This is a genomic window from Metabacillus sp. SLBN-84, from assembly GCF_053629595.1.
On record NZ_JBRJIP010000001.1, the window covers coordinates 1,152,178 to 1,382,863 of the forward strand.

The 230,686-nt window shown below is 45.7% G+C and carries 220 protein-coding genes, 1 tRNA gene, 1 other RNA gene, 1 riboswitch and 8 other annotated features (2 of these 231 running past the window's edge); of the genes, 188 read left to right on the top strand and 34 right to left on the bottom strand.

The features are described 5' to 3' along the window. Both RKD52_RS05660 and megL read left to right on the top strand, forming a co-directional pair. On the top strand, positions 1-1,266 hold the 3' portion of the coding sequence (locus tag RKD52_RS05660) for a GGDEF domain-containing protein (protein WP_454098997.1). Its footprint begins 531 nt before the window's first position; only the last 1,266 of its 1,797 coding nucleotides appear in the window; its start codon lies beyond the left edge, outside the window; the stop codon is at positions 1,264-1,266. Positions 1,267-1,357: 91 nt separating this feature from the next. Beyond that, positions 1,358-2,542, top strand: coding sequence for a methionine gamma-lyase (gene megL / locus RKD52_RS05665; protein ID WP_454098998.1), 1,185 nt, complete (start codon positions 1,358-1,360; stop codon positions 2,540-2,542). Positions 2,543-2,605: 63 nt separating this feature from the next. Here megL and RKD52_RS05670 read toward each other — a convergent pair whose 3' ends face one another. Further along, positions 2,606-3,085 carry a GAF domain-containing protein gene (locus RKD52_RS05670; protein ID WP_454098999.1) on the bottom strand — a complete coding sequence of 160 codons (480 nt, stop codon included), beginning with the start codon at positions 3,083-3,085 and terminating at the stop codon, positions 2,606-2,608. Between the two features lie 129 nt (positions 3,086-3,214). Between RKD52_RS05670 and refZ the strand changes: the two genes are divergently transcribed. Further along, positions 3,215-3,859, top strand: coding sequence for a forespore capture DNA-binding protein RefZ (gene refZ / locus RKD52_RS05675; RefSeq protein ID WP_369734609.1), 645 nt, complete (start codon positions 3,215-3,217; stop codon positions 3,857-3,859). Between the two features lie 13 nt (positions 3,860-3,872). Here refZ and hisJ read toward each other — a convergent pair whose 3' ends face one another. Next, complete coding sequence (gene hisJ, locus RKD52_RS05680) at positions 3,873-4,676, bottom strand: histidinol-phosphatase HisJ (protein ID WP_454099000.1); 804 nt, start codon at positions 4,674-4,676, stop codon at positions 3,873-3,875. 230 nt (positions 4,677-4,906) lie between these two features. On the opposite strand from hisJ, the gene ezrA reads away from it, so the two are divergent. After that, a complete protein-coding gene (gene ezrA / locus RKD52_RS05685; RefSeq protein ID WP_454099001.1) occupies positions 4,907-6,604 on the top strand; it encodes a septation ring formation regulator EzrA in 1,698 nt (565 codons plus the stop codon). A 43-nt stretch (positions 6,605-6,647) separates the two neighbouring features. Here ezrA and brnQ read toward each other — a convergent pair whose 3' ends face one another. Beyond that, on the bottom strand, positions 6,648-7,997 hold the full coding sequence (gene brnQ / locus RKD52_RS05690; RefSeq protein ID WP_369734612.1) for a branched-chain amino acid transport system II carrier protein: 1,350 nt from the start codon (positions 7,995-7,997) through the stop codon (positions 6,648-6,650). Between the two features lie 242 nt (positions 7,998-8,239). Here brnQ and RKD52_RS05695 point away from each other — a divergent pair, with 242 nt between their 5' ends. The 6 genes from RKD52_RS05695 to RKD52_RS05720 all read left to right on the top strand — a co-directional run bounded on the left by RKD52_RS05695 (position 8,240) and on the right by RKD52_RS05720 (position 14,481). Further along, complete coding sequence (locus RKD52_RS05695; RefSeq protein WP_454099002.1) at positions 8,240-9,388, top strand: cysteine desulfurase family protein; 1,149 nt, start codon at positions 8,240-8,242, stop codon at positions 9,386-9,388. Further along, positions 9,385-10,584 carry a tRNA uracil 4-sulfurtransferase ThiI gene (gene thiI, locus RKD52_RS05700; RefSeq protein ID WP_454099003.1) on the top strand — a complete coding sequence of 400 codons (1,200 nt, stop codon included), beginning with the start codon at positions 9,385-9,387 and terminating at the stop codon, positions 10,582-10,584. The genes RKD52_RS05695 and thiI overlap by 4 nt, the downstream gene beginning before the upstream one ends. A gap of 89 nt (positions 10,585-10,673) precedes the next feature. Further along, positions 10,674-10,874 (top strand): alpha/beta-type small acid-soluble spore protein, encoded by a 201-nt coding sequence (locus tag RKD52_RS05705; RefSeq protein WP_029279082.1) that lies wholly within the window; start codon positions 10,674-10,676, stop codon positions 10,872-10,874. A gap of 104 nt (positions 10,875-10,978) precedes the next feature. Further along, positions 10,979-11,110 carry a hypothetical protein gene (locus tag RKD52_RS05710; RefSeq protein ID WP_267881643.1) on the top strand — a complete coding sequence of 44 codons (132 nt, stop codon included), beginning with the start codon at positions 10,979-10,981 and terminating at the stop codon, positions 11,108-11,110. A 124-nt stretch (positions 11,111-11,234) separates the two neighbouring features. Next, entirely contained in the window at positions 11,235-12,812 is a 1,578-nt protein-coding gene (mbcS, locus tag RKD52_RS05715; protein WP_454099004.1) for an acyl-CoA synthetase MbcS, read from the top strand. A gap of 94 nt (positions 12,813-12,906) precedes the next feature. After that, positions 12,907-14,481: an amidohydrolase gene (locus RKD52_RS05720; protein WP_454099005.1), complete on the top strand. Its 1,575-nt coding sequence runs from the start codon at positions 12,907-12,909 to the stop codon at positions 14,479-14,481. Between the two features lie 83 nt (positions 14,482-14,564). On the opposite strand, the gene RKD52_RS05725 is transcribed toward RKD52_RS05720, so the two are convergent. Further along, the gene (locus RKD52_RS05725; RefSeq protein WP_454099006.1) at positions 14,565-14,903 is read right to left on the bottom strand and encodes a hypothetical protein; all 339 of its coding nucleotides are present in this window, start codon (positions 14,901-14,903) and stop codon (positions 14,565-14,567) included. Positions 14,904-15,565: 662 nt separating this feature from the next. Beyond that, positions 15,566-16,369 carry an NAD kinase gene (locus RKD52_RS05730; RefSeq protein WP_454099007.1) on the bottom strand — a complete coding sequence of 268 codons (804 nt, stop codon included), beginning with the start codon at positions 16,367-16,369 and terminating at the stop codon, positions 15,566-15,568. A gap of 163 nt (positions 16,370-16,532) precedes the next feature. Between RKD52_RS05730 and sppA the strand changes: the two genes are divergently transcribed. The 10 genes from sppA to RKD52_RS05780 all read left to right on the top strand — a co-directional run bounded on the left by sppA (position 16,533) and on the right by RKD52_RS05780 (position 25,864). After that, on the top strand, positions 16,533-17,537 hold the full coding sequence (gene sppA / locus RKD52_RS05735) for a signal peptide peptidase SppA (RefSeq protein WP_369734620.1): 1,005 nt from the start codon (positions 16,533-16,535) through the stop codon (positions 17,535-17,537). Positions 17,538-17,552: 15 nt separating this feature from the next. Then, positions 17,553-18,074 (top strand): RDD family protein, encoded by a 522-nt coding sequence (locus tag RKD52_RS05740; RefSeq protein WP_454099008.1) that lies wholly within the window; start codon positions 17,553-17,555, stop codon positions 18,072-18,074. A gap of 86 nt (positions 18,075-18,160) precedes the next feature. Then, positions 18,161-18,853 carry a DUF2953 domain-containing protein gene (locus RKD52_RS05745; RefSeq protein WP_454099009.1) on the top strand — a complete coding sequence of 231 codons (693 nt, stop codon included), beginning with the start codon at positions 18,161-18,163 and terminating at the stop codon, positions 18,851-18,853. Between the two features lie 16 nt (positions 18,854-18,869). Continuing rightward, the gene (gene ytfJ / locus RKD52_RS05750; RefSeq protein WP_029279096.1) at positions 18,870-19,337 is read left to right on the top strand and encodes a GerW family sporulation protein; all 468 of its coding nucleotides are present in this window, start codon (positions 18,870-18,872) and stop codon (positions 19,335-19,337) included. A gap of 131 nt (positions 19,338-19,468) precedes the next feature. Next, positions 19,469-19,969, top strand: a complete 501-nt coding sequence (tpx, locus tag RKD52_RS05755) for a thiol peroxidase (protein ID WP_454099010.1) — start codon at positions 19,469-19,471, stop codon at positions 19,967-19,969. Between the two features lie 518 nt (positions 19,970-20,487). Then, complete coding sequence (locus tag RKD52_RS05760) at positions 20,488-21,477, top strand: class I SAM-dependent methyltransferase (RefSeq protein WP_454099011.1); 990 nt, start codon at positions 20,488-20,490, stop codon at positions 21,475-21,477. A 244-nt stretch (positions 21,478-21,721) separates the two neighbouring features. Next, positions 21,722-22,909, top strand: a complete 1,188-nt coding sequence (locus RKD52_RS05765; protein ID WP_454099012.1) for an acetate kinase — start codon at positions 21,722-21,724, stop codon at positions 22,907-22,909. A 107-nt stretch (positions 22,910-23,016) separates the two neighbouring features. After that, a complete protein-coding gene (locus tag RKD52_RS05770; protein WP_454099013.1) occupies positions 23,017-24,426 on the top strand; it encodes a Na+/H+ antiporter NhaC family protein in 1,410 nt (469 codons plus the stop codon). 81 nt (positions 24,427-24,507) lie between these two features. Then, a complete protein-coding gene (locus RKD52_RS05775; RefSeq protein ID WP_454099014.1) occupies positions 24,508-25,362 on the top strand; it encodes an EcsC family protein in 855 nt (284 codons plus the stop codon). Continuing rightward, entirely contained in the window at positions 25,349-25,864 is a 516-nt protein-coding gene (locus tag RKD52_RS05780) for a MogA/MoaB family molybdenum cofactor biosynthesis protein (RefSeq protein WP_454099015.1), read from the top strand. Before RKD52_RS05775 ends, RKD52_RS05780 begins: the two co-directional genes overlap by 14 nt. 74 nt (positions 25,865-25,938) lie before the next feature. Here the strand turns inward: RKD52_RS05780 and RKD52_RS05785 are convergent, their stop codons facing one another. Next, entirely contained in the window at positions 25,939-26,118 is a 180-nt protein-coding gene (locus RKD52_RS05785; RefSeq protein ID WP_454099016.1) for a hypothetical protein, read from the bottom strand. 236 nt (positions 26,119-26,354) lie between these two features. Continuing rightward, positions 26,355-26,666, bottom strand: a complete 312-nt coding sequence (locus RKD52_RS05790; protein WP_454099017.1) for a hypothetical protein — start codon at positions 26,664-26,666, stop codon at positions 26,355-26,357. A gap of 188 nt (positions 26,667-26,854) precedes the next feature. Here RKD52_RS05790 and RKD52_RS05795 point away from each other — a divergent pair, with 188 nt between their 5' ends. The 3 genes from RKD52_RS05795 (at position 26,855) to RKD52_RS05805 (ending at position 29,686) form a co-directional block, all read left to right on the top strand. Next, positions 26,855-28,066, top strand: coding sequence for an argininosuccinate synthase (locus RKD52_RS05795; RefSeq protein ID WP_369734631.1), 1,212 nt, complete (start codon positions 26,855-26,857; stop codon positions 28,064-28,066). Continuing rightward, on the top strand, positions 28,063-29,436 hold the full coding sequence (argH, locus tag RKD52_RS05800; protein WP_454099018.1) for an argininosuccinate lyase: 1,374 nt from the start codon (positions 28,063-28,065) through the stop codon (positions 29,434-29,436). The genes RKD52_RS05795 and argH overlap by 4 nt, the downstream gene beginning before the upstream one ends. An 82-nt stretch (positions 29,437-29,518) precedes the next feature. Beyond that, positions 29,519-29,686: a hypothetical protein gene (locus RKD52_RS05805; protein ID WP_158001618.1), complete on the top strand. Its 168-nt coding sequence runs from the start codon at positions 29,519-29,521 to the stop codon at positions 29,684-29,686. 15 nt (positions 29,687-29,701) lie between these two features. Here the strand turns inward: RKD52_RS05805 and RKD52_RS05810 are convergent, their stop codons facing one another. After that, positions 29,702-30,997: a cytosine permease gene (locus RKD52_RS05810; protein ID WP_454099019.1), complete on the bottom strand. Its 1,296-nt coding sequence runs from the start codon at positions 30,995-30,997 to the stop codon at positions 29,702-29,704. A 141-nt stretch (positions 30,998-31,138) separates the two neighbouring features. Here RKD52_RS05810 and RKD52_RS05815 point away from each other — a divergent pair, with 141 nt between their 5' ends. The 5 genes from RKD52_RS05815 to RKD52_RS05835 all read left to right on the top strand — a co-directional run bounded on the left by RKD52_RS05815 (position 31,139) and on the right by RKD52_RS05835 (position 36,416). Further along, complete coding sequence (locus RKD52_RS05815; protein ID WP_454099020.1) at positions 31,139-31,897, top strand: SDR family oxidoreductase; 759 nt, start codon at positions 31,139-31,141, stop codon at positions 31,895-31,897. Between the two features lie 239 nt (positions 31,898-32,136). Then, positions 32,137-33,255: an alanine dehydrogenase gene (gene ald, locus RKD52_RS05820; RefSeq protein WP_454099021.1), complete on the top strand. Its 1,119-nt coding sequence runs from the start codon at positions 32,137-32,139 to the stop codon at positions 33,253-33,255. Between the two features lie 764 nt (positions 33,256-34,019). Further along, on the top strand, positions 34,020-34,700 hold the full coding sequence (locus tag RKD52_RS05825) for a metal-dependent hydrolase (protein ID WP_454099022.1): 681 nt from the start codon (positions 34,020-34,022) through the stop codon (positions 34,698-34,700). A 97-nt stretch (positions 34,701-34,797) separates the two neighbouring features. After that, entirely contained in the window at positions 34,798-35,031 is a 234-nt protein-coding gene (locus tag RKD52_RS05830; protein ID WP_454099023.1) for a hypothetical protein, read from the top strand. A 65-nt stretch (positions 35,032-35,096) separates the two neighbouring features. Continuing rightward, positions 35,097-36,416 (top strand): DRTGG domain-containing protein, encoded by a 1,320-nt coding sequence (locus RKD52_RS05835; RefSeq protein ID WP_454099024.1) that lies wholly within the window; start codon positions 35,097-35,099, stop codon positions 36,414-36,416. A gap of 60 nt (positions 36,417-36,476) precedes the next feature. Here the strand turns inward: RKD52_RS05835 and RKD52_RS05840 are convergent, their stop codons facing one another. Further along, on the bottom strand, positions 36,477-36,773 hold the full coding sequence (locus RKD52_RS05840; protein WP_369734638.1) for a YtpI family protein: 297 nt from the start codon (positions 36,771-36,773) through the stop codon (positions 36,477-36,479). A 146-nt stretch (positions 36,774-36,919) separates the two neighbouring features. Here RKD52_RS05840 and RKD52_RS05845 point away from each other — a divergent pair, with 146 nt between their 5' ends. Further along, positions 36,920-37,861, top strand: coding sequence for a DHH family phosphoesterase (locus RKD52_RS05845; RefSeq protein WP_454099025.1), 942 nt, complete (start codon positions 36,920-36,922; stop codon positions 37,859-37,861). A 15-nt stretch (positions 37,862-37,876) separates the two neighbouring features. Here the strand turns inward: RKD52_RS05845 and RKD52_RS05850 are convergent, their stop codons facing one another. The 3 genes from RKD52_RS05850 to RKD52_RS05860 all read right to left on the bottom strand — a co-directional run bounded on the left by RKD52_RS05850 (position 37,877) and on the right by RKD52_RS05860 (position 39,033). Then, on the bottom strand, positions 37,877-38,059 hold the full coding sequence (locus tag RKD52_RS05850; protein WP_029279131.1) for a hypothetical protein: 183 nt from the start codon (positions 38,057-38,059) through the stop codon (positions 37,877-37,879). Positions 38,060-38,194: 135 nt separating this feature from the next. Further along, the gene (gene ytrI / locus RKD52_RS05855) at positions 38,195-38,698 is read right to left on the bottom strand and encodes a sporulation membrane protein YtrI (protein ID WP_029279132.1); all 504 of its coding nucleotides are present in this window, start codon (positions 38,696-38,698) and stop codon (positions 38,195-38,197) included. After that, positions 38,695-39,033: a YtrH family sporulation protein gene (locus RKD52_RS05860; RefSeq protein WP_029566849.1), complete on the bottom strand. Its 339-nt coding sequence runs from the start codon at positions 39,031-39,033 to the stop codon at positions 38,695-38,697. The genes ytrI and RKD52_RS05860 overlap by 4 nt, the downstream gene beginning before the upstream one ends. A gap of 132 nt (positions 39,034-39,165) precedes the next feature. Here RKD52_RS05860 and dnaE point away from each other — a divergent pair, with 132 nt between their 5' ends. From dnaE to RKD52_RS05900, 8 genes are all read left to right on the top strand, one after another. Then, a complete protein-coding gene (gene dnaE, locus RKD52_RS05865; protein WP_454101151.1) occupies positions 39,166-42,528 on the top strand; it encodes a DNA polymerase III subunit alpha in 3,363 nt (1,120 codons plus the stop codon). A gap of 120 nt (positions 42,529-42,648) precedes the next feature. Further along, entirely contained in the window at positions 42,649-43,884 is a 1,236-nt protein-coding gene (locus RKD52_RS05870) for an NAD(P)-dependent malic enzyme (protein ID WP_454099026.1), read from the top strand. 10 nt (positions 43,885-43,894) lie between these two features. Next, on the top strand, positions 43,895-44,521 hold the full coding sequence (locus RKD52_RS05875) for a FadR/GntR family transcriptional regulator (protein WP_454099027.1): 627 nt from the start codon (positions 43,895-43,897) through the stop codon (positions 44,519-44,521). Between the two features lie 126 nt (positions 44,522-44,647). Further along, the gene (gene accD / locus RKD52_RS05880; protein WP_369734642.1) at positions 44,648-45,511 is read left to right on the top strand and encodes an acetyl-CoA carboxylase, carboxyltransferase subunit beta; all 864 of its coding nucleotides are present in this window, start codon (positions 44,648-44,650) and stop codon (positions 45,509-45,511) included. Then, positions 45,505-46,482 carry an acetyl-CoA carboxylase carboxyl transferase subunit alpha gene (accA, locus tag RKD52_RS05885; RefSeq protein ID WP_454099028.1) on the top strand — a complete coding sequence of 326 codons (978 nt, stop codon included), beginning with the start codon at positions 45,505-45,507 and terminating at the stop codon, positions 46,480-46,482. The genes accD and accA overlap by 7 nt, the downstream gene beginning before the upstream one ends. 337 nt (positions 46,483-46,819) lie before the next feature. After that, positions 46,820-47,779, top strand: coding sequence for a 6-phosphofructokinase (pfkA, locus tag RKD52_RS05890; RefSeq protein WP_454099029.1), 960 nt, complete (start codon positions 46,820-46,822; stop codon positions 47,777-47,779). 54 nt (positions 47,780-47,833) lie between these two features. Continuing rightward, a complete protein-coding gene (gene pyk / locus RKD52_RS05895; RefSeq protein WP_454099030.1) occupies positions 47,834-49,594 on the top strand; it encodes a pyruvate kinase in 1,761 nt (586 codons plus the stop codon). A 112-nt stretch (positions 49,595-49,706) separates the two neighbouring features. Beyond that, positions 49,707-50,093 (top strand): FxsA family protein, encoded by a 387-nt coding sequence (locus RKD52_RS05900; RefSeq protein WP_454099031.1) that lies wholly within the window; start codon positions 49,707-49,709, stop codon positions 50,091-50,093. A 437-nt stretch (positions 50,094-50,530) separates the two neighbouring features. Here RKD52_RS05900 and ytvI read toward each other — a convergent pair whose 3' ends face one another. After that, complete coding sequence (gene ytvI / locus RKD52_RS05905) at positions 50,531-51,640, bottom strand: sporulation integral membrane protein YtvI (RefSeq protein WP_454099032.1); 1,110 nt, start codon at positions 51,638-51,640, stop codon at positions 50,531-50,533. Positions 51,641-51,690: 50 nt separating this feature from the next. On the opposite strand from ytvI, the gene RKD52_RS05910 reads away from it, so the two are divergent. The 26 genes from RKD52_RS05910 (at position 51,691) to RKD52_RS06035 (ending at position 78,065) form a co-directional block, all read left to right on the top strand. Next, positions 51,691-52,149 carry a DUF441 domain-containing protein gene (locus RKD52_RS05910; RefSeq protein ID WP_029279153.1) on the top strand — a complete coding sequence of 153 codons (459 nt, stop codon included), beginning with the start codon at positions 51,691-51,693 and terminating at the stop codon, positions 52,147-52,149. A gap of 391 nt (positions 52,150-52,540) precedes the next feature. Continuing rightward, positions 52,541-53,659 carry a citrate synthase gene (citZ, locus tag RKD52_RS05915; RefSeq protein ID WP_454099033.1) on the top strand — a complete coding sequence of 373 codons (1,119 nt, stop codon included), beginning with the start codon at positions 52,541-52,543 and terminating at the stop codon, positions 53,657-53,659. Positions 53,660-53,759: 100 nt separating this feature from the next. Continuing rightward, a complete protein-coding gene (gene icd / locus RKD52_RS05920) occupies positions 53,760-55,028 on the top strand; it encodes an NADP-dependent isocitrate dehydrogenase (RefSeq protein ID WP_454099034.1) in 1,269 nt (422 codons plus the stop codon). 79 nt (positions 55,029-55,107) lie between these two features. Beyond that, positions 55,108-56,046, top strand: coding sequence for a malate dehydrogenase (gene mdh / locus RKD52_RS05925; RefSeq protein ID WP_369734650.1), 939 nt, complete (start codon positions 55,108-55,110; stop codon positions 56,044-56,046). 87 nt (positions 56,047-56,133) lie between these two features. Beyond that, positions 56,134-56,607 (top strand): MaoC/PaaZ C-terminal domain-containing protein, encoded by a 474-nt coding sequence (locus RKD52_RS05930; RefSeq protein ID WP_282033187.1) that lies wholly within the window; start codon positions 56,134-56,136, stop codon positions 56,605-56,607. Between the two features lie 216 nt (positions 56,608-56,823). Continuing rightward, complete coding sequence (locus RKD52_RS05935) at positions 56,824-57,543, top strand: winged helix-turn-helix domain-containing protein (RefSeq protein WP_369734651.1); 720 nt, start codon at positions 56,824-56,826, stop codon at positions 57,541-57,543. Continuing rightward, positions 57,536-59,296 carry a two-component system histidine kinase PnpS gene (pnpS, locus tag RKD52_RS05940; RefSeq protein ID WP_454099035.1) on the top strand — a complete coding sequence of 587 codons (1,761 nt, stop codon included), beginning with the start codon at positions 57,536-57,538 and terminating at the stop codon, positions 59,294-59,296. Before RKD52_RS05935 ends, pnpS begins: the two co-directional genes overlap by 8 nt. Positions 59,297-59,496: 200 nt before the next feature. Continuing rightward, positions 59,497-60,474, top strand: a complete 978-nt coding sequence (gene hflK / locus RKD52_RS05945; protein ID WP_203288351.1) for an FtsH protease activity modulator HflK — start codon at positions 59,497-59,499, stop codon at positions 60,472-60,474. Further along, complete coding sequence (hflC, locus tag RKD52_RS05950) at positions 60,464-61,399, top strand: protease modulator HflC (RefSeq protein ID WP_454099036.1); 936 nt, start codon at positions 60,464-60,466, stop codon at positions 61,397-61,399. Before hflK ends, hflC begins: the two co-directional genes overlap by 11 nt. Positions 61,400-61,500: 101 nt before the next feature. Next, complete coding sequence (gene polA, locus RKD52_RS05955; RefSeq protein WP_454099037.1) at positions 61,501-64,131, top strand: DNA polymerase I; 2,631 nt, start codon at positions 61,501-61,503, stop codon at positions 64,129-64,131. Positions 64,132-64,143: 12 nt separating this feature from the next. Further along, positions 64,144-64,968, top strand: a complete 825-nt coding sequence (gene mutM, locus RKD52_RS05960; protein ID WP_454099038.1) for a DNA-formamidopyrimidine glycosylase — start codon at positions 64,144-64,146, stop codon at positions 64,966-64,968. 61 nt (positions 64,969-65,029) lie between these two features. Further along, entirely contained in the window at positions 65,030-65,665 is a 636-nt protein-coding gene (gene ytaF, locus RKD52_RS05965; RefSeq protein ID WP_454099039.1) for a sporulation membrane protein YtaF, read from the top strand. A gap of 18 nt (positions 65,666-65,683) precedes the next feature. Next, the gene (gene coaE, locus RKD52_RS05970; protein WP_454099040.1) at positions 65,684-66,289 is read left to right on the top strand and encodes a dephospho-CoA kinase; all 606 of its coding nucleotides are present in this window, start codon (positions 65,684-65,686) and stop codon (positions 66,287-66,289) included. Between the two features lie 124 nt (positions 66,290-66,413). Beyond that, positions 66,414-67,436 (top strand): glyceraldehyde-3-phosphate dehydrogenase, encoded by a 1,023-nt coding sequence (locus tag RKD52_RS05975; RefSeq protein ID WP_369734659.1) that lies wholly within the window; start codon positions 66,414-66,416, stop codon positions 67,434-67,436. An 847-nt stretch (positions 67,437-68,283) separates the two neighbouring features. Next, entirely contained in the window at positions 68,284-68,664 is a 381-nt protein-coding gene (gene speD, locus RKD52_RS05980) for an adenosylmethionine decarboxylase (RefSeq protein WP_029279179.1), read from the top strand. Between the two features lie 116 nt (positions 68,665-68,780). Next, entirely contained in the window at positions 68,781-69,179 is a 399-nt protein-coding gene (locus RKD52_RS05985; protein ID WP_454099041.1) for a cytosolic protein, read from the top strand. Positions 69,180-69,293: 114 nt separating this feature from the next. Next, complete coding sequence (gene nrdR / locus RKD52_RS05990; RefSeq protein WP_029279183.1) at positions 69,294-69,752, top strand: transcriptional regulator NrdR; 459 nt, start codon at positions 69,294-69,296, stop codon at positions 69,750-69,752. A gap of 84 nt (positions 69,753-69,836) precedes the next feature. Beyond that, complete coding sequence (locus RKD52_RS05995; protein WP_369734661.1) at positions 69,837-71,234, top strand: replication initiation and membrane attachment family protein; 1,398 nt, start codon at positions 69,837-69,839, stop codon at positions 71,232-71,234. A 235-nt stretch (positions 71,235-71,469) separates the two neighbouring features. Then, complete coding sequence (gene dnaI / locus RKD52_RS06000; protein ID WP_029279187.1) at positions 71,470-72,405, top strand: primosomal protein DnaI; 936 nt, start codon at positions 71,470-71,472, stop codon at positions 72,403-72,405. A gap of 116 nt (positions 72,406-72,521) precedes the next feature. Then, positions 72,522-73,346, top strand: a complete 825-nt coding sequence (gene ytxC, locus RKD52_RS06005; RefSeq protein WP_454099042.1) for a putative sporulation protein YtxC — start codon at positions 72,522-72,524, stop codon at positions 73,344-73,346. Positions 73,347-73,423: 77 nt separating this feature from the next. Then, positions 73,424-73,664, top strand: a binding site (T-box leader). Positions 73,665-73,717: 53 nt separating this feature from the next. Continuing rightward, positions 73,718-75,646 (top strand): threonine--tRNA ligase, encoded by a 1,929-nt coding sequence (thrS, locus tag RKD52_RS06010; protein WP_454099043.1) that lies wholly within the window; start codon positions 73,718-73,720, stop codon positions 75,644-75,646. Between the two features lie 131 nt (positions 75,647-75,777). Next, positions 75,778-75,907: a sequence feature (ribosomal protein L20 leader region), on the top strand. Between the two features lie 49 nt (positions 75,908-75,956). Next, on the top strand, positions 75,957-76,475 hold the full coding sequence (infC, locus tag RKD52_RS06015; RefSeq protein WP_161781213.1) for a translation initiation factor IF-3: 519 nt from the start codon (positions 75,957-75,959) through the stop codon (positions 76,473-76,475). Between the two features lie 21 nt (positions 76,476-76,496). Beyond that, entirely contained in the window at positions 76,497-76,697 is a 201-nt protein-coding gene (rpmI, locus tag RKD52_RS06020) for a 50S ribosomal protein L35 (RefSeq protein ID WP_029279195.1), read from the top strand. Positions 76,698-76,724: 27 nt separating this feature from the next. Further along, positions 76,725-77,084, top strand: coding sequence for a 50S ribosomal protein L20 (rplT, locus tag RKD52_RS06025; protein ID WP_369734664.1), 360 nt, complete (start codon positions 76,725-76,727; stop codon positions 77,082-77,084). 65 nt (positions 77,085-77,149) lie between these two features. Next, positions 77,150-77,419, top strand: coding sequence for a DUF1294 domain-containing protein (locus RKD52_RS06030; protein ID WP_454099044.1), 270 nt, complete (start codon positions 77,150-77,152; stop codon positions 77,417-77,419). Between the two features lie 61 nt (positions 77,420-77,480). Further along, entirely contained in the window at positions 77,481-78,065 is a 585-nt protein-coding gene (locus RKD52_RS06035; protein WP_369734666.1) for a TVP38/TMEM64 family protein, read from the top strand. 22 nt (positions 78,066-78,087) lie between these two features. Here RKD52_RS06035 and RKD52_RS06040 read toward each other — a convergent pair whose 3' ends face one another. Further along, positions 78,088-78,483: a sigma-w pathway protein ysdB gene (locus tag RKD52_RS06040; RefSeq protein ID WP_454099045.1), complete on the bottom strand. Its 396-nt coding sequence runs from the start codon at positions 78,481-78,483 to the stop codon at positions 78,088-78,090. A gap of 128 nt (positions 78,484-78,611) precedes the next feature. On the opposite strand from RKD52_RS06040, the gene RKD52_RS06045 reads away from it, so the two are divergent. Both RKD52_RS06045 and RKD52_RS06050 read left to right on the top strand, forming a co-directional pair. After that, on the top strand, positions 78,612-79,100 hold the full coding sequence (locus RKD52_RS06045; RefSeq protein WP_454099046.1) for a dUTP diphosphatase: 489 nt from the start codon (positions 78,612-78,614) through the stop codon (positions 79,098-79,100). A 62-nt stretch (positions 79,101-79,162) separates the two neighbouring features. Further along, entirely contained in the window at positions 79,163-80,248 is a 1,086-nt protein-coding gene (locus RKD52_RS06050; RefSeq protein ID WP_454099047.1) for a M42 family metallopeptidase, read from the top strand. 151 nt (positions 80,249-80,399) lie between these two features. Here RKD52_RS06050 and sspI read toward each other — a convergent pair whose 3' ends face one another. Next, positions 80,400-80,612 (bottom strand): small acid-soluble spore protein SspI, encoded by a 213-nt coding sequence (gene sspI, locus RKD52_RS06055; RefSeq protein ID WP_029279208.1) that lies wholly within the window; start codon positions 80,610-80,612, stop codon positions 80,400-80,402. Between the two features lie 356 nt (positions 80,613-80,968). On the opposite strand from sspI, the gene RKD52_RS06060 reads away from it, so the two are divergent. The 3 genes from RKD52_RS06060 (at position 80,969) to pheT (ending at position 85,555) form a co-directional block, all read left to right on the top strand. After that, complete coding sequence (locus RKD52_RS06060; protein ID WP_454099048.1) at positions 80,969-81,721, top strand: TrmH family RNA methyltransferase; 753 nt, start codon at positions 80,969-80,971, stop codon at positions 81,719-81,721. A 60-nt stretch (positions 81,722-81,781) separates the two neighbouring features. Beyond that, positions 81,782-82,025 (top strand) — a binding site (T-box leader). Positions 82,026-82,091: 66 nt separating this feature from the next. Next, positions 82,092-83,126, top strand: coding sequence for a phenylalanine--tRNA ligase subunit alpha (gene pheS, locus RKD52_RS06065; protein WP_369734670.1), 1,035 nt, complete (start codon positions 82,092-82,094; stop codon positions 83,124-83,126). A 14-nt stretch (positions 83,127-83,140) separates the two neighbouring features. Continuing rightward, entirely contained in the window at positions 83,141-85,555 is a 2,415-nt protein-coding gene (gene pheT / locus RKD52_RS06070) for a phenylalanine--tRNA ligase subunit beta (RefSeq protein WP_454099049.1), read from the top strand. Between the two features lie 54 nt (positions 85,556-85,609). Here the strand turns inward: pheT and rnhC are convergent, their stop codons facing one another. Continuing rightward, on the bottom strand, positions 85,610-86,548 hold the full coding sequence (gene rnhC / locus RKD52_RS06075) for a ribonuclease HIII (protein WP_454099050.1): 939 nt from the start codon (positions 86,546-86,548) through the stop codon (positions 85,610-85,612). 103 nt (positions 86,549-86,651) lie between these two features. Between rnhC and zapA the strand changes: the two genes are divergently transcribed. The 13 genes from zapA (at position 86,652) to RKD52_RS06140 (ending at position 101,905) form a co-directional block, all read left to right on the top strand. Beyond that, entirely contained in the window at positions 86,652-86,924 is a 273-nt protein-coding gene (zapA, locus tag RKD52_RS06080; RefSeq protein ID WP_454099051.1) for a cell division protein ZapA, read from the top strand. 8 nt (positions 86,925-86,932) lie between these two features. After that, entirely contained in the window at positions 86,933-87,475 is a 543-nt protein-coding gene (locus RKD52_RS06085) for a CvpA family protein (RefSeq protein ID WP_029566831.1), read from the top strand. Positions 87,476-87,590: 115 nt separating this feature from the next. Further along, positions 87,591-89,315, top strand: a complete 1,725-nt coding sequence (gene polX, locus RKD52_RS06090; protein WP_454099052.1) for a DNA polymerase/3'-5' exonuclease PolX — start codon at positions 87,591-87,593, stop codon at positions 89,313-89,315. Between the two features lie 44 nt (positions 89,316-89,359). Continuing rightward, a complete protein-coding gene (locus RKD52_RS06095; RefSeq protein ID WP_454099053.1) occupies positions 89,360-91,717 on the top strand; it encodes an endonuclease MutS2 in 2,358 nt (785 codons plus the stop codon). A gap of 17 nt (positions 91,718-91,734) precedes the next feature. Then, complete coding sequence (locus tag RKD52_RS06100; protein ID WP_029279225.1) at positions 91,735-92,139, top strand: DUF350 domain-containing protein; 405 nt, start codon at positions 91,735-91,737, stop codon at positions 92,137-92,139. 325 nt (positions 92,140-92,464) lie between these two features. Beyond that, on the top strand, positions 92,465-94,153 hold the full coding sequence (locus RKD52_RS06105) for an AMP-binding protein (RefSeq protein ID WP_454099054.1): 1,689 nt from the start codon (positions 92,465-92,467) through the stop codon (positions 94,151-94,153). 284 nt (positions 94,154-94,437) lie between these two features. Beyond that, complete coding sequence (locus RKD52_RS06110; protein WP_029279229.1) at positions 94,438-95,022, top strand: TetR/AcrR family transcriptional regulator; 585 nt, start codon at positions 94,438-94,440, stop codon at positions 95,020-95,022. Positions 95,023-95,064: 42 nt separating this feature from the next. After that, complete coding sequence (locus tag RKD52_RS06115; protein ID WP_454099055.1) at positions 95,065-95,838, top strand: enoyl-CoA hydratase; 774 nt, start codon at positions 95,065-95,067, stop codon at positions 95,836-95,838. A gap of 72 nt (positions 95,839-95,910) precedes the next feature. Next, a complete protein-coding gene (locus tag RKD52_RS06120; RefSeq protein ID WP_426866525.1) occupies positions 95,911-96,684 on the top strand; it encodes an electron transfer flavoprotein subunit beta/FixA family protein in 774 nt (257 codons plus the stop codon). Positions 96,685-96,740: 56 nt separating this feature from the next. Beyond that, on the top strand, positions 96,741-97,718 hold the full coding sequence (locus tag RKD52_RS06125; protein WP_454099056.1) for an electron transfer flavoprotein subunit alpha/FixB family protein: 978 nt from the start codon (positions 96,741-96,743) through the stop codon (positions 97,716-97,718). Positions 97,719-97,883: 165 nt separating this feature from the next. Next, entirely contained in the window at positions 97,884-98,198 is a 315-nt protein-coding gene (gene trxA, locus RKD52_RS06130) for a thioredoxin (RefSeq protein ID WP_029279237.1), read from the top strand. A gap of 280 nt (positions 98,199-98,478) precedes the next feature. Next, entirely contained in the window at positions 98,479-100,263 is a 1,785-nt protein-coding gene (uvrC, locus tag RKD52_RS06135; protein ID WP_454099057.1) for an excinuclease ABC subunit UvrC, read from the top strand. Between the two features lie 74 nt (positions 100,264-100,337). Beyond that, positions 100,338-100,522: riboswitch (Lysine riboswitch) on the top strand. A gap of 141 nt (positions 100,523-100,663) precedes the next feature. Next, positions 100,664-101,905 (top strand): aspartate kinase, encoded by a 1,242-nt coding sequence (locus RKD52_RS06140; protein WP_454099058.1) that lies wholly within the window; start codon positions 100,664-100,666, stop codon positions 101,903-101,905. A gap of 49 nt (positions 101,906-101,954) precedes the next feature. Here the strand turns inward: RKD52_RS06140 and RKD52_RS06145 are convergent, their stop codons facing one another. Continuing rightward, positions 101,955-102,371, bottom strand: a complete 417-nt coding sequence (locus RKD52_RS06145) for a YslB family protein (RefSeq protein WP_454101152.1) — start codon at positions 102,369-102,371, stop codon at positions 101,955-101,957. A 345-nt stretch (positions 102,372-102,716) separates the two neighbouring features. Here RKD52_RS06145 and RKD52_RS06150 point away from each other — a divergent pair, with 345 nt between their 5' ends. From RKD52_RS06150 to yihA, 26 genes are all read left to right on the top strand, one after another. Beyond that, positions 102,717-103,325, top strand: coding sequence for a succinate dehydrogenase cytochrome b558 subunit (locus RKD52_RS06150; protein ID WP_029279245.1), 609 nt, complete (start codon positions 102,717-102,719; stop codon positions 103,323-103,325). A gap of 30 nt (positions 103,326-103,355) precedes the next feature. Beyond that, entirely contained in the window at positions 103,356-105,116 is a 1,761-nt protein-coding gene (sdhA, locus tag RKD52_RS06155; RefSeq protein ID WP_454099059.1) for a succinate dehydrogenase flavoprotein subunit, read from the top strand. A gap of 3 nt (positions 105,117-105,119) precedes the next feature. Next, on the top strand, positions 105,120-105,884 hold the full coding sequence (sdhB, locus tag RKD52_RS06160) for a succinate dehydrogenase iron-sulfur subunit (protein WP_369734681.1): 765 nt from the start codon (positions 105,120-105,122) through the stop codon (positions 105,882-105,884). 72 nt (positions 105,885-105,956) lie between these two features. Continuing rightward, complete coding sequence (locus RKD52_RS06165; protein ID WP_369734682.1) at positions 105,957-106,424, top strand: acyl-CoA thioesterase; 468 nt, start codon at positions 105,957-105,959, stop codon at positions 106,422-106,424. A gap of 134 nt (positions 106,425-106,558) precedes the next feature. Then, positions 106,559-106,783, top strand: coding sequence for a spore germination transcription factor GerE (gerE, locus tag RKD52_RS06170; RefSeq protein ID WP_029279253.1), 225 nt, complete (start codon positions 106,559-106,561; stop codon positions 106,781-106,783). A gap of 188 nt (positions 106,784-106,971) precedes the next feature. After that, positions 106,972-107,424: a MarR family winged helix-turn-helix transcriptional regulator gene (locus RKD52_RS06175; RefSeq protein WP_454099060.1), complete on the top strand. Its 453-nt coding sequence runs from the start codon at positions 106,972-106,974 to the stop codon at positions 107,422-107,424. A 9-nt stretch (positions 107,425-107,433) separates the two neighbouring features. Continuing rightward, the gene (gene racE / locus RKD52_RS06180) at positions 107,434-108,231 is read left to right on the top strand and encodes a glutamate racemase (protein WP_369734684.1); all 798 of its coding nucleotides are present in this window, start codon (positions 107,434-107,436) and stop codon (positions 108,229-108,231) included. Between the two features lie 157 nt (positions 108,232-108,388). Then, positions 108,389-109,474, top strand: coding sequence for a GerMN domain-containing protein (locus tag RKD52_RS06185; RefSeq protein ID WP_454099061.1), 1,086 nt, complete (start codon positions 108,389-108,391; stop codon positions 109,472-109,474). Between the two features lie 167 nt (positions 109,475-109,641). Beyond that, on the top strand, positions 109,642-110,400 hold the full coding sequence (gene rph / locus RKD52_RS06190; protein ID WP_369734686.1) for a ribonuclease PH: 759 nt from the start codon (positions 109,642-109,644) through the stop codon (positions 110,398-110,400). Positions 110,401-110,405: 5 nt separating this feature from the next. Next, on the top strand, positions 110,406-110,993 hold the full coding sequence (locus tag RKD52_RS06195; RefSeq protein WP_454099062.1) for an XTP/dITP diphosphatase: 588 nt from the start codon (positions 110,406-110,408) through the stop codon (positions 110,991-110,993). A gap of 19 nt (positions 110,994-111,012) precedes the next feature. After that, a complete protein-coding gene (locus RKD52_RS06200) occupies positions 111,013-111,525 on the top strand; it encodes a metallophosphoesterase family protein (RefSeq protein WP_454099063.1) in 513 nt (170 codons plus the stop codon). A 125-nt stretch (positions 111,526-111,650) separates the two neighbouring features. Beyond that, positions 111,651-111,726: transfer RNA gene (locus tag RKD52_RS06205), tRNA-Arg, on the top strand. 833 nt (positions 111,727-112,559) lie between these two features. Continuing rightward, complete coding sequence (ilvE, locus tag RKD52_RS06210; RefSeq protein ID WP_369734689.1) at positions 112,560-113,465, top strand: branched-chain-amino-acid transaminase; 906 nt, start codon at positions 112,560-112,562, stop codon at positions 113,463-113,465. Between the two features lie 3 nt (positions 113,466-113,468). After that, positions 113,469-113,726, top strand: a binding site (T-box leader). A gap of 154 nt (positions 113,727-113,880) precedes the next feature. Further along, positions 113,881-115,599 (top strand): acetolactate synthase large subunit, encoded by a 1,719-nt coding sequence (ilvB, locus tag RKD52_RS06215; protein WP_454099064.1) that lies wholly within the window; start codon positions 113,881-113,883, stop codon positions 115,597-115,599. After that, complete coding sequence (gene ilvN, locus RKD52_RS06220; protein ID WP_369734691.1) at positions 115,596-116,111, top strand: acetolactate synthase small subunit; 516 nt, start codon at positions 115,596-115,598, stop codon at positions 116,109-116,111. The genes ilvB and ilvN overlap by 4 nt, the downstream gene beginning before the upstream one ends. A gap of 217 nt (positions 116,112-116,328) precedes the next feature. Next, positions 116,329-117,351, top strand: coding sequence for a ketol-acid reductoisomerase (gene ilvC, locus RKD52_RS06225; RefSeq protein ID WP_454099065.1), 1,023 nt, complete (start codon positions 116,329-116,331; stop codon positions 117,349-117,351). Continuing rightward, entirely contained in the window at positions 117,338-118,882 is a 1,545-nt protein-coding gene (locus RKD52_RS06230) for a 2-isopropylmalate synthase (RefSeq protein WP_454099066.1), read from the top strand. Before ilvC ends, RKD52_RS06230 begins: the two co-directional genes overlap by 14 nt. A gap of 43 nt (positions 118,883-118,925) precedes the next feature. Further along, entirely contained in the window at positions 118,926-120,038 is a 1,113-nt protein-coding gene (gene leuB, locus RKD52_RS06235) for a 3-isopropylmalate dehydrogenase (protein ID WP_454099067.1), read from the top strand. Between the two features lie 77 nt (positions 120,039-120,115). Then, complete coding sequence (gene leuC / locus RKD52_RS06240; protein WP_454099068.1) at positions 120,116-121,555, top strand: 3-isopropylmalate dehydratase large subunit; 1,440 nt, start codon at positions 120,116-120,118, stop codon at positions 121,553-121,555. Beyond that, positions 121,527-122,114: a 3-isopropylmalate dehydratase small subunit gene (gene leuD / locus RKD52_RS06245; protein WP_454099069.1), complete on the top strand. Its 588-nt coding sequence runs from the start codon at positions 121,527-121,529 to the stop codon at positions 122,112-122,114. The genes leuC and leuD overlap by 29 nt, the downstream gene beginning before the upstream one ends. A 71-nt stretch (positions 122,115-122,185) precedes the next feature. Further along, positions 122,186-123,193 carry a tetratricopeptide repeat protein gene (locus tag RKD52_RS06250; protein ID WP_454099070.1) on the top strand — a complete coding sequence of 336 codons (1,008 nt, stop codon included), beginning with the start codon at positions 122,186-122,188 and terminating at the stop codon, positions 123,191-123,193. A gap of 242 nt (positions 123,194-123,435) precedes the next feature. Next, positions 123,436-124,722, top strand: a complete 1,287-nt coding sequence (gene tig / locus RKD52_RS06255) for a trigger factor (RefSeq protein ID WP_369734698.1) — start codon at positions 123,436-123,438, stop codon at positions 124,720-124,722. Positions 124,723-125,171: 449 nt separating this feature from the next. Further along, positions 125,172-126,437 carry an ATP-dependent protease ATP-binding subunit ClpX gene (gene clpX / locus RKD52_RS06260; protein ID WP_454099071.1) on the top strand — a complete coding sequence of 422 codons (1,266 nt, stop codon included), beginning with the start codon at positions 125,172-125,174 and terminating at the stop codon, positions 126,435-126,437. A gap of 271 nt (positions 126,438-126,708) precedes the next feature. Further along, positions 126,709-128,367, top strand: coding sequence for an ATP-dependent protease LonB (lonB, locus tag RKD52_RS06265; RefSeq protein WP_369734699.1), 1,659 nt, complete (start codon positions 126,709-126,711; stop codon positions 128,365-128,367). A gap of 421 nt (positions 128,368-128,788) precedes the next feature. Next, complete coding sequence (lon, locus tag RKD52_RS06270) at positions 128,789-131,113, top strand: endopeptidase La (protein WP_369734700.1); 2,325 nt, start codon at positions 128,789-128,791, stop codon at positions 131,111-131,113. Beyond that, on the top strand, positions 131,110-131,697 hold the full coding sequence (yihA, locus tag RKD52_RS06275; protein WP_029279293.1) for a ribosome biogenesis GTP-binding protein YihA/YsxC: 588 nt from the start codon (positions 131,110-131,112) through the stop codon (positions 131,695-131,697). The genes lon and yihA overlap by 4 nt, the downstream gene beginning before the upstream one ends. Positions 131,698-131,735: 38 nt before the next feature. Here yihA and RKD52_RS06280 read toward each other — a convergent pair whose 3' ends face one another. Beyond that, a complete protein-coding gene (locus RKD52_RS06280) occupies positions 131,736-132,371 on the bottom strand; it encodes a hypothetical protein (RefSeq protein ID WP_454099072.1) in 636 nt (211 codons plus the stop codon). A gap of 82 nt (positions 132,372-132,453) precedes the next feature. Here RKD52_RS06280 and RKD52_RS06285 point away from each other — a divergent pair, with 82 nt between their 5' ends. After that, positions 132,454-132,702 (top strand): hypothetical protein, encoded by a 249-nt coding sequence (locus RKD52_RS06285; RefSeq protein WP_454099073.1) that lies wholly within the window; start codon positions 132,454-132,456, stop codon positions 132,700-132,702. Here the strand turns inward: RKD52_RS06285 and RKD52_RS06290 are convergent. The 4 genes from RKD52_RS06290 to RKD52_RS06305 all read right to left on the bottom strand — a co-directional run bounded on the left by RKD52_RS06290 (position 132,699) and on the right by RKD52_RS06305 (position 135,047). Beyond that, positions 132,699-132,908, bottom strand: coding sequence for a hypothetical protein (locus RKD52_RS06290; RefSeq protein ID WP_454099074.1), 210 nt, complete (start codon positions 132,906-132,908; stop codon positions 132,699-132,701). The two genes, RKD52_RS06285 and RKD52_RS06290, sit on opposite strands and share 4 nt — an antisense overlap. Positions 132,909-133,023: 115 nt before the next feature. Then, the gene (locus tag RKD52_RS06295; RefSeq protein ID WP_426866547.1) at positions 133,024-133,170 is read right to left on the bottom strand and encodes a hypothetical protein; all 147 of its coding nucleotides are present in this window, start codon (positions 133,168-133,170) and stop codon (positions 133,024-133,026) included. A gap of 105 nt (positions 133,171-133,275) precedes the next feature. After that, complete coding sequence (locus tag RKD52_RS06300) at positions 133,276-133,533, bottom strand: hypothetical protein (RefSeq protein ID WP_426866548.1); 258 nt, start codon at positions 133,531-133,533, stop codon at positions 133,276-133,278. A gap of 1,028 nt (positions 133,534-134,561) precedes the next feature. Next, the gene (locus RKD52_RS06305) at positions 134,562-135,047 is read right to left on the bottom strand and encodes a LiaF transmembrane domain-containing protein (protein ID WP_369734703.1); all 486 of its coding nucleotides are present in this window, start codon (positions 135,045-135,047) and stop codon (positions 134,562-134,564) included. 268 nt (positions 135,048-135,315) lie between these two features. Here RKD52_RS06305 and hemA point away from each other — a divergent pair, with 268 nt between their 5' ends. From hemA to hemL, 6 genes are read left to right on the top strand one after another with little or no spacing between them, the layout of a single operon-like run. Further along, positions 135,316-136,671 (top strand): glutamyl-tRNA reductase, encoded by a 1,356-nt coding sequence (gene hemA, locus RKD52_RS06310; RefSeq protein ID WP_454099075.1) that lies wholly within the window; start codon positions 135,316-135,318, stop codon positions 136,669-136,671. An 18-nt stretch (positions 136,672-136,689) separates the two neighbouring features. Further along, complete coding sequence (locus RKD52_RS06315; RefSeq protein WP_369734705.1) at positions 136,690-137,523, top strand: cytochrome C assembly family protein; 834 nt, start codon at positions 136,690-136,692, stop codon at positions 137,521-137,523. A 32-nt stretch (positions 137,524-137,555) separates the two neighbouring features. Further along, positions 137,556-138,488 carry a hydroxymethylbilane synthase gene (gene hemC / locus RKD52_RS06320; protein WP_454099076.1) on the top strand — a complete coding sequence of 311 codons (933 nt, stop codon included), beginning with the start codon at positions 137,556-137,558 and terminating at the stop codon, positions 138,486-138,488. Beyond that, entirely contained in the window at positions 138,488-139,270 is a 783-nt protein-coding gene (locus RKD52_RS06325; protein ID WP_454099077.1) for a uroporphyrinogen-III synthase, read from the top strand. The genes hemC and RKD52_RS06325 overlap by 1 nt, the downstream gene beginning before the upstream one ends. A gap of 3 nt (positions 139,271-139,273) precedes the next feature. After that, positions 139,274-140,254, top strand: coding sequence for a porphobilinogen synthase (gene hemB, locus RKD52_RS06330; protein ID WP_454099078.1), 981 nt, complete (start codon positions 139,274-139,276; stop codon positions 140,252-140,254). Positions 140,255-140,273: 19 nt separating this feature from the next. Continuing rightward, a complete protein-coding gene (gene hemL, locus RKD52_RS06335; protein ID WP_454099079.1) occupies positions 140,274-141,560 on the top strand; it encodes a glutamate-1-semialdehyde 2,1-aminomutase in 1,287 nt (428 codons plus the stop codon). Between the two features lie 39 nt (positions 141,561-141,599). On the opposite strand, the gene RKD52_RS06340 is transcribed toward hemL, so the two are convergent. Then, complete coding sequence (locus RKD52_RS06340; RefSeq protein WP_139015502.1) at positions 141,600-141,767, bottom strand: SoxR reducing system RseC family protein; 168 nt, start codon at positions 141,765-141,767, stop codon at positions 141,600-141,602. 83 nt (positions 141,768-141,850) lie between these two features. Then, positions 141,851-142,039: a CsbD family protein gene (locus RKD52_RS06345; RefSeq protein WP_029566802.1), complete on the bottom strand. Its 189-nt coding sequence runs from the start codon at positions 142,037-142,039 to the stop codon at positions 141,851-141,853. Between the two features lie 158 nt (positions 142,040-142,197). Here RKD52_RS06345 and spoVID point away from each other — a divergent pair, with 158 nt between their 5' ends. Next, entirely contained in the window at positions 142,198-143,214 is a 1,017-nt protein-coding gene (spoVID, locus tag RKD52_RS06350; protein ID WP_454099080.1) for a stage VI sporulation protein D, read from the top strand. Positions 143,215-143,307: 93 nt separating this feature from the next. Then, complete coding sequence (gene ysxE, locus RKD52_RS06355; protein WP_454099081.1) at positions 143,308-144,345, top strand: spore coat protein YsxE; 1,038 nt, start codon at positions 143,308-143,310, stop codon at positions 144,343-144,345. A 27-nt stretch (positions 144,346-144,372) separates the two neighbouring features. On the opposite strand, the gene RKD52_RS06360 is transcribed toward ysxE, so the two are convergent. Continuing rightward, on the bottom strand, positions 144,373-144,564 hold the full coding sequence (locus RKD52_RS06360; RefSeq protein ID WP_454099082.1) for a hypothetical protein: 192 nt from the start codon (positions 144,562-144,564) through the stop codon (positions 144,373-144,375). A 161-nt stretch (positions 144,565-144,725) separates the two neighbouring features. Next, positions 144,726-144,955 (top strand) — a binding site (T-box leader). Positions 144,956-145,030: 75 nt separating this feature from the next. Between RKD52_RS06360 and RKD52_RS06365 the strand changes: the two genes are divergently transcribed. The 3 genes from RKD52_RS06365 (at position 145,031) to RKD52_RS06375 (ending at position 150,846) form a co-directional block, all read left to right on the top strand. Continuing rightward, positions 145,031-147,673: a valine--tRNA ligase gene (locus RKD52_RS06365; RefSeq protein WP_454099083.1), complete on the top strand. Its 2,643-nt coding sequence runs from the start codon at positions 145,031-145,033 to the stop codon at positions 147,671-147,673. Positions 147,674-147,745: 72 nt separating this feature from the next. Next, positions 147,746-149,038, top strand: a complete 1,293-nt coding sequence (locus RKD52_RS06370) for a bifunctional folylpolyglutamate synthase/dihydrofolate synthase (protein ID WP_454099084.1) — start codon at positions 147,746-147,748, stop codon at positions 149,036-149,038. A gap of 95 nt (positions 149,039-149,133) precedes the next feature. Next, entirely contained in the window at positions 149,134-150,846 is a 1,713-nt protein-coding gene (locus RKD52_RS06375) for a sensor domain-containing diguanylate cyclase (RefSeq protein ID WP_454099085.1), read from the top strand. A gap of 36 nt (positions 150,847-150,882) precedes the next feature. On the opposite strand, the gene RKD52_RS06380 is transcribed toward RKD52_RS06375, so the two are convergent. The 3 genes from RKD52_RS06380 to RKD52_RS06390 are packed head-to-tail and all read right to left on the bottom strand — an operon-like array spanning position 150,883 to position 153,504. Beyond that, on the bottom strand, positions 150,883-152,556 hold the full coding sequence (locus RKD52_RS06380; protein WP_454099086.1) for a hypothetical protein: 1,674 nt from the start codon (positions 152,554-152,556) through the stop codon (positions 150,883-150,885). A 10-nt stretch (positions 152,557-152,566) separates the two neighbouring features. Then, the gene (locus tag RKD52_RS06385; protein WP_454099087.1) at positions 152,567-153,076 is read right to left on the bottom strand and encodes a prepilin-type N-terminal cleavage/methylation domain-containing protein; all 510 of its coding nucleotides are present in this window, start codon (positions 153,074-153,076) and stop codon (positions 152,567-152,569) included. Continuing rightward, positions 153,073-153,504, bottom strand: a complete 432-nt coding sequence (locus RKD52_RS06390) for a type IV pilus modification PilV family protein (protein WP_454099088.1) — start codon at positions 153,502-153,504, stop codon at positions 153,073-153,075. Before RKD52_RS06390 ends, RKD52_RS06385 begins: the two co-directional genes overlap by 4 nt. 181 nt (positions 153,505-153,685) lie before the next feature. Here RKD52_RS06390 and RKD52_RS06395 point away from each other — a divergent pair, with 181 nt between their 5' ends. From RKD52_RS06395 to pheA, 27 genes are all read left to right on the top strand, one after another. Then, positions 153,686-154,996, top strand: a complete 1,311-nt coding sequence (locus tag RKD52_RS06395; RefSeq protein WP_454099089.1) for a VanW family protein — start codon at positions 153,686-153,688, stop codon at positions 154,994-154,996. A gap of 4 nt (positions 154,997-155,000) precedes the next feature. After that, positions 155,001-156,656 carry a GspE/PulE family protein gene (locus tag RKD52_RS06400; RefSeq protein ID WP_454099090.1) on the top strand — a complete coding sequence of 552 codons (1,656 nt, stop codon included), beginning with the start codon at positions 155,001-155,003 and terminating at the stop codon, positions 156,654-156,656. A gap of 5 nt (positions 156,657-156,661) precedes the next feature. Further along, on the top strand, positions 156,662-157,702 hold the full coding sequence (locus RKD52_RS06405; protein WP_454099091.1) for a type IV pilus twitching motility protein PilT: 1,041 nt from the start codon (positions 156,662-156,664) through the stop codon (positions 157,700-157,702). After that, positions 157,702-158,907, top strand: coding sequence for a type II secretion system F family protein (locus RKD52_RS06410; RefSeq protein WP_454099092.1), 1,206 nt, complete (start codon positions 157,702-157,704; stop codon positions 158,905-158,907). The genes RKD52_RS06405 and RKD52_RS06410 overlap by 1 nt, the downstream gene beginning before the upstream one ends. A 104-nt stretch (positions 158,908-159,011) precedes the next feature. Then, positions 159,012-159,422, top strand: a complete 411-nt coding sequence (locus RKD52_RS06415; RefSeq protein WP_454099093.1) for a type IV pilin protein — start codon at positions 159,012-159,014, stop codon at positions 159,420-159,422. A gap of 16 nt (positions 159,423-159,438) precedes the next feature. Then, positions 159,439-160,185: a prepilin peptidase gene (locus RKD52_RS06420; RefSeq protein ID WP_454099094.1), complete on the top strand. Its 747-nt coding sequence runs from the start codon at positions 159,439-159,441 to the stop codon at positions 160,183-160,185. Positions 160,186-160,201: 16 nt separating this feature from the next. Continuing rightward, positions 160,202-161,173 carry a type IV pilus biogenesis protein PilM gene (gene pilM, locus RKD52_RS06425; RefSeq protein WP_454099095.1) on the top strand — a complete coding sequence of 324 codons (972 nt, stop codon included), beginning with the start codon at positions 160,202-160,204 and terminating at the stop codon, positions 161,171-161,173. Further along, the gene (locus RKD52_RS06430; RefSeq protein ID WP_454099096.1) at positions 161,174-161,791 is read left to right on the top strand and encodes a PilN domain-containing protein; all 618 of its coding nucleotides are present in this window, start codon (positions 161,174-161,176) and stop codon (positions 161,789-161,791) included. Continuing rightward, positions 161,772-162,599, top strand: coding sequence for a hypothetical protein (locus RKD52_RS06435; RefSeq protein WP_454099097.1), 828 nt, complete (start codon positions 161,772-161,774; stop codon positions 162,597-162,599). The genes RKD52_RS06430 and RKD52_RS06435 overlap by 20 nt, the downstream gene beginning before the upstream one ends. Before the next feature lie 117 nt (positions 162,600-162,716). Further along, on the top strand, positions 162,717-163,745 hold the full coding sequence (locus tag RKD52_RS06440) for an SPOR domain-containing protein (protein ID WP_454099098.1): 1,029 nt from the start codon (positions 162,717-162,719) through the stop codon (positions 163,743-163,745). A gap of 157 nt (positions 163,746-163,902) precedes the next feature. Beyond that, the gene (locus RKD52_RS06445; protein WP_454099099.1) at positions 163,903-164,472 is read left to right on the top strand and encodes a Maf family protein; all 570 of its coding nucleotides are present in this window, start codon (positions 163,903-163,905) and stop codon (positions 164,470-164,472) included. A 36-nt stretch (positions 164,473-164,508) separates the two neighbouring features. Then, positions 164,509-165,192, top strand: coding sequence for a RadC family protein (gene radC / locus RKD52_RS06450; protein ID WP_369734726.1), 684 nt, complete (start codon positions 164,509-164,511; stop codon positions 165,190-165,192). Between the two features lie 136 nt (positions 165,193-165,328). After that, positions 165,329-166,351: a rod shape-determining protein gene (locus RKD52_RS06455; RefSeq protein ID WP_369734727.1), complete on the top strand. Its 1,023-nt coding sequence runs from the start codon at positions 165,329-165,331 to the stop codon at positions 166,349-166,351. Positions 166,352-166,445: 94 nt separating this feature from the next. After that, complete coding sequence (gene mreC / locus RKD52_RS06460; RefSeq protein ID WP_029279369.1) at positions 166,446-167,342, top strand: rod shape-determining protein MreC; 897 nt, start codon at positions 166,446-166,448, stop codon at positions 167,340-167,342. Beyond that, positions 167,339-167,860, top strand: a complete 522-nt coding sequence (gene mreD / locus RKD52_RS06465; protein WP_454099100.1) for a rod shape-determining protein MreD — start codon at positions 167,339-167,341, stop codon at positions 167,858-167,860. The genes mreC and mreD overlap by 4 nt, the downstream gene beginning before the upstream one ends. 177 nt (positions 167,861-168,037) lie before the next feature. Continuing rightward, entirely contained in the window at positions 168,038-168,721 is a 684-nt protein-coding gene (gene minC, locus RKD52_RS06470) for a septum site-determining protein MinC (RefSeq protein WP_454099101.1), read from the top strand. Between the two features lie 2 nt (positions 168,722-168,723). Then, positions 168,724-169,530, top strand: a complete 807-nt coding sequence (minD, locus tag RKD52_RS06475; RefSeq protein ID WP_454099102.1) for a septum site-determining protein MinD — start codon at positions 168,724-168,726, stop codon at positions 169,528-169,530. Positions 169,531-169,814: 284 nt separating this feature from the next. Beyond that, complete coding sequence (locus RKD52_RS06480; RefSeq protein ID WP_454099103.1) at positions 169,815-170,591, top strand: peptidoglycan DD-metalloendopeptidase family protein; 777 nt, start codon at positions 169,815-169,817, stop codon at positions 170,589-170,591. Continuing rightward, positions 170,584-171,450 (top strand): M50 family metallopeptidase, encoded by an 867-nt coding sequence (locus RKD52_RS06485; protein ID WP_454099104.1) that lies wholly within the window; start codon positions 170,584-170,586, stop codon positions 171,448-171,450. The genes RKD52_RS06480 and RKD52_RS06485 overlap by 8 nt, the downstream gene beginning before the upstream one ends. A 59-nt stretch (positions 171,451-171,509) precedes the next feature. Further along, a complete protein-coding gene (locus RKD52_RS06490) occupies positions 171,510-172,940 on the top strand; it encodes an Rne/Rng family ribonuclease (RefSeq protein WP_454099105.1) in 1,431 nt (476 codons plus the stop codon). Between the two features lie 52 nt (positions 172,941-172,992). Then, positions 172,993-173,076: a sequence feature (ribosomal protein L21 leader region), on the top strand. Between the two features lie 15 nt (positions 173,077-173,091). After that, on the top strand, positions 173,092-173,400 hold the full coding sequence (gene rplU / locus RKD52_RS06495) for a 50S ribosomal protein L21 (protein ID WP_029279382.1): 309 nt from the start codon (positions 173,092-173,094) through the stop codon (positions 173,398-173,400). An 11-nt stretch (positions 173,401-173,411) separates the two neighbouring features. Then, complete coding sequence (locus RKD52_RS06500) at positions 173,412-173,765, top strand: ribosomal-processing cysteine protease Prp (protein WP_369734733.1); 354 nt, start codon at positions 173,412-173,414, stop codon at positions 173,763-173,765. A gap of 1 nt (position 173,766) precedes the next feature. Further along, a complete protein-coding gene (rpmA, locus tag RKD52_RS06505; RefSeq protein WP_029279387.1) occupies positions 173,767-174,060 on the top strand; it encodes a 50S ribosomal protein L27 in 294 nt (97 codons plus the stop codon). A 228-nt stretch (positions 174,061-174,288) separates the two neighbouring features. After that, positions 174,289-174,837 carry a Spo0B C-terminal domain-containing protein gene (locus tag RKD52_RS06510; protein WP_454099106.1) on the top strand — a complete coding sequence of 183 codons (549 nt, stop codon included), beginning with the start codon at positions 174,289-174,291 and terminating at the stop codon, positions 174,835-174,837. Positions 174,838-174,859: 22 nt separating this feature from the next. Next, complete coding sequence (gene obgE / locus RKD52_RS06515) at positions 174,860-176,146, top strand: GTPase ObgE (RefSeq protein ID WP_454099107.1); 1,287 nt, start codon at positions 174,860-174,862, stop codon at positions 176,144-176,146. A 75-nt stretch (positions 176,147-176,221) separates the two neighbouring features. After that, positions 176,222-176,665, top strand: coding sequence for an ACT domain-containing protein (locus RKD52_RS06520; protein ID WP_029566776.1), 444 nt, complete (start codon positions 176,222-176,224; stop codon positions 176,663-176,665). 19 nt (positions 176,666-176,684) lie between these two features. Next, positions 176,685-177,542, top strand: a complete 858-nt coding sequence (gene pheA, locus RKD52_RS06525) for a prephenate dehydratase (protein ID WP_454099108.1) — start codon at positions 176,685-176,687, stop codon at positions 177,540-177,542. Positions 177,543-178,008: 466 nt separating this feature from the next. Here the strand turns inward: pheA and RKD52_RS06530 are convergent, their stop codons facing one another. Further along, positions 178,009-178,545, bottom strand: a complete 537-nt coding sequence (locus tag RKD52_RS06530) for a 3H domain-containing protein (RefSeq protein ID WP_454099109.1) — start codon at positions 178,543-178,545, stop codon at positions 178,009-178,011. 6 nt (positions 178,546-178,551) lie between these two features. Then, on the bottom strand, positions 178,552-179,694 hold the full coding sequence (locus RKD52_RS06535; RefSeq protein WP_454099110.1) for an IscS subfamily cysteine desulfurase: 1,143 nt from the start codon (positions 179,692-179,694) through the stop codon (positions 178,552-178,554). A gap of 93 nt (positions 179,695-179,787) precedes the next feature. Between RKD52_RS06535 and nadB the strand changes: the two genes are divergently transcribed. The 11 genes from nadB (at position 179,788) to yajC (ending at position 191,368) form a co-directional block, all read left to right on the top strand. Further along, positions 179,788-181,362, top strand: a complete 1,575-nt coding sequence (gene nadB / locus RKD52_RS06540; RefSeq protein WP_454099111.1) for an L-aspartate oxidase — start codon at positions 179,788-179,790, stop codon at positions 181,360-181,362. Next, positions 181,349-182,179, top strand: a complete 831-nt coding sequence (gene nadC, locus RKD52_RS06545; RefSeq protein WP_454099112.1) for a carboxylating nicotinate-nucleotide diphosphorylase — start codon at positions 181,349-181,351, stop codon at positions 182,177-182,179. The genes nadB and nadC overlap by 14 nt, the downstream gene beginning before the upstream one ends. Positions 182,180-182,194: 15 nt before the next feature. After that, positions 182,195-183,304 carry a quinolinate synthase NadA gene (gene nadA / locus RKD52_RS06550; RefSeq protein WP_454099113.1) on the top strand — a complete coding sequence of 370 codons (1,110 nt, stop codon included), beginning with the start codon at positions 182,195-182,197 and terminating at the stop codon, positions 183,302-183,304. A 182-nt stretch (positions 183,305-183,486) separates the two neighbouring features. Next, positions 183,487-185,103, top strand: a complete 1,617-nt coding sequence (gene safA / locus RKD52_RS06555; protein ID WP_454099114.1) for a SafA/ExsA family spore coat assembly protein — start codon at positions 183,487-183,489, stop codon at positions 185,101-185,103. Positions 185,104-185,307: 204 nt separating this feature from the next. Next, on the top strand, positions 185,308-186,039 hold the full coding sequence (locus tag RKD52_RS06560; protein ID WP_454099115.1) for a YhcN/YlaJ family sporulation lipoprotein: 732 nt from the start codon (positions 185,308-185,310) through the stop codon (positions 186,037-186,039). Between the two features lie 425 nt (positions 186,040-186,464). After that, entirely contained in the window at positions 186,465-187,013 is a 549-nt protein-coding gene (locus RKD52_RS06565) for a BofC C-terminal domain-containing protein (protein ID WP_369734745.1), read from the top strand. 134 nt (positions 187,014-187,147) lie between these two features. Continuing rightward, positions 187,148-187,756: a Holliday junction branch migration protein RuvA gene (ruvA, locus tag RKD52_RS06570; protein WP_369734747.1), complete on the top strand. Its 609-nt coding sequence runs from the start codon at positions 187,148-187,150 to the stop codon at positions 187,754-187,756. An 11-nt stretch (positions 187,757-187,767) separates the two neighbouring features. Further along, the gene (gene ruvB, locus RKD52_RS06575) at positions 187,768-188,769 is read left to right on the top strand and encodes a Holliday junction branch migration DNA helicase RuvB (protein ID WP_369734749.1); all 1,002 of its coding nucleotides are present in this window, start codon (positions 187,768-187,770) and stop codon (positions 188,767-188,769) included. A 30-nt stretch (positions 188,770-188,799) separates the two neighbouring features. Further along, on the top strand, positions 188,800-189,828 hold the full coding sequence (gene queA / locus RKD52_RS06580; RefSeq protein ID WP_454101153.1) for a tRNA preQ1(34) S-adenosylmethionine ribosyltransferase-isomerase QueA: 1,029 nt from the start codon (positions 188,800-188,802) through the stop codon (positions 189,826-189,828). 27 nt (positions 189,829-189,855) lie between these two features. Continuing rightward, complete coding sequence (tgt, locus tag RKD52_RS06585; protein ID WP_029279418.1) at positions 189,856-191,001, top strand: tRNA guanosine(34) transglycosylase Tgt; 1,146 nt, start codon at positions 189,856-189,858, stop codon at positions 190,999-191,001. A gap of 82 nt (positions 191,002-191,083) precedes the next feature. After that, positions 191,084-191,368: a preprotein translocase subunit YajC gene (gene yajC, locus RKD52_RS06590; protein ID WP_282033011.1), complete on the top strand. Its 285-nt coding sequence runs from the start codon at positions 191,084-191,086 to the stop codon at positions 191,366-191,368. 51 nt (positions 191,369-191,419) lie between these two features. On the opposite strand, the gene RKD52_RS06595 is transcribed toward yajC, so the two are convergent. Continuing rightward, a complete protein-coding gene (locus RKD52_RS06595; protein ID WP_369734752.1) occupies positions 191,420-191,767 on the bottom strand; it encodes a TIGR04086 family membrane protein in 348 nt (115 codons plus the stop codon). Positions 191,768-191,948: 181 nt separating this feature from the next. Here RKD52_RS06595 and RKD52_RS06600 point away from each other — a divergent pair, with 181 nt between their 5' ends. Beyond that, complete coding sequence (locus RKD52_RS06600; RefSeq protein WP_454099116.1) at positions 191,949-192,599, top strand: DUF421 domain-containing protein; 651 nt, start codon at positions 191,949-191,951, stop codon at positions 192,597-192,599. A gap of 3 nt (positions 192,600-192,602) precedes the next feature. On the opposite strand, the gene spoVB is transcribed toward RKD52_RS06600, so the two are convergent. Then, a complete protein-coding gene (spoVB, locus tag RKD52_RS06605) occupies positions 192,603-194,165 on the bottom strand; it encodes a stage V sporulation protein B (protein ID WP_454099117.1) in 1,563 nt (520 codons plus the stop codon). A 142-nt stretch (positions 194,166-194,307) separates the two neighbouring features. Between spoVB and RKD52_RS06610 the strand changes: the two genes are divergently transcribed. The 8 genes from RKD52_RS06610 to dtd all read left to right on the top strand — a co-directional run bounded on the left by RKD52_RS06610 (position 194,308) and on the right by dtd (position 204,426). Next, positions 194,308-194,604, top strand: coding sequence for a post-transcriptional regulator (locus tag RKD52_RS06610; protein ID WP_454099118.1), 297 nt, complete (start codon positions 194,308-194,310; stop codon positions 194,602-194,604). Between the two features lie 35 nt (positions 194,605-194,639). After that, a complete protein-coding gene (gene secDF / locus RKD52_RS06615) occupies positions 194,640-196,895 on the top strand; it encodes a protein translocase subunit SecDF (RefSeq protein WP_454099119.1) in 2,256 nt (751 codons plus the stop codon). A 112-nt stretch (positions 196,896-197,007) separates the two neighbouring features. Beyond that, entirely contained in the window at positions 197,008-197,442 is a 435-nt protein-coding gene (locus tag RKD52_RS06620; RefSeq protein ID WP_454099120.1) for a cell wall hydrolase, read from the top strand. A 190-nt stretch (positions 197,443-197,632) separates the two neighbouring features. Further along, entirely contained in the window at positions 197,633-197,977 is a 345-nt protein-coding gene (locus RKD52_RS06625; RefSeq protein WP_454099121.1) for a LapA family protein, read from the top strand. Between the two features lie 760 nt (positions 197,978-198,737). Further along, entirely contained in the window at positions 198,738-201,080 is a 2,343-nt protein-coding gene (recJ, locus tag RKD52_RS06630; protein WP_454099122.1) for a single-stranded-DNA-specific exonuclease RecJ, read from the top strand. A 16-nt stretch (positions 201,081-201,096) separates the two neighbouring features. Beyond that, the gene (locus RKD52_RS06635) at positions 201,097-201,609 is read left to right on the top strand and encodes an adenine phosphoribosyltransferase (RefSeq protein WP_454099123.1); all 513 of its coding nucleotides are present in this window, start codon (positions 201,097-201,099) and stop codon (positions 201,607-201,609) included. A 164-nt stretch (positions 201,610-201,773) separates the two neighbouring features. Further along, positions 201,774-203,966 carry a RelA/SpoT family protein gene (locus RKD52_RS06640; RefSeq protein WP_369734764.1) on the top strand — a complete coding sequence of 731 codons (2,193 nt, stop codon included), beginning with the start codon at positions 201,774-201,776 and terminating at the stop codon, positions 203,964-203,966. Between the two features lie 16 nt (positions 203,967-203,982). Continuing rightward, positions 203,983-204,426, top strand: coding sequence for a D-aminoacyl-tRNA deacylase (gene dtd / locus RKD52_RS06645; protein WP_454099124.1), 444 nt, complete (start codon positions 203,983-203,985; stop codon positions 204,424-204,426). 79 nt (positions 204,427-204,505) lie between these two features. Here the strand turns inward: dtd and RKD52_RS06650 are convergent, their stop codons facing one another. Further along, the gene (locus tag RKD52_RS06650) at positions 204,506-206,236 is read right to left on the bottom strand and encodes an SH3 domain-containing protein (protein ID WP_454099125.1); all 1,731 of its coding nucleotides are present in this window, start codon (positions 206,234-206,236) and stop codon (positions 204,506-204,508) included. A gap of 313 nt (positions 206,237-206,549) precedes the next feature. Here RKD52_RS06650 and RKD52_RS06655 point away from each other — a divergent pair, with 313 nt between their 5' ends. The 5 genes from RKD52_RS06655 (at position 206,550) to RKD52_RS06675 (ending at position 212,073) form a co-directional block, all read left to right on the top strand. Then, positions 206,550-206,723, top strand: a complete 174-nt coding sequence (locus RKD52_RS06655) for a hypothetical protein (RefSeq protein WP_454099126.1) — start codon at positions 206,550-206,552, stop codon at positions 206,721-206,723. 56 nt (positions 206,724-206,779) lie between these two features. Then, positions 206,780-207,014: a binding site (T-box leader), on the top strand. Positions 207,015-207,070: 56 nt separating this feature from the next. Next, positions 207,071-208,333 carry a histidine--tRNA ligase gene (hisS, locus tag RKD52_RS06660; RefSeq protein ID WP_454099127.1) on the top strand — a complete coding sequence of 421 codons (1,263 nt, stop codon included), beginning with the start codon at positions 207,071-207,073 and terminating at the stop codon, positions 208,331-208,333. 19 nt (positions 208,334-208,352) lie between these two features. Beyond that, entirely contained in the window at positions 208,353-210,131 is a 1,779-nt protein-coding gene (gene aspS / locus RKD52_RS06665; RefSeq protein ID WP_454101154.1) for an aspartate--tRNA ligase, read from the top strand. A gap of 62 nt (positions 210,132-210,193) precedes the next feature. After that, positions 210,194-210,382, top strand: a non-coding RNA gene (gene ssrS, locus RKD52_RS06670) — 6S RNA. 929 nt (positions 210,383-211,311) lie between these two features. Further along, positions 211,312-212,073 (top strand): tRNA threonylcarbamoyladenosine dehydratase, encoded by a 762-nt coding sequence (locus RKD52_RS06675; protein WP_454099128.1) that lies wholly within the window; start codon positions 211,312-211,314, stop codon positions 212,071-212,073. A 62-nt stretch (positions 212,074-212,135) separates the two neighbouring features. Here RKD52_RS06675 and RKD52_RS06680 read toward each other — a convergent pair whose 3' ends face one another. Next, the gene (locus RKD52_RS06680; protein ID WP_454099129.1) at positions 212,136-213,398 is read right to left on the bottom strand and encodes a replication-associated recombination protein A; all 1,263 of its coding nucleotides are present in this window, start codon (positions 213,396-213,398) and stop codon (positions 212,136-212,138) included. A 166-nt stretch (positions 213,399-213,564) separates the two neighbouring features. Here RKD52_RS06680 and RKD52_RS06685 point away from each other — a divergent pair, with 166 nt between their 5' ends. The 17 genes from RKD52_RS06685 to RKD52_RS06765 form a co-directional block, all read left to right on the top strand. After that, a complete protein-coding gene (locus RKD52_RS06685) occupies positions 213,565-214,230 on the top strand; it encodes a YczE/YyaS/YitT family protein (protein ID WP_454099130.1) in 666 nt (221 codons plus the stop codon). An 18-nt stretch (positions 214,231-214,248) separates the two neighbouring features. After that, positions 214,249-214,665 carry a cysteine metabolism transcriptional regulator CymR gene (cymR, locus tag RKD52_RS06690; protein ID WP_029279454.1) on the top strand — a complete coding sequence of 139 codons (417 nt, stop codon included), beginning with the start codon at positions 214,249-214,251 and terminating at the stop codon, positions 214,663-214,665. 14 nt (positions 214,666-214,679) lie between these two features. Beyond that, positions 214,680-215,819 (top strand): cysteine desulfurase family protein, encoded by a 1,140-nt coding sequence (locus tag RKD52_RS06695; protein WP_454099131.1) that lies wholly within the window; start codon positions 214,680-214,682, stop codon positions 215,817-215,819. 23 nt (positions 215,820-215,842) lie between these two features. Continuing rightward, complete coding sequence (mnmA, locus tag RKD52_RS06700; protein ID WP_454099132.1) at positions 215,843-216,958, top strand: tRNA 2-thiouridine(34) synthase MnmA; 1,116 nt, start codon at positions 215,843-215,845, stop codon at positions 216,956-216,958. Between the two features lie 69 nt (positions 216,959-217,027). Beyond that, positions 217,028-217,681 (top strand): tetratricopeptide repeat protein, encoded by a 654-nt coding sequence (locus RKD52_RS06705; protein ID WP_369734778.1) that lies wholly within the window; start codon positions 217,028-217,030, stop codon positions 217,679-217,681. A 15-nt stretch (positions 217,682-217,696) separates the two neighbouring features. Continuing rightward, positions 217,697-220,072, top strand: coding sequence for an SF1B family DNA helicase RecD2 (recD2, locus tag RKD52_RS06710; protein ID WP_454099133.1), 2,376 nt, complete (start codon positions 217,697-217,699; stop codon positions 220,070-220,072). A gap of 2 nt (positions 220,073-220,074) precedes the next feature. Next, positions 220,075-220,575, top strand: coding sequence for a PRC-barrel domain-containing protein (locus tag RKD52_RS06715; RefSeq protein WP_081414170.1), 501 nt, complete (start codon positions 220,075-220,077; stop codon positions 220,573-220,575). Positions 220,576-220,589: 14 nt separating this feature from the next. Beyond that, positions 220,590-220,781: a hypothetical protein gene (locus RKD52_RS06720; RefSeq protein WP_029279465.1), complete on the top strand. Its 192-nt coding sequence runs from the start codon at positions 220,590-220,592 to the stop codon at positions 220,779-220,781. A gap of 577 nt (positions 220,782-221,358) precedes the next feature. Then, positions 221,359-222,420 carry an AI-2E family transporter gene (locus tag RKD52_RS06725; protein WP_454099134.1) on the top strand — a complete coding sequence of 354 codons (1,062 nt, stop codon included), beginning with the start codon at positions 221,359-221,361 and terminating at the stop codon, positions 222,418-222,420. A gap of 45 nt (positions 222,421-222,465) precedes the next feature. After that, positions 222,466-222,674, top strand: a binding site (T-box leader). 68 nt (positions 222,675-222,742) lie between these two features. Next, a complete protein-coding gene (alaS, locus tag RKD52_RS06730; protein WP_454099135.1) occupies positions 222,743-225,376 on the top strand; it encodes an alanine--tRNA ligase in 2,634 nt (877 codons plus the stop codon). A gap of 112 nt (positions 225,377-225,488) precedes the next feature. Then, positions 225,489-225,755, top strand: a complete 267-nt coding sequence (locus RKD52_RS06735; protein ID WP_029279472.1) for an IreB family regulatory phosphoprotein — start codon at positions 225,489-225,491, stop codon at positions 225,753-225,755. 1 nt (position 225,756) lies between these two features. Further along, on the top strand, positions 225,757-226,173 hold the full coding sequence (gene ruvX, locus RKD52_RS06740) for a Holliday junction resolvase RuvX (protein ID WP_029279474.1): 417 nt from the start codon (positions 225,757-225,759) through the stop codon (positions 226,171-226,173). Positions 226,174-226,204: 31 nt separating this feature from the next. Then, complete coding sequence (locus RKD52_RS06745) at positions 226,205-226,492, top strand: DUF1292 domain-containing protein (protein WP_029279476.1); 288 nt, start codon at positions 226,205-226,207, stop codon at positions 226,490-226,492. 202 nt (positions 226,493-226,694) lie between these two features. Next, positions 226,695-227,822 carry an endolytic transglycosylase MltG gene (gene mltG, locus RKD52_RS06750; RefSeq protein WP_454099136.1) on the top strand — a complete coding sequence of 376 codons (1,128 nt, stop codon included), beginning with the start codon at positions 226,695-226,697 and terminating at the stop codon, positions 227,820-227,822. A 181-nt stretch (positions 227,823-228,003) separates the two neighbouring features. Beyond that, entirely contained in the window at positions 228,004-228,666 is a 663-nt protein-coding gene (locus RKD52_RS06755) for an O-methyltransferase (RefSeq protein WP_454099137.1), read from the top strand. Further along, a complete protein-coding gene (locus RKD52_RS06760) occupies positions 228,659-229,588 on the top strand; it encodes a peptidase U32 family protein (RefSeq protein ID WP_454099138.1) in 930 nt (309 codons plus the stop codon). The genes RKD52_RS06755 and RKD52_RS06760 overlap by 8 nt, the downstream gene beginning before the upstream one ends. A gap of 33 nt (positions 229,589-229,621) precedes the next feature. Beyond that, positions 229,622-230,686, top strand: the 5' portion of a protein-coding gene (locus RKD52_RS06765; RefSeq protein WP_454101155.1) for a peptidase U32 family protein. The gene runs 204 nt beyond the window's last position; 1,065 of the gene's 1,269 nt are visible here — the first part of the coding sequence; the start codon lies at positions 229,622-229,624; the stop codon falls past the right edge of the window.

Genomic DNA, 230,686 nt, shown 5'->3' on the forward strand with positions numbered 1-230,686 from the left:
TTATCGCATGACAGTGGCAGCAGACATGAACTGCCGGTGAAAGAGTTCGATTACGAAGGAACAGGCAGTGCGAGCGCAATGGAAGCCTATTTGACGGGAGAGATTAAATGGGATGCCCCGGAGTCTGCAAACCAGGTAATTTTGTATGCGCCGCTTAAAGGGAACCAGGGCATATACGGTGTAGTCGAGGTTACTCAGCAGAACCGGTCTGAACTGGACGAGGATGAAACGGTGATGACGGCTTCACTTGCAGAAGCTGCCGGTCATGCTTATGAAAATGCCAAGCTCTACGAACAGTCGAAAAAACTGGTTTCTGATTTGCAGCTCATTAATGAGACATCTCACAAACTCAACAAAAACTTAAGGCTGATCGATACGATGACTTATATGTCGGACCGGATTATCCGTTCTTTTTCTGCTGATGAGACCGGCTTCTTTTATACCAGCAGCGAAGGCGGAACACGGATGCTGCCTGGCAGCACTTCTTTTTTTCAGAGTGAGGGTGCAGATTTTTATCTGAGGCTTGCAGAAAGCAGAGTGAGGCAGGAGCTTGAAGGAGTATTCATCGGTGACTTAAAGGTGAAAGATGCCGCTTTTTCTTCCATGATTGCCATTCCGATGGTGCAAAGGGATGAATTGAAGGGTTTTGCTGTTATTTTGCACAGAGAACCCTATGCGTTCACGTTTGAAATGTTTAAATTGATGCAGTCGCTCATTCACCATTCAACGCTTGCATTAATGAACTCCATGCTGAGAGAAGAACTTGAACTGCTTGTGATTACAGACCACCTTACAAAACTTTATTCCCGCAATTATCTGGATGATTCGGTGCACCACTCTCTTAAAACAGACAGCCAGGGAGCACTTATCTTAATGGATATTGATGATTTTAAAGCCGTTAATGATACGCACGGACATCAGACAGGGGACGATGTGTTAATTCAGGTGGCCGGCATCATTATGAACAGCATCAGAAAAAATGATGTTGGAGCCAGATGGGGCGGTGAGGAGCTTGCCGTTTACTTGCCTCAGGCTGACCCTCATTTTGGCATCGAACTTGCGAACCGCATCGTTGAGTCTGTAAAGAATGAGACCTTTCCGTCTGTTACCATTTCGTGCGGCGTCGCCCACTGGACGGCAGAGGAGCCTGAATCACTGAAAAGAATGATAAGAAGAGCAGATCAGGCGCTTTACAAAGCAAAAGAAAACGGAAAGAACTGCGTTGTCTTTCATGAAGAATCAGAGGTCGTGCACGAGACCTCCTGATGCTTCTTTTTTTATGATAATAAGAAAGCGCTTTCAAAATAAGCTAGTTTATCATATGATATGTAAGGCAGCAGCTTAAGGGGGAAAAGACATGGGGAAGGAATATCAATTTGAAACAAAGGTGATTCACAGTCAGGAAAAGATGAAAGATCCATATAACAGTCTGGCTCCGCCGCTTTATCAAACGGCCACTTTTATTTTTGACAGGGCGGAAACAGGCGAGCAGAGATTTGCAGGAGCAGAAGAAGGACATATTTATTCAAGGCTCGGCAATCCGACGGTTCAGCTGGCTGAACAAAAGATTGCGTCGCTTGAAGGAGCAGAAGCAGCACTTGCTTTTGGATCAGGCATGGGAGCGGTTTCTGCCGTTATGATGTCAATGGTGAGAACGGGTTCTCACATTCTTTGCTCAAAAGGGATCTACGGCTGTACGTTTGGTCTTTTGAACATGCTGAAAGAAAAGTTTGGCGTGACGTATTCGTTTTCTGAGCTTGCTTCAAAAGAAGAGATTGAAAAAGAGATTAGACCGGAAACTGCCTTTATTTATATTGAAACGCCAATTAATCCGACGATGCAAATCATCAGTCTTCAAACCGTTGCAGAAGCTGCTAAAGCTCATGGGCTTCGCGTCGTGGTTGACAATACGTTCTGCTCGCCGTACCTTCAGCAGCCGCTTTCTCACGGCTGTGACATTGTTCTTCACAGCGCCACGAAATACATCAGCGGGCATGGAGATGTGATCGGCGGGTTTGCTGCGGGGGATAAAGAGTACATTCAAAAGCTTGCTATGACAGAAAGGAAAGATATCGGGGCCATTATGTCTCCGTTTGATGCATGGCTTTTGCTTAGAGGGCTGAAGACTCTCCCAGTCAGAATGGACCGGCATTGTGAGAGTGCTGCCGAAATTGCCGGGAGATTGCTGAAGCATCCTGCAGTCGGGCAGGTTGTGTATCCATTTATCGGTGACTCTGAGGAAACGCGTATTGCCAGAAAGCAAATGAAAAAAGGCGGCGGACTGATTTCTTTCACGTTAAAAGAAGAGAGCAAATTGGAGGTTCAGCGATTTATGAACGCGCTGAATCTTATAAAAATCGCTGTAAGTCTGGGTGATGCGGAGAGTCTGATTCAGCATCCTGCCACTATGACCCATTCGGTTATTCCAGAATCGGAAAGGCAGGAGATGGGCATCAGCGACAATCTTGTGCGGCTGTCTGTCGGCCTTGAAAATGTGGAAGACATTTGGAATGATCTGAATCAGGCTTTGGATGCTTTATAAAAAAATGCCCAAGGGGTTCTCAGACCTCTCGGGCATTTTGTCATACTTTTAAAAGTGGAAAACTCATAGAAATTCAATAAGTGTTTCCGTGAACTTCTCCAGATACTTTTGGTCAAGCTCACTGAATCTGTCTTTAATTGGACTGTCAATATCAAGGACGCCGATTAACTCTCCGTTCTTCACCATCGGGACGACGATTTCAGACTGAGATGCTGCATCACACGCGATGTGTCCCGGAAAAGCATGAACATCCGCCACTCTCTCCGTTTTGCGGTTAAGAGCAGCGGTCCCGCAGACGCCTTTTCCGACAGGTATTCTGACGCACGCCGGCAATCCCTGAAACGGGCCAAGAACAAGCTCGCTGTCTTTGTAAAGATAAAAACCGACCCAATTGATCTCCTTAAGAAACTGGTTTAATAGAGCCGACGCATTGGCCAGATTGGCAATGGCATCTTTTTCTCCATGCAGCAAAGCCTTCAGCTGCTTAATGAGCATTTCGTAATTTTCTTCTTGTTTTCCGCTGTAATTTTCGACATGAAACACGATATTTCCCCACCTTTGTGTATTTTTCACGCGTTTATAAGCGTGCGGACAAACTTTGTCGAGAAAAGAATAGAGGATATTCTCCTATTTTCTTGAATGTACAAAGTAATGATGAAAGGGGTGAGATTTATGCCAGTGCAGCCGAACGCCTCCAATCAAACGAAAGAAAAGATTATCGATGCAGCTGTAGCACTGTTCAACACACAGGGCTTTAACGGCACATCCGTGAGGGAAATTGCCAAAAAAGCGAATGTCAATGTTGCTCACATCTCCTATTACTTTAATGGAAAGGGCGGCCTTCTGGAATACTTGGTTTCAAAGTATTATGAAGGATACCTTTCAGTCATTGAAACAGGCTATCTCCGCCTGAGCCGTGAAACACCAAAAAACTGCCTGCTTCTCTTAATTGGGGATATTCTAAACTATCAGCATGAAAACCGTCAACTTGCACGATTTGTTCTGAGAGAAGTAACCCTCGACTCTATGTTGATCAGAGAAGTGATGACAACGTATCTCACAAAAGAGAAGTACTTTTTTAAAGCCATTCTTGAAGAGGGCATCCTCTCCGGACAGTTCCGGAAAGCACCGATGGCCCACATTCTTGTACAGCTGAAGAGCCTTCTGAACATGCCGTACCTTCAGCCGCAATATATGAGCGAAGTCCTCTATATTCAAACACATGAAATCTACTTCGTGAAACAGTATTTTCACGAAATCGAAATCTGGATTGACCATCTTTTATGCGATCCGTCAAAGAAGGAAGCGATTGTGTAAGGAATCCTTCCAATCAGACAAGGGCCTCCTCATAATGAAAATAGTGTGCTCCAACATCCTTTGCACTATGGGCATCAGACCCGTATATGAGAGGGATGTTTTGTTTTTGTGCCTCCCTGATCATCCATCCGTCAAGATAAATCACGCCGCAAAGATCTTTTCTCAGTCCTGCTGTATTAAAATCGAGTTCCATCCGGTTCTTTTTAACAGCAGAAAGAAGGGACAGCTGCAGGTCTTTTAAGTCAAACTCAGCCGGAAATGCTCTCTGAAATTTTTTTATAAGCGTCAGATGTCCAAGCCTGCCCGGCTTATAAGGACCAAGCTCTGATTGAACTGCAGCAAGCAGAGTCTCATAGTACAGTTCATGCAGCTTCCTTACGCCGCCGGCCGATTCAGCCATTTTTAAAAAGGTGTCACTGTCAAAATCAAGGCATTGATACTCAGTGCCGGGTTTCAGAAAATGAACAGACAGAATCCCGTCATCCATGTACGGGCCATAGTCGTTTAAAAAGCGTTCTGTCCCTTTTTCATAACCGCGGATAAAGTCCACTTCAAAGCCGAGATTAATTTTTATATTTCCGTCAAAGGACTTTTTCACTGCAGTGACCCGGGTAATATAATCCTCCAATTTAGACCGGCTCATAGCGCTGTCGCTCCCTGGAACAGGATCATTGAACCCTTCCGGAAGAGGGGCATGCTCTGTAAAAGTCAGCTCCTCAAATCCTTCACTCAAAGCCCTTTCAACATACATTTCAAGGCTGTCATCAGAGCCGTGCGGGCAAAATGGCGTATGTACATGTCCGTCTTTTTTTCTCATGCAGAAAATCCCCTCTCAAGTACCGCGAAATATGGCGATAAATTGTGCAAAAAAATTTAAAATACCGGTCAAAAATTGTCGTTTACATGGTATCATAAATACAATGAAAAAACATTTAACCGTATAATGAACTGATTACATATGAAAATTCGACAATCGTTACTTACATTCATATAAATATATTATACCTTGTTATGACGATTTGCTGGAACACAACGAGGGGGCTCACTATGGAAGTCGTTATTGGACTTATTGTCATTTTGCTGGTTTTATTTGGAGTCGGCTACGCAATCAGAAGAAATATTTACAAAGAAGTAGACCGGCTGGAAGCCTTGAAAATCGAAATCATGAACCGGTCGATTGCAGATGAGCTTTCAAAGGTCAAAGATTTAAAGATGACAGGACAGGCGGAAGAATTATTTGAGCGGTGGAGAAAAGAGTGGGACGAGATCCTGACAGCCCAGCTTCCGGAAGTAGAGGAGCTCCTGTTTGATGCAGAGGATTACGCAGACAAGTACCGCTTTTCCAAATCGAAAAAAGTGCTTGAACATATCGAGAAAACGCTTAAGCTTGTTGACGAATCAATTGAAATCATCATCTCTGAAATTGATGAACTGATTACAAGTGAAGAGAAAAACAGCACAGAAATCGAAGAGGTAAGAATACAGGTCAAAAAAGCGAAGAAGACCCTGCTTGCGCACAGCCATACCTTCGGAAAGTCGCATGCGGCGCTTGAAATCAGGCTTGCAGAAATCACTGAGGCGCTTAAGCAGTTTGAAGCGGAAACAGAAGAAGGGAATTACCTTGCAGCACGTGAAATCCTTCTGGGGCAAAAGGACGAGATCCATATTCTCCTTGAGAAGATTGACGAAATTCCAAAGCTGCTCGCAGAATGTCAGACTGTCATTCCAAATCAGCTTTCAGAGCTGTCTGACGGCTATCAGGAAATGCTTGAGAACGGATTCCATCTGAAGCATATCCAGCTTGAGACAGAGCTTGAAAAAATGAACAAACAGCTGGAGGCGTATATGGCCCTTCTTGCTCAAGGCGAGACTCTCGAAGTAAAAGAAAATATAGAAGAGATGCAGGAAGCGATTGATACTTTTTACGATTTGCTTGAAAAAGAAGTACTCGCCCATCATTTCGTCCAGACCGCTGCTGTAAAAATAGATGAGCAGCTTGCAGATCTTCTTAAAAAGCGCCAGGAAACAGAAGAAGAAGCGGAACTTGTCAAAGAAAGCTACCAGATTTCAGAAGTGGACCTTGACCGCCGCCGTAAAATTGAAAAACAGATTTCAGCGCTGTGCAAACAGTTTTCTCTTATCCAGAACAAGCTTCAGTCCGAACAGCTGGCCCATTCCATTTTGAAGGAAGAGCTCGAACAGCTCCAAAGACAAATCGAAGAAGTGCGTGCAGAGCACCAGGAATTCAGTGAAATGCTCCGTGCACTGAGGAAAGAAGAAAGAGAAGCGCGGGCAGCCCTTGCTGAAGGAAGAAAACAGCTTTATGAAGCAAGCCGGAAGATTCAAAAAAGCAACGTTCCCGGACTGCCGCCAAATCTTGCAGAACTTTTGAAAGAAGCGAAGCGTTCGCTCGCAGACGCTGGCCGAAAGCTTGAAGAAATCCCGCTTAATATGATTGATGTTAATCGTATCCTTGAAGAAGCGACTGCTCATATTGAAATTTTTTCAAGACAGTCAAACGAAATGATTGAACAAGTCTACCTGACAGAGAAAGTCATTCAGTACGGCAACAAGTACCGGAGAAGAAATGGTACGCTTGCTGAACAGCTGAAAGAAGCGGAGGATCACTTCCGCAATTATGAATATACAAAGTCGCTCGATAAAGCAGCTGCAGCCTTGGAACAGGTTGAGCCTGGCTCGCTGTCAAAGCTTCAAAGCATGCTGGAAGAACAGACGTCCAAATAAAAAAGATCCCGCACCTTCAACGGTGCGGGATCTTTTTTATTTGTTACTTTCTCCGGCTGTCTGGTGAAGCAGGTGCCGTTCTGAACGAGGAATAGACATATCCCAGAACGCCGCCGACTGCAGCAGGGACTATAAAGCCAATGCCGTATTCAAACAATGGAACATTCCCTTTCATCCAGGCGTCCAGTCCTGCTGGAAGAAGTCCTCCCGCTTTTAGACCGTCAGCGACGCTTATCACAAATGTAAACAGCAGGCTTCCAAGATAAACTTCGTTAGCCCCCCTGAAATAGGAGTGGAAGAAAGATAAAGCAATCAGCACAATGGCAAGAGGGTACAACGCCACCAGAACAGGAACAGAAAACGAAATCAGCTTTGTTAATCCGGCGTTTGCCACTGTCATACTGAACAGGCAAATGATTAAGGTAATCGTTTTATAAGACAGACTTGGGAAAATTTTCGAAAAATAATTGCCGCAGGAAGAAACGAGTCCGATACTTGTAGTCAGGCATGCAAACAGGATGGCCGTCCCAAGGACTGCATTTCCAAAAGATCCGAATAAGTAATGAACAGATTCAGATAAAATAGCTCCGCCGTTATCAAGGTATCCAACTTTTGAGACGCTTGTAGCGCCTAGATAGGCCAATGAAATATAGACAAGCATAAGTCCTGCAGCAGCAATTAGCCCTGAGTTCAAGCAAATTTTTGCTATTTGGGATCTGTCCGTAACTCCCTTGTCTTTCACCGCATTGATGACAACAATTCCGAAAACCAGTGCCGCAAGTGTGTCCATGGTCAAGTAGCCTTCAAGAAACCCTTTGAAAAACGCGCCGTTCTCGTATTCTTTCGTGGGACTTTCAAACGTTCCAAGCGGAGAAATCAGCATTTTCACTGTAATCAGGGCAAGTACTAAAAGCAGCACCGGCGTAAGCAGTTTACCGATTGTATCAACTAGTTTGGTAGGGTTCAGTGACAGCCAGTACGTTACTGCAAAAAAGACCAGCGTGAAAAGAAACAAGATCCAGCCGTTCCCGCTCAATGACTCCGGCAAATATGGAATCACTCCAATTTCATATGTGACGGTCGCCGTTCTGGGAATCGCAAAGATTGGACCAATTGCAAGATAGAGAACAAAAGGAAAGAAGAATCCAAACAGCGGATGGACTCTGCCGGCAAGCGACTGAATATCACTGCCGGACAGCCCGATGGCAATGACTCCAAGAAGCGGAAGTCCCACACCTGTAATAAGGAAGCCTATAATCGCCGTCCACATGTGATCTCCTGAGAGCTGCCCCAGTGCCGGAGGGAAAATCAGGTTCCCTGCGCCAAAAAACAATGCAAACAGCATCAGTCCTATAACAAATGTTTCTTTTATGGTTAACGATTTATTCGACATCAAAAAATCCCCCTGAGATATACGTACTAACAATGTATCCGTTTACATCCTATCACATTCGCCGAAAAATTTGTCGAAAAATGTGATTAAATCAATTTTTATTATATTCTAAAAATTAAATCTGTCAAATGTTATTTGAAAGATTTCTTATTTCATCAAACTGTGTTATTATGATTGTTTGTTTCGTGCAAACTATAAAGATTGAGGAAATCATCCTCGTTTGTACACAGGAGGAGCAGGAAATGATTTACCTGGACAATAGCGCTACAACAAAACCATACGATGAAGTATTGCACGCTTTCTCACAAGTTGCAACCCGGTTTTTTGCCAATCCTTCCTCCCTGCACAGCCTGGGAGCTGAAGCGGAAAAGGTTCTCACGCAGGCAAGAAGGCAGACAGCCATGCTTTTAGGTGCCGAAGAAAACGAAGTCATATTTACCTCAGGCGGCACTGAAGGGAACAATCTGGCAGTCAAAGGGTCAGCTCTTGCGCGAAAACATCACGGGAAACACATCATCACAAGCAAGATTGAGCATCCCTCAGTCCTTGAGAGCATCAAGCAGCTGCAGGAACACTTCGGCTTTGACGTTACATACCTGCAGCCGGATGAGTACGGGATGATCACAATAGAAAAGGCAGAAGAAGCCATTAGACCTGACACGATCCTAGTGTCAATCATGCATATAAATAATGAAGTTGGGACCATTCAGCCTGTTGAACAAATAGGGGAAATGCTTGCGGCATACCCGAGAATCGCATTTCATGTGGATGCTGTCCAGGGAGCAGGAAAGGTTCCATTGTCGCTTGAGCATATTGATTTGTGCACCATATCAGGCCATAAATTCCATGGTTTGAAAGGATGCGGTGCCCTTTATATGAAAAAAGGGGTAAAGCTTTTGCCGATGCTCTCAGGAGGAGATCAGGAAATGCAGGCACGCTCCGGAACGGAAAGTGCTGCTCTTGCTGCATCGATGGCAAAAGCACTAAGAATGTCGACTGAACGGTACAAATCGAACAGGGAAAAGATGAACCGCCAAAAGCACTTCCTATTGAAGGGGCTCGCAAATATGGAAACGGTCCAGATCAACACGCCTGGCGGGCAGTCGGCCGACCATATTATCAACTTTTCCGTGCCGGGTACAGAGGCTGAAGTTCTATTGCGGATGCTTGAACAGGAAGAGATTTACGTCTCCACCACCTCGGCCTGCTCTTCAAAGCGAAAGCGCAGCAGTACTGTGCTGCTTGCGATGGGAAAAAGCGGGTCAGCTGCTTCAAGCTCCATCAGGGTGAGCCTTTCGTACGACACAGAAGATAAAGACCTGGAGCGGGTTTTTAACCGTTTTAGAAGCATCTGTAAAAAAACTAGTGAAACTTGCGAGGTAGTTTTATGAAGTATGAGCACATTATGGTAAGGTACGGGGAAATTACCACTAAAGGAAAAAACAGAAGATGGTTCGTAAACTGTCTGAAGCAAAACCTCAAATCGGTGCTGTCTGATTATCCTGCACTGGGATACTGGGGCAACCGCGACCGGCTTTATATCAACTTGAACGGGGAAAATCACGAGGGGATTCTTGAGAAGCTTCCGCTCGTATTCGGCATTCACTCCTTCAGTCTTGTATTGAAGACGAAAAGAGAACTGGAAGAAATCAAAAATGGTGCTCTCGCTTTAATAGAAGACCAATACAAGTCAGGAGACACGTTTAAAATTTCTGCTAAAAGAGCGGATAAAACATTTCCATTGCTGACAAATGAAATTAATTATGAAGTAGGCAGCCATATCTTGAAAAATACTGAAGGACTGACTGTAGATGTACACAGCCCGGATATTGACGTCAGGGTTGAGGTCCGCGGGGAAGCAGCCTACCTGTCTTCCAAAGACTACGAGGGCATCGGCGGATTGCCGGCAGGTGCAAGCGGTAAAGCCGTTTTGATGCTTTCAGGAGGAATTGACAGTCCTGTAGCCGGCTATTTTGCGATGAAAAGAGGGATAGAGCTAGAAGCTGTCCACTTTTTCAGCCCGCCGTACACAAGTGAACGAGCAAAGCAAAAGGTGATTGATCTTGCCCGCAGGCTTACTGTTTTCGGGGGCAGAATCAGACTTCATATCGTTCCTTTTACAGAGATACAAGAAGCGATTCAAAAGCAGGTTCCTGAAAGCTATGTCATGACTTCCACACGCAGGATGATGCTGCAAATAGCCGATAAAATACGGGAGAAGCATGACGCGCTTGCCATTGTGACAGGAGAGAGTCTCGGGCAGGTGGCAAGCCAGACGCTTGAAAGCATGTATGCCATTAACGACGTGACGAAAACGCCTATCATCAGGCCGCTGATTGCCTCTGACAAAAAAGATATCATCTCTCTTGCAAAGCAGATCGGCACGCATGATACATCCATCTTGCCGTATGAGGACTGCTGCACCATTTTTACGCCTCCATCACCGGCAACGAAGCCAAAGCTTGAGAAAGCTCAGCGTTTTGAAAGCTTTCTTGATTTTGAGCCGATGATTTTAAAAGCTGTTGAACGGACTGAGTTAGTGGAATTGTCTGCTGTTTCTGAAGAAGAATTCGATGAATTCTTCTAATGAAATGAAATTGTGAACAATTACCAAATTAAGTTTGTATGAAGCCATGTGTTTTTACACAATCTATACTCACAAGGAGGTGAAAACACATGGCAAACAACAGCTCAAACCAACTAGTAGTACCAGGCGCACAACAAGCGATCGACCAAATGAAATACGAAATCGCTTCTGAGTTCGGAGTGAACTTAGGACCTGAAACAACTGCTCGTGCTAACGGTTCTGTTGGCGGTGAGATCACTAAACGTCTAGTATCTTACGCTCAACAAAACATGGGTGGATTTTCAAAATAACCTGAACTAAATAGATATGGCTACGAAGGGTGGGGATCATACCCCGCTCTTTTCTTTGCCCTTTTTTGCTCGATGAGCAATTCATATAGAGGAGGCTGCCAAACATGACAAAAAACAACCGCACTGAGTTTTCTGAGGGACCGGAACAGGACCAAAAGCTTCAAAAGTCAAGAAAGCAAGGCAGAAAACGAAGAAACGAACCTAAAAATGCAGTGGAATCAAATGAACAGAGTTAAGACAGGACACGGATTCTATCCGTGTCTTTTTTCATTTTTAAAAAAGGAAGTTATTTTGTAATAATATTCAAAAATGTTAAATTATTATGTATAATCGAATAGAAAGTACAAGGAGGGGTCACTGATGCTGAGAAATGAACTAATTGCGCCAGAAATCTACAATTTAGTAGAAGAAGTTGAAAAACACGCAAAAGATGCAAACCGGGTCGCTCTTAAATGGGAAAATGAGCAGGGAGAAAAACAGGAACTTACATACGGACAGCTTCTAGACAGAGCGAACAGAATTGGAAGCGCTTTACTTAGTAAGGGTCTTAAGCAGGGAGATAAAATTCTTGTCATTATTCCGAGGTTTCCAGAAGCTTATGCGGTTTACTTGGGAGCTCTTAAAGCAGGCTTTGTTGTCATACCAAGCTCAGAAATGCTGCGCACCAAGGATCTTCAATACCGGGTGACCCACGGAGATGTGAAAGCCATCATTTCATACACCGACTTTACTGAGGAATGCAGCGGGATTAACGAATATGACAGCCTGCATAAATTTGCAGTCGGAGGGACTTCAGAGGGCTGGTACAGTCTTGAAGAAGAGGCTGCCGGGCAGTCAGGCGATCTCAAGATGGCAGAAACAAAGAGAGACAGCCACGCTTTCTTGTCCTACACATCCGGAACAACCGGCAATCCAAAAGGCGTCGTTCATACGCACGGCTGGGCTTTTGCCCATCTTAAAACCGCTGCAAGCAATTGGCTTAGTATTGAAGAGAACGATGTGGTCTGGGCGACGGCGGGACCAGGCTGGCAAAAATGGATCTGGAGCCCGTTCTTATCGGTTCTTGGATCAGGGGCAACGGGACTTGTGTACAACGGCCGCTTTGAACCTAAGAAGTATCTGCAGCTGCTTCAGGATTATAAAGTAAACGTACTTTGCTGTACACCTACAGAGTACCGCCTGATGGCGAAAGTGGACAATCTGAAGGATTATTCTCTTCCTGAGCTTCACAGCGCCGTTTCAGCAGGTGAACCGCTCAACAGGGAAGTTATTGATACGTTCAGAAACTACTTCGGCATAGAAGTCAGAGACGGCTACGGCCAGACAGAAAATACACTGCTCGTCGGCGTGATGAAAGGAATGCAGCTGAAGCCTGGCTCTATGGGCAAGCCGACGCCGGGCAATAAAGTGGAAATCATCAATGAGGACGGAGACATCTGTGCGGTTGGTGAAGTCGGCGACATCGCTGTGCATGTTGATACTCCTGCCCTGTTCAAAGAATACTACAAAGATGCCGAGCGGACTGCCATGCAGTTCAGAGGAGACTACTATATTACAGGTGACCGCGCCAGAAAGGATGAAGACGGCTACTTCTGGTTTGAAGGCAGAAGAGACGATATCATCATCAGCTCAGGCTATACAATCGGACCGTTTGAAGTTGAAGATGCGCTCGTCAAGCATCCTTTCGTCAAGGAATGCGCGGTTGTCGCAAGTCCAGATGAGCTTCGCGGAAGCATCGTAAAAGCATTTGTCGTGCTTCAGGAGGAAGTGGATGCCTCCTCACCGGATTTGATTCCGGCTCTTCAGGATCATGTCAAAGAACTGACAGCACCTTACAAATATCCGCGTAAAATTGAATTTGTCGAGGAACTGCCAAAAACGACGTCAGGCAAAATCAGACGGATTGAGCTCAGACAGCGTGAGCTTGCAGAAGCTTAAATTTTATGAAAACCAGACAGGAGCTCTCTGTCTGGTTTTTCCATGCTCTGAATGATACCATAGATTCAAATGAAAGAGCTGGAGGAATGAGAACGTGGGCACGCTTTGGTTCGGTGGAAATATTTATACTTTAATAGAAGAAAGAGATACAGTTGAAGCGGTCTATACCGAAAAAGGCATCATTAAAGAAACGGGGGATTTGGCAAAACTCCGGTCTTTATATCCCGGGGCCGCAGAAATGAATTTAGACGGACATACAATGCTGCCGGGTTTTACGGACAGTCATATGCATGTGATTGGCCATGGCGAAAAGCTGATGCACCTTGATTTTTCAGCAATGGCTTCTTCAGAGGAAGTGCTTGAAAGCTTGCGTGAGCGTGCAAAGACTATTCAGCACGGTGAGTGGATTATCGGAGAAGGGTTTAATGAAAACCAATTTCCAGACCGCAAAATTCTTCACAGAAGAGAACTTGATGACATTTCGAATGTTCATCCCATCTTAATTAAACGAATCTGCCATCATGCCGTCATTGTGAATACAAAAGCTATGGAGCTGGCAGGTATTTCTGCAGAAACTCCTGACCCAGAAGGCGGCGTGATCGTCAGGGATAAGGACGGAGATCCGACAGGCTATATGCATGATGGGGCCCAGGAGCTTGTTTTTCAAGCGCAGCCGCAGGTTTCAAAGGAGTATTTACATAAAGCATTGCTGAAATCGATCGAGGACTGCCATAAAAAAGGTCTAGTTGGTGGACATACCGAAGACCTGTCATATTACGGGAGCCTGGAAAATGTTCTTGGCGCATTTGACTCCGTGATTAATGGAGAAAAGAAAAAATTTAGAGCACATCTTCTTGTTCATCATCATGTAACAGATGAATTTCAGCATAAAGAGCGGGATTTGGGGCCGTTTATCGAATTTGGCGCAATGAAGCTATTTGCCGATGGTGCACTTGGGGGAAGAACGGCTCTATTAAGCGAGCCTTATGAAGATGATCCCGGAACAAATGGCGTCAGCATCCATTCAGATGAAGGGCTTAACAGCCTGATACAAAAAGCCAGAGGATATGGCATGGAGGCAGCCATTCACACAATCGGCGACCTCGCCTTTGAAAAAGCGCTTGATGCAATTGAGGCAAATCCGCCCCGTCAAAAGCATCAGCACGACCGGCTGATACACGCTCAGATTCTGAGCGGGGAACTCATTGAACGTGTAAAGAAACTTCCGGTGATTCTCGACATTCAGCCCAGATTTTCATCAAGTGACTTTCCATGGGTGATGGACCGCATCGGACGGGATAAAATGAAGTACTGCTACGCCTGGAAAACGCTAATAAGAGAAGGCGTGAAATGTGCAGGGGGATCAGATGCGCCGATAGAACCGATTGACCCCCTCCTTGGCATCTACTCGGCTGTAAAAAGAGAGAGCATTTACGACGGGCAGGTCTATCTTCCAGAAGAGAGATTGTCTGTATATGAAGCGGTGGAGCTTTACACAAAAGGGAGCGCGTATGCTGTGCATCATGAACATGAATACGGCTGCATCGCAAAAGGCTACACCGCAGACTTCACCGTCCTGAGCAGGGATATCTTTGAAGAAGATGCCCTTCTTGAAACCGAAGTGGTTATGACGGTTGTTGATGATACGGTTGTGTATGAGAAGAAGTGAATGAACGCTGGATTAGAAGGTAATAAAAAACGCCTGGCTTCCCAGGCGTTTTTTTATTGCTGCTTTGCAGTTCAATCGCTTTATCAATTGAAAAAGGTTGCTATTCTCTCTCCGTTTGCAAAGACACCTGATGAAAAGAAGAGAAAAGTGAGCAGTAGAAAATGCGTTTTTTTCAATTTGATTTTCTTCCGGTAATACATGTTTGTCAAGATGACTGCTGAAAAGTAAACCAAACCTGCCGCAGCGGTAATGAAAAGAAAAGGAACCAATAATCCTTTTTCCAATGTTGGATCTAATGTATAGCCAAGAGCTTCACTCACATAAAGGAAGAGTATAACAAATAAGACAAACATGTATTGAAAGACGTAACCGAAGAGGAAATTGGAGACAGCGTGCAAAACAAATTTTGAAATTCCGTTCATCCTCCTCTGTCGGTTATTTTGGAGCGGCAAGATGCACAAATAAAAATGCTGCCCTGCAAATTAGGAGTAGCAGAATATAGAGATGCCGAAAGCCAAAATGCTGCCCTGTAAATTAGCAGTAGCAGAATATAGGGATGCAAAAAGTAAAAATGCTGCCCTATAAATTAGGAGTAGCAGAATATAGGGATGCAAAAAGGCGAAATGCTGCCCTGTAAATTAGCAGTAGCAGAATATAGGGATGCAAAAAGGAAAAATACTGCTCTATAAATCAGCAAGAGCAGAATATAGGGCAGCAAAAACCAAAATAATACCCTATATTTCATCAATCACGAAATACAGGGTAATAAAACCAGAATGCCAATCTGTCAATCCTCATGAGCAAAATACAGAGTAGCTAAACGGGCGATTCCGCTTTTCGTGGTGTCCAGCTCCATCGCCCAACTCCTCTGTCAGAACGGAACCGTCGGCAAAGGCAAAAAGCGCCTTTACCGCCGTTTCCTTATCTGACTCCCGGAGCTAACCGGGCGATTCCGCTTTTCTTGGTGTCCAGCTCCATCGCCCAACTCCTCTGTCAGAACGGAACCGTCGGCAAAGGCAAAAAGCGCCTTTACCGCCATTTCCTTATCTGACTCCCGGAGCTAACCGGGCGATTCCGCTTTTCTTTATAAAAACGTCCGCTTCACTTTTTCCCAGAAGGAATTGTCTTTCAGTTTGACAGTTTTAATCATGGACGGGCTTAGGGACAGCTCGACGTTTTCAACGTGGCGGATGCTCAGGGCATCGTTGTCCATGCCTATGACAGGGTGGTCATTGCCGTCCTGAACGATTTTCAGTGTAAGCTTTCTGTCTCCGCTTAAGATAAACGGGGAACCGAGTGTCCTATATTTATTGTTGTTCAAAGAGGCAAGCTCGCTTACTTGCAGACATGGCAGAAGCGGGTCAACCACTGCTCCCTGAACGGATTTGTTATAGGCCGTGCTGCCTGTTGGCGTAGAGATGATCATGCCGTCTCCTCTGAATGTTTCAAAATGAAGGTCATCAATAAAGACGTCGATGACAAAGGTTTTGATGATGCCGGAGCGGATGGAGCATTCGTTCAGGCACTGGAAGGATGTATGGCCGTCAACGGTTACATTTAAGATTGGATAACGTCTTACCTCCACTTGAGCCTCTCTCATGGCCTCAATCATTTTATCTGTTTCTTCAATTTTAAAATCACAGTAAAGGCTTACAGTTCCTTTTACGGATATCCCTGCATACAGGCAGTCTTCTCTGAATCCGGTTTTTCTGACAGCCTGAAGGAATGTGCCGTCCCCGCCAATGCTGACAATGATGTTAGCCTGTTTTGCATCCTGCACAACTGTAAATCCATTTTCGGAAGCGAGGGAAGTAAGCCCTTCCACTTTATGTACTAAATCATCCTGTTTTTTGTAGAAAAAGTAAACATTGCGCCGATTATCTGTCATGGTGATCCTCCTTAATGTTGGAAAAGTTACACATTCCTAGAAAATGGTGTTACAATACTTTATGGTGTTTAGTTTACCATTTTCGTCTTAAATATTAAAATAATTGCACGTGCCAGGCTAAAGGTTTTTTCGGCCTGCAGAAACTGTTTTAGGAGGAATCAGCATGAATGGGAAACGATGGGGGGCACTTGTCACCGCAGCTGTTCTGTTCGGAGTATCCGTTGTGATCAGCTTGACAAGTATGGCTTTGGCCAACAGCAATGCCTTTACAGATGCACTTTCAGCAAATGAAGAATTTGCAGAGACGGTGCTTGAAGCAGGAAATGAATCAGACAAAATCGTCGTCCTTGAAGTGAACGGCGTGATTCAGGACACGGGTGAAAATGTGACGTCTTTTTTTGAGACGGCAGGCTACAATCATCAGCAGTTCCTGAAAATGATTGATGCTGCAGCGGAAGACAACAATGTCAGCGGCATTATGCTCAAAGTGAATTCTCCGGGCGGAGGAGTTGTGGAGAGTGCGGAAATACATAAACATTTAATGGATGCTAAAGAAAAGCATGATAAAAAAATCTATGTGTCAATGGGAACGACAGCTGCCTCAGGAGGCTATTATATTTCTGCCCCTGCCGATAAAATTTACGCAGCCCCGGATACTTTAACCGGTTCGCTTGGCGTCATCATGCAGGGAGTGAATTACAGCGGCCTTGCTGAAAAATACGGCGTGAAGTTCGAAACGATCAAGAGCGGGGAGTTTAAAGATATCATGTCTCCTTCCCGGGAAATGACAGCAGAAGACCGCAAAATCCTTCAGGCAATGGTTGATAATGCGTACAGCGGATTTGTCGACGTTATTGCAGGCGGGCGCGGAATGTCAGATGCAGAAGTTAGAAAAATTGCAGACGGCCGTATTTATGATGGACGCCAGGCAAAAGAGCTGAATTTGATTGATGAACTGGGATACTCTGATGATGCGTTAAAAGGCATGAAAAAAGATTTGAAGATCGACGGTGCACAGGTAGTCGAGTATGAAATGAATGCCGGACTAGATTCACTGCTGTCACTTGGCGCAACAAAAGTGTTCAGCGAGGAATTTGAGCTGATGGGCTTATACCGTTTCTTCTCGCAGTCGAATTCACCGAGAATGATGTATTTGTACTCAGAATAAAAGGAGGGTTTGCAGATGGATGCTACGTTTGAAGAAAACAGCCAAACCCGGGAGCAGCCTCTTTATCACCTAGAAGAAATGGATGTCCACTACGCCGGCTTCTGGCTTAGATTCTGGGCGTATCTGATTGATATCATTGTCATTTGGAGCATCAACCGGATTGTCTTTCATCCGCTTTTTACATGGCTGGATATTCCAGTATCGAAAACGTTTATTTTTTCTCCGATCGCGATTTGTTCCGCGGCCGTCTTTTACGCGTATTTTGTCCTGATGACGAAATTTCTCGGGCAAACTCTCGGTAAAATGGTGCTTGGTCTGAAAGTGATTTCTGTTAAACAGGAAAAACTGACATGGAGCACCGTTCTGTTCAGAGAGTTTATCGGGCGATTTATTTCAAAGTTCACGTGGATCGGCTACGCTGTCGCAGCATTCACTCCAAAGAAACAGGGAGTGCACGATTTGTTTGCAGATACAGCCGTTGTAACTGAATATCTGAGAAAAAGCGAAAGAACCCTTGCTCCGGCAAGGGCAGAATAAGCTTTGAGGAAATAAACCTGCGGCCGCCGCAGGTTTATTTTTTTTTGCCGAGGACGATACTGGAGGATTGAAAGGATGTGAAACAGGTGGTCTGGATATGGATTTGCGCTATTGCACTACTTTTTTTTATTTCGCTTTTCTTGTTTATGAAAATAACGATTATCGCTGATATCAGACACGTAGGACACGACGATGAAATAAGCCTGAAACTTAGAGCTCTGTTTGGACTGCTGAAATACACCTATAAAATTCCTTTAATTAAAGTGGATCCTGATGGACCGAACCTGCTTCTGAAAAAAGAAAAAGCAGTCGGCGAGAATCAAAAGCCTAAGAACAGTGACGAAAAAATTTCTCCTGATGATATGCTGACGAGCATAAAGGATGTGAAAGAATTGACCGAGCACATTGTGCATCTGCATGCGATCGTGAAACGGTTTCTCGCACATATTTCCATCACGAAGTTTGAATGGCGGTCCGAGATAGGCACAGGTGACGCCGCTGAGACAGGATTTCTTATTGGACCCGGGTGGACATTAAAAGGAGCGGCTCTCGGCATTATCAGCCATTACATGAAACTGAAGAAACCTCCCATTCTTTCAATTGAGCCGAATTTTTATCAAAAGAGCTCAAAAACGATGCTTTCATGTATGCTCCACTTTCGAACAGGGCATGCTATGTTGGCGGGACTGCGCCTGCTCAAATACTGGAGAGGCGGACGTCCAACTTTACGGGATCAGCAGTTTTCTTTTTTGTCCAAGAAAAAGAACACACCAGCTTAAAAGGAGGAACCTTATTATGAGCGATCATCCAATTCAAGGCCTGATGAAAACGGCTATGGAAAATCTTAAGCAGATGATTGATGTGAACACAATCATCGGCGACCCTGTCGAAACACCTGACGGAAGCGTCATTTTGACCGTTTCAAAGGTTGGTTTCGGGTTTGCAGCAGGGGGCAGTGAATTTAATGGAACGGGTATTGAAGAAAAGAATACCGGCGGAACAGCTGGCGGTCAGCATGACCACCATAAACATCCGTTTGGCGGCGGAAGCGGCGGCGGAGTTTCAATCACGCCGATTGCCTTTCTCATTGTCGGCCACAACGGAATTAAAATGCTTCATTTAGATGAAAGCACACACCTGTACGAACGAATTCTCGATACGGCTCCACAGGCAGTTGAAAAAATTCAGGGAATCTTCAAAAAGAACAAAAATGATCACAGCCACACTGGTCATCAGCAGCAAAAAGATGATTTTGATATTTAAGCAAGGACGCCCGTCATAAAATGACAGGCGTTTTTTGTTGGAATTTGGGAATCAATGCCCTTTTCCGTTGCAAACAGCGCCTGATTCAGGCTATATTTACACTGTACATATTTTCGGAGGAGGAATATTAAATGGCGTCTATTACATTCAAGCAAAATCCGGTAACACTTATTGGAAACGAGGTAAAAGTGGGAGATACAGCTCCAAATTTCACAGTGCTTGCCAATGATCTATCAGAAGTTTCACTGTCCGATTCAAAAGGACAAGTCCGCATTCTTTCTGTCGTTCCTTCTATCGACACAGGTGTTTGTGATGCACAGACGCGCCGTTTTAATGAAGAAGCTTCAAAAATTGACAACCTGAAAGTGCTGACTGTCAGCGTCGACCTTCCATTCGCGCAAAAACGCTGGTGTGCAGCTAACGGCATCGAAAATGTCCAAACCGTTTCTGACCACCGCGACCTTTCCTTTGGCGAAGCATACGGCGTACACATCCAAGAACTCAGACTTCTTGCGAGAGCTGTATTCGTTGTCGACAGCAATGACAAAGTAACGTATGTAGAATATGTGAGCGAAGCAACGGACCATCCAGACTATGATGCTGCAATCGAAGCGGCTAAAGCTGCCAACTGATCAGTCTTCCGGAGAACCTCTTGCCCTTTGGGCAGCGAGGTTCTTTTTTTGTGCATTGAACCGAGCAGTGAAAAATATAGAGCAGCACTTCCCACACCTGAAAAGAAAAATATTTGTCTACTCGGGTTTTAAGAACACTTTCCAAAATCGTCAGAGATAAGAAAGTGTTTTAAGCTGGTTATAACAGCACTTTCCACACCCATGAGAGAGAAGAAAATGTTCTAACTTGGCTTTAACAACACTTTTCAATGCCACAAGAGAAGAGAAAATGTTCTAATCTGGTTTTAACAGCACTTTCCACACCCATGAGAGAGAAGAAAATGTTCTAACTTGGCTTTAACAACACTTTTCAATGCCACAAGAGAAAAGAAAATGTTCTAAACTGGTTTTAGCAGCACTTTCTACAAGTATGAGAGAAGAGAAAGTGTTCTGCTTGTTGCCGCCCAGGCAATCCTGCTTGAATTATCCCCTCCTGATGAGTAGAATGAGGGATACGAACCATGAAGGAGGAAACGACCATGCAAGCCGTTTCGAATGTTGAAAAGCTGTTCACGATGATGAATGAATCAGCCGAGATTATTTCAAAAGAATGCAACCTTACATATATTGAAGCCGTAGCTGAAACCGGCGAAAATCTTTTCCAGAATGAAGTGCTGCAGGATGAAATGAGCGAGGTCACGAAAAAGAACCTTGCAAAAAAATATGAACAGGCAAACATCTCTTCTTTTCAAAAGGAAGAGATCCGCAAAGCCTTTCAGCTTGTTATTCTAAAGGGTCTTAAAGATGGCGCCCATGCCAATCACCAGATGACTCCGGATACAGTCGGGCTGTTTACAGGCTACTTGGTAAGCAAGTTTGCAGCCGGGGAAAAGAACATTTCGATTCTTGATCCTGCTGTTGGGACGGGCAACCTTCTCACGGCCGTTCTTAACCATATTGGCGGGGAGAATGTGCTGAGCTACGGTGTGGAAGTGGATGACCTCCTGATTAAGCTTGCCTACCTGAATGCCAATCTTGGAGAGCATACTGTTCAGTTTTATAACCAAGATTCTCTTGAGCCGCTCTATGTAGATCCTGTAAATTACGTCATCTGCGATTTGCCTGTAGGGTATTATCCAAATGATGTCGGTGCAGACAAATTCAAATTAAAAGCAGACAGCGGCCATTCATACTCCCATCACCTGTTTATTGAGCAGAGTCTGAACTATACAAAACCGGGCGGCTATCTTTTCTTTATTGTGCCGAATCATCTTTTTGAGTCTGCAGAAGCACCGAAGCTGAAAGCATATTTAAAGGATCATGCTATTGTTCAAGGTCTTTTGAAGCTCCCGCAGACCCTGTTTAAAGACAAGCAGCATGAAAAAAGCCTGTTTATTCTTCAAAAGAAAGGCGAAGGTGTTTCTGCACCGAAGCACGCCATGCTTGCTGAGCTGCCGAGCTTCTCCGATAAAGCAGGCATGCAGTCCATCATGAAGCAGCTTGACGGCTGGTTCAAAGAAAATAAATAACATTCAGGGACCGCTATATAATGCGGTTCTTTTTTATGTCTGACAACAAAAAAGTCAGAATTAAATGAATATGAACTGTAAACGATTGCAGGGGTGAATTGCACTTGAAATGTCTGACATGCAATGTTTAAATGAGAAAGGCAGATAATATTCGGGTTCATTTGTAAAGAATAAAGAAGAAACGATTTTCTTTATTTTTTTAATACACAAACGTGTTTTTATATAAAAAGGAGCGGTAATCATTATGGCAAAAGTAATTGCAATTAATGCTGGGAGCTCTTCATTGAAGTTCCAGTTGTTTGAAATGCCTGCAGAGACAGTGCTGACAGCAGGTCTTGTTGAGCGCATCGGGCTAGACAAAGCTGTATTCACGATTTCTGTGAACGGAGAAAAACAAACAGAAACAACGGAAATTCCAGATCACGCAGTGGCTGTTAAAATTCTTCTTTCTAAGCTGACAGACCTTGGCATCATTCAATCACTTGATGAAATTGAAGGAATCGGACACCGTGTTGTTCACGGTGGCGAAAAGTTCGACGATTCCGTCCTGATTACACCGGAAACACTTGCACAAATTGAAGAGCTGTCAGAGCTTGCTCCTCTTCACAATCCGGCAAACGTTGTCGGAATCAAGGCATTTAAAGAAGTGCTTCCAAATGTGCCGGCTGTAGCCGTTTTTGACACTGCTTTTCATCAGACAATGCCTGATCAGTCTTTCCTTTACAGCCTTCCATACGAGTACTATGAAAAGTTCGGCATCCGTAAATACGGATTCCATGGTACGTCGCATAAATATGTATCAGAAAGAGCGGCTGAGCTTCTTGGCCGTCCAATCGAGCAGCTTCGCCTGATTTCATGCCACTTAGGAAACGGCGCAAGTATCGCTGCTATTGAAGGCGGTAAGTCTATTGATACTTCTATGGGCTTCACACCTCTTGCAGGTGTTGCAATGGGTACGCGTTCAGGGAACATTGACCCTGCCCTTATCCCGTTCATCATGGAAAAAACAGGACACTCAGCTATCGAAGTGCTTGATATCTTGAACAAAAAGAGCGGACTGCTAGGTATTTCCGGACTGTCTTCAGACCTTCGCGACATTACAAAGGCTGCTGAAGAAGGAAACGACCGTGCAAGAACGTCTCTTGAAGTGTTTGCAAGCAGAATTCATAAATACATCGGTTCCTATGCAGCGCGCATGTCCGGTGTAGATGCGATCATCTTTACGGCAGGAATCGGCGAAAACAGCATTGATATTCGTGAGCGCGTTCTCCGCGGTCTTGAATTCATGGGTGTTTACTGGGATCCTTCGCTTAACCAGGTGCGCGGTGAAGAGGCGTTTATCAGCTATCCTCACTCACCGGTTAAAGTCATGATCATCCCTACAAATGAAGAAGTAATGATTGCACGCGACGTAGAGCGCATTGCAAAATAATGAAATGCAAAAGGCAGCCGGCATAACGGCTGTCTTTTTTTTGCGCAAATAATGGCCATTATAGGCAATACTAAGCAGAAATGTCATGCAAAAGGAGGGCGCCAATCATGGAGTATGCCTGGCTTTCACTTGTACCGTTTCTCATCGTTATTGCTTTTTCCATATGGCTGAAGGAAATACTGCCCGGACTTGTAGCGGGTCTTATTATCGGTTCTTATCTTGTAAAACCAGACCTGCTTGGAGGGCTTGAGCAAGTTTTGAAGTATGTATTAAAAACACTTGAAGATGATACAAATATTCAGATTATCGGGTTTCTTTATTTGTTCGGCGGACTTGTCGGCATGATGAAAATCTCAGGGGGAATTAAAGGTTTTTCAGAATGGGTAGGCAAAAGGGTCAAATCAGAAAGAGGCCTTTTAAGCATGATCTGGCTGTCTTTGCCGTTTACGTTTATGATGCCGATGTTCAGGATCATGATGATCGGCCCGGTTATTAAATCGCTGATGGAAAAAAGCGATCTTTCAAGACAAAAAGTAGGATTTACAATGGACGTTTCAACAGCCTCAACCATTGTTCTCCTGCCGGCGGGAACGGCCTTTACGGGATTCATGCTGTCACTTGTAGAAGGGGGAATTGAGCGGAATCAGCTCGATCTTCCGCCGTATCAAATCTATCTCCAGAGTATCCCGTTTAACTTTTTTGCCATCGCGATGCTGGTTCTTGGTCTTGTCAGCACGTTTAAAAAGCCGAAGAAAAAACTGGATGAAAAGAAAGAAGCAGTAGAGGAACATCCCTATCATGGCATCGGGCTTAAAAAAGAGCTTGAACAAGTAGATGCTCAGCCGTGGCACCTGATTGTGCCTTTATTCTTCCTGCTGGGTCTTTCGATGTTTCTGCTGTGGCAGGACGGGATGGAAAAAGGTGCAAAGTCCCTTTTTCAGGCATTTGCAAAAGCTGATGCCACATTTGTCATGCTGCTTGCTGTGTTTTTAACACTCGTTCTGACATTTGTGTTTTACAGCATAAGGCGAGTACCGCTGAAAGAGACGCTCTATCACTTCTACGACGGAGGCAACCAGCTGATGCAGGCAATTATTCTTTTGATCCTTGTGTGGGCATTGTCTCTCTCTGCAGAAGATATCGGGTTTTCAGATTTTATCAGCTCAACGCTTGGAAATGTGCTGCCGGCTGCTTTTGTCCCGGCCATCATATTTTTGCTCGGTTCGGCAGTAGGATATTTCATCGGATCCTCCTGGGGGACGTGGGGGCTGTTTATGCCTCTTGGCATGACGCTCGCAGCTGCTTCAGGAGCATCACTGCCTTTGACAGTCGGAGCGGTTTTTGCAAGCGGGGCTTTTGGGGCCATGACTTCTCCGCTTGGGGATACGACGATTACAACAGCATCCATTTTGGAAATGCCGGTTGTGTCCTATGCAAGGTATAAATTGAAATTTACCGCCGTCGGCTGTGCTGTAGCTGCGGTCCTGTATGCATGTGCGGGATTTTTTCTTAACTAACAGACTTGATTACATCCTGATGCACGGAGCGTTCCCTGTGATATAATAAGGAAAACAATGGAGATGTACAGGAGGCTGAACATGGCGCTAACAAAACGTGAAACCGCCTTGCTTTTAGAAATCGAAAGATGGGAAGACTCCATGCGGGAGGATCTTCGCTCGGATTTCGGACGGACATACGACAAATGGCTGAACGGGAAACTGAATCAGCTGCCGGGTCCGCTGAAAGAGAAATTTTTCGGCAAACTGGATGATATTTTGTTTCACTTGCATGCGTTTATCCAAAACTCTCATGTGCAGCAGGATGCCCGTCAGCAGCTTCTGATGACGGCAAAGACATTTCATGATGAAATCGAACAGATAGAGGACCTGAAAAAATTATCTGTTGACCAGCTGCATTATTTATCCGATCTTCAGCTGTCAAAGCACAGGCTTTATTCGTTCGTTCAGGGCGGCCTCGCAGGTACGGGAGGACTATTGCTGATGGGAATTGATCTGCCTGCCCAAATGCTGCTCAACCTCCGCGCCGTTCAAATGACGGCACTCAGCTATGGATATGAAGTGAACACCCCGTATGAAATGATGACTTCTTTAAAGGTTTATCATGCAGCCATTTTGCCGAAGCACCTGAGGTATGAGCAATGGACTTCCCTTAAGGAAGAATTGCAGGACAGCGAGAGCCATCCGTTCTTTTATGAAGGGGAAGATGGGTTTGCCAATCAGGCGACACTTGATCATCTTGTGAAGCAGCTTGTCAAAGTATCAGCGATATCGATGCTGAGAAAAAAAATGATTGGCGGCATACCATTGATCGGAATGGCAATCGGGGCCGGGGTGAATTACCAGATGACACGGCAGATTACGGAGTTTGCCCATCAATTCTACAGATACAGGCTTCTGCTTGAAAAAAAGGATTCAGAGCATGAGTTCAATTGAGCACAAAAAAATGGCTCCTGTCCGTGTATCCTGTAAAGTGATCACCGTCAGCGACACCAGAACAGCAGATACAGACAAAAGCGGCAGGCTCATTCTATCTCTTTTAGAGGAAGCAGGCCACGGGGCAGCAGAATATGAAATAGTTCCCGATGAAGAAATGCTCATAAAAAATGCAGCAGTCAGCGGCTGCAAAGCTCCTGATATAGACGCTGTATTAATCAGCGGCGGCACAGGCATTGCAAAAAGAGACGTTACACTTGAAGCTGTGTCCGGCATTTTCGAAAAGGAACTTCCAGGCTTCGGCGAGATCTTCCGCATGCTCAGCTATCAGGAAGACATCGGTTCTGCCGCCATTTTGAGCAGGGCGGCCGCAGGAACCGCCGACAATACGATTGTTTTCTCCATGCCCGGCTCAACCGGAGCAGTCAGACTTGCAATGGAGAAGCTCATTCTGCCGGAGCTTGGGCATATAGTGAAAGAATTGAAGAAAGATCTCTCATGAACAAAAACGGGAAACCAAAGGAAAAAGCACCGCTTACAGCGCGGTGCTTTTTCTTATTTACAGCTGATATTCATTTAATAACCGGATCCGCCATCATGAAAACCATTGGAATTCATGCCGTTTTGACTGTACACTTCCCCTAATTTTTCATCCTGGACCGTTTCATCAGGGGGGATGCTTCCGGACTTCCTATCGAAATAAACTGCAAGGCCCCCTAGAAGAACTACAGGTGTCAAAATATACAACCAGATCATATCGGTCACGCTCCCATCGGTTTTTGGTCGTTTTTGTTCACTGTATAGAATGTAAGGTATTCCATCTCAAAGGCTGCTGCGAATGAAAACCTGATGACATTCATCCTTAATTAACTATTTTTTACAATTATAACACAAAAAGATATATCCTTTTCATTCGTTTTTACTTATCAGGACAAAAAGCAGGCACATTCAATGCGAATGGCCTGCTCTTCAGTGTATTCATAATCTTTCTGCTATTGATGCACCCTCTCCGACACATGCTGATTTTGCCTGAACCACAGCCAAAGGTCGTTAATCACCGACGCGTGCTCCGAGATTTCTGAATTCAGCCTGCAGGAAACAGTAAAGTCATCCTCTGAATCGAGTGCTGCCTGCTTCTTGTTTATGATCGTTTCGATCGCTGCAATCTGATCGGGTATATGGCCGCGAATTTTTTCCCACTGCATAAGAATGGATTCCTGTTCCTGCTCCGTAAGCTTCTCCCACTCCATTTCAAGCCGCGGGATGTAGATTCCCAGACGGCTGCTGAATTCAAAGTGCTTCATCCTCATTCCCCCGTAGGCATGATTTTCTTCCATTTTACATGAGCGCTGTATACAATTCACGAAAATATCGTAAAAACTTTTAAGAAATGTATTGAAAAACAGGCGATAACTTGTTAAAGTGATAGTTATTAAAATGAATTAATATAAATCAAAATTAATATTTATACATCCGAGAGGGGAAATTAAAGATGGTTGAAAATAAAAAAGTAGTTCTTGCCTATTCAGGCGGATTAGATACTTCAGTAGCAGTTAAATGGCTTCAGGATCAGGGATATGAAGTTGTGGCCTGCTGCCTGGACGTTGGAGAAGGAAAAGACCTGGCGTTTGTTCAAAGCAAAGCCCTTCAGGTCGGCGCATCAAAATCGTATGTGATCGATGCAAAAAAAGAATTTGCTGATGAATATGCACTCGCTGCTCTGCAGGCACATGCTCTGTATGAAGGAAAGTATCCGCTTGTATCCGCGCTGTCCCGTCCGCTCATTGCAAAAAAACTTGTAGAGGTTGCTGAACAGGAAGGGGCTGTAGCTGTAGCCCACGGCTGCACGGGAAAAGGAAACGATCAGGTGCGGTTTGAAGTATCCATCAAAGCATTGAATCCTGACCTTGAAGTGCTTGCGCCGGTTCGTGAGTGGAGCTGGTCGCGGGAAGAGGAAATCCAATATGCAATGGACAACAACATTCCGATCCCGGTCAACCTTGACAGCCCGTACTCAATCGACCAGAACTTATGGGGAAGAAGCAATGAATGCGGCGTTTTAGAGGATCCGTGGGCTGCTCCGCCGGAAGGAGCCTATGATCTGACGAACGCGCTGGAACATACACCTGACACGCCTGAAATCATTGAAATCGGATTTGAAAAAGGGGTTCCTGTTACGTTAAATGGCGTTTCCTACCCGCTTTCTGATCTGATTCTACATTTAAACACAGTTGCCGGCAATCATGGAGTCGGACGGATCGACCATGTTGAGAACCGCCTTGTGGGCATTAAATCCCGTGAAGTGTATGAATGCCCTGCAGCCATGACGCTGATCAAAGCTCATAAAGAGCTTGAGGATCTGACGCTGGTGAAAGAAGTGGCCCACTTTAAACCGGTCATTGAAATGAAGCTGACCGAACTGATTTATAACGGTCTTTGGTTCTCGCCGCTTAAAGATGCGCTGATGGGCTTCCTGAAAGAAACGCAGGAATATGTGACAGGCACAGTTCGTGTCAAACTGTTTAAAGGGCATGCCATTGTAGAAGGAAGAAAGTCGGAGTATTCCCTCTATGATGAAAAGCTTGCAACTTACACAACCGAAGATTCCTTTGACCACGGGGCTGCAGTCGGATTTATTTCTCTGTATGGACTTCCGACAAAAGTAAGCAGCATGGTGCAGGGGAAAAAGAAGGTGAATGTATGAAAAAGCTGTGGGGAGGCCGTTTTCAAAAAACACCCGAGAAATGGGTAGATGAGTTTGGCGCATCTATTTCATTCGATCAAGAGCTTGTCTTTGAAGACATTCAGGGCAGCCTCGCACATGTTCATATGCTTGGCGAATGCGGGATCCTTTCACTTGAAGAAGCAGAGCAGATTAAATCCGGCCTGCTTCTTCTGAAAGAAAAAGCCGAAAAAGGAGAGCTTTCTTTTTCAGTGGATTATGAGGATATTCATCTGAATCTTGAGAAACTGCTGATCGATGAGATTGGTCCAGTCGGAGGCAAGCTTCACACAGGGAGAAGCAGAAATGACCAAGTGGCGACGGACATGCACTTGTATCTGAAAAACCATGTGAACGAAATTGTCGGACTGATCTCTGCGTTTCAGGAAACGCTTCTCAAGCAGGCAAAAGAAAATGTTGAGACCATTCTTCCGGGGTATACACATCTTCAAAGAGCGCAGCCGATTTCCTTTGCTCATCACCTTCTTGCCTATTTTTGGATGCTTGAGCGGGACAAACAGCGTTTCTCGGAATCGTTGAAGCGGATCAGTCTTTCTCCGCTTGGCTGCGGTGCTCTCGCAGGCACAACCTTTCCGATTGACCGCAAGCTGACTGCTGAGCTTCTGGAGTTTGACGGCATTTATGAAAACAGCCTTGACGGCGTAAGCGACCGGGATTTCATTGTAGAGTTTTTAAGCAACAGCTCAATCATGATGATGCATCTGTCCCGTCTTTGTGAAGAATTGATTCTCTGGTGCAGTCAGGAATTTCAGTTTGTCGAGCTTGATGACACTTATGCAACCGGCAGTTCCATGATGCCTCAGAAGAAAAATCCGGATATGGCCGAACTGATCCGCGGAAAAACGGGACGGGTCTACGGCAATCTGTTTGCTTTGCTCACAACGTTAAAGGGTCTTCCACTTGCATACAACAAAGATATGCAGGAAGACAAAGAGGGCATGTTTGATGCAGTCCGCACAGTTGAAGGCAGTCTGCAGATTTTCACAGGAATGATCGGCACACTCAAGGTCAAAGAAGAGAAAATGAAGAAAGCGACAACGGAGGATTTTTCAAATGCAACCGAGCTTGCGGATTATCTTGCTAAAAAAGGCATGCCATTCCGAGAAGCGCACGAAGTGGTCGGAAAGCTTGTGTATACGTGCATCCAAAAAGGCATCTATTTAAAAGATCTGCCGCTTGGCGAATACAAAGCTGCATCTGATTTATTTTCAGAAGATCTGTTTGAAGCGATCGATCCCTACACAGCCGTTGCAAAGAGAATCAGTGATGGCGGCACCGGTTTTTCAAAAGTAAAGGAAGCGCTGCTGAAGGCTGAAGACGCGCTGTCATAAAGAAGATATTACCATCGTATTTCCTCCCCATTTCACAAACGATAACATGGAACACAATCAGGTGACAGGGAGCTGAAGGAAGATGGGAAAAGAAAAGGATCCTAAAAACCATTCTGCCTACTTCGATTACGAAGGAGAAAATGAAACGTCTCAATTAATTACTGAAGCGTATTCAAGCGGAGTCGTTGAGCAGCAATATGAGCAAAACTTCCTGCAGGAAAATCTGCAGCCGAGAGAAGAATCAGAGTAAACAAAAAAAGTCATCTCAGGATGACTTTTTTTGTCCTTTCAGCAAAGCGCTGTACAGGAGAAGTGTAAATAGGAAAGAAACAAACCCCGGGGACAGAGATTCCGGGATGATCCAATAAAACGCAATGCCGCACAGGATGGCCGCTGCACCTTTCCTGTTAAGCTTTCGTACATGCAATTCCCTTCCCTTTAGTTGCAAGTATGTAAATTCAGCAATAATTACAGCAGACAGCGGGACGATGGCAGAGCCCATCCATGAAATGAAGGAGGATGCTTCTGTCACTAAAGTGGGCATCGTGCTGCATGCGACAGCGGCTGTCCCGAACACGACTGCACTCTTCAGTCTTCCAAGCGAAGGGAAAATATTAAGCAGACTGAAAGCCCCTGTATACGCATTGTTTAAATTGATGGAAAACATGGACAATATGGAACAGATCAGAATGACAGATACAAGCGTCACCGAGTCTGTCAGCGCACTCGCTGAAATGAAGGGATTCAGCTCCCCGAAATGAGCCGCGCTGTAAGCGCCGAAAAATGCGGTCAGGATAAAACCAAACAGATTGCCTGCATAGAGTCCGAAAAATCCCTGCTTTGGAGATTTTGCGTATCTTGCCATATCAGCAGAAGCACTGACACCTGAAATATACTGGACAAACACGAGGCTCGCATAAAAAGCCATTGCAGGCAGGGATGAGGAAGAATATTCCGGCACACTTGGCGATGATAAGAGAGCAGGTTCTGCAGTAAAATATAAATAGACCATAACAGCCTGCCCCGCAAGAAGGAATGGCAGAAAATACTTGGTCATTCGCTTGACGGCATCAAACCCGGCTGCAGCAACAGCAGCCATGAAAATCCCAAGAAGCACGGCAGTCAGAGCAAAATGAGGAGAAAAAGAAAAATAGCGCCTGCTGATTTCTATGATCATAAACGTTCCGCCAATTGTTTGAACACAAAACCAGTAAAGGGAGGTCAGTGTTCTGACTGGCGATGAGAAAAAACGCGCTCCGCTGACCCCGATAAACGATCTTATTGCATATTGGGCAGGGATTCCGTGAACGGAGCCCGGCAAGGAGAGCAGAGAGACAAATAAAAAGGCGAATGCAGCTCCAATGATTGTGGAGACTGCTGCCTGCATAACAGACAGCCCTCCTTCCATGACGGCCAGAGCAGGAAGAAGGAAATTGCCTGCATTCACCGAAAAAGATAATTGAATCAGAAAGTAATCAAACCATGATGTGCTGCGGAGCTCCTTTGGAACAGCTTCCAGACCAAAACGTTCCATTTTTGACTGTACTGCAGGTTGAGACATATGTATTCCGCCTTTTTTTAAAGTGAACGCACCGTGAAAAACATTCAGCGCAGATAAGATTATTGTAAGATTCCTTTCTGTTCAATACAATGGAAAAGAAGCAGCATTACATTTCCCGGACCACCGAGGAGGATTTTGCCATTGAGACACGCAATTATTACAGCCGGTTCCAAAGGACTGGGACGAAAAGTGACGGAAATCTTCCTTGAGAAAGGCTATTCCGTTACGGTCAATTACCGCAGCGATGAAGATGCTGTGCTGCAGCTAAAAGAAAAATATGCGCACATAAGCGAACGCATGCTTTTTTTGAAAGGCGATGTCACAAAAAAAGATGATCTCATAAAGCTTGCGGATGAAACTCTCAGCAAATTCGGCCGCATTGACTGCTTAATCAATAATGCAGGGCCATACATATTTGAGCGCAAGAAGCTTGCAGATTATGAAGATGACGAGTGGTATGAAATGATTGAAGGCAACCTGAGCGCGGTCTTTCATCTTTTCAAAAAAGTGATACCGGTCATGAGACAGCAGCAGTACGGACGGATTATCACCTATGGATTTCAGGGAGCTGAATCATCATCCGGCTGGCTCCACCGTTCTGCTTTCAGCGCAGCGAAAACAGGACTTGCTTCTCTGACAAAGACAATTGCCATTGAAGAAGCGGAGAATGGCATTACGGCGAACATGATTTGCCCGGGCAATATTGTTGGGGAGATGAAGGAAGCATCCATTAGTGAATCGAGAAAAACCTCTGATTCTGAAACACCTGTAGGCAGATCCGGCACAGGAGAAGATATCGGCAGGCTCATCTCCTTTTTGTGCGAGGAAGATTCTGACATGATCACTGGAGCCATCGTTGAAGCTTCAGGGGCAGTCAACGTGCTGAGCCGCAGACCATAAGAGAAACCCCGGAGATTCCGGGGTTTTTTTGCATGTTGTTTTAATGGGGATCGCTGTGGAAGACACTCTCTTCCTGCGGGAACTGGAGTGACACGGGAGACTCCGCATACCGGAAGAAGAGCCCGTTCAGATGCGCACATTTACCAGGAATGGATTTCCAAATTTCGTGTGTTTCCATATACTAAAGAAAGGAAATACTTATAGCAGAAACGGAATGTAATGGCACAGGAGGAAGATGTATGAAAATCGGCATCCCCAAGGAAGTTAAAAATAATGAAAACCGTGTTGCTATGACCCCGGCCGGCGTTGTTCACCTTGTTCAGGCAGGACATGAAGTCTATATTGAACAAAATGCAGGCGAAGGATCAGGTTTTCCGGATCACCAGTATACAGAAGCAGGGGCGAAAATTGTTTCTTCCCCGGAAGAAGCCTGGTCGATGGAAATGGTGATGAAGGTAAAAGAGCCGCTGCCTTCTGAATATCAGTATTTCCGCGAAGACCTGATCCTGTTTACCTATTTGCATCTGGCAGCAGAGCCTGAGCTGACGCGCGCTTTGATCGATCGGAAAGTCACAGGCATTGCGTATGAAACGGTCCAGCTCCCAAACCGGTCCCTGCCGCTGCTGACGCCAATGAGTGAAGTGGCCGGCAGAATGGCTTCACAAATCGGTGCACAGTTTTTAGAAAAGACAAAAGGAGGAAAGGGCATCCTGCTTTCAGGAGTTCCAGGCGTAAAGCGAGGAAAAGTTGCCATCATCGGCGGAGGAGTAGCAGGCACAAATGCTGCGAAAATCGCGGTAGGACTCGGGGCGGATGTGACAATGCTTGATGTGAATCCGGAACGGCTCCGCCAGCTTGATGACATTTTCGGCAAAGAAATCTCCACACTGATGTCCAATCCATTTAATATTGCATACGCTGTGGCCCAGTCAGATCTTGTCATTGGTGCGGTCCTCATCCCAGGAGCACGGGCACCGAAGCTCGTGACAGAAGAGATGGTCCAGAGCATGACGCCCGGTTCTGTAATTGTTGACATTGCCATCGATCAGGGGGGCATCTTTGCAACAACCGACAGAATCACAACTCACGATCATCCTACGTATGAAAAGCACGGGGTCCTCCATTATGCTGTGGCAAATATGCCGGGGGCCGTGCCGCGGACCTCGACAATCGCGCTGACAAACGTGACCGTTCCATATGCGGTGCAGATTGCAAACAAAGGATACAAAAAAGCGTGCCTTGAAAATGAACCGCTTTTAAAAGGCGTTAACACATTAAAGGGATTTGTCACATACGAAGCAGTCGCAGAAGCGCATTCGTTAACTTACGCAGATGCAAGAGCTCTTCTTGGTGAATAGAATAGATGCGGGCATGTAGAGCCCGTGTCTTTTTTTTGTGGGGGAGCAAGGTTTTGCAGGACGGCGGGAATGGATCCTTCAAGAGCTGTATGCAATTGTTTTGATGGCACTGAACAGCCGGAATAGAACCCTCAAGAAGAGCCGGAAGCGTTTTGAAGGCACTGAACAGCCGGAAAAGAACCCTCAAGAAGAGCCGGAAGGGTTTTGAAGGCACTGAACAGCAGGATAAGAACCCTCAAGAGGAGCCGGAAGCGTTTTGAAGGCACTGAACATCCGGAATAGAACCCTCAAGAAGAGCCGGAAGCGTTTTGAAGGCACTGAACAGCCGGAAAAGAACCCTCAAGAGCTGGGCGGAAGTGTTTTGAAGGCACTGAACAGCCGGAAAAGAACCCTCAAGAAGCGGCCGGAAGCGTTTTGAAGGCACTGAACATCCGGATAAGAACCCTCAAGAGCTGTCGGAAGCGTTTTGAAGGCACTGAACAGCCGGAAAAGAACCCTCAAAAGCTGTCGGAAGTGTTTTGAAGGCACTGAACAGCAGAATAAGAACCCTCAAGAGGAGCCGGAAGCGTTTTGATGGCACTGAACGACGGAAATAGCACCCTCAAAAGCAGCGCCAATCCGTTTGATAGCACTAAACGCAAAAATTCATCAAACCCCGCCTCCAAAAAAAGAAGTCTCTCAAACCCATTCTCCCGCACCTCACATTCGACAGCCCCATCCATTTTTAGTACGATAAAACTATCAATTAAATGGGAGTGAGAGAAATGAACGTTTCATACCATGGCCATTCTGTTGTACAGATTCAAACCGATCAGCACACGATTATTATTGACCCATTCATTAACGGGAACGGTCAGACAGACCTGAAGACGGATGACTTGAAAGTAGATGTTATTTTGCTAACACACGGGCACAATGATCACGTTGGCGATACGATTGAGCTTGCAAAGAAAAATAATGCGCTCGTTGTGGCGCCGTTTGAACTTGCTACATATTTGGGATGGAAGGGACTTGATGTTCATCCGATGCACATTGGAGGATCTCACACATTTGATTTTGGCACGGTCAAGCTGACTCAGGCTTTCCACGGCTCGAGCTATGAGGAAGAAGGAGAAAAAATCGTTTATACCGGGATGCCTGCCGGAATACTTTTTAAACATGGCGGAAAAACAGTCTATCACGCAGGAGATACAGGTCTTTTCTCAGATATGAAGCTTCTTGGGGAACTCGAAGAGATTGATCTTGCGTTTCTGCCGATCGGCGATAATTTTACAATGGGGCCGGAGGATGCAGCCATAGCAGCAAAATGGATCAAGGCGGAAACCGTTGTTCCAATGCATTACAATACATTTCCTGTGATTGAGCAGAATCCACAGGATTTTGCGGACAGTCTTCCAGATAAAATGGGAAAAGTCATGAAAGCGGGAGACTCTATTAAACTATAAGCACCAGCAAAAATGCAGGCGAAAGCCTGCATTTTTTTCATGAAAGCCACTCCACTCGCATAAAATGAACCAAGCTGTTTAAAAGGAGCTGGTTGATATGCGTATTCTTTATTTGCTGCTGGCGGGAGCCATGCTGTTTTATGCACTGCCAAGACTGGATATCTCAAGTGCAAATCCTCTTGAAAGCCTGTTTTCTCTCATCTGGATTCTATTTGCTCTTTTTGCTGCAGGCGGGAATTTAACGGGTCTGATGTATGCACCGAAAAAACACAAAGCAAAACAGGCGCAAGTGCGCAAGATGAAAGTCAGGCAGCGTGCAGAGGCGCGTTGATATAAAGCGGTCTCACCCTTATAATAGAAAAAGAAAGAATGGCTGATAAAAAAGGGTGAAGAAGCTTGGCGACAAAGCATGAACAAATACTGCAGCATATTGACGGCCTCCCGATCGGGGAAAAAATTTCGGTCAGGCAGGTCGCAAAAGATATGAACGTTAGTGAAGGCACTGCATACCGTGCGATTAAAGAAGCTGAAAACAAAGGCTATGTAAGCACGATTGAGCGTGTCGGAACGATAAGAATTGAAAAGAAAAAGAAAGAAAATATTGAAAAACTCACATACGCTGAAGTTGTAAATATTGTAGATGGACAAGTCCTCGGCGGACGGGCGGGACTCCATAAGACGCTCAACAAGTTTGTCATCGGCGCCATGAAGCTTGAGGCGATGATGCGCTATACGGGTGCGGGGAATCTGCTTATCGTAGGGAACCGGACAAATGCCCATCAGCTCGCCATTGAAGCGGGTGCAGCCGTGTTGATTACCGGCGGATTTGACACCGACGAGCATGTAAAAAGAATTGCTGATGAAGCCGAGCTTCCGATTATTTCAACAAGCTATGATACGTTTACTGTAGCAACCATGATTAACAGAGCGATTTACGATCAGCTGATCAAAAAGGAAATTGTTCTGGTTGAAGATATTCTGACAACGCTTGATAAAACGATATGCCTGAAAACGACTGATACAGTAGACGCGTGGTATCAGCATAATGTGAATACAGGCCACGGCCGTTTTCCGGTCATTGATAACCAGCTGAGGGTACAGGGTATGGTCACCTCAAAAGACGTAATGGGTTATGACCGCAGTGTGATCGTTGAGAAAGTCATGACGAAAAATCCAATCACGGTCATTGGGAAAACATCTGTTGCCTCAGCAGCTCAGATGATGGTCTGGGAAGGCATTGAGGTTTTGCCTGTAGTCGATCAGAACAACCGGCTGGAAGGAATGATCAGCCGTCAGGACGTTCTTCAAGCGCTGCAGATGATTCAAAGGCAGCCTCAAATCGGAGAGAAGCTGGATGACATCGTGACCAATCAGTTTATTGTCACGGCTGAGGATGCCAAAAAAGCGAATGTCTACCGTTTTCAAGTGTCCCCGCAAATGACCAATCATCTCGGCACGATTTCGTATGGTGTATTTACAACCGTTGTGACAGAAGCAACAAACCGGTACCTTCGCACACAGAAAAAAGGCGAGATTGTCGTTGAAAACATCACGATTTATTTTATGAAGCCTGTTCAGATGGACAGTATGCTTGAAGTGCATCCGAAGATCCTTGAAGTCGGGCGCAAGTTCGGAAAGATTGATGTAGAAGTATTCAGCAGCGGAGTGGCAGTAGGCAAAGCCATGCTGATGGTGCAGCTGATTGAGAGAAGCTGAATATATGCAAAAAAGCAGGCAGGGAAAACGAAAGGTTTTCCTGCCTGCTTTTTTGAACGGTCAGCCTTCCCTTGCTTCTTTTGCAGCGTGAGGAAGATAGTGCTTATAGGCTTTGTAGCCGGCCCAGCTGCTGGCAAGTCCGACAACCATAAAAATAATTCCAACGACCAATGAAACCGTTGAATGAAATAAAAACAGCTGGTTCAGGCCGAACAAAAACACAAATACACCCAGTGCGATGCTCGATTTTGCAGAGAGCCACTGTTTTTCCATCGGCTTTCTAGTTCTGTAAAACTTCACTTTATAGAAAAGATAAAAAGAGAAGGCAAATACGATCAGAATGACAAGTACAGGCATTAAGAATAACCTCCATAGTAAACTTACATCCTCTATTTTAATCATTCTTGCGCAGGATTGCTATAACCAAAGACAAGATTCGCTTTCTGCCCGGACGGTTTTATGCTTTAATTAGTCTATAATCAGGTTCGAAAAGGAGACTACATATGAAACAGGAAATTCTGTCAGAGATTAAGCAGTATGAAACAATCATCATTCACCGCCACGTTCGTCCTGATCCCGATGCATACGGGTCGCAATGCGGACTGGCAGAGATCATCAAGGCTTCTTTCCCGGAAAAGAACGTCCTTGCAGCGGGACTTGGTGAACCCTCACTCGAATTTTTATATAAAATGGACACCGTGAAAGACAGTGACTACGAGGGTGCGCTCGTGATTGTCTGCGACACCGCCAATCAGGAGCGTGTGTGTGACCAGCGCTACAATACCGGTGCAAAGCTCATAAAGATTGATCATCATCCAAATGAAGATCCTTATGGAGACCTTCTTTGGGTCGATACGTCCGCCAGTTCTGTCAGTGAAATGATTTATGAATTTTATCTTGCGGGCAAAGAAGACGGGCTTGTTATGCCTGACAAAGCAGCAGAGCTGATCTATGCGGGAATTGTCGGCGATACGGGCAGATTCCTTTTTCCAAGCACGACGAAAAAAACATTAAGATACGCCAGTGAGCTTGTTGAGTATGATTTTTCGTTTACGGGCATTTATGATGAGATGTATAAGACAAAATATAATGCGGCTAAGCTCAGCGGCTATGTGCTGCAGAATTTCAAGCTGTCGTCATCGGGTGCTGCTTCCATGATCCTGACGAAAGAGATCCTGGAGCAATTTGAAGTGAGTGCTTCTGAGGCTTCACAGCTGGTGGGCATGCTTGGCAATATTGAAGGTCTTCGGGCATGGGTCTTTTTTGTAGAAGAAGCAGATCAAATCAGAGTAAGGCTTAGATCCAAAGGTCCGGTTATTAATGAACTGGCAAAAAAATACCGCGGCGGCGGCCATCCGCTTGCTTCAGGTGCATCTGTTACAAGCTGGGAAGAAGCGGATCAGGTTCTTTCAGATCTTGAAAGCATTTGCCGGAGCTTTCAATAAACAAGATAAATGAACTTATTTCACAGGGATAAACCAGTACCCGAATTCAGTTGAATCTTCGTGAAAGGTCAGTCCCTGTGCAAGAAGTTCTTTTTTAATCAGTGAAGCAAGCTCGTTTGACTCCGCATAAGCTGAGTAGCCTTCTTTCAGGCGTGCCGCTTTTTCCCGGGCCATCTGTTTGTGGTTTAAGACATACATCCTCATTCCTCCTGATTTTGGGTTTGCTGCTATTACCATTCTACCCGAAAGGCAGGAAGGAGTGCGGGTAAATTAATTGAAATTTCTAAAAATAAACCATTCGGTTCCCGCGGCAAGGTTCATTGGTCCCGTTTTCTATTTTGCGAATGAGACTTTAAGCTCGATTGAGAGGGTGGTGTATATGAACATTTCCTCAATTTCGACCCGGTACTGCTTGTCATCGATTTTATATACTTTGTTTTCAACCGCTTTTTTCATCAGCTTTCTCGTTTTATAAACACTTTCCAGATCCTTTGCCAAAACATCAGATACATCTTCTTTCACCTGATCCTCAATCATAAATGTCATCAGGGACGTAAACTGATAGCGTTCCCCGTTCATTAAGGTCACGCTGATCTTCTGCACCCGGAGTTTTTCCTGAGTGATTTTATTCAGATTCTGAATCTCCTCATAGTAGCTTTTATTTGTCTGTTTCAAATCTTCAATTGTGTATGTCTGTTCTTCAATTTTTGTCACCAGCTTCTCCTGCCACTCGCCGTATATATAAAGGAAGATGCACCAGCTGATGATGGCTCCGAGCACCATGCCTCCAAAAAGCCGCTGCCAGGATGGGCGTCTGTATAATGGAGGAATTCTCATTCCGGTGTCTCCTGCGTCAGCCATAAGATCAGGAGCCAGCCGGTCTGCGCGCCGCCCATGGCTGAAATGATCAGCAGGACCTGTTTAATTACATCACGCGTTTCTCCTTCAAAAAATCCTCTTTCAAAGCTTGAAAAAGCGTCAAAGGTACCCCCGATTGCAGCGACAAGGGCCCATATTTTCAGTCTGTTTGCGAGACTGTAAATGGTCGACAGCGGAGGCTCACCTGCTAAGTAAGCACCGATGCCGCCAACGATCGATCCGCCCAGAATAACGCCGAGTGCTATGAAATAACTGTTGATAAAGGCCGGAATAAACGCCTCTTTAACCTCCATGCGATTCACCCCTTTCTTCTATGTATATGGACAAACAATGGAAGTATGAGATGGGACGGCTTCAATTTGTGTCACTTTTCAATAGAGAATATAATAAAAAGATGAGATTCAAAGAAAGGATGGGACATGCGATTGCCATTTGTTCACCTTCAAGTTCAAAGTGCCTACAGTCTGCTGAACAGTTCCGCGCGAATTGACCGGCTTGTTGAAAAAACAGCAGCCCACGGAGCAAAATCACTCGCGATTACTGACTTCCATACGATGTATGGAGCGGTAGCGTTTTATAAAACATGCATGAAACACGGCATCAAACCCATTATCGGGCTAATAGCGTCTGTTACGCTCGAAGAACAGGGTGCAAGCGACGGATACCCCCTTGTTCTGCTTGCCAAAAACAATGAAGGATACAGAAATCTGATCAAAATCAGCAGTGTCCTTCAAACAAGATCTCCAGGAGGAATAAAATCCCGGTGGATGAAATCCTACAGCTCAGGAATTATCGGGTTAACACCCGGCGACAAGGGCCTGGTCGAACAGGCGGTCTTGAGCGGGAATAAAGAGGAAGCGGAAAAAACGCTTTTGCTCTATAAATCTCTGTTTCATGAAGGCGATTTCTATCTTTCGCTCCAAAACCACAGCCTGCATACAGATAAAGAACTGGAGAAAGGAATTTTAGAATTAAGCGGAAGAACAGGGGTGCCTGCTGCCGCTGCTAACAACGTTCACTATATTGAAAAAGAAGATGCGTTTGCCCACAATTGCCTTCTGGCCATTAAAAACGGAGCAAAGCTTGAAGACGACAGTGACTTCGCCCTTCCTTCCAATCAATATTATTTAAAAACCCCTGCTGAAATGGCAGAGCTGTTCAGGGATTGCCCCGAGGCTCTGGAAAACACTCTGAAAATAGCAGATATGTGCCAGGTCACAATGGAACTTGGACAAACCCGTCTTCCGAAGTATCCAGCACCTGACGGCCTTCCGGCTGACGAATATTTGGAGCGCCTTTGCCTGTCTGGTCTTAAAGAGAGGTTCAGCGATCCGTCAGACAGCTATTACAAAAGGCTAGACTATGAGCTGAATGTAATCAGGGAGATGAAATTCAGCGACTATTTCCTGATTGTCTGGGATTTCATGAAATATGCCCATGATCATCGAATTCTCACGGGTCCGGGAAGGGGATCTGCGGCAGGCTCACTTGTTGCCTATGTTTTGAGAATCACAGATGTGGATCCAATTGAGCACCGCCTTTTATTTGAGCGCTTCTTAAATCCCGAGCGCATAAATATGCCTGATATAGATATTGATTTTCCTGATTCTAAAAGGGATGAGATCATTTCGTATGTGGCAGAAAAGTACGGGGCGATGCACGCTGCTCAAATTGTGACGTTCGGAACACTCGCTGCAAAAGCTTCCCTCAGGGATGTCGGGAGAGTCATGGGGGCATCTGCCAAGGAAGCGGATGTTCTGGCAAAGCTCATTCCTTCAAAGCCCGGGTCCACCTTGGAGCAGGTTCTCTCAGAATCCAAAGACCTTCAGCAGCTTCTGGATGATTCGGATTTGTACAGGAGGATTTTTGAAACAGCCGTAAAGCTTGAAGGCCTTCCGAGGCACACCTCCACACATGCAGCGGGCATGGTGCTGAGCAGCCAGCCGCTTACAGATATCGTTCCGATCCAGGAGGGGCATAACGGCATTTATTTAACGCAGTTTTCAATGGATTATCTTGAGGATCTCGGGCTTTTGAAAATGGATTTTCTCGGCCTCAGAAATTTAACGCTGATTGAGCAGATCACAGGTTTAATCGAACGCCATGAAAAGAAACGGATCGATTTTGACCGCATTTCCTACGCGGATGATAAAACGTTCGAGCTTCTTGGCAAAGGGGATACAACAGGGGTTTTTCAGCTTGAATCAGACGGGATGCGCAGCGTTCTGAAACGGCTCAAGCCGACAGATCTTGAAGATATAGTGGCTGTAAATGCCCTGTACCGTCCGGGTCCGATGGAAAACATTCCGCTTTACATTAGAAGGAAACACCTGGAAGAGCAAATCGAGTACCCGCATCCGGACCTGTTGCCCATCCTTCAAACGACGAACGGCGTTATCGTCTACCAGGAGCAGATCATGGAGATTGCGTCTAAAATGGCCGGTTTTTCTTTAGGCGAAGCGGATCTTCTAAGGCGCGCTGTCGGAAAGAAACAAAAAGAAATTCTTGACCGGGAGAGAGAGCACTTTGTTTCGGGCTGTCTGAATAACGGCTATGACCGGGCGTCTGCAAACCATATTTACGATTTAATCGTCAAATTTGCAAATTACGGGTTCAACCGGAGCCATGCTGTTGCCTACAGCATGATTTCCTTTCAGCTTGCTTATTTAAAAGCCCACTATCCTGTTTATTTTACGGCCGCTCTTTTAACGAGCGTGATCGGAAACGATGAAAAAACCGCCCAGTACATTCGTGAGGCAAAGCAGCATGGAGTCACAGTTCTTCCTCCTTCTATTAATAAGAGCGAATATCCTTTTCTTGTCGAAAACGGAAGCATCCGCTTCAGTCTGAATGCGATTAAAAGTGTAGGCGTCAACGCTGTAAAAGAAATCTATGCGGCCAGAAAGAAAAAAGCATTCTCTGATCTGTTTGATTTCTGCACAAGGGTATCCATGAAAACCGTGAACAGACGGGTTGTTGAGTCTCTTATCTTTTCGGGAGCCATGGATGAGTTTGGAATGGAGAGGTCCACTCTGCTTGCAAGCCTTGATCTTGCGATTGAACATGCTGCCCTCTTTTCAACAGATGATGAAAATCAATTTGATTTGTTTTTAGAAGAGGAAGAATTCAGCATCAAGCCGAAATATATAGAAGTTGAGCCGTTCAAAACAGAAGAAAAGCTGAAGTTTGAAAAAGAGTCGCTTGGTTTTTATTTTTCAAGCCATCCTGCTTCAGCCCATTTGCCGCTGTTTCAGCGTGCGGGAGTTCTTCCGCTGAGTGAAGCCGTGCTTTTCGGCCAGAAAAAAGTGAAAGTCGGCGTGTTCATTTCTGCCATGCGCACGATCCGTACGAAAAAAGGCGAGGTCATGGCGTTTCTTGCCTTAAGTGATGAAAGCGGGGATCTTGAAGCGGTCGCTTTTCCAAACGTTTATACGAAGGCCCGGAATTTGCTTGATCAGGGAAATGTGGTCATTCTTACAGGCAAAATGGAAACCCGCAGCGACCGCACGCAGCTGATTATTTCCGATGCGGAAACAGTAGAGGACCTGAAGAAAAGAGCAAAGACGCTCTTTTTAAAAATTGAGGAAATGCATCTTGCGGAAGGAAAGCTTCAAACCGTGCAGAATACTCTTAAAAAGCACCGCGGCACAACGCCTGTTATTCTCTACTATGAAAAAGAGAAAAAGAGCGTCAGACTGCCGGATGAATATAACACAGAAGCGAGTGCTGCATGTCTTTCAGAGCTTAGAAAATTACTCGGAGAGAAAAATGCAGCAGTCAAAGAATAAGGACAAAGGTCCGGTGCCGGACAAAAAGACAGGACTTTACAATACTTAAAATTATGTTATGATTTATTATTGGCTGGAGGTGGTCTGACCACCTCCAAATAGACCCTAAGGAGTGAGAACATGTCATTGCGCGAAGAAGCATTACATATGCATCTAGTTCATAAAGGAAAGCTTGAATCGAAATCAAAAGTACCAGTCAGAAATGCTAAAGACCTGAGCTTAGCATATTCTCCAGGGGTCGCTGAACCTTGCAAAGCGATTTATGAAGATAAAAATAAAGTGTACGACTATACAATGAAAGGCAACATGGTTGCCGTTGTTTCTGATGGAACGGCTGTGCTTGGGCTTGGAAATATCGGACCTGAGGCAGCGCTTCCTGTTATGGAAGGGAAAGCTGTTCTTTTCAAAAGCTTCGCAGGGGTTGATGCGTTTCCAATCTGTTTAAACACAACGGATGTGGAAAAGATTGTAGAAACGGTCAAACTTCTCGAACCTACTTTCGGCGGCGTAAATCTTGAGGATATTGCTGCTCCGAATTGCTTCGTTATTGAAGAGCGCCTGAAAAAAGAAACAAATATTCCGATTTTCCATGATGACCAGCACGGCACAGCCATCGTAACAGTGGCAGGTCTTGTGAACGCATTGAAGCTTGCGGGCAAATCCATGTCAAGCATCAGGGTGGTTGCAAACGGAGCGGGTGCAGCTGGCATTGCCATCATTAAGTTGCTTTACCGCTACGGTGTGCGGGATATTATCATGTGCGATTCCAAAGGGTCGATCTTTGAAGGCCGCTCTTATGGAATGAACAGTGTTAAAGAGGAAGTGGCCAAATATACAAACCGCGACCGCACAGAGGGAAGCCTTGCCGACGTCATTAAAGATGCGGACGTGTTTATCGGCGTTTCAGTAGAAGGAGCTTTAACGAAGGAAATGATTGCATCCATGAAAAAAGATCCGATCATCTTTGCTATGGCAAACCCTGTTCCTGAAATCATGCCCCATGAAGCGAAAGAAGCGGGCGCGATGGTCATCGGAACAGGCCGTTCCGATTTCCCGAATCAGGTAAACAACGTTCTCGCTTTTCCGGGCATTTTCCGCGGGGCGCTTGATGTGCGCGCTACACACATAAATGAACAAATGAAAATTGCGGCTGTAGAAGCGATTGCTGCCCTGATTTCAACTGAGGAACTGACGGCGGATTATGTCATCCCGGCTCCATTTGATGCCAGGGTTGCTCCTGCGGTGGCTGCGGCTGTTGCCAGGGCAGCAATGGAAACCGGAGTGGCCAGAATAAAAGCCGATCCTGAGGAAATTGCAGAAAAAACGAAGCAGCTTGCGATTATTGAAACAAAGTGAGTGATGTACAATGAGTGCATCCAAACCTAAAGTATATATTGAAATTCTTCGCGAAATCAGGTCGATCATTAAAGAAGACGGGCTCGCTGCGGGCGATAAGATTCCATCTGAACGCGAGCTTGCCGAACGGCTTCAGGCCGGGCGATCCTCTGTCAGAGAAGCGCTTCGGGCGCTTGAGCTCCTGGGGATCATTGAAACGAGGCGCGGGGAAGGCACATTTATTAAAGACTTTCGCGACAATGACCTTGTCGAAATTCTCGGCACCTTTATTCTTCAGGATAAAAATGCGATTTCTGATCTTACTGAGATGAATAAGCTTCTTGAATATAATGCCCTGCAGGTCCTGCTTGCAAAAGACCGCGAGGCGGAACTGAAAGAACTGAGAGACAGGTTGAAGCAAGAGATGATGACCCATGCAGCATTCATGACAGAGCTTATGAAACTGTCGGATAATTTTCTGCTGTACCGCATTTGGACAGTTGTCAGCGAATACGTAAAGCTGATTCAGCCCAAACCTGAAACCGGATCTCAAGCCGTCTATGAAGAAATCATTGACGGACTGCTTTCCAAGGACGAAAATCGTGTATTCCAATCTTTTTACACTCTAGCTCATAAAGAAAGTGCCGATAAGGCATAACATCTTTTTTCGGAAAGGCTTCCCTGCTGCCGGCTTATTATCAGCGGCGCAGCTTCACAGCCTGCAAAAAAATGGATGACGGTCTGGCAATTGCCCGGTCGTTTTCATAGAAAAGGAGGCAGCGATTTGTTAAAGGATTTATTTTCAAAGAAAAAGAAATATGCATCCATTCCTTCAGATCAGGCAAAGCACGATGTGCCTGAAGGAATTATGACAAAATGTCCAAGCTGTAAAAAGATTATGTATACGAAAGAATTAAATAAAAACCTGCGCGTGTGCATGAACTGCGGCCACCACCATACAATGAATGCCAAAGAGCGCATTAAGAGTTTATTTGATGAGCATACATTTAAAGAGTTTGATAAAGAGATGGTTTCTGAAAACCCTCTTAATTTTCCGGGCTATCTTGAAAAAGTAGAAAAAGACCGGAAGAAAACAAAGATGAATGAAGCGGTCGTAACAGGCGAGGGAGCCATTAACGGCAATCAGACCGTGGTTGCAGTCATGGATGCAACCTTCCGGATGGGAAGCATGGGGTCAGTCGTTGGAGAAAAGATTACGAGAGCGATTGAGCGCGCGAATGAAAGAAAACTTCCATTTATCATCTTTACAGCTTCAGGCGGAGCGAGAATGCAGGAAGGTGTTTTAAGCCTCATGCAGATGGCCAAAACGAGCTCTGCCCTGAAACTGTTCAGTGATAACGGCGGATTGATCATTTCTGTTATGACACACCCGACAACAGGCGGTGTATCAGCAAGCTTTGCCTCTTTGGGAGATTACAATTTTGCTGAACCGAAAGCGCTGATCGGTTTTGCCGGCAGACGGATTATTGAACAGACGATCAGGGAAGATCTTCCGGAAGATTTCCAGACGGCAGAATTTCTTTTAAAACACGGTCAGCTTGATGCGGTCATCAACCGTCTCGATATGAAGGATACTCTTTCGAATATCCTTGAGCTTCATTCCTCAGGAGGTGCATCTTCATGGTAGGGGAACTGGAATTTGAAAAGCCCGTTACAGAACTGAGGGCAAAGATCTCTGAACTGAAAGAGTTTACAGAGAGTACAGATGTGGATTTGTCTGCTGAGATCTCAAAACTTGAAGGACGCCTTGAAAAGCTTGAGAGAGAAATTTACACAAATCTTCAGCCGTGGGACAGAGTTCAGATTGCAAGACATCCGAACCGTCCGACAACACTTGACTATATTGAAAAGCTCTTCACAAACTTTTTTGAGCTTCACGGGGACCGCTATTACGGGGATGATGAAGCCATCGTCGGCGGAATTGCCAAATTTAACGGACTTCCTGTAACGGTCATTGGTCATCAGCGCGGAAAAGATACAAAAGAAAACATCCGCAGAAACTTCGGAATGCCTCATCCCGAAGGCTACCGCAAGGCGCTCAGGCTGATGCATCAGGCTGATAAGTTCGGCCGTCCGATCATTTGCCTGATTGATACAAAAGGAGCATACCCTGGAAAAGCAGCCGAAGAACGCGGCCAAAGTGAAGCCATTGCAAAGAACCTTTTTGAAATGGCGGGGTTATCCGTACCGGTCATCTGTATCGTAATCGGCGAGGGCGGAAGCGGAGGTGCGCTTGCTCTTGGAGTCGGCAACCACATCCATATGCTTGAGAATTCAACCTATTCGGTTATTTCCCCAGAAGGAGCTGCGGCCCTTTTGTGGAAAGATTCAGGGCTTGCCAAAAAGGCAGCGGAAACGATGAAAATTACTGCACCGGACCTGAAAGAACTGGGTGTTATTGATCAAATCATCAAAGAAGTAAAAGGCGGCGCCCACAGGGATGTTGCTGAACAGGCAAAAAATATGAATCAGGTCATTCATGATTCTCTGAAGGAGCTTTTAAAACTCAATGGAGAGCAGCTGATTCAGCACCGCTATGAAAAGTTTAAAAGAATCGGCCAGGTTTCGTTTGCAGAGGAAATTATTGGGGTAAAATAGGTTAACGTGTAGCCTTCGTCAGGAAGGCGGCACGTTTCTTTTTTTGAAAGGACTGTTTTGCAGACCTTAAATCATAAATGAAGAATGCCAAATCTGGTTATTCATAGAAAAACAGCCAGTTCATGTGAGTGAGATTATTCGACAATCCGAAAAGGAAGCGTTTACTTGACTTAATTTTCAAAGATTCGCTGAAAACCCTTCAGGACAGGCGGTTTTATTGTATAATGAGAAAGGTTTAAAGGTAACGTGAATTTTCGACATTTGTCGTTTCTTGTCTATTGTATTGCCCATTTCTTCATGTTATTTTAATATCACATACTACTTTGGGGTGAGAAAAATGAAAAAAATCGGCGTATTAACCAGTGGAGGAGATTCACCTGGCATGAACGCTGCCGTACGTGCTGTCGTACGTAAAGCGATCTATCATGACGTAGAGGTGTTCGGCATTTATCATGGTTATTCAGGCTTAATTGCAGGCCATATAGAAAAACTTGAACTCGGTTCGGTAGGAGATATTATCCACCGCGGGGGTACAAAGCTCTACACAGCCCGCTGCCCGGAGTTTAAAACGGTTGAAGGCCAGCTCAAAGGCATCGAACAGCTGAAAAAGCACGGCATTGAAGGCCTTGTAGTCATCGGCGGAGACGGTTCTTACATGGGAGCTAAAAAACTGACTGAACACGGTTTCCCGTGCGTAGGCGTTCCAGGCACCATTGACAATGACATTCCAGGGACAGATTTTACAATCGGATTTGACACGGCACTAAATACCGTGATTGATGCAATAGACAAAATTCGTGATACAGCAACTTCACATGAGCGTACATATGTAATTGAAGTAATGGGACGCCATGCAGGAGATCTTGCACTATGGTCCGGCCTTGCAGGCGGAGCAGAAACCATTCTGATTCCTGAAGTTGACTATGATATGGAAGATGTACTTGCCCGTCTGAAGCACGGAACAGACCGCGGCAAAAAGCACAGTATCATCATTGTTGCTGAAGGCGTTGGAAGCGGAGTTGACTTCGGAAGAAAGATCGAAGAAGCTACAAACCTCGAAACACGTGTCTCCGTTCTTGGCCACATTCAGCGCGGAGGATCGCCAACAGCATTTGACAGAGTCCTTGCAAGCCGCCTGGGAGCTTACGCTGTAGAACTGCTTCTTGAAGGCAAAGGCGGACGTGCGGTCGGCATCCAGAATAACAAGCTGACAAACAATGATATCCTCGAAATTCTAGACACACCGCATACGATTGATCAGAACATGTACCAGCTTTCAAAAGAATTATCCATCTGATATCCCATCAGACTGGTATCGTTTTCATACCAATAAACAGGAGGAATTTATCGAATGAGAAAAACGAAAATAGTTTGTACGATCGGCCCTGCAAGTGAAAGTGTAGAGAAGCTTACACAATTGATGGAAGCAGGCATGAACGTATCGCGCCTGAACTTCTCCCACGGAGATTTTGAAGAGCACGGAGCACGCATCAAAAATATCCGCGAAGCAGCTGCAAAGCTTAATAAGAATGTTGCCATTCTTCTTGATACGAAAGGACCGGAAATCCGCACGCACTCTATGCAGGACGGAGCAATTGAACTCGTAGCAGGATCTGAAGTAACGGTATCTATGACTGAAGTTCTTGGTACAGCAGACAAGTTCTCCATTTCTTACGAAGGTCTTATCAACGATGTTCATACAGGTTCAATCATCCTGCTTGATGACGGTCTGATCGGTCTTGAAGTCATTGAAATCAATAAGCAGGCCAATGAAATCAGAACTAAGATCCTTAACACTGGAACACTTAAAAATAAAAAAGGCGTCAACGTGCCGGGAGTAAGTGTAAAACTTCCTGGAATCACAGAAAAAGATGCAAATGACATCTTGTTCGGAATTGAGCAGGGAGTGGACTTTATCGCTGCATCATTCGTGCGCCGCGCAGCAGATGTTCTTGAGATCCGTGAATTGCTTGAAAAAAATGGAGCTCCTCAAATCCAGATCATCCCGAAAATTGAAAACCAGGAAGGCGTCGACAACATCGATGAAATTCTTGAAGTATCAGACGGCCTGATGGTAGCGCGCGGAGACCTTGGCGTTGAAATTCCGGCAGAAGAAGTGCCTCTAGTTCAAAAAGAATTGATCAAAAAGTGCAACGCAGCAGGCAAGCCGGTTATCACGGCTACGCAAATGCTTGACAGCATGCAGCGCAACCCGCGCCCTACACGCGCAGAAGCAAGTGACGTTGCAAACGCCATTTTCGACGGTACCGATGCAATCATGCTTTCTGGTGAAACAGCAGCCGGTTCATACCCTGTTGAAGCTGTTCAAACAATGAACAACATCGCATCACGTGCAGAACAGGCACTGGATTACAAGCAGATTCTTGCAAAACGCAGCGAGCAGGCTGATATGACGATTACGGATGCTATCGGACAATCGGTTGCACATACAGGCTTAAACCTTCAGGCAGCTGCCATTGTAGCAACGACTGAAAGCGGCCATACTGCACGCATGATCTCAAAATACCGTCCTAAAGCTCCAATCGTTGCGGTTACATCATGTGAATCTGTTTCACGCAAGCTTGCTCTTGTATGGGGAGTGCATTCACGCAACGGCGAACAGTCTTCATCAACAGATGAAATGCTTGATCAGGCTGTTCAGGAATCTCTGCTTTCAGGTGTAGTCAAGCATGGTGATCTGATTGTCATCACAGCTGGTGTGCCGATCGGAGAAACAGGCACAACGAACCTGATGAAAGTTCATGTAGTCGGCGATGTTATCGCTAAAGGCCAGGGCATTGGCCGCAAAACGGCATTCGGCAAAGTTGTAGTAGCAAGCTCAGCTGCTGATGCAGAAGCAAAAATGACACAGGGAGCCATTCTGGTTTCTCAAAGCACAGACCGCGACATGATGCCTGCGCTTGAAAAAGCAGCAGCTCTTATTACAGAAGAAGGCGGCTTGACAAGTCATGCTGCTGTAGTAGGCTTAAGCCTTGGAATTCCTGTTATTGTCGGCGTTGAAAACGCAACAGCTATCTTAAAAGACGGACAGGAAATCACAGTAGACGGATCACGTGGAGCCATCTACCAAGGACACGCAAGCGTACTTTAAGTGAATACAGGAAAAGAGAAGGGCAGATCCCTTCTCTTTTTTGCATGTGTTTCATATACTGTTGCAGTAGATGAACAAGCCTTTTTATCCAAAACGCGAGGTGAAAATCAGATTGAGATATATCCTGCCTTTTCTAATCATCATCCCTGCGCTTGAGATTGGCATTTTGCTGTTCTCAGGCAAAACACTCGGCATTGTTCCGACCATCCTGCTGATCATTGCAACTGGAGTAGGCGGAGCATGGCTTGCCAAAAAACAAGGCATAGAAGCCGTTCAAAAAGTCCAGAGAGAAATGAGCAGGGGCAACATTCCCGGAGACTCGATTCTCGACGGACTCTGTATCCTTACAGGCGGCCTTCTTTTGCTCACGCCGGGCTTTGTCACCGATATCACCGGTTTTATGCTGCTCATACCCGGCACGAGGAAAATGGTTAAACCGCTTCTTCAGAAGCAAATCAGCAAAATGATCGAGCGAAACCGGTTTACCATCATAAGATAGAGCCGGGTGAAGCTGTCCGTCCATAAGAAATCCCCCGAAAAAATTCGGGGGATTTCTTATCTTGCTGCAGGGGTATAATAGGTGCTTACACTTTGTCATAAAATTGGAGATTTTTGGATACGTTGGAGTGAAAGTAAGTCAAAGAATCGTACCCTGTAAAACTTAAAAACGATATTAGAGGGTAAGGAAAGCCCGGAATCGTACCCTGTAAAACTGAAAATCGATATTAGAGGGTAAGGAAAGCCCGGAATCGTACCCTGTAAAACCGTAAAACGATATGCGAGGGTAAAGAAAGCCAAGAATCGTACCCTGTAAAACCGTAAAACGATATGCGAGGGTAAGGAACTATGAAAACTGCACCCTCTGAGTTGAACGTGCAGGAAAGCTGCCGAAAACGCGGACACTGCTTCTGGGCATAGCAGTTACGCTATTTCTCATCACCGGCTTTTCCCTGTTATAAACTTCCACGCATCCTCAAAAACCCCGGCGTTCTGAAGGGCGTTAAAAATGACAAGAGCAACCGGTCCTGCAATCAGGCCTAAAAACCCGATCAGCTTAAAGCCGACAAACAGAGAAAGCAGGGTAGCAAGCGGATCAAGACCAATGGTGGAAGAGAGAATTTTCGGTTCGATCAGCTGCCTCTGCATTAAGATAATAAGATACAGCGCGCAAAGTCCAATAGCAAAGGGGAGTTCGCCGCTGAAAGCAGAGTAGATGATCCAGGGAACAAATACAAGACCGGTGCCAAGGTACGGCAAAAGATCGACCAGGCCAATCAGCAGAGCAATCGTGATTGCATAATCCACTCTCAATAAGAGCAACCCTATAAGGACGGTCACAGCAGTGATGCTGATTAAAATAATCTGAGCCTTTATAAAACCGAATAATGCTTTTTTTAAGTCATCTGCGACTGACCTTCCGCTTTTCCGTGCTTTGACGGGAAGGTATTTTCTGAGGAGCCGCTGGAACTTGTACCAGTCCTTGCTGATAAAAAAAGCGGCTAAAAGAGAAAAGACAGCGGCGGTTGCTGCATTTGGAAGCCAGCTGATCAGAAGCGGAATGTTTTCTAAAATTTCTTTTAAAAAATCAGCCGCGTTAGATCCAATTTGTTCACCGGTGTGCTGGATGTTTGCAAGAATCGTTTTTTGCTGGGATGCATCAAGAGTATTAAACAGCGCTGCAAAGTCCTCATAGACCGGCAGAATCCGGTCTAACGTAAATGTTTCAATATAAACAACAAGCGTTTTAAAATGTTCAGGAACAGATGAAGCTAAATAAGTCGTTCCCGCTACAATCTCTGCAATAAGAAGTGTAACCATTCCCGCAAAGACAATGACTAAGCACGCAATAGACAAAAACACGGCAGCGCCGCGAACCATCCGCCTCTCAAGCAGATCGACCATGGGATTTATAATAGAGGCTAATAGAAAACCTATAATAAATGGATAAGCGAGGGCAGATACATAATAGACGGACGCAGCTGCAGCTATGATGACCGCCGTGACTGCAAGGGCTCTGAAGGCGGCCTGTGCCGGATGTGCATTCAATAAATTACCCTCCTGTTCTCTTTAAGAAAAATCTGGAAAGGAAGAATGAAATGAATCAACCTGTCCTATTTTTAATCATATTATTCATCGTTGGATTTCTTGCCAAAAATCAGTCATTAATGTTTGCAGTAGGTTTTCTTCTTGCTGTCAAACTGACCGGACTTGATGAAAAACTGTTTCCGCACATTCAGTCAAAAGGCATAAACTGGGGTGTTACGGTTATTACGATTGCTGTTCTCGTCCCGATTGCTACAGGTGATATCGGGTTTAAGCAGCTGACAGAAGCAATGAAATCTTCGTACGCATGGATTGCCCTTGGTGCAGGAATTGCTGTGGCGCTGATTGCGAAAAACGGTTTGACTCTGCTGCAGGATGACCCGCACATTACAACGGCGCTTGTATTTGGAACCATTCTTGCTGTTTCTTTATTTGGGGGAGTGGCAGTCGGGCCGCTGATTGGAGCGGGCATTGCCTATCTGGCCATGCAAACGGTTAAATTTTTTGGTTAATATAATAAATTCTGATACAATATACGAGAAGGCGCCTTGAAAACCTATTATTCATCTTAAATATCATTTTTCTGACAAATTTTTTGCTTCTGGAAATTCTTTTCGTTCACAAAAATCAGATAATTGTTTATAATGGATATAGGCAGTTTGATTACGCCTTCTTGTTCATCTTAAGTCACAATTGAAGATAACATTCGATGTGGCTCTTATAATGGCTGTAAATGTAAGCATTTTCTTTTTAAAAATGCTTGAGTATTGAGCAAGCGCTCGGTCGTTTAAATAATTGGAAGAATGGGCAAATAAGAAGAAAAAAAGATTTGTCGAATGCTATCTTTTATTGCTGACGAGAAGAGCGGATCAATGGGGATATTTTTGCAAAGGAGAGATTTACATGACAACAACACGGGGTCTGGAGGGAGTAGTTGCTACTACTTCATCCGTAAGTTCAATTATTGATGATACTCTTACATATGCGGGGTATAACATCGATGATTTAGCAGAGAATGCTAGTTTCGAAGAGGTTGTATATTTATTGTGGCACAGAAAGCTTCCTGATCATGCAGAGCTTGCACAAATTAAAAAAGAGCTTGCAGAGAATGCGGAAATTCCGCAGGAGGTTGTCAGCCATTTTAAATCGTACGACCTTAAGTCAGTGCATCCGATGGCGGCGCTCCGCACAGCTGTTTCCCTTCTGGGGCTGTTTGACAGCGAAGCCGATGTCATGGATCCGGAAGCGAACTACCGCAAAGCGATCCGCCTGCAGGCTAAACTGCCTACAATTGTGGCTGCATTCGCACGTGTCCGCAAGGGTCTTGAGCCTATTAAACCGAAGGCAGATGTAAGCTTAGCAGAAAACTTCCTGTATACACTGACAGGCGAAGAGCCAAGCAGTGTTGCTGTTGAGGCTTTCAACAAGGCGCTCGTTCTTCATGCCGATCATGAATTAAATGCATCTACATTCACAGCGCGTGTCTGCGTGGCGACACTGTCAGACGTCTATTCCGGAATCACTGCAGCGATCGGAGCTCTAAAAGGGCCGCTTCACGGGGGAGCAAACGAAGCTGTTATGAAGATGCTGAAGGAAATCGGCGATGTGGATAACGTTGAAGCGTACCTTCACGAAAAGTTTGCCCGCAAAGAAAAAATCATGGGATTCGGACACCGCGTATATCGCCAGGGAGATCCGAGAGCCAAGCATCTGAGAGAAATGTCCGAGAAGCTCACTAACCTGACAGGCGAACCGAAATGGTTTGAAATGTCCACAAAAATCGAAGAGATCGTTACACGCGAAAAATCAATTCCGCCGAATGTTGATTTCTATTCAGCATCCATGTACCACAGCCTTGGAATTGACCATGACCTTTTCACGCCGATCTTTGCTGTCAGCCGTGTATCAGGATGGCTTGCCCACATTCTTGAGCAGTACGAAAACAACCGCCTGATCCGCCCTCGCGCAGATTACACAGGCCCTGACATGCAAAAATACGTTCCAATTGAGCAGCGCGGCTGATTTTAGCGGATGAGGCAGTATCGGCATATGCTGATGCTGCCTGTCCCTGCGCATTACTCCAAAAAAACAAATTTCACTTACATAACAGGAGGTAACTACAATGACACAAGGACAAAAAATCACAGTTACAGACGGAGTACTTAACGTACCAAACGATCCAATTATTCCATTTATCGAAGGAGACGGCATTGGTCCTGATATCTGGGCTGCAGCTTCACGCGTTCTTGAAGCAGCTGTTGACAAAGCTTACAATGGCGAGAAGAAAATCGTATGGAAAGAAGTGCTTGCAGGAGAAAAAGCATTCAATCAGACCGGCGAGTGGCTTCCTGAAGAAACACTTGACGTGATCCGCGAGTATTTCATCGCAATCAAAGGACCTTTAACAACTCCTGTAGGCGGCGGAATCCGTTCATTGAACGTTGCACTTCGCCAGGAGCTTGATCTGTTCACATGCCTGCGTCCAGTACGCTACTTCAACGGTGTTCCGTCTCCAATCAAACGCCCTGAAGATACAGACATGGTAATCTTCCGTGAAAATACTGAAGATATCTATGCCGGCATCGAGTATGCAAAAGGCTCTGAGGAAGTTGAAAAGCTGATTGCTTTCCTTAAAAATGAAATGGGCGTAAACAAAATCCGTTTCCCTGAGACTTCAGGCATCGGCATCAAGCCTGTATCAGAAGAAGGTACACAGCGTCTTGTGCGTGCTGCCATCAACTATGCAATCAAAGAAGGCCGCAAATCCGTAACACTTGTTCACAAAGGCAACATCATGAAATACACAGAAGGAGCCTTCAAAAACTGGGGCTACGAGCTTGCTGAAAAAGAATTCGGAGATCAAGTATTCACTTGGGCTGAATATGACCGCATCGTTGAAAAAGACGGCAAAGACGCTGCAAACAAAGCGCAGCAGGAAGCTGAAGATGCAGGCAAAATCATCGTAAAAGATTCCATTGCTGACATTTTCCTTCAACAGATCCTTACTCGTCCGCGCGAGTTTGACGTAGTTGCTACAATGAACCTGAACGGCGACTACATCTCAGATGCTCTTGCTGCACAAGTCGGCGGAATCGGAATCGCTCCTGGAGCAAATATTAACTATGAAACTGGACATGCTATTTTCGAAGCGACACACGGAACTGCTCCTAAATACGCAGGTCTTGATAAAGTAAATCCATCTTCTGTTATTCTGTCAGGTGTCCTTATGCTTGAGCACTTAGGCTGGAATGAGGCGGCAAAACTTGTTGTAGAAGCAATGGAAAATTCAATCTCTGAAAAAGTTGTCACTTACGACTTTGCCCGTTTAATGGACGGCGCTAAAGAAGTGAAATGCTCTGAGTTCGGAGATGCACTGATCAGCAAAATGTAAGGTCTTCTCAGGTCAATAATCCGCAGAGCTGTTTTTCTCTTATGGAAAACAGCTCTGCTATGCTAAAGGGGATGTTTTAATGGGCATGAAGCGCAAAAAAGTTTCCGTAATCGGCGCAGGTTTCACAGGAGCAACCACTGCATTTTTATTAGCTCAAAAAGAACTGTCTGATGTTGTGCTTGTTGATATTCCGCAGCAGGAGAATCCGACTAAAGGAAAGGCTTTGGACATGCTTGAGGCAGGTCCTGTCCAGGGATTTGACGCTCAGATTACAGGAACCAGCGACTATGCAGATACGGCTGATTCTGATCTTGTCATCATTACAGCAGGCATTGCTAGAAAACCCGGAATGAGCCGCGACGACCTTGTTCAGACGAACCAGAAAATCATGAAAAGCGTGACAAAGGAGATTGTGAAGTATTCGCCAGATGCGGTCATTCTAGTTTTGACCAATCCGGTTGATGCCATGACCTACACGGTTTTCAAAGAGTCAGGTTTTCCTAAACACCGCGTCATCGGCCAGTCAGGTGTTCTCGACACTGCGCGCTTCCGCACATTTGCGGCACAGGAGCTGAATCTGTCTGTGAAAGATGTGACTGGATTTGTTCTTGGCGGACATGGTGATGACATGGTTCCTCTAGTGAGATATTCGTATGCCGGCGGAATTCCGCTTGAAACGCTGATCCCTAAAGACCGCCTGGAAGCAATTGTTGAGAGAACACGCAAAGGCGGCGGTGAGATTGTCAATCTTCTTGGAAACGGAAGCGCCTACTATGCACCGGCTGCATCTCTTGCAGAAATGGCAGAAGCTATTCTTAAAGATCAGCGCCGTGTGATCCCCGCTATTGTTTACTTAGAAGGAGAATACGGGTTCGAAGGAATCTACCTTGGAGTTCCTGTCATTCTTGGCGGAAACGGGCTTGAGCAGATTATCGAGCTCGATTTGAATGATGATGAAAAAGAAGCATTATCAAGGTCTGCTGACTCGGTCAAAAGTGTCATGAAGGTTCTTTCTTAATCGCTGCCGGGGCTGGAGAATACTCTCCAGCCCCTTTCAGCAAGTGTTTTGTAAACGTTCTCAAACGATTGGAGGATGACGACAATGCTGCTTGGCAAAAAAAGAAAACTCGGAAGACAGATTGATGAAATCACGGTTGGAGAGAAATTAACGCTGACCGAAAAAATTGAAGATAAAGACCTGCTGCTCTATCTTGGACTGACAAATGATTCAAATCCGCTCTATATTCAGCACGATTATGCGTCACTGACGCCTTATGAAAAGCCGATTGTCCCAAGCATCATGCTGACGGGCATCATAACATCTGCGATATCCAAATATATGCCCGGACCGGGAAGCCACATTCTCAGTCAAAACCTTGAATTTGTCCGGGCAGTCTATCATTACAGCATGATTCAGTTCCTGTTCGAGGTGACCCAAGTGAATGCGTCCGAAAATACTGTGCTCCTAAAGGTACATGCGCACAATGACAAAGACGAGACCGTCATTCAGGGAACGTTAACAGTTGCGCCTCCTGCAGCGATTGCCTCTATGGATGGCAGTGCTCTTGAAAATTTTTAATCCAATGCCGGCACCTGATCAGGGTGCCGGCATTTTACTGCCTGTGACTGGAATGTCTTTTCCTGTTTTGGCTATTCTAATAGAGACAGACAGCGTGCTGAAAGGATCATTTGAAAGAAAACATTTGTTCATTTGAATCTATCCTCTATAATGGAAGTATAAAAGAGAGAAAACACGTTGGATTGCTAGGGGAATACTATTTGGTGGAGGCTTTATATGAGTAAGAAAATTCTGGTCGTAGATGATGAGCAATCAATCCTGACTCTGCTGCAATACAATCTGGTTCAGGCAGGGTATGAGGTAATAACCGCTATAGATGGAGAAGACGGGCTTGAGAAGGGTTTGAATGAGTCCCCTGATCTAATGGTTCTTGATCTTATGCTGCCTAAAATGGACGGGATCGAAGTGTGCAAGCAGCTTAGACAAAAGAAAATCATGGTGCCGATTCTCATGCTGACGGCTAAAGATGATGAATTTGATAAGGTGCTTGGCCTTGAGCTTGGCGCTGATGATTATATGACAAAGCCTTTCAGTCCGAGAGAAGTTGTGGCGAGAGTGAAAGCCATTTTGAGAAGAACGCAGACAACTTCGGAATCTGAAGAAAAAGAAGTCGATACATCTGAAAGAATTATGATAGGCGATTTGAGAATTCTTCCTGAACATTATGAAGCGTATTACGGGGATGAACGACTTGAGCTGACACCTAAGGAATTTGAATTGCTTGTATACCTTGCACGTCATAAAGGAAGAGTACTGACGCGCGACCAGCTTTTGAGTGCCGTATGGAACTATGATTTTGCAGGGGATACACGAATCGTGGATGTCCACATTAGTCACTTGAGGGAAAAGATTGAACGCAATACGAAAAAACCGCTTTATATTAAAACAATAAGGGGACTCGGCTACAAGCTTGAGGAGCCTAGGCTGGATGAATAGATTCCGGTCACGCCTTATTTTTGCCCTTATTACTTTGATTATTGCCGTATTGATCGGCCTGGGGCTTTTGCTTGGTCAAATTTTCGGCAGCTATTACATGAGTTCTTTTCAGGAGCGGATGAAAGAGGAAGCGAAAATTACTGAGCTTCTGGTGAAGGAAAAGGGACTGTCGTCTTCTGAGATGGATTCCTTCCTGAACCGCTACAGCAAAGCCATTAAAGCTCATATCACCATTTATGACAGAAACGGAAATGTTCTTCATGATGCCGGTCCGTTTAAACAGGATCACACTTCTATTTCAAAAGAGATTCTTCTAAAGCACCGGAATGCAGATAAAGGCTTCAAATTAAATATACAAAACGACAAACTGTATTTTTACGGACTTCCTTATCTGGAAAACAACGAAAAGCGGGGGTACATCGTCCTCAGCTCTACAGAATCGTCTTTAAAGAAAATCAACCAGCAAATATGGGGATTGCTGATTGCAAGTCTGGGAATGGCCCTCCTTGTCATTCTGCTGCTTGCTGTCAGAATTACATCGCGCTACACAAGGCCGATTGAATCGGCGACAAACGTTGCGATGGAGCTTGCAAAAGGAAATTATAAAGCAAGAACCTATGAAGATCACCTGGATGAAACAGGCATGCTCAGCCAGTCTATTAATGTGCTTGCCAGAAACCTTCAGGATATGAACCGTGCACAGGAAATGCAGCAGGACAGGCTGCAGACACTGATCGAAAATATGGGCAGCGGTCTGATTCTGATTGACGGAAGAGGCTACATTAACCTGGTAAACCGGGCATACAAAGAGCTCTTTCACATTAAATCAACGGACTTTCTATACAAGCTTTATTATGAAGCGTTCGAACACCGGGAGATTGTTGATTTGGTCGAGCATATCTTCATGACTGAAATCAAAGCAAGAAAACAGCTGCATCTCCCTCTGAAAATTGAGCGCAGGCATTTTGAAGTGTACGGTGCGCCGATTATAGGCACAAACGATGAATGGAAAGGCATCGTGCTTGTTTTCCATGATATCACTGAGCTGAAAAAACTCGAACAGATGAGAAAAGACTTTGTTGCGAACGTATCGCATGAGCTGAAAACACCGATTACATCGATTAAAGGGTTTACGGAAACGCTGCTTGACGGAGCACTTGAAGACAGGCAGACACTCGAGTACTTTCTCTCGATCATCTTGAAAGAAAGCGACCGTCTTCAAACGCTTATTCAGGATCTGCTTGACCTGTCCAAAATAGAACAGCAGGGCTTTAAGCTGAACCTTCAGCACTGCAATGCGAAGGAAGTTCTCGAAGAAGTCATCATCATCCTAAAAAGCAAAGCAGAAGAAAAAGAAATCGGGCTCTCACTTGCTATGCCGGAGGATGAGCTTCATATTTACGGGGATGTGTACCGCCTGAAGCAGATCTTCATCAACCTGATCAGCAATGCATTGAACTATACACCCAAGGGCGGCAAAGTGAATGTTATCCTCAAAGATGGCGGTGACCATGCCGTATTTATCGTGAGTGACACGGGGATTGGCATTGAAAAAGAAGAAATTCCGCGGATTTTCGAACGTTTTTACAGAGTAGACAAAGCGAGAAGCCGGAATTCAGGCGGGACAGGGCTCGGGCTTGCCATTGTCAAACATCTGGTGGAAGCCCACAAAGGACGGATTTATGTGAGCAGCACCGTTGGAGAAGGGACTACGTTTACAGTTAAACTGAACAAAAACCAAAACGAAGGCTAGTTTACAATATATTTACATCACATTTATTCCTGCTTAATAAAATGCTGATAATATACTAAGTGAAAACCCCTTCATCCAAGGAGCCAATCTTTTGGACGAGAACATCCCTGTTCTCGTCCCTTTTTTTGTCTTCAAAAAAAGATGAAACCTTTTCATGGAAAGAACGTAAATATTTGTGAAGAGAAAAAGGGGGCGGAGAAATGATCAGCATCAGGCGCATTTACACGATCATAGGGGCAGTTCTGCTGGCTGCAGTCCTGTTGATCGTTGCATTTACAACATGGTATACGGTCGATGAATCCGATCAGGCGGTTATCATCACATTCGGTGAAGTAGAAGAAGGCATCAGTGAGCCCGGTCTTCACTTCAAAATGCCATGGCCGATACAGTCCGTTGAAAAGCTGTCCAAAGAAACGTTCAGTCTTAAGTTCGGCTATTCCGAAGAAAACGGCGAAGTTAAATCCTTTCCAAAGGATACAAAAATGATCACAGGGGATGAAAATATCGTTCTCGCAGATATGGTTGTGCAGTGGAAAATTACCGATCCTGAAAAGTACTTGTTTAACTCGGAAGATCCAGAGGAAATCCTGTATGACGCCACATCAGCTTCCCTGCGAAGCATTATCGGCAGCTCTGAAATAGACGATGCGCTCACGTCCGGAAAAGTGGAAATCGAGGAAAATGTTCAGGAACTGCTGATTTCCTTGATGGAGAAGTATGATATCGGCATTTCGGTTCTGGCCGTCAAACTTCAGGATGTTGACCTCCCGAATGATGAGGTAAGGAAAGCCTTTACGGACGTAACAAGCGCGCGTGAAACGATGAATACAAAAATCAATGAAGCAAAAAAATACTCAAATCAGCGAACACGTGAGGCTGAAGGGGAAGAGGATGCACTCATCTCAAAAGCAGAAGCTGACAAAACGGCAAGAATCGAAAAAGCCCGCGGAGAAGTAGCTAATTTCAACGCTGTTCTTAGCGAGTATGAAAAAGCCGAGGGCATAACAGAGAAGCGTCTCATTCTTGAAACGATCGATCAAGTGCTTCCTGGAGCCACGATCTATTTTATGAAAGATGACGGAAGCACAATGAAATACCTCCCTATTGGCGAACTGCAGAAGAAAAAGGAAGAGCCAAAACCTGAAACTGAGGAAGGAAGTGAAAAGAATGGCCAATGACAACCTGGTGGACATGAGTGAAAAGCGCGGAGATTCCGGAGGATACGGCAAATATATAAAGACGGGACTCTGGCTTTTACTCACCCTTGCTGCAGCGATTGTTCTTTTCACCAACATGTTTGTCGTAAAAGAAAATGAATATAAAGCAGTCCGCCAGTTTGGTGAGGTTGTAAGAATCATCGAAAAGCCGGGGCTGCACTTGAAGGTGCCTTTTGTACAGTCGGTTTCCTCCATTCCAAAATATCAGATGACATATGATGTTGAAGAAGCGGAAATCAATACGAAAGATAAAAAAAGAATACTGATCGATAATTATGCTGTGTGGAAAGTGGATGATCCTAAAAAAATGATTGCCAACGCTAGAACGCTCGTGAACGCTGAAACAAAAATGGCAGAGTTCACTTTTTCCACAGTCCGTTCAGAGCTTGGCCGGCTCAACTATGATGAAATCATCAATGATGAAAAGTCGTCAAGAGGCAGCATTAATGATAAAGTCACTGAAATCGTGAATGGTCTTCTGGAAAAGGACGGGTACGGAATTACAGTTACAGATGTCAGAATCAAACGCACCGACCTGCCTGAGGACAATGAAGCATCTGTTTATACCCGCATGATCTCCGAAAGACAGTCAACGGCCCAGGATTACTTGTCCCAGGGTGATGCAAAGAAAAACAGTGCCATTGCAGCAACCGACCGGACTGTAAAGGAAATGCTGGCTAAAGCAGCAGCCAATGCAGATGTTATCAGAAGTCAGGGAGAACAGGAAGCAGGGAGAATCTACAACAGTTCCTATTCTAAAAACCCGGAATTCTATGAATTGTACAGAACACTTGAATCCTATAAAAAGACAATTGACGAAGAAACGGTCATTATCATGCCGTTTGACTCTGATTATGCTAAAACATTGATGGGCGGAACTGACTAACAGCGTCCTGTCCCCTGATTTTCATTCTGTCTGCCTGTCATGGTAGAATAGAGAAAGAAAATCAGGGGATTTTTTATATCCTTTTACAGGGAGGTTTACCTATGCCGAAAAAACTCGTGCTGATTGACGGGAACAGCATTGCCTACCGGGCTTTTTTTGCCCTTCCGCTGCTGAACAATGACAAAGGTGTACATACAAACGCTATTTACGGATTTACCATGATCCTAATGAAAATACTTGAAGATGAAAAGCCGTCTCACATGCTGGTTGCCTTTGATGCGGGAAAAACGACCTTCAGGCATGAAACGTTCAAAGAATACAAGGGCGGCCGGCAGAAGACCCCGCCGGAGCTGTCGGAGCAATTTCCGTTTATAAGGGAGCTGCTTGATGCCTACAGCATTTCACGGTATGAGCTTCCGAATTATGAAGCGGATGATATTATCGGAACGCTGTCAAAACAAGCCGAAAAAGACGGTTTTGAAGTAAAAGTCATTTCAGGTGATAAAGATTTGACGCAGCTCGTCTCAGAACAGATCACCGTTGACATTACAAGAAAAGGAATAACAGATGTTGATTCCTATACGCCTGAATTTGTTATGGAGAAATACGGCCTGTCCCCCTCTCAGATTATCGATATGAAGGGGCTTATGGGAGACAGTTCAGACAACATCCCGGGTGTTCCGGGGGTCGGAGAAAAAACGGCCATCAAACTTCTGAAGGAACATGAAACCCTTGAAGCGCTCTATGAATCCTTAGACAAGGTTACGGCCAAAAAATTAAAAGAAAAGCTTGAAGAAAACAAAGAACAGGCGATGATGAGCAAAGAGCTTGCAACAATCAACTGTGAGGCGCCGCTTGAAATTACCTTGTCTGAAGCTGAGTATAAGGGCTTTGAGGCGAAGAATGTAGCGGGTATTTACAAAGAGCTCGGCTTCAATTCTCTCCTGGACAAACTGGGAGCGGACACAGAAGCAGAGCTTGAGCCCATTGAAGATGTTCAATTTGAAATGCTGGACGAAATAGCGGATAAGCACCTGAGGGATGATTCCGTCCTTATTGTCGAAGTCCTTGATGACAACTATCACAGCAGCAGCATAATCGGACTTGCTGTCATAAATGAAAATGGCAGCTACTATGTGCCGGCAGAACTTGCCGTTAAATCGGAGGCGTTTAAAAAATGGGCGGCAGACGAGACGAAACGAAAAACGGTTTATGATGCCAAACAATCCATCGTTGCTCTTCACTGGCAGGGTATTGAGCTGAACGCAGTTGAATTTGACGTTTTGCTTGCAGCCTATATCCTTGACCCTTCGCAGTCGTTTGCTGATGCAGCAGGAGTGGCCCGCCACAGCGGAATTCACCTTGTTCAGTCCGACGAAACGGTTTATGGCAAGGGGGCAAAACGGGCCATTCCGGAAGCTTCGATGCTTGCTGAACACCTTGTGAGAAAAGGTCTCGCCCTAAAGGCTGTTAAAGAAAAGCTTCAGCTCCAACTTGAGGAAAATGAGCAGCTTGAGCTTTATCTTGATCTTGAAATGCCGCTTTCCATTATTCTTGCTGAAATGGAAGCAACAGGTGTGAGTGTTGATATTGAGCGTCTCGAAGACATGGGACGGGAGCTGACAGACCGTCTGATGACACTGGAAGAAACGATTCACCGTCTCGCGGGTGAGGCCTTTAATATCAATTCACCAAAACAGCTCGGCTCGATTCTCTTTGACAAGCTTGGACTGCCTGCTGCAAAGAAAACAAAGACAGGATACTCCACGTCTGCAGACGTCCTTGAAAAGCTTGCAGGAAAACATGAAATCGTGCAGGAAATCCTTCATTACCGCCAGCTTGGAAAACTTCAGTCCACCTATATTGAGGGGCTTTTGAAAGTCGTCCACAAGGACACAAGAAAGGTGCATACAAGATATGTACAGACGCTTACTCAGACAGGCCGCCTGAGCTCGACGGACCCGAACCTTCAGAATATCCCGATCCGCCTTGAAGAGGGTCGCAAAATCCGCCAGGCCTTTGTCCCTTCTGAAAAAGACTGGGTCATGTTTGCAGCAGATTATTCGCAGATTGAACTCCGGGTTCTTGCTCACATCGCAGGCGACAGCAATCTGATTGAGGCTTTTCAAAATGACCTTGATATTCATACGAAAACAGCCATGGACGTTTTCGGCGTTGAAGCGGATGCCGTTACTTCAAATATGAGAAGGCAGGCGAAGGCCGTTAACTTTGGTATCGTATATGGAATCAGCGACTATGGCCTTTCTCAAAGTCTGAATATTACCCGAAAAGAGGCAGGAGAGTTTATTAAACGGTACCTTGAAAGCTTCGACGGAGTGAAGGAATATATGGAGGAGATTGTACAGGAAGCCAAGCAAAACGGCTATGTAAAAACGCTTCTTCACCGCAGACGCTATATCCCTGAAATAACGAGCAGAAATTTCAATATCAGAAGCTTTGCAGAGAGAACGGCGATGAATACCCCAATCCAGGGAAGTGCGGCCGATATCATCAAAAAAGCGATGATTGACATGGCTGCAAAGCTGAAAGAGGAAAAGCTGCAGACACGCCTGCTCCTTCAGGTGCATGATGAATTGATTTTTGAAGCCCCAAAAGAAGAAATCCCGGTACTTGAAAAGCTTGTTCCGCAAGTAATGGAACATGCCGTTGAACTGAAAGTGCCGCTTAAAGTGGACTACTCCTATGGTTCATCCTGGTACGACGCAAAATAAGGAAGTGAGAATATGCCTGAACTGCCGGAAGTTGAAACCGTCAGACGGACACTGATTGAATTAGTCAAAGGAAAAACAATTGAGGCCGTGTATATCCATTGGCCGAAGATGATTAAAAAGCCGGAAGAAACGGTGCAGTTTCAGGATGCTGTTGCCGGTCAGACGATCCGGGATGTCGGAAGACGGGGGAAGTTCCTCAAATTCTATCTTGATGACTATGTCCTTGTCTCCCATCTCAGAATGGAAGGGAGATACGGCCTGTTTCAGTCCTCTGACCCGATCGACAAGCATACGCATGTGGTTTTTAAGATGACGGATGGCTCTGAGCTCAGGTATAAGGATGTCAGAAAGTTTGGCACGATGCACCTTTTCACCAAAGGCGAGGAAGAACTCCATATGCCGCTGTCCCATCTTGGGCCCGAACCGTTCTCTGAAAGCTTCACCGCCGAATACCTGCAGGAAAAGCTGAAAAAGACGAACCGGAAAATCAAGGCTGTGCTCCTTGACCAGAAGGTGCTTGTAGGCCTTGGGAACATTTATGTCGATGAAGCTCTCTTCAGATCCGGCATCCACCCTGAGCGTCCTGCAAACGGACTCAGCGCAGAGGAAACAGCAAAGCTTCAGCAGGAAATTGTGCGCACTCTGAGTGAAGCCGTTGAAAAAGGCGGCAGCACGGTCAGATCCTACGTGAACACGCAAGGTCAGATCGGCATGTTTCAGCTTCAGCTGTTTGTATACGGAAGAACGAATGAACCATGCAAGGTCTGCGGCAAAACCCTGATCAAAACTGTAGTTGGAGGAAGAGGGACGCACTACTGCAGCAGGTGCCAGAGATAAGTGAACACCTCATAGGCCGATGTCATATACTACCGTAGCATTTGCGGAAGGGGCATGGTTTATGGTTGCAGCTGCATCACTTTTTTTATTGGCATTTGCAGTAAGTCTGGATAGCTTTTCAGTCGGTTTCACTTATGGATTAAGGAAAATGAGCATGCCGTTTAAGTCGGTCTTCATCATTGCCTGCTGCTCGGCAGTTACCTTGCTGCTTGCAATGGGGGTTGGACACGCGCTTGCCTCTGTTCTCCCGCACAGTCTGACCGGAAAGCTTGGTGGCATTGTTTTAATAGGCATTGGCGCATGGGTGCTTTATCAATTTCTTCAGCCTGTCAGGGAAATGACAAAGGAAGAATCTGAAAAGACCCTGCTTAACCTTGAAATCAAGTCGTTTGGCATCGTGATTAACATTTTGAGCAGACCGGCTGCAGCAGATATTGATAAATCCGGCACAATCACAGGGGTTGAAGCCCTCCTGCTCGGATTTGCATTGTCGCTTGATGCGTTTGGAGCAGGAATAGGAGCGGCGCTGCTCGGCTATTCTCCCTTTGCGACAAGCGTGCTTGTGGCCGTTATGAGCTCTTTGTTTGTAATGTTCGGAATCAAATCCGGGCACCTCTTTTCAAGATTCGCCTGGATGGAAAAACTATCATTTCTTCCGGGAGTTCTGCTGATTATACTCGGAATCTGGAAGCTTTAGAAGCAGGGGGAATAAAAAGTGACGCTCTCAATTGGATTAACAGGCGGTATTGCAAGCGGAAAAAGCACCGTATCAAACATGTTCAAAGAAGCAAACATCCGGGTTATAGATGCAGATATCATCGCAAGACAGGTCGTAGAACAAGGCGCGCCGGCATACCGGCTGATTGCAGAAGCCTTTGGGAGCGGCATCCTTCACGAAGACGGATCGATTGACCGCGAGAAGCTTGGGAGCATTATTTTTCAACATGCAAAAGAGCGGGAAAAACTGAACAGCATCGTGCATCCGGCAGTCAGAAAAGAAATGCTGAGGCAAAAAGAAGAGGCGGAAGCAAGCGGCGAGGCTGCGGTCGTCCTGGATATTCCGCTTTTGTTTGAAAGCAAGCTGACACACTTGGCGGATGTTACGCTGGTCGTATACGTGAATCCGGATGTGCAGCTCAGCAGATTAATGAAACGCAACGGGTTATCAGAAGAAGATGCAAAATGGAGAATCGCTTCCCAGCTCCCCCTGAATGAAAAAAAGGATCAGGCGGATGAAGTGATCGACAACAACGGAACGATCGAATCAACAAAGGAACAGTTTGAGATATTGCTTGAAAAATGGAACCTGGCTTCTAAGTGAAGCCTCGTTTCATTTTTTTTTGAAAAAAGAACATTTAATCATCCTATTTGGGCTTAAATGTGATATACTAATCGTGCGAATAAGCATATATTAGTATATCACATAATCCGAGAGGGGTAATGGTATGAAAGCGAAGATTGCCATTAACGGTTTTGGTCGAATTGGGAGAATGGTATTCAGAAAAGCAATCTTTGAAGAAAGCATGACGATTGTCGCCATCAACGCAAGCTATCCGGCCGAGACGCTGGCGCACATGATCAAATATGATACAAACCACGGGAAGTTCGAAGGGGAAGTGCTTCCTTTTGATGATTATTTGCTAGTTAACGGACAAAAGGTCCAATTACTTAATTTCAGAGATCCGAGGGATTTGCCTTGGGGGCTCATGGATATTGATATAGTTGTTGAAGCTACGGGTAAATTCAACGACGGTGAAAAAGCGATGTACCATGTACAGGCTGGTGCAAAAAAAGTCATCTTAACAGCACCGGGGAAAAATGAAGACATTACAGTTGTCATGGGCGTAAATGAAGAGGCTTACAACAATGAACAGCACGTCATCATTTCAAATGCATCATGCACTACAAACTGCCTGGCACCTGTTGTAAAAGTGCTCGATGAACAGTTCGGCATTGAAAACGGCCTCATGACAACCGTTCACGCCTACACAAACGATCAGAAAAACATTGATAACCCGCACAAAGATCTGCGCAGAGCAAGAGCATGCGGCCAGTCCATCATCCCGACAACAACAGGCGCTGCAAAAGCGCTGTCTCTAGTCCTGCCTCATCTAAAAGGCAAACTTCATGGCATGGCACTTAGAGTCCCAACTCCGAATGTCTCGCTCGTCGACCTCGTTGTCGATGTGAAAAGAGACGTGACAGTTGAAGAAGTAAGTGCTGCGTTCATGGATGCTGCAGACGGAGAACTACAGGGAATCCTGGATTTTACAACAGAGCCGCTAGTATCGATTGACTTTAACACAAACCCGCATTCCGCAATCATCGACGGCCTGTCCACCATGGTCATGGCAGACCGGAAAATCAAAGTGCTCGCATGGTATGACAACGAGTGGGGCTACTCATGCAGAGTTGTGGATCTCGTTCGATTTGTTGCTTCGAAAATGAAGAAGTTATCAGCAGTATAAACGTATAAGTGGAAAAGACAGCCTTTGGCTGTCTTTTCTTTATGCATCCAGCATTTAGGGGTGGTGCAAACCTGCGAGAAATCTGATCTGACGGATCTGATCAATGAGAATAGCAGCGGGATCTGGTGTAAACAAAAATAAGTACATATGAAATGACCCTTCATCAGGAGGGAGATCGTGCGGAGGGTCATAAGCAAACTAGTAATCACTCTGTAACAGGACTCAGTGAGGATAGAACCCTCAAACAGAGAAATATCTGGTTTGGTGGTCCTGATCCGCCCGATAAGAACCCTCAAGCAGAGAAGAATTCTGTTTGACGGCACCATCCCACCCAATAAGAACCCTCAAGCAGAAAAAAAATCCGGTTTGATGGCACCGATCCGCCCGATGAGAACCCTCAAGCGGAAAAGAATCAGGTTTGATGGCACCGATCCGTCCGATAAGAACCCTCAAGCAGAAAAAAATCCGGTTTGATGGCACCGATACACCCAATAAGAACCCTCAAGCAGAAAAAATCCGGTTCAATAGCACCATCCCGCCAGAAAGTATTCCAAATTATGTCCTCCGCAAAAAACGAAATTTATCTCTGCTAAAAAAATACTAAAACACCCGGCAACGTACGCTGCGAGCCCCTGCGTGAAAGAGAAGCATCTTTTTTTTGAAAAAAGTGTGTTGCAAAAACAAACTAAAGAAAGTATACTATTTTTCGTGAACTTCTTAATGAACGCGGCCTTGTGGCTACTTAAAGGGTTAGGACCTCTCTGGACTAACTTTCCCCCGTGGTAGTTCAACAATCCATTGCGAAGAACTTCATGTAAACTAAAATTCCTAAAGGGGGAACCATATAATGGAAACAATGGGACGTCACGTAATCTCTGAACTGTGGGGATGCGACTTTGATAAACTGAATGATATGGACTTTATTGAAAAAACGTTTGTAAATGCTGCGCTGAAATCAGGTGCTGAAGTGCGCGAGGTAGCTTTTCACAAATTTGCTCCTCAAGGAGTGAGCGGGGTTGTCATCATCTCTGAGTCTCACTTAACGATTCACAGTTTCCCTGAACATGGATATGCAAGCATTGATGTATATACTTGCGGAGATTTAAACCCGAATGTTGCAGCAGACTATATTGCAGAGGCTCTTTGCGCACAAACACGCGAGAACATTGAGATCCCGCGCGGCATGGGTCCTGTACAAGTGAAACAGGCTCAAGTAAAAGCTCTTTAATGATTACTCATTTTCATGTAAAATGAAAGAGGTGCAGCATGCACCTCTTTTTCTTATGCAATGACCTTTTACATACATACCTTTTATTCTAATTTGAAAAGGAGCCAAGCCTGATTATGAGCATGATGCATAAAATGAAAAGTTTCTTCTCTGCAGGACAGGAAACGTCTGAAAATCATTACGATGAGGCGTTGAGAAGCCACTATTATAAAACGACCGCCAAGAAGGCAATGGAAACCGTTCAGCAAACGCTCGGCAGAATGCCTGGAGCAAAAGTAACCTCCGTTTCCGAAGAGCACGGCGAAATCAGTCTTGCCATTGAAAAACCTAAAAAAGCGATGATGATTGTCACGGTCATATCTGTACGGCCTTACGAAACTGCCATTGATTTCAATGTGTCAACAGATTCAAAGCTCGGAACAGATTTCGGGTTCAGCAAAAAGCTGATCAGTGAGGCTTACGAAAAGTTGAATAAGGATCTTCCGTTTATCGGCACAGGACTTTATCCGAAGTGATAACGGCTGCGTGCGAAGGAAAGTCCATGCTTTTGGGAAAGATAGAAGAAAAGATTCGGCATCAAGATCAGACTGTAACAGAAATCCCGATGCTTTTTGATTGGAGCTGGTTGTATGAAATGTCCTACATGTCATCATAATGGCACGAGAGTTCTGGACTCCCGTCCGGTTGATGAAGGAAAATCTATTCGGAGACGGCGTGAATGTGAAGAGTGCCAGTACCGCTTCACAACGTTTGAAAAGGTAGAGGAGATTCCGCTCATCGTTGTCAAAAAAGAAGGGGTCCGGGAAGAATTCAGCAAAGATAAGATTCTTCGGGGGCTCATCAAAGCGTGTGAAAAGCGCCCTGTTCCTCTTCCGAAACTGGAGGAGATTGTGCAGGATATTGAAAAAGAACTCCGGAATCAGGGAATATCAGAAGTGAACAGCGACGACATTGGCGAAATGGTTATGGACAGGCTTGCAGGTGTGGATGAAGTGGCTTACGTCCGGTTTGCGTCCGTTTACCGCCAGTTTAAAGATATAAATGTATTTATTCAAGAATTATCAGAGCTGATCAAAAAGGTGAAATAAGAGCGCGCAGAACATGGTTTTGGGCTCTTTTTTCCTTTTCGCAGGCATGCTGCTTGTTTCGGCCGATGAAACAGAGGGAATGCTATGGACAATCATTGGAAACAATTACTTCCGGTAGACAGGTATCTCGTTAAAATGAACGGGCTGCTGCAGGATTTTGACAGAAAAGTTCTGACGCTGCTCTATCAGCCTCTGCTTGGGGCAAAATGCTATGCCCTCTATATGACACTCTGGTCAGAGCTTGAACAGGACCGGATATGGAGCAGAGAAACGACGCATCATGGCTTGATGTCTCTTATGCAAAGCAACCTGAGGGAGATCTATGAAGAACGGATTAAGCTTGAGGGCATAGGACTGCTTAAAACCTATCTGAAAGAAGAAGGAGATTCCAGACTCTACATTTATGAGCTGATGCCGCCCATCATGCCGGATGAATTTTTTCAGGACGGGGTATTGAACATTTATCTGTATAACCGAATCGGAAAGTCAAAATACAGTCAGCTGAAAGCCTACTTTTCAGACAGCAGCCTTCCGGAAAACTTGACGCAGGTGACAAAGCCCTTCAATGAGGTGTTTCAGTCCCTGCAGCCAACAGAAATGCACTCTTTTGCTTCAGGAGAAATGCAGGAATCCATGATCCCTGAAGAAGGCAAGGACTTCCTTGGTTCTCAGACGGGAAGCTCTCCCCATATGACGGACACTGTTTTTGATTTTGATCTGTTTTACGCCGGGCTTTCAGAAGCTGTCATTCCAAGGAAATCCATTACGCCGAAAGTAAAAGAAACGATCAAGAAACTTTCTTATCTTTACGGCATTGGAGCCATGGAGATGAAGAATGTTGTGATGAACGCCATTGATGCGAATGAAGCCATTCAAATAGATGAACTCAGAAAGGCTGCAAGAGACTGGTATCAGTTTGAGCACGGAGAAAGACTTCCTGCTCTTACTGAAAAAGTACAGCCTTCCCATCTCAGGTCAAAGCCTGCCGTTCAGGCTGAACTGTCACAGGAAGAATCGCTGATCAGACAGCTTGAGAGCATCTCGCCGAAGCAGTTTTTAAAGGACCTGGCAGACGGCATAGAGCCATCTGCTGCAGACCTGCAGATTGTTGAAGAAGTCATGTTCAAACAAAAGCTTCATCCGGGCGTTGTGAACGTCCTGATTTACTATGTCATGCTCAAAACCGATATGAAGCTCTCAAAGACGTATGTTCAGCGAATCGCGAGCCACTGGGCGCGGAAACAGGTGTCAACTGTCAAGGAAGCGATGGACCTTGCAAAGCAGGAGCACAGAAAGTATCAGGACTGGGCCTCAAAGAAAACATCTTCCGGCAGAAAAATTGTCCGGAAAGAAACGCTGCCACAGTATTTACAGCAGAGCGAAGAACGTGGAGAACCAGCCGCAGAGCAGGATGACGAAGAAACGGAGCTTGAACGGAAGCGGCTTGAAGAAAAGCTCAGACAGTACAGGGAACAAAATTAAAGGTATTTGTGCTGGTCCAGGGATACAAACACCAGTGGATTGTAGCGGAAGGGACTTGACTCCTGCGGGATGAAGAGGGCACTGGAGACCCCGCAAGCGAAGCGAGGAGGCTCCAGGCGCTCCCCGCGGAAAGCAAGTCCCTGGAGCGAAAAGGAACGGGTATTATGCCAAACTATAAGCTGTTCAAAAACTTTGAAAAAAATATTCAAATTAATCTCAGGCGGAGGTGAACAAAATGGAATCCATCAACAAATCTCTTGGGCGTCTTTCAGGCCGGGAAGATTTTCAGAAGAGGCTGGGTGCCATGAAGGCTCAGATCATGCAAAATCCGGATATCCAGGAATTTCTCCATGAAAACAGTTCTGAAGTGAATGAAGAAATGATTAACAGAAGCCTGATTAAACTCTACGAATACATTGGACAAAGCAAGCGCTGCGCAGACTGCCCAAGTCTCAGGGAATGCAAAAATCTCGTCGAAGGCTATCATCCGAAGCTGATCCTTCAGGGGAAAACGATTGACCTGAAGTATGAGGTCTGCCCGACGAAAGAAGCGGATGATGAACGGAAAAAACAGCAGTCGCTCATCAAGTCCATGTTTATTCCGCGGGACGTTCTGAATGCAACCCTTGAAGACATTGATCTCAAGGAAGCAAGCAGGCTGAAGGTTGTGGACATGGCCCTAAGCTTCAGCAGGGACTATCAAGAGGGCAAGTACCGCAAAGGGCTTTACTTGTACGGACCGTTCGGGATCGGCAAAACCTATATTCTCGGAGCGATTGCAAACGAACTTGCAAAGAAAAAGATTCCTTCCATGCTTGTGTATGTGCCGGAATTTTTCAGGGAATTAAAAAGCTCCATGCATGATCATTCGCTGGAAGAGAAGGTTGAGGCGGTTAAAAAGGTAAAGGTGCTGATGCTTGATGACATTGGTGCCGAGGCGATGTCAAGCTGGGTGCGTGATGATATTCTGGGATCAATCCTTCAATACCGCATGCTTGAAAACCTTCCAACGTTTTTCACCTCCAATTTCAGCATGAAAGACCTTCAATCGCATTTAAGCGTTACACAGCGCGGTGAAGAAGAGCCGGTAAAATCAGCGAGAATTATGGAGCGAATCAAGTATCTGGCAGAACCGTTCGAACTGAAAGGCCGCAACTGGCGCGAAAGATAGAAAAAGCAGTACACCGCAAATCCTGCGGCGTGCTGCTTTTTTTGGTTTTGTGATTCTAATTGTTCTTCTCTGGCCATATACATGGAATCAGGTATTGGCTAAAAGGGGGGACAACCTTGATCAAAGTATTTTTTAATTCTCCGGATGAAGCAGAGAGATTTTATACAATGCTTGTCCTTAAGCAAAATCAGCGGAACGTTGAATTGTGCATAATTGACGGAAACGGAGTCGGGGTTTCGGCAAGTGATTTTGATGCGGCGGCAAGAACGCTTTTTATTCCGGCGCTTGCGTCTTATATTCTTAAATACAATGAATCACGTCTTATGCTTTCGATCATCAGGGACCGCTTTTATTTTCATGAGCCTGAAGAACAGCAGCAAATCATACATATTGCAGAGGCGATCATTGAAGGTGAACGGACAGAAATTCCCGGTGCCAAACAGCTCCCCATGAGAGAAACGCCGATTTATGAAGCGCTGAATGATTTTATAAAGCCTGATCTTGCATTTGCTCTTTCGTCCTTTATAAAATTCCGTCTTCACAGCTATGTGGAGCGTTTATATAAATATATTGAGATTGCGATTGAAGAGTATAAGCTTGAACAGGAGTATCAGACGTTTATTCATAGTTTAAGAGAGTATGCCATGAACAGGGAAACGAAGGCAGAGGTTATTCACATTGTTCATGAACACGAACTGACCGTTTACAATGAGCATTTTTCTGAAATCAGCAAAGAGGATTTAGCGGGGCATATTGACAGGACGTTCGTTCATCAGCACCCGATGTATATTGATGCTTCCCTTTTGGCTCCCCTTGTCTCTATAGCCCCTGGGAAGATCCACCTGTATACCGATTCACCTGATTATGGAATGGTGCAGACCATCCAGAATATCTTTCTTGAACGGGTAAGCATTTATCCAAGAAAGATGGCTGGCGTTTAAATTCAGCTTTCGGAAGGGAAAAAGCGGAATCAGCTTGATTTCCTCCCGGAATGCTTTTATAATACGTTATGAATAGAAGAAAAGTTTTGATGAGGACACGGGTGAGTTATCACGGCTCAAAGAGAAGGAAGACATGGCTGAAAGCTTCCCAGTACGAATAACCTGCTTACCGCCTCTGAACTTCAGCTTTGAAAAGGACTTATTCCTGAGTAAGTGCTGACGGGAAATCCCGTTACAGATCTTTTTTGAGCCATTCACCGCGCGTAATGTGAATGGAAACAAGGGTGGAACCACGGCGAATAATCACTCGTCCCTTATTTTAGGGACGGGTTTTTTATTTTTTAAGAAAACATGCAAGGAGTGACTTTAGGATGTCAATTGTAAACATTACTTTTCCGGACGGAGCTGTAAAGGAATATCAGGCAGGCACATCAACTGAAGATATCGCAGCCTCCATCAGCCCGGGTCTTAGAAAAAAATCCATTGCCGGTAAACTGAACGGTGAACTGATTGATTTGAAAACACCGATTGAGCAGGACGGAAGCATTGAAATTGTCACACTCGACAGCCCGGATGCGCTGGAAATCATCCGCCACAGCTCTGCCCACGTACTCGCCCAGGCCATTAAACGATTATATGGAAATGTAAAGCTTGGAATCGGTCCGGTTATTGAAAACGGGTTCTACTATGATATCGATATGGAAGAGTCGATTTCTGCTGAGGATCTGCCGGCGATTGAAAAAGAAATGAAGAAAATCATCAATGAAAACATAGAGGTCGTCCGCAAAGAAGTAACACGCGAAGAAGCAAAGGCGTTATATGAAGAAATAGGCGATCACCTGAAGCTTGAGCTGCTTGATGCCATTCCTGAAGGGGAAAAAGTGACGATCTATGAACAGGGCGATTTCTTTGACCTCTGCCGCGGGGTGCATGTTCCTTCAACAGGAAAGCTGAAAGAATTTAAGCTTTTAAGTGTAGCCGGCGCATACTGGCGCGGGGACAGCAACAATAAAATGCTGCAGCGCATTTACGGTACGGCCTTCATTAAAAAAGCAGACCTTGATGAGCATCTGCGCCTGCTTGAAGAAGCGAAGGAGCGCGACCACCGAAAGCTCGGCAAAGAGCTGAGCCTCTTTACAACGTCTCAAAAAGTAGGACAGGGCCTTCCAATCTGGCTTCCAAAAGGCGCGACAATCCGCCGCATCGTAGAACGCTACATTGTGGATAAAGAAGAGCGTCTGGGATACCAGCATGTATACACACCGGTGCTTGGCAGTGTGGAGCTGTACAAAACATCCGGCCACTGGGATCATTATCAGGATGACATGTTCCCTGCAATGAACATGGACAATGAAGACCTTGTTCTTCGTCCGATGAACTGCCCGCATCACATGATGGTGTACAAGCATGACATTCACAGCTACCGCGAACTTCCGATCCGCGTGGCAGAGCTTGGAACGATGCACCGCTATGAGATGTCAGGAGCTCTTACAGGACTGCAGCGCGTCCGCGCAATGACGCTGAATGACGCCCATATCTTTGTCCGTCCTGATCAAATCAAAGATGAATTTATCCGGGTTGTAAAACTTGTTGAAGAAGTTTATAAAGACTTTGGCATCAATGACTATTCCTTCCGTCTTTCCTACCGCGATCCGGAAGACAAAGAGAAATATTTTGACGATGATGCGATGTGGGAAAAAGCACAGAGTATGCTTAAATCTGCGATGGACGAGCTTGGTCATGACTATTTTGAAGCAGAAGGTGAAGCGGCGTTCTATGGTCCTAAGCTTGATGTTCAGGTCCGCACAGCACTTGGAAAAGACGAAACGCTATCTACTGTGCAGCTTGACTTTTTATTGCCGGAGCGCTTTGATCTGAACTATGTAGGAGAAGACGGCAAACAGCACCGTCCGGTTGTTATTCACCGCGGGGTTGTCTCAACGATGGAACGTTTTGTAGCCTTCCTGATTGAAGAGTACAAAGGGGCGTTCCCGACTTGGCTTGCTCCGACTCAGGTTCAGGTGATCCCGGTTTCGCCTTCTGTTCATCTTGATTACGCGAAAAGCGTTCAGGAGAAGCTGCAGGCTGCAGGTCTCCGCGTCGAGCTTGATGCACGCGATGAGAAAATCGGATATAAAATCCGCGAGGCGCAGATTCAGAAAACACCTTATATGCTTGTAGTGGGCGATAATGAAGCAGCTGAATCAGCTGTGAATGTCCGTAAATACGGCGAGCAGAAATCTGAAACAATCAGCCTGGATGCATTTATTGACGGCATCGTGAAAGAAGTTAAAAGATAAATCTGTAAAAAAGTATTGCACATGCGGAAGATGTTTGATACAATTCTTTTTGTTGCAATAAAAGCCAACATGACTTGACACAGGAATTTTTTCCGTGATATAATTTGCATGGTAATTGAATAGAACGTTTGTCTAGCAAGCAGAAGCACCCGCTTCTCACCTGATTGACGCATTGCGCAGTCTGCAGGTTTACGACCATTTTATACTTAGTATACTAAATCGTAGTGTGGGTGTTTTATGCGCCCGCACTTTTTTATTTGAAAAAAGTGCGAGCAGAGTCTGTTCAGTTAAAAATCCTTGGAGGTGGCTAATTATTAGCAAAGACATGATGGTAAACGATGGAATCCGCGCTCGTGAGGTTCGTCTGATTGGTGCAAACGGCGACCAGCTTGGAATCAAAACACGCCAAGAGGCGCTTGAGATTGCTGCCAGAGCGAATCTTGACTTAGTGTTAGTTGCCGCAAACGCGAAGCCTCCTGTATGTCGCATTATGGACTACGGAAAATTCCGTTTTGAGCAGCAGAAGAAAGACAAAGAAGCACGTAAAAATCAAAAGATCATCAGCATGAAAGAGGTTCGCTTCAGCCCGACGATTGATGAGCATGATTTTAACACAAAACTTAAAAATGCACGCAAGTTCCTTGAAAAAGGAGATAAAGTGAAAGCTTCCATCCGCTTTAAAGGACGTGCAATCACTCATAAAGAAATTGGCCAGCGTGTTCTGGACCGTTTTTCTAAAGCTTGTGAAGATTTAAGTACAATTGAGTCTCATCCGAAAATGGATGGACGCAGTATGTTCCTGGTGCTTGCACCTAAAGCTGAAAAGTAAAGATACGAGGAGGAATACCTTATGCCAAAAATGAAAACTCATCGCGGCGCTGCAAAGCGTTTCAAAAAGACTGGATCAGGTAAATTAAAACGTTCACACGCTTACACTAGCCATTTATTTGCTAACAAATCAACGAAAGCAAAACGCAAGCTTCGCAAAGGCACGCTAGTAAGCAAAGGCGACTTCAAACGCATCCGTCATTTATTAGATAACATTAAATAATTTGTTTTCACATAGGAGGGAATTGACATGCCAAGAGTAAAAGGCGGTACTGTCTCACGTCAAAGACGTAAAAAAGTTCTTAAATTAGCTAAAGGTTATTTCGGTTCAAAACATACATTATACAAAGTTGCTAACCAGCAAGTAATGAAATCATTAATGTATGCTTACCGTGATCGCCGTCAGAAAAAGCGTGACTTCCGTCAGCTTTGGATCACTCGTATTAATGCTGCTGCACGCTTGAACGGTCTTTCTTACAGCCGTTTAATGCATGGCTTAAAGCTTGCAGGCATCGAAGTAAACCGCAAAATGCTTGCTGAGCTTGCAGTTACTGATGCAAAAGCTTTCGCTCAACTTGCAGACGCTGCTAAAGCTAAACTTAACAGCTAATACCAAAAGACCATTCTCACCGTATGAGAATGGTCTTTTTATCATTTATTATGGAGTTGAATGATATGGCACTCGTGATTGCGTACTATTTGATTTTGAATGTGTACGGATTTTACATAATGGGAGCGGATAAGAAAAAAGCGAAACGCGGCGAGTGGAGAATCAAGGAGAACACTCTTTGGCTTGTCGCCTTTATCGGGGGTGCAGCGGGACTTACTGTAGGGATGAATACGTACCGCCACAAAACGAAGCACCGAACGTTTGCGGCAGGTCTTCCGGCATTGATGGTTGTCCATCTCGTTTTGTTCGTCTATTTTCTCTATAAGCTGTCATAAGACAGCCTCCCATCCGATACACTTTAGGGAACGATTCTCACACAGCATCATCAGGGACTGCATGAAAGAGGTGGGAACAATCGATCTTGCTACTTCGGCTGTGGTCAATACCGTCCAGTCTGCGGGATTTCTGGCACCTGTGTTTTTTATCGGCATGCACATTTTGAGGCAGTTTTTGTTCATACCTGTTGTGGCCATTTGTATTGTCGGGGGCATTCTCTTCGGAACAGAATTCGGCACGTTTTATTCCATTATCGGGCTGACTGTTGCGAGCATCACTTTTTATACGCTGTCGAAACAGTTTCCATCCTTCTTAGACCGCTTTTCAGGGCTTAAGAAAAAATGGCTGGGGAATTATACGCGTCTTTCGGTTGGGCAGATTACCGTGCTTCGGATGATTCCGTTCGTGAATTTTTCGCTCTTATCCCTCTGCATTCTGGACAGATCCGGCTCGTTTAAAGAATATGCAAAGCTTTCCTTCTGGACGCATATTCCTGCGGCCTTCTGTTTTACTTCGTTTGGCACTTACTTTGGCAGACTGTCGCTCATTGCGACCATTCTGATCCTCTGCACGCTTATTGTATTTGTCTATTTGCTCAGAGAACGAAGAAGCATTATTAAATGGAACGAATTTTTTCTGAAATAGCCAAAAGCCGTGATCAACAAGGTCACGGCTTTTGTGCTTTTGAGAGAAATTCTCTGACTGGACTCTTCCAGTCAACGGCTGCATGCGGATAGTTTTCTTTCACTTTATCTTCAATAAATTGGAAATCTGAGAAAGAAAGTCCCTGAAGCTTGCTCGGTGTGTCGGTCCAGATGAAAATGGAGACGACTTCAAACGCCTGCTCGGTCGTGCCGAGATATTTTTCGCCTTCAAACCGGACGCCTTTATATGTCAGGAGAAAATTCTTGCGGACATTGCCAGGGTCATCGAGCAGATAAAACCGGTTCTGTTCTTGTGCAAGCTCTAGCTTGCGTTTAGGATTCAGCACGTATTTTGCTAAAGAATAAAGGATGAAAAAGACGAGTGCGAACAGGAGCAGCCGTAGAAAAATAACAATCATAGCAGTGCCTCCAAGACATATTTTGTTACAATACGTATAAGTGCGGCGGAAGGTTTCATATTTCATGAAAAATTTTTGAAGCATGGTTCCTGCAGTGATAAAATTGGCTCTTAGAGGAGAGTGAAATCGTGAATTTAACAAAATTGTTTGAGATGCAGCATACCCTTGACAGCAAAATAGAAAAACAGCATGGCCTAGAGAAGGAATCCCTTATTCACAAGAAGATTCTTGCCCTGTATGTGGAAGTGGGCGAACTTGCGAATGAAACGAGATGCTTCAAATTCTGGAGCCTGAAACCGCCGGCAGAAACAGATGTCATTCTTGAAGAGTATGTGGACGGCGTCCATTTTATTTTGTCTCTTGGAATTGAGATCGGAAAAACGAGTGGAATCGAGATTCAGCCGGATACGGAAGAAAAGTCGCTCACTGCTCATTTTGCCGATGTTTTTAACGCAATTGCCCAGTTTGAAAAGTACTGTACGGATGAACAATTTATCCAGCTGTTCAGCAAATATATGCACCTTGGACAGGCCCTTGGATTTTCAGGAGCCCAGATTGAAGATGCCTATATGAAAAAGAATGAAGTCAACCATGACCGCCAGAAACAGGGTTATTAACATTTTGTATTACTTTCCAGCGTTTAGTATAATAGTAGATAATAAACGAGAGGGGTAAAGGGATGACAAAATTAGACGAAACACTTCAGATGCTGAAGGACCTGACAGATGCAAAGGGAATTCCAGGAAATGAACGCGAACCGAGAGAGGTTATGAAAAACTACATATCAGCCTATGCCGATGAGGTAACAACAGACGGACTTGGAAGTCTGATTGCTAAAAAGACCGGCAAAGAAGGCGGACCGAAGATTATGGTGGCGGGCCACCTTGATGAAGTAGGCTTTATGATCACGCAAATTGATGATAAAGGGTTTCTCCGCTTCCAGACAGTAGGCGGATGGTGGTCACAGGTGATGCTTGCACAGCGTGTAACCATCGTGACGAATAAAGGGGATGTAACAGGTGTGATCGGCTCTAAGCCGCCGCACATCCTGCCTCCTGAAGCAAGGAAAAAAACGGTGGACATTAAAGATATGTTTATTGATATCGGCGCATCTAGCCGCGAGGAAGCAATGGAATTTGGCGTTCGTCCGGGAGATCAGGCTGTTCCTTATTTTGAATTTACCGTGATGAACAATGAGAAGATGCTGCTTGCCAAGGCGTGGGATAACCGCATCGGCTGTGCCATTGCCATTGATGTTCTAAAAGGACTGAAAGATGCGGATCATCCAAACGTTGTCTACGGGGTAGGGACGATTCAGGAAGAAGTAGGACTCCGCGGAGCGCGCACTTCTGCTCATGCCATCCAGCCGGACATCGGATTTGGAGTGGATGTCGGGATTGCGGGCGATACTCCTGGAATCTCTGACAAAGAAGCTTCAAGCAAAATGGGGGAAGGGCCTCAAATCATTCTTTATGATGCATCAATGGTTTCTCATAAAGGGCTTCGCGACTTCGTTACAGGCGTTGCCGATGAAATGAACATTCCATATCAGTTCGATGCAATCGCAGGCGGAGGAACAGACTCAGGTGCAATCCATATGACAGCAAACGGTGTACCTGCACTTTCCATCACCATTGCGACAAGATACATCCATTCCCATGCAGCCATGCTTCACCGCGACGATTACGAAAATGCGGTTAAGCTGATTACAGAGGTTATTAAGCGTCTGGATGAAGAAACAGTTAAAGCTATAACTTTTGACTAAGAAAAGCGTAAGCGCCTTGTTCAGATCAGACAGGCAGAAAAGGGTCACGCAGAAAAATCCGGGTTTAACTTTTTTGCCTGAGCCGTTCTGACGGAGGATCTGGGCGCTGGAGCTGGATCCCATAAAAAAATGCCGGGCAGCCGCCCGGCATTTATTTCTTTTTTAAGCCTTCTTCAAGAATCGTAAGCATTTCATTCTTTTCATCTTCACTTGAATTCTGCCAGATCACTTCAAACAGAACGCCAAGTCCCGGAAGCATTTTTTCTTCTCCGTTTTGGATCGCATCGACAATCGTATCCTCAAGCTGCCCCTGGTCATTGCCCGAAACATTTGAGATAATGGCATTTCGTAAATTTAAATCCATCTGACTCACTCCATTTTTAAAATAGTTGATCTCTGTTTATCGTGCATCACTTTGCTTATTTTATGTATCTTCCGTTAAAATAATAAGAAAAGCCTATAATGTAGAATTGGCAGCTGATTTTACATAGGTACGTTACACTCCAGTGGACTGAAGCGGAAGGCACTTGACTCCTGCGGGATGAAGAGGGCACGGAAGATCCCGCAAGCGCAGCGAGGAAGCTTCAGCACTCCCCGCGGAAAGCAAGTGACTGGAGCGCAAGGAAACGGGTAGAGGTGCAGAAGTTTTTCTATAGCTTCTGATAATAACAAATGAAAATAGATGGGCAGGAAAACCCAACAGCAAAAGGAGCAGGACAATTGAAGCGAATTGAATCCGTACAAAATCAAAAAGTCAAACAATGGCGCAAACTTCACACAAAAAAAGAACGTGATGCATCAGGCACATTTTTAATAGAAGGCATGCATCTCGTGGAAGAAGCCATCAAAAATAAATCAGATATAAAAGAACTGATCCTGTCAGAAGAAACAGCCATCCCAAAACACTGGGATCTAGACAATCTGTCCATCATTTACGTAACAAAAGAAATCATGAAAGCCATTTCCGAAACAGAAACTCCCCAGGGTGCTGCGGCCGTTTGCATCCAGAAGGACAGCGGAAGCATAAGCACATGGAAAAAAGTCATTCTGATTGATGCGCTTCAGGATCCGGGGAACCTTGGAACCATTATCCGGACTGCCGATGCAGCAGGTCTTGACGGCGTCATTCTCGGAGATGGGACAGTTGATCCGTATAACTCAAAAGCAGTGCGCTCCTCACAGGGCTCCATTTTCCATATACCGGTTGTAAGAAAAAAAATGGATGAAGCCATTTCAGAACTGAAGCAGAATGAAGTGTCCATTTACGGAACCTCCCTGCAGAACGGATCCGATTACAGAAAAGCAGAAACCTCCGGACAATTTGCCCTGCTTATCGGCAATGAAGGCAGCGGGGTAAGGGAGGAATGGCTGTCCCTTACCGACCAGAACCTGTACATCCCGATCCTTGGAAAAGCTGAATCCTTAAACGCCGGAGTTGCTGCCGGGATCCTGATGTATCGCCTTGTGAAATAGGCAAAAGCGTGGTTGCATCGCCATCATGAATTCATTATAATAAAAGACAGTTACATACCATGAACAGCGTTGACAGAGAAGAGTAGTCTGCGAAAGCGTCAATCAGGGAGAAAATGCCGGTGACTGTGAGCATTTTTTTGACAGCAGCAGATGAATTCACCTCTTTAGCTGACACCAGGACCATCCGGAAAAATCCCGGGTGTAAAGGTGCTCCGGATCCTATCCGTTATTTATGAACGAAGTGAACAGCATGTTTTTTTGCTGTTAACAAGGGTGGTACCGCGACTGTCAACTCGTCCCTTTTTGGACGGGTTTTTTATTTTGTTCAAAAAAAATCAGGAATCATCTGAAATAAAAGGAGGAAAATACGATGCAGGAGCAATTAAAACAGCTTCAGCTTGAAGCGCTTGAAAAAATTCAGGCAGCAAATGATTTAAAGAGCCTGAATGAGATCCGCGTATCATATTTGGGTAAAAAAGGGCCAATTACAGAAGTTCTTCGCGGGATGGGCAAACTTTCTGCAGAAGAGCGCCCGCTAATGGGAGCTTTGGCAAACGAGGTGCGCGAGAGCATTGCCACAAGCATTTCGGCTAAACAGGAAGGACTTGAGGAAGCGGCAGTTGAAGAGAAGCTTGCAGCTGAAACGATCGATGTGACACTTCCGGGACGTCCTGTACGCACGGGCAATCATCATCCGATTACGTCTGTCATTGAGGAAATTGAGGACCTTTTCCTTAACATGGGCTATTCCGTCGAAGAAGGCCCTGAGGTAGAGACGGATTATTTCAACTTTGAAGCGCTGAATCTTCCAAAAGGACACCCGGCTCGTGATATGCAGGATTCTTTCTACATAACGGAAGAAACGCTGCTTCGTACTCATACGTCACCTGTTCAGGCAAGAACGATGCAGAAATACAAAGGTCAGGGACCAGTGAAAATCATTTGTCCGGGCAAAGTATACCGCCGCGATAATGATGATGCGACACATTCACATCAATTCACGCAAATTGAGGGACTTGTCATTGACGAGAACATCAGCATGAGCGATTTGAAAGGAACACTTGAGGCTTTTGCCAAAAAGATGTTCGGCGAAGAGCGCGAAATCCGTCTGCGCCCAAGCTTTTTCCCGTTTACAGAGCCTTCAGTTGAAGTCGATGTTTCATGCTTCGTGTGCGGCGGCAAAGGCTGCAGTGTTTGCAAAAAGACTGGCTGGATTGAAATTCTCGGTGCAGGAATGGTTCATCCGAATGTGCTTGAAATGGCAGGGTTTGATTCAAAGAAATACAGCGGATTTGCTTTTGGCATGGGACCGGAGCGAATTGCCATGCTGAAATACGGCATCGATGACATCCGTCATTTTTACACGAACGACATGCGTTTTCTGAAACAATTTAAAAGAGCATAAAAGGAGGGTTCCAAATGTTTGTTTCCTATAAATGGCTGCAGGATTACGTGGATCTCAGCGGAATCCCGGCAGAAGAACTGGCAGAGAAAATCACCCGAAGCGGAATTGAAGTAGAGGGTGTAGAGGTTTTAAATGAAGGGATGAGCGGTGTAGTCGTCGGGCATGTGCTTGAAAAAGAGCAGCACCCGAATGCAGATAAGCTCAACAAATGTCTGGTCGATACAGGCGGCGAGAACCCTGTTCAAATCATTTGCGGAGCTGCAAATGTCGATAAAGGGCAAAAAGTAGCAGTAGCCACAGTAGGCGCGGTACTTCCGGGTAACTTTAAAATCAAAAAAGCAAAGCTTCGCGGCGAAGAGTCAAACGGAATGATCTGTTCTCTTCAGGAACTGGGCTTTGAATCAAAAACCGTTGCAAAAGAGTATTCGGAAGGCATCTTTGTCTTTCCAAACGATGCTGAGCCTGGAAAAGATGCTCTTGCAGAACTTGGGCGTGATGACCAGATTCTTGAGCTTGGTCTTACCCCTAACCGCTCAGACTGCCTGAGCATGCTTGGCGTCGCGCATGAAGTAGCGGCTATTTTGGGCCGAAGCGTAACGTACCCTGACTTGACGCATGATGAAGGTTCAGAGAAGGCATCTGAGAGCATTACTGTCTCCGTTGAAGCAAAAGAAGAGAATCCGCTGTATGTGGCAAAAGTGATTCGCAATGTGAAGATTGCCCCGTCTCCGCTCTGGCTGCAGACAAGACTGATGGCTGCAGGCATCCGTCCGCACAACAATGTGGTGGATATCACGAACTACGTACTCCTCGAGTACGGACAGCCGCTTCATGCCTTTGACTATGACCGTTTAGGCTCAAAAGAAATTCTTGTCCGCATGGCAAAAGACGGCGAAGAAATCGTGACACTTGATGGACAAAAACGCACGCTTACTCCGGAGCACCTTGTCATTACTAACGGAACTGTGCCGGTTGCACTCGCGGGTGTAATGGGCGGAGAGAATTCGGAAGTTCATTCCGATACAACGGCTGTTCTTCTTGAATCTGCGTACTTCAACGGCCAGACTGTAAGAAAATCGTCCAAAGATCACGGATTAAGAAGTGAAGCAAGTGCGCGCTTTGAAAAAGGCGTCGATCCGAACCGAGTTCGTGCTGCAGCAGAACGCGCTGCCCAGCTGATGGTGGAGCTTGCGGGGGGAGAAGTTCTTTCGGGATCGGCTGAGGTGAATTATCTTGAAGCTGAACCTGCGGTCGTGACCGTTCACATCGATAAAATTAACCGTGTGCTCGGCATGAACATTTCAGGTTCGGAGATGCAGTCCATCTTTACACGTCTTGGATTTGAAGTGCAGGAGGATAACGGCGCCTTCACGGTAACTGTGCCTACAAGACGCGGAGATATTACAATCGAGGAAGACCTGATTGAAGAAGTTGCAAGACTGTACGGCTATGACAACATTCCGTCTACTTTCCCTGTCAGCGCATCCGCACCGGGCAAATTGACGGATTATCAGCAAAAACGCCGGATGGCCCGCCGCTTCTTAGAAGGAGCCGGCTTGCATCAGGCGATCACATACTCGCTGACGAGCGAAGACAAAGCTTCCCTGTTTGCGCTTGAAGCATCTGATCTGACACGCCTGTCCATGCCGATGAGTGAAGAGCGCAGCGTTCTTCGCCTGAGCTTAATCCCTCACTTGCTTGAGACGCTGAAATACAATCTTGCCCGTCAAAATGACCAGGCAGCTCTTTATGAAATGAGCTCTGTGTTCATTTCAAACGGACCAGGTGAACAGCCTCTGGAAAAAGAACGGTTAAGCGGAGCTGTAACAGGGCTGTGGCACCTGAACCAGTGGCAGGCTGAGAAAAAACAGGTCGACTTCTATGTGGTAAAGGGAATTCTTGACGGCCTGTTCGATCGTTTAGGATTAAACGAACACATCACTTATCAGCAGACAAAACGCGACGGACTTCACCCGGGGCGTACGGCAGAAATTCTTCTTAACGGCGTTTCTGCAGGATTTATCGGACAGGTGCATCCGAAGCTTCAAAAGCAAATGGACCTGACTGAGACATATGTGTTTGAACTTGCTCTTCAGGAGCTTCTTCAAACAGAAGCAGAACCACTAACATTCTCTGTTATTCCTCGCTTTCCGTCTATGACGAGGGACATTGCCCTTGTTGTTGATAAAGACGTTGTAGCGGGCGATCTGCATAGCGCTATTTCAGAGGCAGGAGGAAAGCTTCTGAAGGACGTTTCCATTTTTGATTTATACGAAGGCGATAAGCTTGATGAAAATAAAAAATCACTGGCCTTCTCACTGCGCTATTTCGACCCTGAGCGTACGCTTACAGACGAAGAAGTAACAAAAGCGCATGAAAAAGTACTCCGTACGGTCGAGGGAAAATTTTCCGCCGTGCTGAGAGGTTAATCGCAGAGACAACAGGAAAAGAGCAGCTGACCATTAAGGTCCGGCTGCTCTTTTCTATCTTTTTCTTTTTTTTGCGGCGATTTTTTCAGCCTTATCGGTATTGGCAAAATGAAACTTCGTCAGTTCTTTCAGTGCCGGGCTGCCTTTTTTTAGGATGATGGCTGCTGCAGCCTCGTCTACTTTAGCTCCTGCTCCTTTTGGAAGGGTAACTCCTGCTTTTTCTGACAGGCGGTCCATTTCCTTTAAAAAGGCATAGCGTGCAAGAATTGAGGCGGCCGCTACAGCCAGGTGGATTCCTTCTGCCTTTGTGCTGAAAAATGTTTTTTCTCTTTTGAAGGATTTTCCAGATAAATGCTTGAAATACAGAGAAGGCTCTGCAAATTGATCAATCAATATGCCTTCAGGTTCTTCCGGCGCGATTTTGTCATAGAGTTTGTTTATCGCCTGGTTATGCAAAATGGCTTTCATTTTTCCCTGGGACATTCCTGTGCTTTGGAGCTGGTTGTATTTTTCATTGTGCAGGATCAGCAGAGAGTATGGAATGACTTTAAGAAGGTCCTTCGCAATGCTTATGATCTGAGTGTCATTCAAATGTTTTGAGTCCTTTACTCCAAGCTCTTGAAGGAGCGGGATCTGCTCTTTTTTTACATAGGCGGCAACGACCGTAATAGGGCCGAAAAAGTCACCCGTGCCTACTTCATCTGAACCGATGATCGAAAGAGATGAAATATTTGGCGGCGGACTGAAAACGGTCTTTTGCTGCGAAGGTTTCTTAGTAGCCTTTTTCTCGGGTTCGGACCATTTGGAAGCCTCTTCTGCTGCGAGATTTCCCTGGAAAAGAACTTTCCCTGATTTGTAGGCAGTGATGGAGCAGCCATTTGCTTTTGCCGTAAAAACGGCACCCGGAGGAAGCTTTGATCCGAGTCCGGAAGAATAATAGGTTTTCATTTTCAGCATGGTCTGCTGATCAATTTTTATAACGGTATTGGACAAGAGAAGACACCTCTTCTATAGTAGTAGTGGGTACGGGATTGATTGGCATTATCTTTCCATTATACTAAATATCATGTTATGATAAAGATTAGGATTCTCAAGAATGGAGGATTTTTCGTTGGATAACCACTCAAAAAAGAAAACGACAGTTGATATATATGGACAGCAATTTTCAATAGTAGGCACAGAGAGCACAAGCCATGTGCGTCTGGTGGCTTCTATTGTTGATGATAAAATGCGGGAAATCAGCAGTAAAAGTCCTAACCTTGATATAAATAAGCTTGCCGTTCTGACGGCGGTCAATGTCGTTCATGACTACCTGAAATTAAGAGATGAATTTGAAAAACTGGAGAGACAAATTACAGAAAAGGATTGACACAGTTAATGCTTGATATTGCCCTTTTAATTATCTTAATAATGGGTCTGCTCGTCGGACTGAAACGGGGATTCATTCTTCAGTTCATTCACCTTGCAGGATTCATTATCGCCTACATTGTAGCCTATAAATACTTCGGGGTTCTGGCGCCGAAGCTTGAGCTGTGGGTGCCATACCCGAGCTTTGGGGAAAGCAGCTCCAGTATTTCGTTCTTTACAGGCGGAAACCTTGAGAATGCCTACTACCGCGCTGTAGCATTTGTCATCTTGTTCATCGGAACAAAGATTGTGCTTCAGATTGTCGGATCTATGCTTGATTTTGTTACATACCTTCCTGTATTAAAGCAGCTGAATAAATGGGCCGGTGCCATTCTTGGTTTTCTTGAAGTCTATTTGATTTTATTCATCCTACTGTTTATCGGAGGACTTCTGCCCATCCCTGAAGTACAGTCGGCGATGGGGGATTCGGGAATTGCCAAAGTGATTGTCCACCATACACCGTATTTTTCAGATAAAGTTCAGGAACTGTGGATTCAATACGCACCAAAATAACTTCTCCTCCAATCAGGAGAAGTTTTTTTGGCGCAAGTAGACGATTGTACATTTGCTTCAATTATTTGTATCATTCTAACTAGATGATTTGATCACGTACATGAGGTGAAAAACGTTGACTATACATAAAAAAGATGTCATTAAACTGCTTGAGCTTATTGCTGTTCATATGGAACTTAAAGGAGAAAATCCGTTTAAAACCGCAGCATTCAGAAAAGCGGCAAACGCTCTGGAAACAGACGACCGCAGTCTTTCTGCGATTGAGGATTTTACAAAAATTGCAGGCATCGGAAAAGGGACGGCTGCTGTCATTAAAGAATATATGGAAGCCGGAGAATCAGAAACGCTGAAACAGCTGCAGGAAGAGGTGCCTCAAGGGCTTATCCCGCTGTTAAAACTGCCGGGACTCGGCGGAAAGAAAATAGCGAAGCTGTATAAGGAGCTCGGCGTAACGGACGCTGAATCTCTTAAACAGGCATGTGAAGAAGAAAAAGTGCAGGCGCTGGCAGGCTTCGGCAAGAAAACGGAAGAAAAAATCCTTGATGCCATCAAGGAAATGGGCTCCCGCCCTGAAAGGCTTCCGCTTTCTTTTGTCCTGCCGATTGCAGATGAAATTGAGACATACCTTGAGTCGTGCGGGGAAATTCTGAAATACAGCAGGGCCGGAAGCTTAAGGCGCATGAGAGAAACAGTAAAAGATCTGGACTTTATCATCGCGACAGATCATCCGCAGTTTGTCAGAGAACAGCTCCTTAAGATGCCGAATATTTCTTCCGTCATTTCAAGCGGAGATACGAAGGTATCTGTTGAGCTTTTATATGAATATGAAATTGGCGTCGATTTCCGTTTAGTTACATTGAAGGAATTTGCCTCAACGCTGCATCATTTCACGGGATCAAAAGATCACAATGTGAAAATGCGCCAGCTTGCAAAAGAGCGCGGAGAAAAGATCAGCGAGTACGGAGTTGAAAATACCGAAACAGGCGAAATCAAGACGTTTTCAACGGAAGAAGAGTTTTATGCACATTTTGATTTGCCCCATTTTCCTCCTGAGATACGGGAGGACGGGACAGAGGTTGAAAAATACCGCAAAGATTTAAAGCTGATTTCACTCCAGGATATAAAAGGAGACCTCCATATGCACTCCACATGGAGCGATGGTGCATTTACCATCAGTGAAATGGCGGAAGCGTGCAGGCTCCGGGGCTATCAATATATGGCCATTACAGACCATTCTCAGTATTTGAAGGTTGCAAACGGCCTGACTCCCGAACGGTTAAAAGCACAGCGGGAGGAAATTGATAAGCTGAATGAGCAGTACGCTGATTTTAAGATTCTTGCAGGTGTAGAGATGGATATCTTGCCGGACGGAACGCTTGATTACAGCGACGATGTGCTGGATGGCATGGATTTTGTAATTGCTTCTATCCATTCAAGTTTTTCCCAGCCTCAGGATGTGATTATGAAACGGCTGAAAACTGCGCTGGACCACCACCGTGTCCATATGATTGCACATCCTACAGGGAGACTGATCGGCAAACGCAGCGGATATGAACCTGATGTTGAGATGCTGATTCAGCTTGCAAAAGAGACGGATACGGTTCTTGAGCTGAATGCCAACCCAAACAGGCTGGATCTGAGTGCAGAACACATCAGAAAAGCGCATGAGGCAGGAGTCAAGGTTGCCATTAATACAGACGCCCATAACCTGGACATGCTTGAAGATATGAAAACAGGTGTTTCAACGGCTATTAAAGGCTGGGTGAAAGCTGAAAATGTGATAAATACATGGGACCTTGACAAGCTGCAATCCTTTTTGAAAAAAGAAGGAAGCAGATAAACGCGGACTAAAGGGTCTAAAAGACAGCAAGGAGGCTGTATAACGTGCAGCAGCGAGTGTTGAACGTATTGGAATTTCATAAAGTGAAGGAACAGCTTGTGAAGCATGCGTCGTCATCTTTGGCGAAAGAAAAAGCAGAAAAGCTGGTTCCTTCAACAAATGTAGAAGAAGTGAAAACATGGCAGGAACAAACCGATGAAGCAGCTAAAGTGCTGAGACTTAAAGGCAATGTTCCGCTCGGCGGGCTGACCGATATCCGCAGCAGCATTAAGCGCGCTCAAATCGGCGGCATGCTGAATCCTCATGAACTGACAGAGATTTCGGGTACCCTCTATGCCGGCAAACAGATGAAGCGGTTTATTGAGGATATGATTGAAAGCGGAATTGAACTGCCTCATCTTGACGGGTTTGCTGCCCAAATTGAACCTTTGCAGGAACTCGAGCAGGAAATTTCGCACTGCATTGGAGATAACGGAGAGGTGCTTGACGGTGCAAGCGACACACTGCGGTCGATCCGAACGTCCCTTAGAACAACTGAATCCCGGATAAGAGAGAAACTTGAATCGATGATCAGGTCGTCATCTGCCCAAAAGATGCTTTCTGATGCAATCATTACAATTCGGAACGAACGGTATGTTATTCCGGTCAAGCAGGAATACCGCTCCGCTTACGGCGGGATTGTCCATGACCAGTCATCATCAGGAGCTACGCTTTTCATTGAGCCTCAGGTTATTGTTGATTTGAACAATACGCTTCAGCAGGCGCGGATGAAAGAAAAAATAGAAATTGACCGGATCTTAACAGATCTTTCTCTTAAAGTCGCGGAAGAATCTGAAGCGCTTCTTGTCAATGTTGAAGCTTTAAGCGAAATGGACTTTATGTTTACAAAAGCTGGCTATGCCCAAAAAATCAAAGCATCCAAGCCGGAAATGAACGGCAGCGGAAGAATCAAATTGTTCAAAGCGCGCCATCCTCTTTTAAATCCTGACGAAGTAGTCCCAAACGACATTGAGCTCGGGACAGACTTTTCCACGATTGTTATTACAGGACCAAACACAGGGGGAAAAACCGTCACGCTTAAAACCGTCGGCCTGTTTACGCTGATGGCTCAGTCAGGGCTTCAGATTCCTGCGCTTGACGGTTCAGAGATGGCTGTTTTTGAAAATGTGTATGCCGATATCGGGGACGAGCAGTCGATTGAACAGAGCTTGAGTACGTTTTCTTCCCACATGGTCAACATTGTGGATATTTTAAAACGGGTTGATTCTGAAAGTCTCGTGCTGTTTGATGAGCTTGGTGCAGGAACAGATCCGCAGGAAGGCGCAGCACTTGCGATTTCCATCCTGGATGAAGTTCATCACAGGGGGGCAAGGGTCATCGCAACGACCCATTATCCTGAGCTGAAAGCTTATGGATACAACCGCGAAGGCGTCGTGAACGCAAGTGTCGAGTTTAATGTGGAAACACTGAGCCCGACGTACAAGCTGCTGATTGGTGTGCCGGGACGAAGCAACGCATTTGAAATCTCAAAGCGCCTCGGACTCATGAATTCAGTGATTGAGCGGGCGAAATCCCATATGAGCGAAGACAGCAATGAAGTTGATTCTATGATTGCCTCGCTTGAAGAGAGCAAAAAACGTTCGGACTTTGAGCTTACAGAGGCAGAGCAGCTGAGAAAAGATGCAGAGGATCTGCATGCTGAACTGCAAAAACAAATACTCGAATTTAATGAAGAACGTGATAAACTGTTTGAAAAAGCAGAAAAAAAAGCAGCTGAAAAAGTGGAAGCTGCACAAGCGGAAGCAGAATCGATTATCCGCGAGCTGAGAAGAATGCAGAAAGAACATCGTACGGGCATTAAAGAGCATGAGCTGATCGATGCAAAAAAACGCCTGGAGGAAGCTGTTCCGGAATTTGAAAAGAGCAAAAAACCTGTGAAAACCGCCCCTCAGAAACACCGGTTTGAAGAAGGCGACGAAGTCAAGGTCATCAGCTTTAATCAAAAAGGCCATCTTCTCTCCAAAGTAGGAGAGGGCGAATGGCAGGTTCAGATCGGTATCCTGAAAATGAAAGTGAATGAAAAGGACCTTCAGTACATCAGCAGGCCAAAACCGGTTGAAACAAAGCCGCTTGCTGTGGTTAAGGGTAAGGATTATCACGTATCACTTGAACTTGACCTAAGGGGAGAGCGCTATGAAAATGCCCTCATGAGGGTGGAGAAGTATATGGATGATGCTGTTCTTGCAGGCTACCCGCGGATTTCCATTATCCACGGAAAAGGTACCGGAGCCCTTCGCACCGGAGTACAGGAATACCTGAAAAAACACAGGAACGTGAAAAGCGCGCGCTACGGAGAAGCAGGAGAAGGCGGAACGGGTGTAACGATTGTTGAATTAAAATAGACATTAGGAGATCTTCGATGAATCAATTTTGGGAGAATGAATTCGTTCAAACAGCTGCGTATTACAGCGTGGTCATCTTATGCATTGTTGTCTTTTTGGCGATATTTGAAATTGTGACAAAGTACAACAACTGGGATGAAATTCAAAAAGGGAATCTGGCGGTTGCGATGACAACAGGAGGAAAAATCTTCGGAATAGCAAACGTCTTCCGCTTTTCCATCGGGCAGCATGATTCGCTGTTTGAAATGATCGGCTGGGGGATGTTTGGATTCGTCCTGCTGCTTCTTGGGTATTTTATCTATGAATTTTTAACGCCGAAATTCAGAATCGATGATGAAATCCAAAAGGACAACCGTGCTGTGGGCTTTATCTCAATGGTCATTTCCATCGGATTGTCCTACGTGATCGGCGCAGGGATATAAGGGGAGAAAACAGTGGAAACATTAGCAAAAGTACTTCTTGCCGTATGCGGCCTTTTCATCGCAGTTGGAATTATCTTTCTGGTCTTTTTTGCTTAAATTTGGTTTGTGAAATTGGCTGTAAGCGATTATTTTAGCGGACTTCAGCGGCTGCAGACAAAAGCGCGCCCAAAAACCTGTCCCAGAAGAGAACCCGGATTTCATAACATGAATCCGGGTTTTTTTCATATAGTTAAATTAATAAAAAATATTCTATATTCTGAATATATCTTTGGTATACTTTCTATATAAGCCAAAAGTCATAATGGCAGCAAAGGGAGGAATGAAAATGGAAGTGCAAAAACCATGGCTTCATCTATATCCTGACGAAATACCCCACTACACAGAATTTGACAACCTGCCTCTACAAGCCTATCTTACAAAAGCAGCAGATGAATTTCCGGCAAAAACCGCCATTCACTTCTTAGGAAAGGAGCTTACGTTCAGGGAAGTCCGCGAACAGTCTTTGAAACTTGCAGCCTACCTTCAGGAGCTGGGACTGAAAAAAGATGAGCGCGTTTCAATTATGCTCCCGAACTGCCCTCAGGCAGTCATTGCCTACTACGGCGTCCTTTTTGCCGGAGGAATTGTTGTTCAGACAAATCCGCTGTATATGGAAAGAGAGCTTGAATATCAGCTGAATGACTCTGACGCCAAATATATCATTACGCTCGACCTTCTCTATCCAAGGGTCTCAAAAATGAAAGCGTTAACAGGGCTTGAACACATCATCGCAACAAGCATCAAAGATTATCTTCCATTTCCTAAAAATCTGCTCTATCCGCTCGTGCAGAAAAAACAGAACCAGATTGTCGTCAAAATTGAGCATGGCGGACATACACACCAATTTAAAGAAATTATGAAAAGAGAGAATACAGAAGTAGATGCATTTGAAGTGAATGCAAAAGAGGACGTGGCTCTTCTTCAGTACACTGGCGGCACAACAGGTTTTCCAAAAGGTGTTATGCTGACGCACGAAAATCTGGTGGCCAATACGTCCATGTGCACATCCTGGATGTATCAGTGCAGGCGCGGCGAAGAATCTGTTCTTGGCATCCTGCCATTTTTTCACGTTTACGGAATGACTGCTGTCATGAACCTGTCCATCATGCAGGGATATAAGATGATTCTGCTGCCGAAGTTTGATGCGACGGATACGCTGAAAGCAATCGACAAGCTGAAGCCAACCCTGTTTCCGGGCGCTCCGACTATTTATATCGCCCTGTTGAATCATCCCGATCTTAAAAATTATGACCTTTCTTCCGTTGAGTCCTGCATAAGCGGATCCGCTCCGCTTCCGGTTGAGGTTCAGGAGCAATTTGAACGGGAAACCGGAGGGAAACTTGTAGAGGGATACGGTCTTTCAGAAGCATCTCCCGTTACACATTCCAACTTCCTCTGGTCGCACCGAAAAAAAGGAAGCATCGGAGTGCCGTGGCCAAGTACAGATTCTGTGATCCTCTCATTTGAAACTGGAAAACCGGCCGCATTTAACGAGCTCGGAGAAATTGCTGTCAGAGGTCCTCAGATCATGAAGGGATATTGGAAAAAACCTGAAGAGACGGCTGCTGTGATCAAGGATGGCTGGCTGCTTACAGGTGATATCGGCTATATGGATGAGGAAGGCTATTTTTATATTGTCGACAGAAAGAAAGATATGATTATTGCCGGTGGATTTAATATCTATCCGCGCGAAATTGAAGAAGTGCTTTACGAACATGAAAAAGTGCAGGAAGTGGTCGTCGCAGGCATACCTGACCCGTACAGAGGGGAGACGGTCAAAGCCTACATCGTCCTGAAAGAGGGAGAAGAGGCAACCGAGCAGGAATTTGACGAATTTGCCCGCAAACATATGGCAGCGTATAAAATTCCAAGGATCTATGAATTCCGTCAGGAGCTGCCAAAAACAGCTGTCGGAAAGATTTTGAGGCGCTCTCTTGTTGAAGAGGAAAAAGAAAAGCTGAAAAATGCGAATTGATTCATCATTACTTATTAAGCATTAAGATTCCAGTGTACTGCAGCGGAAGGCTCCAGTCACTCCCCGCAGTAAACCTGGAGCGAAAGGGAACGGGTACATTGCAACAAGCAAGAATGACTTGAAACGGCCCCCCGAGTTGCTGCGGGGGTCTTTTCACGCTATGATGGAGAAACACTTCTATAAGCTTTTGCGGGTTGCATCTTTTTCTTGACAGAAGAGCTTTGTCATTTTATGATGAAAATATGAATGATGATTCATTCATTATTTGAAAGGAAGAATGAACATTGAAGCAAAAACGACCAAAATACCTCCAGATCATTGATGCAGCTGTCATCGTGATTGCCGAAAACGGCTACCATCATGCACAGGTATCAAAGATTGCCAAGCAGGCTGGAGTAGCTGATGGCACAATCTATCTGTATTTTAAAAACAAAGAAGATATCCTTATCTCCCTCTTTCAGGAAAAGATGGGCGTGTTCATCGAAAAAATTCAACAAGAAATAGCAGGAAAAGACACGGCTGCGGAGAAATTATATATGTTGATAGAAAAGCATTTTTCTCTATTGGCAGAAGACCATCACCTGGCTGTTGTGACCCAGCTTGAACTCAGGCAGTCCAATAAGGAGCTTCGCCTGAGAATCAACGAGATACTCAAAGGCTACCTGAATATCCTTGACTCCATTATTCAGACTGGCAAAGATACCTCTGAATTCAGCGAGGATCTCGATGCAAGACTTGCAAGGCAGATGATTTTCGGAACAATTGACGAAACAGTCACAACCTGGGTCATGAACGACCTGAAGTTTGACCTCCCTGCACTTGCAGGAAATGTTCACAAACTCTTAATCAACGGCTGCGGCAGGGTGTAGCGTCACCCTCTGCGCCAACATGCACAAAAGGAGGCCTGCGCTGTGAGTTATTTAAAAGTCAAAGTAGAAGATTATGTTGCGGACGTAACCATACACCAACCTCCCGCAAACGCATTATCGTCCTATGTTTTGAAAGAGCTTTCATCACTGATGGATGGATTTGAATCAAACAAAGAAGTACGAGTTATTGTCATTCACGGAGAAGGACGTTTCTTCTCGGCAGGAGCTGACATTAAGGAATTTACGGCAGTGAAAAACGGCGAAGAATTTTCAGGGCTTGCCGCAAACGGCCAAGAGCTTTTTGAACGAATTGAGACTTTTCCAAAGCCGGTCATCGCTTCCATTCATGGAGCTGCCCTCGGCGGCGGTCTCGAACTCGCAATGAGCTGCCACGTAAGGCTTGTCACTGAAAACGCCAAGCTTGGACTTCCTGAACTGCAGCTCGGCCTGATTCCGGGATTTGCAGGGTCGCAGCGCCTGCCTAAATATGTAGGAGAAGCGAAAGCGCTTGAAATGCTGCTGACGAGCGAACCGATCTCAGGAACGGAAGCGGTGTCATTTGGACTTGCAAACCATGCTTTCCCTGAAGACTCTCTCGCTGAAGAGACAATGAAGCTTGCAAAGAAATTTGCAGCGAAAAGTCCGATAGCCGTTGCGGCAGCCATTGATCTGATCAACGCTTCTAAAACTCTTCCTTACCATGAAAGAGTAAAGAAGGAAGCCGGATATTTCGGCACCGTTTTTGAAAGTGCGGACGCCAAAGAAGGCATAAGTGCTTTTCTTGAGAAAAGACAGCCGCAGTTCAAGGGCGAATAAACGTCACTGATTAAACGTTACATACGTTTTTTCTATACAATTTAAATGCTTAACGTAAATAGGGGGATGGACATGAATATTTATGTAATCATGAAAAAAACGTTTGATACGGAAGAAAAAATAACGCTTCAAAACGGCAAAATCAATGAAGACGGCGCCGAGTTCATTATTAATCCTTACGATGAATATGCGATTGAAGAAGCGATTCAGATCCGCGATGCAAACAGCGGAGAAGTAACAGTTGTGACAATCGGCGGCGAAGAGGCTGAGAAGGAATTGCGCACAGCTCTTGCCATGGGGTGTGACAAGGCTGTTCTTATTAATACGGAAGATGATCTTGAAGACGGAGATCAGTTTACAACGTCAAAAATCCTTGCTGAATATTTCAAAGACAAGGAAGCAGATTTGATTCTCGGCGGAAACGTTGCGATTGACGGCGGTTCAGGCCAGGTAGGTCCTCGTCTAGCAGAACTCCTTGATATTCCTTATGTTACGACAATTACAAAGCTTGAAATCAATGGAAATCAGGCTACCGTTGTCCGCGATGTAGAAGGTGATTCAGAAGTAATCGAAACAGCTCTTCCTTTGCTAGTGACAGCACAGCAGGGACTGAACGAGCCGCGCTACCCTTCTTTGCCTGGAATCATGAAAGCAAAGAAAAAGCCGCTTGAAGAGCTGGAACTGGATGATCTGGATCTAGAGGAAGATGACGTTGAACCTAAAACGAAAACAATCGAAATTTACATGCCGCCAAAGAAAGAAGCAGGAAAAGTACTTCAGGGCGAGCTTGATGCCCAGGTAAAAGAACTGGTATCACTTCTTCGCAACGAAGCGAAAGTCATCTGACAATCTGGACCAGCACGGAATTACTTTCTATCAAACGTATAACAGGGGGACTTATAATGGCACGAAAAGTACTGGTACTCGGAGAAGTACGTGATCAATCACTCCGCAATGTTTCATTTGAAGCAATTGCTGCAGGCAAAACGATTTCAGAAGGCGGGGAAGTAACAGCTGTTCTTTTAGGGGAAAGCGTTGCTTCACTTGCACAGGAAATGATCTACTACGGTGCAGACCGCGTAATTACGGTAGAAGACGCAAAGCTGACAACATATACGCCTGACGGTTATTCACAGGCTCTTCTGGCTGTAATTGAACAGGAAAAACCTGAAGGCCTGATTTTTGGCCATACAGCTCTTGGAAAAGATTTATCGCCCAAAATCGCTGCGAAAATCGGTTCTGGCCTGATCTCTGATGCAACGGATTTAGAAGTGACAGGCGGAAATGCCGTGTTCACACGACCGATCTACTCAGGAAAAGCGTTCGAAAAGAAAATTGTGACAGACGGAACAATTTTTGCTACAATCCGTCCAAATAACATTGCTCCTCTTGAGAAGGATGAATCAAGAAGCGGCGAAGTCTCTTCAGTCTCAGCTGATATCAAGGATCTTCGCACAGTTGTAAAAGAAGTGGTGCGCAAAGCAACTGAAGGCGTTGATCTCTCAGAAGCAAAAGTGATTGTTGCAGGCGGACGCGGAGTGAAAAGCACAGACGGCTTTAATCCTCTTAAAGAGCTTGCGGATGTTCTTGGCGGAGCGGTTGGCGCTTCCCGCGGTGCATGTGATGCGGATTACTGCGATTATTCCCTGCAGATTGGCCAGACAGGAAAAGTTGTCACTCCTGACTTGTACATTGCCTGCGGCATCTCCGGAGCCATTCAGCATTTAGCAGGTATGTCCAACTCAAAAATCATTGTTGCCATCAACAAAGATCCGGAAGCTAATATCTTTAAAGTGGCCGATTACGGTATTGTCGGTGACCTTTTTGAAGTCATACCGCTTCTGACAGAAGAGTTCAAAAAGCTTAAAGTTCATTCTTAAAAGACCATAAAAACACGACCTCGCCCGTCGTGTTTTTATTTTCTCCAGTCCGGATATGTTTTTCATCAGAAAGTTGGGGAAAAGTATAAGTGAGCAAAAAATTCGCAGACCCAATTCTTTAATGCTATACTTCAGTTATTACTCGATTTATAGGAGGAAATTACAATGGCAATTACAAATGCAACAGATCAAACATTCACAGCAGAAACTAGCGAAGGCGTAGTCCTCGTTGACTTTTGGGCTCCATGGTGCGGACCTTGTAAAATGATTGCCCCGGTTCTTGAAGAACTTGATCAGGAAATGGGCGATAAAGTGAAAGTGGTTAAGCTTGATGTTGATGAAAACCAGGAAACAGCAGGCAAATACGGTGTTATGAGCATTCCTACTTTGCTTGTATTCAAAAACGGCGAAGTTGTAGACAAAACGGTTGGCTTCCAGCCTAAAGAAGCTTTGGCTGAACTTCTTAATAAACACGCATAATCGAAAACCTGCCTGAGATCATTCGGCTGGATCTTTCAAACTAAAAACCCAGGCTTACGAGCTTGGGTTTTTAGTTTCTCTTTCAAAAAGGAGAAAGCGCTCCTCTCCGAATCAAAAAATATGTCAATTATTGCTCAGGAAATGATTGCCCCGCTGCATGTAAAGTATGCACGAATTCTCCTCTGACTGCGTCTGCAAATAAGCGTGCATATCTCCGCACGACTCACAGACAGGAAAATGGTACAATATTGGAATAAACCTTATTAATGGAGTGTCCGCAATGGAGCAATTGATAAAAGAAAAGCTGGCCGTTTTGCCGGATCAGCCGGGCTGCTATTTAATGAAGGACCGTTTCGGCACCGTTATATATGTCGGAAAAGCAAAAGTGCTGAAGAATCGTGTCCGTTCTTATTTTACAGGCTCACATGACGGGAAAACGCAGCGCCTTGTGAGTGAAATCAGAGATTTTGAATACATTGTAACCTCTTCAAATATAGAAGCGCTTATCTTAGAGCTGAACCTGATAAAAAAGCATGATCCAAAATACAATATCATGCTGAAGGATGACAAAATTTATCCGTTTATCAAAATCACCGGTGAAAGACATCCGCGGCTGATCGTTACCCGGAATGTTAAGAAGGATAAAGGAAAATACTTCGGGCCATACCCGAACGTACAGGCAGCAAGGGAAACGAAGAAGCTGCTTGACCGTCTCTATCCTTTAAGAAAATGCTCCACACTCCCTGATCGAGTATGCCTTTACTACCATATGGGACAATGCCTTGCACCCTGCGTCTACAATGTGACGCAGGAACAGAACAGGCAGATGGTGGACGAAATGACGCGCTTTCTTAAAGGCGGATTTAAGCAGATTAAAGAGGAACTCTCAAAGAAAATGCTGGCTGCATCAGAGAATCTTGATTTTGAACGTGCAAAAGAATACCGGGACCAGATCGCCCACATCGACGCCACGATGGAAAAGCAAAAGATGACGATGAATGATTTTGTTGACCGTGATGTGTTCGGCTATTCGTTCGACAAGGGGTGGATGTGCGTTCAAGTGTTTTTTGTAAGGCAGGGCAAGCTGATTGAAAGGGATATAGCCATGTTCCCGCTTTATCAGGAACCTGAGGAAGAATTCTTGACCTTCCTCGGCCAGTTTTACTCAAAGAGCAATCATATTCTGCCGAAAGAAATTCTGCTTCCGGACAGCGTTGACGGGGAAATGGCTGCTGAGCTTCTACAGGTTACGGCGACACAGCCTCAGCGGGGGAAGAAAAAGGATCTCGTTCTGCTGGCACATGAAAATGCAAAAATTGCCCTCAAGGAAAAATTCTCGCTGATCGAGCGCGATGAAGAACGAACGATAAAAGCGATTGACCAGCTGGGTGAAAAAATGGGCATTTATACGCCTGCAAGAATTGAAGCCTTTGATAATTCAAACATTCAGGGAACAGATCCGGTATCGGCCATGATTGTTTTCATTGACGGGAAGCCTGCCAAAAAGGAATACAGAAAGTATAAAATTAAAACTGTTAAAGGCCCTGATGATTATGAATCGATGCGGGAAGTTGTCCGCAGACGCTATACGCGCGTCCTGAAAGAAGAACTTCCGCTTCCTGATTTAATTATTATTGACGGGGGGAAAGGCCACCTTGCAGCAGCTCAGGATGTGCTTGAAAATGAGCTTGGCTTGACCATACCTGTAGCAGGCCTTGTAAAGGACGACAAACATCGAACATCCAACCTCATGGTCGGCAGTCCGCCTGAAATTGTGGAACTTGAACGAAACAGCCAGGAGTTTTATCTCCTCCAGCGCATTCAGGATGAGGTTCACAGGTTTGCGATTACTTTCCACAGGCAAACTCGGGGAAAGACCGCCTTTCAATCCATTCTGGATGACATACCTGGCGTTGGAGAAAAACGCAGGAAGGTCCTGCTGAAACATTTCGGGTCTGTGAAAAAAATGAAAGAGGCAAGTGTAGATGACATTATCGCTGCAGGCATGCCTTCAAATACTGCAGAATTAATTTATGAGAAACTGCAGGAAAAAGAAGAAGCATAAAATGTTCTTGCTTTAAGCAGTAAGGTTTGCTAAAATTTTAACTAATTTCATAAATCAGATCGTTTAGTTCGTTAAATGACGGTAGAGGTGCGGACTTCAAGAGTAGCGCGTCAGAGGAAAATGGATTCCTTTGAAGACGCGTGAAAGGGGAGCGCCGCCGAAGCAAAGAAAGAGCCATTTCTTCTCTTTGCTGGTTTTGCGTTTAAGAGACGCAGGATTGTCAAGAAAATGATGTTTTTCTTGGAGCGCTATCTCATTGTATGAATGAAGTTCCATTATTCGTTTATGCAAGCAATGAGATAGAGAATCTCATTGCTTTTTTGCGTTTTCCGGGATTCTCCCTTTTACTTGCTGACGATCAAATTAGACTTTAAATAAGACTTGAAAGGCGAGAGGCGATATGGGTTTAATTGTACAAAAATTCGGAGGCACATCTGTTGGTTCTCCTGAGAAGATCATGAATGCTGCAAACCGTGCAGCTGAAGAAAGACAAAAGGGGAACAGCGTAGTTGTCGTTGTATCGGCAATGGGGAAAACAACCGATCACTTAGTATCACTTTCCGCTGAAATCACTCAAAAGCCGAGCAAGCGCGAAATGGACATGCTTCTTTCTACAGGCGAGCAAGTGACCATTTCTCTTCTGACAATGGCTTTGCAGGCGAAAGGCTATGACGCAGTTTCCTACACAGGCTGGCAGGCCGGGATCAGCACAGAGCACGTCCACGGAAATGCGAGAATTTCCGGAATCGATACAGAGAAAATGGAAAAACGGCTTTCTGAAGGGAAAATCGTCGTTGTTGCCGGATTTCAGGGCTTTGCAGACGGCAGCGAGATTACGACTCTTGGACGCGGTGGCTCTGATACAACCGCAGTTGCATTAGCGGCAGCGCTGAAAGCGGACAAATGCGATATTTATACAGACGTGACGGGTGTATTCACAACCGATCCGCGTTTTGTAAAAGGTGCAAGAAAGCTTGAAGGAATTTCCTATGATGAAATGCTTGAGCTCGCCAACCTTGGAGCGGGTGTCCTGCATCCGCGTGCAGTTGAATTTGCAAAAAATTACGGAGTACCGCTTGAAGTCAGATCCAGCACAGAAGCCGAACGGGGCACGCTTATTGAGGAGGAAACAGATATGGAACAGAATTTGATTGTAAGAGGCATTGCATTTGAAGATCAGGTGTCAAAAGTGACGGTTTGCGGGCTGCAGAACGGATTGTTGGCTCTTTCCACCATTTTCAAAACACTCGCAAGCCACGGAATAAATGTGGATATTATTATTCAAAGTACATCAGACGCACAGATTGCTTCTCTTTCATTCTCCGTAAAAACAGGTGAGGTCGAAGAGACCGTGCACGTTCTTGAAACATATAAAGAGGAGCTCGGATTTGAACGGATCGAATTTGAAAACGGGCTGTCCAAAGTGTCGATCGTGGGGTCCGGAATGGTCTCAAACCCGGGTGTTGCCGCGGAAATGTTCCATGTTCTTGCAAAGGAAGAGATTGAAGTGAAAATGGTCAGCACGTCAGAAATAAAAGTTTCAACGGTAGTCGGCCATGCGGATATGGTGAAAGCGGTAGAAGCGCTTCACGACGCATTTGAATTATCAGAGCAGCCGGCAGGCGTACTTAACGCCAACTGACGGCTTTGATGAAAATGAAAAAAGGACGGGTATCATGAGTACCCGTCCTTTATTCGTTTTCAAACTCCATGTCTTTGTAGTCCCATTTCACAGTAAAGTGAACTTTGTCCGCGCGTTTTTTAACATGCTCATAGGTTTCGGTGATCTGCTTGTTCATGCGCTGCACCTGCTGGGCAATAAAACCTGCTTCAAGCTGGAACGACGGTTCTTTCATCGTTTTAAATCTTGTCTGGATCAGTTCGCTCTGCAGCTGAAATTCCATTTCGTCTTTTTTCTTATGTACAAGTGAAAGGTTTCCAAAGCCTGCGAGCGAAAAGAAAGCAATCAGCTCGTCGATGGAATCTGCCGGATATTTCCGCGCAAGGCTTTTGCCTGCCCAGTACATCATGGAAGCGGACTCGCTCCCCAGAATGTCAGGAATAAGCACTTCTCTAAGGAGTTCATATGCAAACGCAGGCACCTGCATATCTCTGAGCTGTGCCGTGTCAATTTGTTCTTTCGTTTTTTTCACATTCTTCCCCTCTTTCTGATTTTATTATATATCAAGATGCGGCATGAGGCACATGCAATAAAAGTAAATTATCTGCCCGGCCAGCGCCAGATTAGTATTTTAAGAAAATAAAAATTGTTTGAAAACGAGATTTGTCACAAAATTAAAATTTATGAACACGTTTTCTTGACGCTGTAACGCGTGAGGAGTACAATAAATTTGTCACATTTTATCATACAATGTTTATTTTTTTAAAAGATTGCCGGGAATAGGAGAAACATTAAAAAAAAGATTTTAAGATTACTAGGGGGTTATGTTGAGATGGCTGGAAACAGAGAGTATTTGAACCGAAGACTTCATTCCTTGCTTGGAGTGATTCCGGTTGGCGTCTTCTTAATTCAGCATCTTGTTGTAAATAACTTTGCAACAAGAGGAGAAGAAGCATTTAACAATGCTGCACATTTTATGGAAAGCTTGCCGTTTAGAATTGTTCTGGAGACATTTATTATATTCCTCCCGCTTTTATACCATGCAATCTACGGAATTTACATTGCGTTTACAGCAAAAAACAACGTCAGCAAGTTCGGATACTTCCGCAACTGGATGTTCATGCTTCAAAGAATCTCGGGTGTTATTACGCTTATTTTCGTTTCATGGCACGTCTGGGAAACTAGAATTGCAGCTGCCTTTGGAGCAGAAGTGAATTTTGACATGATGGCCTCTATTTTCAGCAATCCATTCATGATTGTTTTCTACGTAGTTGGTGTTGTATCAACAATCTTCCACTTTGCAAACGGCCTGTGGTCATTTGCTGTGAGCTGGGGAATTACAGTCACTCCTAGATCACAACTGATCTCCACTTACGTGACAATCGCACTTTTCCTTGCATTGTCCTACGTTGGAGTAAGCACTATTTTTGCATTTGTTTGATGAGTACTAGAATCAAAGGGAGTGGGCCAGATGAGTAAAGGTAGAATTATTGTCGTCGGAGGCGGTTTGGCAGGCCTGATGGCAACCATCAAAGCAGCAGAATCCGGCGTTCATGTAGATTTATTTTCATTAGTACCAGTTAAGCGCTCTCATTCCGTTTGTGCACAAGGCGGAATCAACGGCGCTGTTAATACAAAAGGAGAAGGCGATTCTCCGTGGGAGCATTTTGATGATACGGTTTACGGCGGGGATTTCCTTGCCAACCAGCCTCCTGTAAAAGCGATGTGCGAAGCGGCTCCGTCAATCATTCACTTGCTTGACCGCATGGGTGTCATGTTCAACCGTACGCCTGAAGGGCTTCTTGACTTCCGCCGTTTTGGAGGAACGCAGCATCACCGCACGGCATTTGCCGGTGCAACGACAGGGCAGCAGCTTCTTTATGCGCTTGATGAGCAGGTCCGCCGCTATGAAGTGGCAGGTCTTGTGACAAAGTACGAGGGCTGGGAATTCCTTGGAGCGGTTGTCGATGACGACGGTGTGTGCCGAGGCATTACCGGACAGGATCTAACAAGCATGGAAATCAAATCATTCCGTTCAGACGCTGTCATCATGGCAACGGGAGGACCTGGAATCATCTTCGGAAAATCAACAAACTCTGTCATCAACACCGGATCAGCAGCTTCCATCGTCTATCAGCAGGGTGTTCACTATGCAAACGGCGAGTTCATTCAGATTCACCCGACAGCTATTCCGGGAGATGACAAGCTTCGCCTGATGAGTGAATCAGCTCGCGGTGAAGGCGGACGCGTCTGGACGTACAAAGACGGGAAGCCATGGTATTTCCTTGAGGAAAAATATCCTGCATACGGAAACCTTGTTCCGCGTGATATCGCAACACGCGAAATCTTCGATGTGTGCGTCTCTCAAAAGCTCGGCATCAATGGCGAGAACATGGTCTATCTGGATCTGTCTCATAAAGATCCGAAAGAGCTTGACATTAAGCTTGGAGGCATCATCGAAATTTATGAAAAATTCATGGGTGATGACCCGCGCAAGCTTCCAATGAAAATCTTCCCTGCTGTTCATTACTCAATGGGCGGTCTGTGGGTTGACTATAACCAGATGACGAATATTCCGGGCTTATTTGCTGCGGGAGAATGTGATTACTCCATGCACGGCGCAAACCGTCTTGGTGCGAACTCCCTTCTTTCAGCCATCTACGGCGGAATGGTGGCAGGACCAAAAGCGGTTGACTATATCAGCGGCTTAGATGCTTCTGCAGAAGATCTTTCATCTTCTGTATATGACGCTCACGTGAAGCAGGAAGAAGAAAAATGGCAGAACATCATGAACCTTGACGGAACGGAAAACGCCTACGTGCTTCATAAAGAGCTTGGCGAATGGATGACAGACAATGTAACGGTTGTCCGGTACAACGACAAGCTTCTGAAAACCGATGAGAAAATCCAAGAGCTGATTGAACGCTATCAGAATATCAATATTAATGATACGGCGAAATGGAGCAACCAGGGTGCTACGTTTACCCGCCAGCTTCAGAACATGCTTCAAATGTCCCGCGTCGTGACATTGGGCGCCTATAACCGCAATGAAAGCCGCGGAGCGCATTATAAGCCTGAATTCCCTGAACGCAATGATGAAGACTTCCTTAAAACGACGATGGCTACGTTTGCCGGTCTGACAGCTGCTCCTAAGTTCCACTACGAAGAAGTGGACGTCAGCTTAATCGAACCGCGCAAACGCGACTACTCGAAGAAGAAAAAGGGGGAATAAGAAATGAACAGTGAAAAGAAAGTAGTTCGTTTTATTATTACTCGCCAAGATCAGCCCGGTGCTGCCCCTTATGATGAAACATTTGAAATTCCTTACCGTCCGAATATGAACGTGATCTCCGCGCTGATGGAGATCAGAAGGAATCCTGTGAATTCTGAGGGAAGAGAAACAACGCCGATCACTTGGGATATGAACTGTCTTGAAGAGGTATGCGGAGCCTGTTCTATGGTTATTAACGGCAAGCCGCGCCAATCATGTACAGCACTTGTCGACCAGCTTGAACAGCCTATCCGCCTTCAGCCGATGAAAACATTCCCTGTTGTGCGCGACCTTCAGGTTGACCGCAGCAGAATGTTTGACTCCCTTAAGAAGGTAAAAGCGTGGATTCCGATTGACGGAACATACGACCTTGGACCTGGCCCGCGTATGCCTGAGAAAAAACGCCAATGGGCATATGAGCTTTCAAAATGCATGACGTGCGGAGTTTGCCTTGAGGCATGCCCGAACGTTAACAGCAATTCTGATTTCATCGGACCGGCTCCTCTTTCACAGGTTCGTTTGTTTAACGCTCATCCAACAGGCTCATTGAACAAATCCGAGCGTCTTGAAGCGATTATGGGTGACGGAGGACTTGCAAACTGCGGAAACTCTCAAAACTGCGTGCAATCATGTCCGAAAGGAATTCCTTTAACGACTTCTATTGCTGCGCTGAACAGAGATACAACGTTCCAGGCATTCCGCAATTTCTTCGGAAGCGATCAAGTCTAAGCAATAAGAATGAAAACACCTCTTTAAATAAGAGGTGTTTTTTACATATCATCAAAGAAAAGAGGAACAGCCATGAACAAAATTCCCTATATCACAATGCCGCTGCAGGAGTGGAAGGATACATTTGCCTTTCATCACCCGCTAAAGGTTCGCTTTTCCGAAACAGATATGTTCGGTCATATGAACAACACGGCACCAATTGCATACTTTGAAGAAGCGCGGATCGAGTTTTTTAAACATGCAGGCCTGATGGAGAACTGGCTGAAAAAGGACGGGGAGCTGATTCCTGTTGTGGCCGACATCCAGTGCGATTACATCAGACAGGTGTTTTTCGATGAGGAGCTCTTGCTGTATGTCAAAGCTGCATCTGTTGGAAATTCGTCTGCCGAGCTCCATTACTGCGCCGTAAATAAAAAAAGGGAAGTCTGCTTTACAGGACGAGGAACCGTTGTGCAGATATCGAAATACAATGGAAAAAGTGTACCATTTCTGAATGCGGAAAAGAAAATGCTCATAGGTTCTGAGGTCTTTGCCACATAAAAAAATAGACACCGAATTTCACGAATCAGCTAAAGTAACAGTCACCGCCAATACAGAGTGCACATACTATATGTTGACTAATCTTATACCCATTCGTTAGACCGGCTCGCACCTAGCAAGGAGGGTTACCATTCTTGAAAGAGAAAGAGTTTCAATCAAAGCCACTACTCACGAAAAGAGAGAGAGAAGTTTTCGAATTATTAGTACAGGATAAAACGACGAAAGAAATAGCGGGCGAGCTCTTCATTAGTGAAAAAACAGTTCGGAACCATATTTCCAATGCGATGCAAAAGCTTGGAGTAAAAGGAAGATCACAGGCAGTTGTTGAGCTTCTTCGTATGGGTGAACTTGAGCTCTAATACGTACCGGCTGACCTTATTTTAGGCTGGCCGGTTATTATTTCTGCCGGGATTTTTTCTTGTAATGACTGTCAGCTAAAATATCAAACTTGCATTTTTGTGTGAAAACATAGAAAATGGATATGATACGCACACTACTAGTGTATATTCTGCTCCGTGCGGTCAGATTGAATGAGTGAGGGTTGCTGATGACAGTTCATAATGATGTATTAAGTGATAAAATGGTGGCTGACCTGGAAAAATCCTTAAGGCATATTTCTGTGATGGTGAAGCAGAGAGGCCGGGAGATCCTGAGTCAATTCCCAATTACACCGCCTCAGTTTGTGGCGCTGCAATGGCTTTCAGAACACGGCGACATGACAGTCGGTGAATTATCCAACAAATTGTACCTAGCATGCAGCACTACGACTGATCTGGTTGACCGGATGGAGAAAAACAAACTTGTCGTGCGCGTGAAAGATCCAAATGACCGCAGAGTGGTAAGAGTGCACCTTCTTGCAGAAGGACAGCGCATTATCGAAGAAGTTATTCATAAGCGGCAACAATACTTAAAAAACGTAATCAGAAATTATGATATGCAGGAAATAATTCAGCTTGAAAGCTCATTGACGAAACTGCACCTAGAAATGAGAGAAGAATGAGGCGATTTTTTGAACAGAGCAATCGGCGTCATTGATTCCGGTGTCGGCGGCCTGACCGTTGCGCGGGAAATTATGAGGCAGCTACCAAATGAAGACATCATCTATTTAGGTGATACAGCAAGATGTCCCTATGGTCCAAGACCGATTGAAGAGGTTCGGGCTTTTACATGGCAAATGACGAATTACCTCGTCTCTAACCATCATATTAAAATGCTTGTGATTGCGTGCAATACGGCAACGGCCATTGCCCTTCAGGAAATTCAGGATGAGCTTGATATCCCTGTTGTCGGCGTTGTGTTCCCGGGTGCCCGCACAGCCATTAAAGTGACTAGGAACAACCGCATCGGCGTCATTGGAACGGTCAATACGGTCGCAAGCGGCGCGTACGAAAAGGCACTGAAGACCATTAAGAAGTCAGTGACGGTTGAAAGCCTTGCCTGTCCTGCGTTTGTTCCGCTTGTTGAAAGCGGGGACTTTGATAATGACTATGCGGTCTCAATTGTAGAGGATTCCCTTTTTCCGCTGAAGGACCATCCGATCGATACACTGATTCTCGGCTGCACGCATTATCCGGTTCTGAAAGACCTGATCGAGAACTATATGGGACCAAGAGTGAAAATTATCAGTTCAGGAGACGAAACAGCCCGTGAGGTAAGTACGATCCTGTCTTATAAGAAAGCATTGAATGAATCGCAGGAAGAAAACCATCACCTCTTCCTGACAACCGGATCGAAGGATCTCTTCCAGCGCATCGCTTCGCAGCTGTTTGAAGAGCCGGTGAAAAATGTTCAGTCCATTGCGCTTTAAACAAGGTAACCGTCAGCATGATGCTGGCGGTTTTTTCTTTTGTAAGCAGTCAACTTCTTCCCTCTCACCCTCTATTAAAAATTTCTTCCTGATTTCGGTCTAATTCAATCTATAGCTCGTATACATAGTAGTACAAACTGCCTTAGGAGGGAAATGTATGTCTCAAAAGAGAAACGTGAAGATTGCTGCTACTGTAATGACTTCAGCGCTGTTATTGTCCGGCTGCGGATTGTTCGGCGGGGAGAAGGCCAAGGAAATCGATCCTCCACAAGACGTATCGTATGTGGATGAAGGAGATAAAGCTGCTGAAGAAACAGTAAATGAGGAAAAAACAACAGCAGAAGAGGAAAAAGGGGAAGAGTCGGGGCAAACGTACTCAAGGCAGTTGTATTTAATTGACAGCAATGGACTTGTCGTAGCCCAGACATTTGATCTGCCAAAGCAGGAAGGCGTAGCAAAGCAGGTGCTTGACTACCTTGTTGAAGGCGGGCCTGTAACAAATATGCTGCCTGATGGATTCAGAGCGGTTATTCCGCAGGATACACAGGTCAGCGTCAATGTGAAAGACGGCGTTGCTTTAGTCGATTTTTCCAAAGAATTTAAAAACTATCAAAAAGAAGATGAGCTGAAGATTCTTCAGTCAATCACATGGACGCTTACTCAGTTTGATTCAGTCAAAACGGTCAAGATTATGATTAACGGCCATGAGCAAAATGAAATGCCTGTCGGGGGCACTCCGATCAGCAGCGAGCTGAGCAGGGCTGACGGCATCAACCTGGATACAGCAGGTGTCATGGATATCACAGATACAAAACCGCTTACGGTTTATTATACAGCGCAGCACGATGACAAGACGTATTATGTGCCTGTCACAACACGCGTGAGCAATGATGAGGAAGATCCGATTGCCGCTGTTGTTAAAAAGCTGACAGAAGGGCCGTCTGCTGATACAGCGCTCCTCAGTGATTTTTCACAAGATGTGAAGCTGCTTGAAGAGCCTAAGCTTGAAGACGGAACGGTCACGCTTAATTTTAACGAATCGATTTACGGAAGTGCGGATGAAGAGAAGAAGATGGTTTCATCTCATATCGTTAATTCACTTGTCCTGTCTCTGACAGAGCAGCCGGGAATTGAAAACGTTGTGCTGACAGTGGACGGCAAGGCAGACCTTGTAAACGAGGACGGCAAAAAGATGACAGAACCTGTTGCGCGTCCAGTGAATGTCAACACAGGTAGTTTTTAATCGGTGATTTTTGATATACTATAAAGTGAAACGAAGAGGTAGTCATTGGCACTGCCTCTTCTTTATTGCCTCCGGACCTTATGTCTTTGAAAGGAAGCCGGGACAAGCCTTATACATATAACGAAAACGCAAATCAATCAGGATCAGGAATGATCGGAGGAATCATAATGAGACATGACGGACGAAAGCAAGATGAAATTAGACGAGTAGAAATAGTGACAGATTATGTGAAGCACCCGGAAGGATCGGTTCTGATCTGTGTGGGAGATACAAAGGTCATCTGCAATGCGAGCATTGAAGACCGTGTGCCGCCGTTTATGCGCGGAGAAGGAAAGGGCTGGATTACAGCAGAATACTCCATGCTGCCGCGCGCAACGGAACAGAGAACCATCAGAGAATCTTCAAAAGGGAAAATTACCGGAAGAACGATGGAAATTCAGCGCCTGATTGGACGGGCTCTCCGTGCAGTGGTAGACCTGGACAAGCTTGGCGAGCGTACAATCTGGATCGACTGTGATGTTATTCAGGCGGACGGCGGTACAAGAACAGCATCCATTACAGGTGCATTTGTGGCCATGACGATTGCTCTTGGAAAGCTTGTATCTGAAAAGAAAATCAGTTCGCTTCCGATTACAGATTTCCTTGCTGCAACTTCTGTCGGCATGGATTCAAAGCTAGGCGAGATTCTCGATTTAAACTATATTGAAGATTCATCGGCTGAAGTGGACATGAATGTCATCATGACAGGCTCAGGACGATTTGTAGAGCTGCAGGGAACAGGCGAAGAGGCAACATTCTCTCGCGAAGAGCTGAATGAACTTTTAAACCTTGCAGAAAAAGGGATTCAGTCTTTGGTTACAATCCAAATGGAAGCGCTGGGTGATTTAGCGCTTAAAATTATGGACCAGAAAAACGGAAAGGGATGAACCTGATGAAGGAAGTCATTATTGCCACAAAAAATGCAGGAAAGCTTCTTGAATTTCAGACGATTCTTTCTGCATACGATTTGACCTGCATCTCGCTGCTTGATTTTGACGATGCACCTGATGTGGAGGAAACGGGTTCGACTTTTGAAGAGAATGCCATTTTAAAAGCGGAGGCAATATCCAGGCTTTACGGAAAAATGGCGATCGCTGACGACTCAGGATTGTCGATTGACTACCTTAACGGAGAGCCGGGTATTTTTTCCGCAAGATATGCAGGCCCGGAAAAAGATGACGCAGCCAATATCCAAAAGGTGCTGGCTGAGCTGAAGAGCGCAGAAAAGGAAGAGCGCACCGCGAGATTCCGCTGCGCACTTGCCCTTGCTGAGCCCGGCCGCAAAACGGTAACGGTTGAAGGATCTGTCGAAGGGTATATAACAGAAGAGCCGGCTGGAGAAAATGGGTTCGGATATGACCCGATTTTTCTCGTCAAGGATAAAGCAAAAACAATGGCCGAGCTGTCGAAAGAAGAAAAAAACAAAATCAGTCACAGGGCAGCGGCTCTAAAGAAGCTGTCAGAGCTGCTTGAAGCCTGATTACAGGGAGTTTTGAGTCATGAAGGTTCTTATTATCAGCGACAGTCACGGGCTGACAGACGAGCTTCAGGAGATCAGAAACAGGCATGAATCCGAAACAGAAGCGATGTTTCACTGCGGCGATTCAGAACTGCCTGCCGATCACCCTTCTATGCAGGGCTTTGTATCAGTGCGGGGAAACTGCGATTATGAACAGAAATATGCGGAGGAACTGATTGAAGAAGCAGGCGGGTTCCGTTTTTTCATTGCGCATGGCCACATGCATAACGTGAAGTCCACTCTGATGAACTTGAAATATGCTGCTGAAGATCACGCTGCGAAGATTGTCTGTTTCGGGCATTCTCATATAGCAGGAGCAGAATTTGCAGACGGAGTCCTCTTCATTAATCCGGGCAGCATCAGGCTGCCGAGGATGCGCACCGAAAAAACATATGTTATATTAGAAATACAAAACGGGTCGGCAACTGTAACATTTTATCAGCAGGACGGAACGCCTGTAAAAGGCATGGCGCAGAGGTTTAAGCTGTCTTAAAAAGGAAAGGGGGAATTTTTTCCCTCTTTCAAAACTTTTTAGAAAAAGTTATTGACTTTATAGCTGATCGCACATATAATAAAAAATGTCGCTGATACATAATCGCGATTGTCACAAAAAAACATGTCCCAGTAGCTCAGTGGATAGAGCAACGGCCTTCTAAGCCGTTGGTCGGGAGTTCGAATCTCTCCTGGGACGCCATACTATATACATACAAACTTCTTTCTGAAAATGAAAGAAGTTTTTTTGTTTTTTTTCGTCACTGCATTTCGCTGATTTATCCGTAAAACACCAGTGGACTGCAGCGGAAGGCACTTGACTCCTTGTCGAGTTGCAGCGCCCAACTCCTCTGTCAGAACAAAATCACCCAAAAAGTCAAAAGCGGACTTTTCGGGTGATTTTTTATCTGACTGCCGGAGCAAAACGGGCGCTTCCGCTTTTCTACGGGATGAAGAGGACGAGGGAGATCCCGCAAGCGCAGCTGAGGAAGCTCCCGGTCCTCCCCGCGGAAAGCAAGTGACTGGAGCGAAAGGGAACGGGTACAGTTGCAAACATGCCATCTCTCATTTGTTCGAAAAATGTTCATAATTTTTCCTCTGGATCTTATCCATTTTAATCAAGAATCCGATTCCGGATCCACCCTCAAAAAGTTCCTTTTCCCCAGCTGAAATCACCCAAAACCCTGTCAGACAATCTCACAGAAAAAAACTTCAAAAAAAATTTTTCAAAAACACAATTCCCATAGTGACAGGCATGTAAGCGTATACAAATTAACAAACAAATCTAAATTATCTAACAATTCGAAAAAAGACGGTTGACACCGCTTTTTAATGGGCGTAAGATAGGCTCAAATATAAGTTACATGAACATGTGAGGTTCATTAAAAGAAAAACATAACAGGCCGTTTAGCTGCGGCAGCAAGATCACTTTATATCTTTTAAAAGAGTCCATAACTAACGTTATAAGGATTTTTTTTACACACTGGAATTCAGCTGATTAACGCGTTTAGACTTTAAAAGAAAGGTGTGCTCTTTATGGGTGACCAATGGATTTTTTTGAACAAGGAATTTGTAAGAAAAGAAGATGCGAAGATTTCGGTGTATGATCACGGATTCTTGTATGGAGACGGGATTTTCGAAGGAATCAGAGTCTACAGCGGCAACATCTTCCGTTTAAAAGAGCACATGAAAAGACTGTATGAATCAGCGAGATCCATTTTGCTCACTATGCCGTACACCCAGGAAGAACTGACAGACCTGACGGTAAAAACGGTCGAGAAAAACGGACTGGATGATGCTTATATCAGACTGGTAGTCTCAAGAGGAGTCGGAGATCTTGGGCTTGATCCATATAAATGCAAAGAGGCAAACGTCGTCATTATAGTAGAGCCGCTCTCAATCTTTCCTAAGCATCTTTATGAAACAGGAATTGATATTGTGACAGTCCCTACAAGAAGGAACCGTCCGGACGTTCTCAGTCCGAAAGTAAAATCACTCAATTATTTAAATAACGTTCTTGTAAAAATTGAAGCTCATCTGGCGAATGTAAGCGAAGCGCTCATGCTGAATGATCAGGGCTATGTCGCAGAAGGATCTGCAGACAATGTCTTTATCTATAAAAACAACAAACTTCTGACTCCGCCGGGGTACCTTGGCGCCCTTGAAGGAGTTACGCGAAACGTCATCATCGAAATCGCGGCAGAACTTGGCTATGATGTGCGGGAAGAACCATTTACCCGCCACGACGTGTATACAGCTGATGAGGTCTTCCTGACAGGAACAGCAGCAGAAGTCATTGCTGTTGTAAAGGTAGACGGCAGGGAGATTGGTGAAGGCAAGCCGGGCGAGCACACAAACCGCCTGCTTGAGCAATTCAGGAAAAAAGTCATTGAAGACGGCGTGAAAGTTGAAACAGGCAATTCAAGCTTAAGTGTAAGTTAATAAGTGAAAACTTTGAAGAGGATAAGTAGCTATGGAAACAAGGATCCACAGAGAGCCGGCGGCTGCTGAAAGCCGGTGTTCCCTTCCAGCGTGAACTCGCCTCTGAGTGCTGATTTGAAATGGAGTAGGATCAGCCGGGTGCTATTTTTCACACCACCCGTTACCAAAAGAAAGCTTTAAGCTTTCATAAGGTGGCCTGATTTTAGGTCATGAACAAGGGTGGTACCGCGAAAAGTGTTTTCAAACCTTTTCGCCCCTTTGACTCACAACTAGTGGGCAATATTGGGGCGGGAAGGTTTTTTATGTGGATTTTAAAGGCAAAAAGACCAGTATTTCGCTGGATAAAGCTCGATCAGTTCTTTTCGATCGAGCAGGGCTTTTTAGATGATAGCGGGAAAAAAGGAGGCAAAAATCGATGAATATGAAGGTACAATTGGACGCTGAATCTGCCAAGTGTACGAAAACGATGTCCGGTGCCATGATGATGATTGAAGCTCTTAAACGGGAAAAGACAGAGGTGATTTTCGGCTATCCCGGAGGAGCTGTCCTTCCGATTTACGACAAACTGTACAGCTCAGGCATGTTTCACGTTTTGACGAGACATGAACAGGGAGGCATTCATGCAGCAGAAGGCTATGCAAGGGTCTCAGGCAAACCCGGAGTCGTAATCGCCACCTCTGGACCGGGAGCTACAAACTTAATTACCGGACTCACAGACGCGATGATTGATTCCCTTCCGCTCGTTGTCTTTACCGGACAGGTTGCGACTTCTGTGATTGGAACCGATGCTTTTCAGGAAGCGGATATACTCGGAATTACAATGCCGATTACAAAGCACAACTTTCAAGTACGGGATGTCAACGACTTTCCCCGTATCATCAAAGAAGCATTTCATATTGCTACAACCGGCAGACCGGGACCAGTACTGATCGATGTGCCGAAAGATATCGCAGTAGCCGAAGGCATTTTCAACTATGACGAACCTGTACACCTGCCTGGATATCAGCCAAAGACAGAGCCGAATTACCTCCAGATCAGAAAGCTTGTAGAAGCTGTAAGCCGTGCTAAAAAACCAGTCATTCTCGCAGGTGCAGGTATTATTCACGCTAAAGGAAGCGACAAGCTAAAAGAATATGCAGAACAGCAGCAAATACCGGTTGCAAGCACCCTTCTCGGGCTTGGCAGTTTCCCGGCAGACCATCCGCTGTTCCTCGGAATGGCAGGGATGCATGGTACATATACCGCCAATATGGCGCTGTATGACTGCGATTTGCTGATCAGCGTGGGAGCGCGCTTTGACGACAGGGTGACAGGGAACTTAAACCACTTTGCAAAGAAGGCTGTTATTGCCCATATCGATATAGATCCAGCCGAAATCGGCAAGGTGGTCGAAACGCAGATTCCGGTTGTCGGGGATGCGAAGCTGGTTCTTGAACAGCTCATTCATCAAAACGGGAAAAGAAGCGAGCATGATGAGTGGTATACAGCTCTTCAAACAAACAAAAAGACGCTTCCTCTCTGGTATAAGCCTTCAGATGAAGAGCTGAAGCCGCAGCACATGATTGAACTGATCCATGAGTGGACAGATGGAGAAGCAATCGTAACCACTGATGTCGGACAGCATCAAATGTGGGCAGCGCAGTATTACCGGATGCAGCAGCCAAACAGGTGGGTCACATCCGGAGGGCTTGGAACAATGGGATTTGGACTTCCGGCGGCGATTGGAGCGCAGCTTGCTGAAAAGGATTCGACAGTAGTTGCTGTACTGGGTGACGGGGGATTCCAAATGACCCTACAGGAACTTTCTGTTATTCACGAACTGAACCTTCCTGTTAAGGTCATTATTTTAAACAACGGCGTGCTTGGAATGGTAAGACAGTGGCAGGAAATCTTCTATGAAGAAAGATATTCCCAGTCTGTCTTTCAATCACAGCCTGATTTCGTGAAACTTGCGGAAGCGTACGGCATGAAAGGACTGAATATTCAGACTGAGAGTGATTTCCCGGCCTTTAAAGAAGCGCTTAGTTCCAGAGAACCTGTCCTGATTTCCGTTAATGTAAGCCAGATGGAAAATGTGTATCCAATGATTGCACCAGGAAAAGGACTGCATGAAATGGTGGGTGTTAAGGCATGAAGCGAATATTAACATTAACCGTAAACAACCGGTCGGGCGTACTCAACAGAATTACCGGGCTGTTTACGAAAAGACACTATAACATTGAAAGCATCACAGTGGGGCACGCAGAGATTGAAGGCATATCCCGCATGACATTTGTCATCCATGTGGAAGACGAAAAAGAAGTAGAACAAATTACAAAACAGCTCAACAAGCAAATCGATGTGCTCAAGGTTCAGGACATTACCAATCAATCAATCGTTGCAAGAGAACTCGCGCTGATCAAAGTGATCGCTGCACCGGCAGTGAGAATGGAAGTGCAGGGAGTCATTGAACCATTCCGGGCATCCATCATAGATGTCAGCCGGGACAGCCTGGTCGTTCAAGTAACCGGAGAATCAGACAAAATAGAAGCCATCATCGATCTCCTCAGACCCTATGGAATCAAAGAAATAGCCAGAACCGGCACAACAGCGTTCCCAAGAGGAACACAGCGGCCGTCTAGTTCGAAAACATATTCAATTGTATAAAGAGAAGATGGCAATGAACGGTAACAGATTTGAGTGGACTGCAGCGGAAGGAACTTGACTCCTGCGGGATGAAGAGAACACGGGAGACCCCGCAAGCGCAGCGAGGAGGCTCCCGGGGCTCCCCGCGGAAAGCAAGTTCCTGGAGCGAAAGGGAACGGATGGAACGTATACAATTACAAATCAAATAAAAAATGGAAATTAAAAGGAGAGAATGAACATGGTAAAAGTTTATTATAACGGTGATGTAAATGAGGAAGTACTATCAGGCAAAAAGATCGCAGTAATCGGCTACGGCTCACAGGGCCATGCGCATGCACTGAACTTAAAGGACAGCGGAGCAGATGTTGTAGTAGGCGTCCGCAAAGGAAATTCCTTTAATAAAGCAGCATCAGACGGAGTAGAGGTAACAACCGTTAAAGAAGCTGCAGCACAGGCTGATGTCGTGATGGTGCTTCTGCCGGATGAGCAGCAGCAGAAAGTATACGAAGAAGAAATCAAAGATCAGCTTCAGCCGGGAAATGCGTTAGTTTTTGCACACGGATTTAATGTTCACTTTAATCAGATCGTTCCTCCGGAATTTGTTGACGTATTCCTTGTAGCTCCTAAGGGTCCGGGTCACCTTGTAAGAAGAACCTTTGAAGACGGTGCCGGTGTTCCAGCATTGTTTGCGGTCTATCAGGATGTAACTGGCCAGGCGAAAGATCTTGCTCTTGCATACGCAAAAGCAATCGGAGGAGCGCGTGCGGGAGTTCTTGAAACAACATTTAAAGAAGAAACCGAAACAGATCTATTTGGAGAACAGGCTGTTCTGTGCGGGGGACTCACATCCCTTGTGAAAGCAGGTTTTGAAACACTGGTGGAAGCGGGATATCAGCCGGAGCTTGCCTACTTCGAATGTCTGCACGAACTGAAGCTCATCGTAGACCTTATGTATGAAGACGGAATGGCGGGCATGAGATACTCCATCTCTGATACAGCCCAGTGGGGAGACTTTGTGTCAGGACCTAGAGTAGTAGATGCAAGAGTAAAAGAATCCATGAAAGAAGTGCTTAATGATATTCAATCAGGAAAATTTGCTAAAGACTGGATCATAGAAAATCAGGTCAACCGCCCGCAGTTCAATGCGATCAACAACAGAGAAAGCGAGCATCAGATTGAAACAGTCGGCAGAAAGCTGCGCGAAATGATGCCGTTTGTAAAACCTAAACGGAAAGAAGTGGTCGCCAGTGCGAAAAATTAACCTTTTTGATACAACACTGAGAGACGGGGAACAATCAGCCGGAGTGAACTTGAACGCAAAGGAAAAACTGCAGATTGCCCTTCAGCTTGAACGTCTTGGCGTTGATATTATGGAGGCCGGTTTCCCGGCTTCCTCAAAGGGTGATTTTTCAGCAGTGCAGGAGATTGCAAGAACGATTAAAAACTGCTCCGTTACAGGTCTTGCGCGTTCGGTCAAAACAGATATTGATGCTGCGTGGGAAGCTTTGAAGGACGGGGCGCATCCAAGGCTGCATGTGTTTTTGGCAACATCGCCGATTCACATGCAATACAAATTGAAACAGACTCCCGACCAGGTCATTGAGACAGCAGTTGAATCAGTTAAATACGCATCTAAATTCTTTCCGCTTATTCAGTGGTCTGCAGAGGATGCCTGCAGAAGCGAATTGCCGTTTCTGGCCAAAATTGTAGAGCGGGTCATCGCAGCGGGCGCAAATGTCATTAACATTCCAGACACGGTAGGCTATATTAACCCGAAAGAATACGGGGAAATCTTTCAGTACTTAAAATCTAATGTAAATGGCATAGAAAATGTTATTCTTTCCGCTCATTGCCACGATGACCTTGGAATGGCAACAGCCAACTCGCTTGCCGCCATCGAAAACGGGGCGGGACAGATCGAAGGAACGATCAACGGAATCGGAGAGCGGGCAGGAAATGCTTCACTTGAAGAAATCGGCGTTGCTCTTCACATCCGTTCAGATTATTTTGGCGCCAAAACAAACATGAAGCTTGATGAAATCAAAAAAACGAGTGACCTGGTCAGCAAATTGACCGGCATGATGATCCCTCCAAACAAAGCGGTTGTCGGGAAAAATGCATTCGCGCACGAATCCGGTATTCACCAGGACGGGGTCCTGAAAGAAAAAACAACCTATGAAATTATTTCTCCTGAACTCGTAGGGGTCGGATCAAATGCGATGGTACTCGGCAAACATTCAGGCCGCCACGCCTTCAAGAGCAAAGTGGCTGAGCTTGGCTTCAATGTAACAGAAGAAGAGACACATAAAATCTTTAAAACATTCAAAACCCTTTCTGAGAGAAAGAAAGAATTCACGGATGAGGATATTGCAGCACTTGTCATCGAGGAAAAAGTGGAAAAGAGCGAGGATATGTTTGAACTTGTATCCCTTCAGGTTCAGTACGGAACCTCACAAGTGCCGACTGCCACTGTGACTCTCAAAAACCAGGAGCAGGTCCTTGTACAGGAGGCTGCTACCGGAGGAGGAAGCGTAGAGGCGATTTACAATACGCTTGAGCGCTGCACCGGCTTTACGATCAAGCTTCTAGACTACCGGATCCAATCAAATTCGAGCGGCCGGGATGCTCTTGCCCAGGTTTTTGTCAGAGTTACCGTTGGCGGAGTGGAATCAAGCGGAAGGGGAATGGCGCAGGATGTTCTTGAGGCATCAGCAAAAGCCTACTTGAACGCTGTAAACCGGATTCTCATTCTGAATGCACAGGCTCAAGAACAATTAAAAGCGACTGTCTAATAGAAGAAAAACCAGATTAAAAATCATGAAGGAGGCAGAAAAAATGGAGAAGAAAATTGCATTATTGCCGGGAGACGGCATCGGATTAGAAGTGATGAACGGTGCTGTAGAGATTCTGAAGGCCATTGAAGAGCATTACTACCATCGTTTTCACTTTCAGTATGGACTGATCGGCGGGGCGGCAATTGATGAAACCAATTCTCCGCTTCCTGAACAAACGCTCAACATGTGCAAAGAGGCGGACGCAGTTCTGCTTGGATCTGTAGGAGGTCCGAAATGGGATCAGAATCCTTCGCATTTAAGGCCTGAAAGGGGGCTTCTGGCTCTCAGGAAGGAGCTTGATCTGTATGCGAATCTCCGTCCTGTGGAGACAGTAGAAAGCCTCCTTGATTCTTCCCCTTTGAAGCGGGAGTTTGTGGAAGGCGTCGACTTCATGATTGTAAGGGAGCTTACGGGCGGTCTTTACTTTGGAAAACCGAGCGAGCGCAAGGTTGATGGCGGTGAAGAGACGGTTGTTGATACCCTTTTTTATAAACGTGATGAGATGGTGCGGATCATTGAACAGGCATTTGAGCTTGCCCGGGGCAGGCAGAAAAAGGTGACGTCAGTTGATAAGGCCAATGTTTTAGAATCGAGCCGAATGTGGAGGGAAGTCGCTGAAGAGGTAGCTGCAAGGTATCCTGATGTTGAACTGCAGCACATGCTTGTCGATCATGCAGCCATGGCCCTCATTCATAATCCTAAACAGTTTGATGTCATCGTAACAGAGAACATGTTCGGCGACATTTTAAGTGACGAAGCTTCGATGCTGACGGGCTCGCTCGGCATGCTGCCATCCGCGAGCTTAAGCTCATCAGGCCTTCATCTGTATGAACCGGTCCATGGTTCTGCACCTGACATTGCAGGAGAAGATAAAGCAAATCCGGTGGCCATGATTTTATCAGCCGCGATGATGCTCAGACACTCCTTTGGCATGAATGAAGAGGCAGAAGCCGTTGAAAATGCCGTAAAACACGTGCTTGATTCAGGCAAGCGCACAGCAGACCTTGCGAAAAAAGGAGAAGCTCCTCTGACTACAACGGCTCTGGTTGAAGAAGTGAAAGCTGCTTTGGCGGACGACCACGCCATCTTTAACATTATGGAAGCTTACGCATAAAAAAACGGCGCTTTTCATTTCGATGAAAAGCGCCCCTCTTTTCCTTCTATATAAATACGTGCAGGGAGGTATCAGTCTTGAAAGCAAGAACAATCGTCGAAAAAATTTGGGATGATCACGTAGTATACAGAAAAGATCATCAGCCTGATCTATTATATATTGATTTGCACCTGATTCATGAAGTAACGTCTCCCCAGGCGTTTGAAGGCTTAAGACAAAACGGGAGAAAGGTGAGAAAGCCTGAAAACACCTTTGCTACAATGGATCATAACATTCCAACCGTCAACAGGTTTGAAATAAAAGACGAAACAGCGCGGCTTCAGGTGAGCGCCCTTGAAACAAACTGCAGAGAATTCGGCATCAGGCTTGCTGATCTTAACAGCTCAGATCAGGGAATTGTTCACGTCATCGGACCAGAGCTTGGCCTGACTCTGCCCGGCAAAACCATCGTATGCGGGGACAGCCATACATCAACACACGGAGCTTTCGGAGCTCTTGCATTCGGCATTGGAACGAGTGAAGTGGAACATGTCCTGGCCACTCAAACGCTTTGGCAGCAGAAGCCGAAAACATTAAATGTTCACATAAAGGGATCCCTGAAAAAAGGCGTGACGGCTAAAGATGTCATTCTCTCCATTATCGGTTCCTTCGGAGTGAGATTCGGCACAGGGTATGTGATCGAATTTACAGGTGAAGCCATTGAAAATATGTCGATGGATGAGAGAATGACGGTCTGCAACATGTCAATTGAAGCCGGCGCCAGAGCTGGACTGATTGCACCTGATGAAACAACGTTCAAATATATTGAGGGAAGAACTTACGCTCCAAAGGGAGAGGAATTTGAAGAAGCTGTTGCATACTGGCGCACACTCCACAGTGACCCGGGTGCGGAATATGATGATCAGATTATCGTTTTGGCATCTGACATTGCCCCGATGGTCACATGGGGAACAAATCCCGGAATGGCTGTGTCGATAGATGAGAGAGTGCCGAACACAGGCACGTTCTCAAAACAGGAGGAAAAACAGGAGGCAGAGCGGGCCTATTTCTATATGGGCCTAGAGCCGGATACAGCTATAAAAGAGATAGAAGTAGACTATGTCTTTATTGGCTCCTGCACAAACTCAAGACTCACAGACCTGCGTCAGGCGGCAGAAGTAATCAGAGGCCATAAAGTGAAACCTTCCGTAAGGGCAATCGTAGTTCCCGGTTCTCAAAATGTAAAGCTCCAGGCGGAAGCGGAAGGGCTTCACCATACTTTTAAAGAAGCAGGCTTTGAGTGGCGGGAATCAGGGTGCAGTATGTGCCTGAGCATGAATGATGATGTCGTGCCGGAAGGAAAGCGCTGTGCTTCTACCTCCAACCGGAACTTTGAAGGCCGTCAGGGAAAAGGGGCAAGAACGCACCTTGTCAGTCCTGCAATGGCTGCAGCAGCCGCGCTTAACGGGAAATTTGTTGATGTAAGAGAATGGATAGGAGGGGCTGCAAGTGGAAGCATTTCAAGTGCACAAGGGTAAAACGGCGGTACTGAACAGATCAAATGTGGACACCGATCAGATCATCCCCAAACAGTTTCTGAAACGAATTGAACGCACTGGATACGGACGCTTCGCATTTTTTGACTGGCGCTATACAAGCGATCAAACCGAAAATCCCCAATTTGAACTGAACAAGCCTGAGGCAAAGGGGGCAAGCGTTCTGATTGCAGGGGAGAACTTCGGATGTGGATCTTCAAGAGAGCATGCTCCGTGGGCGCTTTCAGACTTCGGCTTCAGAGTGATTATTGCGCCTTCTTTCGCCGATATTTTCCATCAGAACTGTCTGAAGAACGGTCTTCTTCCTATTAAAATAGAAGAAAAGATTCATCAGCAGCTGGTTGAAAAGGGAGCCTTCGAGTGTACGGTCGATCTGGAAAAGCAGGAAATCCGCGAAGGTGAAGACGTTCTTTGCCATTTTGACATTGATCCATACTGGAAAGACATGCTTTTAAACGGCCATGATGAAATTTCCCTCACCTTTATGTATGAAGAGCAGATTTCAAATTACGAAAACACAAGAAAAGCCTGGTTAAGATAATCCAGGCTTTTCTTGTGTTCTTCAAACTCCATTGGTACACTTGAAGGCAAATGCACAGCGGAGATGATTGAATGAGCGAGAAGAAACAGAGAAAAGTCATTCCATTCCCTAACTTAAGTGAGCGCTTAGTTGATAAAGGACTGGACGCTTTAAAAAATAAACAGTTCAAAGAGGCGCTGCCTCTCTTTTATGAAGTGCTTGAGCTTGGCGAGGACAGAGCGGAAATTCATCTTGGCATTGCGCTCTGTCTGATGGAGCTTGGCGATTTGGAAGAAGCAAAGACGGTCTGCAAAAAAATGCTTCATGAAGATATCGGGGACTATTTTACGGTCCTGCAGGTCTACTTGACCATCTTAATTCAGCTGAGACAGTACGAAGAAGTGCAGCAGACAATCGAGGCTGTCCTTCAGGAGAATCATCTTCCCCATGATCAGGCGGAGCATTTTTACAAGCTTCTTGATTTCAGCAGGAAAATGAATGAAGACGAAGGCTCCATTTTTGAAGAGGATGATGATGAAGGCGAACCCGGTGAACCTAAACTGCTTCTTGATACGATTAATCAGCAGGTAGCTTATGTGCAGTCGCTGAAGGACCGGAATGTATCAAGACATATGCAGAAGCTGCAGACGATTCTGAAGAATCCTGAAAGCCATCCTGTCGTACAGTCCATGATCCTCCATCTCCTCATGGAAAATGAGACAGCAAAAGAAGTGAAAGTTGCAAAATTCGGCCACATGATGGCGGTTGTTCCGTCAGAGCTCGAGGACTTATCCGAGATGCCTTTTACGAAAAAAGTGCTGAATGCCCTCGATGACATCCTCGGGCAGGAAAACCCGTCGCTGTATGAAGCGGTGAAAGAAATCTGGATCAGGCACCTGTATGTGCTGTTTCCATTTTTGCCCGAACCGTCAGAAGCAAGGCTCTGGGCCGCAGCCCTTCATTATACAGGCTATGAGATGCACGGGATCTCGGCACCTGCAGAAGAGGTATGTGATTCATATGATATCGCGCAAGATGAGCTTGTTCAGGCTGTGAAAAAAATTTATGAGATAGAAGAAATTTCTTATTTGCAAATCTAACGTATATGTTGAAAGGAATTTTTTCTATGTTATAATGAAATGGTTGTAAATTGATGATCAGCCGTACATGAGGGAACAGATCCCTGTGCGTGCAGACATCAGCCATACACTGGACGATTTAGTAAGTCATCTACATAGGGGTATAGCGGAGAATCTGTTTGTCAACAATGGACAGGTATCCTCTGTCAAAACCTAACCTAGATTATGTCACTATTTCAAATAGATTTTTTGGAGGGAAACTAATGTCTGCAAAATGGGAAAAGCTTGAGGGCAACCAAGGCGTTCTTACAGTAGAAGTTGAAGCTGAAAAGTTCGGCAAAGCCCTTGACGAAGCATTCAAAAAAGTATCAAAGCAAGTAAATATACCTGGATTCCGTAAAGGAAAAGTGCCTCGCGCAATGTTTGAACAGCGCTTTGGCATTGAATCACTTTACCAGGATGCGCTTGACATCCTTCTTCCTGAGGTTTATCCTCAAGCGGTTGAAGAAGCTGGAATCGACCCAATCGACCGTCCGGAAATCGACGTTGAGCAAATCGAAAAAGGCAAAAACCTTATTTTCACTGCTAAAGTTGTTGTAAAGCCTGAAGTAAAACTTGGCGAATACAAAGGCCTTGAAGTTGAAAAAATGGACGCATCTGTATCTGATGAAGATGTTGATGCAGAACTTAAAACACTTCAAGAGCGTCACGCAGAGCTAGTTGTGAAAGAAGAAGGCACTGTTGAAAACGGCGACACAGTTGTTATTGATTTCGAAGGATTCGCTGACGGCGAAGCATTCGAAGGCGGCACTGCTGAAAACTACACGCTTGAAATCGGCTCAGGTTCATTCATCCCTGGCTTTGAAGATCAGCTTGTAGGTTTGGAAGCTGGCGGCGAAAAGGATGTTGAAGTAACATTCCCTGAAGAATATCACGCTGAAAACCTTGCAGGAAAGCCTGCAACATTCAAAGTGAAGCTTCACGAAATCAAAGCGAAAGAACTTCCTGCTCTTGACGATGAGTTCGCTAAAGATGTGGACGAAGAAGTTGAAAGCCTTGAAGCTCTTAAAGCTAAAACAAGAACACGCCTAGAAGAAGCTAAAAAAGCAGAAGCTGAAAATACACTTCGCGACACACTTGTTGACAAAGCTTCTGACAATGCAGAAGTTGACATTCCTCAAGTGCTGATCGACAATGAAGTAAACCGCATGATGCAGGAGTTTGAACAGCGTCTTCAAGCTCAGGGCATGAACCTTGAACTTTACTTCCAGTTCTCAGGCCAGGATGAGGATGCACTTAAAGAACAAATGAAAGAAGATGCATCTAAACGCGTGAAGTACAATCTGACTCTTGAAGCAATCGCAAAAGCTGAAAACATCGAAGCTACTGATGAAGAAGTGGAAGCTGAAATTGCTAAGATGGCAGAAATGTACAACATGCCGGTTGAAAACATCAAGCAGGCTCTTGGATCACTTGAAGGACTGAAAGAAGATCTTAAAGTACGCAAAGCAATCGACTTCCTTGTTGAAAACAGCAAAGAAGCAGCTTAATAATGATAAAAAAGAAACAAGGCGCGAGTTCATTCGTGCCTTGTTTTGCAAAATAAAGAGCTATGAGGCCCTGCAGCGCAAATCGATGTGCTCGGCCGGATTTATTTTTCCGCTCTTTGGGTACTATATAATTACTGCATGCTACATACATATAGAGGTAAGAAATGAACTCATTTTTTACCCCAGCAAGGATTTTGGCCGGGAAGAGCGAATACTATAATATACTCCTCTTTTAGGTAAAGCTGTTTTATTTCCAGTAGTCTACATACTTATGGTACAATGCAATACATACCAATTTTTTCAGACTTTTTCCGCTTCTTGCGGCAAGTCAGTTGCGCAATCGTCATCCCCATTTCCTTTCTGCCTGAGGATAAGCATGAATGAAGCTGCCAGTCCCGGCCGATAAAGGTGTGGCCCGCTGATGATACAAAGAAATAAGGGGTGAAGACATGTTTAAATTTAACGACGAAAAAGGTCAGCTTAAGTGTTCGTTTTGCGGTAAAACACAAGACCAAGTCCGTAAATTAGTTGCTGGACCGGGTGTCTATATATGTGACGAGTGCATAGAGCTGTGCACAGAGATCGTTGAAGAGGAACTTGGAACAGAGGAAGAAGTAGAATTTAAGGATGTTCCAAAGCCGAAGGAGATTCGTGAAATTCTTGACGAATATGTCATCGGTCAGGAACAGGCGAAGAAAAGCCTGGCAGTTGCGGTTTATAACCACTATAAACGCATCAACTCCAACAGTAAAATTGATGAAGTTGAGCTTTCAAAAAGCAACATCGCCATGATCGGGCCTACAGGAAGCGGTAAAACCCTTCTTGCCCAGACTCTGGCGCGCATTCTGAATGTACCGTTTGCCATTGCCGATGCAACATCGCTCACAGAAGCCGGTTATGTAGGGGAAGATGTTGAAAACATTCTTCTAAAACTGATCCAGGCTGCTGATTATGATGTAGAAAAGGCTGAAAAAGGGATCATCTATATCGATGAAATCGATAAAGTGGCCCGCAAATCCGAAAACCCGTCCATCACACGCGATGTGTCAGGTGAAGGTGTACAGCAGGCCCTTCTTAAAATTCTTGAAGGAACCGTTGCGAGTGTTCCGCCGCAGGGCGGACGCAAGCACCCTCATCAGGAATTCATTCAGATTGATACAACAAACATTCTCTTTATCTGCGGTGGAGCGTTTGACGGCATCGAGCAAATCGTAAAACGCCGTCTTGGCCAAAAGGTTATCGGCTTCGGTTCCGATAAGAAGGATGACGATCTGGACCAAAAAATGCTGCTTTCTAAAGTTCTTCCGGAGGATCTTCTCCGCTTCGGGCTTATTCCGGAGTTCATTGGCCGTCTGCCGGTTATTGCAAGCCTTCAGCCGCTTGATGAAGAAGCCCTTGTTGAAATTTTGACGAAGCCTAAAAATGCGCTTGTCAAGCAGTACCAAAAAATGCTGGATCTTGACGGCGTAGAGCTTGAATTTGAAGACGACGCCCTTATGGAAATATCCAAAAAGGCGATTGAACGCAAAACAGGCGCACGCGGACTCCGTTCGATTATCGAGGGAATCATGCTTGAAGTAATGTTCGAGCTGCCGTCCCGCGACGATATTACGAAGTGTGTCATCACGGCAGAAACGGTAACAGACAAAGTTCCTCCGAAGCTTGTGCTGACAGATGGAACAGTGATCGTAGAAGATACGAAAACATCTGCATAACCTTTATTTTTCACCCCTGGAATTTGGATTCCAGGGGTTTTGGGTGTTTTTTCCTTTTTTGTTTTCGTTTGTTTTATACATAAACGGCGCAATTATAGTTGGCATATTTACGTTTATTAAAATTACCCCTCGGAGATACTAGCTTGTACAGTGAAACTTTCATCAATAGATGACGAGTGGAACAGACCGGGCATGTGCGGACAGGAAAGCCGGCGGGTGATTACTGCACGTTTATGCGGGATAAAATGACATCGCAGTAGGAGGGACCACTATGAGCTGGACTGGCATTGCCTTGTTTGTACAACTTTTTTTCGGGGTCATCATTGGCTTGTACTTTTGGAACTTATTAAAAAATCAGCGTACGCAGAAAGTTTCAATTGACCGAGAATCACGAAAAGAAATGGAACAGCTGAAGAAAATGAGATCAATTAAGTTATCAGAGCCTTTATCTGAGAGAGTGCGTCCTAAAAGCTTTACAGATATCGTGGGGCAGGAGGATGGCATTAAGGCCCTTAAAGCCGCCCTGTGCGGACCCAACCCGCAGCATGTGATTATATATGGTCCGCCCGGAGTGGGGAAAACCGCGGCTGCGAGATTGGTTCTAGAAGAGGCAAGACGCAATGCCAAGTCCCCGTTTAAGCCTTCGGCCGTATTTATTGAACTGGACGCCACAACGGCGAGATTTGATGAGAGGGGCATTGCAGATCCTTTAATCGGTTCTGTCCATGATCCTATTTATCAGGGAGCAGGAGCGATGGGACAAGCAGGGATTCCCCAGCCGAAGCAGGGAGCCGTCACGAATGCACATGGCGGTGTGCTGTTCATTGACGAAATTGGAGAGCTTCATCCTATTCAAATGAACAAGCTTTTGAAGGTGCTTGAAGACAGGAAAGTCTTTTTGGAGAGTGCCTATTACAGTGAAGAAAACACACAAATTCCAAACCATATTCATGACATTTTTCAAAATGGGCTGCCTGCTGATTTCCGGCTGATTGGTGCGACAACAAGAACACCGAACGAAATTCCGCCGGCCATCCGCTCACGCTGCCTTGAAGTCTTTTTCAGGGATTTGGAGTCAGAGGAACTGGCCGTTGTTGCCAAAAAAGCAGCAGTAAAAGTGAATATGAACGTAAGCGACAAGAGCATTGCCACGTTGACGTCTTATGTGCGGAACGGGCGCGAAGTTGTCAATATGATGCAGATTGCAGCCGGGATGGCCATGACGGAAGACCGCAGCGAAATCACCATGCAGGATATTGAATGGGTTGTCAGTTCAAGCCAGCTGACGCCGCGTCATGATAAAAAAATCTATGAAGACGCGAGGGTCGGTCTTGTAAACGGCCTTGCTGTACACGGCCCAAATTCAGGCTCTCTGCTTGAGATCGAGGTAACCGTTATTTATGCAAAAGATAAAGGCACAATAAACATAACAGGCATTGTTGAAGAAGAAAGCATCGGCGACAGAGGAAAATCAGTCAGAAGAAAAAGTATGGCAAAGGGATCCATTGAAAATGTCATAACGGTCCTTCGCTCAATGGGCATCAACGCCAATGACTATGACATTCATGTCAATTTCCCCGGCGGCATTCCTGTTGACGGACCATCAGCCGGCATTGCAATGGCTACTGGAATTTTCTCCGCCATTCATAAAATACCGGTCGATCACACAGTAGCCATGACAGGGGAAATCAGCATTCACGGAAGCGTAAAGCCGATAGGCGGAGTGGTGCCTAAGATTAAAGCAGCCAAGCTTGCAGGCGCAAAAACCGTGATTATTCCGGCTGAAAACATGCAGTCCATCTTAAAAACCATTGAAGGCATCAGCATTATACCGGTCGCTCATTTGCAGGAAGTCTTTGACCTTGCGCTTGTCAACCCGCCTACTGAGCAGGAAACCCCGGTTACACTTATAAAACAGGACCTCGGGTAATATCTCGGGGTTTTTTTATGGGGAAAATATGCTGGGATTTTCGTGTTCACTATAAAATTCCAGTGGACTGCAGCGGAAGGCACTTGACTCCTTGTCCAGCTGCAGCGCCCAACTCCTCTGTCAGAACAAAATCCCCCAAAAAGTCAAACCCGGACTTTTCGGGTGATTTCTTATCTGACTGCCGGAGCAAAACGGGCGCTTCCGCTTTTCTACAGGATGAAGAGGGCACGGGTACGATTTGAAGTTACGCTAATTTGCGATTAAGAAGTAATTTCTTTAGTCTTCTGGTCACGGAAAGGGTATACTACATAAGGTAAACCTATATGCTTTACAGATGACTCTGTCGGCAGAATAGGATTGTACAAGAACGAAGCTCTTATATTATAATGATTGATACTTAGTCATGGAGGTGCTTTTAAAGTTGGCGAAAAAAGAAGAGAAAATCGTCCCCCTCCTACCTCTTAGAGGATTGTTAGTGTACCCGACAATGGTACTTCACCTTGATGTAGGACGCGAAAAATCCGTACAGGCGCTGGAAAAAGCGATGATGGATGATCACATAATCTTTTTAACGACACAACGGGATATTTCAATTGATGAACCTGCTGAAGAGGATATCTTCAAAGTAGGTACGCTCACAAAAATAAAACAGATGCTGAAGCTTCCAAATGGAACAATCAGAGTTCTGGTCGAAGGCATGCAGCGCGGAGAAATGACCAAATATACAGACGAAGGCGACTATTTTTCGGTAAGCGCTCTTCCTTTGGATGAAAGAGACGGCAAGGATGCTGAAGATGAAGCGCTGATGAGAACACTGCTTGATCATTTTGATCAGTACATAAAGCTGTCAAAAAAAATCTCCGGAGAAACGCTCTCGACCGTTTCTGATATTGATGAACCCGGAAGAATGGCTGACATCATTGCTTCTCACCTGCCGCTTAAGCTCAAAGAAAAGCAGGAAGTGCTTGAAACCCTGGACATTAAAGAGCGGCTGAACAAGGTCATTGAGATTATTCACAATGAAAAAGAAGTTCTTCAGCTGGAAAAGAAAATCGGACAGCGTGTTAAAAGATCAATGGAACGGACGCAAAAGGAATACTATCTCCGCGAACAAATGAAAGCCATCCAAAAAGAGCTTGGCGATAAAGAAGGCAAAACCGGAGAAGTGGACATCTTGAGCAGCAGGATTGAGGAAGCGGGAATGCCTGACCATGTAAAGCTTACAGCACTTAAAGAGCTTGAGAGGTATGAAAAAGTACCTTCAACTTCTGCTGAGAGCTCGGTCATCCGCAATTACCTCGACTGGCTTATTTCCCTGCCGTGGTCAAATGCGACAGAAGACCGTCTTGATCTAAAGCGCGCCGAGAAAATTCTTGATGAGGACCATTACGGCCTTGAAAAAGTAAAAGACCGCGTGCTTGAATATCTTGCCGTCCAAAAACTGACCAATTCGCTTAAAGGCCCGATCCTTTGTCTGTCAGGACCACCCGGAGTAGGGAAAACGTCCCTTGCAAAATCAGTGGCAAAATCCCTTGACCGGCATTTTGTCCGTATTTCCCTTGGAGGAGTCAGGGATGAGTCAGAAATTCGCGGACACCGCAGAACCTACGTAGGGGCAATGCCGGGACGCATTATTCAGGGCATGAAAAAAGCAGGAACGATTAATCCGGTCTTTTTGCTTGATGAAATCGATAAAATGTCCAATGATTTCAGGGGGGACCCTTCTTCAGCCCTGCTCGAAGTGCTTGACCCTGAACAAAATCATACGTTCAGCGATCATTACATTGAAGAGACGTATGACCTGTCAAAGGTCATGTTTATTGCAACAGCCAATAATCTGGCCACGATACCGGGCCCGCTTCGTGACCGGATGGAGATTATCACCATCGCCGGATACACAGAGCTTGAGAAAATTCACATTGCCAAAGATCATCTGCTTCCAAAGCAGCTGAAGGATCACGGGCTGAAAAAATCCCACCTTCAAATAAGAGAGTCTGCAATCCGGAACATCGTGCGCTACCATACACGCGAGGCGGGAGTCCGCAGCCTTGAACGACAGCTTGCATCGATCTGCAGAAAAGCTGCGAAGCAAATTGTATCTGAAGAGAAAAAGAAATTGATCATCACAGACAAAAACCTGTCCGATTATCTTGGCAAGAATAAATTCAGGTATGGACAGGCAGAGCTTGAGGATCAGGTCGGAGTAGCGACAGGCCTTGCCTATACGACTGTCGGCGGAGATACCCTTTCAATCGAAGTGTCGCTTTCCCCGGGAAAAGGAAAGCTGATTTTGACCGGGAAACTTGGCGATGTCATGAAAGAATCTGCACAGGCAGCCTTCAGCTTTATCCGTTCGCGCGCTAAAGAAATGAACATTGATGAGAATTTTCACGAGAAAAATGATATTCATATTCATGTGCCGGAGGGCGCTGTGCCAAAGGATGGACCATCTGCAGGGATTACCATGGCAACTGCCCTAATTTCAGCTCTTACCGGACGGCCGGTCAGAAAAGAAGTAGGCATGACAGGGGAGATTACCCTTAGAGGCAGAGTGCTGCCGATTGGCGGGTTAAAAGAAAAAACACTAAGCGCTCACCGTGCAGGACTGACGAAAATCATCCTGCCAAAAGACAACGAACGGGATATTGAAGATATTCCGGAAAGTGTACGGAGTGAATTAACTTTTGTGCCTGTATCACATCTTGATGAAGTGCTGCAGCATGCATTAACGGGAGAGAATAAATGAAAGTCACAAGTTCCGAGATTGTCATCAGTGCAGTGAAGCCGGATCAGTATCCTGATCTTGATTTGCCTGAAATTGCGCTGGCAGGACGCTCAAACGTAGGAAAATCATCGTTTATCAACAAATTGCTTAACAGGAAGAACCTTGCCAGAACATCATCAAAGCCCGGCAAAACCCAGACCCTGAACTTCTACATTATCAATGAAATCATGCATTTTGTGGATGTGCCTGGCTACGGGTATGCAAAGGTTTCAAAAACCGAGCGCGAAGCCTGGGGGAAAATGATCGAAACGTATTTTACGAAAAGAAGACAGCTTCGTGCAGCCGTCCTTCTTGTCGATCTGCGCCACGCACCGTCAAAAGACGATGTCATGATGTACGAGTTTTTAAAGCATTATGATATTCCTGTCATGGTCGTTGCTACAAAGGCAGATAAAATCCCTAAAGGCAAATGGCAAAAACACATGAAAGTCGTAAGAGAAACGCTGAACAAAGACCCTGAAGACCCGATGATCTGCTTCTCATCCGAAACAGGGCTAGGCAAAGAAGAATCGTGGGCTGTCATCAGACAGTACACTGGCGTCTAAACGCAAAAACCTGTGCAGAACGACCTGCACAGGTTTTTTTATTGTTCTTTCTCTTTCTCATCATCGGTGTCATCATTCTGCTCCTCTTTAAGCAATTTCAGCCATTCTGGCAGAGGCTGATCAGGACCCTCGCTAAAAACTTTAACCGTATCCCGTTCATCCTGATGCGAAAAGATATCGTGGATATCGTTTCCATTTCCAAGGATGTTGCCGAACCCCTGATTCAGCTTGCTGCTGTTTTTGAAATTGGAAGGAAAGTTATTGCCGAAGTTCACGGCTGAAGCAGCTTCCACTGTGCCGATGTGTATATCTCCGATTCTAAAAGATGAGGACAGGGCCTGATTATGATCCGGCGGAGTGGGGCTGTTTTTCTTTTCGTTTATTTCGTAAGGAATGTGTGTGCCATTGACGATAATGGAAATGTCCTTTTGGCGTTTTGGCTGCTGACGTGATTTTGAAAGAAAGGTATTTCCTATATTCATTGTTCCGTTTACTTGTTTTACATCTACATTTTCAAGCCTGTAAACAAGTTCATGGACATTCATTGTTTGTACCCGGTCTATGTGAAAGGTTTGGCGGCTCTGATTTTGAGCGTTAACCGCTTCCTCTAATGCATGCAGTCTTTTTTCCATTTTGCGAAGAAGTGTCAGGAAAGACTTTTCCTCAAGCGTCATACCGTTTCACCCCTTTAGCACGTTCGCCCGATTGATGAATAGAATAGGAGGCAAACCGGAATTTTGAATGGAGGCAGATACAATGAAAATCAGATCCTCCAAAATTTCTTTTTCAGACCTTAATGTTCTTGAAATAGCAAATAACTCTGGGGTATTTATAGGCAGAAACAGGCAGGTCAAGTGGAATACTGAGGCAGGCAGCCACTCCGGCTTCGGCAGAGTCTCCGGCAATGAAAATGAAATCGCTCATTCGATACATCTTGTCCTGCATGGGCATGTAAAAAAAGAAAAAGGGTCTCAGCAGGCGGACAAAGGAAGCGTGGCACCCTAATTCTGTTCACCGTCTGTTTTCTTTTTCTGAACGTTCGCCGATGTGATTGTATGGTGAATCGTATTGGAATTTCCGCGTACTCGTCCAAATCCTTCATGGGCGCTGGATCGATTTGTCCATTTGTACTGAAAGTTCTCCCCATAAAACATCCCGGAGCTATGCTTTATCTGGTATACATTAATCGAATGAAAATGAATGTTTGCCAATTCCAAGCCCCTCTCTCAAACTCTGCACACTATTTTCCCCTATTACATGTATATAGAATCTCTGATGAAGTATGACCACAGCAAAAAGAAAACCACCGTTTGCGGTGGGTTTCAGTCAGCTTTGGTAGACAGGCTGATCATTGGAGCCCTGATTCTGAGTGAAATCCGAATCCATAAAATCATCATCATGGATAATATTCACCGTATCTACGGCCAGATTATTCGCACCCATGATCTTACCGAATCCAAAATTGCTCTTCATGCTCACTGTCCAGTCATATTGAGTATTCGTCCCCGTGAAAATTCCGGAATTTCCGGACAGGGAGGTCACATTGATATTGGTGAACTGTATAGATAAACTCTTCATCTAAATCTGTGAAACAGGCTGAGGGTTTATATTTTCAGGCTGGGCAATCGACATATCGGCCAGATCCTGATCGTTGATAATATTCGTGCAGCCAATTGCACCGGAATTGATGAAGTTCCCGTTTCCCGAGTTGAATTTCCCCTGGGCATTCCAGTCCGGCTGGCTGTTCTGCCCCGAAGAAATGATGGAATTTGCAGCCATGCTTACAACATTGATCATATTGAATACGACAGATACCGGCACAATCCAATCCTCCATTTCTCCTTCTGTAATACGTTAGTATATGTGTTTGATGCGGGTAGTGTGAACTTGTTTGGTTAAACGCGGCTGGATTGGGGGGGCGAAGCGATATAAGTGGTAAATGGCCTTTCGGTAAAGGGTCAAAAGCAAGAGTGAAATGACTGTTCAGCGCTTACGGATGAGCGTGAAGGGTTAAAAGCAGGAGAGAAATGCCCTTTCAGTGCTTGCGGAAGGGCATGAAGGGTTAAGCAGGAGAGAAATGCCCTTTCAGTACTTGCGGATGAGCGTGAAGGGTTAAAAGCAGTAGAGAAATGACCGTTCAGTACTTGCGGATGAGCGTGAAGGGTTAAAAGCAAGAGTGAAATGACCGTTCAGTACTTGCGGATGAGCGTGAAGGGTTAAAAGCAAGAGTGAAATGACCATTCAGCGTTTGAGGATGAGTATGAAGGGTCAAAAGAAAGTGTGAAATGACCTTTCAGCGCTTACGGATGAGCATGAAGGGTCAAAAGCAAGAGTGAAATGACCTTTCAGTGCTTACGGATGAGCATGAAGGGTCAAAAGCAAGAGTGAAATGACCTTTCAGCGCTTACGGAAGAGCATGAAGGGTTAAAAGTAAGGTGCTAATGCCCTTTCGGTGCTTGCGGAAGAGCATGAAGGGTTAAAAGCGGGAGTGAAATGACCTTTCAGTGCTTGCGGATGAGCGTGAAGGGTTAAAAGCAAAAGTGAAATGACCCTTCAGCGTTTGAGGATCAGCCTGAAGAGTTAAAAGCAAGGAGTTAATGACCCTTCAGCATTTACAAATGAGCATAAAGGAAAGTCATCCATGACAAAAAAACCACCAGTAAAGCAAGTTGAAGACTTTACGGATGGTTTTGTTTTTTGTCCTGCGGAGCTAAACAAGCGATTCCGCTTTTCTCGTTGTCCAGCTCCATCGCCCAACTCCTCGGCCAGAACGGCTCCGCCGTAAAAAGCAAACCCGGCTTTTTTCGTCGGATCCTTTTCTGTCCTTCGGAGCTAACCGGGCGATTCCGCTTTTCGTACATAACTTACTTCTTCTTAAGAAACAATAAGTAAAAACCGCCAAGAATTAACAGAACAGGCCAGAATTTCTGGACGACCTGAACGCCTTGCTCGACCCACCCAAGCCCGTTTATGATCGAGTCGAAAAAGTGGAGAAATGCGGCGAGCAGGAGTAGAATGATTCCTTGTACGGATCCTGTTTTCGTTTTGGCTGACCGGAGTATGATGCCGAGTCCGATGATAAAAGTGATGGCAGGCGCGTGTTCAGGCCAGTCGGGAAACTGTCCGAAGCAAAGAAAATGCACGCCGAGTCCTCCAAGCAGGACGCCGGGAAGTATGGCATTTTCATCCTGATCAAAATGGCCTCCGATCAGAAAAGCAAGCCCAAAAAGAATGAGCAGGGTCTGCCATGACTGCTGCTGGTCAAATAGCTTGATCTGAAAGGTTTCCAGCGCATAGTAAAAACCGATCGCAAGCAGGGCGTAGGCAGAAAAGTTTGTCGATTTTTTCATTTCAGTCACCTCTTAATTAAGACGATTACCTTGATTGTAAGCACTTTTTTTGGTATTGTTCAAGGTGGACGAATTTGCTGCAGCTTTTGCTGTTTAAAATACAAATCAGCACGAAACCGCATCATCATGCGGAATCATGCCGGCTGTTTATCTAGTATGATATCACAGTCCGGCAAGCTTTCAAGAACTGTTCACATTTGTAAAAAGAGAAAAAATCGAGACATGGTATAATAGTAGTAGAATTCTTGTATGTGGGGTGTATGACATTATGCATATCTTAGCTGTAGGCTTAAATTATAAAACTGCCCCTGTCGAAATCCGTGAAAAACTGACCTTTCAGCCGAATGAACTCGGAGATGCTATGAAAGCACTGAAAGAGCAGAAGAGCATTCTTGAAAACATCATTGTTTCGACTTGTAACCGGACAGAGATTTATACAGTTGTGGACCAGCTTCATACTGGCCGTTATTATATTAAAGCATTTTTAGCCGAGTGGTTCGGCCTTGATAAGGACACATTTTCTCCTTTTTTGACCATGTACGAAAACGACGGTGCCATTGAGCATCTTTTCAGTGTTTCATGTGGCCTTGATTCAATGGTTCTCGGAGAAACACAGATTCTCGGCCAGGTGCGTACAAGCTTCATGCTCGGACAAACAGAAGGTACGATCGGAACGGTGTTTAACCATCTGTTTAAACAGGCAGTGACGCTTGCCAAAAAAGCACACTCTGAGACTGATATCGGAGCTAACGCAGTTTCTGTCAGCTATGCAGCTGTTGAACTTGCGAAGAAAATATTCGGCGACCTGACGAACAAGCACGTCCTTATTCTCGGTGCCGGCAAAATGGGCGAGCTTGCTGCACAGAACCTTCATGGCAGCGGAGTGCGCAAAGTGACGGTTGTAAACCGCACGTTTGAAAAAGCAGAGGTTCTGGCCAGAAAATTCAGCGGCCATGCAAAAGGGATAAATGAACTGCAGTGCGCGCTGGTCGAAGCGGACATCCTGATCAGCTCAACCGGTTCAAGTGATTTTGTCATCACAAAAGAGATGATGGCTCCTGCTGAAAAAATGAGAAAGGGCAAGCCGCTGTTTATGGTGGATATTGCGGTTCCCCGTGATCTTGACCCTGCTCTTGATGAACTTGAAAGTGTGTTTCTGTATGATATTGACGATCTTCAGGGAATTGTGGACGCCAACCTTCAGGAGCGCCAAAAAGCAGCGGAGGAAATCGGATTGATGCTAGAGGCAGAGATTGTCGCCTTCAAGCAATGGCTCGGCACACTCGGAGTTGTTCCTGTCATTTCGGCGCTTCGCGAAAAAGCGCTTGGCATTCAGGCTGAAACGATGCAAAGCCTCGAGCGCAAAATGCCTAATCTGACTGACCGTGAACTGAAGCTTCTGAACAAGCACACAAAAAGCATTATTAACCAGATGCTCCGCGATCCGATTCTTAAGGTGAAAGAGCTTGCTGCTGAGTCGGACGCAGAACAGAATCTGGAGCTTTTCATGAAGATCTTTGATATTGAAGAAGCAGTTGAAGAGCAAAAACGCAGAGAAAACTCGGTTTCTTTAAGCAGCTCTCAGGCGGTGCCTGGGCAGGCAAGAGCTTCACTTCAAACGTAAGTGAGAGGAATTTGATGTATGCCAGAAATGAGTTTACCTAGAATAAACGAACTGATTATAATTCTTTATGCATTCAGTGTTCTCTTTTTTTTCATAGATTTTATTCATAACAACCGGAAGGCCAGCAAAATTGCCTTCTGGTTGCTTTCTATTGTTTGGCTGCTGCAAACAATTTTTTTGTTTTATCAAATGTTTGAGACCGGCAGATTTCCAGTCCTGAACATATCAGAAGGGCTTTATTTTTATTCGTGGGTGCTAGTGACGCTGTCAGTCGTCTTAAACCGTTTTTTGAAAGCGGATTTTATCATCTTTTTTACAAATGTGCTCGGTTTTATCATGCTGAGCATCCACACATTCGCGCCGTCACAATATGAATCGGCAGCGGTTTCCGGACAGCTGATTTCTGAGCTTTTGTTTATCCACATCACAATGGCCATCCTGTCTTACGGGGCTTTTACCCTGTCTTTCGTTTTTTCTATTTTGTATTTGATTCAGTACAATTTGCTGAAGAAGAAAAAATGGGGAAAGCAGCTGATCCGGATTGACGATCTGGCCAAGCTTGATCACATGTCATATGTATTAAATGTGATTGGTGTACCGATGCTGTTACTGAGCTTAATACTCGGAACGATCTGGGCCTATCTGAAAATCCCGAACTTTCACTGGTACGACGCGAAGGTAACCGGTTCGTTCATGATGCTCCTTGTGTACGGCTACTATTTATACAGCCGGATCGTGAAGGAATGGCATGGAAAACAGGTGGCTTATTATAACGCAGCAGCCTTTTTAATTTTATTAATTAATTTCTTTTTATTCGGAAGCCTTTCAAGGTTTCATATTTGGGACTCTTAATGCAAGATACATCCTAGTTGGAGGAACTCATTATGCGCAAAATCATTGTAGGATCCAGACGAAGCAAACTGGCTTTGACCCAGACGAATTGGGTGATTGACCAGCTGAAAAAAATCGGGCTGCCTTTTGACTTTGAAGTCCGGGAAATCGTGACAAAGGGCGATCAGATTCTTGATGTCACCCTCTCAAAAGTGGGAGGAAAAGGCCTTTTTGTAAAAGAGATTGAACAGGCCATGCTTGACGGAGAGATTGATATGGCTGTTCACAGCATGAAGGATATGCCGGCTGTTCTGCCGGAAGGGCTGACAATCGGCTGCATTCCGCACCGCGAAGATGCAAGGGATGCTTTTATTTCTAAAAATCACGTCCTTCTTGCTGACCTCCCTGCAGGTGCAGTGGTGGGTACAAGCAGTTTAAGAAGAAGCGCCCAGCTCCTTGCCATGAGGCCTGATCTTGATATCAAGTGGATCAGAGGCAATATCGACACGCGCCTGGCAAAGCTTCAGCATGAAGATTATGATGCGATCATCCTTGCAGCAGCCGGTCTTGCGAGAATGGGCTGGAGCCAGGACGTTGTGACAGAATTTCTTGATGCGAAAGACTGCGTTCCGGCAGTCGGCCAGGGAGCGCTTTCCATCGAATGCCGTGCAGACGATCATGAGCTGCTTAATCTATTGTCCCATTTTACCGATGAAGCGACACAGCTTGCCGTTCAGGCAGAGCGCACCTTCCTTCACGTGATGGAGGGCGGATGCCAGGTGCCGATTGCAGGGTATGCAGAAGTCGCTTTTGACAAAGAAATTTCGCTTACCGCACTGATTGCCTCTCCTGACGGAAAAGAGATCTTTAAAGAAAGAATTACAGGCAAAGATCCCGTAGCCATGGGAAAAGAAGTGTCTGAAAGGCTGATAGCTCAGGGGGCAAAGCAGCTGATCGACAAGGTGAAAGAGGAGCTTGACCTTTAATGGCCGGCGGTCTCTCAGGAAAGAACATTCTGATTACGAGAGAAGAAACGCAGGCAACCACTTTTGCAGCGAAAATTAAAAAAGCCGGCGGAGTTCCTGTTACTGCTCCGCTGATTTCTTTTGAAAAAGCGAAGGATATACATAAACTTAAAGAGGCAATCCTGGGTATTAATGCCAAAGACTGCCTCGTCTTTACGAGCATGAACGGTGTGCTTTTCTTTTTTGATTTTCTGAAAGAGCACGGCATCCCTTCTGATTTCCTGTCTGATTGCACGTTTGCCGCCGTAGGGCGGAAAACCAGGCAGCTGATTGAAGACAGGGGCTATACAGTCAGAATCATGCCAAAGGAGTATGTAGCAGAAAGGCTGGCGGAAGAAATCGCGGGGAGCATCAGGCATGACCAGCATGTTTATCTCTTCCGGGGGAATCTTGCCAGGGAAATTCTTATGAAAGAATTGACTCTCAAGGGCTTCTCCGTGACAGACCTTACGCTATATGAAACAATACATAATATAGAGGATGGAAACAGGATTGAGCAGCTGCTTCAGGAACAAAAACTCGATTACATTACCTTTACCTCCTCATCCACTGTTGATGCCTTCATGAAGGTCATGAAAAACAAAAATCTGGATACTCTGCTTGAGGGCGTTACGCTTGTGAGCATTGGACCGATTACACATAAAACACTTAAGAAGTACGGCTATGACGGCATTGTGTCAGATCCCTACACCATCGATGCCATGATTGACCGTATCCAAACACATGCTGAAAGGAAGGAATAAGCTATGGACATTCAATTTACAAGACACCGCAGACTGCGGAGCACAGGCAGCATGAGATCACTTGTCCGCGAAACACATCTGCACGCAGAAGACTTTATTTATCCGATCTTCGTTGTAGAAGGCGAGCAAAAACGCAATGAGGTAAAATCAATGCCCGGCGTTGAGCAGATTTCGCTTGATTACCTGAATGCAGAAATGCAGGAGGTAAGCGATCTCGGAATCAAGTCTGTCATCGTCTTTGGAGTGCCTGATCAAAAGGATGAGCTTGGCACACAGGCTTACCATGACCACGGCATCGTTCAGCGTGCGATCTCCCAGATTAAAGAACATTTCCCTGAGCTTGTTGTGATTGCCGACACGTGTCTTTGCCAGTATACAGACCACGGCCACTGCGGAATTGTGAAAGAGGGAAAAATCCTCAATGACCCGACGCTTGATCTGCTGGCGCGCACTGCGGTCAGCCAGGCAAGAGCGGGTGCTGATGTCATCGCTCCTTCAAACATGATGGACGGGTTTGTGGCTGCTATCCGCCATGGCCTGGATGAAGCCGGATTTGAAGATGTGCCGATTATGTCATACGGAATTAAATACTCAAGCGCCTTTTACGGACCTTTCAGGGATGCTGCCCACAGCACTCCCCAGTTCGGAGACCGGAAAACGTATCAGATGGATCCTGCCAACCGTCTTGAAGCACTCAGAGAAGCAGAATCGGACATGATGGAAGGGGCAGACTTCCTGATTGTGAAACCTGCCTTGTCTTACCTTGATATCATCCGCGATGTGAAAAACAACTTTAACGTGCCGATTGTTGCCTATAACGTAAGCGGCGAATATGCCATGATCAAGGCAGCCGCACAAAACGGCTGGGTCGATGAAAAGGCAATCGTGATGGAAATGATGATCAGCATGAAGCGCGCCGGCGTTGATATGATTTTGACGTATTATGCCAAGGATTGTGCACGCTGGCTGAAGGAACAACACTAATCGCAGGAGGAGAAGTCAAATGCGCAGTTATGAAAAATCAGGCAAGGCCTTCGAAGAAGCCCAAGGGCTGATGCCGGGCGGAGTGAACAGCCCTGTTCGCGCCTTTAAATCCGTCGCTATGGATCCAATTTTCATGGAGCGGGGAAAAGGCTCTAAAATTTACGATATTGATGGAAATGAATATATCGATTATGTGCTTTCATGGGGACCGCTTATTTTGGGCCATACAAATGACGCGGTTGTTGAAGCCATTAAAAAGGTGACAGAATCCGGTACAAGCTTCGGGGCTCCGACGCTGATTGAAAATGAGCTGGCAAAGCTTGTGATTGACCGCGTGCCATCTATTGAAATTATCCGGATGGTTAGCTCTGGAACGGAAGCAACGATGAGTGCCCTGAGACTCGCTCGCGGTTTTACCGGAAGAAATAAGATTTTGAAATTCGAAGGCTGCTATCACGGCCACGGGGATTCTCTGCTGATCAAAGCAGGTTCAGGCGTTGCAACACTTGGACTGCCTGACAGCCCGGGAGTTCCCGAAGGAGTAGCCAAGAACACGATAACTGTTCCATACAACGACATGGAAAGCGTAAAATACGCCTTTGAACAGTTCGGTGATGACATTGCCGGCGTGATTGTGGAGCCGGTTGCAGGAAACATGGGAGTTGTCCCTCCGCTTCCAGGCTTCCTCGAAAGCCTGCGCAGCATCACACAGGAGTACGGCTCACTGCTTATCTTTGATGAAGTGATGACAGGCTTCCGCGTTGATTACGGCTGTGCTCAAGGGTACTTCGGCGTTACGCCTGACCTGACATGCCTCGGAAAGGTTATTGGCGGCGGACTTCCTGTAGGTGCATATGGCGGCCGTGCCGACATTATGAAACAGGTTGCGCCGAGCGGACCGATTTACCAGGCAGGCACCCTGTCCGGAAACCCTCTTGCGATGACAGCAGGCTATGCAACGCTCAGCCAGCTTACTCCGGATACTTATAAAGAGTTTGGCAGAAAAGCGGACATCCTTGAAGAAGGATTAACAGCGGCTGCTGAAAAACACGGCATTCCGATTACAGTGAACCGTACGGGATCAATGATTGGCTTTTTCTTTACAGACGAGAACGTCATCAATTTCGAAAAAGCGAAAACATCCAATCTTGAGTACTTCTCGAAGTTCTATCGCGAAATGGCAAACGAAGGTGTCTTTCTGCCGCCTTCACAGTTCGAAGGTCTGTTCCTTTCCACTGCCCACAGTGATGAGGATCTTGAAAAGACGATTGCAGCGGCAGAGAAAGCATTCGCTGCCCTTAAATAAAGTGAAAACCCCCTGCGCGTCAATGTGCAGGGGGTTTTATTATTTGGGTGTATATCCTGATTTCCGGCTCAGCCATTTGCTGGCAAGGATAATGGTCAGTCCGATAATGGCGACTGCAATCATAAGCAGATCAGATACAATCGTGATCCATAACGGAATTTGCAGTAAAAAGATTGCACCGATTATAACGAAGAATAGGGGTCTCATACGAATCTCCTGATTGTTTTTCTTCTAGTATAGCAAATGGGGCCGAAAAAAGAGAACCTGCAGGCGGCAGGTTCTCTATGTACTCAGTATTTAGCTGAACCTTCTTTTGCTTTTCCGGCGCCTTCCTGAAGGTTCCCTTTCAGTTTGTCTTTCTTTCCTTCACGCTGAAGCTCAGGATTGTTTGCTGCATTGCCTACCTGATCTTTCACTTCGCCTTTTGCCTGGTTTACCTTGCCTTTTACTTTGTCGCTCATGCCATGATCTTTTGACATCATCAAACACTCCTTTCTTCTTGTATCTTTCATGTTCCCTGCATTTACAGAGCTTAAACCAGGCATTTAATCAAAAGAATCATAAACCTTCACCGTGCGGCATATTCCTTTAATGTCACAGGTATTTTCGTAAGGACACCTGAAAGGAGGAGTTCAAGTTGTCACAGGATCAACAATCATCATTGCGGTTCTCTGTTGAGGAATCCGTTTGGTTTCAAAAGGGACAGGAAGTGGGTGAGCTGTTATCCATCTCATTAGATCCAGACATCACCATCCAGGAGTTTGACCAGTACATCTCGATTCGGGGTGCGCTTAAGCTTACGGGTGAGTACAAAATAGATGAGGATTATAGCGAAGAGGAATTTGAATATGCCAATCTCCGTTTTATCAGCAATGTAGAAACGAGAGAAGACGGTATATCGCAGCTTGTTCACGGTTTTCCTGTAGATATCACGATTCCGAGGAACCGCATTGGAAACTTGGAAGAAGTTTATGTAACGATTGAATCTTTTGATTATGATCTGTCAGAAAGCAGAAACCTGAGGCTTGTAGCTGACCTTGAAATCAGCGGAATTGCAAGCGGGGATGCGGCTGTTGAGGCTGAAGAAGCTGAAGAAGAACAGGAACTTGAGCAGGCATATGTGTTTGAGCAGGAGCAGGAACCGGAGCTCCAGCCGCTGTTCCGCTCACCTCAGGCACTGTATGAAGAGGAAACGCAAGTAGAAGAGTATGATGCTTTTGCGCATACAGGCAGCCAGAATCATGCGGATCTTTATGAACCGTTTCATGTAGAAGTGAAAAAAGAGGCGGCAGAGGAAGAAGCCGCTGCACCGGACATTTCTTATTTTGCAAGCAGGCCGCAGTATGAGGAAACGTATAAGGCGCCTCAAAAGCAAAGTCCGAAAGCAAGAAAAGAAGAAGAAGCAAGAAAGCAGGATGAACCAAAGCATACGGAAAACTCCCTCTACTTAACGAAGCTTTTTGAACGAGATGAAGAAGAGGAGTTTACAAAGCTTAAGATCTGCCTTGTCCAGCAGGGTGACACAATTGACAGCATTTGCGACCGATACAGGATTACGGTTCAGCAGCTGCACAGAGTCAATCAGCTGAATTCAAGCGCAGATGTGCATGAAGGCCAGACACTCTACATTCCTGTTTATGCAAATACTCATTAAGAAAAGAAAGCAGCTTGGGGAGGAGAGTTCCTCAGCTGTTTTTTTTGTAAGTCTCTTTACATGAGACCTGGTTAAAAGGAAGTGAGACAAAAAATGATGAGAGAAAATATGGATAAACTTGCGGAGGTTTTAAAAGAGTATGAGCTGAAAGCGGAATATGCGGAGTCTGTTACAGATAAACTGACGAAGGTCTATGCCAGTTCAGGCGCCTCCTACGCATTAAAAAAGATGTCATCGAACCGGAATGGCCAATTCATCGAAACGCTTCACGGTGCTCATCAGAAAGGGTATTCAGGGTATGTGCCCATCTTCAGAAACAGGCACCGGCAGTTTTTTACCTCAGACGGAGAGAACTGGTATTACATTATGCCCTGGCTCACGAATGAAACAGAAGAAGAGCGGGATGAGCGGCATAAAAATATGTTCAGGGAACTTGCAGCGCTTCATCAGAGAACGGCTGCTGAGGAAAAGCTGAATCAGAATGCACTGAAAATTCATTACGATACCCTTGCCAAGCAATGGGATGACAACAAAGCCCTGTATGAAAAATACGTGGAGGAATGCGAGAAGAAGTGGTATCTCTCCCCGTTTGAACTGCAGGCCGTCACCTATTACTTTGAAACCGCACGTGCGACAGAATTTGCCCGCAAAAAACTTGATGAATGGTACGAGATGATGAAGGAAAAAGAGGATGTGCGGCAAGTCATGATCCACGGCAGAGCGTCCATTCATCATTACTTGTATGATGAACAGGGAACGGGGTATTTCACCAATTTTGAACATGCCAGGTATTCATCGCCCATTGATGATGCGCTTCTTTTTTATCACAGGACGTTCCATACGTACCCGTTTGCAGATGACAACTGTGCCGACTGGTTTTACACCTATCAGCAGACGTTCCCATACAGAGAAGAGGAAATGCAGCTGTTCATCTGCTATCTTGCCTATCCCGATTTTGTCTACAAACAAGTGAAAAAGCACATGAACCTGAACGGCAGAAGCGCATCGCAGCTTCAGAAAAATCAGGACCTGATCAAATCTTACTGGACCTTTAAAAACATCGAGTACTTCGTCATGAAAGTGACGCAGATCGAAGAAAACAAAAAACTGGCCGCAGAGCAGTCGACATAAACAAAACCCAATCTGTGATTGGGTTTTTTAAATCCACTCCATATACAAAGCCACACCAAGCAAAATCAGCAGCGCCAGCAGGACAAGGTCGACGGGCGACGGGAAAATCAGGGTCCGGACGGTCTGAAAGAGGGTAATCGGCACGATGAACTGACCGGCAATAAGTTTGAACTGCTTTACATAAGGCGACAGGTTATAATCATTTATTTTTCTGCGCATCCTAAAACTCTCCTCACTGAATCCTTCTTGTATAAAGAATATGTGCATTTACCCAGTTTTGTGCCTTTTCGGGAATAAAGGCATTGAAAAATGGAGAAGATGATTGACGTGAATTGATTGGATTGTATACAATACAACATATATAATATTTTCATAATCGAACACATACCGTGATAGGGAAGAGTAAAGCGGAAAGCTGTTTTCAGAGAGAGAAATCGCCTGCTGAGAGATTTCTTAAACAAGCGTGCTTGAAGGTCGCCCTGGAGTAATTCTCTTGAACCATGAAGTAGAGAGAATCGGCATGAACGCCGTTATCCCATTTGAGAGCACAGGTTCTTTTTTGCCTGTGAAAAAAGGTGGCACCGCGAAATCAACTCCTTTCGTCCTTTTACCGGACGAGGGGAGTTTTTTATTTTCCGAAAAATGCGGAAATGAACTGATTTGAAGATTTTAAGGAGGAAGAAACATGGAGAACAAGGAGCAGACACTCTCTACAAAATATGATCCGCAGGCAATTGAGCGCGATCGCTACGACTACTGGCTGAAGGGAAAGTTTTTTGAAGCTTCAAACGATCAGGAAAAGCAGCCGTACACGGTTGTGATCCCTCCGCCGAACGTAACTGGAAAGCTTCATCTTGGCCATGCCTGGGACACGACGCTTCAGGATATCGTGACGCGCATGAAACGCATGCAGGGCTATGACGTTCTCTGGCTTCCGGGAATGGACCATGCCGGAATCGCCACTCAGGCTAAAGTGGAAGGAAAGCTGCGCGAGGAAGGCAAATCGCGCTATGACCTTGGCCGCGAAAAATTTGTTGAGGAAACTTGGAAATGGAAAGAAGAATACGCATCCCATATCCGCGCGCAGTGGTCAAAGCTTGGCCTTGGCCTTGATTATTCAAGAGAGCGGTTTACGCTTGATGAAGGACTTTCAAAAGCGGTTAATGAGGTATTTGTCTCTCTTTATAAAAAAGGACTCATCTACCGCGGCGAATATATTATCAACTGGGATCCGCAGACAAAAACAGCTCTTTCTGATATAGAAGTAATCTATAAAGATGTTCAGGGCGCTTTTTACCACATGCGCTACCCGCTGTCAGACGGTTCAGGTGCAATTGAAGTTGCGACTACACGTCCTGAAACGATGCTTGGCGATACAGCGGTTGCTGTTCACCCGGAAGATGAGCGCTACAAGCATTTGATCGGCAAAACCGTTGTTCTTCCAATCGTAGGCCGCGAAATTCCGATTGTCGGAGATGACTATGTGGATATGGAATTTGGTTCAGGGGCTGTAAAAATCACGCCAGCGCATGATCCTAATGACTTTGAAATTGGAAACCGCCACAGCCTTGAACGTGTTCTTGTGATGAATGAGGACGGAACGATGAATGCAAAAGCAGGAATCTACAGCGGCCTTGACCGTTTTGAGTGCAGAAAGCAGATCGTGAAGGATCTTCAGGAAATGGATGTTCTGTTCAAAATTGAAGAGCACATGCATTCAGTCGGGCACAGCGAGCGGAGCGGAGCGGTTGTTGAACCGTACCTTTCTACGCAGTGGTTCGTTAAGATGCAGCCTCTTGCAGATGCAGCGATTGAGCTTCAGGACAAAGAAGACAAAGTCAACTTTGTTCCAAACCGTTTTGAGAACACGTATATGCGCTGGATGGAAAATATCCGCGACTGGTGTATTTCAAGACAGCTTTGGTGGGGACACCGCATTCCTGCCTGGTATCATAAAGAAACTGGCGAGGTGCATGTTGATCACGCACCGCCTGCAGACCTTGACAACTGGGAGCAGGATACAGACGTACTTGATACGTGGTTCAGTTCGGCACTGTGGCCGTTTTCGACAATGGGCTGGCCGGATGAGGATTCCGTTGACTACCAGCGCTACTATCCGACAGATGTGCTTGTAACAGGCTATGACATCATTTTCTTCTGGGTTTCCCGCATGATTTTCCAGGGTCTTGAATTTACCGGCAAGCGTCCATTTAAAGATGTGCTGATCCACGGACTTGTCCGCGATGAGCAGGGACGCAAAATGAGTAAATCGCTTGGAAACGGCGTTGATCCGATGGATGTGATCGATAAGTACGGAGCGGATTCTCTTCGCTACTTCCTTTCAACAGGAAGCTCGCCTGGCCAGGATCTGCGTTTCAGCTACGAAAAAGTAGAAGCAACATGGAACTTTGCCAATAAGATCTGGAACGCTTCACGCTTTGCGCTGATGAACATGGACGGCCTGAAATTCGATGAAATCGATCTGACCGGTGAAAAGTCAGTTGCTGACAAGTGGATTCTGACACGCCTCAATGAAACGATCGAGCACGTGACAAAGCTAGCCGATAAATACGAATTCGGTGAAATCGGCCGCCATCTGTACAACTTTATCTGGGATGATTTCTGTGACTGGTACATTGAAATGGCGAAGCTTCCGCTTTATGGCGACGACGAAGCGGCGAAAAAGACAACACGTTCAATCCTTGCATATGTACTTGATAACACGATGAGACTTCTTCATCCGTTCATGCCGTTTATTACCGAGGAAATTTGGCAGAACCTTCCGCATGAAGGAGAATCCATTACAATCGCCAAATGGCCGGTTGCCGATCCGTCACTGACTGATGAAGCAGCAGCCGCAGATATGAAGCTTCTAGTTGAAGTAATCCGTTCGGTTCGAAATGTAAGAGCTGAAGTGAACACGCCGATGAGCAAGCAAATTCCAATGATGATTAAAGCAAAGTCAGCTGACATCCAAAATCAGCTCCAGCAGAACCGCGCATACATCGAGCGTTTCTGCAACACGTCCAGTCTTTCAATTGGCACGGATGCTGAAACAGGCGACAAAGCGATGACATCTGTTGTAACAGGAGCGGAGCTGATCTTCCCTCTTGAAGGCCTGATCAACCTCGATGAAGAAATTGCACGTCTTGAGAAAGAGCTTGAAAAATTAAATAAGGAAGTTGAACGTGTTCAGAAAAAGCTGAGCAATGAAGGCTTCGTTAAAAAAGCGCCTGAGAAGGTTATAGAAGAAGAACGCGCGAAAGAAAAAGACTATACAGAAAAAAGAGAGGCCGTTCTCTCTCGAATCGGAGAACTGAAAGGCTGACCTGCAAAGACTCGGGTGTGATTTATGATCATGCCCGAGTTTTCATGTATATAAAAAGAAGGGGCAGATGATATGTTTCAAACGTACGAAGAGGCTGTCGGGTGGATACATTCCCGTCTCAGATTCGGCATCAAACCCGGCCTGAAGCGGATGGAATGGATGATGAACAGACTCGGTGATCCTCATAAAAAAGTGAAAACCGTCCATGTGGCAGGCACAAACGGAAAAGGGTCGACCATTGCCTACATGAGAAACGTGCTTACAGAAGCAGGCTATAAAACCGGCACCTTTACATCCCCGTTCCTTGAAACCTTCAACGAGCGGATCAGCATGAACGGAATTCCTATTCCCGATGCAGAGATGCTGTTTTTGGCAAATACGATAAAACCGCTGTCAGACGAGCTTGAGCGAACAGAGCTTGGAGGGCCGACCGAGTTCGAAATCATCACCGCCATGGCTTTCTATTATTTCGGCAACCATGAAAAGACAGATGTGCTGCTGCTTGAAACAGGGCTTGGAGGCACATTTGATTCAACGAATATTTCAGAGCCGGTCCTGACTATGATTACAAGCATCGGCTATGATCACATGCATATTCTGGGGAACACCATAGAGGAAATTGCCGGTGAAAAAGCGGGAATCATTAAGCCGGGTGTACCAATGCTTACAGCAGTAACGGATGAGCGCGCCCTTAATGTCATAAAAAAGAGAGCGGCAGAAAAAAATGCTGATCTTTTCCACGATGCTTTTCCTGTTCTGAAACACGAGCCGCTAAGGGGCGGGGAAAGGTTCGATATGAAAACACCGTATCATTCATTCGAGGGGCTAGAGATCTCCATGAGGGGAGAACATCAGGTGCAAAATGCCGCGCTTGCTGTTATGGCTCTGGATTATTTACGGGTCCACGGCTTGCTTGCTGCCGGGGATGAGCACATTCGAAAAGGCCTTCATCAAACTAATTGGAGCGGAAGGTTTGAACAGGTTTCCGAGTTTCCTGCCGTCATCCTTGACGGCGCACACAATAAAGAGGGAGCTGAAAGTCTTGCGGCAGTAATGAGAAGACACTATGCCGGCAAACGGATTCATGTTCTTTTTTCAGCCCTGAAAGACAAGGAATACAGCCCGATGATTTCAACTCTATCCGCTATTGCGGACAGCATGCATTTCACAACCTTTGATTTTCCGAGAGCCGCTGGAGCATCAGAGCTGTATGAAGCGTGCACGCATCCGGTAAAATCGTTCCATGAAGACTGGAAAGGGGCAATTGATGAAATGATTGCAGCGGGCGAAGGGGGAGACATCTTTTTAATAACAGGTTCTCTCTACTTTATTTCTGAGGTTAGGCCTTATTGTCGAAAAATATAACATAAAAATTAGGCTGATAGTCCCGAAATAAATGACAAAAATCTGAATTTTTGTTAAAATATAAAAAACAGCATGGCGGGAGAGGGGGACAATCCATGGAAAAAAAGCTGAAGTCCATTTTGTGGGCCGTCTGGGCCATCGTATTTCCTTCATCACTATTTGCAGCGTACACTCTCTGGCCGGTAAAAATTTCAGGAAATGAATGGACGATTGCCGCTTTTCTGGTTTTCATGTGCATTGTTTCGGTTTTCCCGATCATCGTCAATGAAACGCCCGTTTTTTTTGCTCAGGGTGTTTCCATATCCGTCTTTCTGCTCTTCGGTCCTTTTGTTGAAATGATTCTTATGCAGGCAGCGCTCACTGTGCTTCTGCTGAAGCTCAGAGTTGGAAAACGGGAAATTTACCGGTTTCCGACGAACTCCCTGATGTTTCTGATCGTATCAGCAGCAGGGGCAGCCGTTTATTACGCGATTGGCGGTACACATGAACGGGAGGCTCTCACCTTTCCGTTTATTCTCAAAGTGATTGCCTATTCATTTACCATTTGCCTTGTTAATCACTTCTTTCTCCAGCATGTGATCAGAGGGTATTTCTATAAGATGAAAGAAAAATTTTTCTCGAGGGATTTTCTGTGGGAAATTCTCACAACGCTCATGTTTTTGCCGGTGGGCATTTTGCTCTACATTCTGTACCTTGACCTTGGATTTGAGGCATTGTTTTATGTGGGCATTCCATTTGTGGGAACCTCTTATATCCTTATTTTGCTGTCTCGCAGCCAGCGCCTCAATACGTATCTTCAGCAGGCAAGCGAAATCGGCCATCAGCTTACCGAAAGGCTGGAAGTGAAGAAAGTTGTTAAGGTGTACCTGAATAAACTGACGTCAATGATCAAAGCTGATTATGCATATATTATTGATGTGATCGACGACAATGAGTTGAAGGTCATCCGGAAACTTGAAAACGGCCGGATCGTCAAGAATGTACAGGAATCCATATCTGTTCACCATGGTGTCAGCGGTCTGGTCTATGCAACCAAAAAAAGCATGCTGTACACTAAGCGGGATCAATGGGCGAAACTTGAGAAAACCCTGCTGCCGGAAAGCGTAGAGAGCGTGATTGCAGTTCCGATTGTCAGAAACCAGAAGGTCGTTGGGATTGTCATTCTTGCGTCAAATAAAAAACGGTTTTATGACCGCGCACAGCTGATGATTACGGATCTTTTGACCGCCTATCTGGGTGTGGCAATTGAAAATGCAAAAAGCTACGAAGAGACGAAAAAACAAAGTGAACGCTGTCCATTAACAGGCCTTTATAATTACCGCTACATGGAGAAGCTGCTGGAGTATGAATACACGGAACTGATTCAGCAAAAAAGCGGCAGCATGTCGCTGATTCTGCTCGACATCGATCATTTCAAAAAAGTGAATGATACATACGGGCACCAGGCAGGAAATGAAATTCTGATTTCACTTGCCGAGCGTCTTTGCAAATTCGTCGGGGAAAGAGGAACGGTCGCAAGATACGGCGGTGAAGAGTTTGTCATCCTTCTGCCAAGTATGGACAAGCATGCATGCTTCGCAGCGGCTGAAGGCATACGCCAGAGCATCGCAAATCGTCCTTTCATCGTTGAACAAAGCATCGGTCATCCCGGCAAGCGCCAGCCTGTATCCATTACAGCAAGCATCGGCTACGCAACCGCCCCGGAAGATGCCGAAGGTCCCCTAGACCTCATCCGCCACGCAGACCGCGCCATGTACATCGGTGCAAAGCAGGCGGGACGGAACAGAGTAGCGCAATATGTGAAATAGGAAAAGCCGGCATCTATTTGGATGCCGGCTTTTACATTATTTAACTTCTGTATCGATGGTTTCAACTTTCAGTTTTTCTACTGTCGGAATGCCTGTAGGGGGATTAAGGATCAGGTCCTCTTTGAATTCTATTTGCAGTCGGGAAGGCAATCCCGGCTGCTGCTGATTCTTTTCAAAATACAGCCCGCCGATATTGTTGTACAGCTCAGGATCAAAATCATACCGCCAGGCAAATTGATACCATTTAGGCCCAACCCAGACATAGCGTGCCCCAAGGGTATTTCTTGTCTCTCCCTTGGTGGCATTCAGAGTAATATTCGATCCATAAACGCCTCCTCTAATTTTAATATTGGAACCTACTCCATACATTTCAAGAGTTTCGTTTGAGTAAAGAAAGGCATCTATAATCTTTGGAGTATTGCTGTACTCATTATTATTTGCGACAAGCATGCTGCCGTTGCTCAAGATAACAGCTGTTCCGCCGCTTACATTGTTGAGATTTTCAATTGACGTATTCTTTTCTACATAAACCGTTCCGTTCGTATTAAAATCTGATCGGATATCTGCTGCATCCGAGATATACATTTGTCCCTGGAGTTTCAGATTTGATATCGCAGCTTTTCCGTTAATATAGACATAGCTGTTGGGGTTTGTTAATTCGATGGTGCCCTTTAAATCCGCCTGTCCATTAATAAAGACATTGCCGCTTGTAATGAGCCTGCTTGCTTCTCCCATAGTGAAATTGCCTTCCATTAAAACATCGCCGGCTACGTTAAGAACACCCGTCAATTCAAGATTCTGAAGAAACTTTTTGCTGGTATTGTGAAGGGTGCTGCCTGAAAGGAGGGTGTCATTCAAACCGTTAGCAATTTGTCCTCTTCTTGCTGTATATGCTGCGTGCTTCTCATTGATCCGGCTCAGGATGTTAATCTGGTTTGTTGAAACAATCGCATCTCGTATTCTGGGAGGCGTCACAAAATAGCTCTGCAGGCTGCCTGAATTTGCAACGGGCCGGAAATTTGCGGCAGCAGTATTGGAAGAAGAGCTGTTATAAAAATATTTGGATGGATAAGTCTGACCGGAAGAGTCCTGGCCTTTTACTGTCATATCACCCTGTATCGACGGATAAACGGTTCCGGGATAATACGTTGAGCCAGATTGGATGAACTTGCCCCTGCTGCCTAAATAAAGCCTTTGCTGTACAAAGATATTTCCTTTAATATCCACAGCGCCATTGAGCGTTAAATCTCCATTTGTTACAACACCGTAGTTGAAAATATCGGCAATAGTGGACACCTTGAGAGTTCGCTTCAATTGCTTTCCGGAACTCTCAGGACCGACTGGAGCTGCTATATCAACCGTTTGAACAAACAGATTGTTGGTTGCAGAAATCGGCTTTAAGATTTTTCCGGTTACCTCAATTCCTGATCGCTGCTCAATTCTTGACTCCAAGCTGCTCAATTTGGTGAGCAGAGTCTGAGAATTCAGCACTTCATTGTTGATGTTTTCCAATAGAACTTCATATTCTGCCGAAGCTTCGTCAAGGAGTTTCTCCGCTTTGGTCATATCCTCAAGGTACGTTTTCGAATGCTTTACAAATGCCTGAGAGCTTATCGTAATGCTGAGAAGTGAAATACCCAGAATCGAAACTAATGTAAAAACCATCAGCACATTAAGCAGTGCATAGCCGTTCTGATTTAATTTTTTCAAACCAATCACCTCAATCTGCCAGGTTATATATTTTCAGGATTTCATACGGTTTTGAATCAGTGTTTTTTTCTTTCAGGACCAGCTTGCAGATCAATTGGGAGGAGTCGTCTGAGATGAAAAAATGGCTGCCTTCTAATGAAATGTTTTCATTATTGACGGGTTTTCCGTCAATGCTCAAATTTCCGCCGGAAAAAATAACCGGAATGGGCGTTCTTGTTTCATCTAATAAATTTGAAGGATTAACCGTTTTAGTGACTTTAACGGGAGTGACTTTTGTAAGCTCTTGTCCTTTTAAATCTCCAAGTCCAAACTCATCTGCGTTCTCAAGCGCCTTGTTTAAAGAGTCGACAATCAGTACCGCTTCATTTCTGAGATTGGTTTTAGAAAGCGTAGATTCCCCCGCTTTCATCATAGACATTAAAAATCCGGTGCTCATTGTGAGAATAATAGAGGAGAGGGCAAGCACCAGCAGCAGCTCGATCAATGTTATTCCATTTTGATTTAAAAGAATTTTCTTCATTTGCGCACATACCCTTCGAGTGTAGAAGAGGACGATATCCCGTCACGGTTTGTCACTGTGACTGAAATTTCTACAAGCTTTCCCCTTAAATTTGCCTGCGGCGGTTCTTTAAAGGAGACGTCGGCAGAATATCCGCTCAGAGAAAAAGCTTCTTCTTGAAGTGCGAGTTTCTGCCTTATGGCATCAGGGGCCAGAACTTCTCTTGTGCTTAGTTTTCTTTTTGCTTCAATAAATCCTTCCGCCTGATAGGCTTCAAGAAGACTTTTGCTAAGCTGCTGGGATGTAATATTTTTGTCGAAAGAATTTGAGTAAGAAGCACTATTCACGAAAAAACTGCTCAGAACCGAAAACATGATGGTCAAAATGACGATGGAGGCTAAAACTTCGATCAATGTAAATCCCCGTTCTTTTTTAAAAGCCGTTTTCATGGGCATCCCCGTACTTTCTTTTATAAATTATGGGCAGAAAGGAAAATCTTTCTTTTCTTCTGAATAAAGCTATTATACAATAAAACTAGTCGATTTTTGTCTAGTATTTGGAAAAAAATAATTCGAATTACTTAGGTTTATTTAACTAGTGAACGGTATGTGTGACAAAGGGGGGCATGAAGTGGGTACATCATCAAAAAGAAAAACGTTTTTTGTTTTGTTCGGATGTGTTTTTATTCTCTTTGGATTTTCTTTTTTTGGAGCGAAGGCGTATGGAGCGCTTTTTAATGAAAAAACGGTTCCTTCTGGTGTCGAGGCGGGCGGAGTACCGCTGTCCGGCCTGACTCAGAAGGAAGCGGAAGCAAAGCTGAATCAGGCCATCACCGCCTGGAAAGAAAACAGCTTTTATTTTCTTCAGGCAGACCGGGAGCTCGGTCTGGATCTGAATCTTGTCGTATTCGATGTGAAAAAAACAGCGGAGCTCGCTGTTGCCGATAAAACGAACCGGCTGATTGCCGCGGTTGATGAAAAAGCTCTTAGCACATTTCTTGAAAATGAGCTCAGTGCAGACACGTTCGGAGCTGTTGACCAAAAAGCGCTCTCAGCCGAAATAGAGCTCGCAGCATCTGAACTGACAGAGGGGATTTTCACTCTGTCTATCAATAAGTACCTGTTGAAAGAAAAACTTCCAAAAACGCTGCTTGCAGGATCTGAACTTCCTGCAGATCCGGGTCTTCTCCTGCAGCCGGCTGTTATCCGGATAGACCCTCTCGAAACGTTCTCTTTGGAAGCGTATCTCGAAGAGTTTCCCCTGCAGCTGGATGATGCCGCTTTGAGCAGGATGGCAACAGGAATCTATCAGACCATTCTCCTCACGAACTTTGACATTCTTGAACGCCACATAAGTGCAGAACTGCCCGCCTATGCAGAGCTTGGCAAGGAAGCTACATTTATGAAAGGTAAGCAGGACCTTGTCTTTTACAACCCGAACGATGCGGCTTATGAACTGAAGCTTGTTCAGGACGGAGGGTCCCTTTCCATCAGTCTTGAAGGAGCTGCCTTTGAGAATGCGTACAGTTTAACAATGGAAAATGAAAAAGAATTTAAGCCTAAAACCATCATTCACTATGACCCGGCTCTTGATGATCAGACGACAAGAGTAAAAGAGGAAGGCAGAAGCGGACAGTCTGCTGAAGTGTACAGGAATGAGCTTGACAGTAACGGCAGCGTACTGTCAAGCACCCTGATATCAGACGACTTTTACGCACCTGTTCACAGAGTGGAAGTAAAAGCGCTCAAGTCAGAACAGCAATCAGTCCCGGGCGGCGAAGAAGGAACCGTTCAGCCGGAAGCAGGGGCTGATCAAAACAAACCTGCAGAAGGAACGGGGAACTCTCCACTGGAGAATCAGCCTGACAAGACCCCTCCGGCTGGAGGCGACCGCTATCAGGAGCTGTGGGAAGAACCGGCATTTGAGAAAGGGGATGAATAGCACGGTGAAGCAGACGCGAAAAAGGCTCGGGGACCTTCTTGTGGAAACAGGACTGATAACGGATGAGCAGCTGAAAGTAACGCTGAAGGAAAAAAGTGAACGTCAAAAGCTGGGGGATGCTCTCCTGCAGCGCGGCTACATTACAGAGCAGCAGCTGATAGAGGTGCTTGAATTTCAGCTTGGTATTCCGCACGTCAGTTTGTTCAGGTATCCCTTCGATACAAAGCTTTTCACCTTAATTCCGAAGGAGACGGCCAAACGGAACTATATGATTCCGCTGAAAAGAGAAGGGGACAAGCTGTATGTTGCCATGGCGGACCCGATGGATTACTACGCAATTGAGGACTTGAGGCTTTCCACGGGCTTTCAGGTAGAGCCTGCCATTGCCACGAAGGACGATATTTTAAGAACCATTACAAAGTATTTTGAAATGGAAGAAGACATTGATCAGCTGATCGGTGCGCCGGAAGAAACAGTGAAAGACGAGAAAGCAACTGAAGCGGATTCGCCGATTGTGAGGCTTGTTAATCAGTTGCTGCAAAATGCCGTTCAGCAGCGGGCGAGCGATATTCATATTGATCCTCAGGAAACCAAGATTGCCGTGCGCTACAGAATAGACGGCGTCCTGAAAACGGAACGGGTTCTTCCAAAACATATGCAGAGTGTTCTCACAGCAAGAATCAAGATTATGTCCAATCTTGATATTACGGAGCAGCGTGTTCCTCAGGACGGAAGAATTAAGCTGACGCTTGATTTTCACCCGATTGATCTGCGCGTTGCCACCCTGCCGACTGTATACGGGGAAAAGATTGTGCTGAGGGTGCTTGATTTGAGCAGTGCATTAAATGACATGACGCAGCTCGGCTTCCATCAAATGAATCTGGAGCGTTTCTCGCAGCTGATTGAACGTCCGTCCGGCATTGTGCTGATTACCGGACCGACCGGTTCAGGGAAGTCGTCAACGCTCTATGCCGCTTTGAACAAACTGAATTCTGAAGAGGTCAACATCATCACCATTGAAGATCCGGTTGAATACCAGCTTGAAGGCATCAATCAGATTCAGGTGAATCAGACTGTCGGCATGACATTTGCAAAAGGGCTTCGTTCCATTCTGAGGCAGGATCCGAATATTATCATGGTCGGAGAAATCCGTGATAAAGAGACGGCTGAGGTTGCCATAAGGGCATCGCTGACAGGTCACCTTGTGCTGAGCACCCTTCATACGAATGACTCGGTCGGCACGATTACCCGCCTAATTGATATGGGGGTAGAGCCGTTTCTTGTGGCTACTTCACTCTCGGGAGTGGTTGCCCAGAGACTTGTGCGGAAAGTCTGTAGGGACTGTGCGGAAACCGTTCAGCCCACCGTCCGGGAAAAAGAGATTTTCGCCAAACGCGGCATGACGGTTGAATCCATTGTCAGGGGAAGAGGCTGCGGAACCTGCAACATGACGGGCTATAAAGGCCGCCTTGCGATCCATGAGCTGCTAGTTGTAACAGATGAAATGAAAAAAGTCATTATGAACGGAGAGTCCTTCTCTGCCATACGCGATCTGGCTGTTAAAAACAGAACGCTCTTCCTGATTGATGACGGCCTGCTGAAAGTGAAACAGGGGCTGACGACGACAGAAGAAATTCTGCGCGTAGCCTTATCGGAGTGATGAAGATGAAAGTGAAACTTGAAGAAATCATGAAATCCGCGTTCGAACTTGGAGCATCCGACATCCATCTGACAGTCGGAATTGCCCCTATGCTTAGAGTGAACGGAGAACTAAGAAGCTACAGCGGTCTGGTTCTTTCGCCGGAGGATACAGAGGAAATGGCAAAGTCCATTCTGCCGAGGGCGATGTGGGAGAAGTTTCAGGAAAAAGGAGAGCTTGACTTTTCCTATGGCATAGCAGGTGTATCGAGATTCAGAATAAATGCCTACAAGCAGCGCTCCTGTACGGCGCTTGCCGTCCGGATTATTCCGACGTCCATCCCGACGCTTGAAGACCTGCACCTGCCGGATGTGCTGAAGACACTTTCCCATAAACCCCAGGGACTTATTTTAGTAACAGGACCGACAGGAAGCGGGAAATCCACTACGCTTGCTGCTATGATCCACCACATGAACCAGTCGGCCAGAAAGCACATTATTACCCTTGAAGATCCGATTGAATATCTTCATAAGCACGGATCCTGCATCATTGACCAGAGAGAAGTAGGGTTTGACACATTGAACTTTGCCAACGGTCTGAGGGCAGCACTCAGGCAGGATCCGGATGTCATCCTCGTAGGGGAAATGAGAGATTTGGAGACTGTCCATACAGCGATTACGGCTGCAGAGACAGGCCATCTTGTCCTGGGGACTCTCCATACCTCAAGTGCCCCTGCGACCATCGACAGAATCATTGATGTTTTTCCTCCCAACCAGCAGGCACAGGTAAGAATTCAGCTTGCATCCGTATTAACCGGAATTCTGTCCCAAAGGCTTTTTCAGACCGCGGATTTCAGAGGGAGACGGGCGGCAACAGAAATTCTTGTCAACAACCCGGCGATAGCAAACCTGATCCGGAATGAAAAAATCCACCAGATTCCGAATATACTCCAGACAGGCCGTGATCAGGGCATGATGACCCTTGAAGGATCAATACGGGAGCTTGTTCAATCAGGCGTCATTTTAAGGGAAATGGCAGAACCATATTTACAGGAGACGATGCGGTAATGGCGCGGTTTAAATATGAAGGACGGGGAAAAGCAGGCCAGACAAGCGGTGTGGTCACCGGAACTTCAAAAAGAGATGTGATTGTAAAGCTTCAGGAAAAGGGACTCCGGATTACAAAGATTGAGGAGCTGCAGGAAACGCTGCTGACAAAAGAAATCAGCATAGGAAACCCTGTTAAGCTCCAGGACTTCGTCATCTACCTGAGGCAGTTTTCGACGCTGCTCAAAGCTGGAATCTCCGTTGTGGAGGCGACGAATATCCTTGCCAGACAAACAGAAAGCAAGGCATTGGGAAAAGCGCTTTTTGATGTGGAAGAGGAGCTAAGGTCAGGAAATCCGCTCTCTGCCGCAGCGGCAAAGCATAAAAAAATCTTCTCCAGCATGTTTACAAACATGGTCAAGGCGGGCGAAGCCGCAGGGAACATGGACGAAACGCTCGACCGCCTCGCCGTACATTATGAAAAACAGCATAAAACAAAACAGAAAATCATTTCGGCGCTTGCTTATCCTGCCGTTGTCGGAGTGGTGGCCATTGCAGTCATTATCTTTCTTTTGGTCGCGGTCGTACCTACGTTTGTTGACATGTTTCAGGATTTCGGGGCCGATCTTCCGCTCATTACCAAATTTGTCCTCGGCGCGAGTGAATGGATGCAGTCATTCTGGTGGCTTGTCATCCTCTTGATTCTTTTGTTTTTTGTCGGAATTGCAGTGATGAAGTCACAGCCCTCATCAAAGTACTATCTCGATGCGGCTGCGCTGAGAATGCCGATATTTGGAAAAATGCTGCAAAAGGCAGCGCTTGCAAGAATGACAAGGACACTCAGTTCTCTGTTCTCAAGCTCCGTCCCGATCCTGCAGGCGATTTCCATAGTAGAGAGCATTGTAGAAAATGAAGTGATCAGCCGGGTGCTGAAAGACTCAAGAAACGCTCTTGAAAAAGGTAATTCTCTTACGGAACCGATGAGAGAACACTGGGTATTCCCTCCGCTTGTCACACAAATGATCGCAATTGGAGAAGAAACGGGCTCACTCGACGAAATGCTCGCAAAAGTCGCGGATTTTTACGAAGATGAGGTCGAGCAGGCGACAGACAGGCTGAAGTCCCTCATCGAACCCCTAATGATTGTCTTCCTTGCAGGAATTGTCGGTGTAGTTGTGACTTCCATCCTAGTTCCTATGTTTGATATTTTTAACAAAATAAATTAATTTTGTCGAAAAATTAGCAACATCATCCAATTTATGTGCTATAATAACGATAGACTAAACACAAAGACCTATACTTCCAATTTACTAGATAAGGAGAAAGAGATATGTTTAAAAAGATGCTGAAAAACGAACGGGGATTAACACTGATCGAATTGCTTGCTGTTGTTGTGATTTTGGGGATTATTGCTGCTATTGCGGTGCCTGCTATTGGGAATGTTATCAGTAAGTCTAAAGAAGATGCAATTCATGCTGAAGCAGTTCAAGTTTTAGATGCTGCAAAGTTGTTTGTTTCCACTAATAATCCAACTGACACAACAAAGACTTATTCAAATATAGGTGAAAATCCAAATACTCAAATGAATGACTATTTAGATGGTGTAGGTGACTACTCAATCACTATTGGATATGCAAATAATAAATATACCTATACTGCAATTAAAGTAGTAAAAGACAATATTACAAGAACATATCCAACGGTTGCGGATTTAAGAGAAAAAGACGCTACTGAAAATTAAACTTATGCAAATACCCATGCTCTTATTAACTATCTACGGTCTCCTACTAGGCTCCTTCTACAACGTAGTCGGCCTCCGCGTTCCAATGAAACAATCAATAGTCGCACCCCGTTCCGCGTGTCCGGGGTGCGGACATACATTAACAGCAGGCGAGCTTATTCCTGTTGTTTCTTATGTTTTACAGGGCGGTAAGTGCAAAAAGTGCAAAGCCCGCATTTCTCCGCTGTATCCGTTTGTGGAAGCACTGACGGCCCTGCTGTTTGCTGCGGCTTTCCTGCTTTTGGGGTGGACAGGGGAGCTTGCTGTTGGGCTGACGCTTATTTCTTTGTTTATGATTATTTTTGTGTCTGATGTGAAATACATGGTGATTCCTGATAAAGTGCTGCTGTTTTTCGGCGGGCTTCTGGCTGTTGAGAGAGTTTTGATTCCGCTTTCGCCCTGGTGGGATCCGCTTGCAGGAGCTGCAGCCGGGTTTTCATTGCTCTATGCGATTGCTTTCGTGACAAGAGGCAAAGGCATGGGCGGCGGGGATATCAAGCTTTTTGCCGTTCTTGGCCTTGCGCTTGGATGGAAGCTTGTACTGCTTGCCTTCTTTCTCTCGTGTCTCGCCGGTTCGCTTGCCGGAGGGATTGCGATGCTTTTTGGAAAAGCAAAGCGGAAGGAGCCGATGCCGTTCGGACCTTCCATCATGGCGGGGACTCTTGCAGCCTACTTTTTCGGAGAAACATTAATAGACTGGTATATCCGTTTGATCGGTTATTAGGAAAGGAGGGAGCATATTGAGGCTTTCCGGATTTCGTTTCAGCAAAAAGACAGGAAATTTTACGATAAAAGATGATGCCATTCGCTACGCAGAACTAAAGCAGGCAGAACCATTGATGATGGGAACGTGCGAAGAGCGCCTGCTTCCTGAAGGGCTTATCCGCGGAGGGGTCATCCAGGATTTTGACACCCTCTCACTCATACTGGATGAGTGTGTTAATGAATGGGGCATAAAGGGCAGGAAAGTCCGGTTTACGGTTCCTGATTCCCATGTAGTCATCCGGAAGGTGAGTGTCCCCGGCGATTTAATCGACGATGAGATTCGCGGGCATCTTTATGTGGAAATCGGCTCGTCCATTCATCTGCCTTTTGATGAGGCTGTATTTGATTATATCGTGACAGGCCGGACGGACAAGGAGCTTCAGCTGCTGCTGTTTGCGTCGGGCGAAGAGCTTGTCAGGAGCTATTCAGACCTGTTTGACAGTGCGGGCCTGAAACCGGATGCCGCCGATATCTCTCCCCTTTGCCAGTACCGCTTTTACCTGAATCAAAAACCAAAAGTGGGTCATGCATCCTCTGTCATGCTTATTCAGTATGATCTGTCAGGCGTAAACCTGAGCATCTTTCAGCAGGAGCAGCCTGTGTTTATGCGGAATATAGAGGTTGAGAAGAATATCCGTGAATCTGAACAAATTAGCGTGAGCATGTCACCAGAAGATTTCCGTCTCCAGGCAAACGAAATCATAAAGGAAATCGACCATGTCCTCAATTTTTACAGATTTTCACTGAATCAGGGGAATGATGAAGTTTCATCCTTCATCCTGACGGGAGATCACCCGCTGCTCCATGAAGCAGAGCGGCTTCTGGCTGAACGGTATGACTATCCTGTTGATTCATTAAAGAATGCGCAAGCTGAAACGTTGAATAAAACTCCGCTGCCTGCTTCGTTTTATCTGACTGCCGGTCTGGCATTAAAAGAGGTGCGTTAAATGCTGGCTGATATTAATTTGCTGCCGAAAAAAGATCCTAGGAATGTGGCCAATGCCACGCTCTATCTTCTTCTTGCTTTTATCGCCGCCATCTTTGCGGGGCTTTTTATCATTCAGCTGACTTCTGCCAATGGAGAAAAAGCAGACGTTAAAAACCAGGTTGCGGCAGTTGAATCAGAGCTTGAGCGGCTCATGGCTGAGAAAGGGACAGAAGGGAGTTCAAGCTCTTCAGTTTCCTCTCTTCAAAGCGCTGTTGAGTACGCTGATGGCGTGTCGCTCGATTCTGTTCCCGTGGTAAAAGAACTTGCAGGCAAGCTTCCTGAACGGGGGTTCTTTAAAACCTTCTCATACAATGATGCAGGAGAGCTGACGCTTTCCGTTCAATTTGATACAAACCGCGAGGCAGCGTACTATCTTGCGAGATTAAAAGAATCTGCTTACTTCACGAAAGCCGATTTAATCAGTATCACCGCTGTCAAAGAAGAGGGTACAGAGGCTGCTGAGGAAGAAGAATCTAATGAGATTCCACGGTCAGAAGCGCAGTATATTCTTACGTTGAATCCGGATTATCTACAAGCAGAGAGCGGGGAACCAGCTGATGACGATTCATCTTCATAAAAAACATCTTTTCCTCCTGCTTGCAGCAGCCTTCACTCTCGGGTTGCTCTATTTTGGTGGGTACTATCTCTTCATAAAGCCTGTTAAGGCAGAGATCAGCACGCTTGAGAATTCAAGGGACATGTATCTGAACCAAATTGGAACGTTGGGTGAAAATCCTTCGACAGAAACGAAGGCGCCTGTCCATTCTGTAGAATTACAGCGAAAAGTCCCGGTTTCCCCGATGGTTGAACAGCTTGTGCTGGATCTGGAAAAGGCGGAAACGGTTTCTAACAGTAAAATAGAAAGCGTCACGTTCGCTGAAAGCGAAGATGCATTCCTGCCGCCGGCAGAACCGGAAGCTGTCCAAACTGAAGCTCCGGCTGATGGGGCTGAAAGTCCAGAGGCACCGGCAGATCAATCCGGAAATGCAGAGGTGCCGTCAGAATCAGCGGACGCGCCGCCTTCACAGCCTGTAAATGCGCAGGAGACGGCAGAGCTGTCAGCAGCACCTGAAGGACTAAAGCGAATCCTCATTTCCCTTGAAGTGACGTCCGGCAACTATTTCGACATGGAAGCCTTTATTGCAGAACTTGAAACACAGCAGCGCGTCGCGAAAGTGGATCTGCTGACATTTAACGGTGTGAAAGAGTTGACTTCCCTTGATCAGGAAGCAGAACCACTGAAGTATTCCCTTCAGGTCTCCGCCTTTTATATGGATACTCTTCAGGACCTTAAGGATGAAACGCCAAAAGTGGCAGCGCCCGAGCCGGGGGGCAAGCTGAATCCCCTCAACACTTCCCTCGTAAAGGAAGAAGATGGCGAATAGAGCGGGTATTTGACGAAAACCTTTCTGAACAAGACGACAAATGTCTTGTTCTTTTTTATTTTTGCTGTGCTAGCATGAAAACCAAATACTCGATTCGTACAGATAGGCGGTGTAGAGGTGGACAAGCGTGCACATGCAATGAAGGTTAAGATCAATGGCGAGGAACGGAATTGGAAGGGGAAGAATAATCGAAAAAAAGGAAAGAAAGAGGAAGAGGCAGAAAAGCCTGAGATTCCCGTAACGAGCTGGAATGAGAAAGCGATGGCAGAGCAGGAGGCGGCCGCGTCCGATGCAGAAAAAGAAGATGAGTTCACATGGGTCCTCCCGGATGATGACGGGGAGGTTTTCCAGGATGATCCCAAGGTTGTCGCCGTTAAAAAGGTATCCTCTAAATCCAAGCATTCTCCATACTTCAGTACTGGGAAAAAGGTTCATCTAAGTGCGTATCCTTTTAAGCAATATGCCATCACCATTGTTCTTGCGATTGTGCTGGGCGTAAGCTTCGGATTTCTTGCCCTGAATTTCATGTCAGACGAGGATCTGCCTGCCGCTCTTCAGACAGGCGCGGGACAGGCGGAGGGAGAAGCGGCGGCTCCTGAGGCAGCAGGCGGGGGTGCGGGCGCCGGAGCTGCAGAGCAAACGATTCAGCTTTACTTCGCTCAAATCGGAAAGTTCTCTTCTAAGGAGGGTGCCGATGCCACGGCTGCCGACTTAAAAGCTAAAGGGTTTCCTGCTGCAGCAGTTGAGGAAGACGGCTCATACTTCGTTTACGGGGGAGTCGGCAATGAAAAACAGGAGGCAGACGGGCTGAGCAATGTCTATAAGTCCAGCTCCATTGATACATGGAGCGGAAAAACGGCTGACTTCTCTGTGAAATCAAATGAAGATCCGTCAGCATTCATCGGCCATTTCAAAACACTTGTTACCCTCTCATCCGCCGCGGTGGAAGGAAACGGCAAAGAGGTAAAATCGAAATCTGAAGCTGTTCTTTCAGAGCTTGGAAAGCTTAAACCGAAGGATGAAAGTCTTGTTTCGATGAAAAAAGAATTAACGGATGTGTCGTCATTGCTTGCTGAAGGCGCGGATGAAAAGACAGGATGGGCCGCACAGCAGAAGCTGATGGACCTGCTCGTTTCGCTTAACTGAATTTCCCGGGGCATCTCTATGAAAAGAGGTGCTTTTTTTGCGGGAAAAAGCTGCTGTTTTTCGTGCAAAATTCTATTTTGGCCGTTTGTGCATCCTGCCGGTGTTTGCTAAGATACGAGTGTATCTCCCTTTATACCGAATGAAAGGATGTTGAAGAATGGAACATCATCTTATTTTAGCTTCAGGATCTCCGCGCAGAAAAGAGCTTCTTGAAAAAGTCAGCATCCCGTTTACTGTTGTTGTCAGTGATGTGGAAGAGACAGTTGACCCGGCGCTTTCGCCCTCTGACATTGTCATGTCTCTCGCTGAGCAGAAGGCCGCTGCTGTTGCAGAGCGCTTCAGAGACTCCGTTGTTCTTGGATCGGATACAGTAGTCGTTTACGGCGGCGAAATTCTCGGAAAACCTGCCGACGAAGAGGATGCAAAGACAACGCTTGCCAAGCTTTCTGGCAAAACACATCAGGTGCTCACAGGTGTTGCCATTTTGCATCAGGAGAAGAAAATCGTTTTTTACGAGCAGACAGATGTGACATTCTGGCCGCTTACAGTTGAAGACATTGAAGAGTATGTGCTGTCCGGAGAGCCGATGGACAAGGCGGGATCCTACGGCATCCAGGGTCTTGGATCGCTGTTTGTAAAAGAAATCCGCGGAGATTATTTTTCTGTCGTAGGACTTCCTTTGTCAAGGACAGCGAGAGAGCTGAAAAAAGCGGGCTACATCTGTTAAGAGAAAGGCAGAGAGGGAATCAGGAGGAGAAACAGATTGGACGTGCTGAAAATCCATGATTTCCCGTTGGAAGACAGGCCGCGTGAACGGCTGATTCATGACGGTCCTGAAAGTCTCGCAAACCATGAGCTGCTTGCCATCCTGCTTCGAACAGGTTCAAAAAAAGAGTCTGTTCTGCAGCTTGCCAACCGTTTGCTCAACCATTTTGAAGGCCTGCGGTTTTTAAAGGAAGCATCAGTCGCCGAGCTGACGAGCATTTCCGGAATCGGAGAGGCTAAGGCCGTTCAGGTTCTGGCGGCGCTTGAGCTCGGCAGACGGATCAACCGTCTTGCCTATGAAGACAGATATGTCATTAAATCCCCTCAGGACGGCGCCAATTATGTCATGGAGGAAATGCGCTTTTTATCACAGGAGCATTTTGTCTGCCTCTATTTAAATACGAAAAATCAGGTGCTTCATAAACAAACCGTTTTTATCGGAAGCCTGAATGCCTCAATCGTTCATCCCCGCGAAGTATTTAAAGAAGCGCTGAAACGCTCTGCTGCTTCGATTATCTGCATCCACAACCACCCGTCAGGCGACCCTTCCCCTAGCAGAGAAGATATTGAAGTTACTAAAAGATTAACAGAGTGTGGTAAAATGTTAGGGATAGAGCTTTTGGACCATCTTATTATCGGCGAGCAAAAATATGTGAGTTTAAAAGAAAAAGGATATTTGTAACACTTTTATTTTTGTGTAATTACGCTATAATAATGTGTGTAATTACGCTATAATAATGTTTATGAGTTTTTTTCGCCGTCGCATTTGACTGCTTTTAAAATAAGTAATTCGGTTTTCAGAAAGGGAGATACAATTAATGTTTGGAATTGGGACAAGAGACCTTGGTATAGATTTGGGTACGGCCAATACACTGGTATTTGTTAAAGGAAAAGGAATTGTTGTGCGCGAGCCTTCAGTTGTAGCGATGCAGACGGATACGAAGTCGATCGTGGCAGTAGGAAACGACGCGAAAAATATGATCGGACGCACACCCGGCAATGTAGTGGCGCTCCGCCCGATGAAAGACGGCGTTATCGCCGACTATGAAACAACAGCAGCAATGATGAAGTATTACATAAAACAAGCAACAAAAGGGAAAGGCATTTTCTCAAGCAAGCCTTACGTTATGGTCTGTGTTCCTTCCGGCATTACAGCAGTAGAAGAACGTGCAGTGATTGATGCAACAAGACAGGCTGGTGCACGTGATGCTTATACAATAGAAGAGCCGTTTGCAGCTGCAATCGGTGCAAATCTTCCTGTCTGGGAACCGACTGGAAGCATGGTTGTTGATATTGGCGGCGGTACGACTGAAGTAGCCATCATCTCTCTTGGCGGAATTGTCACGTCACAGTCAATCCGCGTAGCAGGCGATGAAATGGATGATGCGATCGTCAACTACATCCGCAAAACATACAATTTGATGATCGGTGACCGTACATCTGAATCCATTAAAATGGAAATCGGTTCAGCAGGATCTCCTGAGGGCGTTGAAAACATGGATATCCGCGGCCGTGATCTTCTGACAGGTCTTCCGAAAACAATTGAAATTACGGCGAAAGAAATTGCAGAAGCTCTTCGCGATACGGTAAATTCAATTGTCGATTCTGTTAAAAACACACTTGAAAAGACTCCGCCTGAGCTTGCAGCGGACATTATGGACCGCGGCATCGTCCTTACCGGCGGCGGCGCTTTGCTCCGCAATATTGATAAAGTGATTAGTGAAGAAACGAACATGCCTGTCCTTATTGCCGAGAATCCTCTTGACTGTGTAGCAATCGGCACCGGCAAAGCTCTTGAACATATTCATCTTTTCAAAACAAAAGCAAAAGACAGCAGATAATACAGGTACCTGCAGAAGGTCCGCTCCATAACAGCTGCATTTGCACGGACTGATTCCTGCGAACACAGCAAATAGTAAGAGGGTGTAAAGTCACATGCCGCAGTTTTTCTTGAATAAACGTCTTATCCTGCTCCTGGTCAGTATTATCTTTTTAGTGGCATTGATCGGCTATTCGCTAAAAGAAGACAGAGAGCTTACTTGGCCGGAGCAATTTGTCAAAGATTCAACAGGATTATTTCAGACAGTCTTTCATAAGCCCGCACAATATGTAGCGGGCTTCTTTGAGAATGTCGGCGATCTTAAAAATACGTATGAAGAAAACAAGCTCCTCAAAAGCAAGATCGATGAGCATATGAAAATTGAAACAGAGCTGCAGGCTCTCAGACGCGACAATGAAAAGCTGCGCGAAGAGCTGGGTGCACAGGAATCATTAAGGGAATACAATCCCATTCCGGCAGCGCTGATTGCCCGCAACCCGGACCCGGGCAGATGGTTTGATCTGATTACCATTGATAAAGGATCACAGCACGGCGTTGAAAAGGATATGGCCGTTATCACAAATAAAGGCCTGATCGGAAAAGTGAAAAGCACTTCTAAATTCAACTCCACCGTTCAGCTTTTAAGTTCCCCTGACCGGAAAAACCGGATCGCGGCTGAAATTCAGGGCAAAGACGGACAGCCGAATATTTTCGGGCTGATCGAAGGATATGACGAGAAGAAAAAAGCTCTTCTGCTTAAGAAGATTGAATCGGACGTTAAAATCGAAAAAGGCCAGAAAGTTGTGACTTCCGGCAGCAGCGGAATCTTCCCGGAAGGACTTGTCATCGGTGAAGTGCTCGAAGTAGAACCCGATTCCTACGGACTATCGCAAATGGCCTACATTAAGCCGGAAGCAGATCTGTATGATATTGACCGGGTATTTGTAACAGACAGAGTAAAAGAAACAATCGATATTACAAATATGGATCCAGAGGAGGAGGAGGAATCATGAACCGTATCCTCCTTCCTCTTTTCATTTTGTTCGTTTTTATCTCGGAAAGCACGTTTACCGATCTGATTGAGCTTCCGTTCACATCCGAAGATCAAGTGATTATCCCGAGGTTTGTGATGCTTTCCGTCGTTTTTATTACGGCTTACTACAGCCAGAAGATGGGGATCATCTACGGAATGGTTTTCGGTTTGCTGCATGATATTGTGTATACCGAAATCCTCGGCATCTATTTGTTTGCCTATCCGCTGTTTGCCTACCTGATCTCAAAAGCTCTGAGGGCTCTTCAAGGGAACATGCTTGTTGTGCTTTTCCTGTCTTTGCTGGCTGTTACTCTTCTGGAGTTTTATTCTTACGGCATTCAGATGCTGATCGGCTATTCGAATCTGCCATTCTATGATTTTACAAATCTGAGGCTTCTTCCGACGATTCTTGCAAACTCAGTTGGCGCCATCGTCCTGATCTATCCGATGAGCCGTTTTATTTCAAAAGTGAAAAGGGACTATATGGATGATCTGTAGACTGTAATCTGACAGCAAATGACTGCCTGTGCAGACAGATATGGCCGGATGAAATGAGTACTGCTTGTGAGCCATTCTTCCTGAATCAGGAAACGGACAAAGTTTGAGAAATTGCGTTTTAAAAAGAGGAAGAATGCATCGATCTGTCGAAATTGTATAGTCGTTGAGGTGAACGTCATGAAGGCTCAAAAACAGCATTATGTCACGATAAAAGGCACGAAAGACGGCTTAACCCTGCATCTTGATGATTCGTGTTCGTTTGAAGAACTGCTGAATGATCTTGAGCAGATGCTGTCTCTAAAACAGTATATACATGAAGATGGGCCAACGATCACCGTTAACGTAAAAGCGGGCAACCGCCTGCTTCACAGAAGCCATCAGGAACAAATCGAGGCTGTGATTCAGAAAAAGCGTAATCTGGTTGTTGAAACATTCGAAAGCAATGTTGTTACAAAAGAACATGCCGCACGCATGAAGAAAGAAGCGGAAATCGTTTCTGTGGCAAAGGTCATCCGTTCAGGCCAGGTTCTTAAGGTTGACGGTGATCTTCTTTTGATAGGAGATGTGAATCCTGGCGGCACTGTGATTGCCGGGGGCAACATTTTCATTATGGGAACACTCAGAGGAATTGCTCATGCCGGATATAACGGGAAGAGCTCAGCTGTCATTGCCGCATCCGTGATGATGCCGTCGCAAATCCGGATTGGCTCAACAGTCGGCAGAGCGCCTGATTATGTCCGGGAAGAAACGCATGAGATGGAATGTGCGTACATAGATGAAAGCGAGTCGATCGTCATTGACCGACTGCAGCAGTTAACTCATTTACGACCTGAATTGACAAGGTTTGAGGGAGGAATTTAACCGTGGGTGAGGCAATCGTTATTACCTCTGGCAAAGGCGGAGTTGGAAAAACAACGACTTCTGCCAATCTAGGAACATCATTGGCGATTTTAGGAAAACGGGTATGTCTCATTGATACTGACATCGGTCTTCGAAACCTCGATGTTGTAATGGGACTTGAAAACCGGATCATTTATGATCTGGTGGATGTTGTAGAAGGGCGCTGCAAAATTCATCAGGCTCTGGTTAAAGATAAACGCTTTGAAGACAGGCTTTACCTGCTTCCTGCTGCTCAGACGAGCGACAAGTCGGCTGTGAATCCCGACCAGATGAAAAAGCTTGTTGATGAGCTGAAACAGGACTACGATTATATCGTGATCGACTGTCCGGCAGGCATTGAGCAGGGCTTTAAAAACGCAGTCGCAGGGGCGGACAAGGCAATTGTCGTAACAACTCCCGAAACATCTGCGGTGCGGGATGCAGACCGCATTATCGGACTGCTTGAACGTGAAGAAAGTATTGAGCCTCCAAAACTTGTGATTAACCGGATACGGAATCATCTCGTAAAAGACGGCGATATGCTTGATATAGATGATATTGTTGCTCATCTGTCGATTGACCTCATCGGGATTGTAGCGGATGACGATGATGTGATTAAAGCTTCGAACAAAGGCGAGCCGATCGCAATGGACGCTTCAAACCGCGCATCCATTGCCTACCGGAACATCGCGCGCCGGATCCTTGGCGAAGCCGTTCCTCTTCAGTCGCTTGAGGATGCGAATCCGGGCATGTTTACAAAAATCAAACGCTTTTTCGGTGTAAGAGTATAAACGGGCAGTCTCCTTATTCAGGGAGGCTGTTTTTTTATTAAGGAAATTATAAAAAATACAAGGCTGTGGATAATATAACAAATTTATTCTCGGCAAGCGTAAGCGCCTAAATCCTCTGTCAGAACAAATCCGGCAAAAAAGTCAAAACCGGACTTTTCTGCCGGATTCTTATCTGCCTATCGGAGCGGGCCTTGGCGCTTGCGCTTTTGTATCAGGGCTTGTCATAATCCCGTCGGACAAGGCATATGATGCAGTAAATGTGCTATGAGGGGATGGGAACTGCAATGGGGAATCGTGCGGATGATCTGCGGAAAAAAATGGCGAAAAGAAAACGGGAGCTCCGTTTGGGGGATGCTTCTAAACGGGATCCCAAACCGTTTTCAGCTCTTCCTTACACGGATGATGAGGAGAAATACAGCGGCGCTGCGTATCATTCGTACGATCCCGGCAGTGACGGCGTGGGAGGAAAGCATCCGCTGTTTAAGCCGGATGTGTTTATGTTCAAGCTGCTGATCGGCGCCTGTCTAGTGCTGGTATCAGCGATCGTGTTTAAAAATGATTCGCCTCCGTTTGAAAAGGTTCAGCATGTTGTCACAAGCACGTTTGAAGAAGAGTTCCAGTTTGCGAGAATATCAAAATGGTACGGGGAACAGTTCGGTGACCCTCTGGCTCTGATAAAGCCTGCTGCTGACAAACAGCCTGCTTCAGACCAGTATACCGCTCCTGCATCAGGCAAGGTGCTTGAAACGTTTGAAGACAATGGCCAGGGTGTGATGGTAGAAACAAGCAGCACGCTTGTGGAAGCGATGAATGAGGGTATCGTCATTGAAATCGGAAAAAAGGAAGAGTCAGGTCTGACGGTAGTCGTCCAGCATGACGATTCAACAGAAAGCTGGTACGGAAACCTCGAAGAAGTGCAGGTTTCCCTGTATGACTTTGTTGAGAACGGCAAAGAAATCGGCAAAATCAAAGCAGCAGAAGATCAAAAGGGAACGTATTATTTTGCTATTAAAAAGGGTGAGCAATTTATAGACCCGATACAGGTGATCTCCTTTGAATAAATATTTGTCTGTGTTTCTTCACATTCATATTCACCCCATTCTATGGCTGATCATGGGAATCTCGGTCATGACTGCCCACTTTCAGTCACTGTTGATTCTGCTTGTGATCATTCTTGTGCATGAGCTTGGGCACGCAATGGCTGCAAGACATTTTGACTGGAGGCTGAAATCAATTGTCCTCCTTCCATTTGGAGGGGTGGCAGAAGTTGAGGAGCATGGGAACAGGCCGCTGAAGGAAGAGCTTATTACGATTGCTGCGGGACCGTTTCAGCATCTTCCTCTGCAGGGAGCTGCCTTTCTTTTGTTTTCAGCAGGCTATATGAGTCCGGAAACGTTTCAGCTTTTTACGTTTTACAACGGAATGATCTTTCTGTTTAATCTGCTGCCGATCTGGCCGCTGGATGGCGGAAAGCTGCTGTTTTTGTTTGTATCTGTGAGGCGGTCCTATCAGGAGGCCCACCGATTGATGCTGATGGTGTCAGCTGTTTTTCTTGGGGTGTATTTGCTGGTTTTCCTCTTGTTTTCTCCGCAGCAGCTGAACGTCTGGATCATTGCAGGGTTTCTCATCTATTCCTTATATACTGAATACAAACACCGAAGCTTTGTAAGCATGCGTTTTCTGCTTGAGAGGTATTACGGCAATAAACAGGACCCGGGGATCCTTGAGCCGATTGTAGTAGATGAGGATGAGATGATCTATCAGACTCTCCTAAAGTTCAGGAGGGGATGCAAGCACCCGATTATTGTAGAACGTGACGGAAAAAAACTGTTTGAGCTTGATGAAAATGAGCTGCTGCATGCTTATTTTGCCGATAAACGCGTGCAGTCGACAGTCGGTGAGCTGAACTACCTCTATTGACGCTGGCCTCATAAAATGAGTAAATAAGAGAAAGCACTTATAGAAATGAGGATGTTTCATTGCGTACGTTACTTTTCAATGCAAAGGGCAGTGAGAACCGCTGCGCGCTGCTTGAAGACAAAGATGTTCAGGAGATACACATTCATCATATACATGAAACGGCCGGCGCCATTTACGCGGGCCGTGTTTTAAATGTTCTGAAGGGAATGGCGGCTGCGTTTGTTGATATCGGGTCGGAGAAAAACGGCTATCTGTCTGTCCATGATCTTCCTTCCTCAATGGAAAAAAGAATAAGAGAAGGACAGCAGATCATCGTTCAGGTGGCCAAAGAGGCAACAGAGCATAAAGGGCCAAAACTCACAGCAAAACTGGAGTTTGGCGGACAGTATCTTGTTTATATGCCTGATTCCGGATATACAGCCGTCTCAAAAAAAATTGAAGACCCCGCTGAAAGAGAGAGGCTGCTTGCCATCGGAGCCTCTCTTTGCAAAGAAGAAGAAGGCCTTGTTTTCAGAACCGCGGCAAACGGAAGAGAGAAAGAGGAACTCACGCGTGAATTTGATTATTTAAAAGGGAAATACGAAGAAGTAAAAATGAAGAAACCGGAAAAAGTGCCATCCCTGCTTGCCGAGGGGACACCGTTTTTTGACCGGATGCTGCGGGAGTATGACCTGGGGGAAGTTGACCGGATTGTCTGTGATGATAGTGAACTTGCTCTGGATCTTAAAGCGCGGTGCAGAGGGGCGGAGGTGATCTTTCACCAGTCTAAGCAGCCGGTCTTTGAAACGTATGGTGCTGAACAGGAAATGGAGAAAGCCCTCAAGAGGATTGTTTGGCTGTCCAATGGCTCGTACCTTGTGATTGATAAGACTGAGGCCATGACTGTCATTGATGTCAATACAGGGAAATTTTCCGGCAAGAGCTCTCTTCAGGATACGGTGCTGAAGACGAACCTTGCAGCTGCAAAGGAAGCCGCCCGCCAGATCAGGCTCCGCAACCTGAGCGGAATGATCATTATTGATTTCATTGATATGGACAGGCAGGAGGACAGGCAGGCTGTTCTCTCGGAAATGCTGAAAGAGGCTAAGCGGGATAAGGTGCAGTCGCGGATCATCGGGTTTACCCAGATGAATATTTTTCAGATGACAAGAAAAAGAGTCCGGCCAGATCTTGCCTCCCTGCTGATGAGCCCCTGTCCGCACTGCAGCGGCACCGGAACGGTCGTTTCAGCGGAAACGACAGCGTTCCGACTTGAGCGGGAGCTGTGGGAGCGGCAGTATATGGAGCATGAAGCCGTTTTAGTCGAACTTCCGGCGGACGCGGCACGGATTTTCAGGGGAGAACAGGACGAGCATGTAAAGCGCCTTGAGAGCGTTCTGCATTTTCGCATCTTCCTGAATCCTTCTTCTGAAACAGGCACATACAGGATCGTGCATCAGGGAGATGAGGATGAAATCATCCGCCTGCTGAAAAATAAAGAGAAAATGTGATTGACACAGATAGCCCGCTTTTGATAGTATTGTTATGTTATTGATTGTAGCACCCGTGCTACAACCGCTCAGATGCAGGTATTAAGCCTTTCGGATCATCCGGAACACCTGTCTGCTGGCGAGTCTGAGTCTAATTAGGAGGTGCATAGGAATGTACGCAATTATTGAAACTGGTGGCAAACAAATCAAAGTAGAAGCTGGTCAGGCGATCTACGTTGAAAAGCTTGCTGGTGAGCAAGGTGACACTGTTACTTTTGACCGAGTATTATTTATCGGCGGAGATGACGTGAAAGTTGGAAGCCCGATCGTTGCTGGTGCGACTGTTACAGCGAAAGTTGAAAAACAGGGCCGCGCTAAAAAGATCACTGTATTCAAATACAAGGCTAAGAAAAACTACCGCAAAAAGCAAGGTCATCGTCAGCCATACACGAAACTTGTTATTGATGCAATCAACGCTTAAGGCTTTTTAAGATGATAAAAGCAGTCATTAACCGCTCTCGCAGCGGCTTAATTGAATCGTTTACATTATCTGGACATGCCGATTTTGATGTTCACGGCAAGGACATTGTCTGTGCTGGAGCATCTGCTGTCGCATTCGGCGCTGTTAATGCAGTACATAAATTAACAGGCATAACGCCGATTGTCGAGCAGGGCGGCGACGGAGGATATCTTTCGTTTCAGCTGCCGCAGGAACTGGAGCAGGAAGCAGCCGCCAAGGCACAGCTTCTGCTTGAGGGAATGCTTGTTTCTCTGCAGTCAATTGAACTTAGCTACGGACATTTCATACACATTGTTATAAATAACAACCAGCAGGAGGTGGACTAGAATGTTTTTAACTTTAGATCTTCAGTTCTTCGCTTCTAAAAAAGGAGTAGGTTCTACTAAGAACGGACGTGATTCAATCTCTAAGCGTCTTGGCGCTAAGAGTGCAGATGGCGAATTCGTAAGCGGTGGTTCTATCCTTTTCCGTCAGCGCGGTACGAAAATTTATCCAGGTGAAAACGTTGGCCGCGGCGGCGACGACACTCTTTTCGCGAAAGTGGACGGAGTTGTGCGTTTCGAGCGTTTCGGACGTGACCGCAAAAAAGTTAGCGTATATCCTGTAGCACAAGAAGCATAATTTCTTTAGGAAAACTCTAGCCCACGGTTAGGGTTTTTCTTTTGTTTAATAAATGCAAACGATGGCAGCCTCATTCAATACCCCCCATCTAGCTGATTCCTTCTGCTTTTTTCAAATTGCCCTTATTTTCCCCTGGATTGTTTGTTATAATTTAGTACGACATTCAGTTTCCAAGTTGAAACTCCTAGAGAAATGAATAGAGAAAGATAAGGGAGCAGGAGTGCCGACATGAAAAAAACAAATGAAGAGTGGAATATTGTCGAGGTGCTGAGTCATTCCCGCCACGACTGGATGAATAAACTTCAGTTACTAAAAGGAAACATAACGCTGAATAAATATGACCGCGTACAGCAGATTATTGAAGAAATTGTGATTGAATCCCAGAATGAATCAAAACTCTGCAATCTGAAGATGCTTTCGTTTGCAAGCATGCTGATGACATTTAACTGGCACAGGCATCACTATGCCCTCGAATACGAGGTGCTTGGCACTGCGTGTGATTTGTCTGAACTCGATCAGACAGCAACAGAGTGGTGCGGAAAATTCTTTCAGATTCTTGATGATGCTGCGGACCGCTGCGCTGAAAATCATATGAGCATTACAATAGAAACAGAAGCCAATCAAAGACAAGCCCGGTTCTTTTTTGACTTTAACGGCATAATAACAGATAAAGCACTGTTATTAAACTGGCTGAAGGCAAATGAGCAAAGCGGGGTTGAAGTGAAGCACTATGAGCTTTCCCCGAATGAATTGACCGTTGCGGTTGAACTTGCATAATTGGCTTGGACGGAGGATTACCATGTTTATAGATCAGGTGAAGATATATGTGAAAGGCGGAGACGGGGGCAATGGCCTTGTCGCGTTCCGCAGAGAAAAATACGTACCGAAGGGCGGACCTGCAGGCGGAGACGGCGGTAAAGGCGCAGATGTCATTTTCCAGGTGGAAGAAGGACTGCGCACACTGATGGATTTCCGCTATCAGCGCCACTTTAAAGCAGACCGCGGACAGCACGGCATGTCCAAAAACCAGCACGGGCGAAATGCGGAGGCGATGATTGTCAAAGTTCCGCCGGGTACCGTTGTGATGGAAGAAGAAACAAGAACGGTTATTGCTGATTTAACAGAGCACGGCCAGCAGGCTGTTATTGCAAAAGGCGGACGCGGAGGACGCGGAAACAGCCGTTTTGCCACTCCTGCAAACCCGGCACCGGAGCTTTCTGAAAACGGTGAGCCTGGTCAGGAGAGAAACATCATCATGGAGCTTAAGCTTCTTGCAGATGTAGGACTTGTCGGTTTTCCGAGCGTAGGAAAATCAACGCTTCTTTCTGTTGTCAGTTCCGCAAAACCGAAAATTGCAGAATACCACTTTACAACGCTTGTTCCAAACCTTGGAGTGGTTGAAACGGGCGATGGCCGAAGCTTCGTCATGGCAGATCTTCCGGGTCTGATCGAAGGGGCGCATGAAGGTGTCGGACTTGGGCACCAGTTCCTCCGCCACATCGAGCGTACACGCGTCATTGTGCATGTGATCGACATGTCGAGCGGCGAAGGCCGCGATCCTTATGAGGATTATCTGACAATCAATGCGGAGCTAAAGGAATACAACCTGCGTCTGACTGAAAGACCGCAGATTATTGTAGCCAACAAAATGGACATGCCTGAGTCAGAAGAAAATCTGAAAATCTTCAAAGAGAAGCTCCAGGACGACCTTCCGATTTTCCCTGTTTCAGCCATTACCCGCGAAGGTGTGCGCGAACTGCTTTATGAAGTGATGAATACGATTGAGAAGACGCCTGAGTTCCCTCTTTATGAGGAAGAGGATCTGTCTGATCACCGCGTCCTTTATAAATTCGATAAAGAGGCAGCGGAGTTTGAAATCAACCGTGACAGCGACGGTACGTTCAACGTAACAGGAGAGAAAGTCGAATATCTCTTCAAAATGACAAACTTCCAGCGCGAAGAATCAATCCGCCGCTTTGCAAGACAGCTTCGCGGACTTGGTGTCGATGAAGCCCTGCGTCAGCGCGGAGCGAAAGACGGCGATATTGTTCGTCTGCTTGATTTTGAATTTGAATTTGTTGAATAGTCATGAAAGAAGAGCGATTGCCTGCTCTTCTTTTTTCAAAAGGAAAAAAGTGCAGTTTTCATAAAGGAGAAGGTCATGAAAGAAGAAACCTTTTTTTTAGTAAGAGAAGATGTTCTGCCGGAAGCCATGAGAAAAACACTTGAAGTGAAGCAGCTCATTGAGCGGAAGAAAGCGGAATCGGTTGCAGAAGCTGTTCAGCGCGTTGATATGAGCAGAAGCGCCTATTATAAATACCGAGATGCCGTTTTTCCGTTTCACACCATGGTGAATGAACGGATTATTACACTTTTTTTCCATCTTGAGGACCGTTCCGGTACATTGTCCCAGCTGCTTGCAGTTGTCGCATCGGCAGGGTGCAATGTTCTGACGATTCACCAGACCATTCCTCTTCAGGGGAGGGCAAACGTCACGCTGTCCCTGAACACCAATGGAATGAAAGAAGATATAAACAGTGTCATGGCAAAGCTTAAACGGCTTGAATTTGTGGAGAAAGTAGAGATATTAGGATCTGGAGCTTAGCGAGGAGAGGATTACAAGTATGTCTTTTAAGGTTGGCTATTTAGGGCCTGCAGCTACGTTTACCCATCTTGCAGTGACGAAATATTTTGAAGATGAAGCAGAGCAGATACCGTTTTTGAATATACCCAAATGCATAGATGCCGTTGCGGCTGGTGAAATTGATGTCGCGGTCGTTCCGCTTGAGAACGCTCTTGAAGGATCTGTTAACTTAACAGTGGATTATCTCGTGCATGAACAGCCGCTGCCGATTGTAGGGGAGATTGTTGCGCCGATTCAGCAGCATTTATTAGTGCATCCTGAAAGAGAACATTGCTGGGAAGAGACGGAGAAAGTATACTCCCACTCCCACGCCATTGCACAGTGCCATAAATTCCTGCACCGGGAGCTTCCGGATGCAGCCTACGAAAATGCCGCCTCAACCGGTGCTGCTGCAAAATACATACAGGAACATCCTGAAGAAAAGGTTGCGGCCATTGCAAATGAGCTGGCAGCGGAAGAATACGGGCTGAAAATGGTCAGGAAGGATATTCACGATTATCCTCATAACCATACGCGCTTTGCCGTGCTTCATCCCGACAAGTCAGCATCCTTCAGAACAAATTTAAGAAAAGTAACTGACCGGACCACCCTGATGATTACCCTGCCATCCGATCAGTCAGGAGCCCTGCATCAGGTGCTCTCTGCGTTTTCATGGAGAAAGCTCAATCTCTCAAAGATTGAGTCGCGGCCGATGAAAACCGGTCTCGGCAATTACTTTTTTATCGTGGACATTGATATGAAGTTAGATGAAGTCCTTATCCCGGGTGCAACGGCAGAGCTTGAAGCCCTTGGCTGCGGAGTCAGGATTTTAGGGACATACTCGGCTTATGCCATTTAGATAGAAAACGGCTATTAGCCATAAAGAAGACAGGCAGGATTCCAGATTTGGATCCTGCCTGTCTTCTTTGTCGTGATTAAAGGATTTTAGTAGCACTCAGCAGAGTAGCACCCAGAATTCAAAGCAAAGCTTCTCCGAACTGGCAGCACTCGGGTGAGAAGCGCCACAACTCATTTGAAAAGTTGCACCGAAGTGGTAGCACTCGGGCGAGTAATGCCACAACGCAATATAAAAGTTGTACCGAAGTGGCAGCACTCGGGTGAGAAGCGCCACAACTCATTTGAAAAGTTGCACCGAAGTGGCAGCACTCGGGCGAGTAATGCCACAACGCAATATAAAAGTTGTACCGAAGTGGCACCATTAGGGTGAGAAGCGCCACAACTCATTGGAAAAATCGCGCCGAAGTGGCAGCACTCGGGCGAATAATGCCACAACTCAACAAAAAGTTGCGCCGAAAAGGCAACACTCAATCATCCTCATCCACCAAAAATCCTTCAGCTTTAAGTGCAGCACATGCTTCATCTATTTTTTCCTGCCTGTCTGCTGCCAGGGTGTGAAGGTGGAGACCTTCTGTCAGCTGTGATAAGTAGGCGGCGTTGCGGTCCTCAATTTTTTTGATGAAATCTTTGACTTCCTTGCGGTTGCTGACCATGATGGAGGCTGTCAGTTCGCCGTAGACAGGATGTTCGATGATGACATCCCTGACCGTTACCCCGTGGTCCACAATCAGGTTCAGCTCTTCTTCTGTTGCTTCAGGGCCGTGGCTGCTTGCGATGATTCGCTTGTAAACAGGCAGTTCTTCTTTGTCCTGCATGACATACACATAGCCCTGACTTGTCGCAAGAATGGGTTCATTTTGAGCTTTCAGAAGAGAGATATCCTGCACGATGACCTGTCTGCTCACATTTGTCCGCTGCGCAATCTCACTCCCCTTAAGCGGTTCGTCCGCTTCCTTCAGCCAGTTAAGGATCACATTTCTTCTTTCATTACCCGGAATTTTCATTCTTACTTACGTCCTTTCTGCCTGTCTTTCGCTGAGCGTTCGGCCGATAATGCCGGTCATTTTTTTCAGATCTTCAGCCGTGGTGTATTTACCTGTTGAGATCCTGATGTACTGCAGGGCAGCCTGAGGTGACAAGCCAATGGAAAGAAGAGCTCTGGAAGGCTCCTGCATGCCTATTTGACAGGCCGTTCCTGTTGAAATGGCGACACCTCTCCGGTTGCTCTCAAGCAGCATGTACTGCCCTTCGATTCCTTTTATGTGAAGGCCGATAATCGACGGAAGCTGATCTGGGATGTACTGGTTGATGATGTGCACATCATCTTTAAACGGCTGCAGCATCTCAACAAAAACGTCCCGCAATTCGCGGAGCCTTAAGGATTCAGATTCCATGACCGAACAGGCCTGTTCAGCTGCAGCTGCAAATGCCGCGATGCCCGGAACGTTCACCGTGCCCGCCCGGAATCCATTTTCGTGTGTTCCCCCGTGAATGTACGGTTTAAATACATGTCTCGGATTTAAATATAAACAGCCGACCCCTTTTGGACCGTATATCTTATGGCTTGATAGAGACACTGCATCAAGCCCCCATTCATCAGCCTTAAGAGAGACCTTCCCGAAAGACTGTACACAGTCACTGTGAAAATAAACCGGCCGATCTTTGAGCCATTCTCCAATCTCTTTCAGGTTCTGAATACAGCCTATCTCGGAATTTACGTGCTGAACGGTCACCAGTGCGGTGTTTTCGCGAACTGCTTCTTTAATACTGTCCACATGTAGTTTACCATGATTGTCCGGCATTAAAAATGTTACCTCATAGCCTTTTCCCTGTAAAAACGTCAAGTAGTTATAGATCGACGAATGCTCTAATGCGGATGCAATGATGTGATTCTTTCCCTCCGCATTCGCCAAAAGAGTGTCAACAGCAAGCACATTTGACTCGCTGCCGCCTGATGTAAAGCAAATTCCCTTAGCCGTACCGCCTATAAGCCCTGCAAGTTTTCTCCGGCATGCCTCAAGCAATGAACCCGCAAGATCTCCTTCATCATGAAGACTGTTGCTGTTGGCAAACGCCTTCCTGGACGCTTCAGAAAATACATGAAGAGCCTCTTCGCTGAGCGGAGCTGCTGCTGCGTAATCAAGATAGATCATCCCATTCTCTCCTCCAAAAAAATCTCTTGTCATTAGTTTAGTTTTGTGTAAATATAGGTGTCAAGACACTTGTAAAGAATGGGGGTTATTTTTTTGCCTCAAACGGATGTATTAATCATTGGAAGCGGCATCGCAGCTTTATCTGCAGCCTGTCAGCTGCAAAAAACGAAAAAAGTGACCATCCTGACCAAAGGGGCGAAAGTCAGCAGCAATTCGATGCTTGCTCAAGGCGGGATTGCTGCCGCCATTCGTGCGAATGACAGCTTCAAGAATCATGCCGAGGATACGCTTAATGCCGGTCATTTTCATAATGATGATGAAGCTGTTGAGCTGCTTGTCAGGCACGGAGCAAAAGACGTTCTTTCACTGGCAGAAAACGGGCTTCCTTTTGACAGGGACAGCAGAGGCGAGCTCCTACTTGGCATGGAAGGCGCTCACAGCTTCAGCCGAATTCTCCATGCAGGAGGAGATGCCACAGGAAGAGCGATGATGCGGTTTCTTTTGTCCTGCCTGAATGAAAACACGGTCATTCATGAAAATGAGATGGTGCTTGAATTGATTGTGGAAAACGGAGTATGCCTCGGTGCCGTTTCAAGATCTCAGAACGGACTTGTAAACACGCATACTGCCCAGCATACAATTCTTGCGACAGGCGGCTGCGGAAAGCTGTATCAGCACTCGTCCAATGCTGACGGCATTACAGGAGACGGCCTTGCACTTGCATACAGAGCAGGCGCGGTGCTTGCGGATATGGAATTTACCCAGTTTCACCCGACGATGCTGCTTGCAGGCGGCGGGTGTGCCGGACTGATCTCTGAGGCAGTAAGAGGGGAAGGGGCCTTTCTTCAAAATGATTTGGGCGAACGGATCATGGAAGGCATCCATCCTCTTAAAGACCTTGCGCCGAGAGACATCGTTGCACGCGTTATCTTTTCGCAGATCAAAAAGGGGCGGAGCGTTTATCTGAACATCCTGCCGGTTTCAAGCTTTGAAGAACGGTTTCCGACCATTACGGCTATGTGCAGGAAATATAACATAGCGATTGAAAACGGACTGCTCCCGGTTGCGCCGGGCATGCATTTTTTAATGGGCGGCATCAAGACCGATCTGCATGGCCGGACATCTGTCAGCAGGCTTTATGCTGCAGGAGAAACGGCGTGCACGGGGGTTCATGGAGCAAACAGGCTGGCGAGCAACTCCCTGCTTGAAGGCCTGGTCTTCGGAAAGCGTCTGGCAAACAAGATCCAGAGCATCCAGGAAACAGTTGATCTAAAAGGATCGGATGCACAAGTATTCTCATATCCTGCAGATATCGATTTGCCGGAACAGGAAGACATTCAGCAGGTGATGACCGCATATGCGGGAATTGAACGGACTGAGAAAGATCTTGCGAAAGCATTGCACTGGTTTGAAAAATGGCTGAAGCCGTATTGGGCTATTAATGTGAAAGACCTCACAAACGATAGTGCTGAACGTCTTAATATGATGACCTCAGGCTGGCTGATTGTATCGGCTGCTCTTCAGAGGACCGAAAGCAGAGGAGGTCACTGCCGATTGGATTTTCCAGGATCAAACGATGCATTCTGGCTGAAAAAACAAATTCTTCTTTCGAAAAAAGGGTGCAGCTATCAACAACATTCAGAGGTGAAGATCATTGAATTTACTTAAATTAAAAAAGCAGCTGGAAAGTTTTTTTACAGAAGACATCGGAGACTTTGATGCAACGAGCACGTTCATTTTTTCGGAAGGACAGACAGGTACTGCTGTTATCCGTGCAAAGGTAGATGGTATTTTCGCCGGTGAAGAAGTGCTGAAAGCCGGATATGCCGTTTTAGACCCGCGGGTTAACGTCCAGGTTCTGAAACGGGACGGAGAGGCCATTTACAGGGGGGAAAAGGCGGCTGTCATGACCGGGCCGATTGCATCCATCTTGACAGGAGAGCGAGTCGTGCTGAATCTTCTGCAACGGATGAGCGGAATTGCAACTCTGACCAATCAGGCGGTAAAGCTGCTGAATTCAGATCATACGAAAATCTGCGATACAAGAAAAACGACTCCGGGCCTCAGAATGATTGAAAAATATGCTGTCAGGTGCGGAGGAGGGTACAACCACAGATTTGGACTGTATGACGGCATCATGCTGAAAGATAACCATATCGCAAGCGCGGGCTCGATTGCTGAAGCGGTTCAAAAAGCAAGAGCGAAAGCAGGGCATATGATCAAAATTGAGGTTGAGATTGAAACGGAGCAGCAGCTGCACGAGGCCATCGCGGCACGCGCAGATATCATTATGTTTGATAACCGCACCCCGATTGAAGCGGCAGCTTTTGCAGCCATCACACCAGACTCCATTATTACTGAAGCATCAGGGGGCATTACGCTTGAAAATTTAGCCGATTACGGTCGCACGGGAGTGGACTATGTTTCACTCGGCATGCTGACTCATTCTGCTAGAGCGCTTGATTTGAGCATGAATGTAGAATAGAAGGGGGAACGTGACATGAACGTTTTGGATATGCTTCAATTTGAAACAAATGAAAAAATGCCGCCGCACTATAAAGAGCTAAGTGAAAACGAAATGATGGAAAGAGTCAGGGCAATTAAAGACAAGTACGGGAAGAAACTGCTGATCCCCGGCCATCATTATCAAAAAGATGAAGTGATCCAGTTTGCAGATATAACGGGTGATTCCCTGCAGCTTGCACAGGCTGCAGCTGCCAACAAAGAAGCAGAATTCATTGTTTTTTGCGGCGTGCATTTTATGGCTGAAACAGCCGATATGCTGACAACAGAACATCAGAAGGTTTTTTTACCGGATATGAGAGCCGGCTGCTCGATGGCCGATATGGCGGATATCAGCCAGACAGAGCAGGCATGGATCAAGCTTCAGGAATTGTTTGGCGACACGATTCTGCCGCTGACATATGTGAATTCAACGGCTGCCATTAAAGCGTTTGTAGGCCGAAATGGCGGTGCAACGGTCACGTCCTCAAATGCGGAAAAAATGCTGAGCTGGGCTTTTGGACAGAAGGAAAGAATTCTCTTTTTGCCTGATCAGCATCTTGGAAGAAACACAGCTTATAACCTTGGCATTCCCCTTGAGAAAATGGCTGTCTGGAACCCTCATACCAATGAGCTTGAATGTGACGGCAATCCTGAAGATGTCATTGTGATTCTCTGGAAGGGCCACTGCTCTGTCCACGAAAAATTCACCGTGCAGAACATCGAGCATATCAGAAGCACAAAGCCCGACATGAACATTATTGTTCACCCTGAATGCAGCAGAGAGGTTGTGGCGGCAAGCGATCTTGCAGGCTCTACCAAATACATTATCGATGTCATTGAGGCATCAGAGCCTGGCAGCAAATGGGCAGTCGGAACAGAGATGAACCTCGTGAAGCGGATTATTGATCAGCATCCCGACAAAGAGATTGTTTCACTGAATCCGTTCATGTGCCCTTGTTTGACAATGAACCGAATTGATTTGCCGCACTTGCTTTGGTCTCTTGAGGCAATTGTTGAAGGAAAACCGGTCAATCAGATTCGCGTTGATGAACATACATCAAAGGATGCGGTCCTTGCTCTTGAAAGGATGCTCCAGCACGTTTAACCCATAACTGGCAGACACTCGGCCATGTAAGCGACATGCTTGCGCAGGCCCAGTGTTTGTCAGTTTTTTCTTTTCCCCTGAACATATATTTGTCTTCACAAGCATAAGTTGTGATGAAGAAGAATGGCATCATTGCCTGCTAATCATATGCGATAAAGTTTCAAGCATAGGAGGGGGAAAGGTTGAAAATCCACATTGTTCAAAAAGGCGATACCCTTTGGAAGATTGCCAAAAAATATGGTGTAGACTTTGAAGAAGTGAAAAAAATGAATTCTCAGCTCAGCAATCCTGATTTAATTATGCCGGGAATGAAAATAAAAGTTCCAACCGGCGGCGTGCCTGTAAAAAACGAAACAAAGCTCAATTTTTCAGGTAAAAAAGAAATGCCTAAGTCCGAGCATCCTTTTTCGAAGGAAAAACCGAAGCAGGTAATGGAAGTATCGGATACAAAGCCAAAAGAAGTTCCTAAGGAAAAACCGTCTGTCCCTTATGTTCCGCCAGTTCCGAATATGAAGCAGCCGGCTTATCCGGAGCTTGATATTAACAACTATTACATGCTGAATATGGCGATGATGCCTCAGGCGCCTCAGCCTCAACTGCCGCCTAAGCCGTCAAATGTCATGCCGGAAATGATGAAGCCGGCTGAAAAACCGGCTGAGAAACCTGCCGAAAAAGAAAAACCGAAATATGTGTCGCCGGCAAGCAAAGAGGAGGCTGATAAAGACATGGAAAACAAACCAAGCATGCCTCAGCAAGGGGTAATGGGTGCCTATCAGGGCGGTCCCGGCCAGCAAAGCCCTCAGGGATTCCCTGGCCAGCCTCAGGGTCAAGGATTTCCCGGCCAGCAGGGAGTGCCGTTCCAGAATCCGGGCATGGTTGCCGGAGCTATGGATCAGGGGCCAGGGGGAGATGACTGTTATCCAGTATCACCGGTCATGCCTGGACCAGGATTTGGCGGACCGGGATTTGGCGGACCGGGTTTTGGGGGACCTGGATTCGGAGGACCTGGATTCGGCGGCGGTCCTGGATTTGGAGGATTTCCGCAAATGCAGCCTTATGGCGGAATGCAGGGAATGCCGCAGCAAATGCCGTTTGATGACGATGACGATGATGATGTAATGGGCGCATACAGTCCGCAGCAGCCTGGATTTGGCGGACCGGGCTTCGGCGGTCCAGGATTTGGCGGAGCCCCGGGATTTGGAGGCGGACCAGGATTTGGCGGACCGGGATTCGGAGGTCCAGGCTTCGGCGGACCGGGCTATGGCTATCCTCCTGGATGTGTACCGGTATCCCCAGTCATGCCTGGACCGGGTTTCGGATATCCTCAGCAGGGAGGATATGGCGGAGGACCTATGCCTGGTCAGGTCATGGGAGCATACGGCGGAGCGCCGAACATGCCTGGTCAGGTCATGGGAGCATACGGCGGAGCGCCAAATATGCCTGGTCAGGTCATGGGAGCATACGGCGGAGCGCCAAATATGCCTGGTCAAGTGATGGGGGCATACGGAGGAGCGCCGGAAAACAACCAGCCGCCTCAGGTCAGTCCTGCAATGGATAAAGAGGATTGCGGATGCGGAGGACCTGGTCCGGGGTTTGGAGGGCAGCCAGGTTACGGAATGGGCATGCCGGGACAGTTTGGCGGAATGCCTGGCCAATTTGGTCAAGGACAGTTTGGCGGAATGCCAGGTCAGTTCGGGGGCATGCCGGGCGGTCAGGGTCAATTCGGCGGGATGCCAGGCCAGTTTGGGCAGAGTGATCAGTTCGCCATGCCAAGATTTGACGAAGAAGAAGAAGACTAATGTCGCCTGAAGAGACGGATTTGTTCGTCTCTTTTTTTATGTTTTTTAACTGTTTATGAAATAAAATCATCAGCCGGAACAAGTGAAATTTCCTCTCCATTATTTAAAGAACTTACCTTTAACTAACAGGTTAATCCCCTCCTGAACGAGCAACCTATACAAGAGCGGATTTGCTCGCATCAGAAAAATCAGGGGGTTTTTATATTGAGGCATAAACTTACTGCTTTTGCTGCAATTGCTGTCGCTGCAACAGGTCTCGCTGCTTGTAATAACAATAACGAAGGCGCGCTTGATACACGCTACAATGATAACGCCAGACCGATCGGCTATTATTCAAATGAGCACCGCGGCAATAATGGCAATGTAGACAACGTAGATAATGATGGACCTCTGACTGAAATGATGGAAGGCGATATGAACGATAATTACTTTACAAAAGTAAATGATCGGGATACAGCTTTTCATAATGGAAGAATGGATAATCCCACTGCACCGCTTTCAAATGAAGACGGCATGCTCGAGAGAGATAATCGTTTCAGCCGAAATGATGAAAATTATCATGGTCAGGTAAAGCAAATCAGCTATTACAATGACAATGAGAAAGCAATGGCTAAAAAGGTTTCTGAACAGGCTGCAGATGTGAAAAACGTTGACGACGTCCGCACCCTTGTAAATGGCGATCAGGTCCTGGTTGCAATTGACACGGACGACAAGAATGACAAAAACGTGAAAAATGCAGTAATGGATGCAGTCAAACCTGCAGCTAAAGGAAAAGACGTACAAGTTGTCACCGATGAAGGAACGTTTACCCGCGTGAGAACGATCAACGACAATATTGAAAATGGAAATGATAAAAAGTCCATTGATGCCGATATCCGCGATTTGTTTGATGATATGGGGAACATGATGAATCAGCCGGTTCAGCAAGCCCGATAACGGTTAAAAGAGGTGCCTCAGTGCGCCTCTTTTTAATTTGTCCGATTTTATACCCGCACGATCTTGCCATTGGTGTAATTTCTTATCCAGCTTTTCTGGTGTCCAGCTCCATCAGCCAACTCCTCTGCCAGAACAGATTCGGCAGTAAAGGCAAAAAGCGCCTTTTCTGCCGAATCCTTATCTGACTCCCGGAGCTAAACGGCCGATTCCGCTTTTCTATGGTGTCCAGCTCCATCAGCCAACTCCTCTGTCAGAACAAAATCCCCAAAAAAGTCAAAAGCGGACTTTTTCGGTGATTTCTTATCTGCCTATTGGAGCTAAACGGCTGATTCCGCTTTTCTATGGTTAATCCTTCTAATTATGGTCAAACTAATAACGAATCAATATTTCTTTACCAGAACGGTAAATGGATTGGGGTGTAAAAAATGATGTCATCTCATCGTTTCCTGTTTACAGCTGCAATAGCGTTCATTGGAATCTTTTTTCTTTCTTTTCCTGCTGTGCATGAACCGTACGATGCAGCCGGCAATGACGATCAGGCCTATGAAGTCAGCGGTCCCCTGACTGTGACAGTGGTTCTTGAAAGGATCTACCTGGACGGGGAGATCAGCGAAGAGGTTAAAACAGAAACCATTCTTGCAATGGAAGATTTCTGGGCTAAGTATGAAGGCTGGCAGCTTGTCGATCAGGATGATAATCAGATCATTTTTCAAAAAGAAGTTGATGATATCTCCCCATTGTTAAAAGCAAACGGGTATTTCGGCCTTTCATCAGAAGGGGTGTTCTCTATTTTCAACGGCAAGCCTGATGATGCTTCGGAGATCATCCATTCCTTCTTTCAGATTGATGTTGGGAAGCTCGAGACCAGGAAACATGACGAGCTGAGACACGGCATTCGCATCCAGTCGAAAGACCATTACTTAAAAGTCATTCAATCATATAAAGCCTACTCGTCGCCTGCAGAGGCGAACTGAAGCTGTCTTATGTGCCCGATCTTTTTGAACGGGTGCATTTTTTTGTTTTGTTTAGGCAAAATCCGCTGTTTAATACTACAGGCAGAGAAAAAAAGTATGTTACAATGAGGTACAGTTATAAAGAGGTGAAAAGTTTGATCGAATTTATAAAAGGAACCATTGATCTGGTGACTCCCGAGTATGTAGTGATTGACCGCGGGGGCATTGGCTATCAGGTTCACACTCCTAACCCATTCAGCTACCAGCGCAGCCGTTCCTCGGAAGTGACGATTTATACGTATCAGCATGTCAGAGAAGATATCCTCGCGCTGTACGGTTTTCATACAAGAGAAGAAAAAGCCTTATTTATGAAGCTTTTAAATGTGACAGGCATCGGTCCTAAAGGAGCTCTCGCGATACTTGCTTCCGGGAATCCGTCACAAGTAGTCGGAGCCATTGAGAGTGAGGATGAAAAATTCCTCGTGAAATTTCCCGGCGTGGGCAAAAAGACGGCAAGGCAGATCATCCTTGACTTGAAAGGGAAGCTTGGAGATATTGCAGGCGAACTTGCGCCGGACCTGTTTACCCATGAAGAGCATGCTGCATCAGAAACAGCCTCCAAATCACTGAGTGAAGCACTTGAAGCCCTGAAAGTTCTCGGCTATGCAGAACGGGAAATCAGCAAAGTTGTTCCTGCTCTGATGGAAGAGGAGCTTTCCACAGACCAGTATGTGAAAAAAGCGTTGCAAAAGCTATTAAAGTAAGGTGATCATTTATGGACGAACGTCTTGTTTCCGGCGAAGCGGAGCTTGATGAAGGAGCTCTTGAGCTCTCCCTTAGACCTAGGACTTTATCGCAGTACATTGGGCAGGATAAAGTAAAGGATAATCTAAAGGTTTTTATCGAAGCAGCAAAGATGAGAAGCGAAACACTGGACCACGTGCTTCTTTACGGGCCTCCAGGGCTTGGCAAAACGACCCTTGCCACCATCATTGCAAATGAAATGGGCGTCAATATCAGAACGACTTCAGGACCGGCCATTGAAAGGCCGGGCGACCTTGCCGCCATTCTGACCGCCCTCGAACCCGGTGATGTTTTATTTATTGATGAAATCCACCGCCTTCAGCGTTCCATTGAAGAAGTGCTGTATCCTGCAATGGAAGATTTCTGTCTTGATATTGTCATTGGAAAAGGACCGCAAGCCAGGTCCGTGCGCCTTGATCTGCCTCCGTTTACGCTCATTGGAGCGACAACAAGAGTCGGGCTGCTGACTGCACCCCTCAGGGACCGTTTCGGTGTTTTGAGCCGTCTTGAGTACTACAATGAAGAGCAGCTCTCCCTGATTGCCGAGCGGACAGGAGATATTCTTGGCATTGGCCTCGAAAAAGAAGCATCACTCGAACTGGCGCGCCGGTCACGCGGGACTCCGAGGATAGCCAACAGGCTGCTCAGGAGGGTAAGAGACTTTGCGCAGGTTCTCGGAAAACCGGCCATTACAGGCAGCCTCGCAAATGAAGCGCTTGAAAGGCTGCAAGTCGACAGACTTGGCCTTGATCATATCGATCACAAGCTGCTGATGGGCATTATTGAAAAATTTAAAGGCGGACCCGTGGGACTCGACACGATTTCTGCTACAATAGGCGAAGAATCGCACACAATTGAAGATGTATACGAACCATATCTTTTGCAGATTGGTTTTATACAACGGACTCCAAGGGGAAGAATGGTAACAGATGCTGTTTATCATCACTTTCAAATGGAAGTTCCGAAACAATAGAGATTTGCATAACGGAAAAGGTGAAAAATGATGAAAGTAGATTTGTTTGATTTTGATTTGCCTGAAGAATTGATCGCGCAGGTTCCTCTGCTCGAGCGGGACGCGTCAAGACTGATGGTGCTTGATAAAGAATCCGGATCGGTGGAACATGCCCAGTTCAAATCGATTATTGATTATTTTCAGGAAGGCGACTGTCTTGTTTTGAACAACACACGTGTTCTGCCTGCAAGACTCATTGGCGAGAAAAAAGATACAGGCGCAAAAATTGAACTGCTCTTGCTAAAACAGGAACAGGGAGATGTATGGGAAGTTCTTGCAAAGCCTGCCAAACGCGTGAAAGTCGGAACTGAAATCGTATTTGGCGACGGCATTTTGCGTGCGGTCTGCACAGGAGAGGCCGATCACGGTGGCAGAATGCTTGAGTTCAAGTACGAAGGTATTTTTTATGAGGCGCTTGACTCTCTCGGTAAAATGCCGCTGCCGCCGTACATTAAAGAACAGCTTGATGATCAGGAGCGTTATCAGACGGTATTCTCAAGAGAGGTCGGGTCTGCTGCAGCCCCGACGGCCGGTCTTCATTTTACCGAACAGATTCTTGAAGCTCTGAAAGAAAAAGGAGTCCATCTTGCGTTTATTACACTGCATGTCGGCCTCGGTACATTCCGCCCGGTTAGCGCTGACGTAGTGGAAGAGCACGAAATGCATGCCGAGTTTTATCAGATGAGCGCAGGCACAGCACAGCTGCTTAATCAGGTCAGGGAAAAAGGCGGACGGATTATCTCTGTCGGAACGACGTCGACCCGCACCCTTGAAACAATCGCGTCGGCAAATAACGGTACATTTAAGGAAGACAGCGGCTGGACCAATATCTTCATTTACCCGGGCTATGAATTCAAGGCAATCGACGGCATGGTGACCAATTTCCATTTGCCGAAATCGTCCCTGATTATGCTCGTCAGTGCTCTTGCAACAAGGGAGCACGTCATGCATGCCTACGAAACGGCTGTTAAGGAAAAATACCGTTTCTTCAGCTTTGGCGATGCCATGCTGATCATCTAGAAATACTGCCTTGAAGGAGGAAAAAAGGTGTCATATCCACCAATTCGCTATGAATTAATTAAAACGTGCAAGCAGACAGGAGCAAGGCTCGGACGGGTTCATACACCGCACGGGTCATTTGAAACGCCTGTTTTTATGCCGGTGGGAACGCTTGCGACGGTTAAAACAATGTCTCCGGAAGAGCTTGTTCAAATGGGAGCAGGCATTATTTTAAGCAATACGTATCATTTATGGCTTCGTCCCGGAAATGAAATTGTCAAAGAAGCGGGCGGCCTTCATAAATTTATGAACTGGGACCGTGCCATTTTGACGGATTCAGGCGGTTTCCAGGTATTCAGTTTAAGTGAATTCCGAAAGATCGAAGAAGAAGGCGTCCACTTCAGAAACCATCTGAATGGAGACAAGCTTTTCCTGTCTCCGGAAAAAGCGATGCAGATTCAAAATGACCTCGGCTCAGATATTATGATGGCATTTGATGAATGCCCTCCGTTCCCGGCAGAGTATGATTACATGAAAAAATCTGTTGAGCGGACAAGCAGATGGGCAGAGCGCTGTCTGACTGCACATGAACGTCCAAACGATCAGGGTCTATTCGGAATCGTTCAGGGCGGAGAATATGAGGAGCTCAGAAAACAGAGTGCAAGAGATCTGATTTCAATGGATTTCCCTGGTTACGCAGTCGGCGGGCTTTCAGTCGGAGAGCCTAAAGATGTGATGAACCGCGTGCTTGAGTTTACAACACCGCTGCTGCCTTCTGATAAACCGCGCTATTTGATGGGCGTAGGATCTCCTGATTCACTGATTGACGGGGCAGTGAGAGGCATTGATATGTTTGACTGTGTGCTCCCGACACGCATTGCGCGTAACGGAACCCTTATGACAAGCAAAGGCCGCCTGGTCGTCAAAAATGCAGCATTTGCCCGTGATTACGGTCCGATTGACGAGAATTGCGATTGCTATACGTGCCGCAATTACAGCCGCGCCTATATCCGCCATCTCATGAAGTGCGATGAAACATTCGGCATCCGATTAACTTCTTACCATAACCTTCATTTTCTGTTAAACTTAATGGAGCAGGTAAGACAGGCAATCCGCGAAGACCGCCTCGGGGATTTCAGAGATGAATTCTTCGAGCAGTACGGGTTCAATAAACCAAACGCGAAAAACTTCTAATTAGTTCGGCTGCCTGCCCTGCAGGCAGCTTCATAGATACGGTATCTCTTGGCAGCTGCCATATTTGAAAGGGGTGAAAAAAATGGAACTATTGACTACAGTTGGACCGCTGATTCTGATGTTTGCGATTTTTTACTTTTTGCTGATTCGTCCGCAGCAGAAGCAGCAGAAAAAAGTGCGTGAAATGCAGGACAGTCTGTCTAAAGGCGACAAAGTCGTTACAATCGGCGGAATGCACGGCATCGTTGATTCAATCGATGAAGAAAAAGTTGTCATCAAAGCAGGAGACGGATCCCGTCTGACATTTGACCGCCGCGCAATCCGCGATGTTGTTGAACAAAAAGGCATCTCAATGGAAAAAGCCTAATACATACGGCAAAAGCAAAAGAAGCGCCCGCGGGCGCTTCTTTTGTTTTTCCTATTTGGACCCTGACAAGTTGACTCCCATCACGCCGCCAAGCATGGCGATGGCAAGAAATCCCCCGTGATACATCGTCTGCTCCATCGTAAACGTCTTGCCGTAGCCCAAAAACTGAAAGAAAAAAATGATCAGCGTGTAAAGGAGTGCTGTTGTGCCTCCAACGAGCCATCCCCGTTCTTTGCCTTTTCCGCCCGCTATAAATCCCCCTATAAAGACAGCCAGAAATGAGAGGCCTAAAATAACCCACTTAATGGAATCCTCTGTTAATGAAGTGAATTTAAGCAGCAGAGAAAATAATAAGCTTACAGCAAGTGCTGCGATTAAAATACTTGATAAGCCATACATGATGGCTTTTCCCCATCTGCGCGTATTAATTCCAATCTCCCCCTCTGTTCCTTAGCTTGTTTTCGCTCGTCTTACTACCATCCTATTCACATGAAGCAAAAATAGAATCGAAATTGTTCTACATGAAAAAGGTTTATCCGTTCAAAATAAACGTATCGATGCAGCAAGGGGGCAAAAAAAAATGGAAGTGCATTTCATAATCATCGGACGCACCATTTTTCTGTACATTCTTATTCTGATTATTTTCAGATTGATGGGCAAACGTGAAATCGGGGAACTCAGCTTATTGGATCTTGTGGTCTTTCTGATGATTGCGGAAATGGCAGTCATGGCGATTGAAAATACGAATGATCCCCTGATTCATACGATTATTCCAATGTTTCTGCTTCTTTTGATCCAGATCAGTCTTGCCTACTTTTCACTGAAGAACCAGAAAGTGCGTGCACTGATAGACGGAAAGCCGACCATCATCATTGACAGAGGGAAAATCAATGAGCGTGCAATGAAAACCCAGCGCTACAATTTTGATGACCTCATGACTCAGCTTAGAGAAAAGGATGTAAATGACATAAGTGAAGTTGATTTTGCGATTCTCGAACCTTCAGGCAAACTGTCAGTTATAAAAAAAGAAAATGGCAGCGAGCATCAGGAGCTTCAGCTGCCGCTTATTGTGGACGGATTAATCCAGGAGGAAAATTTGTACCGGATCGGCAAAACGAATTTATGGCTGAGACAGCAGCTGAGAAAGCTCGGGTACTTTGATGTGAAGAATATTTCTCTTTGCACCCACAACAAACAAACTTTTTTTATAGATCTAATTGATGACAAGTAGGCATTATCGCGGCACAAATTTTGAAAGATGACCGCCGATAAACGGAAGTCTGCCGACATCGTCCTTCAATACAAGCCTGAAGGCTGCAAGAAGGATGCAGTATACAGAAAAAGTAAAGCAAACCGAAATCATCAGATTCATGCCCAAACCGAGGGGCAGAACCTTAAAAAAGAAATAGCCTGCAACGCCTGAGAGGATCATCGTTAAAAAGCATTTGAGATATTCACTCACTTTAATGGTCAGGGAAATAACTTTCATCACCGTTGCCAAATGCAGAAGGGTAACAAGCATGATGCCTGCCACAATCGCAAGCGCTGCTCCCATAATACCGAGAGAAGGCCTAGTAGCCAAAAGGAAGATCAGGGCGGTTTTTACTGCCGATCCGACAAAGCTGTTGATCATCGCGGCCTTTGCAAGGTTAAGGGCCTGCAGGACTGCCTGGAGAGGGCCCTGAAAGTAATAAAAGATAAAAAACGGAGCCATGACCTGGACAAAAATCGCGGCATGGCTGCTTCCGTACATAGCTGTCATGAGCGGATCTGCATAGATGTACAGAATGACGACGGCAAACCCTCCGGTTACTAAAGAGAGCCTGAAGGCCTGCTGGAGCCTGTGCTGAACAACATGTATTTTCTTTTGCGCCATCGCTTCGCTGATTGCGGGGACTAAAGCCGTTGAGAGAGAATACGTAATAAATGACGGAAGCATCAGAAGGGGCAGGGCATATCCTGTCAGCTCCCCGTACTGCTTAGTTGCCATTGTGGCGGTAAATCCTGCAATGGCAAGGCTCTGAGCCACTACAATCGGCTCGAAAAACCAGGCGATCGAACCGATCATGCGGCTTCCTGTAGTCGGAAGGGCGATGCTCATTAAATTCTGAAAGGTTGTTTTTCCTTCTTTCAGGGAAGTGAAAAATTTGCGGCGTATCCGGAACTTCTTTTTCATTTTAAACATGGAGAACATATACAAGAGGGAGATGAGTTCTCCTGCAACAGCTGATGCCATCGCCCCTGCAGCAGCGTATTCAATTCCGTAAGGCAAAAAGGTTTTTGTGCAGACAGCAATAAGAGAAATTCGCACAACCTGCTCAAGCACTTGTGAAATCGCAGCCGGACGCATATTCTGCTTGCCCTGAAAGTATCCTCTGAGGACGGAAGATACAGCGATGATCGGGACAACCGGCGAGATGGCAAGAAGCGGATAGAGCGTCCTTGGATCTGTCAGGAGCGAGTTTGATAAATACGGGGCGAGCAAAATAATGGCAGGTGTAAATATAAGGCTCAGCGTGCCGGTAACCGCAAGAGATACAATCAGGATTTTTTTAATTTTCCTCTGATTCCCTTCCGCTTCTGCTTCTGCCACAAGCTTTGAGATTGCCACCGGCAGCCCAAACTGAGTTATGGTGATGATCAGCACAAGTGTCGGCATAGCCATCATATAGAGTCCAACGCCTTCTTCTCCGATAAAACGGGCGACTACAATCCGGTTCATAAATCCAAGAACCCTGGTAATCAGGCCGGCGGCTATTAAAATGAGCGTCCCCTGTAAAAATGTTTGCTTTGACATCACGTTCCCCGCCTTCTCAAATAGCATCTAATCATATACAATTAACTATATGCGCTATGATTGGCCAAGCATGACAAGATGTTCGCGCATGGCCGCTGATAAAGTCCCGATCACGCATACATAATGAATGGAGGAGCGTGCCATGACCCAAAAGGATGAAATTGAAAAATACCGCCACCATGTGAAACCGGCGCTTGTCAGCAAAGCAGAAGAGTTTAAGATTCTTGACTACGGCGATGTGACAGAATCAGAGATATGGAATTACCTGAGAAATAAAAAATGGAAAAAGAAGACTGAGCTGATGGTTCACGAAATGGTGGCTGATATTATGGCTGTAAAACCGAATGAATTTATGACGTTTGCAACAATTGAGTCGTTTAAGTCCGGCAGCTGGTTTGACAGTGAAGAAGGCAGACAAATAGGCACGGCAAAAGAATAATACATATTGAACGGTTTTCTTAAGGAGGATGCAACATGGTTAAAAAGGGACGCATCATTGTTTTTTTCTTACTCGTCCTTTGCGTAGGAAGTTTAATCGGTGCTTTTGGGAACAAGGCTACAGGAAATATACTCCTTGGTCTTGACCTGCAGGGTGGGTTTGAGATTCTGTATGACGTTGAGCCTGCCAATGATGGGGATAAAATTGACAGAAATGCGCTCGTCAGCACGGTCAATGCCCTTCAAAAACGAGCGAATGTCCTTGGCGTAAGCGAGCCGAACATTCAAATTGAAGGCGAGAACCGCATCAGGGTGCAGCTTGCGGGAGTAAAGGATCAGAATCAGGCGAGGGAGATTCTTTCCACACAGGCTGAGCTGACGTTCCGCGATGTGAATGACAAGGTCATGATGAACGGATCAGACCTTGTCGAGGGAGCGTCTAAACAGACATTCGACCCGGAAACACAAGAGCCGATTGTTGCTGTAAAGCTGAAAGATGCTGATAAATTTAAAAAGGTAACACAGCAGATCTCTGCCATGGCGCCGCAAAATGAAAATCAGCTGGTCATCTGGCTTGATTATGCTGAAGGTGATTCCTATAAAGAGGAAGTATCAAAAGAGTCACCGAAATTTATTTCAAATCCAAACGTCAATGAAGTGTTTGATACAACAGACGTAACGATTACCGGTCAATTTACTGTGGAAGAAGCTAAAGATCTTGCCAATCTTCTTAATGCAGGATCACTTCCGGTTAAGCTGGTTGAAACGTACTCAACTTCAGTAGGAGCCCAGTTCGGAGAAGAAGCGCTTCAGACAACGGTTCTTGCAGGTATTATCGGAATCGGGTTCATTTTCCTTTTCATGCTGTATTTCTATCGTTTACCTGGAGTCATCGCAGTTGTAACCCTTACTACATATCTGTACTTTGTCTTGCAGGTATTCGACTGGATGAATGCCGTCTTAACACTGCCGGGTATTGCTGCATTGATTCTCGGGGTGGGTATGGCCGTTGATGCCAATATCATTACCTATGAACGGATTAAAGAAGAAATCAAGCTTGGAAAGTCAATCAGATCAGCTTACAGAGCCGGCAGCAGAAGGGCGTTTGCGACAATCTTTGATGCAAATATCACCACGATGCTTGCAGGCGGAGTGCTGTTCTTTTTTGGGACAAGTGCTGTCAAAGGATTTGCAACGAGTCTTATTCTCAGTATTTTAATGAGTTTCCTGACCTCTGTTTTCCTGAGCAGACTGCTGCTAGGTTTATTGGTGGAAAGCAGATGGCTTGATAAGAAGCCTGGATACTTCGGCGTAAACAAAAAAGACATTATTGATTTGAGCAAATCAACAGAAGATGTGGATGCGCCGACTAAATTTGATAAAGTGGATTTTGTTAAGCACCGCAAAAAATTCTTTGCAGCTTCCGGAATCCTGCTTGCTGCGGGTCTAGTACTGCTGATTATTTTCAGACTGAACCTTGGCATTGATTTTTCAAGCGGTACCCGCATTGAAATCGGTGCCGATAAGACACTGACAGCTGAAGAAGTTGAGAAAGATCTTGAATCGCTCGATCTTGAAGCAAAAGACATTGTCTTTGCAGGAAACCAGAACCAGACGGCTGTAGCAAGATTTGCCGGCGTGCTGGACAAAGGGGAAATTGCAGAGGTTAAAGATTTCTTTAATGAAAAGTACGGCAAAGAACCGAGCATCAGCACGGTTTCGCCTGAAGTAGGAAAAGAACTTGCCAGAAACGCCATGTACGGTGTGCTGATCGCCTCTTTGGGAATTATCATTTATGTCTCCCTGAGGTTTGAATACAAAATGGCCGTGGCTGCTGTTCTTGCACTGCTGTATGATGCCTTCTTTATCATTGCAGTATTTAGCATCACGCGTCTTGAAGTGGATATTACCTTTATCGCCGCTGTTCTGACGATTGTGGGGTATTCAATCAATGATACAATTGTTACGTTTGACCGGATAAGAGAGCTTTATAAGAAAACGAAGGTCAAAACATATGATGACCTGAAGAGTATTGTAAACAGAAGCCTTCAGCAGACGTTTACGCGATCAGTCAATACGGTCCTGACCGTCGTATTCTGCGTCATTGCGCTTATGGTCTTTGGAAGTGAATCCATCCGGAACTTCTCCATCGCGCTTCTGATCGGCTTAATTTCAGGAACCTATTCTTCCTTGTTCATCGCAGCACAGCTGTGGATGATGTGGAAGTGGAAAGAAATCCAAAAGAAAAGCAAAGCGAAAAATGTGCAGGAACAGGAAGAACCGATTGTTTAACTAGAACCGCGGAATCATTTCCGCGGTTTTTGTGTGCTGCTGCCTCTTCAGAAAAGGCCCTAAATAGCATCAAAGCGGCTGGTGTTCATACACTAAATATGGGGTGATATAAATGCCAAGGGTGAAATATACAAGTGCAGACGTTGATTTAGTGGCGAGAATGATGAGAGCAGAAGCAGAGGGGGAAGGAAAGCAGGGAATGCTTTATGTAGGCAATGTCATTGTTAACCGGGCGGTGGCGGATTGTCTCGATTTTAAGGATGTCAGAACGATCAGGCAGGTCATTTACCAGGTTCAGGGCGGTAATTATTCGTTTGAAGCGGTTCAAAAGGGGAATCTCTTTTACAGCAGAGCAAGATCTTCCGAACAGAAGCTTGCCAGAAGAACATTGGAATCCTGGAGAGATCATCCGGCTAAATTTGCCCTCTGGTATTTCAATCCATACGCGCCATGCCCTCCGACATGGTACGGCCAGCCACATTCGGGGCAATTTAAAAAGCATTGTTTTTATGAGCCTAAAGCAGGAACATGTGCGAGTGTATACTAAAAGCTGACAGCAGTCAGTGATGCAGGAGCTGAAAGCTTAAGCAGGTTCCCCCTTTCCCTATGAACACATTCATGCTTTCCATGCTAAAGGACATCATAGTAGAATGGGAAAATGATTCTCTTTGCCAGCATGTTTTGCGGACTGAAACATCCGGGTATAAAAGAGAATCGAAAGAAAGGGGGAGTACAGGATGAAAAGACAATGGAGTTTTCTTTTTGCCATCCTATTTGCACTTATTGTTGCTGTTTTTGCTGTCATCAACGTGGATTCGGTTGAAGTGGATTATCTGTTTGGAGAAGCCAGATGGCCTCTGATTCTGATTATTTTAGGCTCTGTTCTGCTTGGCGGCCTGATGATTGCTTCTGCCGGACTAACCAGAATTTTCTCCCTGCAGCGGAGAGTGAAGGCTCTTGAAAAAGAAAATGCCGAGCTGCTGAGTGAAAATGAAAAATTGAAGATGCAAGACGTTCCAGATGAAACGAAAAGCAGTTCTCATGGCGCAAAACAAATTGGCCAGACATCTGATGAGATGTAGAACTGCCCGGCTGATAAATTACAGGGAAAACGGCAGGCTTGTCCGCTATTATGGCGGATGGGCCTGTTTTTTGTGTAGAACGCCGGAACAAATTAAAAGGTAAAATCGTACCCGGCAAAGCCGGAAAACAAGAGTTGTAGGGTAAGCAAAGGAGCGAATCGTATCCAGCAAAGCGGAAAAACGGGTGGTGGAGGGTAAGCAAAAGAGCGAATCGTACCCAGCAACTCCGAAAAGCAGGTGGTGGAGGGTAAGCAAAAGAGCGAATCGTACCCAGCAACTCCGAAAAGCAGGTGGTGGAGGGTAAGCAAAAGAGCGAATCGTACCCAGCAAAGCGGAAAAACGGGTGGTGGAGGGTAAGCAAAAGAGCAAATCGTACCCAGCAGAGCCGAAAAACGGGTGGTGGAGGGTAAGCAAAAGAGCGAATCGTACCCAGCAACTCCGAAAAGCAGGTGGTGGAGGGTAAGGAAAAGAGCGAATCGTACCCAGCAACTCCGAAAAGCAGGTGGTGGAGGGTAAGGAAAAGAGCGAATCGTACCCAGCAACTCCGAAAAGCAGGTGGTGGAGGGTAAGCAAAGGATCGAATCGTACCCAGCAAAGCGGAAAAACGAGAACCGAAGGGTAAGCAAATAAAAAAACTCTCCCCCTCTTTCACGGCAAAGCTTCATCCTTCATTAGAATCCAATCACGGCACCTGGCATTTATATTCGTTTGTCACCCCATCCCGCCTCTAGTATAATAGGGTGGTTGAGGGGTGATTTTTTTGCTGAAAGCAAAGAACAGATGGGATGTTCACGAACACCATCCCGAAAAAATGAATGACTTGATGAATACTTTGAATCTTACGCCTCTGGTAGCTTCACTTTTGCTTAACCGGGGAATTGAATCGGCTGAAGAGGCCGACCAGTTTCTTCACATAGAAAAGCACGGCTTTCTCGATCCTTTTACACTGCTCGGCATGGATAAAGCTGTGCAGCGTATCCACAGCGCCATTGAGCGCGGGGAAAAAATTCTGATTTTCGGAGATTATGACGCGGACGGCGTAAGCTCGACGGTCGTCATGCTTGAGACGCTTGCTTCACTTGGAGCCAACGCCGATTTTTATATTCCGAACCGGTTCACAGAGGGCTACGGTCCGAATGAACCTGCATTCCGCAAAGCCCGTGAAGATGGCTATGCACTGATTATTACGGTTGATACAGGTATTTCTGCTGTCAACGAAGCGGCTCTTGCAAAAGAGCTTGGAGTCGATCTGATCATTACGGATCATCATGAACCGGGGCCGGTCCTACCGGATGCGTATGCTATCATCCATCCGAAGCAGCCCGGCTGCACATATGCATTTAAGGAGCTTGCGGGTGTAGGAGTTGCTTTTAAGCTTGCCCATGCGCTTTCAGGAAGTGTTCCTGAACACCTGCTTGAGATAGCAGCTATCGGCACAATTGCCGACCTGGTGCCGCTTCACGGGGAAAACCGTCTTATTGCACGACTGGGTATTCAGCAGATGAACCGGACAGAACGGACAGGATTAAAAGCACTTCTCAAAGCAGCAGGAGCTGACGGGAAAGAAGTGAATGAGGAGACCATCGGTTTTGCGGTTGGTCCCCGCATCAATGCGGTCGGACGCCTTGAGACAGCGGATCCAGCCGTCCGGCTCCTGATGTCTGCAGACAGTGAGGAAGCGGCAGAGCTTGCCGCCTACATTGATGGCTTAAACAAAGAGAGACAGAAAATTGTTTCTCAGATTACAGACGAGGCGATCGAACAGGTTGAGACCCTGTACCCAACAGATCAGCATTCTGTGCTTGTTCTTGCGAAAGAAGGCTGGAATTCGGGTGTCGTAGGAATTGTAGCCTCAAGAATAGTGGAAAAATACTACAGACCGGTAATTATTCTGAGCATTGATGCTGAAAAAGGAACGGCAAAAGGATCTGCAAGAAGCATTGCAGGTTTCGATCTGTTTGCCAATCTCTCAGAATGCCGTGATATTCTTCCTCACTTTGGCGGTCATCCAATGGCAGCAGGCATGACTCTTGAGCTCCAGCATGTCGATCAGCTGAGAGACAGACTGAATAATCTGGCCTCCGCTTCGCTGAAAGAAGAAGATTTTATTCCGATAAAAACGATTGATGCTGCATGCAGTGTTTCTGACGTTTCTGTGGAGTCGATTGAGAAAATAGCGAAGCTCGCCCCGTTTGGCATGGGAAATCCAAAACCGCTGTTTTTGCTCGAATCTGTACAAGTGGGGTCAATGAGAAAAATCGGTTCTGACCAGACCCACTTAAAGCTTGCAGTGGAGCAGGATCAAAAACAGCTTGACTGCATTGGATTCGGGTTCGGGCATCTGCATGATCACATGGCGCCGCTCGCAAAAGTGTCACTTGTCGGGGAATTGTCCATTAATGAATGGAACAATTTCAGAAAACCGCAGCTCATGATTCAGGATCTTGCGGTAAACGAGTGGCAGCTGTTTGATGCAAGAGGATCGCGCGATCTGAATAAAACGCTTGATAAGATGAAGGATAAAGAAAACGTTTATCTTGTTTTTCAAAAAGAGACACTGACTATGCTTAAGGATTCAGGGCAAAATATCGTCTATCTCGAAGATGAGGGTTCGGCAGAAAAAATGAAAGGCAAGTACATCACCTTTGTTGATACCCCGACATCCATCGAAAGTCTTGACGCACTGTTTGAAAATGTGCTTCCTGAACGCATCTATGCGGTTTTTCATCAGCATACCGATCATTTTTTCGCCACCATTCCGACAAGAGACCACTTTAAATGGTACTATGGCTTCCTGAAGCAAAAAGAAACATTTGACTTAAAAAAGCACGCAGAAGCCCTTGCACGCCACAAAGGATGGTCAAGTGAAACAATCAATTTCATGTCACAGGTGTTTTTTGACTTAGAATTTGCTACAATAGACAATGGCATTATTTCTGTCAATCATCAGCCGCCTAAAAGAGACCTCTCCGAATCTTCTTCGTATTCTGCCAAACTCCGCCAGCTGGAGCTTGAGAATACGCTGCTGTATTCGTCGTACCAGGACTTAAAGAAGTGGTTTGATGATCGGATGAAACAATCGAAGGCGCTTGTCAATGCATGAGGAGGACAAACTTAATATGGATTTAAAGAAATACGTGACAGTTGTTCCGGATTACCCGAAGCCGGGAATCCAGTTTAAAGATATTACAACGTTGATGGACAACGGTGATGCATACCGCTATGCAACAGATCAAATTGTTGACTATGCACGCAAACAAAACGTTGATATAATTGTAGGACCGGAAGCACGCGGATTTATTATCGGATGTCCGGTTGCTTATTCCCTTGGAGTAGGTTTTGCACCAGTCCGCAAAGAAGGCAAACTTCCGCGCGAAGTAGTCCGTGTTGAATACGGACTTGAGTACGGAAAAGACGTACTGACTATGCACAAGGATGCAATCAAGCCAGGTCAGCGCGTTCTGATCACAGATGATCTGCTTGCTACAGGCGGCACCATCGAAGCTACGATTCAATTGGTTGAGGAGCTTGGCGGAGTTGTTGCAGGGATTGCGTTCCTGATTGAGCTCAGCTATCTTGACGGTCGCAGCAAGCTTGATAAATACGATATCTTAACTTTAATGAAGTTTTAATCACATAGAAAAAAGCACTCGGGAATGGGTGCTTTTTCTCTTATTTAACTGCAGGCAAAGTACCGGCCGAAAGCTTGGCACAGAAAAGACGGTCTAACTCTTTACATCTTCTGTGTTTTTCATGATAATAGGTACAATAAAGTTCTCATTGTAAAGGTGATTCCATGGCTAATGAACAAGTACTGACTGCCGAGCAGGTCATAGAAAAGGCGAAGCGCTATTTAACCGGAGAAGACCTCGTCTTTATCCAGAAAGCCTATGATTATGCAGAAGAGGCGCATCGTGAACAATACCGGAAATCGGGTGAACCATATATTATTCATCCAATACAGGTCGCAGGGATACTGGTTGACCTGGACATGGATCCGTCAACAATCGCGGGTGGGTTTTTACATGATGTCGTAGAAGATACAGATGTAACACTTGATGACTTGAAACAAACATTTAATGATGAAGTCGCCATGCTCGTGGATGGGGTGACAAAGCTCGGAAAAATTAAATATAAATCACACGAAGAACAGCAGGCTGAAAATCATCGTAAAATGTTTGTCGCAATGGCACAGGACATTCGTGTGATCTTGATTAAACTCGCCGACCGCCTCCACAACATGCGCACACTGAAGCATCTGCCGCAGGAAAAGCAGCGCAGGATCTCAAATGAAACGCTGGAAATCTTTGCACCGCTCGCTCATCGTCTGGGGATTTCAAAAATTAAGTGGGAGCTTGAAGACACGGCTCTCCGCTACTTGAATCCGCAGCAGTACTACAGAATTGTCAATCTGATGAAGAAAAAGCGTGCAGAGCGCGAGGCCTACTTGGACGAAGTCATTGATGAAGTGAAAAACCGCGTTGGGGAAGTCAACATTAAGGCGGATTTTTCAGGACGTCCAAAACATATTTACAGCATATACCGGAAAATGGCCCTGCAGAATAAGCAGTTTAATGAAATTTATGACTTATTAGCCGTCAGAATTATTGTAAACAGCATAAAAGACTGCTACGCCGTACTCGGCATTATTCATACGTGCTGGAAACCTATGCCTGGGAGATTTAAAGATTATATTGCCATGCCGAAGGCGAATATGTACCAGTCCCTTCATACAACCGTCATCGGTCCTAAAGGAGATCCGCTTGAAGTGCAGATCCGCACGAAGGATATGCACACGATTGCAGAATACGGGATTGCTGCACACTGGGCGTATAAAGAAGGCAAAGAGACAGAAGAGCAGTCAACACTTGAGCAGAAACTGACCTGGTTCCGTGAAATTCTGGAGTTCCAGGATGATACGACAAACGCCGAAGAGTTTATGGAGTCTCTTAAAATCGATTTGTTCTCTGACATGGTGTTCATTTTCACGCCAAAAGGCGACGTCATTGAAATGCCTTCAGGCTCAGTGCCGATCGATTTTGCCTACCGCATTCACTCAGAAATAGGCAATAAAACAATCGGGGCAAAAGTGAACGGAAAGATTGTGACCCTTGATTATAAACTCAAAACAGGCGATATTATTGAAATTATGACGTCCAAGCATTCTTATGGTCCAAGCCAGGACTGGCTCAAGCTTGCCCAGACGTCACAGGCTAAAAACAAAATCCGCCAGTTTTTCAAAAAGCAGCGCCGCGAGGAAAACGTTGAAAAGGGAAAAGAAATGGTTGAAAAAGAGATTAAAAATCTCGACTTTGAACTGAAGGACATCCTGACAACGGAGAATCTGAAGCGCGTTTCTGAGAAATTCAATTTCTCAAATGACGAAGATATGTATGCTGCTGTCGGGTACAACGGCATTACGGCAGCCCAGGTTGCCAACAGACTGACGGAAAAGCTCCGCAAAAAGCGGGATATGGAACAGGAAAAAGATATCTCAGAGGTCATTTCTGAGGTGCGTCCGTATCCGTCCAAAAAGCGGGACAGCGGGGTAAGAGTCAAAGGTATTGACAACCTTCTGATCCGTCTATCCAAATGCTGCAATCCGGTTCCGGGTGACGAAATTGTCGGCTTTATCACGAAGGGCCGGGGAGTTTCCGTTCACAGAGATGATTGTCCGAATGTACACACGGACGAGGCACAGGCCCGTTTAATTCCGGTCGAATGGGAAACGCAGCTTGATGCACGAAAAGAGTACAACGTGGAAATTGAAATTCTTGGGTATGACAGAAGAGGCCTATTGAACGAGGTGCTTCAGGCTGTCAACGAGACGAAGACGAACATTTCATCTGTTGCAGGGAAATCCGACCGCAACAAAGTGGCGACAATCAATATGGCGATTGCCATCTCCAATATCAGCCACCTTCATAAAGTGGTTGAGAGAATCAAGCAGATCTCAGATATCTATTCTGTAAGAAGAATCATGAACTAGAAAGGGTTCGTTCGGTTTGAAAATTGTTTTACAGCGCGCTAAGGATGCAGAAGTGAAAGTCAAAAATGACACAGTCGGAAAAATTGGACAGGGGTTCATGCTTCTGGTCGGCGTCACGCATGATGATGATGAGCAGGATGCAGATTACCTTGCAGAAAAAGTGGCCAATCTCAGAGTGTTTGAAGATGAAGATGATAAGATGAATCTTTCCCTACTGGACGTTGGCGGCGAGGTCCTGTCGATTTCTCAGTTTACGCTTTACGGTGACTGCAGAAAAGGGAGAAGGCCGAACTTTATGGCTGCAGCAAAACCCGATCACGCACAGCCGCTCTATGATTATTTCAACCAGAAGCTGCGTGAGAAGGGCATCAGCGTTCAAACCGGAGAGTTTGGCGCCATGATGGACGTGACATTTACAAACGTCGGTCCGGTTACGCTGATATTAGAATCAAAAAGCTGAATGCCGGGGAGAACCCGGCTTTTTTTTATGCTCATAAAAGCCAAAACACCACCCAGGCTTCCTGGATGGTGTTTTGCTGTTATTTGAAGTACTGGGCCAATCCGTAATAGATGCCCTGTGCAACCCGTTCCTGGTAGGAGCCTGAGCTGACGGTGAGTTCTTCAGCGCTGTTGCTCACATAGCCAAGTTCAAGCAGGACTGCCGGCTGTCTGTTTTCACGGATGACGTGATAGTCTCCGAATTTGGTGCCGCGGTCTTTAAGCCTAGCCTGCTTCAGCAGTTCATCATGAACGGGAGAGGCAAGAGGCTTGTCTTTTGATGAGCTGTAATAATAAGTTGTCATTCCGTGTACGCTCCGGTTTTCGATGCTGTCAAAGTGAAGGCTGATAAATGCATCTGCATCCCGGTAGTGAGCGGTGCTGACCCGAGAGCTGAGGCTGATGTAGCTGTCGCTGCTGCGTGTCAGATGAACATCGGCACCTGATGCTTTCAGTTTGTCGTACACAAGTTTTGCAGTAGACATGGTCAAATCTTTCTCAAGGGTACCCCTCGTTCCGATGGCCCCGCCATCGCGTCCGCCGTGACCAGGGTCAAGAACGACCGTTTTGTTTTTCAAATAAGACGTCACATCTCCGCCGGGCCTTGATACGGAGCTGCCTGATGAAGACACAACCCAGCCTGCTACATATCCTGTTGTGCTGCCGGAAAGCTGGATCTTATACCAGTCACCAACTTTACTGACAACAGAAAATTGCTCGCCTGCATTGGCCCGTCTTACAATCTTTTCATTTGTGGACGGGCCTTTGCGGATATTCGTGCCGTTTTGCAGAATGCTGACTTTTGATGTGCCGCTTTTGTTCTCTTCTGTTTTTCCCTTTGATGAGAGGGAAACATATGAACTTGAAACCCATCCTTTTTTACTGCCTGAATATTGAATATGAAGCCAGCTGTTTGCTGATTCAAGAATGGTAACCTGAGTGTCTTTTGCAACAGAGCCAATCACTTTTCCGTTCAGGCTGCCGCTGCTTCTGACATTGAGGGAGCTTGCCGTAACTTTTCCTGTCTGTCCGGTTTTTTCTGTCTGTTTTTCTGTTTCAGTTGAAATGAAATCGCTATGTACCCATCCTCTTTGGCCATTATAACGAATTTCTAACCACTTGCCATCGGTTCCTGAAATCGCAACAGATGCATTTTTCTTCAGGCTCCCAATGGTTGATGCCGAGGTGGATGGCTTATTCCGCACGTTAAGTGAGGTGGCTTTTACCTTCCCTGTTTTCGTACCGGATGAAGACGGGGAAGCTGTTTGTGTTTTCTTGCTGATGGTGACAAACTGGCTTGAAACCCATCCGCGCTGACCATTAAAGGAAATTTCTACCCAATTGGCGTTTTGCTGCACGAATGATGCTTTTTTTCCTTTGTCGAAGGTGCCGGTCACTTGAAAGCTTGTTCCCGGGCCGCTTCTGATTCTGAGATCCTCGGCATTCGACATGACCGTGCCGTCTGAATTGCTTTCTTTTGAAGGTGCGGATTTATTCTGAAGGGTAACAAGCCACGAGGCAACCCATCCTTTGTTTCCGCCTGATAATTGCAGTTCATACCAGCCTTTGCTCTCATCCGTAATGCTGTAGACAGCCCCTTTTTTTACACTTGCGATGACCGGATAGCTTAAACCCGGACCGCTTCGGATGTTAAGGCCGTCCGCTGCGATTACAGCTTTTTGCGGCTCAGCTGACGCAGTTCCCGGCATCATTTGCAGCTGGCTGAAAAGCAGCAGTGCACAAATGACGGGATATAGAATTTTTCGAAACAATGACCGGTCCTCCTTTTTTTGATCATTAAGCAAATTATAAAGAGTGAAAGGTTGTGGATAATATAACAAAGTTATCCTCGTCCAGCTCCAGCGCCTAGATCCTCTGTCAGAACAAATCTGTCAAAAAAGTCAAACCCGGACTTTTCTGACAGATTCTTATCTGCCTATCGGATCTGACCAAGGCGCTTGCGCTTTTGTTCTTAACCCTTTAAAGATTCTTTTATTATATCGGATATCCCTTGTGACATTTGATATATTTTTTCGCTAAACAGGAAAGACTAGAGAAAAGACAGTTGCTGTAAAGGAGAAAAAAATGAGGCACAGTGAAAAAAGCGAAGGGTCGCATTACAATAATCATGATATTTTCGGAGTGAATTCACGGGAACTGACGAAGGATCAGCATTCTAACCTGTATGAACTCGCTGGAGAGTACGGTCTAAACGCAAAAGAAGCAAAGAAATTGAAAAAACGGGTAAATCGCTCTTGACACAAGTTACGGAACATTCGTATGATAGTATATAAATCTTAACTGGAATTACATAATCAGAACCGATGACGGAGAAGAGTAATCAGGATGACACATGACCAGAGAAGGAAAGCCTTGGCTGTAAGCTTTCCCATGATGACTTGATGAAGAGAACACTCTCTAGGTTTCCCTCTGAACGATCTTGTTTTTAGTAGGAGGAGAACGTGACAGGCGTTAACTGTCTTTGAGCGGGAGCAGTCTTTTTTGCTTCAACTAGGGTGGCACCACGGGATACAAACTCTCGTCCCTACATTTTTATGTAGGGGCGGGAGTTTTTTTATTTTTTGAAAAAATCGGAGGAATCTAACATGGCATTTCAAATACCGAGAGGCACGCAGGATATTCTGCCTGGAGAAGTTGAACGCTGGCAGTATATTGAAAATACAGCACGTGAAATATGCAAATTGTATCAATACAAGGAAATCCGCACACCCGTTTTTGAACACACTGAGCTGTTCCAGAGGGGAGTAGGCGAATCAACGGACATCGTTCAAAAGGAAATGTACACGTTCCAGGACCGCAAGGGAAGAAACATTACGCTTCGTCCTGAAGGAACGGCTTCAACAGTCCGCGCATTCGTTGAGAAAAAGCTGTACGCACAGCCTGCACAGCCGACAAAGCTTTATTATATTGGACCGATGTTCAGATACGAACGTCCTCAGACCGGCCGTTTCCGCCAGTTTGTGCAATTCGGGGTGGAAGCTCTCGGAAGCAGCAATCCAGCTATGGATGCAGAAGTCATTTCCCTTGCAATGGAGCTTTACCGCGCTGTTGGACTGAAGAAACTGAAGCTGATCATCAACAGCCTTGGAGATGCAGACAGCAGAAAAGCTCACAAGGAAGCATTAATTGCGCACTTCGAGCCTAGAATCGGGGAGTTCTGCTCAGACTGCCAAAAAAGACTGACGCAAAATCCGCTTCGCATTCTTGACTGCAAAACAGACCGTGATCATGAATTGATGAAAACTGCTCCATCGATTATGGATTATCTGAACGATGAGTCCCGCGCTTATTTTGAAAAGGTTCAGGCATACTTAACAGACCTTGGAATCGATTTTACAGTTGATCCGAATCTTGTGCGCGGTCTTGATTATTATAATCACACTGCGTTTGAAATCATGAGCGATGCAGAAGGGTTCGGCGCCATTACGACCCTTTGCGGCGGCGGAAGATACAACGGCCTCGTCCAGGAAATCGGCGGACCGGAAACGCCCGGCATCGGCTTTGCTCTAAGTATTGAACGCCTGCTCGCAGCTCTTGATGCAGAAGGCGTGGAACTGCCTGTAGACCAGTCGATCGACTGCTTTGTCGTGACGCTCGGGGACAAGCCGAAAGACCGCTCTGTATCCCTTGTATATGAGCTGCGCAAAGCAGGGCTGACAGCTGAAAAGGATTATGATGATAAAAAAATGAAGGCTCAATTTAAAGCGGCAGACCGTTTTAATGCAAGATACGTTGCTGTGCTTGGCGAAGATGAGCTTGAAAAGAACATGATTTCTGTTAAAAACATGGAATCAGGCGAACAGAAAGAAATTTCCCTGCAGGACCTTGCAGCGTATATAAAAGGATAGTCAAAAGGAGAGAGAAATGATGTTTGGACGAACATATTATTGCGGCGAAGTAACAGAAGCAGCAATCGGAGAAAAAGTAACACTTAAAGGCTGGGTGCAAAAACGACGCGACCTTGGCGGGCTGATCTTTATTGATCTGAGAGACAGAACGGGCATCGTGCAGATTGTCGTGAATCCTGAAGTTTCAGAGGAAGCGCTGAAAATTGCAGAAAAAGCCCGCAGCGAATACGTCCTCGACATCGAAGGAACAGTCGCAGCGCGTTCTGAAGGAACGGTTAATCCAAACCTTGCTACAGGCAAAATTGAAATCATGGTAGAGAAAGCTGAAATCATCAATGCAGCAAAAAACCCGCCTTTCCTGATTGAAGATAAGTCTGAAGAGGTTTCAGAGGATGTGCGGTTGAAATACCGCTATCTGGACCTTAGAAGACCTGCACTACTTGATACGTTTAAAATGCGCCACAATGTGTCCAAATCAATCCGCAATTTTCTGGACGAGAACGGATTCCTTGACGTTGAAACACCGATTCTGACTAAAAGCACGCCTGAAGGAGCGCGCGACTATCTTGTTCCGAGCCGTGTACATGAAGGAGAGTTTTACGCTCTTCCACAGTCACCGCAGATTTTCAAACAGCTGTTGATGGTTTCAGGCTTCGACCGTTATTATCAGATTGCCCGCTGCTTCCGCGATGAAGACCTGCGTGCAGACCGCCAGCCTGAATTCACTCAGGTGGATATTGAAATGTCATTTATGAGCCAGGAAGAAATTATGGGACTGATGGAAAAAATGATGTCCCGCATCATGAAAGAAACAAAAGGTGTGGAGCTTGCCCTTCCGCTTCCGCGGATGACGTATGACGAAGCGATGGGCCGCTATGGTTCGGATAAACCGGATACTCGCTTCGGCCTTGAACTCGTAAATGTTTCTGAACTTGTAAAAGACAGCGGCTTTAAAGTGTTCAGCGGCGCTGTCGGAAACGGCGGAGAAGTGAAAGTCATCAATGTAAAAGGCGCGGCCGCTTCTTATTCCCGCAAAGACATTGATGCTTTAACAGAGTTCGTTTCCCAGTACGGAGCAAAAGGACTTGCATGGCTGAAAGCAGAAGAACAGGAGCTGAAAGGCCCGATTTCAAAATTCTTCGCTGAAGAAGAGCAGGCTGCCCTTAGAACGGTAACCGAAGCTGAAGCAGGAGATCTGCTGCTGTTTGTTGCCGACAAGAAATCAGTTGTGGCAGATGCCCTTGGCGCCCTCCGCCTCAAACTTGGAAGAGAGCTTGGCTTGATTGATGAGAGCAAATTCAACTTCCTCTGGGTCATTGACTGGCCGCTGCTTGAATACGACGAAGAAGCACAGCGCTATTTCGCAGCCCATCATCCGTTCACAATGCCTGCACGCGAGGATCTGGAGCTGTTTGAAACCAATCCGGCAGCTATGAAAGCGCAGGCGTATGACCTCGTACTTAACGGCTATGAGCTTGGCGGAGGAAGCATCCGTATTTTTGAAAGAGATGTTCAGCAGAAAATGTTCAAAATGCTCGGCTTCTCAGAAGAGGAAGCAACGGAGCAATTCGGATTCCTGCTTGAAGCGTTTGAATACGGAACGCCTCCGCACGGCGGAATCGCTCTTGGTCTTGATCGTCTCGTCATGCTGCTTGCAGGCAGAACGAACCTTCGCGACACGATTGCATTCCCTAAAACAGCGAGCGCAAGCGACCTTCTCACACATGCGCCAAGCGAGGTCAGCACAGCCCAGCTGAACGACCTTAACCTTGCCCTTAAGCTTAAAAAGGGTGAATAATGCCTACTTGGAATTGCTTGAAAAGACCGTTCCAATGTGGTAATCTTTTTACAAGATAAAAAGAAGTCCTGATGTGTACGTCGTACACTTAGTTTTGATCCAACATTACTTGATCCGGGAGTTCAAGTTTCCATTGCGGTGTAAATGCCTCATCATTCGATCAGAGGACTTATCACCCGTGGAACAGGACACCCACCTGCTGTGAGCGGGTTCAAAACCAAGATAGCCGCGACGGCACAATTGGGACTTCTGCCGAATAGAACGTACAGCCTTCATGAGCATTTGCTTGTGGGGGCTTTTTATTTTTTTGTGAGGGATTTGAGGGCACTGAAGAGTGATTTGGTAGAACTGGAAATGAGATAAGTGCCATCAAGAAAGGAGAAAATCGTTTTGGTGGAACTGAAAAACGAGATAAGTGCCATCAAGGAAGGAAAAGAGTGATTTGGTGGAACTGAAAAGCGAGATAAGTGCCACCAAGGAAGAAGAAGAACGATTTGGTGGAACTGATAAGCGAGATAAGTGCTATCAAGGAAGGGAACGAGCGATTTGATGGTACTGAAAAATGAGATAAGTGCTATCAAGGAAGGGAACGAGCGATTTGGTGGAACTGAAAAATGAGATAAGTGCTATCAAGGAAGGAAAAGAGTGATTTGGTGGAACTGAAAAACGAGATAAGTGCCACCAAGGAAGGAAAAGAGCGATTTGGTGGTACTGAAAAACGAGATAAGTGCCATCAAGGAAAGGGAAGAACGATTTGGTGGAACTGATAAACGAGATAAGTGCCATCAAGGAAGGAAAAGAGTGATTTGGTGGTACGCAAAAACGAGATAAGTGCCATCAAGGAAGGGGAAGAACGATTTGGTGGTACTGAAAAACGAGATAAGTGCCATCAAGGAAAGGGAAGAACGATTTGGTGGCACTCAAAAACGAGATAATTACCACCAAGGAAGGAAAAGATCGTTTTGGTGGTACTGAAAAACATGATAGTGTCATCAAAAATTGGGGAACTGTGCATTGATGGCACCATGAAACTGGAACGGTACCTAACACAAATATCCATGTACCAGCCGCTGCCCTCCAATGCACAATCAAGAATTCCCTCTTGTTTTTCACCGAAAGTATGATATATTCATTTTCAGGAAAAATACTGACATGGATTCTATAAATGGAGTTGAGAGGATTGCTGAATCAATTTTCACGCAATGAACTTGCGATTGGAAAAGAAGGTATTGAAATTTTAAAAAACAGCACGGTTGCTGTTCTTGGAATCGGCGGAGTCGGATCGTTTTCGGCAGAGGCTCTTGCGCGTTCTGGAGTGGGACGTATTGTGCTTGTTGATAAAGATGATGTGGATATCACGAATGTAAACCGCCAGATCCATGCGCTTGTGTCGACTGTAGGGAAGCCAAAAGCGGATCTGATGAGAGACAGAATTAAAGAAATCAATCCCGATTGTGACGTCATCGCACTGAAGATGTTCTATACGGAAGAAACATATGAAGAGTTTTTCAGCCACGGGCTTGATTATGTGATTGATGCTTCTGATACGATTTCGTATAAGATCCATCTGATGAAAGAGTGCCTGAGAAGAGAGATTCCGATCATCTCAAGCATGGGCGCCGCCAATAAAACCGATCCGACGAGATTTAAGATTGAAGACATTTCAAAAACCCACACAGACCCGATTGCGAAGGTCATCCGCACCCGTCTCCGCAAAGAAGGCATCCGAAAAGGGATTAAAGTGGTGTTTTCTGATGAAAGTCCGATTGTGATCCGCGAAGATGTCCGGGTAAAGGTTGGAAATGACGCTGCGCAAATCCGCAAGGCTAAAATGCCGCCTTCATCCAATGCATGGGTACCTTCCGTTGCAGGGCTGATCATGGGCGGTCACGTTATCATGGATCTTCTGAAAGATATTAAAATTACACGGGTAAACGGTTAATAGTCAAAAAGAAAGCAGGCAGGAAAACGGACGTTTTCCTGCCTGCTTATTTTTATCCTGCATTAGTTCCTCATCAGCTTTTCGTATATATGGGCGAGTGCCACTTCGAATTTTCCTGTCTGCTTCGGCTCGTAATAGTTTTTCTTTTTTAACGAGTCGGGGAGGTACTGCTGTTTGACCCACCCGTTTTCATAGTCATGCGGATATTTGTAGTCGATGCCCCGGCCCAGTTTGCCTGCACCTTTGTAATGGGCATCTTTTAAGTGATCAGGCACTTCTCCGCTTTTGCCTGAACGGATATCGGCAAGGGCTGCATCGAGTGCTTTGTAGGCCGAGTTTGATTTTGGCGAAAGGCACAGTTCGATCACTGCGTTTGCGAGCGGAATTCTTGCTTCCGGAAGTCCCAGGCGCTCTGTTGCTTCAATGGCTGCAAGTGTTCTTGCTCCTGCCTGAGGGCTTGCAAGGCCGATATCTTCATAGGCGATGACAAGCAGTCTTCGGTTAATGCTGATCAGGTCGCCGGCTTCAATCAGTCTTCCGAGATAATGAAGAGCTGCATTCACATCAGACCCTCTGATTGATTTTTGAAAAGCAGAGAGCACGTCGTAGTGGGCATCTCCATCCTTGTCATGCACAAAGCTCTTTTTCTGAAGGCACTCCTCAGCGGTTTTCAGATCAATGCGGATGATGCCCTCATCATCCGGTTCAGATGAAATGACGGCAAGTTCAAGGGCATTTAATGCCGACCTAACATCGCCTGCACAGCTTGAGGCGAAATGATCGAGCGCGTCGTCTGCCACTTCTGCCCTGTACTTGGCAAGCCCCTTTTTGTCGTCCGACAGGGCTCTGATCAGGGCTTTTTTAATGTCGTCCGCTTCAAGCGGCTTCAGCTCAAAGATCTGGCATCTGCTTCTGATTGCAGGATTAATGGCGTGATAAGGGTTACTCGTTGTTGCTCCAATTAAAATGATTTTTCCGTCCTCAAGATAAGGGAGGAGAAAATCCTGTTTGGCTTTGTCTAGGCGGTGTACCTCGTCAAGAATCAAAATGACTTTCCCCGACATTTTGGCTTCTTCTGCAACGATTTCCATGTCTTTTTTATTATTTACAACAGCATTCAGTTTTCTGAAAGCTGTATTGGTGCTTCCTGCTATGGCTGTTGCTATGGACGTTTTGCCGATACCTGGCGGGCCATACAAAATCATGGAGCTCAGGTGCCGTGCTTTAACCATCCGCTCGATCATTTTGCCTTTGCCGACCAGGTGCTCCTGTCCGATGATTTCATCAATTGATTCCGGCCTCATTCTGAATGCCAGTGGTTTCATTTCCATCACTCCCGGGTGGTTCAAGCTCTTTCACTCCAGTATACCAATTTGTCTTCCCAAATGCTTAATAAGTCAATTTGAATGCTCGGGTAATAGGAAATATGCTATAATGGCTTAGGTTCATTTTAATGAAAACGGTGTTGACTGAAAGGCGGCGTTGGAACGTATGCGTCCAGGGAAATCACTTGCTGAGCTGAGAGTGAGATGGAGTATTTATTTTACCGGACTCCTCATCATGGCTTTCGGCATTGTGCTGACCATTAAAGCAGACCTCGGCACATCGCCGTGGGATGTTCTTCATATAGGATTGTATTATCAGCTTGGTTTAACGATCGGATCTTGGGCAATTATTGTAGGAGGAGGCATTCTTCTCCTGTCATCCATTTTTACAAAGAAGATGCCGCAGGCCGGTGCGTTTGTAAATATGCTTACAGTTGGCCTTTTTATCGATTTATATATGATGATTCCGTTTTTGCAGACGCCTCCCGGCTATGCCGGGAAAATCGGAATGCTGCTTCTTGGCATTCTGGTCATGGGGTATGGCATCGGGTTATATATATCAGCAGGCTGCGGGGCGGGGCCGCGTGATACACTCATGCTTGCCCTTGTTGAAAAAACGGGAATGAAGGTATCAAGGATCAGAAGCAGCATTGAAGTGATTGTTTTGCTTATAGGCTGGTCACTTGGGGGCCCTGTCTTTTTCGGCACAATCGTCTGTACGCTGTCAATCGGCTACATTATCGGCTTTACTCTGCCATATTGCCAGAAGGCAACCGATGCCCTGCTTTTGAGAACAGCAGAAAAAAGACAAAGGGTTCAACAAGTCAGTTAGATAAATAGGGGTGGAAGAATGAAGATTTCAACAAAAGGCCGCTACGGTCTTACTATTATGATTGAGCTTGCGAAAAAACACGGCGAAGGGCCGACATCATTAAAGAGCATTGCCCAGACCCATGATCTGTCTGAACACTATCTTGAGCAGCTGATTGCACCTCTGCGCAATGCGGGACTGGTTAAAAGCATCCGCGGAGCCTACGGGGGATATGTGCTCGGCAATGAACCGGCAGCTATTACGTCAGGGGATATTATCCGTGTGCTTGAAGGGCCTATAAGCCCCGTTGAAGTTCTGGAAGATGAAGAACCTGCCAAGCGTCATCTGTGGGTTAGGATACGAGATGCTGTCAAAGATGTACTGGACAGCACAACACTTGAAGATCTTGCAAATTATACGGATGATGAGCAGGAATCTTACATGTTTTATATTTAAAAGGTGGGTTTACTGTGGATAGAATTTATTTGGACCATGCTGCAACCTCTCCCATGCATCCCGCTGTGATTGAGCAGATGGTTCCGTATATGCAGAACGTATTTGGAAATCCTTCAAGCATCCACGGGTTCGGGCGTGAAAGCAGAAGGCTGCTTGATGAGGCGAGAACTGCTATTGCCGCAAGTCTTCATGCCAGACCGAAAGAAATTATTTTCACAAGCGGCGGCACGGAAGCCGATAATATGGCGATCCTCGGGACTGCATCAGCTAACCGGCATAAAGGGAACCACATTATTACGACTCAGGCTGAGCACCATGCCGTTTTAAATACATGCAAGCACCTGGAAAAACAGGGGTTTGAGGTTACCTATCTCCCTGTTGACACAGGCGGCAGCATATCCATCGAGGATTTGAAAAATGCACTGAAGCCCGAAACGATCCTTGTGACGATCATGTACGGAAACAATGAGACAGGATCGGTTCAGCCGGTCCAGGAGATTGGAGCGGTCTTAAAGAACCATCCTGCTCTTTTTCACACGGATGCCGTTCAGGCTTACGGTCTTCTTGACATCAATGTCAAAGAGTACGGAATTGATATGCTCTCTGCTTCCGGCCACAAAATCAACGGCCCGAAAGGCACGGGATTCCTGTACCTGAGGGAAGGAATATCCCTTAAACAGCAGTCATACGGCGGTGAACAGGAACTGAAAAGACGCGCCGGAACAGAAAATGTTCCAGGCATTTATGGATTAAAGGCGGCAGCTGAGCTTGCTCTGAAAACGAAAGAGGAGAAAGCTGCTCAATATAGAGAATTTAAACTGAAATTAATGGAAGTACTGAAGGAAGAAGAGGTTTCGTTTGAAGTGAACGGAACTCTTGAAAGCAGTCTTCCTCATGTGCTGAACCTTTATTTCCCGGGAACAAATGTAGAGGCAATGCTTGTAAACATGGATCTTGCGGGTATCGCCGTTTCCAGCGGCTCTGCCTGCACAGCAGGTTCCATTGAACCCTCTCATGTGCTGACAGCAATGTACGGCAATCACGAGCGGACAAAAGCATCCATCCGGTTCAGCTTCGGTTACGGTAATACACTTGAACAGATTGAAAAAACAGCCCGCGAAACAGCCCGCATTGTAAAGCGGCTTACAGCTTAGAAGGAACTATGGAGGTGGAAAAGATGCAAAAATCACCTAAAGACACACGTGTCGTTGTCGGGATGTCAGGCGGAGTCGATTCCTCCGTTGCGGCACTGCTTTTAAAACAGCAGGGATACGATGTGATCGGCATCTTTATGAAAAACTGGGATGATACGGATGAAAACGGCGTCTGCACGGCAACTGAAGACTATGATGATGTCATTCAGGTCTGCAATCAGATCGGAATTCCGTATTATGCCGTCAACTTTGAAAAGCAATATTGGGACAAGGTATTTACCTATTTCCTGGATGAATACAAAGCGGGAAGAACGCCAAATCCCGATGTCATGTGCAACAAGGAAATCAAATTCAAGGCGTTCCTTGAGCATGCGATTTCTCTTGGAGCAGATTATCTTGCAACAGGACACTACGCGCAGGTTGAATTCCGGGACGGCGAATATAAAATGCTGAGAGGCGCGGATGCAAACAAAGATCAAACGTATTTCCTCAATCAGCTCACGCAGGATCAGCTCTCCAAAGTAATGTTCCCGATCGGAAATATTCCAAAATCAAAAGTCCGCGAGATTGCAAAAGAAGCGGGCCTTGCGACAGCTTCCAAAAAAGACAGCACAGGAATCTGCTTTATCGGCGAACGGAACTTCAAGGAATTCCTGAGCGGATATCTTCCTGCACAGCCAGGCCTGATGCAGACTCTTTCAGGAGAGGTAAAAGGCAAGCATGACGGGCTGATGTATTATACAATCGGCCAGCGCCACGGCCTTGGAATTGGCGGAAGCGGAGATCCGTGGTTTGTCATCGGCAAAGACCTCGAAAAAAATGTTCTTTACGTTGATCAGGGCTTTGACAATGATCTGCTTTATTCTGATTCTCTGACTGCCACAAGCATCAGCTGGGTGTCAGGAAAGATGCCTGAGGGCACGGTTACATGCACGGCTAAATTCAGATACCGTCAGGAAGATCATGCCGTTCAGGTTAAAATGACGGATGCTGAAACAGCACAGGTTATCTTCGATAAGCCGGTAAGAGCCATTACACCTGGACAGGCGGTCGTTTTTTATAACGGAGACGAGTGTCTTGGCGGCGGAACCATTGACGAAGTGTTTAAAAAAGATGATAAAATCTGGTATGTCGGATAACGCAGACTTATGAAAACCTCAACAGCAACGGTTGAGGTTTTTCTTTTAAAGGGAAAGGAAGTGCCAAAGATGAGCGATAAAAACAAAATGGGCATTGAAGCGATGCAAAAAGGCGACTTTGAAAAGGCGGCAGGATTTTTTTCGGAAGCCATAGAAGAAAATCCAAATGATGCTGTTTGTTATGTGAATTTCGGAAACCTGCTTGCAGCAGTGGGAGAACCTGAAAAAGCGATTTCGTTTTTTGAAAAAGCCATTGGGCTTGATGAAGAGGCAACTACGGCTTATTACGGAGCAGGAAGTGTTTATTACGATCAGGAACGCTATGAGCAGGCGAAAAACATGTTCGTAAAAGCGATACAAAAAGGAATGGACAACTCAGATGTCTACTTCATGCTGGGAATGAGCTATGTGGTGACGGAACAGCCTCTGCCGGCGCTTCCTTATTTGCAGAGAGCGGCAGAATTAAATGAAGAAGATACAGAAGCACGTTTTCAGTATGCTCTTTGTCTTGCCCAGCAGGATGCGCTCGATGAAGCAATTAAGCAATTTGGCATTGTGGCTGAGAAGGACCCCCAACATGCTGATGCTTTTTACAATCTAGGCGTTGGATATGCATTTAAGGAAAAACCTGAAAAAGCGCTCCAAATGCTTGAGCGCGCGCTTGAGATTCAGCCCGGTCACGCGATGGCTGCCAATCTGAAACAATTATTGCAAGAGATGTAGCGGGGAGGAGATCTTGTGCAGCAACAGGCGGATCTGTTTCAGGAACAGGAACGGTTTCTAAAAGGAAAAATCATCACGGTTATTTTTCAGAATGAGCAAAATCATTACACCGTCCTGAAGACGGAGGTTCTTGAAACAAGTGAAAACATTGATCAAAAAGAGATGACCGTGACAGGCTATTTTCCGCTTCTGCATGAAGATGAAACGTACACCTTCTTTGGGATGGTCACGCAGCATCCAAAATTCGGCCAGCAGTTTCAGGCAGAGCACTATAGAAAAGAGATACCTAAAACGAGAGACGGGGTCATCCAGTATCTCTCAAGTGATCTTTTTAAAGGCATCGGCAGAAAGACGGCCGAGGCCATTGTGGACGAGCTTGGGGAAGGGGCCATTTCAAAAATGATGGAGGATCCGTCCCTTCTTGATAAGGTCCCGAAACTCGGGAACGACAAGGCGAAGCTGCTGCTCGATCAGCTGAAGGAGCATCAGGGACTTGAACAGGCCATGATTATCCTGAATCAGCTCGGATTCGGCCCGCAGCTGTCCATGAAAATTTATCAGGCCTATCAGGACAGAACGGTACAGGTCATTCAGGAAAACCCGTTTCAGCTCGTAAAGGATATAGAAGGCATCGGTTTTGTGCGGGCAGATGAACTTGGGGGCCGCATGGGGCTTGGGGGAAATCATCCCGAGCGAATCAAAGCAGCCTGCTTTTACACGATCGAACACCTTTGCCTTCAAGAAGGCCATACATATGTTTCAACTGAACAGCTTATTGTAAAAGCAATGGATCTCCTGAATCAGTCCAGTGACATGAGAGTGATTGAAACGGATATTTCAGAACAGATTATTAAGCTTGCAGAAGACAGAGGCATCATCATCGAAGAGGACAGAACGTACTTGCCTTCGCTCTATTTTGCGGAGCAGGGGCTTGTGAAGAGCATTCAGCGGGTTCTTCTGCAAACGGAGTATGACAGCCTTTTTCCCGAGTCAGAGTTTCTCCTGTCACTTGGAAACCTCGAGGAACGGATGAACGTTCAGTATGCTTCCAGTCAGAAAGAGGCGATTCAGACAGCTCTGATGTCGCCGATGCTTCTTCTTACAGGAGGACCGGGAACAGGAAAAACGACCGTAATTAAAGGGATTGTCGAGCTGTATGCCGATCTGCACGGGTGTTCTCTTGACCCAAAGGACTATAAAAAAGAAGAGCCTTTTCCCATTTCACTGGTGGCGCCTACCGGACGTGCTGCAAAGCGGATGACAGAAGCGACGGGACTTCCTGCCGTCACGATTCACAGGCTGCTTAAATGGAACGGGGCAGAAGGCTTTGACCACGGCGAGGACAACCCGATTGGGGCCAAGCTTCTGATTGTAGATGAAATGTCCATGGTGGATACCTGGATTGCCCATCAGCTTTTTAAAGCCCTGCCTGAACAGATTCAGGTGATTATGGTAGGTGATGAAGATCAGCTGCCTTCTGTTGGACCCGGCCAGGTTTTGCGGGATCTTCTTGAGTCAGATGCCGTTCCAGTCTTGCGCCTGACGGATATTTACAGACAGGCAGAGGGATCATCCATTATTGAGCTTGCCCATGATATCAAAAAAGGGAGGCTGCCAGAAAACCTTGCCTCCCCGACGAAAGACCGTTCCTTTATCAGGTGCAGCGGCACGCAGGTAAAGGAAGTGGTGGAAAAAGTGATCGCCAATGCTATTAAGAAAGGGTATACCGCACGCGATGTGCAGGTTCTTGCTCCTATGTACAGAGGGCCTGCAGGCATAGACCAGCTGAACGTGATGCTGCAGGAACTGTTCAATCCAAAATCCTCCGGCAAGCGCGAAATGAAGTTTGGAGAAACGGTGTACCGGTCGGGCGATAAAGTCCTACAGCTTGTCAATCAGCCTGAAAGCAATGTGTACAACGGCGATATCGGGGAGATTGTCTCCATCTTTTATGCAAAGGAAAACACGGAAAAAGAAGATATGATCGTCATTTCCTTTGACGGCAATGAAGTGACTTATACAAAATCAGACTTTACTCAGTTTACGCATGCGTTCTGCTGCTCCATCCATAAATCCCAGGGCAGCGAATTTCCCATTGTGGTTGTGCCGGTTGTCAAGAGCTATTACCGGATGCTCAGGCGGAACCTAATTTATACGGCCATCACCCGGAGCAAGCAGTTTCTAATCCTTTGCGGCGAGCAGGATGCGCTTCTCCGGGGAATTGAAAACCGCGATCATCTGAGCAGGCAGACGTCTTTAAAAATGAAGCTTTCCCAAAAGCAGGAGGAAGAAAAGCAGCTGGAGTCAGTGCTTCCTTTCGGTTCGGCAGATGCCATGATCGGAATGGAAGGCATTACCCCGTATGACTTTATGGAAGACAGCAGAATCTAAGAGTGTTCGGAAAGGGGGAGTTTCTCCTGCGGACATTCACAGAGCTCAGAGGCCTTCCTGTAGTCGATCTGGAAGACGGTTATATAGCGGGGTATGTATGTGATGCATGCCTTGATAAAAACGGCCGTTTCACCGGACTTTTGCTGCATGAAAAAGGCTTTTTTAAGAAAGGGCGCATCGTACCGAGTGAATCGATTTGCACCATCGGCAAGGACGGAATTATGATGAAAGGAAGAAGCACGCTGAAATCGCTGTCTGAATTCAGAGAAGCTTATTTCCTAACATCACGCCGCCGAATCCAATACAAAGAGGTTTTTTCTGCAGAGGGCGAGAAGCTTGGTCTTCTCGCAGATGTATATTTTTCTGAACATTTGGGCACCATTGTAGCATATGAACTGACGGACGGATTCTTTGCAGACATGATGGAGGGAAAGAAGAAACTTGATCCTCCAGGGACTTTAACGATCAGCAAAGATGCAATCGTCATGGATTTTATTCATTAGCGAGGTGCACCAAATTGTTGAAATGCCCGAATTGCAAAAGCAAAGATATAGGGAAAATCGGCGTAAACCAGTATTACTGCTGGGGATGCTTCATAGAGCTGTCTGTATCTAAAGGACAGATTTTCACCCACCAGGTGGAAGAGGACGGTTCGTTAAGTTCTCTTGATGATCTTTTCTCAGATGATGACCGAACAATCAGCATGTAAACGCAGCAGCAAGGGGGAAATGAGTATGAACCGGCGAATGACCTCAATGCTTACAGATTTACTTGGACGTGTTTCCGTTTCTAAGCGGGACATGAAAAAAATGAAAAAACGCATTAAGAAACTATTCTGATGCGCGCATGATGAAAAGCAGTCAGGTTACCTGGCTGCTTTTTTATTTGAATAAAGGGCATGCATCCCTATAAAAATGATCAGCGGGAATATGGGGTACCAAAAAGGGAAAATGCATCCCTATAAATACAAGCTTCAATAGTATAGGACAACAGGTAAAACGAAGATCAGAAAATAGTGCAGCTAGAACAACTTCTTTAAAGAGTTTTCCTCTATCTTAACTCTCGTAAAACACCAGTGAACTGAAGCGGAAGGCTCCAGGCGCTCCCCGCGGAAAGCAAGTGACTGGAGCGAAAGGGAACGGGTACAGGTACAGTTTGAGATTTATATTCATCATAAAAACAGCCTGCAATTAGTAAAGAGAGGATAATGAGTTCGCGTCATTCTTCCCAGCCCATGAATAATTCCCCCCTCCATCACCAAACTAAAGACGAGGAGGGGATGCAACTTGAGAGAACGATATGTCAAATGGCTGCTGAGAATCGCAATATTCCTTCTGACCCTGCTTTCTGTTTTTCTCTTTATGAAGCTGAGAGTACTGTGGGATCCTTTGTACATGATGATAAAGGCCATCCTGATCCCTTTTTTAATTGCAGGCTTTATTACATATTTGCTCCATCCGGTAATTGAAAAGCTCCACTCTACAGGTGTGCCCCGGACACTTTCGATCCTGATTATCTACACCCTTTTCTTTGGCGGGGTCGGGTACGGCCTCTATAAAGGCATTCCGGTGATGATTATTCAGCTGAAGGAATTATCGGCCAGTTTTCCTGTGCTTGAGCAAAAATACCAGGGCTGGCTTGAGATGGTTCACACCCAGACGGACCGGTTCCCTAATGAAATTCATACAAGAATTGAAGAGGGTTTTCAGAATGTTGAAGCATGGTTTTCATACTGGATTGATAAAATTCTGAGCAGTCTGGGCAAGGCTGTTGATTACATTCTGGTTCTCGCGCTGATTCCATTTCTGGTTTTTTATATGCTGAAGGATTATGAGCAATTGAAAAAAGCAGCCTGGTATTTGACTCCTAAAAGATGGAGAGCGGAGGCTTCCGTTTTTGTCAGAGATGTCGATCAGTCGCTTGGCAGCTATATAAGAGGTCAGCTGCTCGTCTGTGTGATTATTGGACTTCTTGCGTTTGTTTCTCTTTGGTTTTTTGATATTAAGTATCCGCTCGTTATCGGAATTCTGATTGGGGTTACGAACGTTATCCCGTATTTCGGGCCTGTCATCGGAGCGATTCCGGCTGTCATCATTGCAGCATCCATGTCACTAAATACGGTCTTGATTGTTGCTGCCATTATTTTCACGCTTCAGTTTATTGAAGGGAACATTCTCGGTCCGCTGATCGTCGGTAGAAGCCTTCATATGCATCCGATTGTGATTATGCTTGCTTTGCTTGCGGGTGGTGAAATAGCCGGTATCATTGGACTGATTTTGGCTGTTCCTGTGCTTGCGGTGCTGAAAGTCACACTCATGCATCTCATGCAGCTGAGAAGACAGCATTGACAATGGGTTGGCGTTAAACTATAATTCAGCGTATAAAGCGCAAATAGGAAAACGATGAAGGAACGAGTATGTTTCAGACCATCTGACAAGAGAGGGGCTTGTACGCTGAGAGAGCCCTGAGATGAAGGGGAACAGAAGGCTATTCCGGAGTGCGGGCAAAACCTGCCGGTGAAACCACGTTACGGTTTTAATGAAGTGATGGACTAGTATGTCTATAATCAGGGTGGTACCGCGAGCAATCTCTCGTCCCTGTGAAAATCAAGCGCGATTTTCACAGAGGCGGGAGTTTTTTATTTGCATCTTACATAAGGAGGAATAAAGTATGAAAACATTAACCTCAGCACAAGTACGCCAAATGTTCTTGGACTTCTTTAAAGAAAAAGGACATGCAGTGGAACCAAGTGCATCTCTCGTGCCGCATGAAGATCCGTCGCTCTTATGGATCAACAGCGGGGTTGCTACATTGAAAAAATACTTTGACGGACGGGTGATCCCTGCAAATCCAAGAATTTGCAACGCGCAGAAATCAATCCGCACAAATGACATTGAAAACGTCGGAAAAACGGCGCGCCATCATACGTTTTTTGAAATGCTGGGCAACTTTTCCATCGGCGACTACTTTAAAGTAGAGGCGATTGAATGGGCATGGGAATTTCTGACGGACAAGAACTGGATCGGTTTTGACCCTGAGAAGCTTTCGGTTACCATTCATCCGGAAGATGATGAAGCGTTCCTGATCTGGAAAGATAAAATCGGTGTTCCGGAAGAACGGATTATCCGTCTGGAGGGCAACTTCTGGGATATCGGAGAAGGTCCAAGCGGACCGAATACAGAGATTTTCTACGACCGTGGAGAGTCATACGGAAATGACCCGCAGGACCCTGAGCTATATCCGGGCGGCGAAAATGAACGCTATCTTGAAGTGTGGAACCTTGTGTTCTCTGAGTTTAACCATAATTCCGACGGCACGTATACTCCGCTTCCGAAGAAAAACATCGATACGGGTATGGGCCTTGAGCGGATGGTTTCGGTCATTCAGGATGTGCCGACTAACTTCGATACAGATCTGTTCATGCCGATCATCAGCGCAACAGAAAACGCATCAGGCGAAAAATACCGCGTGGATGCTGAAAAAGATGAGGCCTTTAAAGTGATTGCCGATCATATCCGAACAGTGACATTCGCAGTCGGTGACGGAGCACTTCCTTCTAATGAAGGCCGCGGCTATGTACTGAGACGTCTTCTCCGCCGTGCTGTAAGGTATGCCAAAAAGCTTTCCATCAACCGTCCGTTCATGTATGATCTCGTTCCGGTTGTGGGAGAAATTATGGTTGATTTTTATCCGGAAGTGCAGACTAAAACGGAATTTATCCAAAAGGTGATTAAAAACGAAGAAGAACGTTTCCATGAAACACTGAATGACGGCCTGGCTATTTTATCGGAAGTGGTCAAAGTCCAAAAAGCGAAAAGCAGCTCAGTTATTCCTGGAGCGGATGTATTCCGTCTATACGATACGTACGGTTTCCCTGTTGAATTAACAGAGGAATATGCACAGGAAGAGCAGATGGAAATCGATCATGAAGGCTTTAAAAGAGAGATGGAAGGCCAGCGGGAGCGCGCACGTGCTGCAAGGCAGGATGTTGATTCGATGCAGGTTCAGGGCGGAGTGCTCGGCGAAATCAAAGCGGACAGCACGTTTGTCGGCTACAGCAGCCTTACAGCAAAAGCTGCCGTTTCCGTTCTTTTGAAAAACGGAGAGATCATCAATGAAGCGCATGAAGGAGACGAAGTGCAGCTGATTCTGAATGAAACGCCATTCTATGCAGAGAGCGGCGGACAGATTGCAGATGAGGGCACAATTGAAAGTGATGCTGTGAAGCTTCAGGTCAAGCATGTCCAAAAAGCGCCAAACGGCCAGAACCTTCATACGGCCATTGTTGTAAGCGGAACAGTGAAAACAAATGACGAGGTAACAGCTTCTGTTGATGAAAAAACACGCAGTGCCATTATTAAAAATCATACAGCGACACATCTTTTGCATCAGGCTCTTAAAGATGTCCTTGGAGGACATGTCAATCAGGCGGGCTCCCTTGTAACAGGTGAAAGACTCCGCTTTGACTTCTCTCATTTCGGACAGGTGCAGCCTGAGGAACTTGAGCAAATTGAACAGATCGTCAACGAACAGATCTGGAAAAGCATCGGAGTAAATATTGAGCTTAAGCCGATCGCTGAAGCAAAAGAAATGGGTGCGATGGCTCTGTTCGGAGAGAAATACGGAGATATAGTGCGGGTCGTTCAAGTCGGCGATTACAGCCTTGAGCTGTGCGGCGGCTGCCATGTTGACAATACAGCGTCCATCGGGATGTTTAAAATTGTGGCTGAATTAGGAATTGGCGCAGGCACACGAAGAATTGAAGCTGTAACTGGACAAGGTGCGTATCAGCTTGTCAAAGATCAGCTGTCTATCCTTTCAGACGTTGCAGGAAAACTTAAATCAAGTCCGAAAGATGCTGCAAACCGGGTTGACGCGCTGCTTCTGGAAGTTCGTTCTCTTCAGAGGGAAAATGAATCATTGACAGCTAAACTGGGTAACGTAGAAGCTGGAAGCTTGCTGAGCCAGGCTGCTGAAATTGACGGAGTTACTCTTCTTGCAAGTAAAGTAAGTGCAAAAGACATGAACAGTCTGCGTTCTATGGTGGATGAGCTGAAGCAAAAACTTGGATCAGCGGTTGTTATTCTTGGTGCTGCACATGACGGGAAAGTCAGTCTTGCAGCTGGTGTAACAGGCGATCTAGTTAAGAAAGGCTATCATTCCGGCAAACTGATCAAAGAAGTCGCGGCTCGGTGCGGCGGAAGCGGCGGAGGGCGCCCTGATATGGCTCAGGCCGGCGGAAAAGACCCTGATAAACTTGAAAGTGCCCTGAAATATGCTTCAGAATGGGTGAAAAGCGTCTGATTTTTCTTCCTGCAAGGGAAATCCGTTTTATAATTTCCATACTTAGTGTAGAATGGTAATAAGAATGGACAAGCAGATTCAAACAGACGAATCTGGGAAAGAGGTGCGTGTGATGAGTTCCTTTGACAAAACAATGAAGTTTAATTTTTCTGAGGAAGCAGTGGAGACGAACGTAAATGAAGTGCTGTTCACTGTTTATGATGCCTTAAAGGAAAAAGGGTATAACCCGATCAATCAGATCGTAGGTTACCTGCTCTCCGGAGATCCCGCTTATATTCCGCGGCATCGCGATGCAAGAAATTTAATCCGCAAGCTTGAACGCGACGAACTCATTGAGGAATTGGTCAAATCGTACTTACACCATCATAGAGAGGATTAATATGCGAATTATCGGGCTTGACTATGGCTCCAAAACAATCGGAGTCGCTGTCAGCGATGAACTTGGCTGGACAGCACAGGGAATCGAGACAATTAAAATTGATGAAACAGCAGGGAATTTTGGGCTTCCCAGGCTGACTCAGATTGTAAATGAGCATCATGCAGAGAAATTTGTCCTCGGTTTTCCAAAGAACATGAATGGAACGGTCGGACCAAGGGGAGAAGCAAGCCAGAGGTTTGCTTCAAAGCTTGAAAAAACCTTCGGCATCCCGGTCATCCTCTGGGATGAACGATTATCCACGATGGCTGCAGAACGTGTTCTGCTCTCAGCGGATGTCAGCAGAAAAAAGAGAAAAAAGGTAATTGATAAAATGGCTGCCGTCATGATCCTTCAGGGGTACCTTGACAGCCTGAACTAACCGGCAGCAAACTATAGATGAGGTGACTTACATGGAACACGGAGAAAAACAAATTACAGTAGTAGACGAAAACGGCAACGAGCAGCTTTGCGAAATTCTTTTCACTTTCGCTTCTGAGGAGTTCGGAAAGTCTTACGTCCTTTACTATCCGCTTGGCGAACAGGATGACGAGGAAGAAATCGAAATTCATGCATCAAGCTTTGAGCCTACTGCAGACGGCGTGGACGGGGAACTTGCTCCGATTGAAACAGAAGAAGAGTGGGATCTTGTAGAAGAAATGCTGAATACATTCCTTGACAACGAAGAGGAAGAAAATTAAATCGTCAGATGAGAATAAACCGTCATTTGACGGTTTATTTTTTTTTGCTTTTAATACCGTATAAAGGGAACACTCTTGAAAGGGGAAATTCTCTGTTTTTGCGGGACGTGACAGGCGCTCCCGTAAAAATGTGGTGGAATTTGGCGAAAAAATGGTCATTATGTAGTATAATCATGATGATGAAAGGGGGAGCTCGTCCATAATGTCAGAGGGAGATTCGAACAAACATACATTGCAGCACAAACTCCTGGAAAAACAGCAGGAAGCAAGAGTCATCCGGAAGATTGTCCTGATTGTTGTCGCTGTTCTGCTTATAGCTATGACAGGGCTGATCGGCGGAGGCTATTTATATATCAAATCCGCGCTTGAGCCGGCTGATGAAACAGATAAAAAGGCAGTGAATGTAAAGATACCTATAGGTTCATCTGTCTCATCCATTGCAGCTATTCTGGAAGAAGAAAAGATTATTAAAGATAAAAGGGTTTTCAAATACTATGTAAAATTTAAAAACGAATCAGGTTTTCAGGCTGGTGACTACAAACTTACTCCAGCGATGGAACTTGAAGATATCATCGCAAGTCTTAAATCAGGCCGGGTGATAACAGACGTTGTGTTTCAGATTCCCGTCCCTGAAGGTATTCAGCTCACACAGATTGCAGCACAGGTTGCCAAACATTCCGGCTACCCTGAAAAAGAAGTGCTGAACAGAATGAACAGCAAAGAATTTATTTCGGCTATGCAGAAAAAATATCCGGAAACCGTGACAAAAGAAATTTACGGCCAGGATATTAAGTACCCGCTTGAAGGCTATTTTTATCCGGCAACTTATCCGTTTTATGAGGAAAAACCTCCGCTTGATCTGATCTTAGAAGAAATGATCAAGAAAACAGATGAAGTGGTCAAGCCTTATGCAGACCAGCTCGAAGAAAAAAACATGCCGGTTCACAGGTTTTTGACGATGGCCTCTCTCATCGAAGAAGAAGCGACCCAGTCAGCTGACAGGGAAAAGATTTCAAGCGTTTTTTATAACCGGATCAGCAAAAAAATGCCGCTTCAGACCGACCCTACCGTACTATACGCACTTGGAAAGCATAAAGACCGCGTGTTTTACAAAGATCTTGAAGTAGAATCACCCTATAATACGTACAAAGTACAGGGACTTCCGCCGGGACCGATTGCAAATCCGGGAAGCCAGTCGATGAAGGCGGCAATTGAGCCTGCCAAAACGGACTATCTCTACTTCCTCGCAACGAAAAAAGGCGAAGTGATTTTCACGAAAACACTTGCAGAACATAACAAAGCAAAAGCTGAACACATCACGAATAAATAAGAAACAGGGGAAGGCGAAAAAATTCGCATTCCCTTTTCTATTGTGGTAAAATATATCGAGTTGCAAAGACAAAGATAAACAAAACGATAAATACAGCCAAGAGTTCTTCGGTAGAACTCTTATTTTCATGAGATAAGATAGACCTGAACGCCCGCCAGTGCGGCGTTTAAAGGAGAAGACAATGGAAAACGAATCAATTTTAACATATATAGAAAGCCTTCTTCCCGAGCAGGATGAATCCATCAGAAAGATGGAGGAATATGCAGAACAGCACGTCGTTCCGATTATGGAAAAGACAGGGATCGAAGTTCTGATCAGTCTCCTTGTGCTGAAACAGCCAAGAAAAATACTGGAAATCGGCACAGCCATCGGCTATTCTGCCATCCGCATGTGCAGGGCGCTTCCGCAAGCGGAAATTGTTACGGCTGAGCGAAATGCAGAACGCTATAAACAGGCATCCCAGAATATCACGGAAAATGGCCTCAGTGACAGAATAACGGCTCTCCACGGCGACGCCCTTCAGCTGAAAGAGCAGATTGCTGAAAAAGGACCGTATGACGTTATTTTCATTGATGCTGCCAAGGGTCAGTATATGAGATTTTTTGAAATGTACGAGCCGATGCTCTCTAAAGACGGCTGCATCATAACGGACAACGTCCTGTTTAAAGGACTTGTTGCGAATGAAGAGGAGGACATGTCGTTTCACCGGAGACGGCGTGCACTGCTCAGGAAAATCCGCAGCTACAATGAATGGCTGATGTCCCATCCTTCTTATCACACAGCGATTTTCCCTGTCGGAGATGGAATGGCCGTAAGTATAAAACGAGGTGAACAAGATGAATAAACCTGAATTAATTGTCACACCAACCAAGATGGAAGATTTAATCCCCCTTGCAGATGCAGGGGCTACTGCTTTTGTTCTAGGAGAACAGCGCTTCGGGCTCAGACTTGCAGGTGAATTTAATCGTGACCAAATGAGAGAGGCAACCGCCATTGCCCACTCTAAAGATGTAAAAGTATACGCCGCTGTGAATGCGATTTTTCATAACGAAAAGATAGAAGATCTGTATGATTATCTTCGTTTTCTGAAAGAAATCAACGTGGATGCTGTTTTATTTGGAGATCCTGCCGTTCTCATGGCGGCAAAAGAAGCTGCTCCTGAGCTTCCTCTTCACTGGAATACGGAAACGACGGCTACAAACTGGTATACATGCAATTATTGGGGAAGAAAAGGGGCAAAACGGGCGGTTCTTGCACGTGAGTTAAGCATGGAATCGATTATCGACACGAAAGAACATGCAGAAGTGGAAATTGAAGTTCAGGTCCACGGAATGACATGCATGTTCCAGTCCAAGCGCTCCCTCATCGGAAACTACTTCGAATACCAGGGAAAAGCAATGAAGATTGAAAACATTCAGAGTGAAAAAGCGATGTTCCTGCACGACAAGGAACGCAGCAACAAATATCCGATTTATGAGGACGAAAACGGCACACACATCATGAGCCCGAATGATATGTGCATTATTGATGAGCTCTCTGACATGATTGATGCAGGCATTGACTCTTTCAAAATTGACGGTGTCCTTCAAACGTCTGAGTATTTGATTGAGGTAACCAAAAAATACCGCAAGGCGATCGATCTCTGCGTGGAAGACCGCGATGAGTATGAAAATGTAAAAGATGATCTTCTTTCAGAAATTGAAGACATTCAGCCTGAAAACCGCCCGCTCGATACAGGATTTTTCTTTAAAGAAACCGTTTATTAATAGAAGCTGGAATGAAACAAGGAGGAATAAATGATGGTGACTGCTGCAGATAACATTTCACAGATCATAGACGGCAAACGCGTCATTGTGAAAAAACCGGAATTGCTTGCGCCGGCAGGCAATCTCGAAAAATTGAAAATCGCCGTTCACTACGGTGCAGACGCCGTTTTTATCGGCGGAAAAGAATTCGGCCTCCGTTCTAATGCAGATAATTTCTCATTGGAAGAAATGGCTGAAGGTGTGCAGTTTGCAAACAAATACGGTGCAAGAATTTATGTTACGACCAACATTTTTGCCCATAACGAAAACATGGACGGGCTTGAAGAGTACCTTATGGGCCTTCAGGAAGCAGGCGTTTCTGGCATTATCGTGGCTGATCCGATGATTATCGAAACATGCCGCAGAGTAGCTCCGAAACTTGAAGTGCATCTGAGCACACAGCAGTCTCTCTCCAACTGGAAAGCTGTTCAGTTCTGGAAAGAAGAGGGACTTGAGCGGGTGGTGCTTGCACGTGAAACAAGCGCTGAAGAAATAAAAGAAATGAAAGAAAAAGTTGATATTGAAATTGAAACCTTTATCCACGGAGCAATGTGCATTGCGTATTCAGGACGCTGCGTACTGAGCAATCATATGACTGCGCGTGATTCAAACCGCGGGGGATGCTGTCAGTCATGCCGCTGGGACTACGATCTTTACAAGCTCTCAGATAATGGGGAAGAAGCTTTGTTCAGCGGGGATGACGCTGCGTTTGCCATGAGTCCCAAAGACTTAAATCTGATCCAGTCCATTCCGAAAATGATCGAGCTTGGAATTGACAGCCTGAAAATTGAAGGCCGCATGAAGTCCATTCACTATGTTGCAACGGTAGTCAGTGTTTACCGCAAGGTCATCGATGCTTATTGCGCTGATCCGGAAAACTTTGTCATCCAAAAAGAATGGCTTGATGAGCTTGATAAGTGTGCAAACCGCGACACAGCTCCTGCTTTCTTTGAAGGTGTTCCAGGAACAGAGGAGCAAATGTTCGGCATTCACGGCAAGAAAACAACGTTTGACTTCGTTGGTCTTGTACTTGATTACAATGAAGAGACTGGCATGGTT

Excerpts from the sequence above, each read along its gene's own strand:
- hemL (WP_454099079.1), top strand. The coding sequence starts at position 140,274 with ATGCGCAGTTATGAAAAATCAGGCAAGGCCTTCGAAGAAGCCCAAGGG.
- RKD52_RS06390 (WP_454099088.1), bottom strand. The coding sequence starts at position 153,504 with ATGAAAACGGCTTTTAAAAAAGAACGGGGATTTACATTGATCGAAGTT.
- minC (WP_454099101.1), top strand. The coding sequence starts at position 168,038 with ATGAAGGCTCAAAAACAGCATTATGTCACGATAAAAGGCACGAAAGAC.
- hemA (WP_454099075.1), top strand. The coding sequence starts at position 135,316 with ATGCATATCTTAGCTGTAGGCTTAAATTATAAAACTGCCCCTGTCGAA.
- RKD52_RS06120 (WP_426866525.1), top strand. The coding sequence starts at position 95,911 with ATGAATATTTATGTAATCATGAAAAAAACGTTTGATACGGAAGAAAAA.
- RKD52_RS06415 (WP_454099093.1), top strand. The coding sequence starts at position 159,012 with ATGTTTAAAAAGATGCTGAAAAACGAACGGGGATTAACACTGATCGAA.
- RKD52_RS06705 (WP_369734778.1), top strand. The coding sequence starts at position 217,028 with ATGAGCGATAAAAACAAAATGGGCATTGAAGCGATGCAAAAAGGCGAC.
- RKD52_RS06635 (WP_454099123.1), top strand. The coding sequence starts at position 201,097 with ATGGATTTAAAGAAATACGTGACAGTTGTTCCGGATTACCCGAAGCCG.
- sdhB (WP_369734681.1), top strand. The coding sequence starts at position 105,120 with ATGAACAGTGAAAAGAAAGTAGTTCGTTTTATTATTACTCGCCAAGAT.
- polA (WP_454099037.1), top strand. The coding sequence starts at position 61,501 with ATGCCGAAAAAACTCGTGCTGATTGACGGGAACAGCATTGCCTACCGG.
- obgE (WP_454099107.1), top strand. The coding sequence starts at position 174,860 with ATGTTTATAGATCAGGTGAAGATATATGTGAAAGGCGGAGACGGGGGC.
- RKD52_RS06305 (WP_369734703.1), bottom strand. The coding sequence starts at position 135,047 with ATGAAAAAATCGACAAACTTTTCTGCCTACGCCCTGCTTGCGATCGGT.
- RKD52_RS05785 (WP_454099016.1), bottom strand. The coding sequence starts at position 26,118 with ATGATCTGGTTGTATATTTTGACACCTGTAGTTCTTCTAGGGGGCCTT.
- RKD52_RS06100 (WP_029279225.1), top strand. The coding sequence starts at position 91,735 with ATGAATCAATTTTGGGAGAATGAATTCGTTCAAACAGCTGCGTATTAC.
- trxA (WP_029279237.1), top strand. The coding sequence starts at position 97,884 with ATGGCAATTACAAATGCAACAGATCAAACATTCACAGCAGAAACTAGC.
- RKD52_RS06535 (WP_454099110.1), bottom strand. The coding sequence starts at position 179,694 with ATGATCTATCTTGATTACGCAGCAGCAGCTCCGCTCAGCGAAGAGGCT.
- hemC (WP_454099076.1), top strand. The coding sequence starts at position 137,556 with ATGCGCAAAATCATTGTAGGATCCAGACGAAGCAAACTGGCTTTGACC.
- RKD52_RS06295 (WP_426866547.1), bottom strand. The coding sequence starts at position 133,170 with ATGAAGAGCAATTTTGGATTCGGTAAGATCATGGGTGCGAATAATCTG.
- RKD52_RS05740 (WP_454099008.1), top strand. The coding sequence starts at position 17,553 with ATGGATGCTACGTTTGAAGAAAACAGCCAAACCCGGGAGCAGCCTCTT.
- queA (WP_454101153.1), top strand. The coding sequence starts at position 188,800 with ATGAAAGTAGATTTGTTTGATTTTGATTTGCCTGAAGAATTGATCGCG.
- RKD52_RS05770 (WP_454099013.1), top strand. The coding sequence starts at position 23,017 with ATGGAGTATGCCTGGCTTTCACTTGTACCGTTTCTCATCGTTATTGCT.
- ilvN (WP_369734691.1), top strand. The coding sequence starts at position 115,596 with ATGAAGCGAATATTAACATTAACCGTAAACAACCGGTCGGGCGTACTC.
- hemB (WP_454099078.1), top strand. The coding sequence starts at position 139,274 with ATGGACATTCAATTTACAAGACACCGCAGACTGCGGAGCACAGGCAGC.
- RKD52_RS06435 (WP_454099097.1), top strand. The coding sequence starts at position 161,772 with ATGACGATTCATCTTCATAAAAAACATCTTTTCCTCCTGCTTGCAGCA.
- RKD52_RS06200 (WP_454099063.1), top strand. The coding sequence starts at position 111,013 with ATGAAGGTTCTTATTATCAGCGACAGTCACGGGCTGACAGACGAGCTT.
- RKD52_RS06760 (WP_454099138.1), top strand. The coding sequence starts at position 228,659 with ATGAATAAACCTGAATTAATTGTCACACCAACCAAGATGGAAGATTTA.
- RKD52_RS06280 (WP_454099072.1), bottom strand. The coding sequence starts at position 132,371 with ATGACGCTTGAGGAAAAGTCTTTCCTGACACTTCTTCGCAAAATGGAA.
- RKD52_RS05830 (WP_454099023.1), top strand. The coding sequence starts at position 34,798 with ATGCGTATTCTTTATTTGCTGCTGGCGGGAGCCATGCTGTTTTATGCA.
- RKD52_RS06085 (WP_029566831.1), top strand. The coding sequence starts at position 86,933 with ATGCTTGATATTGCCCTTTTAATTATCTTAATAATGGGTCTGCTCGTC.
- RKD52_RS05985 (WP_454099041.1), top strand. The coding sequence starts at position 68,781 with ATGAGCATGATGCATAAAATGAAAAGTTTCTTCTCTGCAGGACAGGAA.
- RKD52_RS06145 (WP_454101152.1), bottom strand. The coding sequence starts at position 102,371 with ATGCAGGTGCCTGCGTTTGCATATGAACTCCTTAGAGAAGTGCTTATT.
- RKD52_RS06250 (WP_454099070.1), top strand. The coding sequence starts at position 122,186 with ATGAGCGAGAAGAAACAGAGAAAAGTCATTCCATTCCCTAACTTAAGT.
- RKD52_RS06620 (WP_454099120.1), top strand. The coding sequence starts at position 197,008 with ATGCCAAGGGTGAAATATACAAGTGCAGACGTTGATTTAGTGGCGAGA.
- aspS (WP_454101154.1), top strand. The coding sequence starts at position 208,353 with ATGTTTGGACGAACATATTATTGCGGCGAAGTAACAGAAGCAGCAATC.
- RKD52_RS05850 (WP_029279131.1), bottom strand. The coding sequence starts at position 38,059 with ATGTATGTCTTAAACCACAAACAGATGGCCCGGGAAAAAGCGGCACGC.
- RKD52_RS06445 (WP_454099099.1), top strand. The coding sequence starts at position 163,903 with ATGGAACATCATCTTATTTTAGCTTCAGGATCTCCGCGCAGAAAAGAG.
- argH (WP_454099018.1), top strand. The coding sequence starts at position 28,063 with ATGAAAAAGCTGTGGGGAGGCCGTTTTCAAAAAACACCCGAGAAATGG.
- thiI (WP_454099003.1), top strand. The coding sequence starts at position 9,385 with ATGAAGTATGAGCACATTATGGTAAGGTACGGGGAAATTACCACTAAA.
- zapA (WP_454099051.1), top strand. The coding sequence starts at position 86,652 with ATGGAGGATTTTTCGTTGGATAACCACTCAAAAAAGAAAACGACAGTT.
- RKD52_RS05870 (WP_454099026.1), top strand. The coding sequence starts at position 42,649 with ATGTCATTGCGCGAAGAAGCATTACATATGCATCTAGTTCATAAAGGA.
- RKD52_RS05875 (WP_454099027.1), top strand. The coding sequence starts at position 43,895 with ATGAGTGCATCCAAACCTAAAGTATATATTGAAATTCTTCGCGAAATC.
- RKD52_RS06150 (WP_029279245.1), top strand. The coding sequence starts at position 102,717 with ATGGCTGGAAACAGAGAGTATTTGAACCGAAGACTTCATTCCTTGCTT.
- accA (WP_454099028.1), top strand. The coding sequence starts at position 45,505 with ATGGTAGGGGAACTGGAATTTGAAAAGCCCGTTACAGAACTGAGGGCA.
- RKD52_RS05995 (WP_369734661.1), top strand. The coding sequence starts at position 69,837 with ATGGACAATCATTGGAAACAATTACTTCCGGTAGACAGGTATCTCGTT.
- secDF (WP_454099119.1), top strand. The coding sequence starts at position 194,640 with ATGGTTAAAAAGGGACGCATCATTGTTTTTTTCTTACTCGTCCTTTGC.
- RKD52_RS06385 (WP_454099087.1), bottom strand. The coding sequence starts at position 153,076 with ATGAAGAAAATTCTTTTAAATCAAAATGGAATAACATTGATCGAGCTG.
- RKD52_RS06105 (WP_454099054.1), top strand. The coding sequence starts at position 92,465 with ATGGAAGTGCAAAAACCATGGCTTCATCTATATCCTGACGAAATACCC.
- RKD52_RS06365 (WP_454099083.1), top strand. The coding sequence starts at position 145,031 with ATGGAGAACAAGGAGCAGACACTCTCTACAAAATATGATCCGCAGGCA.
- rplT (WP_369734664.1), top strand. The coding sequence starts at position 76,725 with ATGCCAAGAGTAAAAGGCGGTACTGTCTCACGTCAAAGACGTAAAAAA.
- RKD52_RS06050 (WP_454099047.1), top strand. The coding sequence starts at position 79,163 with ATGACAAAATTAGACGAAACACTTCAGATGCTGAAGGACCTGACAGAT.
- RKD52_RS06510 (WP_454099106.1), top strand. The coding sequence starts at position 174,289 with ATGAAAAAAACAAATGAAGAGTGGAATATTGTCGAGGTGCTGAGTCAT.
- RKD52_RS06655 (WP_454099126.1), top strand. The coding sequence starts at position 206,550 with ATGAGGCACAGTGAAAAAAGCGAAGGGTCGCATTACAATAATCATGAT.
- RKD52_RS06745 (WP_029279476.1), top strand. The coding sequence starts at position 226,205 with ATGGAACACGGAGAAAAACAAATTACAGTAGTAGACGAAAACGGCAAC.
- RKD52_RS06640 (WP_369734764.1), top strand. The coding sequence starts at position 201,774 with ATGGCTAATGAACAAGTACTGACTGCCGAGCAGGTCATAGAAAAGGCG.
- ezrA (WP_454099001.1), top strand. The coding sequence starts at position 4,907 with ATGGAAGTCGTTATTGGACTTATTGTCATTTTGCTGGTTTTATTTGGA.
- mbcS (WP_454099004.1), top strand. The coding sequence starts at position 11,235 with ATGCTGAGAAATGAACTAATTGCGCCAGAAATCTACAATTTAGTAGAA.
- RKD52_RS06480 (WP_454099103.1), top strand. The coding sequence starts at position 169,815 with ATGGGGAATCGTGCGGATGATCTGCGGAAAAAAATGGCGAAAAGAAAA.
- pheA (WP_454099108.1), top strand. The coding sequence starts at position 176,685 with ATGTCTTTTAAGGTTGGCTATTTAGGGCCTGCAGCTACGTTTACCCAT.
- RKD52_RS06410 (WP_454099092.1), top strand. The coding sequence starts at position 157,702 with ATGGCGCGGTTTAAATATGAAGGACGGGGAAAAGCAGGCCAGACAAGC.
- RKD52_RS06315 (WP_369734705.1), top strand. The coding sequence starts at position 136,690 with ATGCCAGAAATGAGTTTACCTAGAATAAACGAACTGATTATAATTCTT.
- ilvC (WP_454099065.1), top strand. The coding sequence starts at position 116,329 with ATGGTAAAAGTTTATTATAACGGTGATGTAAATGAGGAAGTACTATCA.
- RKD52_RS06370 (WP_454099084.1), top strand. The coding sequence starts at position 147,746 with ATGTTTCAAACGTACGAAGAGGCTGTCGGGTGGATACATTCCCGTCTC.
- RKD52_RS06300 (WP_426866548.1), bottom strand. The coding sequence starts at position 133,533 with ATGGAGGATTGGATTGTGCCGGTATCTGTCGTATTCAATATGATCAAT.
- RKD52_RS06680 (WP_454099129.1), bottom strand. The coding sequence starts at position 213,398 with ATGAAACCACTGGCATTCAGAATGAGGCCGGAATCAATTGATGAAATC.
- ruvB (WP_369734749.1), top strand. The coding sequence starts at position 187,768 with ATGGACGAACGTCTTGTTTCCGGCGAAGCGGAGCTTGATGAAGGAGCT.
- RKD52_RS06595 (WP_369734752.1), bottom strand. The coding sequence starts at position 191,767 with ATGTATGGCTTATCAAGTATTTTAATCGCAGCACTTGCTGTAAGCTTA.
- RKD52_RS05730 (WP_454099007.1), bottom strand. The coding sequence starts at position 16,369 with ATGACAGATAATCGGCGCAATGTTTACTTTTTCTACAAAAAACAGGAT.
- RKD52_RS06565 (WP_369734745.1), top strand. The coding sequence starts at position 186,465 with ATGATGTCATCTCATCGTTTCCTGTTTACAGCTGCAATAGCGTTCATT.
- icd (WP_454099034.1), top strand. The coding sequence starts at position 53,760 with ATGACACAAGGACAAAAAATCACAGTTACAGACGGAGTACTTAACGTA.
- rpmI (WP_029279195.1), top strand. The coding sequence starts at position 76,497 with ATGCCAAAAATGAAAACTCATCGCGGCGCTGCAAAGCGTTTCAAAAAG.
- pyk (WP_454099030.1), top strand. The coding sequence starts at position 47,834 with ATGAGAAAAACGAAAATAGTTTGTACGATCGGCCCTGCAAGTGAAAGT.
- hflC (WP_454099036.1), top strand. The coding sequence starts at position 60,464 with ATGGCCAATGACAACCTGGTGGACATGAGTGAAAAGCGCGGAGATTCC.
- RKD52_RS06455 (WP_369734727.1), top strand. The coding sequence starts at position 165,329 with ATGTTTGGAATTGGGACAAGAGACCTTGGTATAGATTTGGGTACGGCC.
- RKD52_RS06195 (WP_454099062.1), top strand. The coding sequence starts at position 110,406 with ATGAAGGAAGTCATTATTGCCACAAAAAATGCAGGAAAGCTTCTTGAA.
- hisJ (WP_454099000.1), bottom strand. The coding sequence starts at position 4,676 with ATGAGAAAAAAAGACGGACATGTACATACGCCATTTTGCCCGCACGGC.
- leuB (WP_454099067.1), top strand. The coding sequence starts at position 118,926 with ATGGAGAAGAAAATTGCATTATTGCCGGGAGACGGCATCGGATTAGAA.
- alaS (WP_454099135.1), top strand. The coding sequence starts at position 222,743 with ATGAAAACATTAACCTCAGCACAAGTACGCCAAATGTTCTTGGACTTC.
- RKD52_RS05695 (WP_454099002.1), top strand. The coding sequence starts at position 8,240 with ATGATTTACCTGGACAATAGCGCTACAACAAAACCATACGATGAAGTA.
- RKD52_RS06140 (WP_454099058.1), top strand. The coding sequence starts at position 100,664 with ATGGGTTTAATTGTACAAAAATTCGGAGGCACATCTGTTGGTTCTCCT.
- tpx (WP_454099010.1), top strand. The coding sequence starts at position 19,469 with ATGGCGTCTATTACATTCAAGCAAAATCCGGTAACACTTATTGGAAAC.
- uvrC (WP_454099057.1), top strand. The coding sequence starts at position 98,479 with ATGGAGCAATTGATAAAAGAAAAGCTGGCCGTTTTGCCGGATCAGCCG.
- hisS (WP_454099127.1), top strand. The coding sequence starts at position 207,071 with ATGGCATTTCAAATACCGAGAGGCACGCAGGATATTCTGCCTGGAGAA.
- RKD52_RS05975 (WP_369734659.1), top strand. The coding sequence starts at position 66,414 with ATGAAAGCGAAGATTGCCATTAACGGTTTTGGTCGAATTGGGAGAATG.
- RKD52_RS06285 (WP_454099073.1), top strand. The coding sequence starts at position 132,454 with ATGAAAATCAGATCCTCCAAAATTTCTTTTTCAGACCTTAATGTTCTT.
- sdhA (WP_454099059.1), top strand. The coding sequence starts at position 103,356 with ATGAGTAAAGGTAGAATTATTGTCGTCGGAGGCGGTTTGGCAGGCCTG.
- clpX (WP_454099071.1), top strand. The coding sequence starts at position 125,172 with ATGTTTAAATTTAACGACGAAAAAGGTCAGCTTAAGTGTTCGTTTTGC.
- ytrI (WP_029279132.1), bottom strand. The coding sequence starts at position 38,698 with ATGAGAATTCCTCCATTATACAGACGCCCATCCTGGCAGCGGCTTTTT.
- RKD52_RS05775 (WP_454099014.1), top strand. The coding sequence starts at position 24,508 with ATGGCGCTAACAAAACGTGAAACCGCCTTGCTTTTAGAAATCGAAAGA.
- spoVB (WP_454099117.1), bottom strand. The coding sequence starts at position 194,165 with ATGTCAAAGCAAACATTTTTACAGGGGACGCTCATTTTAATAGCCGCC.
- RKD52_RS06185 (WP_454099061.1), top strand. The coding sequence starts at position 108,389 with ATGTCTCAAAAGAGAAACGTGAAGATTGCTGCTACTGTAATGACTTCA.
- refZ (WP_369734609.1), top strand. The coding sequence starts at position 3,215 with ATGCCAGTGCAGCCGAACGCCTCCAATCAAACGAAAGAAAAGATTATC.
- yihA (WP_029279293.1), top strand. The coding sequence starts at position 131,110 with ATGAAAGTCACAAGTTCCGAGATTGTCATCAGTGCAGTGAAGCCGGAT.
- ytfJ (WP_029279096.1), top strand. The coding sequence starts at position 18,870 with ATGAGCGATCATCCAATTCAAGGCCTGATGAAAACGGCTATGGAAAAT.
- thrS (WP_454099043.1), top strand. The coding sequence starts at position 73,718 with ATGTCAATTGTAAACATTACTTTTCCGGACGGAGCTGTAAAGGAATAT.
- RKD52_RS06040 (WP_454099045.1), bottom strand. The coding sequence starts at position 78,483 with ATGATTGTTATTTTTCTACGGCTGCTCCTGTTCGCACTCGTCTTTTTC.
- RKD52_RS06165 (WP_369734682.1), top strand. The coding sequence starts at position 105,957 with ATGAACAAAATTCCCTATATCACAATGCCGCTGCAGGAGTGGAAGGAT.
- RKD52_RS06035 (WP_369734666.1), top strand. The coding sequence starts at position 77,481 with ATGAAAGAGGTGGGAACAATCGATCTTGCTACTTCGGCTGTGGTCAAT.
- mnmA (WP_454099132.1), top strand. The coding sequence starts at position 215,843 with ATGCAAAAATCACCTAAAGACACACGTGTCGTTGTCGGGATGTCAGGC.
- yajC (WP_282033011.1), top strand. The coding sequence starts at position 191,084 with ATGGAACTATTGACTACAGTTGGACCGCTGATTCTGATGTTTGCGATT.
- megL (WP_454098998.1), top strand. The coding sequence starts at position 1,358 with ATGGGGAAGGAATATCAATTTGAAACAAAGGTGATTCACAGTCAGGAA.
- RKD52_RS05760 (WP_454099011.1), top strand. The coding sequence starts at position 20,488 with ATGCAAGCCGTTTCGAATGTTGAAAAGCTGTTCACGATGATGAATGAA.
- pheT (WP_454099049.1), top strand. The coding sequence starts at position 83,141 with ATGTTTGTTTCCTATAAATGGCTGCAGGATTACGTGGATCTCAGCGGA.
- RKD52_RS06175 (WP_454099060.1), top strand. The coding sequence starts at position 106,972 with ATGACAGTTCATAATGATGTATTAAGTGATAAAATGGTGGCTGACCTG.
- RKD52_RS06345 (WP_029566802.1), bottom strand. The coding sequence starts at position 142,039 with ATGTCAAAAGATCATGGCATGAGCGACAAAGTAAAAGGCAAGGTAAAC.
- RKD52_RS06625 (WP_454099121.1), top strand. The coding sequence starts at position 197,633 with ATGAAAAGACAATGGAGTTTTCTTTTTGCCATCCTATTTGCACTTATT.
- hflK (WP_203288351.1), top strand. The coding sequence starts at position 59,497 with ATGATCAGCATCAGGCGCATTTACACGATCATAGGGGCAGTTCTGCTG.
- RKD52_RS05725 (WP_454099006.1), bottom strand. The coding sequence starts at position 14,903 with ATGAACGGAATTTCAAAATTTGTTTTGCACGCTGTCTCCAATTTCCTC.
- dnaI (WP_029279187.1), top strand. The coding sequence starts at position 71,470 with ATGGAATCCATCAACAAATCTCTTGGGCGTCTTTCAGGCCGGGAAGAT.
- pfkA (WP_454099029.1), top strand. The coding sequence starts at position 46,820 with ATGAAAAAAATCGGCGTATTAACCAGTGGAGGAGATTCACCTGGCATG.
- rplU (WP_029279382.1), top strand. The coding sequence starts at position 173,092 with ATGTACGCAATTATTGAAACTGGTGGCAAACAAATCAAAGTAGAAGCT.
- ald (WP_454099021.1), top strand. The coding sequence starts at position 32,137 with ATGAAAATCGGCATCCCCAAGGAAGTTAAAAATAATGAAAACCGTGTT.
- RKD52_RS06520 (WP_029566776.1), top strand. The coding sequence starts at position 176,222 with ATGAAAGAAGAAACCTTTTTTTTAGTAAGAGAAGATGTTCTGCCGGAA.
- RKD52_RS05795 (WP_369734631.1), top strand. The coding sequence starts at position 26,855 with ATGGTTGAAAATAAAAAAGTAGTTCTTGCCTATTCAGGCGGATTAGAT.
- RKD52_RS05910 (WP_029279153.1), top strand. The coding sequence starts at position 51,691 with ATGAATCAACCTGTCCTATTTTTAATCATATTATTCATCGTTGGATTT.
- RKD52_RS06685 (WP_454099130.1), top strand. The coding sequence starts at position 213,565 with ATGCGTCCAGGGAAATCACTTGCTGAGCTGAGAGTGAGATGGAGTATT.
- ilvB (WP_454099064.1), top strand. The coding sequence starts at position 113,881 with ATGAATATGAAGGTACAATTGGACGCTGAATCTGCCAAGTGTACGAAA.
- RKD52_RS05810 (WP_454099019.1), bottom strand. The coding sequence starts at position 30,997 with ATGTCTCAACCTGCAGTACAGTCAAAAATGGAACGTTTTGGTCTGGAA.
- sspI (WP_029279208.1), bottom strand. The coding sequence starts at position 80,612 with ATGGATTTAAATTTACGAAATGCCATTATCTCAAATGTTTCGGGCAAT.
- RKD52_RS06530 (WP_454099109.1), bottom strand. The coding sequence starts at position 178,545 with ATGAAAATTCCGGGTAATGAAAGAAGAAATGTGATCCTTAACTGGCTG.
- RKD52_RS06430 (WP_454099096.1), top strand. The coding sequence starts at position 161,174 with ATGCTGGCTGATATTAATTTGCTGCCGAAAAAAGATCCTAGGAATGTG.
- lonB (WP_369734699.1), top strand. The coding sequence starts at position 126,709 with ATGAGCTGGACTGGCATTGCCTTGTTTGTACAACTTTTTTTCGGGGTC.
- ysxE (WP_454099081.1), top strand. The coding sequence starts at position 143,308 with ATGATGAGAGAAAATATGGATAAACTTGCGGAGGTTTTAAAAGAGTAT.
- RKD52_RS05790 (WP_454099017.1), bottom strand. The coding sequence starts at position 26,666 with ATGAAGCACTTTGAATTCAGCAGCCGTCTGGGAATCTACATCCCGCGG.
- RKD52_RS05860 (WP_029566849.1), bottom strand. The coding sequence starts at position 39,033 with ATGGAGGTTAAAGAGGCGTTTATTCCGGCCTTTATCAACAGTTATTTC.
- mreC (WP_029279369.1), top strand. The coding sequence starts at position 166,446 with ATGCCGCAGTTTTTCTTGAATAAACGTCTTATCCTGCTCCTGGTCAGT.
- RKD52_RS05765 (WP_454099012.1), top strand. The coding sequence starts at position 21,722 with ATGGCAAAAGTAATTGCAATTAATGCTGGGAGCTCTTCATTGAAGTTC.
- RKD52_RS06600 (WP_454099116.1), top strand. The coding sequence starts at position 191,949 with ATGGAAGTGCATTTCATAATCATCGGACGCACCATTTTTCTGTACATT.
- nrdR (WP_029279183.1), top strand. The coding sequence starts at position 69,294 with ATGAAATGTCCTACATGTCATCATAATGGCACGAGAGTTCTGGACTCC.
- RKD52_RS05845 (WP_454099025.1), top strand. The coding sequence starts at position 36,920 with ATGAAACAGGAAATTCTGTCAGAGATTAAGCAGTATGAAACAATCATC.
- RKD52_RS05705 (WP_029279082.1), top strand. The coding sequence starts at position 10,674 with ATGGCAAACAACAGCTCAAACCAACTAGTAGTACCAGGCGCACAACAA.
- cymR (WP_029279454.1), top strand. The coding sequence starts at position 214,249 with ATGAAGATTTCAACAAAAGGCCGCTACGGTCTTACTATTATGATTGAG.
- RKD52_RS06325 (WP_454099077.1), top strand. The coding sequence starts at position 138,488 with ATGGCCGGCGGTCTCTCAGGAAAGAACATTCTGATTACGAGAGAAGAA.
- ilvE (WP_369734689.1), top strand. The coding sequence starts at position 112,560 with ATGGGTGACCAATGGATTTTTTTGAACAAGGAATTTGTAAGAAAAGAA.
- mltG (WP_454099136.1), top strand. The coding sequence starts at position 226,695 with ATGTCAGAGGGAGATTCGAACAAACATACATTGCAGCACAAACTCCTG.
- pheS (WP_369734670.1), top strand. The coding sequence starts at position 82,092 with ATGCAGGAGCAATTAAAACAGCTTCAGCTTGAAGCGCTTGAAAAAATT.
- tig (WP_369734698.1), top strand. The coding sequence starts at position 123,436 with ATGTCTGCAAAATGGGAAAAGCTTGAGGGCAACCAAGGCGTTCTTACA.
- RKD52_RS05840 (WP_369734638.1), bottom strand. The coding sequence starts at position 36,773 with ATGCCTGTACTTGTCATTCTGATCGTATTTGCCTTCTCTTTTTATCTT.
- RKD52_RS05805 (WP_158001618.1), top strand. The coding sequence starts at position 29,519 with ATGGGAAAAGAAAAGGATCCTAAAAACCATTCTGCCTACTTCGATTAC.
- speD (WP_029279179.1), top strand. The coding sequence starts at position 68,284 with ATGGAAACAATGGGACGTCACGTAATCTCTGAACTGTGGGGATGCGAC.
- RKD52_RS06420 (WP_454099094.1), top strand. The coding sequence starts at position 159,439 with ATGCTCTTATTAACTATCTACGGTCTCCTACTAGGCTCCTTCTACAAC.
- rpmA (WP_029279387.1), top strand. The coding sequence starts at position 173,767 with ATGTTTTTAACTTTAGATCTTCAGTTCTTCGCTTCTAAAAAAGGAGTA.
- mutM (WP_454099038.1), top strand. The coding sequence starts at position 64,144 with ATGCCTGAACTGCCGGAAGTTGAAACCGTCAGACGGACACTGATTGAA.
- pnpS (WP_454099035.1), top strand. The coding sequence starts at position 57,536 with ATGAATAGATTCCGGTCACGCCTTATTTTTGCCCTTATTACTTTGATT.
- ruvX (WP_029279474.1), top strand. The coding sequence starts at position 225,757 with ATGCGAATTATCGGGCTTGACTATGGCTCCAAAACAATCGGAGTCGCT.
- RKD52_RS06755 (WP_454099137.1), top strand. The coding sequence starts at position 228,004 with ATGGAAAACGAATCAATTTTAACATATATAGAAAGCCTTCTTCCCGAG.
- RKD52_RS06340 (WP_139015502.1), bottom strand. The coding sequence starts at position 141,767 with ATGAGACCCCTATTCTTCGTTATAATCGGTGCAATCTTTTTACTGCAA.
- RKD52_RS06735 (WP_029279472.1), top strand. The coding sequence starts at position 225,489 with ATGAGTTCCTTTGACAAAACAATGAAGTTTAATTTTTCTGAGGAAGCA.
- citZ (WP_454099033.1), top strand. The coding sequence starts at position 52,541 with ATGACAACAACACGGGGTCTGGAGGGAGTAGTTGCTACTACTTCATCC.
- mdh (WP_369734650.1), top strand. The coding sequence starts at position 55,108 with ATGGGCATGAAGCGCAAAAAAGTTTCCGTAATCGGCGCAGGTTTCACA.
- RKD52_RS06500 (WP_369734733.1), top strand. The coding sequence starts at position 173,412 with ATGATAAAAGCAGTCATTAACCGCTCTCGCAGCGGCTTAATTGAATCG.
- ytaF (WP_454099039.1), top strand. The coding sequence starts at position 65,030 with ATGGTTGCAGCTGCATCACTTTTTTTATTGGCATTTGCAGTAAGTCTG.
- RKD52_RS06030 (WP_454099044.1), top strand. The coding sequence starts at position 77,150 with ATGGCACTCGTGATTGCGTACTATTTGATTTTGAATGTGTACGGATTT.
- RKD52_RS05935 (WP_369734651.1), top strand. The coding sequence starts at position 56,824 with ATGAGTAAGAAAATTCTGGTCGTAGATGATGAGCAATCAATCCTGACT.
- mreD (WP_454099100.1), top strand. The coding sequence starts at position 167,339 with ATGAACCGTATCCTCCTTCCTCTTTTCATTTTGTTCGTTTTTATCTCG.
- RKD52_RS06405 (WP_454099091.1), top strand. The coding sequence starts at position 156,662 with ATGAAAGTGAAACTTGAAGAAATCATGAAATCCGCGTTCGAACTTGGA.
- brnQ (WP_369734612.1), bottom strand. The coding sequence starts at position 7,997 with ATGTCGAATAAATCGTTAACCATAAAAGAAACATTTGTTATAGGACTG.
- RKD52_RS05825 (WP_454099022.1), top strand. The coding sequence starts at position 34,020 with ATGAACGTTTCATACCATGGCCATTCTGTTGTACAGATTCAAACCGAT.
- rph (WP_369734686.1), top strand. The coding sequence starts at position 109,642 with ATGAGACATGACGGACGAAAGCAAGATGAAATTAGACGAGTAGAAATA.
- RKD52_RS06610 (WP_454099118.1), top strand. The coding sequence starts at position 194,308 with ATGACCCAAAAGGATGAAATTGAAAAATACCGCCACCATGTGAAACCG.
- RKD52_RS05780 (WP_454099015.1), top strand. The coding sequence starts at position 25,349 with ATGAGTTCAATTGAGCACAAAAAAATGGCTCCTGTCCGTGTATCCTGT.
- nadA (WP_454099113.1), top strand. The coding sequence starts at position 182,195 with ATGAACGTTTTGGATATGCTTCAATTTGAAACAAATGAAAAAATGCCG.
- sppA (WP_369734620.1), top strand. The coding sequence starts at position 16,533 with ATGAATGGGAAACGATGGGGGGCACTTGTCACCGCAGCTGTTCTGTTC.
- RKD52_RS06125 (WP_454099056.1), top strand. The coding sequence starts at position 96,741 with ATGGCACGAAAAGTACTGGTACTCGGAGAAGTACGTGATCAATCACTC.
- RKD52_RS06375 (WP_454099085.1), top strand. The coding sequence starts at position 149,134 with ATGGAAAAAAAGCTGAAGTCCATTTTGTGGGCCGTCTGGGCCATCGTA.
- RKD52_RS05710 (WP_267881643.1), top strand. The coding sequence starts at position 10,979 with ATGACAAAAAACAACCGCACTGAGTTTTCTGAGGGACCGGAACAGGAC.
- RKD52_RS06360 (WP_454099082.1), bottom strand. The coding sequence starts at position 144,564 with ATGCGCAGAAAAATAAATGATTATAACCTGTCGCCTTATGTAAAGCAG.